Raw genomic sequence first — 177,706 nt, 5'->3', positions numbered from 1 at the left:
ATTGTTGTTAATGTTTTACTCCTTTTAGTTGATACTGAAAATAGATATTACACTTTGTAGATGAAAGTTCGCTTTAGGCTTCTTTTCTTTTAGTTGGACTATCAGGAGTAAGAAAAATCCCTTCACTTGACAATAGAGCAAGTACATCCAGCTTATAAATCTTACCCATTAAAGCAAGTTGGGTAACAGATGGCTGAGATTTGTCGCTTTCAATGTTGGACAATGTTTTTTGTGAGATATTCAGGTGATCTGAAACTTCTTGTTGGGAGAGTCTTTTAGATTCTCTTGCTTTTTTTAATTTTGCGCCTATTTTCATTGGTTTTAAAAGTAAATTATTAGAAAAATATTACTGAATATTAGAAAATACGGTATAGGATTTGGAAATACAATAATCCAAATTTATAATCTTATTCTAGATATCAAAATTTTAGTTAGGATTTTTTTAGAAAAAATCATTGAATGACTGTATCAAAACATGCCTGATTGTATATAAATGTGATTATTCTAATAAATTCTTTTTTGAAGGATAAAACTCTTCTCACTCTCAATATTCTCATTTACGATGGAATAGGAGAAAAACATCTATCACTTAGTGGCAACAGCGAAACGATGGACACATAAGGATAAATTAAAAAATTAGGGGTTTAAAGAAGGGGAATACGCAGCTTCTTTTGAGGGAAATCATCCCATAAATGAAGGCAGTATATAAGATAAGTCATGCTTCAGCGGATTCATAAAAATATAGAATACCGAAGACCGTTGACCGAAGGGGCCTCGAATCTGGAATAGTTTATTTTAAGATGCCTCCTCTTGCGGCGAGTACAAAAGCGGATGTACATTAAAAAAATATTCATTCGCGGTGAATGGGCATAATCCCAGATGTCCTTAGTTGGCTGGGTTCTTTTTGGAAATTTTAAATTCTGCAATTATGAAAAAGTTGAGTTTAGGGAAATTGAAAATTCTTTCAAATGAAGTTTTGGAAAAAAGCCAGCTGTCTACTGTTTATGGTGGTTCAGGGGGGTGTTCCTATAGTTGTTACTGCGGTGGGGTAGGCGGTTGTGGACAAGATTACCCTTTTGCTGTTACTGCAGATAGTTTAAGTGAAGCCCAGACAAGCGCCGCTGGGAAGTGTCATGGGTTGGGGGCAACTTGTGCCTGATGGTGCTTTTAAGTAATCTAGGTGGGGCTGAATAAGGGACACTTATTTTTATCAGCCCTATAAATGATCCAAAATTTATTCAAGGCAGGGTGTTAATCATTCTTCAGGTTCTTTAAGTTTTGGCTTTTGGATGAATGGGGAAAGGCCAAGAAAAAAATTACTGAACATTAGAAAATACGGTATAGTAATTTGCTTTTTATTCTCTCAAATTCATTGCTCAAACAAATCTTTTTTTTCCAATACTTTTCCCATAACCCATGGCTAACTGTGTAAAAACTTCCAAAAGAATGCTAGAGTCACTTGGAATAGCTTATACAGAAAGTTTTTTAAATGAATTGATACTTATCCATCCACAGTATCCAAGTCTTCTTTCAATAGCAGATGCTTTAGAGGAATATGGGGTAGGATCATTGGCGGTTAAATTGGAGCCTAATCAATTGAATGTAATCACATTTCCTGCTGTAGTACACGTCCGGTTGACTGATGATTTCTTCTTTTATACCGTTAGTTCTATTTCTGATCAAACTGTTAACTGTTTCGATGAACAGGGAAATGTTATAGTGCTGTCAAAATATGAATTTTTGAAAATCTGGACCGGAATTGCATTATTGGTGGAAAAGATGGACGGAGCTATTGAACCTGGGATAAAAGAAAGGATAAGGGATAGATGGATCATAGCAGGTGTCTCATTATTATGTGCTTCCAGTCTTTTAACATTGCTGATTTTTATTTATTCAGGAGACAAGCTTACACTGGGATCAATATTTTATTTTGTATTAAAATTATTAGGGTTGACAACCTCAATAATCCTGCTTTGGTACAAACATGATAAAGGTAATTCTATTCTTCAAAAATTCTGTTATTCTGGAAAAAGTGTGGATTGCAACACATTGTTAAATTCAGATACATTTCAGCTTTTGAATGGAAGAATTAATCCAAGCATCCTAGCTTTTTCCTATTTTTTTGCAGGAACTGTAGTAATGGTAAACCATTCATTAGACCCTTCGCCGCTTTTGGCTTGGATGAGTTTGGTAGGGATCCCGGTTGTGATTTTATCATTGTATTATCAGGCCGTTGTGATTAAAAAATGGTGCAGGTTCTGTTTAACAATAGGGGCAATTATGGCAATGGAAGTGATTTCTGTTTTGGCAAGTGGTTCTTATTCTGGAGAGCTAAGGAAAACCGACATTCCCCTATTTATCATGTTATTCACGGGTGTGACTCTAGCTTGGATTTACATTGTCTCTCTCATAGGCAAACATGATGAAATCTTAAAAACGAAAAGAAATTTAGCTAAGCTTAAAGGGAATAAGATGTTATTCGAAGTGGCTTTAAAACAGTCTAGAAAAATTACTAACAACCCAGAGGAAATAGGGATTGTGTTTCGGGGAGAGAACCCAAAATATAAAGTCCTAAAAATAAGCAGTCCCTACTGTGAGCCTTGTTCCAAGGTTCATCCTATTTTGGAAAGGCTTCTTGAAAAAGGAAATATTGATCTTCAAATACTATTCACTCCTGGAGAGGGAGACGAGATAAAAGAAAAAACTATCCGGCATCTGGTTTCTATAGCAGATAATGGAAATCCTGAACAAATACGCCAAGCGTTAGATGTCTGGTATAGCGCAAAGAAGAAGGATTATAATGCCTTTGCAGATAAATTCCCCATAAATGGAGAGATGGATTTTCAGGATAAGAAAATTAAGGCTATGGAGGAATGGTGTACAAAAGAACAGATTTCCCGCACCCCAACTTTATTTATCAATGGTTGCGAGTTACCAGAAGGCTACACGGTAGAGGATCTGAAGTACTTACTAAACTGACTAGGAATAGCTTGGCTATTAAAAATATTCAATCGCGATGAATGGACATATTTCCCAGATGTCCATAATAGACTGGGTTTACTTTGTAAATTTTAAATTTTAATAGCATGAAAAAGTTAAATTTAGGTAAATTAAAACTTCATTCTAATGATGTATTGGAAAATAGTCAATTAGCGACTGTATATGGAGGTTCAGGTGGTTGTACATATACATGTTACTGTGGGTTTGTGGGAGGATGCGGCGAAAATTCTCCATTTACAGTAACAGCTGATAGTTTAAGCGATGCTTTATGGGGAGCTGGTCTCGCCTGTAATGGTAGGGGCGCTACTTGCAGCGGTTAATTTCAAGTTTCTGAATATTTTAGTGGGGCTATTAAAGCCCCACTTAACCAATTTTACTATGTTTTTATTCATTTCTATTTTATACGTAATATTTAATTATTCCAATCAGCAAAATATTGAAATCAAACATAATTATTTAGAAAGAATTAATGCTTCCAAGGTTTTTGAAGATGTTTTGATTTTTGACTTGAACAAGGATTATATTAATATTCAGGATTTAGTTGTCGCTGAAGATTTTTATCTTATAGCTCCTGGAGAGGAAGACTCTAAAGGATTTGCAACTTCTGTATCAAAAATTGATAAGTCAGGTAAATTTTTGGAAGAGATTTATAGATCAAGTGATGGATCTGTTATTCAGGGTATTGCTTTTGATTCAAGAAATGAATTGTTGATTGTAGGTCACATCAATAAGGCTGTCTCTATTGATATGAATAATAACATGGTTGTTAAAGAAGTAAATTTCGAAAAACCAATTAATAATCTCAAAATATTTAAAGATGAGCTTTATGTTTCTGGAATTAATTATTCTGAAAGTTCAAAATATTATTACCTTGAATCTTATGATCCTGTCTCCTTGAAGATAATTAGCGATGAAAAACAAATGAAATATGAAGTTGAAAGAATTAAAATATCAAGGCCCGCTTCCTTGTCTATAAGCGATCAATGTATTAATGTTTCTATGGGGCAGGTTAATGAAATTTATTCCTCAAGTAATGACTTTAATACACCGATTATTAGCCTGAAAAATATGTATCAGGATAAAGAAAGTCAATTTGACATTATATTTTCAGTTAGTCAAGGAGTAATTGGGGAATTTGTTACAACTCGATTCAACTACTTGAATAATTCATTCATTTATTTTTATAATCTGAAATCCAATGAGCAATATCTAAGTAAAATTGGTGAGAGTTCTGGTTTTTATGATGATATCAAAAATTCAGGATTTTATACTCTCCATTTTACAAATTCTAACCAATACATGTTTTCTTATAAAAAAACTAAATTGAATGATGGGAAAATTTCAGTTGCATTATTTAAAATTAAGTCTTAGTTTGGTTTTTCTTCATTCTTTGAGTTGCTCTTCTCCGAAGAGCAAGGGGATTACTACCTATGAAGTCCCAAAAGCAGGTGAGTCTAACTACGATCTTTCGGAGCTTTCTAAATCAATTGACTATATTTCCTTAGAGACAAATGAAGAATCCTTTTTAAGCTTAATCCAAGACATAGAAATATACAAAGATAGAGTTTTTGTGGTAGATTTTCCTGGAAGAATTCTTGTTTTTGATATAAATGGTAAGTTTCTACAAAGAATCGGAAAAGAGGGAGAAGGGCCAGGGGAATTTTATAATTTAAATTCATTTGTAATTAATAAGGAGACTGAGACTGTCCATGTTGCTTCAGGAAGAAGGTTAATATCTTATACACTGGATAATAAATTTATAGGGGAGAAAAGCTTTCCTTTTTTTATTGATTTTATGGAAATAGTTAACAATAAATTAAGTCTTGTAGCGGGCGAGGATGGGGTTAAATCTGGCGATAGGTATGTGAATAAACGTTCTTTATTTATGCTTGATTCTGATTTGATTGTTGTTGATTCAATACCTCTTCTCCATATTGAAATGGAGAAGCAGATGGGAGCAACTTACCCTTATAAGAACTATGTGTCAAAAGTTGGTAAGGAAGATTTTATTTTTTCTCCTGTCCTTTTTAATGAAGATGTCATCAGAGATACCCTTTATAAAGTCCAAAATGGTCATTTGGTTCCTTTTTTAAAGCTGAACTTTGAGGGCCCTCTATTTAATGAGGATGGGAAAAAATTAATTCTTTTAAAGAATATTTTGTTATCAAAAAATTTCTTGATTTGTGAATATGATAGAGAAGGTGGTAGTATGTTTTATATTCGAAATAGAGGTGATGATTTTTCACTTAATTTAAAAGATGGGGTTTTAATTGACGATGATGAAATTGTAGTTCTAAGGCCTCTCAATCTTTCTCAGGATCAATTCTATTTTATTAAGACTACTAATTTCTCTGATATTTTGGAAGAAGAATTGAATCCAGTAATTGGAATCGTTAAGCTTTAATATGGATATTTGTTGTGAAAATTTATGGCTTAACTATAATATGCTTTATTCTTACATTTAATTTGTAATTTATCAAATGCAGCTTTGTTTTACTCCATGATTGAAGTACTTTTTACTTAATTGTCAGAGAGGGTTTCTGCTTAATTTCTATCTAATTGTATGTCGACTTTTCCTTTCTATAAGCAGCCTGATTTCAAGGATTGTGGTCCTACATGTTTGCGAATTATAGCTAAACATTATGGGAAAAGTATTTCTCTTCAAGAAATTCGTACGCTTTGTGAAACTACTAGATCAGGTAGCAATTTGCTGAAATTGAGCGAAGCGGCTGAAACAATAGGCTTCAGAACACTTGGAGCACGGTTAAATTTTAATAAACTGAAAAGAGCCCATTTACCGGTGATCGTTCACTGGAGAGACAAACATTTTGTGGTAGTATACAAAATCAAGGGCAAAAAAGTTTTCATGTCAGATCCAGCCTACGGGTTGGTAAATATTCCACAAGATGAGTTTATTACTCATTGGGTTGGGAAGGGGGCAAATCAGGATACTAAAGAGGGTGTGACATTGTTACTTGAAACTTCTCCGAATTTTAAAAGTCTTGATTGGAACTCTTCCGAAAAGCGCTCTTTGAACTTTTTGTTTCAATACTTATTTAAGTATAAAGCACTTATTGTTCAGCTTTGTCTAGGACTCTTGCTGGGTAGCATCGTGCAACTCATTTTCCCCTTTCTTACACAGAGTATTGTTGATATAGGTATTCAAAATCAGGATATTGATTTTATCTATTTAATATTACTGGCCCAGTTGATGTTATTTTTTGGACGTTCAGGAGTAGAGATATTTAGAAGCTGGATATTTCTTCATTTGAGTACGAGAATTAATATTTCATTGGTATCTGATTTTTTTATTAAATTGATGAGGTTGCCTATTTCTTTTTTTGACACTCGTATGACTGGCGATATAATGCAACGTATAGGAGATCATACCCGAATAGAAAATCTTCTTACAGGTCAGACATTAAATACATTATTTTCATTTTTTAATTTTTTAGCTTTCGGGTTTATTCTTTTTTATTATAGCTCTTATATTTTTTTAATTTTTATTATAGGAAGCGTTTTTTATGTGTTATGGATATTATTTTTCTTAAAAAGGCGTAAAGAGCTCGATTATCTTCGTTTTGCCCAAATGAGCCGTGAACAAAGTACCGTTATTGAGTTGATCAATGGTATGCAAGAGATTAAAATGAATAATGCTGAAAAGCAAAAACGTTGGAAGTGGGAGTATGTGCAGGCCAATTTATTCAATGTTTCTATAAAAACACTTTTTCTTGAACAGATTCAGGGTGTGGGTTCCTCTGTTATCAATGAGCTTAAAAATATATTTATAACTTTTGCTTCAGCTGTTTTAGTGATTGAAGGGCAACTCACATTAGGTATGATGATGTCGTTGCAATATATTATTGGACAAATGAACGGCCCAGTAGTAGGATTTGTCTCTTTCATTCGTGTTTATCAGGATGCTAAGATAAGTTTGGCCCGCCTTAATGAGATTCACGAAAAGGAAGATGAGGAGAATGCAGAAGTACATTATGTTACTTCATTAACTCCCGGTGAGAGCCTGGAAATTTCAAATCTTAGTTATAGGTATCCAGGCTCTGAGGATAATGTGCTTAAGGGGATTTCGATGACAATCCCCGCAAAAAAGATTACAGCTATCGTTGGGGCCAGCGGTTGTGGGAAAACGACTTTAATGAAGTTATTGCTTAAATTCTACGATCCTTCAAAAGGAGAGATCCGATATGGAAGATTCGGATTGGATAATATTTCAGCGCAGCTTTGGAGACAACACTGTGGTGTGGTAATGCAGGAAGGATATATTTTTAATGATACTATCGCAGCCAATATAGCAGTGGGTCATGACATTATTGATCAGCATGAATTGCTCAATGCTGCTAAAACTGCAAATATATATGATTTCATTGAGTCCCTTCCGAAAAAGTTTAACACAAAAATAGGAAATGAAGGTACAGGAATAAGTACAGGACAAAAACAACGTCTGTTAATTGCCAGAGCAGTATATAAAGATCCCGATTTTTTATTTTTTGATGAGGCTACCTCGGCTTTAGATTCAAAAAACGAAAGAATAGTGATGGATAATTTAAATAAGTTTATGCACGGGAAAACCGTGTTTGTTATTGCTCATCGCTTAAGTACAGTTAAGAATGCTGACCAGATTATAGTTATGGATCAAGGTGAAATTCGTGAGGTGGGGACTCACGATAATTTGGTTTTAATGGAAGGCGTATATTTTAATTTGGTTAAGAATCAATTGGACCTGGAGAAGATGAACGGTAATCAAATATGAGTAGAAAAAAGCACTTTGAAGATAATCTAAATCTTCGCTCTGATGAAGTTCAGGAGATAGTTACAACTCCTCCTTCATGGCTTATTAGGTGGGGCATAACTATTGTGTTTATAGTTATCACAATATTTGTTTTTTTATCCTTTTTCATAAAATACCCTGATTTTATTTTGTCAAGAGTAATAGTTACAACTGTTGAACCAACTGAAAGAGTAATGGCAAGAGCCTCGGGTCAGATTGAGAAAATTTGGGTTTCAAATGGTCAGATGGTTAAGGAAGGTGATCCATTGGCCAGTATTAAAAGTACCACCCCAGTGCAAAATGTTTACTTTTTAAAGGGGATTTTAGATGAAATCCCTTTTGGGAAAACAAATAATTATTGGTTTCCGATTGATTCAGTATCGAATAAGTCTTTAGGTGAAATTGATGTGGCTTTTGTGGAGTTTGAAAGAAATTATTTGGAATTCAGACTTCTTGAAAACCTTCAGCCGTTTATGGGGCAAATTGAGGGGGAATTGCAGTCGGTTGAAGAAATTCATGAGAGGTTGGATAGGCAATTGGCGCTGAAGGGAATATTGGAGAGGAGGGTTCAGTTAGTAGAAAGTGATTTTGTCCGGAATAAAGTTCTTTTTCAGCAAGGTGTAATATCAGCAAAGGATTTTGAAAGTAGAGAGATGGAATATTTACAGATTCAGGAGCAGGTCAACGGAATGGCTATTTCTATTTCTCAGTTGCAGGAGGCACTAATCAATGCAGGGCAATCCGTGAAAAACATTAAAGTAGCTAAAGAGCAGGATGAATCAAGAACCTTAATAAAATTAATCCAGGCATATCATAAATTGAAAAGAGCTGTTAGGGAATGGGAAAACCAATATTTGCTTGTTTCTTCAACTAATGGGTTGATTAGCTTTCAGGGTGTTTGGGGAGAGAATCAATTTGTTGATTTAGGCGAGCATGTTTTTTCAATACTTCCAACTAGGCATACAGAACTATTGGGTAAAATGACTGTTTCCTCCCAAAATGCAGGCAAAATAGAAATCGGACAAAAAGTATTGATCAAAATTGATAATTTTCCCTTCCAGGAATTCGGAACTTTAAAAGCAGTCGTAAAGAGTATTTCAGTCTCTCCTGATAAGGATGGGAATTATTTAGTCTTTGGTACTTTTCCTGATGGAACAGAAACTACATATGCCAAGAATATCCCGATTAAACAGGAGTTGTTGGGCACCGCAGAAATAATTACCGAAGACTTAAGCTTGGCTCAAAGGATATTTTTCAAACTAAAATCAGCGACTGATTCTTGAAATTTAAACAATAATGTATGAAAGAGGTATTAAATAAATTTGATGAGATCAATAGAAGGTTGACGGAGGGAGCAATCGAAGAGTGTGGAATGGGCCTATTAAACGGAAAGTTAGGTTTATGTATCTACTTTTTTCATTTGGCAAGGCAGACAGGGAAAGCGGAATATCAAGAAATGGCAGAGAACTTAATCTCGGAAGTTTATGAGAATCTGGGTAAAAATAAAACCTCTACCGATTTTGAAATGGGGTTGGCAGGAATAGGTTGGGGGATCAGCCATCTAGTCTCATCGGGTTATGTGGACGCTGACCTTGATGAGGCGTTAGAGGAATTAGACGACGAGATATATGTTTTTCTAGTTGATAATATTGGTAGTGTACCATCTAATTCCAGAAATGGAATTATCGGTTATATTTTTTATTGTCTTGTTCGTATTGAGCATTCATCGAAAACCGGTAATGAAACTAATATTTATATCTTCAAAAAGTTAGCAAGCGAATTATTTAATCAGTTAGGGCAATTGATCGAGGAAGAAAAAATTCAGGATCGGGAGCCAATCCTTTTTAGCATTTATTGGGATTTGCCATTAATTTTAATTTTAATATCAAAGGCTAAGTCCTTAAATATTAATAGGTTTAAATTGGAAAGGATACTGGATTATTTAACACCTATCTTAGTTTCTTTATATCCGAATCTTCATAGTAATAGGCTCTATTTGTTACTAGGGATGGAATATGCTTTGAAAGAGTTTGAAAATTCTTCATTAAGAAGACATTCCGCTCTTTTAAAGCAGTCTATTGATGTTGTTGAAGTTGTAAATACAGAATTAAAAAACTTAAATATTAGTGTTAGCGATGGTGTTTGTGGATTATACTTTATAAGTAAAGAATTGTCAAAAATTACTCAAGATGAAACCTTTTTAATTCCTGCTGAACTGATTGGTAGAAAAATTAATAACGCGATATGCTGGCGTGATTTGGAATTTTACTCTCCTTTTCTTAAAAGTATTGGAATAATTTCCGGTTTAGCTGGACTAGGGTTGACATTGTTAGAGTTTATTGAAACTGAAAAAGATTAATATAAATTAATATGGATAATTTAGACGACTTGACTTTTTTGATGCCATTGAGGATAGATTCAGTAACCCGGCTAGAGAACACGCTGGCAGTTGTTGATTTTTTACTCAAGAATTTCAGTTCTGAAGTAAAAATTCTTGAAGCTTCGGACAGGAATACAGGGTTGCTGCAAAGACTATTACCGTCAGTGGTGAAATATGAATTTGTTGAAGATTTGGATAATATTTTTCACAGGACAAAGTATATTAATCATTTGGTTAGGTCAGTAGATACTAAATTTGTTGGAGTTTGGGATACAGATATTATTGTCCCTGCTGGTCAGGTATTTGAATCATATGATTTAATGAGTGCTGATCTTGCTGATTTTGTAACTCCTTTTAAAGATAAATTTTTAGATACCTCTACTATTGTAAGATCCCTTTATCTTCAAACTCGAGATATAGAAGTCTTACGAAAAAGTGCAGGTAAAATGAAACATTTATACAATCCTAATCCGGTTGGGGGAGTTTTTTTTGCTCAAAGAAATAAGTATATATTAACTGGAATGGAGAATGAGAATTTCTACGGTTGGGGTAGAGAGGATGGTGATAGGGTTAATAGATGGAAAATACTTGGTTTTAAACATGAACATGTTGATGGCGTACTTTATCATCTTTCTCATGAAAGAGGTCAAAATAGTAAGTTTCATAGCCCGAATCAGGACAATCGAAAAATTGTAGAGGTTTTTAAATCAGTTGTAATGTCTAAGGAGGAACTCCGAAATGAGGTTAAGAAATGGTAAAAATATTATAATGATCGTTGCCTATTGGTTCAATAACCCTTTAATAACTAACTAGTCTGCTGAATAACTCAGGGGGGGCTGCGTGCTGAACACAACCCAGCGGGTCGAGGGATCCAGGCCATTGTAAAAAGGAGTTTCAAATCCTGTGAATGGTAGCTGGTTTTGGCTGGTTTATTCACTGCATGGTGCAAACCTTTTTGAACAAGCCTTTTAATTATTGAGAACAACCAATCTATTTCTTATCTCGGATCTACATCTGGCGCAGGATGGATGGACTTCTGCTAAAGAAGAGGGTCGGGATGAGGTCAAGAAGCGTATTACAAATTGGTAAGTATAACTGGGTGGAATTACAAATTCCGCCCAGCTATCACGAGCTATTTGACTACACCCGGAAGGGTTATCGGTCAAATACCTGTTTTTATAAACTTTCCGCAGAAATTCTCAACCAACTGGTACAAATGATTGAGGAAGAAAAAGTTCAGGACAGGGAGCCACAATTGTTCAACGTCTTTTGGGACCTGCCTCTTGTACTGATGCTGCAAAGGCAAAAAATGACTGAAGTTTTCAGATCGATTACTAAAGCAATTGGAAGAATTGGGAATTGAAGTCAAAAATTAGCGAAAGCAGATGAAGGAAAGTAGGGTCCTTGAAATATTTGCGTTTGATTGAAAACCTCCCTGAGGGACATTGATTAGCAACAATTTACTGAATTTTAGTAATAAGGGAATAGGAATTAGTTGGTGTTTTGCCCAAATTTATTTGATCGTAATGAATGGGCACAGTCCTGAGTATCTTCACGTTTTGAAGGAGAAATATTTAAATCCTCAAAAAAATGAAAAATTAAAATCCCCTAAATTGGCGCCTTAGGAGATGCTGACAAGAGGTGAATTATTCTAAATTTATGGAGGATCAGATAGTGAAGGAAGTTGTGCGGTTTGGTTTAATGATGGATATTAATTTCCTGTTACAAATTGTGACAGTCTCATAGAAGTACATAAAGAACATAAAGGTCCGGATCAATGTAACAATGCTAGATGGCTAGTTATAAAAATGTTGTTTTTATGAAGACTGCATTTTTTGTGTTTAATGTATGGGATTTATTCTTAAATTGATATCTGTTTATTTCAAAGGTTAATAGAATTATGATTAAAAGAGTTAATTCTCGAAAAGTTGAATTTAAGTAGCAATGTAATTATTCCAAGAATTCAATTGGACTCGGAGTACGGAGGTTCAGGAAGTGTGTACAATGTGCACTTCCATAACCAATAGTAACCCACTTTACGTGATTTAAAACTTACTCGGATGATAGTGAAAAAAAATACTGAAAATTGGTGTTTTATTTATAATGATATCTAATTTCGAATATACCTTTACTAATGTTCATGTTTAATTATATGTAATACACTATCTATTAGAAAAATTATAAATTATTTAAAATTAAACCATTATGAAAAAATTAAACTTAGGAAAGCTAAAAATATACAATGCTGAAATCCTTCACCGAAATGATATGTCTCAGCTGTATGGTGGTTGCGGTGGCTCTACTCATACATGGAGGTGTGAATGTAGTTATTATCCTGGTTCTTATACTACATTCGAGAGTACTGATCAGGAGGCTCCTGGTTATGCCCTGGATATAAGTACGAGTTGCCCGTCTAACGATTTGCACTGTTCAAAAATCTATTAGTAATTAATCATTATTACTGACTAAGAAAGTGAATTGCATACTACTTCCTAGTAAGTTATGCAATTGGCTAATGGGTGTTTTCAATATTAGAAGAGCTTCAAAAAGATTTCTGATAATGTAGGTTCTACCACTAATTTAATGGAAGTCGGGTAATGAAAACCTGACCAGTAGTTTGTTACTTAATATTAGAGACCGTCATTTAGCCTTTAAAGGCCCATGAGTGCATGTCCTCTTTCATTTAAACCCACCAAAAGTCATATTTTCCACTAACTTAAGGGTAGAACCATAGAAATGACAAAAAATCGGTAAATGTTTTAGTATTGACTTTGTCGATTTGGTTGGTTTTTATTGTGATAAGAATGCACGGCATATTTCCAATGGATGCATTCAAGAGGAGGGAAAGAACTTTTCCAGACTGAAGATTGGTTCCCTGTTAATATAGAGGCAGGTCCCTCTGAGCTGGAAAGCAAGAAGGAAGAATTTCTAGAACCAAATCAGCAAAAGGAGTCCCGGCTGACCATAGGGTCGGCATGATGCCGTGGTATGCTGACCTCCTTTGGGGACGGGTTACCGCTATATTATAGGCTATCCTATACCTTTTCCCAGCAGTTATCCTTAATGGGGGGCTGGAAAAAGGAATTTGACGTCAATGAAAATCTGAGAAGAGAAATATGATTTACAACCAGATTAGTCCTCACTCCGATTTAGCAGACTACATTGACACTTTTTGGACGGTGGAAGGTCTCGGGCAGCAATTGGAAAAACAGTCCATATTGCCTGACGGTTGTGTTGACCTTATTTTTAACTTAGGAGAAGATTGCAAAACAACTAATGGAAGGTTGACAATGCAATCAGGGAAAACTTATTTGGTGGGCACGATGACCGCTTTCCAAGAGAGCTTCTTAGATTCAACAACCAAACTTACAGGTGTCCGTTTCAAACCTGCCGCCTTTTCTTCATTTTATAAGTTCACTCCGTTGAGTGAAATCACTGACAAGACCATAGAATTTGATCAAGTGCTTTCTCCTGAAATCCATAAGGTAGCACAGCATTCTGTATCCTATCTTAACGCGTATTTTTTGAATGGACTGACCAACGCAAGGCATAACCTATTTAATGTTGTAAACGATATTCAAACAGCCAACGGGCAAATCAGCATTGACACATTGGCAAAGAGAAATTATACCACAGGGAGACAATTAGAAAGGAGTTTCAAAAAGCATATTGGAATAAGTCCAAAAGAGTTCGCTAACATTGTTCGTTTCAGGGTTGCCCTTTCAAAAATAAAGCACAACAAACAGCGAAAAAGCTTATTGGATATTGCTTTTGACTGTGGTTACTACGACCATGCCCATCTGACCAACGAGATAAAACGATACACGGGACTTGCCCCATCCCGATTCTAATTTTGTCGTTTTTTTCCAAAGTGGAGCTTTCTCAACAACCTAGCTTTGCAGTGTAATCAATAATAGCAAAACAAATTTAAAATGGAACAAAGAATCAGTGTGCTGACCATTGGAGCAGAAAATTTGGAGGCGATGAGAAATTTCTATGAAGATATCCTGGGATGGACTCCTGTAGCCGAAAATATGGATATCGTTTTTTACCAAATGAACGGTTGTTTATTTAGCATAGGAAAAAGAAAAGAATTAGCGAATTTTATAGGTGTCAATGCAGAAGGCAGTGGGTTTCGTGCGGTTACTTTTGGCTATAATGTCCCGACTGAACCAGAAGTATGGAAGCTTTATGACCAACTTAAATCGAAGGGAGTGAAAATTTTGAATGTGCCTACTGAGCCACCTTTCGGAGGCGTGTTTTTTTATTTTGAAGATATAGAAGGCAATATTATCGAGATTGCCTACAGTACCTTTATCCCGCTTGATAAGGATAATAATGCCATTGGTCATAAACCGATTGACCACTTGTAACTTTAAAAAATCAAAACAATGAAATCGAAAATCCCTAGCACTTGGTTCCCAAAATAAGCAATTCGGAATGCGATTTATAAACCTGCTTCTCTACAGACAGGAATGCAGCTATGATTAGGGGGATTTTAAAATCGGAAAGCGCCCCAATTAGCAAGTTTCGGGTTTCCTGACTTAGTACGCATTCCAATCTTTGTATCAGAAATCAAAACGAAACCTAATGCAAAGATTTAAGAACAGATTCGCGCTCATTACAGGCGGAACAAACGGAATGGGTTATGCTACAGCCCGACAATTTATCAACGAAGGAGGCACGGCAATAATTACAGGTCGAAGTAATGAAACAGTAAGTAATGCGGTTAAAGAACTCGGACCAAATGCGCTGGGTATTACCTCCAATGCCGGCAGTATGAAAGATATTCTACAACTGCAGGACCAGGTGAGGCAACATACAAACAGGATAGATTTGCTGTTTGCCAATGCAGGATACGCTAAGTTCGCACCATTGGAGAATGGAGACGAAGCCCATTTTGATGAACTCTTCAATATGCTGGTTAAAGGCACTTTTTTTACAGTACAACAAATGTTGCCCTTGATGAAAAAAGGTAGTGCCATCGTTCTTAATACCTCTGTTGTAACCGATATGGCAGTGCTAAATTTCTCAGTCTATACCGCTGCAAAATCGGCTGTGCAATCCTTTATCAAATCTTTCGCTGCTGAATGTACTGATAAAGGGATTCGGGTTAACGGGATAAGCCCTGGATATATCAGCACCAATGGCTTTAACAATACGGGATTAAGTCAGGAACAGATAGCTGGTGCTATTCAAAGCATTATTCCTACAATACCCTTCAAGCGCTTTGGCGAGCCTACAGAAATAGCACATGCAGTTCTTTTTCTGGCATCAGAAGAAGCGGCATACATTCATGCAACCGAATTAAAGGTGGACGCGGGAGTTTCAACAATAGGCCAATGAAAAAAGCTATGCAGTCCTTCCGAATATGTTAACAGGCAAATTGAATAAATTTGATTCCTTTTTTCTTTTGCCGTAATGCAAAAGAAAGTAGGGAGAAACCACCTACTATCGAAATGGTTAATAGGGGATTGACTTTCTGCGATGATTCAATTTTAAAATCTTCGTTTAGTCTGTTCCTATTGCCTTAGGATGCTGCATCGAGGGATAGATACGTAGGTGTAGAAGATTTAAAAGGGAAGATGAGAGAAGGCGAAAATCAAATCAATTGACAGGTTTTTTTTGATGGTGCGGATGAATTGGATTCTGATTCTCCTATTTGTGTAGCTAAGTGATCAAGACAATTGTCCTAGATGTGTTCAGCTTTTGATGTGATATTTGATGCTTTCATACAATGTCATGGTAGTAGAAATTTTGGAAGAGTCGATGTAACTTATTATGTTGTTTACTAAAGATAGCCCCCCTGTTTAGGCAATAACAATTTTAAGATTCTTTCGAGAGACTTTACTTATTGGATCCAAATCGAAATTTGCTTGGGGAGTATCTTCTAATTAATCCCAATTAATAACCGATTTGAAAGCTATTTTTCGAAAGACAGAAGAAGAGTTCAATGGGCTTTACCAAGTTTATTATCACGATTTGGTGAATTTTGCCTACAGCTATCTGATGGATAGTGATGAGGCTGAAGATCTTGTACAGAATCTATTTGTTCACTTTTGGGAAAACTTGGATCACTTGGAATTGAGGGATAGTTTAAAGTCCTACCTTTATTCAGCTGTAAAAAACCGGTGTTTGAATAAGTTGAAGTCAATTCAAGTATATGATCGGCATAAGGTACTCTACACAGAAGCAAAGTTAAATTTGATTTTTGGATCTGAAGAGTTGCAGAAAATGGACATGGAAGAGGAATTAAGTCAAGCACTTTCAAAACTTCCAGCACAGGTTAGACAAATTATTGAATTGAAATATTTTCAGGGAAAGAAGATATCTGAAATTGGTCAAGAGCTGAATATTTCAGAGAATTCTGTGAAAACTCAGCTTCAGCGTGGCAGACAGAAACTTAAGCAAGACCTTGATCCAAAGCTATTTTTATTTTTTCTAATTGGAATGTAAACTTTTTAAGCTATTTGCTTTATGGATTATTGGAAGAATGGCTTGTGTTTGAAATAATTTTTTGAATTATCGAAAAAAAGTAAAATTATCTGTCACCCCTTTTTAAACTCTTCCTGTCTTTAGAGTGATGAAAGACTTAGAAGGTATCGATTACATCCTAATTTGGAAAAAAGCCCATAACTGTATTAGTGCAGAAGAGGAGAAGGAGTTGACAGACTGGGTGAATGCATCCGAGGAGCATCAGTTGTATTATCAGAAGGCTCTTGCACATTATCCATCCCCAAGAAAACAAATCGAACCTAAATTGAACTCTAAGGAATTGCTCCAGAGTCGATTGGATTTCCATAAACCAAAATCCTCCCACCTTCTGAAGTATGCTGCTACAATTGTTGCTGTTTTGGTAGTGGGTGCTGTTTTTTGGATGATTTTAAATCAAGAGAACAACTCCTCTAGAATAGGGGATACGCAATTTGCCGAGCTTTCAGGGAAGTCGGGTCATGTTATACTATATACTGCAGGTGGTGAAGAAATTGATTTTAGAAAAGATTCCACCTACACATTTTTGGATCAAGATGGTCAAGTAGATGTTGCCGGAAAAAGTCTGTCTTATCAGGATAAGCAATCAATAGATGCCATTTCAAAACCAAATGTACTTCTGGTTCCTCGCGGTGAGTATTTTTCAGTTCAACTTTCAGATGGTTCCAAAGTCTGGCTCAACTCAGAGACAATTTTGAAATACCCTTCTGTTTTTAGTGGAGACCTAAGGGAGGTTGAGTTTACAGGTGAGGCTTATTTTGAAATAGCCAAAGATCCAAACAGGCCATTCGTTATTCATACTCAGGATCAAAAGATAGAGGTGCTGGGAACAGCTTTTAATGTCACCTCTTATAGTGATGAGGAAAAAATAGTAACTACACTGGTAGAAGGTAAAGTGGAGTTGGAAATGACATCAGGTGAGAAGGTCATTTTGGAGCCCAATGAGCAAAGTGTATTGTATAAATCAAACGGAATTATAAGCAAAAGTACTGTCAATGTTGAAAGCTATGTGAGCTGGAGGCATGGGGTCATGTATTTTGAGCAGCTGGAGCTGGAAGAATTACTTTCCAGAGTGTCAAGGTGGTATGATTTGGAAATCAGGTTTGAAAACCAAGAAATGAAGTCTAAGAAATTCACCGGAGAAATTGCACGATATGAAGAGGTTACCCAGTTTTTGGAAATGCTGGAAACTTCAGGGATTGTTGAATTTAAACTTGAAAAAAATGTGATTACTGTCAAATAAAAAAAGGAGTGCTCGCAACACTCCCTTGAGTTGTTTTTAAAATAAATGTTTAACCGATTACAATTAAAACTTATGTGTAAAAACATTACAATAATACCCAAAAAAAGCCAAAAAAAATACCTGTCGCTGTTCTTCTTGCTACTGCTTGTTTCAGTGATCCCGATGAAAGGGTTTGGCGCTTCGGTCCCGAGTCAAAAGTTCACAATGGACCTTCAGATGGAACAAGAGTCATTTGAAACAATCTTGAAGGAAATTAAGCGGAAAAGTAAATACAAGGTTCTGTATCCAAGTGACCTGTTTGATGGGCTTCCCAAAATGAGTATTGATGTCAAAGATGCCTCTATCAGTGATATCCTGAATGAATTAATTGTTCCATTTGGATTTGAATATGTATTAAAGGATCAAACGATCATATTTAAAGAGAAAGTTTTAATACCTGTGGCAAACCGGACTTCTGCTGCAGATCCAATCGATATAAGTGGAGTGATAGTAGATGATGTCGGTGAGCCGCTTCCCGGAGCTAATATTTTAATTAAAGGGACTTCAACAGGTACAGTGTCAGATATTAATGGGAAGTACACACTATCAGCACCGATTGATGCAGTTCTAGTAGTAAGCTTTTTGGGATTTGTAGCTAAGGAAATTCCAATAGAAGGACGTTCAGTAATAGATGTAGTCCTTCAGCCCGATGTTTCATCTTTGGAAGAGATTGTTGTTGTAGGTTACGGGGAAGTAAAAAAGAGTGATTTGACTGGGGCTGTTGGAATAGTAGATACCGATGGATTTGATAAGATGGCAGGAACATCTCCATTGAATGCTATGCAGGGACGAGCTGCTGGCGTAGTCATAAATAGTAATTCTGGACTTCCTGGATCTGGCTTTAATGTCACAGTCAGAGGCATTAATTCAATCAATACAGGAAATGGGGGAGGCTCTTCACCAATTTATGTAGTAGATGGAGTGATTACCAATTCCATCGATAACATAAGTCAGAATAACATTGAATCCATATCCATATTGAAAGATGCATCTGCATCAGCTATTTATGGAGCACGATCTGCAAATGGCGTAATTCTGGTAACTACAAAGAGAGGTACAGTAAATGTTGCACCTCAGATTACGTTCAATGCCTATGTGGGGCTTAGTAATGAGGGTAACCTACGGCATGAGCTATTAAATGCAGATCAATTTTTAGAGTTGTGGACGGAAGCTTATGAGAACTCGAACTTGCCTTTAGACTGGGATCAAAATGATCTCGCTTATTATGAAGGAGTCGATACCAACTGGAAAGACTTGATGCTCCAGCAGGGTTTTATTCAGTCTTATGATGTATCGGTTTCTGGAGGATCAGAAAAGTCCAATTATTTTGTAGCTGCAAATCTGGTGGACCAGGAGGGGATGGTCATCGGAACAGGCCAAAAGAAGTATACTTTTCAAATTAATACTGACCATAAAATCAGGGATTGGTTCAAGTTTGGAAATTCGCTAAACATCAGTTCTAATAAGATTTTGGGAGATCAGACATACTACCGAAAAGCTCTTACCAAGGTACCTCTAACGAGAAACAAGGAAGATGATGGGGACTGGGGTAAAATCTATGAGCCAAGTCTGGAGCATTTTTTTGTCAATCCCATTTGGGAGGCAGAAAATAGTAGTCAGGAGTCTGTTTGGAAAGGATTGCAAGGGAATCTCTACATTACAATTACTCCTGTCAAAAATCTTGAATTTACAGTTCGTGGCAATTTAAACTATGCTGGAAAAAAGCAATCTGACTTTGTGCCAGGAATTCCTCCTCAGTATGGTTGGGGTGGAACCAATGTCAATACGGTTTACAAAGAGTTTCAAGAAAATGTCTATTGGAGTAATGATTATTTGCTGCGGTATAAGCTTGATTTAGAGCAGCATCAGCTTAGTTTTTTAGCAGGGTACTCACGTGAAGAGAATTCATCTGAGGTTCTATATGGACAAAGAACGGGAACCATAAATAATGAAATCAGATACTTAGATGCTGGAGACCCTACCAGTCAGATCAATGGCAACAATTTTCGAGACTGGTCATTGGTTTCTATGTTCGGTAGGGTAAATTATTCCTTCCGCGACAAATTCCTTTTTACCGGAACTATCAGAAGAGATGGTACATCCAGGTTGACCAAGGAAAACCGATGGGGAGTATTCCCTTCCGGTTCAGTAGCTTGGAAGATTTCGGAGGAGTCCTTTTTGAATACCAGCTCATGGATCGATGAATTGAAGTTAAGAGCTAGCTACGGTACTCTGGGCAATGTCAATTCGATCGGGATATATGGCACTAGTGCTGCTTTGGAAGCTACAAGAGCTGTATCCAATAATCTTCCGGCTTTAGGATATACACTGACTTCAGCTATCAACCAAAATGTAACTTGGGAATCAGCTAAAAAAGCAAATGTTGGAGTGGATTTGACTACACACCAAGGAAGGTACTATACTACCATCGATTATTTTGTTGACAATACCTATGATATGTTGTTTGCTGAGCCTATTCCGAGGTCTTCCGGTTTATCTGGTTCTCCGGTAATCAATGGTGGAAATGTCAGAAACAAGGGGATAGAGTTGGTAGTTGGGGCAAGGGGCAGAAACTCATCCTGGTATTATGATGCAAGCTTGAATTTTTCCCATATCAAAAATGAAGTGATAGATCTGGCTGGTCGAGATGAAATTACCTTGGGAGCCAGTCGAATCAGTTACAAGCATCAAATTGGAGCTCCGGCACATTCTTTCTTCGGTTACAAGTCAAATGGTCTAATTCGGGAAGAATCAGAGTTAGAAATGTATAAGGGAGGGAGTTTCCCGACCAAAAAGGTGGGAGACATAGCTATAGTGGATATAAATGGCTATGATGCTGAAGGTAACTTAACAGGAGCACCAGATGGAAAAATCAATGAGGCAGATCGAACCCTAATCGGAAATAGGTACCCTAAATTTTTCTACGGAGGGGTGATTTCGGGTGGTTATAAAAGTTTCGGATTAGCTATTCAGCTTCAGGGATCTCATGGAGCAGATGAGTTTTTTGGTCCTGGACAATCAACGGATTTGTTTCAATTGATGACCAGTTTTGCTCAAAATGAAGATGTACGACTGATAGATCGGTATCATCCTACTAAAAATCCTGAGGGGAATTTCCCGCTTTTAAACAAGAATGGATCAGGAGGGAATGAACAGTTTTCGGACTTTTGGTTGGAGAATGCTTCTTATCTCAGGATTCAGAATGTCACATTTAGCTATGATCTTCCTCAAGGTCTCTTATCCAAAGCTAAAATCGAGAACCTCGGACTTTATCTAAGTGTGCAGAATGCCTACACTTTTACAAAAAACCATAATCCCGAGGTAGGAAATGCCACAGCTTCTGGTTCTGGAATGAATGCTACAGTGACTGGAGTTCCTGTTCCTAGAACTGTCTCTTTCGGTGTAAAAGCAGCTTTTTAAACCCAAAATTTAATTCACATGACTAAATCTATAAATTACATACAGCAATTATTTCTTCTTGTCATCATTTTACTGGTTACCAGTTGCAATGAAGATGAATTCTTGAACAAATATCCATTAGACCGTCCCAATTCAGCAAATTTCTTCGTAGGGGCGGAGTCGGCAAGGGCTGCAGTGAATGCCTGTTATGAGCCTTGGTTTAGAGGCAATGCCAATATGCTATATAGGGATTTTACTATTCACTTAGATGCTTTGACGGATGATAGTTATTGGAGACCAGTAAGGGCTGCATCAATAGCTTTGGAACAATGGAATATCACTCCAACTCATGAGAATGTCAAAAGTTGGTGGCGGTATCCCTATGTATCAATAAATGCTGCTAATTATGCGCTGGCGAATATCCCTTTGTCAACAGATGAGAACTTTACACCTACACTGCAAGCTCCCTATTTGGGTGAGGCTGCATTTTATAGGGCATATTCTTACCTTTTTTTGACCCAGTTTTATGGTGATGTTCCATTGTATTTGGATCTGGCGAGTACCTTTGATGATTTTCACCTGCCCAGAAGTCCAAAAAGTGAGGTGTTAAAGCAGGTAATAGATGACTTTACTTTTGCAAAGGAAAACCTGCAGTTAAAACCTATTTATCCTGGAGCACCTTCCAGAGTTATTGCAGCGGCGATGTTGGCAAAAGCATATCTGACAATTCAGGATTGGGAAAACGCTGAGCTTGCGGCCAGAGAGGCGATAGAGATAGCAGGTGCCTCCGGCAAACATCTGATGGATGATTTTGAAGCTATATGGGCGGATGAAAATGAGGGCGATAATAATCCGGAACTTCTTTGGTATTGGGGCTTTGTGGATAATGATGAATTTCATGGAGGCAATCATGCAGTTCAACGACTTGTACGTGATATGCCTCCCGAATTGAAAACTTCTATAGACGGAGACGGTTGGGGATATGCGCTGCCCCAAAGGGATTTATATGATGCATTTGAAGAAGGTGATCCAAGAAGAGATTACACAATCTACGCTCCTGGTGATAATTTTAAAGTGTACCCTGGAGAGAGTTTTTCATATGTTTATCATGAAATCGATGAAGTTGGCGATACCATTAAAACGAATGTTACCTATCAGACGGGAGACATGGTGAAATATGATCATCGTTGGTCTGAAAGTGGAATGAGTGTTCGCAAAATGACTAGAACAGTAAAGCATTTGGCAAATGTTAGGTGGTCTGGACAGGACGTCCCAGTTATGCGTATTGCTGAACTGTATTTGATTCTGGCAGAGGCTTTGGCTGAGCAGGGCAAAGCTGAAGCATTGGAATGGGTCAATAAAGTAAGAGCCAGACCATCAGTAGCAATGCCCCCTATTACAACTGGAGACTTGGTAGAAGTAGTCCGACATGAAAGAAGAGTTGAATTGGCTTTTGAAGGCGTTAGGATTTTTGATTTGATCCGTTGGGGAGAAATGGGGACTGTTTTTGGAGATGGGAGTAAAGTAAAGAGACACTTCTATGCAGATATTTTGCCGGAAGGATCAATGCTCAAATATGATAGTCCAATTGGGAATCTTAGTTTAGATCCACTTTTTCCTCTTCCGCAGGAAGAACTTGATAACAATTCGAATATCAATATCAATAATCCAGGCTGGTAATGGCTACTACTGATTTTCCTTCCTCTTCTTCTGAAGAGGAAGGAATCTTTATGCCTTTCTTAAATTTTGATTTTCAGTTTAACATGAAGGCAACTTTTATTGGCTTTGTTATTGGGATTTCCCTGCTTTTTGCATTTCAATCTGAAGGTAAGACACTAAGGGTGGCCCCTATATTTACAGACCATATGGTGCTGCAAAGAGATGTGGACGTGCCAATTTGGGGAATGGCTGAGCCGAAAGCTAAGTTGACAGTTTACTTTGGGGGCAATTCTTGGGAAACGGTAGCTGACAAGGGGGGAGCGTGGCAAATTATTTTGCCGCCTCATGTAAAAGGTGGGCCTTATAGCATAGTAGTGAGATCAGCTAAGTCCTCAATTGAGTTTCAAGATGTCTGGTTTGGCGATGTATGGCTATGTTCGGGTCAGTCCAATATGGAATGGACAGTGGAGAAATCCCATAATGCAGAGAGTGAGATTAAAGCTGCAAACTATCATTTCATAAGACTCTTCGAAGTACCTCACCAAATGGCTGCTAGTCCTGAAAAGGAATGGTCAGATAATCCGGTATGGAAAGCATGTACTCCAGAAACTGTTGCAGACTTCTCAGCAGTAGCCTATTTTTTTGGCCGGGAGTTGGTTCACGAGCTAGATGTTCCAATTGGTCTGATCAGCGCAAATTGGGGAGGGACAAATATTGAAGCTTGGAGCAGACATGAGATGTTGACGAAATTTCCTTTTATGGATGGAAAGATAGTCTCACGTGATAGTCTTGACCAGATCCTATCCACTCAGGAAAATCATGATGAAGAAGAAAAATGGAGGCTGTCCATGGATTCTCTTGATGTGGGAGAAAAAGCCAATTGGGAAAAAGGAGAAATACAATGGTCAAAAGCGAAATCTGTTGATCTGCCCGGTACGGTGGAATTTATGGGCTTTGAGCAAACTGATGGTGTGTTCTGGTTCAGAAAAGATTTCGTGCTTAATGAGGAACAAGCATCTGGACCAATAGAGATCTATCTAGGTAAAATAGATGATGAAGACAAGTCGTACCTGAATGGGGAATTGATAGGAGTAACCAGGCAAGCCACTGTAAACCGTAACTATTCGGTTCCAAAGGAAGTTCTACGTCCGGGTAAAAATGTATTGGTTGTCCGTGTCAAAGACCTCGGGTGGTCGGGAGGTTTTAAAGGTACTCCAGAGAATTTAGCAGTACATACTTCCGAGGGAACAATTGATTTGGCAAGTGAATGGCAGGTTTTAGTTGGCTCGGTTTCATTGCCTCCAATTCCCAAAGCTAAACATCCCAAAGATCTCCCAAGTACTTTATTCAATGGCATGATTAGTCCATTGATCCCTTTTAGCCTGAAAGGAATCATTTGGTATCAGGGAGAAGGAAATGCCTCTGAGGCTTTCAGTTATCGCTATTTATTTTCATCCATGATTCAAGACTGGAGAAAAGCTTGGAATCAAAAAGTGCTGCCTTTTTATTTTGTACAGCTCGCCAACTATAGACCTGTAAAAGCTCAGCCTACTGAAAGCTTGTGGGCAGAACTGAGAGAGTCACAATGGGAAGCATTGGATCTCCCGCGAACAAGAATGGCTGTGGCTATTGACTTGGGAGAAGCGGATAATATTCATCCTACCAACAAACAAGAAGTTGGCAGGCGCTTGGCTTTGCAAGCTTTTGAAGATTCTTATAGCAAGTCTTTAGCTGCCGATGGACCACTTTATACCAATCACGAGGTTTTGGAAAGTAGTATTAGAATTTGTTTTCAAACTAAAGGCATAACCTTGGTTTCTGGCAACAGTGAGACTTTAGCCGGCTTTACAATTGCTGGTGCAGATCAACTTTTTCATAGGGCCGAAGCCAGGATTGAATCTGATTCAACTGTAATTGTCAGTAGTCCAAATGTTACGAAGCCTGTTAGTGTTCGATATGCATGGGCAGATAATCCCGGAGAACTTAATCTGCTAGGAAGCAATGGCCTACCAGCGGCGCCATTTAGAACTGATCAATGGAAGCTTTCAAGTCAAAATCCTTTTAACAAGTTGAATTACAACAAAACGAATACTCAAAATGAAATTATACATCGGTAAATTTAGAGGTGTTTTTTTTGCCTTTCAGGTTTCAGTCTTTCTGCTGTTTCTGAGTTTGTTTTCTCATGCATCTACAGCCCAACAATCGGATAGTTTACGAGTACTTTTTATCGGGAATAGTTATACCTATTACTGGAATTTGCCCCAGGTTGTCAGTAAAATGGCCGAATCAAGAGGAGAGGTAGTTCTGTCCAAAAAATCCACTTTAGGAGGTTCATCACTCAAACAACATTGGAATTCCTATCGAGGATTGAAAAGTAGGAAAATGGTAGAAGATAGCTCTTGGGATATCGTGATACTTCAGAATCATAGTAGAAGTACCTTAGATTCCTTAGCTGATTTTATGAATTATGGGACAAAGTGGATTGATTGGATAAATAAGATGAATGCGGCTCCGATTCTTTATATGACATGGGCAAGGGAGTTTAACCCAATGATGCAAGATGCCATTGCAAATGGCTACGATTCTTTAGCAGGTCAATCCGGCGCAAAGTTGTCTCCGGTTGGACTAGTTTGGAAGCAAGCTAGAACACTGAGACCGGATTTAGATTTATTTGATTCAGATGGTAGTCACCCTTCTCCGATAGGGACTTACTTGACTGCCTGTGTATTGTATAGAACCATTACCGGGAATTCCGTCAAAGGATTGCCAGTTAGACTCACCGATATTGACAAGGGGGGCGAATCATTTTTTTTGATGGCACTTTCTGCTGAGGACGGAGAATTTATTCAAGATTTGGTAGATGCAATGATGGAGGAATGGGAAAAACAGGTGGATGAAAACTGATTTTACGCGGGTGATTTTGGGGCTAAGTGGTCCAATAACATTTGCAATTATCCAATGTTTGCCAGCGCCGGTGGGCTTAGAGAATGATGCACAAGCTGTACTTGCAATCACTGCTTGGATGGCTGTTTGGTGGGTAACAGAGGCGGTGCCTTTGGCTGTAACTTCTTTATTGCCCATCCTTTTGTTTCCATTGCTTCATGTCATGAAGTTGGATCAGGCTGTACAAGCCTATTCTCATAAGTATATATTTCTATATATGGGCGGATTTATGCTAGCCATTGCTATAGAGCGATGGAATCTGCATAAACGGATGGCTTTGATGATTATTTCAGGAATAGGGACCAATATTTCCAGTATAATCTTGGGGTTTATGCTTGCTACCGCAATCCTGTCAATGTGGATTTCGAATACAGCCACATCAGTGATGATGCTACCTATTGGAATGGCCATTGTCCAACAGTTTAATCAGGAGAAAAGTAATACTGGGTTGGCATTCGGAAAGGCTTTGATGTTGGCTATTGCATACAGCGCTTCGATTGGAGGTTTTGCGACTCTGATAGGTACTCCTCCTAATTTAGTGTTGGCAAGTGTGTTCGAACAGGTTTATGATATTCAGTTAAGTTTTTGGGATTGGATGAAGTTTGGGGTGCCTGTGTCTTTTAGCTTATTGTTTATTTGCTGGCTTTCCTTGACCAGGTTTGTTTTTGATTTTCGAGGGATCAAATTGGGTGATGGCAAGGAGGGAATAGCTAAGATGCTACACTCATTAGGGAATCTAAGTGCGGATGAAAAGGCTGTTATGTTGGTTTTCCTGCTCACTGCCTTCGGGTGGATTTGTAGATCTTACTTACAACAGTGGTTGCCAATGTTAGATGACGCACACATTGCGTTGTTTGGAGCAATTATTCTGTTTTTGATTCCCTCTAAATCTGAAAAAAGAGCTTTGCTCACTTGGGATGAGGCAGTCAAATTGCCTTGGGGAATAATTTTATTGTTTGGTGGAGGGATAGCGTTGGCTAGGGGCTTCGAAGTCTCTGGCATGTCAGATTGGATTGCGACAGGAATGAGTAGTGGGAGAGGTTTTTCTATTTTGATTGTCGTATTTATTCTTGTTTTGGGTATAAATTTTTTGACGGAGATCACTTCTAATTTAGCAACAACTGCAATGTTTTTGCCGGTATTGGCACCTATGGCGTATACATTGGACGTACACCCTTATTTACTGATGGTGCCAGTTGCTATGGCTGCCTCTTGTGCATTTATGCTTCCTGTTGCTACTCCCCCTAATGCTGTAGTGATGGGCTCAGGCTATCTGAAAATAAAAGATATGATGCGTGCAGGATTGTGGTTGAATCTGATTTCTGTTCTGATTATTACGATTTCCTGTTATTATTTATTGGAATTAGTTTGGGGTTTTGATCCATTAAGATTTCCTGTTGGTTTTCAGAAACCTGAATAGACACTTTGGATCATAAGTAGGGTTCTTGGGGTGAAATGTCTTGGATTTTCATAAACAGGTTGGCCTCGGGAAGTACGGATTTTCTTCCTTTTTAGCTAACCCAAATCTGAGTTTGATATATTAAGGTTACTTCTGGGGCTCCCTCTTTAAATAGGATCTTTTCAAAAAGCTTAAGCGTTCTTCGTATGATTTTAAATACCGACCCTTCATTTCTTCTCTTAAATAGCTTCGATTAAGTAAAGGCTTGATTTCTTTTATAGGTTTGGAAAACTCTTGAATGATCCGCTTCACTCTGTTTTCTAGGATTCCGATTTTCACCCCAAACTCATAGAAATCATCATACGCCAACAAACCCATCGCTTCATAGCTTTGGGTGTAATAATCGTTGGCAAATAGGCCATCCTTAAGTGCGAGTTCCGCATCTTTAACATGAAGTCTTGTATTTACCAGACCATATGCGGGGCTCAATTTTAAATTTCAGTAGAGGTTTGATAGAAAAAAGCTGTTCATGGTCGTGAACAGCTTCTTTTTTCAGATGTTGGGATGTATTTAGTCTTTTTCAGAAAACATAATTTTAGCAGGGTATGTGTAATTCACAAGTGAATTAGGACTTGCTACTTTTATTGTGGTTCCATCCATAAATTGGATTTCGTCACTGTTAAGGACTGCAGGTTGTAGTTTTCCTCCGGGAATGTAGTTGCCAGGAAGTGGAATTGAGTTGGGGCTGCCCAACTGAATAGGAGGATTGAAGTCTATAAACCATTCGCCTGTTGAAGGTCTGTACTGGGCCATCTCTGCTTTTCCATCTCCATCATAGTCGCCAGGCACAGGGATGTCGCCAGGAATGTGGGGAATCTGAAGTGGTATGTTTCCCAATGTCGTCTGCCAAAGAGAATTGTCTGTTCGAAATATGCCAACATCCAGCATTCCATCTCCATCATAATCTGCAGGGACTGGAATTCCTTTAGGGTGTCCGAATACAATACTATCAAGTTGGTCAAAATACCAAGTTCGATTAGATGGTCGATACACAGCTGCTTCAGCAAATCCATCTCCGTCATAATCTCCGGAAACCGGAATATCTCCCTCGGATCCAAGTTTAATTATACTTCCGTCCCAAAGTAAAAACATTCCTTCAGAGGGCCTGAATACAGCTGCTTCTGTTTTACCATCCCCATTATAGTCAGCAGGTGAAGGGATGTCTCCATCTTGCCCAAGTATCAACTCATTGGTGTCATTAATCGTCCATTTGCCAGCATCAAAGGTTACCATATCAGTGAGTTGGTCGTTGTCAAAATCCAATGTTCTAGCTACTGTAGTATGGTTTTTCCATGGGAAGAAAAAGTCACTGTCTGCATCAGTTTCCACTTCACCAGTGTAAGGAGAAAATGTAGTACAATGAACCAAGTCCGTGGATCTGGTGAATTTCATTAAACGCATTAATCCATGGCCACCGTTTTCCCTGCTCTGATAATCAGTCAGAATTGATCGGATAATGTTGCCGGAATATCCATCTTGTCGTAAAGCTTCTCCATTATCTCCGACATGACCTGATAGTAAGAGTCTAACATTTGGATGATTTTTGAGTTCATCAAATATTCGTTGACCCTGTTTCATAAATCGTGGAAAGCCTTTTTTATTCGTGCCTGGTGTTTGATTGAGATGAATAATTGAATGACTGACCAAAATGGCTTCATGATCATCATACTTTTCCAATAAATTGATCGCCCATTTATTCAATGGCTCAATGTCTTCATCATAGCTGTCATATTCAAAATAGATAACTATGAATTTATTTCCAGCCGCCTCAAAAAGGTCATAGGGGCTATCATTGTTATTACGATAATGACCGCCATACCAAGGTTTATCTTTGAAGTGATCAATCCCAAAGTAATGATTGTATTGAGCTGTTATTCCTGTTAAGGGATATTGACTTTTAGTCTGGTCATGATTGCCAACCGCTAGTCCGTATGGAACTCCATGAGGATAATTTGGTTGTGCTGTTTCCAGTTGATACATAGCGTTGGAGGCATTTACCCATTCCTTGGGATGGATTTCTCCATGGTCAGTGATATCTCCCAGATGGATGACATAAGCGATTTTTTCTTTTGCTGCATTGTCTCTAATCCATGCGGTTTGAGCCATAAACATGGAATTATCTGCTCCTTTTGATTCTGCAGTATAATATTGCGTGTCTGGCAAAATTGCTATGGAAAATTCATCACTATCCTTGTATTGCGTGGATTGAGAAAACAATTGAAAAGGCGCAATAGCAAATAGTAAGGCAAACGTTGATTTTAATACCCCGCGTAGTTTTTTTTGGGGGATATATGTTATTGTCATGATGCTGAATTGGTTTTATAAAGCCCGACATTTTATTGCCGGGCTTTGTTTGAGTTTTTAGTATCCTGCGTTTTGAGTAAGGTCAGGATTAAGATCTATTTCACTTTTTGGGATGGGAAACAAAAGGCGGTTTTGATCAATTTGGTAGGTTTCAGCAGTTAGGTAATCATGCCGTTCTTTTTGCTTTGCTCCAAAATCAGACATGACTATAATTGCTTCTCCAGTCCGAACCAAATCATGCCATCTATGATTTTCAAATGCCAACTCTACTTGTCTTTCGTGTAGAATTGCCAGTCTCAGTTCGGCTTGATCGGTAGTTGTAACTGGTTTAACTCCTTCTCCAAAAGCACGGTCACGAACTTCATTGATGTAGGAAAGTGCCTCTGCTGATTTTCCTTGTTCGTTAAGTGCCTCTGCCAAAGAAAGTAATGCATCAGAATACCTAAAGATTGGCCAATTACTATCAGTATTATTAGGTAGGGAATGCGGAGTTACATACTTTTTTATGTATGGAACTCCAATTTTCCCCTCTTCAGGTGTGTAGTCCAAAATGCTTTTGTTTTCGGAAATTGTGAAATAGTTGCTGGCATCATATGTTCCTTCTGCAATTCCAATTGATGCGTCCAACCTTGAATCTCCTTCTTCAAAGGAGGCGATCAATTCCGGTGTAGGGGTATTCCAACCTCCTCCTCCGGAGTTGTTGGTGGCAACACCTGTTATTAGCGAAGTGTTGAGAGATCGGGGTAAAAAACTATAGATGAGGCTGTTTTGTTGGCCTCCTTGATCTCCTTGTTTGAACTGTATTTCAAAGATGGATTCTTTGCTGTTTTTATACTCCAGAGCAAAAACATCTTCATAGTTTTCCAATAGGCCATAACCCATGGATTGAAGATTTTTTAGTAACTCTTCTGCTTTCTGGTAATTCTTTAACCTGAGATGAACTCTGGCCAACAGCATAGTAGCAGCTCCTTTGGTAGCTCGTCCACTTTGCGGAAATCCAGATGGAGCAGCAAGCATGGAAATGGCTTCTTCTGCATCCTGAATAATAAGATTATAGACATCTTGTGTGGATGATCGAGGAAGGAAAGCACCTTCAGTAGATGTGACCTCGTGAAGATAAAGTGGAACATCTCCAAAGTATCTGACCAAATTGAAGTAATTCAGCGCCCTTATAAATTTAGCTTGGCCAATAATATCCATACTTGCTTCCTCAGAGAGACTTGCAGACTCGATTCTGTCCAGAACGATATTTGATCTAGATATTCCCTTATAGCAATGGAAATACACTGCATTGGAATAGGAGTTGAACTCGTCATCATTAAAATCGGCGATTGACCTTCTGAAAATGTAGGCAGTACCGAAGTTGATATCAGAATATTCATAATGAGTATTATCAGATCTCATTTCACCTGTGAAAAAATCATTCACCAATAAGTCCCGAAATGGGGTATAAGCAGCATTGACTGCTTGATAAAATTGATCTTCCGTTTGAAAGAAAGAATTGGCAGACTGTTGATCTTCTGGAGAAAGGTCAATAAAGCCTTCATCGCAGGAAAACATGGTGCAACCCGCAAAGATCAATAGCAGTAGTTTATTTTTGATTTTCATTTGTTTTGACTTTAGGGATTATTTAAAAGTTGCATTGATACCAATGGCAAATACTCTAGGGACTGGGTATCCATTTTCATCAATACCGACTCCTTTGGTAGGGTCCATACCACCCACATTGATTTCTGGATTCATTCCAGTATATCCGGTCAGGACCAAAGCATTTTGGACCGAACCATAAACCCGAAGCTGATTTAAAACAGATTTTTTCTGAAATAGGAAGTTATAACCTAGTGAGATGTTGTTTACTGTCAGGTAGGTTCCATCTTCAACCCATTGTGAGTTCACAGAGAGTATTAATAAGAATGTAATATAAATAACAAGACAGAGCCGTCATCCATTTTTTGAATGAATTCGAGATAGAATATCTCCCTTTTATTAATGAAGATACATATAGTATCTCATGTACCATCATGGCACATATAACTTGTTTCATGTACCAAATATCTTGTTTTTGTTTCATGTATTTATTCCTATGAAATGTATCGACCTCTCCATGATTTGTCCCATTTACTCCCTCCGGAGGAAAACGTGGAGGTCGTCAAAATCCTCAAACAGGAAAGTAAGGCTGCTGTTGCCGTTGCTGAGCTAAAGGGATTGGCCAGTATCTTATTCAATACAGGGGATTTTTTGGAAATGGGAGGGAATGTGAAGGAATTTCAGTGTTTCCACAGAATTATCGGGAGTGTTAGCTCTTTAATGTCCTCCTTTGATTCATTTACTCTTTTTAACCATGTATTTCACATGCCCTATTCCGGTTTTACCCAATTGTATGCACAAAGGCCGGATGGCCTGTCAGTTTCAAAAAATTGAGGAATTAAGCAGAATTTTCTAAAATCAGGGTTTTCTACGGACTACCTCCCGGTTTTTGAATTTTAATATTCCATCGACTTTAACCTCGAAATCGTGAAGTAGATATTAAGGTGAGAGGGGATTTAATTGGGAACCTAGAGATTGAGATTAATAAACTCAATCGCCTTCTCGAGTATTTCATCCTTGCCAGCCGCGATTCCTTCAATAGTTGGATTTGCTTCGATGTCAATTTTTACCCCTTTTCTTTGCGTTTCAGTTCCATCAGGATAAAAAATTCCAATACCGCTGATACCCGTTCTGTATCCATCCACCATTTTAAAAGAGGCTAGTCATGGGGTAAGGTTTTATAGGTTATTGGGGGATCATCCTCTACAGGAAATGCTTTCTTAATTCACTTTCACTATTGTTTTGGGGTTTAACCAACCGGATCAATCAAAAGATGTTGGTACGAATTTACAATTTAATTCAGTCCATATAAGTCCCCAAAATACTTGAGGAAGTAGGAGGAAAGCCATGGCGTCCAGTTTTCCCAATAACCTTGGGAAAGGACAAGAGCAGAGTAGCAAGGAAGAGTCATTAAGTCGAATGCCTTTACTTGATGCGACATGCATTTCTGTAGGATCTATAGCAGCTTAGTTTCAGGGCCAAAATGTTATTAGCTCAAAATTTTCCGGACTCATAGTTCTAACCGCTCTTTAGTTTTTACCTGTAAAGCGTATCTTCCTGATTTCCCAACAGAAAGTGTAAGGGATGTAACATGATGTGTATGCCTTTATCCAATAGAAGCAACACTGATATTATTGATTTTTGACATATTGGTTTTTTATTTTAAAGTATGTTCTAGCGGTATAGCGGTTGATTATGGGCAGATCAGGTGTACTCCCTAAGAATCTGAAGCAATTTCATTCCTCATTATCATTTGGTTGTTTCTGAAGCTGTAGAAGGAATGGGGTTTGTGAAGATGATGTTGCCGCCTTATTGTTTAGCGCCAAAGAACAGCAAAAAACATGATGTGCTTAAATCCCTGAGCTGTAACTGGGATGTTGATGAATTTTGTCTTTCAGCATTGAAGTGGCTACAAAGTGAGGTGCCTTGAAGTTTTATTAACTAAAACAACTAGATCATGAAACGTATTTTAGTAACTGGAGATGCCGGTTTCTTAGGCTCTCATTTATGCAAACGATTACTGGATGACAACAATGAAGTGCTGTGCGTGGATAATTTCTTTACGGGAAGGAGGCAGAACATACACGAACTGCTGGATTATAGGAATTTTGAGTTCATGCGGCATGATATCACACTCCCATTGTTTGTGGAAGTCGATGAAATCTACAATTTAGCATGTCCTGCAAGTCCAATCCACTATCAGCTTGATCCGGTTCAGACAGTAAAAACTTCAGTACTGGGAGTTATAAATATGCTGGGTTTGGCCAAAAGATTAAAAGTTAAAATTCTGCAAGCCAGTACGTCTGAAATATATGGAGACCCCTCTCTTCATCCACAGCCTGAATCCTATTGGGGAAACGTAAATCCAATCGGACCCAGAGCCTGTTATGATGAAGGAAAGCGATGTGCTGAGACACTCTTGTTTGATTATCATAGACAGCATGATATAGCTATTAAAGTGCTGAGGATCTTTAATACCTATGGCCCAAATATGCAACCAAATGATGGAAGAGTGGTAAGCAATTTTATTTTACAGGCGCTGAACGACCAGCCGTTGACTATCTATGGAGATGGTTCGCAAACCCGAAGCTTTTGCTATGTGGATGATCTATTGGAAGGGATGCAAAGATTGATGGGCACCGGCTTAGAAAGTTACAGTACATGTGGAATCACAAACGAGTTTACAGAATATACACCACCATGCGATTAAATCTGCGCAACAAGCGCAAGAAACGTCTCCCTGCCCGCGTAAAAGCACCATTGTTGTGTCCTGTCGGCCCAAACATCACCTGGAGCCTTGATTTCATGCACGATACGCTTGCAAGTGGCAAGACGATCCGTACACTGAATGTTATCGATGATTTCAGCCGAGAGGCTCTTTCCATTACAGTGGACACGAGTCTGCCTGCGCAACGGGTGATCCGTGAACTGGAAAAGTTACTGGAATGGCGTGGCAAACCCGACAAGATCCGTTCGGACAACGGCCCCGAGTTTGTTGCCGAATCCATGCGGGCGTGGTGTGAGAAAAATGCCATCCAATGGGAGTTTATCCAACCGGGCAAGCCGACACAGAACAGTTTGATCGAACGGTTCAACAGAACGTTCAGACAGGATGTGCTGGATAGTTATATGTTTGACAGCCTGCCCGAGATAAGAAAATATGCAGAGGCATGGGCATGGATGTACAATAATGAAAGGCCTCATTCCTCTTTAGGACAGTTAACGCCGACAGAGTTCCTGTTGAAATATGGAAAACTCTCCGATTTTCCCACATTCCAACAGGATAGCAATAGCAAATCTGATTGGAATTCTTTAGTTTTAGATGTAGCTAGCTAAGGGAAGATTACAACTGGATTCAATAGTATTGCTTTTTTTGAAAATTGTCCATGCGTTAGTAATAAACATCCATTCCATAGTCTTTTGTTTCGTCTCAAATTTGCACTGTAACAAATAAACAAGAAACGATGAAAACTAAAGTTCCATTAAAATTAGCATTCCTAGTTTTTCTACTAGGATTTACAATTCAAACATTTTCAAAATCTAAAAACACAAACATTATGAACAGTACAAAAAAAGAAACTATCGGATTATTAGTAATTATGAAAGCAAAAACAGGAAAAGAACAAGACGTCAAAAACTTCTTACTTGGTGGATTAGCATTAGTAAATCAAGAACCTCAAACAGTATCTTGGTTTGCCTTTCAAATAGATAATAATACTTTTGGTATTTATGATACTTTTGAAGTAGAAGAAGGAAGACAAGCACATTTAACAGGCGAAGTTGCGAAGGCATTATTAGCAAATGCAGGTGATTTATTAGAGAACTTTGATCCTAGCACAGATATTCAAGCAGTAGATGTATTAGCATCTAATCATAAATCCGGATTGCAAAACAAGGGTTTGCTTGTTATTATGAAATCTAAAGAAGCAAAGACAACAGATGTTGAAAACTTCCTTAATGTCGGCAAACAATTAGTTGGTGACGAGCCAAAAACTTTATCTTGGTATGCTATAAAAATAGATGCTACTACATATGCAATCTTTGATACTTTTGCAGATGATTCTGGTAGAGATACACATTTAACAGGGAAAGTTGCAGCAGCACTTATGGAAAATGCGCCTGTTCTTTTAGATGGTTTTGAAGCATCAGCAATTCAAAAAATAGACATCATAGCTTCGAAATAATTGTTATCTTTAGAAAGGAGTGTAACAAACACTCCTTTCTTTTTAATACGTAACATTAAAGAAGAAATAGACTCTTATGGCTCAAATTATTATTGATAAGCAAAATGGTGAACTGGCATTTAGACTAGAAAGGTTTGAAAATCTTAATCAATTTGACCATTTACAGCGAAAAAATTATTATTCTATTATTTTACTAAAAGGAAACAATTACAAGTTAAATGTAGATGTTTCTAATTATGAATTACAAGGCAACCAAATGATTTGCTTGTCACCTTATCAACCATTTATGATTTCTTCTGAAGAGTCTTGTTTAGGCTGGTTATTAAATTTTCACCCTGACTTTTTTTGCACATATCGATATCAAAATGAAATTGAAACAGAGGGCATTCTTTTTAACAACTTTCATGGATTACCACATTTTAAAATTTCTGAAGAAGCGTTGTTTTTTAACCTTATAGATCAAATTTCAAAAGAAATGGATAGAGATTCTATTGCTCAGCATGAGGTTCTTGTGGCTTTTTTAAAGGTGTTTTTAATAGAAGCTGTGAGACAAAAAAAACAATCCAATAAAGATATAGTGCCAAAATTTTCTGATGATCAATCTGAAATATTACAAAATTTAGTAGATTCTATTGAGAAGAATTATTCTAAGTTACACTCTCCGAAAGATTATGCAGATGTTGTATGTGTTAGCACTAAAACATTGGCTGGAATTGTGAAAAAATATTTACAGCAAACACCTAGTTCGTTAATTTCTAATAGAATTATTATAGAGGCTAAACGCGAACTATATTTAACCTCAAAACCTTTGAAACAAATCGCAGCTAATCTTGGGTATGACGATGAATTTTATTTTAGTAGGTTTTTCAAGAAGAAAGTAGGTGTTTCTCCCGATAATTATAGAAAGACAGTAGGTTTTGCTAAACTAGAAAAATTATGATTGTCAGTATGTCTTAAGTTGCACATAACTTATATATATACGCAATAGAATTAGGGGAAGATTACAAAATGTCTTAATAGTTCATTAGACTCCATAAAAGTTACCGGGGGTAAATCTGGAAGGTCATTATAGGGAATGTCTTTATTATATGCCATATGTCGAAACTTTATCAGAATTTCATCTTTATCATTTACTTATGTCGATTGACTCATCATGAAATAATATTCATGTCGAAAATACGGATATATTTCAACATATAAATATTTTCATGTCGAAATAAATACAGGAGGAGAAGTGTAATGTCGAAAGATTTTTATTTTTTCATCATCACTTGATGTCTGTAGGATTCTTTTCTTATCTTTGAAATAAGAAGTTCTTTGTCGAATTAGATCAAATCAAATCATTGTTTTCTATTGGATGCTTTTTGGCAATAGATTCTACCCTTACATTGATTAAAATGGAAAGGTCTACCGTCGGTACGGTCTTCATTTTTGACAGGCAAATATGGTTGGGATGGATCATGATTTTGGCCCTTTGTTACAGCGCTTTTCCCGCTATGGTTTTGGGTTTCAAAAAACTGCCGTTGGCAAAAAGACTTCACAACAAGATCCTGTATACGGATGCGGATACCCAGAAGGCTGATTATCAGACCGCATTTGCAGCAATAGCAGGTATAATAGGGATCGGCTTGGGGTGGTGGTGGATGGATTCCCTGGCAGCCTTGTTTATTTCCGCTGCTGTGATCAAAGACGGGTTCAAAAACCTGAAGAATTCCATCTTGGATTTAATGGATAGGACTCCAATGGATGTAACCAGTACAAGTCCCGACCCACTCGTGGATGAAATCAGAAAGAGAGTTTTGGAATATCCCTGGGTGGCCGATGCCATGGTAAGGTTTAGGGAGCAGGGACAGGTTTATTTCGGGGAAGTTTACATAATAGTCAATACAACGCCTGACCAGGAAGCTCCCTTGGAAAAGGCAAAGGAGGAGCTTCAAAACATCCATTGGAAAATTCATGATCTTACAATAATGCCTGTATCAAAATTCTGAATTTATGCCCTACTATTGGCTTAAAACAGAGTAGGTAAACAGAAAGATGGGTTATAAAATGGCACGGCAAAAGATAATGTTTTTGGGCGCTATGTTCGCTTTTGGAGTAAAAAAAACGACTACTTCCAATGGCTGTCTTGTCTTCGAAAGGGCATATTCATCAATCCATGGTTGGAGTGATTTGTCTGTTGGCATTCCTGCATATTTGAGATGAAACGGCAGGATTACTTCATGGAATTTGAACAATCCTACTGCTAGAAGAATACGGAGGAAAACCTTTCCCTGCTTGAGGGGATATGATCTCTTATTGATACTTTTTCGATACTTCCTACCCTTGGGTAATGGTTGTGGATATTCCAACGCTATTTCTGAAACCGCTAAATTTAACTTCAAGATGATACTAAATAAGGATATAAGCTCGCCCTAATTATTTAATCTCTTTATGAATTTCAAACATTATGATAGGGTAGTATTTTGCCATTTGAGGTGGTATTTTATGTGCCAAAGCCGCATCATCTGATAAGTCGGATGTCCTGGTAGAGAATCTTATTGGCTTTTGGGATGGGCAGGAGTTTACGGACGAACTTTCAGAAGTCAATCCACCACTGCATTTTACAGTCCCGTGTGCCTAGGATGCCTTAGGTATTGGCAACGTATTTTCCTAATGCGTAACTATACCTCTGGTTGGTTTTTATTGAGCCTCATTCAGCTCATTTTTGCATCATCTGAAATTTGATGCCATTTTAGGGTTGCATGGACGAGTTATCCCTGTGCAAAGACCCCAACCCATGATAGAACAGGAACAATTTCTTCTATCTTATACATGTAGTCTTTACAGATGTTAAGCCACTATATGATTCCAAGCGAAGATTATATGCCAAGGTGTTTTGTTTTCTTAGTTCTGTGGATGAAAAGCACTTTGCCACAGCTTCGAATAGGATCAGATAATCATATTTGGTTTTACGTGCAATCAGGTTAAAGTAGATCTATGAAAATTGGGGCTGTTCCAAAGAACAACCCCAGAGTGAGAAACAAATAATATTTCCCATTTCAACACTTGAAAAAACGCCCTATATAAGTCAATTACTTATTCTGATGATGCCTCTTCATTGATTTCTGATTCTGCAAGCTTGGTTAGAAGAGCATCTGTTTTTTTCTCCTCATCCAGGGTCTTGGACAGAATTTTTTCAGCCTCAGAAAGTCCCATTAATTTTGCAACCGAAACCAATGACCCATAAGAGGCAATTTCATAATGTTCCACTTTTTGGCTGGCAATGATTATTCCTGCATCACGCTTTATGGTATCCGAGTCAGTATCCTCAAGGATACTCTGGGCTTCTTCTATCAAGCCTTCCATGGCATCACACTTTTTCGCCTGTGGTTTTAGATCGAGAATTTCAAAGACTTCTTCCAATCTGTTCACGTGTTCTTTTGTCTGTTCAAGGTGTGTATCAATAGCTTTTTTAAGCTTGGAGGATGTTGCCCCTTTGCTCATCTTGGGCAATGCCTTCACCAGGTGTTTTTCCGCCCAATAGATGTCTTTGATCTCGTCTATAAAGAGCTTTTTAAATTTTGAGTCTTTGGTTTTTTTTATGGCCGTAGCCTGTGACGGGGGAAATACCGGAAACAAGGATTCCGAGATAGACGATGATATGGAAGAGGAAAAAACCTTTGCGGTTGAGGCATCCTATTCCAACCTGGCTGAAATCAAAATGGGTGAACTTGCCCAGTCCAAGGCGGCTTCCGAGACTGTAGCTCAGTTTGCTGGAACCATGGTAAAGGAACACACAACAGCTTTACGGGAGCTTAGGGCAATTTCAGAAGAGCAGGATATAGCTATTCCCGATACGTTGAAGATGGAGCACAAGCGTATCCAGGATGAAATTTCAGCTTTGGAAGGCGAAGCTTTTGACAGTGCATACATGCATCAACAAGTCCAGGCCCATCAGCAGGCCCAGCAGTTGTTCCAAAATGGAATAAATGAGGATGCCAATCCCAGCTTTTTAAATTATGCAAGGACTACGCTTGAGCATATCAATGCCCACCTGGTCAGGGCAGAAGAAATTGTAGGTGCAGAAAATACCGCGGGAAAAGATGGCAGACCTGCAACTGAAAACGATCCAGTAGATAAGCCTGAGTAAGGTATGTTGGTTTTTATTCAACAGTTTAGATTCAGTGAAAAGGGAAATCTGATCTTGGCAATAATGGTGACTGCTTACACTTTTTGTATCTATCGGGTAACAATTATCACTACAGATGCGGAACAAAAAAACTAACAAAGAAAATATAACTATGAGATTTATTGATTCAAAAACCCATGGCATACTAGATTATTTGTCGGTGGTTCTATTTGTGGCAAGTCCATGGATTTTTGGCTTTGCGAATGAAGGGACTGCCATGTGGATACCTGTCATTATAGGTGTAGCGGTTTTACTTATGAGTCTGATGACGGATTATGAATTGGCGGCTGCGCGGATTATTCCATTTACTACACACTTAACCATGGATGTTATAGCCGGTCTATTTCTGATAATCTCTCCTTGGGTTTTTGATTTTGCAGATGTGGTAAAATGGCCACATGTTGCACTCGGGGTTTTTGCAGTGGGAGCGGGATTGTTCACAAGAAAAAATGTCAGGTCCCCTTATATTGAGTGATGATGAGATCAACTGGTTGTGAAAATAAAGCACTATGGAGTGAGATATCCGATCCAAGACCCTATCCATGTCTGTCAGGTGACATTGAAACCGAAGTTGCTGTGGTGGGCGGAGGTATCACTGGAATCAGTGCCGCCTATTTGCTGGCACAGGCAGGAAAAAAAGTAGTTGTGCTTGAAGCACACAAAGTAAGTATGGGAACCACGGGTTCTTCAACAGGTAACCTTTATGCTCCTGTGGATGAGCGTCTGTTTTCCGTGGCAGAAAAGCACGGAGATGAGGTGTTGAAGGAGGTGGTTTCCTCCCGCCTTGCAGCAATTGATTTTATTGAACAGCGGGTGGATGAATGTGCGATTGCATGTGATTTTCAACGGGTCCCATGGCATTTGTTTGATACCGAAGGAATAAATGAAGAAATACAAAAGGAATATGAAGCCGCATTTAAAGCAGGTTTAGCCGTAGTCTCAGGTGCTTTGGTAGGTTTTCCATTTCCTGCTTCCGATATCACCACTATCCATCATCAGGCACAGTTCAATCCACTGGCTTATACCCAGGCACTGGCTAAGCATACAGATTCTTCCAATTGTTTGATTTTTGAAGAAACCTCTGTTTTAAATGTAACTGACGGAGATCCTTGCATTTTGCAAACAGACAGAGGAACTGTCAAGGCAGAGAAGGTAGTGATGGCCACACATTCACCCAAAGGTATTTATGCTGTTCATACAGCTATGCAAGCGAAAAGGGAGCCCGCTTTGGCAGTACGGTTAAAGGGCCCATTGCCTCTTCCTGGAGTATACTGGCATATCGTTGGCAACAGGCAGTATTCTATCCGGCCTTTCCGATCCCCGGAAGGAGATTTTCTACTTGTTCTAGGTAAAACATACCCTGTGGGTCAGGAGGAATATGCTGAAGATAGTATTGTGAAACTGGAATTGTATCTGAGAAAGTATTTTGAAGTAGACAGTATTGATTACACCTGGGCAGCCCAAAATTACCGCCCAGCTGACAATCTCCCGTACATCGGCACTAGTATTATGGAGAAAAACATATTCATTGCCACTGGGTTCGCAGCTGATGGGCTGGTCTATGGTACCCTTGCAGCGATGATCATCAGTGATAGGATACTCGGGAAAGAAAACCAATGGAGGGAATTATATAATCCTAAAAGGTTTACTCCGATAGCTTCTGCAAAAACACTCCTGAAGGAAAACTATGAAGTAAGCAAACACCTGCTTCAAGACTGGCTATTTTATGATCAGGATAAAGATTTAGCTGATTTAAAAAGGGGGGAAGGGACAACGCTGGTAATCAATAAGGAGAAAATAGCTGCCTATAAGGATGAAATAGGAAAGTTACATCTGGTTTCTTCAGTCTGTACACATATGGGATGTATAGTCCACTGGAACAGTGCTGAGAAAAGCTGGGATTGCCCTTGCCATGGCAGTCGCTTTTCCATTGATGGGAAAGTGTTGGAAGGGCCTGCTTATCAGGATCTGGCAAAACCTAAACCGGATGGGAAAAAAATGAACCCTGAGCTAGAATGTTTTAACTTTTTCGCCACCCCCAGTATCCTTACTAAAAAAAAGAGCATCAAATTTTCAAACCTTAGCTGACTGATCCAGGTCTTGAATTCCCCCCTTCTGCTCTGGCTCGTAACCACCTCTTCTAGAAATGTGGTGGATAGGTGCGTGTTTTGAGGTTTTGTGCACCGCACACTTAAGATTTTCAGGGACAAAGGCATAGGGAACACCACCTATCCATCCCAGACAATAAACCAGCTTATGAAATCTTCCCGTTTTTGGCTATAGGGCAATATCGCGACAAAGACTACTCCGGTGATCTGTTCGCCGGTCTGGCGGTCTACGTAATGCAGTTTTTTTCCGCAAAAGTCCACCAGCAGTTTCTCCCCGGCACGGTGGGTCAGCTTACCACTGGCGTTGTTCTTATTTCGCCATTGCCTGTAATGCCAGGCAAACTGGCTGTATTTATAACCTTTATCATGGAAAGTGGCCCAGTGACCTCCGTTTTAGACAAGGTCGTGTCTCGGGAAAATCGGGCAAGTATATGGGAAATATGGATATCGTTACCGCTGAATAAGCAGGATACCTTTGGTCTATAAACCAACAAACAGTAAAATGAAATACAGAAATCTAAAATGGCTTCCATTGATGGGGTTACCCTTGCTCATTGCCTCTTGTAATACAGGGGATGAGGATCCGGAGGGAATGGATTCCCTATCTACCCTCACTATTGAAAACGTATTGGAATCAAAAGCATTGGTCCAGTCAGGGACATTCCAAAACGCAGGCTCTTCTCCGGTAATCATGCCAGGGGAAAATATTACAATCCGTTTTTCAGCGGCCAAGGGACAGGCAGTTTCCTTTGCAACCATGTACGGCTGGTCCAACGATCTTTTCTTTGCTCCGGATAATCCGGGGATAAGCCTGTATGAAGAAGATGGGACCCCGATCCAGGGCGATGTTTCCTCCCAGATTAAATTATGGGATAATGGAACCCGCATCAATCAGGTGCCTGGCGCTGACGTTGAACATCCAGGCACAGCTGAGAGTACTCCTCAGCAAATCATAGAAGTAGTGGGTTCCGATTCCCAGGGGAATAGCTATGTTTCCGCATCCTCACTTATGAATTTGACATTGAGCTATGAAGGCAATTCCACTTTTGCATTGACTATTGAGAATAGTTCAGGAAGTACCTCTAATCCGACTCCGTTTAGTCCGGGTGTTTGGGCTGTTTCCTACATTGCGGGGAGCAATTTACTGGACCCATCCCCATTGTTTGTACCAGGCCAACCTACTGCAAATGGGCTTACAAGCCTTGCCGAAATGGGGCAAAACGATACCTTGGGAGAGTATATAATGGCACGGACAGGTATTTTTACCCCGCTTTCCCCTGTTTTGGTTGTTGTGTATAATGGGATAGACAACCCTATCTTCAACTCAGGGGAGAAGGATCGGGGAGAAGGGCTTAAAGAACTCGCCCAGCAAGGGGATGCTTCCGGCTTGGCGGCTTATCTGGAAACCGTGGAAGGAGTGAAGGATGTATATGTGCTGGCTGAGGAAAACTCTACGGTATTGCTGCCGAAAATTGGCGACCAGGTTGGGGGCTCAGTGACCCAAGCGTTGAATATAAGTACCGGTGACCGTCTGGCAATTGCCACTATGTACGGTTTTTCCAATGATTGGTTTTTTGCCTCAGTCAATGATGGGGTAGATGCGACAGTAAAAGGTGATATATCTTCGTCAATCGCATTGTTTGACAACGGAACCGCTGTTAACCAATTTCCTGGCGCCGGAATAACCCAATTCAATTTGGCAGGTACCCCATTGGATGAAAGCGCAGTAATCCAGGTAGTCCCTAATCCCAATTCCTTTACCACATTGCCCCCAATTACCGATATTATAAGGGTAACACTTCAATAGACCTCTTTAAAAGTTATTTCCCGACTTCTTTTATTTCGCTGTACAGAGGGACAAGCGTACTGAAATGATATAGTTGAAGAATGCCATAAACAGGTTTTTTACACCAATACGATTTATAAAAACAACTATGGAATCGAGCATGACTCAAGAGTCACAGGTGGGATGATTATCAACCTTGCGAGATTCCATATGGCCTATAAAAATCAAATTATAAACACATGAAAAAACACATCGAACAAGCAGCAAAATTCTTGTTTACTGCACTAGTTTATCTGGTTATCAGCTTCCCGTTGGCCTTTGCACAGCAAGGCAATGCGGTAAAAAGTGGCCCTACTATGGATGGTGAAAGCCCATTACCGTACGTAATACCACAAAAGGCGGAAGATATCAGCCCTCTGCTGAACGGTGAAAAAATCCCTTCAGTTACTCTGCGTGATTCATCAGGAGATTCTTTTGATCTTAACCAGGCAGTTGCTTCAAAACCGACTATTCTTATCTTTTACCGGGGTGGTTGGTGTCCGTTCTGCTCAAAGCAACTATCAGGGCTGCAGCAAATAGCGCCTGAGCTGGAGAAAGAAGGTTTCCAGCTGATCGCCATCAGTACAGATCAACCGGAAGGCTTGAAACATACAGCTACCTCAGAAAAATTAAACTATACACTGCTCTCTGATGCTGATTTAAATGTATCCAAACAATTTGGACTGGCATTTAAAGCACCCGAAGGCTATTGGGACATGTTGCCTAAAACTACCGGGGGTAAAAACGTTGATTTGTTGCTCCCTGTCCCGGCTGTATTTATTCTCGATAAAAATGGGGTCATCCGTTTTGAACACATCAACCCGGATTTTAAACAAAGGCTAAATCCAGATGTATTGATGGCGGTTTCTAGAAGTATCTTAAATGAACTCTAAATCACTCGGCTCTATGTCCCTGGTTATTAAAGTTTATTTCGCAGCCGGCATGCTTCTTTTCGCTATACCTGCCTTTGGTCAGGGAACCACGAAATCCGACAAAGCTTCAGCACCTGACCAGGAGATTGTATTCGAGGAAGGGAGCTGGGAAGAGGTAGCGGCACAAGCAAAAAGAACTGGTAAATATATTTTCGTAGATGCCTATACCAACTGGTGCGCACCCTGCAGATTGTTAAAGACCACGACTTTCAAAGAGCAACGTGCTGCAAGGTTTTACAATACCAATTTCATCAACTATACAGCTGATATGGAAGCGGGAGAGGGGATTGAGCTCGCAGAGCAATGGGATATTACAGCTTATCCCGCCCTTCTTTTCTTTAGCCCTGAAGGAAAAATAGTATTCAGACAGATAGGGTTCGTGGATGGCGTCAAACTTCTTGAGTTCGGCCAGCAGGTTTTGGCAACCAATCATTTACAATAACCAATGCTTATACAACAGTGGTAATGAAAAAGTGGAATTTAAACGGGCGAAAGGCCCTGGTGACCGGAGGATCAAAAGGAATAGGAAAAGCGATTGTCACTGAATTTTTGGAGCTGGGAGCTGAAGTGCTCTTTACTGCCAGAAATGCGGAAGAAGTTTCTGTTGTGGAGGAACATTTTAAAGTAAAGGGTTTTCCTGTCTATGGATTAATGGCGGATGTGACCAGCATCGACCACAGGCAAAGAGTAAAAAAATGGATCACCCAAAAATGGGGCAGACTTGACCTGCTTGTTAATAATGCAGGTATCAACATCAGGAAATCCAGCAATGAATATACTTCGGAAGAATTCAGGAGGGTATTGGAAACAGACCTCATAGCCCCTTTTGAATTAAGTACTGAACTTTTTCCATTGTTGAGAAAAAGTTTAAATGCCTCTATTGTTAACCTGGCTTCGGTTGCCGGTCTTGTTGATGCCCAGACTGGCGCTCCTTATGGAATGTCAAAATCAGGATTGATCCAGCTTTCCCGAAATCTGGCTTGCGAGTGGGCGACCCATAACATCCGGGTCAATACCGTGTCGCCATGGTTTACGCAAACCCCCGCAACTGAAAGTATACTTTCAAACCCGGAAAAGGCAGGCCATATCCTTTCACGTACACCAATCAAACGTATAGCAAAAGATGAGGAAGTTGCTGCTGCGGTTACTTTTTTGTCAATGGAGAAGGCCTCCTACATCACCGGACAAAATATCGTGGTAGATGGTGGGGCAACGAGCAGTATTTTATAAAACCAATGCTGTTAAAGCCATGAAGACAGGTTCAATAGTGTTAGGATTCAATGCAAAGGCCGGAAAATTACAGGCAGTGGCAGATTTGCTAATAATCCACTGTTGCCAATACGGTAACAGTCAAATACGTTTTCCTTATATGATCTTCAGTTTGGTCAGTCCATGTGTGTTGCCTTCAATGCTTGTGAGACAGCTGAAAGTAGAAAGGGGCAACCAATAGATGAAATTGGTTATGCATTGATTCAATGTCTGGGTTCCGGTATCAGAACCTTTTACTTGAGAAGGTGACTGTTTTTGTCAATAAGTAACACAGAAGTATAATCAGAGTTAAAAGAAAGTATGATCAGAAAATTCGCGGAAGAATCCACTAGAGGGCTTTTTATCATGCATGTCAACAACAGGGAATTGAGGGGGTGGGGGCTTAGCAACCCTTCCCCATTCCCGATCAATACGTTTGTTTTTAATAAGGGGGCAACGCAGCAGGTGGTTATAGATGATATCTCATATGAAATGCCGGCCGGTTCTATGGTGCCGCTTGTTTCTAACCAGCACTTTTCCTTTGAACATCCGGATGACCTGATAGCCTGGCAATTCAACAGGGAGTTTTATTGCATTTTGGATCATGATGCAGAAGTGGGCTGTGTCGGATTTCTGTTCTATGGCATACAACACCCGATGTTTATTTCCTTGAGCCCTTCCGAAATAGAAGCAATGTTTCAACTGGAAAAAATATTTACCGATGAATGGCAATCTAAGGATAGCTTTCAGGGAGAGATGCTAAGAACGCTGTTAAAGCATCTCATCATCAAGATTACCCGCATCGCAAAACAACAGAGTGAGAGCTACCAACAATTCCCGGAGGATAAAATGGATATTGTCAGAAAGTTCTCAGTGAATTTGGAGAGCCACTTTAAGCAGGAACACGGGGTAAGTTTTTACGCAGAAATGCTGAACAAATCACCCAAAACCCTGAGTAATATCTTTTCCCTGTTGAAACATCCGGCCCCGTCGAAGCTGATACAGAACAGGATTATCCTGGAAGCAAAGCGCTACCTGCACTATACGGATAAATCAGCCAAAGAAATAGCCTATGAGCTGGGCTTTGAAAGCCCTTCACATTTCAGCAGGTTCTTCAAAATGTATTCTGGAACCAATATTTCAGATTTCAGAAATTCCTGATACAAAATCTTACAACCTAATTTCCTTACCAATGGATATTCCCAACCTGTCAGAAGTTAAAGAGCTGAACCGGGGTTACGTGAAATATTTCAACGAAAAACTGGGACGTACCCCCAATATGTATGCTGCAATGATGCATTCGGAAAATGCGCTCAGTGCATACTACCCCTTTCATATACGAAAAAACTCCCTTTCAATCAGGGAGAGTGAGGCAATCACATTGGTTGTTTCCCAACAGAACAACGCCATGTACTGCTTAAGTGCACACACGATGATCGGAAAGCTGAATGGCTTTACTGAACAGGAAATTATCCTCCTGAGAAAGGGGGAAGCGCCTTTCGACCGGAGGCTTGACGTTCTGGTCCAATTGGTCAAAGATATTGTAGAAAAGAAGGGAGCGGTTGAAACTGATAAACTCAATAACTTTTTCCATGCAGGCTTTACGTATGAAAACCTGATCGACACACTACATGTGGTCGGGGATAATTTCATTACCAATTTCACGGGAAAAGTCCTGAAAGTTCCAATTGATTTTCCTTTGACTAATGAACTGTGAGGAATGATAGTCAATATAAACTAGTCGGAATAACAATTCATTGTGTATATCCTCATGTCTATCATTAAGGTAGTATGAGATTCAGGAAAACACTGGCATCTTCTATGGCCATCCTTATTAGGTTTCCATCCAATAAAACAAAGGAAAAATGGCTACTTAAATCATGGTGGATAATCAAACTGTTTATTGTCGAAGTCTCTTGAATAGGATCCCCTTAAAATACAATGAGCTTCTTAATAGCTCCTTAAAAGTACCTAAAACGCTAAATATAAAATGAAAATATGGCTGTTGATTTCCTTCATGTTCTTGGTAACAGGTTTGCAGGCGCAAATAAAGGAAGTAGTGAAATGGGAGTACCAGGTCAATAAAACAGGTACCGATGAATATGAAGCTGTTTTAGCAGCAAAGATCGATAGGGGCTGGCACCTATATTCCAAAGATCTGCCACCCGATAGTGGGATTCCTACCGAAATGCGTGTTTCTTCTGTGGATTTGGACCCGATCGGAGACCTTCAGGAAATCGGCCATAAAACTGAGGAGTTTAGTGAGGCATTTGGGGTACTGATCGTTTATTATTCCGATTCTGTCAAGTTTGTTCAAAAATTCAAATTAAAGGACATTGATAAAACAACCAGCATTGCCGCAGAGATCACCTTTCAGGTATGCAATGACCTGGTGTGTTTGGCACCGAATACGATTGGGTTTGAGAAACAGCTGAATGCTAAGGATGAACCAGAAAATAGTGCATCAACTGTCATCGGAAACAACCCTGTTTTGGGTTCCTTGGAGGATGGGATTAAGGTCGCTTCCCTTGATTATAAAATGCCCCTTGTGGACTGTGGAATCGAGCAGGCAGCGCAGGATTCCGGAAATGGACTGGTGTTTATCCTTGGATTGTTGGGAGGCCTAATAGCGCTCCTTACTCCCTGTGTGTTCCCAATGATCCCCCTGACGGTTTCATATTTTACCAAAAGCGCTTCAGAAACAAGTAAGGGAAAAAGGAATGCTGTTGTTTACGGATCGTTCATTCTGGTTATCTTTCTTGCATTAAGCATTCCTTTCCATCTACTGGATGGTATAAGCGGAAATATTTTCAATGAGATTTCCACCAATGTGTGGTTGAATGTTTTTTTCTTTTTTGTATTCCTGTTTTTTGCATTAAGTTTTTTTGGGTATTTCGAAATTACCCTGCCCCATTGGCTGATCAACAAATCAGCCAAGGCAGAAGAAGCAGGGGGAGTACTAGGGATTTTTTTTATGGCTCTGACGTTGGTGATTGTGTCTTTTTCCTGTACAGGACCAATATTGGGGAGTCTGTTGGGAGGGGTGGCCTCCTCCTCGGCTAATGTTCCGGTGCTGCTTACATTTGCCCTTGGGGGATTTGGTCTTGCCTGGGCCTTGGTATTTGGATTTTTGGCTTTATTTCCACAAGTTTTGGCATCCCTGCCAAAATCCGGAAACTGGATGAATTCACTTAAAGTCTTTCTTGGGTTTGTGGAAGTAGCCCTTGCACTTAAATTCCTCTCCAAGGCTGACCTGGTGTCCAAGACCTTTTTGTTGAAAAGGGAGATTTTTGTTGGCATTTGGATAGTGATAACCATTGGACTGGTCCTCTACTTAATTGGAAAGATCAGGTTTCCCCACGACAGTAGAAACCAAAAGATATGCCCGTTCAGGAAAGGTGTTGCGCTCTCAGGTGTTTTATTTATCGCCTACTTAATCCAGGGGCTGATACCGTCAGAAAAAACAAGATTGTCAACGTTGAGCGGGATTTTACCCCCATTGAATATCAGCTTATATGCTGGGCACGAAGATGGTATTTATGGAATTCAGCCTGAAAATGATTATTTCAAGGCGATTCAAACCGCCAAAAAAGAAAATAAACCTATCCTTTTGGACTTTACGGGGTATGGGTGTGAGAACTGTCGGAAAATGGAAGAATTTGTGTGGGGTGAGCCGGATGTACTACCCCTGATCCGAGATAAGTTGGTGCTGGCATCCCTGTATATAGATGATCGTGAGGAGCTACCCGCCATAGATCAACATTCTGTTGACATGGGGAATGGACAGCAAAAGAAAATCAGAACTGTAGGGGATAAATGGTCGATATTTCAGCAGGTGAACTTCAACAATAACTCCCAGCCGCATTACGTATTGGTGACACCAGACGGAGAGGTGATCAATTCTCCGGTATCAGGATATATGTCCAAAGAAAAATTTAAGGAGTTTCTTGAATGTGGGATAACATACGGTAAGAATGCCGGAATTTGATGGGTTGTGCTCTGGACAGCTTAAATATGGGTTGATATTCATCAGCGTATTATCCGTTCAATGATGAAATAGTGTCCTTGACGAGATAGACGAAATTCTTAATTTGAAAACAGCAGGCCTCCGAAGCCCTGTAAACAATCGCGATATAGACGCAGTAGGGTAGCGGGAGTGCTGTAACCACAAGTGTTGCCAGTAATGTGAGAAAACCGCAAAAGTTTCCATATAATATAACTTTTTTATTATCTTTGTCCAGTAAAACGAAGTTGAAAACTGAATGGACAAAAATTTTGAAGTCATTTTCCTTGAACAAGCTCTCGAATTTTTAGAAAAGCTGGACTTAAAGACAAGACAAAAAATTTACTATAACGTTGACAAAGCCAAACTTGGACTTGACCCGAAACTGTTCAAAAAACTGACTGATGAGATTTGGGAATTTAGGACAAAATATAGTGGACTACAATATCGACTTTTCGCTTTTTGGGACAAAACAAATAAATCCGAAACACTTGTCATTTCAACTCACGGAATAGTGAAAAAAGTTGACAAAGTTCCTAAAGTGGAAATCGAAAAAGCCGAAAGAATTAGAAATGAATATTTTGAACAATAAAATTATGGAAGCAAAGAATAAAAAAATGAAAATGATGACCCTTGACCAGCTAAAAGACAGGGACATAGGAAAAATTGGAACTCCAGAAAGAGACAAATACGAATTTGACCTACGAATGGAACTGCTCGGAGAAATGATAAAATCTGTGCGGAAAGAACGGAACTTAACACAAGAACAACTTGGAGAACTAATCGGTGTCCAAAAATCACAAATTTCAAAGTTAGAAAGAAGTACAAAAAATGTGACTATCGAAACGATTTTGAAAGTTTTCCGAGCATTAAAAGCTAATGTCAGGTTCAGCGTGGAAATGAACGAATCGGAATTTAAAGTAGCGTAAAAATAAAACACTACTGGCAACAGCTTATATAACAAATAGCTTCGACTTTTTTGAAACGAAAGTTTTGGTTTGTGGCGTGATTGAAAAATAATCGTCAATTTACGCGCTACTTGTCATATACGAAAACCGGTGGCTTTAATTCATCAAGGAGATTTTCAGACATCTAAATTATACATATTTGTATCTTAATTCTATACAAAGAGTACATATATGTATACTTAAAATTGCTCTATTGACTGGGCTTTTATACCCAAGTTAGATAGCGTAGAAATCATCTGGTACGCATCCCAAGTATTTCTGCAGAACCGATCCCACTTCGTGAACAGGATTTGTTGGGTCTGTCCCCTTAACTTCCTACAGTTGGCGAGGAGTTTCTGCCACTCGGGGCGGTCGAAATTTCTGGCTGAATAATCCTCAAATACGATGCTGCCAACCTGCAGGTGATTGAATTCACAGTATTTCCTGAGTATTTCCTCCTGGTATCGCTAGCTGTATCCTTTGTCAGCCTGTTCATCTGTGCTTACTCTGACACTGATATAGAGATCAACTCGTGTCATTTCTTAACTATTTGCTCGACAACTAATTTACTAAACCTATAGATCATGTCCAATAATTGTTCAGACTCCGCTTGGTTTATATCAACTCCTTCCTCTTTCATTACCTCCTGAACCTTTTTAAATGTTAAACTCTTTTTGACTTTCATTCAGGATTTCTTTGGTGCAAGTCACAAAGTCTTCCTTTCTTCTGTTTTACTGTCACACTGAAACCCGAAGGTGGAAATACCTGAATTAGCCTCTTAATGGACAATCGGAACGTTCCAAAAACACTTTCACAAAGAAAAAACAGTAATAAAGAAAGCCCTAATAAGGAGCCTGTAGATGGGACAAATGGAAACGGATATAAATAGCGGAGCCTGCGAGCGGCTTTATGCTGTCCCTTTTGTCCACTTGTGTGATGAGCAGAATGCAATCAAGGCCCCTATATTCGCTTGGCTTTTTAGCTGTTTGTGAAGGATGGCAACTACTGGTTTGTAGAATGTTATTCGCAAAGGCTAAGGGTTCAATCCAGTGGAACAAGTGCGTTTCTATATAAATCCAAATCAACTACCGAAAGTAATCTCGCAACCGCCTTCCCATTTTTAGTCCAAAATGTGGATAACTTCCTGGTTTTCATTTAATAAACACCCTGTGTAAGAGGGCGAATGTAAGAAAACAATTTTATGAACTAATTTAATAGGACGCCAGCATGTGTGAGAAGGTATCATTTTAGTCCTTTCATTGTCACAGTTCATTATCGCCTGAAGTTCTCATTCCTGAGACTGGAAGGATTCGGGAACTACGTCAACTTAATCGTTTTCTTCTGGCTTAAATTCGGAAACTAATCCATCATCTTTTGATACTACAAGGTCAAACAGTCCTGAAGGAGCCTAGCATTTTAACAAGTACATATAAAATCCCTGTGTTTTCAATTTCGTCTTGATTTCGAAAATTTTAAAATTTAGTATCTTTGTGATATGGGTACCAAAAAAGATAAGCTTACTGAGCAGATAGAGGATTTGACTAAAAAAATGAAAAGCCAGATGCCGCGCATTAAAAAGGAGATCCGCATATATGAGCAGAAAGCAGCCATGGGTACACTGACAAAGAATCCCAAGGTGTCTCCACAGTTTAACTAATGGAAAAACCCCAGCTTTTAGTTGTCGCGGGATGCAACGGTGCGGGTAAATCTTCTTATTCACGCATCCTATCTCCTGAAGGGATAGCCGTTTTTGATTATGATAAGCATTTCCTCGAAATCTACTCCTCGATAATCCCTACGGATTTCCAGGATCAGATGGCACACAGTATGGCATTCCAAAAGCTTGAGACGCAAATCGATCAGGCTATTGATGCCGGAAAATCTTTTGCCTATGAAATCGACACGATTAAAATCATCATTAAAGCTTACAGGGCAATGATTATTTTAATCGTCAAAGATTCCATGTGACCTATTAAGGCAAATTATAAACACATGAAACCAATTTCAATTCTGACCCTTTACACTGGCCATTGATTTTTAAAGCCAAAGGGTATGCGGTTAACATGATTTATTTCTGCTTGAATTCAGTAGACGAAGCCCAAAAAAGAGTGGCGATCAGAGTTGAGAATGGCGGGCACTTTGTGCCAGAGAGTGAAATCATGAATCGGTTTAAAGCAGGATACAGTAATCTGGATGAGTTTTTCGGTTTTTTTGATACCCTGCATTTATTCAATAGCTCCACGTATGGCTAGGCTCCGGATTATTGTTTGACATTCCAAAAAGGTGAATTGGTTAAAAAAGCTGATCTCCCCGCCTTTTTGGGGGAGTTCACCCCGAAGCTATATAAGCAGGCGATTAATTAGATGTGATCCTGCTTTGCACTGGATCAGGGCCATCCTGTAAAACAGGGAAGAGCATTTATCCAATGTAACCCGAAGTGCAATCCCACCACCGCCTGTCCCCAAATCCTAGTAATTTCCAAACTATTCCTTGTAAAATGTGGGTGACTTTCTGGTTTTCATCTAAAAAATACCCTCGTTTTCCTGTCTTCAGGGAATGACTAAATCACACTATAATTTATAGGACCATTTTTACACCGAAAGCTCTTCGGTAACTAACAGATGTATAGGCGATAAATGATTCTGAATGGTTCCATGTTGTATCGCTTGGGCTAGACTTTCATGGGACGTTGCAGCTCCATATCTCCCTTAATCAGCTTCATTCATTTAGGTTCCGCTTTTAGATGCTATTTCTGCAATTAGCTTTGGAATGGTCCTTATCGCTCTCTGGTACCTACCTTCCTGAATTGTATCTCAGTTTATTCATAATACATGGTTTTATTCGTAAACTATAGCCCACTTAATCTGCCATAAAATGAGAAATATTCTCATTTCACATAATAAATCATATGTTTTTCTTATATTTGAGAATATGTCTCATAAATAGATAAGTAATGTTGATAGAATTTTCTGTAGGAAACTACTTGTCCTTTAAATCAAAAACGACGCTAAGTCTAGAGGCTTCCTCCATCAAGGAGCATGTGGATACCAATCTCTTTTCTATGGGACGTTACGATTTGCTGCGAGGTGCGGTAATTTACGGCCCAAATGCAAGCGGTAAAAGCAACTTGGTCAAAGCCATGTCCACTATGAGGAGAATGGTATTGCAATCCTTTGAACAATCTTCTGCTGATGAATTAGACATCATCCCCTTTTTATTAAATACAGAAACCGAGCACTCCCCATCTTTCTTTGAGGCGGTATTTCTGATTGACGGTATTCGATACCGATATGGATTTGAAGTGGATGATCGAATCATCCATTCAGAATGGCTTTTTGAAGCCCAAAAGCTTGCAGAAAAACCCTTGTTCCTACGCGAAAGGGAAGGGATTGAGGTGATGAAAGGTTTTCCTGAAGGTAAGGAGTTGGAGGAGCGCACACGGGATAATGCTTTGTTTTTAGCGGTGGCCGACCAGTTCAATGGCAAGATCGCCAAGAAAATCATGAAGTGGTTCAACAACTTCATTGCTATTTCAGGGTTGAAACATGAAGGATATAAAGGGGTGACTTTTGATATGCTTGACAACAGGCAGACACGCAGTACACTACTGAATTTCTACAAAAAACTGGATTTGGGATTTGAGGACATATCCATTATTAAAAAGCCGTTTGATCCAAAGGAATTGCCCGGAGAAATGCCGGAAGCAATGGTAAAACAACTGGTCACCGATCTGGAAGGAGCCTTCCGGATGGATATCAAAACCATTCACCAAAAGTATGACTCAAATGACAGGTTAGTTGGTGAAGTTGAATTTGATATGCGTAGCCAGGAATCCTCGGGAACCAATAAACTCTTCAATATCTCAGGTCCTGTTTTTGACGTATTGAATGATGGGGGATTGCTGGTCGTTGATGAACTGGATGCAAGTTTACATCCACTATTGACACTTGCGATTACCAAATTGTTTAATTCAAAAGAACTCAACCCAAACAATGCGCAGTTGATCTTTGCTACCCATGATACCAACCTGTTGCATTATGGCAATTATCGGAGGGACCAGATCTATTTTGTGGAAAAAGACAAATACGGTGCTTCAGAAATGTACTCTTTAGTAGAATATAAAGAAGAAGGTAAAACTATCCGGAAGGACCGTTCTTTCGAAAAAGACTATATCGAGGGGCGTTATGGTGCTATTCCGTTTATTGGTAATCTTTCAAAACCAGGTGTGGGATGGCAAGGAAGTTAAAGATCCCAAACGAGCACCTGAAGGATATGGCTACACAGGGATGACTGTAATGAAGACGAAGTGAATTGGGAAGCGTATCATCCAAAGTATCCCGTATATTTGTATAAATGAAAAAGTTGTACATTATTTCAGGGTGTAACGGAGCGGGTAAAACCACCGCTTCCTATACAATCTTGCCTGAAATACTTGATTGTAAGGAATTTGTTAATGCAGATGAGATTGCGAAAGGACTCTCTCCCTTTCGCCCCGAAAAAGCAGGTATTGAAGCAGGTAGATTGATGTTGAAAAGAATTAAATTACTACTTGAATCTGGAGAAAACTTTGCGTTTGAAACAACACTTTCCACAAAAAGTTATGTGAGCTTCATTGACAAAGCAAAGGAGGGAAATTATCAGGTTACATGCTTGTTTTTCTGGCTTCATTCCGTAGAATTAGCGATTTCAAGAGTTGAAACAAGGGTAAAGGAAGGCGGACACCACATTCCGGAAGATGTGATTAGAAGAAGATATAAAAGTGGTCTTAGTAATTTTTTCAATCTATTTCTGCCAAGGGTTGACAATTGGCTATTTGTAAATAATTCCGGTGACACGTATGAAATTATCGCGGAAGGCTCAAGGGATGAAATCTCCGTAAATAATACGAAGCTGTGGAAAGAACTAAAAGAAAAATATTATGGGAACTAAAGAGCAGTTAAAAGAAGAACGGGACAGGATAGTCAAAGGACTTGAAGAGACTTATAGAAAGCTAGTCGAATATAAAAAACAAAAGAAAAGTCCGATGATAGTGGTAAGAAACGGAAAAATTGTAGCGGTTGACCCGAATGAAATACTACCTACAACGTCGTATAAACGAAGTGCTGGCTGAAGAGCTCGATATTTGTATTAGTACGCCCCTAAACCTAGACATCTCTGAACTTGATAGAGTTGGATATAACGGACCGATCCACTCCAAGAAATATAAACGGTGATGCAATCAAGTAACGGAAATCAAATCTCCGTATTGTTAATTTGATTTAAGAGCGGGATTAGTCGCTCCAATTTTCTCAAATCTTCCTTGGAGCTACTTCGTAGGATAAGGCCGAAAAATTAGATTTTTCGTTTTTTTCCGTTGTGCCTTATGCGAAAAAACGAGAGTAAAACTTACCTTCGACAATCGAACAGGGGTAAATTTTTATTATTTTTACCCTTGAATATAGCAAAGATGTAAAACTTACTTTCATTTATGAATAGCTTCGATAAATCCAAACCGTTTAATAATCTTCCTCTACTTCCGCCCAAAACTGAATTTGAAACAAAAGAAATTTTAACAAAAACTATTAAAGCGAGTAGAGCATTAGCACAATTAAATGGAGCCATAAGAAATCTTCCGAACCCCAGTTTGTTTCTTGACACTCTACATTTACAGGAAGCAAAGGCAAGTTCTGAAATTGAGAACATCATAACAACAAATGACGATTTATACAGAGCAGTTGTTGCGGATAAAAAATTTGACAATCCGGCAACTAAAGAAGTAATCAGCTACAAAGAAGCTATTTGGCTTGGCTTTAGGAGTCTTGAAAAAAAACCTTTTATCACCACTAATCTATGTGTCGAGATTGTTCAATGTATTAAACAAAATACAACCGGAATAAGAACAACACCCGGAACAACTCTATCGAATACAAAAGGAGAAATAATATACACACCTCCTTCAGGTGAAGAGGTCATTCGAGAAAAAATGACAAATCTTGAAACTTTCCTCAATGACAATGATACAATCGATCCTTTAATCAAAATGGCAATATCACATTACCAATTTGAAGCCATTCATCCGTTTTCAGATGGTAATGGAGGAACAGGCCGGATTCTTCTTTTGCTTCAACTAAAATTAGAAAAACTCCTAGAAATTCCTGCCCTATTTCTAAGTGAATACATCATCAAACATAAAGACCAATATTACAAAGGATTAAGAGCAGTTACTGAAAGAAATGACTGGTCCGAATTTATTATTTACATACTGGACATGGTAGAAAAAACAGCTATTAAAGGATTAGATCGACTTGAATCAATTATTCAGCTTATGGAAACAACAGGACAAGATATAAAAGAAAAACTCCCAAAGGTATATTCCAAAGATTTAGTTGAAGTCATTTTCAAGCTTCCTTATACTAAAAGACAAAACCTTATAGATGCTGACTTAGGAACACCAAAAACAGTTGGAGGCTATCTGATTGCATTAGAGGAAAAAGGGTTTTTAAAATCAGTAAGAGTGGGTAAAGAGAAACTATACCTGAATCAAAAATTAATGAACATATTAGAAAATTAAAAATTACGAAGGCACAACATCGGCAAATGCAGGCTGTTGCTTAAAAATGAGGCTCTTTCTCTCTCTTTTTAGAATAGGGCCTGTCATGGATGAGCAACACGAAATCGGGAGATGGTGAGGTTAAAAAGCCAACTACAAATTGGAAAGAAAAGAATAGTGGAATTATAAATTCCACCCAGCCCCAAGACCGATCTGACTATTCCTAGCGGAACAATTGGTTTGTGAAAGCAACTACTTACTTTATAGCACTACCAAATAGTTATCACAAATTGAATCCAAAACGTATTGTTGGGCCTGAAGTATTTACATCATACAAAAAACGGTTTTCATCAGCGCCTTTTTCATAGTCAATACTAATAATACGATAACCGGCTGTCAATTGAAATAAGTCAGAAAACCGGTAGCCAACATAGGCTTGGAGCTGATAGGTGAATTGAGAGCCAACACCAAACCCTCCAATATCGCCCCGAAATTGATACAACAATTTTTCGCCGGATTGATTTTTAATCCTTGCAATGATAATGGGATCAAACCAAGACTCTTTCGAACTCCTGTTTCTGGTTGAAGGGCCATCTAGAGTGGTTAATGATAGATCTACCTCAGCTGTTAAACTATTAAAACGCCCCCCTACACCTACATCTAACCAAGGTAATACGCTGCGTAATCCGCTTAGCTCCCAAGCAAATTGTTTAGCTTGTAAGGATCCGTCGGTGATGGCTGTTCCGGTCTTCACATCTTCTTTTAAATTCATATAAATAAGGTCAGATCCTATGGCCCATTTTTGGGTGTAGGCTTCTGTGTACAACATGGCACCAACGCTTAGATTGCTGAAAATGTCACTTGCACTTGCATCTACGGATACATTGGGCAAATTCCCAACACCGGTACTTCCATTCATAAAAGGAAACATCAGGTAAGGCTCTACTAGAAATCCCCATTGATTATTCGATAAATCCTGTGCTTGGGTCACCATATTTACTTGACAAAATATGGAGACCAGTAAGAATAAGCGAATTTTCCGTGTGTACATGTCTTCAATAATTTGGATTATATTAACCTTGATATTTTAATATGGGGCTCCTCATAATACTTTATAGAAGTTGTATGGAGATATGAGCTTATCTGTTTTTTTTTTTTTTTTACCAATTTTTAGAAGTGCCTCTGGATAGTATAGTAATTAAAATATGTTCATACCCCCTAGCATAACTCCGCATATGGACATTAATTAATGAGGACAATACCTAAATTAAGAGTATAGTAACTTTGTGCCGGAAGCTCTCCTGCCTCAAAACCATAATAATATTTGCCTGATAATTTAAAACCAACCTTGGTATTAAGATTATATAAAACACCTATCTCAGGTCTTAATGTAAAATTCACAGCTTCCTGACTAAAGGAATATACCCCCATATCTGTTTTCCTGTTAGAAAACATTATTCCCGTACCAAGTCCTGCAAAAGGATTCACTTTCTCCCCAGGCTGGAAATAGTAATCGGCAGCTACCAGGACGGGGAATTGGTTATTGTAGCGAAACTGTTTTCCTGAATAAGTTAACTTTCCAAGTTCATAGGTGTCATCGGCTCTTTCATCATAAAACACATTCCATCCGAGATCCACACCTACCCCTACATTCGGCTGTACCATTTTTCTGTAATCTATAGATATGCCCCGAAAGCTGGCTTTGTCTATATAATCACTCAAATCTCCTGTACCAAAACCCATAGAATATTGAATAGCAGTAAGGTTATTTTGGGAATAAGCTACGGAAGCAGAGAAAGTAAAAATCAGTATAATCAATATGTTTTTCATTGCATTGAATTTTTTAAAAATCAGTTCGTTTTTAAATAGGGAGATTGCATGAAGGCTTTGTCAATCAGTGTATTGATGCGGTTGCCGTCATAAGAATTTGTTAAAATTCCATTGAGCGCACCGGTCCATTGGGGGATAGGATTACCATTTGCACCTTCAAGGGTAGGATCTACTAAAGCCATTATAAGTGTGCCTGTAGTGTAGGAACTTACATAGTAAGGAGGGTATCCCCATCCAGGATAGTAACCACCCCACCACCAATACCAATAGTCATAGTAGTAATAGAGTGTTGTTGTCTCTAAAGAGGCAGGAGTTAGAAGGAGGTCCGGGTTCTCACTGATTTCTACCAAACTCCAGCCGAGGCTTTGCATGTTTTCATCAATTCTGGCAAGAATAAGAGCAGCTGTAGCGTCTGGGATGAATTTTGGATCTTCTCCATCCTGAATATTGCCAGTGATTTTGACAATTTTGGAGGGTCTGGCGTAAGTGTTTTTGCTTGAAAAGTCGTACTTGTCTTCGAAGCGAGTCAACACCACATCATAATCTTCTACAAAATCTGCCCCATCAGGATAACAGCCAACTAAAGAGAAGCCAAAAATGCAGGTTAATAGAGTGAGTTTAGTTTTCAAGAGTAATTTCATTTTAGGTATTTGTAAAAAAAGTACTAGACTAAAATTAAGTCAGAAAAACATGTGGGGTAAGTGAAAAACCGTTACTTAACCGTTAAATCCTAAAATTTATACCTAGCAGATAAGAGTGATTTTTCTGGGTATTCCCATACTTAACTATGGTTTTCTGGATTTGACGTCAGACTGGCTGCATAGCTTGATCCCAGAGTTGGTTTCAGCATTATTGAATCTGAATATCAGGGGATTGACTTGAGATACCATCTATGATTTTTCTGCCCCCTAGTCTTAAATAAGAAAAGGGGTTATGCCTCCGGCTTACCCATGGCTATAAGCATGACATGCCTAAAATATCAGAGAAAAACACTTTCTTTCAGCCATTCAGATCCATTTTTATAAGTAGCTGTAGACGTTGGTCTATTCCTAGAAGGGGAGTTGCCCAATCTTTCTGATCCGGCATTTTCTATTCATTTTGGATCTTTCTGACCGAAGGTGAATTTCAACTGCAGAAGCGATCCAAGCACGCTGGGATTCTTCAGATTTTGCTATTTTCTTGTAACTACGTGTCGGATAGAATTGCTAGAAAACAGGAGGGTGCCCTGGCTTATGAATAGGTATATTCAAGTCAAAAACATCTTCAGATCATCAAGAGTCCTGTTGATGATGCCTAAAATAAAAAGGATCAACCTTAAGCCCATAGATCAGTGACTAACAAAAGAATTTTCATAAGGTTGTTAACCAACACCATCTTGCTTAACTTAATACAGTAAGGCTTTGCATGAGAGGATTTCATTGTACACTTAAAGAAATAAAGCTATGGTAAAAAGCGAATTACTAAGAATGGACAATATCGGCATCGTTGTAGAATCCCTCGATGACGCAATCTCCTTCTTCGAAGAGATTGGTCTCACCCTCGAAGGGCGAGCCACTGTCGAGGGTGAATGGGCCGGTCGCGTAACCGGGCTTGGTTCTCAGTGCGTGGAAATTGCTATGATGGTTACACCCGATGGCCACAGCAGACTTGAACTTTCCCGGTTTCTCACCCCCGCTACGATCGCAGATCATCGGACTGCTCCGGTAAACGCCCTCGGTTATTTACGTGTCATGTTCACAGTTAAAAACATTGATGAGCTGGTGTCCAGACTCACCAAACATGGCGCTCAGCTTGTTGGCGAAATGGTCCAGTACGAGGATTCTTATCGGCTCTGCTACATTCGGGGAGTGGAAGGTCTTCTGATCGGGTTGGCAGAACAGCTTTATACGAAATGAGCAGCTGAACATTCCTGCCCTAAAATTGTCGCATACAGCCCCCTGATGTTATCCTTTTCTTTTGGAAATTTGACAAGCACTAACACTAAAAGGTATGAGAAAGATACTGGTTTTGTCAATGATTACCTTAGATGGGGTTATGCAATCTCCCGGAGCACCAGAGGAAGATACTGAAGGAGGTTTCGAACATGGAGGCTGGGTGGCTCCTTTTGATGACGAGGTTTCCGGAGAACTTATGCAACGGCTTTTGAAACCTGCAGACCTTCTATTGGGCAGGAAAACCTTTCAAATCTGGGAAGACTATTGGCCTGAACATTCAGAATACTGGCCAAGTGTCAATGCAGTCACGAAATATGTGTTCTCAAACACTATAACCAATTCAGAATGGGAGAATACGGTTTTCCTCAACAGCGTTTCAGCTATCAGGAACCTAAAAAATACTCCTGTGGAAAAGCAAGCTTCCAAAAGTACTGATATCCAGGTTTGGGGGAGCAGTGAGCTCATCCAGTTACTGCTAAAGCAGGATCTGGTGGATGAGCTCTGGCTGATTATTTATCCGCTGACCTTAGGAAAGGGGAAAAAGTTATTCGTAGATGGAGCGATTCCGGCAGCATTTACTTTGATTGAGAGTAGCAGCACACCCAGTGGACTTATTTTTGCACATTTCAAAAGGGCGGGCGAAGTAAAGACTGGGACTGTAGGAGCTTGAAGGGAACCGCAAATTGCCATGCCGGTATGTGCTGTGGGCAGTGAAGAAGCGCTTTTGCGGCCCCAGAGCATGGTGGAACCAACCATAGGTTCCCGCTAACGGCAGCAGAGGTTTCTTTACCCGTCCAATTTTCGGCACCCAGCTTTGAGGTAAATAGCATTAATCCTGTACTCTTAATAGGTTGTCTGCACGGTTGGCGTCCGGTTTGGTCCCCCAAGGATCAAGGGCGATGTAGCTGGGTCTTTGATCCAGTAAAATAACCGAGGTGCCTGATCCTTCCTGCACCACAATGTTTTGGGAATAGCGTATGCCCTCAGGGGTGGAAAGGTCTCTGGGATGTGTGGAAAAGGCAGAAAGCAATAGTTCATCCTTCATCGGGATTTCAATCTCCGAACCATCGGCAAGCGTCTCCAGTTTTTTGCCAGTGTAAGTTACAGTCAGTTGGTATTTCCCGTTTTTAAGCTGCTCTATTTTCGCTTCATTGATTTTCAGGTCAAAGTGGATAACTTTCTCAAAAGCCTCAGTGATGCCCTTGATATGAGCTGATGCAGCATCTGATTTTATCCTGTTGAGGAATTCGTTCATTGTGGCAGTTGGTTCCGGCTGCTCCATTGACCGGGCAACGGTTTCTTTTATCGCCTTGTTTAATTTTTCTTCACCGATCAAATCCCGTAAGGCTAGAAGACTGAGCAGACTTTTGCCATAGGCGAGGTAGGATTGGTCTTCAGTAAAGGCAAGTGGGGGCTCAGGTTCTGAAGCATTTGCCCTTCCTGTGAAATAAGTGCGGTTGGCATTGTCGGTCAGATGCCACAGCGCAGCTTTTCCAAATTCCCGCTCCAGGACCAGGGCTTCCGTATATTTTGCCAAGCCTTCCACCAGGATGGAAGCTCCGGGGACATTCCGTGGAGCAAGCATATGGCCAAACCATTGGTGGGCCACTTCATGAACTGTCCGTTTGGCCTTTAAGTCGAATGACCCACCGGTCATGGGTTGTACCAGGAAGTAGTTGTCCTCAACCATGCTGATCACTCCTGGATGTGCAAATCCTCCAAATTCCCAATACGAAGGAACTTCAACGATCTGGAGATGATCCAAAGGATAAGTACCAAAATTATCGGTGGCAAATTCAAGGGTTTTGTCCATAAAGCCAAGCGTATGATTGTCTGTTTCCCGATGCTCGGGAATGGAATATACCTGTAAATCCACACCATGGGAGTGAATGCTGTCAACATGATAATTCCCTGAAAAAAAGGCAATGGCAGGCATGATTTTGTGGGCACTTTCATATTCAAAACCAGTTCTGTCGCCACCATGGAACACAGATTTCAGCTCCCCTGAGGTGATTACCACTTGGGGAGACTCCGTGCTTACGCTTGCCTTGAAATCAACCTTGATCAGGTTTCTCTCCAGCTCAGGGTGATCCGAATAAGTGGATTTAAGCGGTTTTAATGGCAGGTTCCTTTTTCTTCGTTCCTGATTGTCACTGATTTCTCTGCCTTCAGCATAGCCGAAATAAGGGGCAAAATCCCGGAAATTTAGATAGCTGCCATTCGCTACGATTGATCTTTCCTGTCTGAAAAGTGCTGGCTTTAGATTTACTTCAAATGAAAATGCTATTTCTTGCCCGGCCTGAATCGGCGTTTCAAACTGAATCAGATTGACACGGAGTTCTTCATCTTTTGTAATTGCCGATGCTTTTTCTATACTGAGATTGTCCAGTTCCACTTTTTCGGTCAGAAGCAATCTGTGGATTGGTTTTCCACTGATGTTTTTCAAATGGCCGTTGACAACCGCATTAAAAGTGCTTTTGGAAGGGAATAAATCCACCTCCATCGCCAAAGATGAATAGGTGAGTAGTGGATCGGCTTCATATTTTTTATAGTTCAATTCATACTGATGCTGTTCGTCCAAACGTGTGCTGGCAGACCTATAGTTTCCCACGATATTGATGTGATAGAGGTAGAATCCTGCTACTGTGAATAAGAGCAGGCCAGGAAATGCCATTTTTGAATAGGTTGACCAGTTTCTTTTTTCCGACTTTCTTACCAATGATCCTTTCCAGTTGGTAAAGAGATTGATTGAAATGATCAGTCCTAGAAGCATCCAAAGCAGACTTAATAACCAGAAGCTTTTGGAAGCCAGCCCAAAGCCAGCCTGCTGGCTGTAGGTTAAAAAGGGAGCGGTGCCGATTTTTAGCAAGGGATGGTTTATCCCAAGTGCGGTACCCAACGGTCCGGAAAACAAGGCAATGGCAAAAGCGGAAAGACACATTCCTAAATATTTGTTCCTGCACCACTGGTGTATCTGCAACATGAACAGGGTGAAAAACAAGAGTGGAATACCCGGAGATAGGACCAGCACCAAAAGGGGAAGGGAGTCAATGCCCTGGTATCCCTGGACAAGCTGATACCCAAAACATATGCCCAGGGTAATGCAAACCATTACCCCGGCCATCGCGACAAGGGATGTGAAGGTGGAGATAAAAAAGTGCCCGCCTGGTGCGGGGGTGGCCCCGATGATTTCATGGAAATTTGATTCTTTGGCCCGCCAGACCAGTTCTCCGGTAAAAAACACAAGCAATACCAGGCTGAACAGATACAAGGGGGTCTGGACTTGATCCAGCAGGATCTGGGAGGCGGGAAAATAACGCTCACCATACGCTCCGCCGGAGTAGATTTTTGAATAGATCTCTGTCACCGCGATGACAGTCCAGCTTCCTGTGATTACCCAGAAAGGGAGGCTTTTGAAAACCAGTGAAAGTTCCAATCTGATTGAGGAAGGGATCACCTTGGAGTACCCGCCAATACGCGGAGTCAGGTTTTTCAGAACAGAGAGGACAGGCGATGGCTGCTTACGCCTCTTGATTTTGCGCGGAGAGGTGCGAGGATGTTGTCTGAAAGAAAACTTCCAATAGGATATCCCCAGTAAGAAAGCAGTTCCGATAAACCACAGCATCCTATTCCAGGCCAAAAGCCCGGTGAATGAAATCGGCTGCGTATTTTTCTGATAAGGCGTCCATAGATTGGTCTGCTCGAAAAATGCCGAAAGACCAAAAGGATCTGCCAGGGCCGCCAGGAGAAGATTCTCTGAGGAAACAGGCGCAGCGTTTGCGATAAGGGGTGAATTCAGAAATATTGCGCAGATAAAGTAGGCTCCGTAGATCAGGATTGCCATGGCATAGGTCGCCATGGTATTTCTGCTATGCAGGCAGACAGTAAAAATCAATGCTGTGCAGGTTGTCACTGAAGGGATGAGCAGCATCCATGCGACAGAGAGTGGGGACATTACCGTAAACTGCCCGATCCGCTCCGGATCCAGACCGGAAAAATAAATGCCTAAATAGAAACCCGGAACAGCAAGTAGGAGTACGGTAATCCCCATTGCCCATGCCCCGGTAAACCTGCTGAAATAAAATGCAGACTTGGAGACCGGAGTGCAGAAAATCAAGGGTTCCATTGCGTATTTTCTGTCCCGCTGTATGGCTGTCACCACAAAGAACATAATCGAGAACACGGAACCCAGACTCAGCAGACCCATTTTAAAGAATAATTCATAGTCAGCGTTGTAATTGACTCTGGCAGGAGTAGCGCCTTGGCTCCCCATCAAAAAGGCAAACCCAAAATAACCAAGGGTGAACAAGGGAACTGCCCAGGACTTCAACTGGTATTTTAGCTCAAACCGAAGTAGTGCCAAGTAGTTAGAATTCATCGCCTGTTGCAGTATGGAGTGTAGAGAAATAGAAATCTTCCAGATTTGGTGTAACCGGTTCAAATCCCGGATCGGGACAGTAATCAGATTTTAGGTGAACTTTGATCTGGCCGGCAACCAGTTTTGAGGACAGCAGGCAGTAATTTTGTCTGTAATGGGGCAGTTCTGATTTATGCACCTTTTTCACCCATACTTTTCCACCCAGGCTTTCTGTCAAAGCAAGGGGATTTCCCTGGCAGAGAATTCTGCCTTGGTGCAGAATTGCCATACGGGAACAAAGATCCAACACATCATCAACCAGATGTGTGGAGAGAATAACAATAATATGCTCCCCGATTTCACTCAAAAGATTCAGGAAACGATTCCGCTCTTCAGGATCCAGACCCGCAGTGGGTTCATCCACAATGATCAGTTTTGGATTCCCAAGCAGCGCCTGGGCGATTCCGAAGCGTTGACGCATACCCCCGGAAAATGTATAAACGGCCTTTTTTCTATGTTCGAGTAAATTGGTCTGCTGAAGCAGAAAGTGGATCTGCTCACGTCGTTCATTCCTGTTTGCTATTCCCTTCAGGACGGCGATGTGATCCAATAGATTTTCCGCCGAAACCTTCGGGTAGACACCGAATTCCTGAGGCAGGTAGCCCAGCACGGAGCGGATCTGGTCCGGCTGGTCCTGCACATCAATTCCATTGAACAGGATGTTGCCAGATTCAGCTTCCTGAAGCATGGCCAGCGTTCTCATTAAGGTGGACTTCCCCGCGCCGTTGGGCCCTAATAGCCCAAACATGCCATTGGTGATGGTGAGGGAGATCTGATCCAAGGCTTTTACCCCCGTTGGATATGTTTTTGAAAGTTGTGTGATTTCAAGTTTGTTCATAGCTGTGACATCCAGTGATGCACAAATGTTGGATGGAACAGGGATTGCAAAAAATATAGATGTCAAACCGGGCCAAACCAATGATGAACCCTTATGAACTGGACATTATCGCCAGTGTTGGAATTTCACTAAGGTTGGTCATCATTTTCGGTATGTTCGTCATCTTAATTTCTCTATTTTCCAAAGCTCCGTACCTTGGGGTTATGTTTCCAACATCCTCTTTTTTCAAGGCACTGGGCTGGGGTTTAACCATTACGCTTCTGATGACGTTCTTACTGGAACGGATGGGATTTATCCGGATAGACCCACAGGAATACCTTGAGAATACGTTGATTCTTGTGTCCTGGTGGATGTTTTGCAGTGTCGTTTTTTACTACCGGAAGAAGGTGAAGCTCAATCACAGCGTGCTGTGGAAGATTGTTGCACTACCCTTTTTTTTGACAACCATCTTGTTGATCGACCAGTGGATGGCAATACCGGATAATCCGGTGTCAATTTTCTTGCTGATTTTATTTTGGATGGGAATCGCCTGGGTTATTGTACCTGAATTCATTCGCAAATACAGAATTGCTGTTTTTGGGGTTTATGGTACCATCTGGCTGGTATTCATCTTCTTGAGATTCAACGAGAATTATTTTGACCAATACCACCAATTGGCAATTATGTTCCTGCTTTTGCCTATCCCTTTCTTCTTATTGCTATGGGTTTTTGAGCAATGGAAAAGAATTAAAAACCTGGAAATGGCGAAAAATGCCGCTGAACTGGCCATGCTCAAAAACCAGATTAACCCCCACTTCTTTTTCAATACCCTCAATAACCTCTACGGGCTTTGCGTGGAGAAATCGGACCGTGCCCCGGAGCTCGTGCTAAAGCTTTCTGAAATGATGCGCTATGCAATTTACGAGGGGAAAGAGGCAAGTGTGCTGCTGAGCAGGGAGGTCACTTACCTGGATAATTTCCTTGAATTGCACAAACTCCGCCACCGGTTTCCTCTGGAGATCAGTTTCAAAAAAGAGATGCCTGAAGATGTGAAGGTATCCCCCATGTTATTTATAGTACTGGTAGAAAATGCCTTTAAGCATGGGGTAGAAAAACTGGGGGAAGATGCTTTTGTGAGGATTGGGTTATATTCAGGAGAGAATAAACTTAGGTTTCAGATTGAAAATAACTTTGATCCTTCGGTTTCAACCCCACAGAAAGGAATAGGCCTGGAGAATTTAAAGCGCAGGTTGGAATTGACTTATCCCGGCCTCTATTTACTGCATATTGAGCAAAACAACAGTATTTTTAACGTGGTTTTAGAGATCCAATGGAATTGATCAAGTACATCATCATAGACGACGAGCCGATCGCACATCGGATACTGGAGAATTATTGCGCCAACTTTTCTTTTTTGAATAAGGCAGGTAATTTTTATAATGGGTTTGATGCGCTGGAATTCCTTCGGAGTTCAAGGGTGGATCTGCTTTTTCTGGATATGAACATGCCAAAGCTTACTGGTTTTGAGTTGATCCAGTCGCTGTCAAAACCACCAAAGGTCATTGTGACCTCTGCCCATCAGGAATTTGCACTTCAGGGTTATGAGCTCGAGATTTCGGATTACCTGTTGAAGCCATTTAGTCTGGAGCGCTTTGTTAAGGCAATCAATAAAATTACCTCCCGAGGAGGAATTGAATCTGCAGACATCCCTCCTTCAGAAGCTACCCGGATATTCCTCAGATCAGATAAAAAGCACATTCAGGTTGAATTGGAAAAGATAAAGTATGTCGAAGCTCTGGGTAACTATTGTAAGGTCTTTCATGAGGATGGGATGATCATCTGCCCGGATAGGATTTCGGAGCTGGAGGCAAAACTGGGGAAGGATAGATTCATGAGGGTCCACAAATCCTACTTGATTAATACCGGCAAGATCCTTTCGGTTGAAGGCAACCGCATTAGAATTGGGGATATGGAAATCCCCATTGGTCAAACGTACAAAGCTGAAGTAGCCAGCTTAGTGAAGTAAACGCTGTGCTGGTATAAGGTCGGTGATACTACTTGATCTTTGAGAATATTCTCCCCCAACGGACCTTATCCAATCCTTCTCCATGTTCATTTTTTGAGAACAAAACCATAAGCGGTTTGCCTACGATATGGCTCTCCGGCACAAATCCCCAATACCGTGAATCGATGGAATTGTCCCGGCTATCGCCCATCATAAAATAGTAATCCTCCTTGAAGGTGTACTTGTCAACTCCTTTTCCATCAATCTCCAGTTTCCCATCGGCGAGTTTCACATGTCTGTTCCCCTCGTATTTTTGGATCAATTCACCATAAAAGTCCAATGTTGTCTCATTGATCTGGATGTTTGTACCTTTCTGGGGGACCATCAATGGACCGTAGTTGTTAAGGTCCCAAGAATTGTCCATAGCTGCCGGAAAGAGCGGAAAACCGACAGGGGAACCCGAACCAGGCTCCAGTGAAACTACATCGGGGGCTTTTTGCATTTTCTTTGCTTGTTCATCCGTTAAAAACATGCTGTAAACGGTTCTGTTTTCCTTGGTATGCCCAGAAATCCAAAAATCATCCCTGTCCAAGCCGACATGGGTCAGGTGCTGTGGTTGAAGCGGATAATTGGTTACGACGTCATATTGGAATTTCATTCCTGGAGGATTGGTCATCTGCTCTCCGTTGATGAAAATATTCCTGTCCCTGATTTCCAGAATATCACCGGAAACTGCGACACAGCGCTTGACAAGAAAAGTCATCAAGTCGCCAGGCCGGTCTTTTGGGTCGAGTAGGTCTTTAGGAGTATTGAACACCACTGTTTCTCCCCGCTCTACATTTCTTAGGCCGGGCAGCCGGTAAGAAGGCAGCTGAATCCAGTCAAGATAGGAGGGGATTTCAGTGCCCCATATTTTCTGATGGGTCAGCGGTACCTGTATCGGGGTTTGCGGAGTCCTGGGGCCGTAGTGAACTTTGCTCACAAGGATATAATCTCCCACCAATAGCGAGTTTTCCATTGACCCGGTGGGGATGACATAGGCTTCCGCCAATGACCATCGAAATAAGGTGGCTACTACCACCGCAAATACCAATGCATTCCTCCACTCGATGAGTTTTGATTTTTTGGACGTAGGGTTAGTGTTCATAAAGAGTGACTATAGAAACAGTGAAATGAGCATAGCTATTAAAAATAGAAGGTATGCTCGATAAAACCATTCAATTTTACTGATTTAAAGCAATTTAACAATCCCTATTCAGGGAGATGAAAGATTTGATATGTCACTGTCCCGCACTAGTTGGGGAAGGATGGAAGGAGGCAGGAAAGGCCAACCTTAAATTCACCCGGCTCAAACAGGCATCTGCCCACAGCCAGAGGCAGGAAAGTGAATGACCCGATATAGAAAAGCCGCTCCTTTTTCTGCGGGAACTAGCCTCATGGTTGTCAGTTAGGCCTGTCGGAACTATGGAGTCGCTTTCAAAAATTGAGGTTTTCCTACTCTTAATTTTCTTTGGTCAGCAGCTACTTTGCCCTTGCAGATCAGCCAAAGTCTCTTGTACTGGATTCTTCGGACAGGGGGAACTTCATACGTGGTGTTCCTTGTCATGAGAATTAATCTGTGTAAAATGTCCCTGAAAAATATATTCCGTATTCTTTACTATTTTGTTAGCGTTTACCGGGAATAACCATGAAGAACTTGCTGAACAGAAATACGGGGGATTTACAGGGTAACGAGGATTTTTGGTTTCCCGGCCGCTATGTGGGTGGCCTCTCCATGGTACTTGCACCGCTTCTCGTACTTACAGGGCTGTTGCTTCGAATGAAGTATAATTTTTTCTTTCCGCAGCAGCTTCAAGCGTATCAGGAGCATCCACTTCTTATCAAAACTGCGTATAGCTTTTTTGTTGTCGGCAATATTTTATTGTGGCCCGGTATCTTGACTCTGGTTAGATTAATAGGTCAGAAAAAAAGACGGTTGGCAATCTGGGGAGGTACATTTGTTGTCCTTGGGCTTTTTGCACGTACATTTCATGGCGGTGTCGATCATATGGCATTTCTTCTGGTTGACACCCAAGGCTTGGAATCTGCCACCAAAACAGTAGCAGATTCTTATGGCGCATTTTCTATTGTTGCGACCCTTAACAGTACAATTATGTTCGGTTGGTTAATTTTGGCAGTGGGCTCATATCTTTCCGAAGCCCTCGGGCTGTTGCAATCAATTGCCCTTGGGCTGATGTCTGCACTGATGCTGGGAGTCCTTAAGGGAACATCATTGGTCTCCATTATAGCAGTCACAGGACTTTGCATTGCACTTATGCCTCTTGGCTTTAAGGTCTTGAGAAACGGGGCAGCTCCGAAATTGAAAGATATAATTATTGGGACTTTGATTATTGTGTGCCTGACTGTACTGCTTTATTTTCTGGGTCAAGCAGGATAAAACAGGAGTGTTGTAACCTATCATCTCGGAAGATCCTCTCGGTAACGTAATGTAGCGGAAACGAGCATGCATCTTGGTAAACTGTCTTTTATCGTTCAAGAATTTAAACTAAGTTAAGGGGAAGAAACCAACGTGTTATTGACAAAATGTCAAATGAAATCATCGTTCAGGGGACACGGTAAATACAATCATTTCGAATCTAAATTTTTAACCTAGAAAGGACAAAAAATGGCTAAAACATCATCTAAAGGAAGCGGCAAACCAATACCCAAGGTTAAAATACAGTTGAAATTTTCACCAAAACAAGGAGAAGAATTGCTGGAGACATTGAAGTCCCGTTTTGAGAAGAATAAGAACAGGCACAAAGGTCTTGAATGGACGGACGTTCATACGAAACTGAAATCCCACCCCAAAAAAATGTCTTCGCTGTTTGCAATGGAAAGCTCAGGAGGTGAACCTGATGTTATTTCTTATGATAAAAAGACAGAAGAATACATTTTTTGTGATTGTTCTGAGCAAAGTCCTGCTGATAGAAGAAGCATATGCTACGATGAAGAAGGACAGCAAAAAAGGGAAAAGCAGGGAATACACCCGGGAGGAAACGCTGTTGATATCGCAGCAGAAATGGGTATTGAATTATTGGATGAAGAACAGTACCGCGAACTCCAAAAGTTTGGGCCATTCGATACGAAAACGGAGAGCTGGATCAAAACCCCTGATGACATCAGAAAGCTCGGTGGCGCTCTTTTCTGCGACCACCGTTACGGTCATGTCTTTACCTTTCATAACAGTGCTCCCTCTTTCTATGCGGCCAGGGGATTTCGGGGGTTGCTTAGGGTATAAATTCAGGATAATAAAAGCTCCACTGGCAATCGGGAGCTCTCTAATAGTACTGAAAGTCTTAGCTTAGTTTAAAATCAAACATGGATTTTATAGAAACCAAAACCTTAAATGAGAGGCAAAAACATGAGATCATTGAACTGTGGAACAGCGAATACCCAAAGGCATTAAGCCATCGCAGTTTAGCAGATTTTGACCAATACCTTGATGCACTCTCCGAGAAGAACCACTTATTGCTTTTGGATGAAAGCGGAGCAGTAAAAGGATGGCTTATCTATTTTATACGAGCGGATGAACAATGTTTTGCCATGCTTTTGGATTCCTCCCTGCATGGCTGGGGATTGGGGTCTAAACTTTTAAATCAGGCAAAAGAACTAACCCCGGAGCTGAACGGCTGGGTGATAGACAAGGACAGTGAACCTAAGCAAAATGGGGAAAACTATAAATCGCCGATCGGATTTTACCGCAAAAACGGATTTGAAATACGAGAGGATATTCAGCTGAAAAAGAAAAATATAAACGGAGTCAAAGTCATTTGGAGACCAGCAAAAAAATAAGATGGGAAAGATTATAGTAGATTTGGCAGTGACCTTAGATGGATATATTTCAGGGCCTGACGGAGAAATTGACTGGCTTGTCAAAGAGGAGGAAAAGGATTTTGGAGATATTCTGGCCGATATTCTTGATGGAATCGATGCGATTTTTTATGGAAGGGTCAGTTATGATCTTTGGGGAAATTACCAACCGGATGAAAAGGCAAGCTCAAAACTTAAAGAATCGTATAAACTATTGCACAGTAAAACAAAATACGTTTTCTCAAGAACCAAGAAAGGAGATGACAGTAAAGCAATTTTCATCAATTCGAAGATAAAAGAAAACATCTTAGAAATTAAGCAAAAAGTCAATGGGAATATATGGCTTTATGGTGGTGGGAAATTGATTAACACACTAATGAATTTAGGTTTTGTGGACGAATATAGACTTGCCGTCCATCCTGTCATCATTGGAAATGGCTTACCGGTTTTCAAAGACATTAAAGAAAGAATCGGACTGGAACTGCTTGATTTTGAAAAATCAAAGTCAGGTATTGTAGTGTTAACCTATGCTGCCAAGAGCAAGAATAATCCCAGCGTCTAACAGGCTTGAAATCGTAGCCGCGTAAATCAGACTAGCGGCAAGGCAAATCACAACTCGGTTATCTAGATTTTTTAAATAAAGCAATCAAAGAAAAATTTGTGCAATCAAATAATTGCGCATATATTTGCAACCATATAGTAGCATATAAAGAAAATGAAAACACGAAGAGACGTATTTCAAGCCATTGCAGACCCCACAAGACGGGCTATAATTATGCTCCTGACTGTGGGTGCTTTGACACCTAATGCCATGGCGGAACATTTCAACTCAAGCAGGCAAGCGGTATCAAAACATCTTCAAATTCTCTCTGAATGTGAAATTGTAAGGCAAGAACAACAAGGCAGGGAAATTCACTACCATCTAAATGCCGACAAAATGAAAGAAATAGAAAAATGGTTGGAGCAGTTTAAGCAACTGTTAACCAAACGATTCAACCAATTAGACAACGTTTTGGAACAATTAAAACTAACAAGAAAATGAACAAGGCAATTTTATTCAACTTCAATGTTGACAAGGCAAACAATCAAATTAAAGTGGAGCGGTCGTTCGACGCTCCAATCGACTTAGTATGGTCTGCATGGACAGAAGCGGAAATTCTCGACCAGTGGTGGGCTCCCAAACCTTGGACAGCGCAAACCAAATCAATGGATTTTAGAGAAGGTGGTCATTGGCACTATGCAATGGTTAGCCCCGAAGGAGAAAAACATTGGGGTATGGTAGATTACATCAAAATCATTCCACAAGAGTTTTTTTCAGCCTTAGATGGTTTTTGTGATGAAGATGGAAACCCTAACGCTTCACTCCCCCGAAATAAATGGGAAAACAATTTTTCAGGACAAGGAGAAGAAACCCTAGTCAATATCCTGTTAAGCTTTGACACCTTAGAAGACCTTGAAAAAATCATTGATATGGGCTTCAAGGAAGGATTTACAGCCGGTCTTGAAAACCTTGATCAATACATTGAATCCCAATTCAGATTACGCAAACAGAATAAAACAAACAATATGGCACGAGTAGCAAGCTATCTTAACTTCCAAGGCAATACGGAAGAGGCATTTAACTTTTACAAAAAAGCTTTCAAATCAGAGTTTATCAACGGCATTCAGCGATTTGGAGAAGTACCCGCAGACCCTAACCAACCACCAATGGCTGAATCAGTCAAAAAAATGGTCTTACACATTGAGTTGCCCATTCTTGGTGGACACATTCTAATGGGAACAGACGCACCTAAAGAGTTTGGTATGACTGTGAATAAAGGCAACAATATGCACATCAACTTAGAGCCTGAATCAAAGGAAGAGGCAAAGCGATTATTTGACGAACTTTCAGAAGGCGGTGTGGTGGAAATGCCAATTCAAGAAATGTTTTGGGGGGCATACTACGGAAGCTTTCAAGATAAATATGGTATCAATTGGATGATCAATTTTCAAAACAACTAGGTATGAATGCACTTAAAGTTTCAAAGATTTCTGCTATTGGGTTTATTGGCATCTTATTAATACACCACATTGTTAACCCAGATATCAATCCAGGTTGGCAACCTATCAGTATGTATGCACTTGGAAAATTAGGTTGGCTAATGAACATCGCATTTATCTTGCTTGGGGTGTCATTTTTGGCGCTTGGAATATATTTATTCAAAAATGTCCAAACTTCAGGTGCAAAAATTGGCGGGATATTTTTGGTAATCGCTGCCATTGGTAATTTCCTTGCAGGAATATTCAATACAGACCCTGTTGATACCCTACCAGAACAAATGACAACAAGTGGAAGCATACACGCAGGGGCAGCAGGATTGTTAGCGTTTTTTATTATTGCCACAATCTTCATCAGCTTTCAATTTTTAAAGCGAGGAAACCTAAAGCCGTTTAAAGTTAGCGTATTGGCAATGACTGGATTGGTTTTAATTGCCGAAATTGTGGTGATTGCTGCAATGGGAATATATCTTGCAGAAACCAACGGAATGTTGACACCTGAAACACCCATTGGTGGTTTAGGACGAGTAGTGATTATAGCCTGCACACTTTGGGTAATAGTAACTTCGACTTCTTTAGGTAAGGCACATAGTCAAACTAATTTCCAATAATTTTTACCTCAAGAAGATGTCATTTCAAGCTTACATAGAAAACATTCAAAAGAAAACAGGTAAATCACCTGATGATTTTAAAAAATTGGCAGAAGAAAAAGGTTTTCTGCTAAATGGCGAACTAACTGTGAAGGCAACTCAGATAACTGATTGGTTAAAAGAAGAATTTGAGTTGGGGCACGGACACGCAATGGCAATTTATGCTTCTTTGAAAGGAAAAACCGTGTGAAAGAACATCGAACCGCCAACGGCGTGTATGAGTAATAGCGGGTGAAGTGGTAAATCTAAGACCTGTACTTCTAAGAAACTTTGTGCTAAACGGAAAGGTAATTGCTTCTAATCCGCTAATACACATACATATAAACCATATGACCATAAAAAATCAAATTGTAATCAGATGAAATCGAGCATGACGCAAGCGACACACACCGGGATGATTATAATGCATGCGAGATTCCATATGGCTCTTAAAAGACAAATTATAATCAGATGAAAAATAAAATCCTTTTCGTTGCCTGTCTTTTGACCGGACTGATGTTTATTAACGCAGGTCTCAACAAGTTTTTCAACTACATTCCCATGCCGGAGGATTTACCGCAGGAGGTAATGACCATGTTTGAGGCCATGATGACGATTACCTGGCTTATGCCACTCATCGCCATCTTTGAGATTATAGGAGGAGCATTGCTTATCATTCCCAAATGGCGGGCATTGGGCATTCTGATACTTGTCCCGCTGATGGTGGGAATCCTTGCGCACCATATTACTTTGGGTGATTACAATCCGCTCCCATTTGTGATGGCGGCGATTCTTATTTGGGCAGCTTTCGAAAACAAAGAAAAGTATTTGCCTATTATCAAAAGCTAAGATCAATCGATGGCCGGAATAGGATTAGTGATGTATTCGGGTTAAGGAATCCGGATTAGCCCTTTCCCTCTTGTTTGCTCTTGCGTTGGAGTCTTTTATAGGTCCTCCACAGCAGAGGGCCATCTCTCTTGGCATCTTTTTCAAATTCCCTTTCTTTATAGGAGATTTCATCAAGGTCGATCTTTCTACCATGATACATGACAGACTTCTGCTCAGACTGGGTGAGTTGTCCGGAGTGATATTGATGCATGTGTATCAGTTCATGCATCAATACCACTCCCACATTTGGGCATCCCTTCCTTAACCTGATAAAATAGATATTGGGTTGCTGGTGGCTGATCATTCCGTAAAAATCAGACCTATCCAAAAAACTCACCCGGATATAGGCATCCCGGATATCATATTTTTCGCAAAACCAGCGGATAGGGTCTTTTGCTTCATAGTAGGTGTGGTTTCTGATGTGAAGACCCCGGATGGTGTCATTGTTCTGAAAGCCGCTTTGATTTGGTGAATTGACATTGGCCTGAACCGGTGTTGGATAGAAAACCGACGCAAATAAAAGGGTAAGGATCAGATAGGTATTACTGACGGCAACTAGTGGGTTGATTTTCATGGCAGCGTGTTTTACCTCAAATAAAAATGAAGTTGGGGTCGTAAACCGGTTTTTTAGCCCAATCCAAACACTGCATCTACATACAGTGGATTTGAGGAAGTAAATGCCATTTCCCGTATGTCAGTGCTGTTTGTAGCACAGATAGGTTGTTCGTCTAAAAAAGCAACCTTATAGCTACTTATTTGATAACTTTAAGGCAATGAGAGATCATCTTCAAGGCAATTTCACCCAGGATATATGGCTTTTCCCTGTCCGGCTACCTACTTGGCTTAGACACAAGTCACTTCGCCATTTATTGTTTTGGTGTGCGCTGTTGGTGTACGAGGGGCTTATTTGGGGGATGGTGGATGGAGATTTTAACAGGAGGATCGTAACCTCCTTTATCGAATTGCCGATAAAAATGATGGCGACGTATTTTACCATTTATTTTCTCATCGACCGTCTGTTGATGAAAAGGAAGTATTTATGGTTTTTCAATGCGCTTATTTTATCCATCGTTGGATTCGCCATTTTGATGAGGATACAGGCTTATTACCTGATATACCCTGTCTATCTGCCGGAAGCTACCGAGGTTCCTCTTTTTTACTTTCCCAAGATATTCATAGCCTTAGTCACCTTATATTCATTGGTGGCAATATTGGCTTCTTTTCACATGACCAAATTGTGGTTTCTTCATGAGCGGGCTACGAGGGAATTGCAGGAAATAGCACAAAAGCTTCAAAATGAAAAACTGGAAGCCGAGCTTAAAGTGCTAAAATCCCAGATCAACCCGCATTTTCTGTTTAATACGCTTAATAACCTGTATGTACTTACCTTGAAACATTCAGACAAGGCTCCGGAAACTGTCTATAGGTTGTCAGAGTTGATGAACTATATGCTTTATGAAAGCAATCAACCAAAGGTGTTCCTCGAGAAAGAGATCCAATACTTACAAAACTATATAGCGCTGGAAAAATTGAGATATGACCCCAATGTGGATATCAATCTCAACGTGTATGGAGAAACGTCTGATATTCAGGTTGCCCCGCTTTTGATTTTACCATTCGTTGAAAACGGGTTCAAACATGGATTGAGCAAAGAAAGAGACAGTGGATGGCTGACGGTGGATATCCAGGTCAAGGCAAATACGTTGATCATAAAAGTGGAAAACAGCAAGGAAGCGGCAGAAACTAAAACACCCCATCTGCCGTCGGGAATCGGATTGGAAAACGTGAGGAAAAGACTGGATTTGATCTACCCCGGACGACATGAACTTAAGATTTTTTCCGAAGAGCAAACCTTCTTGGCAGTATTGAGGATAGCCATATCTGATTCAGATAGGAAAAAGTACAGCGAGAAATCATTGTCCAGTAAACAGGCTGTTCTATAAAATCTTGCACGTCTGAGACAGGCATGTTTCAGGCAACTTACTGATACACGATTATTAACTGTGCGAGACAGGGATAGACCTTTAAAAGACAAATTTTAATCGGATAAAATCAAGCAGGCCATGAATTGTATTGTAATAGATGATGAACCCTTGGCACGTCAGCTGATTGAGTCTTACATCGAAAAGGTAGATGGACTTCAGTTGGTCAGAAGTTGCACCAGTGCTGTGGAAGCATTTGAAGTCGTTCACCAAAGCCATGTTGATTTACTTTTTTTGGATATAGAAATGCCCAAGGTGTCGGGGTTGGATTTTTTAAGGTCTTTGCGCAATCCACCAAAAGTGATCCTTACTACTGCCTATAGGGAATTTGCACTGGAGGCGTACGAACTGGATGTCATTGACTATTTGCTGAAGCCGGTTTTGTTTGAACGGTTTCTCAAAAGCATCAGTAAAGTCTATGAGGTACATGCTGTCAGTAAAAAGCCGACAGATCGCTTATCAGATACAGGTACAGCTAAGGACGAACCCTATTTGTATCTTAAGGAGGATAGGGAGATGGTAAAGGTATTTTTGAAAGACATCCTATTTATCGAAAGCATGAAAGACTATGTAAAAGTCAAGACGGTGGAGGGGCAGATTGTCAGCTACCAACGGATTGGCTACATGGAAGAAAAACTACCGGATGATAGATTCATTCGGGTCCATCGTTCTTTTATCATCGCTTTTTCCTGGGTGTCTTCCTATACGATGTATGGAGTGAAAGTAGGGCAGAAAGAGATTCCCATAGGGAGGAATTACAAGCAATCTGCCCTTAAGGCTCTTAATAAGAATAATGTGATCAAATAGCTTTTTTTGGCGGGCATGTGACATAGTACCAACATTTGCTTTTATTTGCCAGTACTACCTTGAGTTTTCATATCAATTAGGCGGGCAAGATAGTTCAGATTCAGCAACTTGGTTTAGTGTTTAAGAACCATGCTTTCAGTATGCTCCGTATCGACAGGAATCGGCAAAAACCGTAAAATTCCGGGATCAATTCATCGTTAATTGATAGTTTCCCTTCTTGGTTATATATAACCTGATCGTTAAAATGCATGATAAAACAATCAGGAATCATCAAGACTGACTAGTTAAAAAATTAGAAATAGGTACAGCAAGGTCATAGAAGATCCATCAGGCACTTCAATCGATTGACTAGGTTTACATCACGTCCCACGTATGAAAGACTTTCCCATTAGGTCCATCCTCCCTCCAAAGTTCGGTGAGCTTGACAGCTTCCGAGTATTTAGTATCAGTGAAGTACTTTCCGGGGAGAATATGAACCAAGCTTTGCACCGTCATGACTTCTATTTTTTTCTCTTGGTGTCTAAGGGTAACGGCATGCATGAAATTGATTTTGTCACACACCGGATAGAGGACAACACATTGGCTATAATGCGACCCGGTCAGGTGCATCGACTCGAACTAAAGGCGGAAACTGAAGGTTATTGGCTGGCATTCAACAAAGATTTTGAGTTTTTATCTACTATTAAGGATAATACCTTATTGCGCAAAGCTACCAGCAGGAATTTCTACATTCTGGATGAAAATGAAGTGGATACATTGTCCCCCGTTTTTCAACTTATTTTATCAGAATATAAAGCCAGACAGTTGGGATTTGAACATGTCATTAAATCAAGCCTTGAAATCCTTTTGATCCATTTCCTCCGCTATCATCAAAAGCACCAAATCGTTTCTGAGGAAACAAATCAATATCAACAGGAAAAACTACAGGAATTCCTATACCTGTTGGAAACCAAAATAGGCACGATCAAACATGTTGCTGCCTTTGCAGATATGGTTCATCTTTCCCCTTACCAACTCAATTCGATTACCAAAACCCTGCTGGGGAAGACAGTTTCTGAACTCATTGATGATCAGATACTGCTTGAAGCAAAACGGCACCTTTTGGGAACTCCTAGCCAGGTAAGCCAAATTGCCTTCCAGCTCGGTTACATGGATGTTTCTTACTTCATTCGGTTTTTCAGGAAAAAAATGGGAATTACACCAGAAGCGTTTCGAAAGAACTTCCCATAAGTTCCATTCAACTCCTTAATTGTCCTATCTGCTCCGCACTATTTGTGTCCATCTTTGCTATCAATCATAGTGGCAAAATACTCTCAGATGACATCCAAATAAATACATCAGAAATGAACGTAAAACCATTAGAGCAGGTAAAACTTATAAATGAAATTGAAACGTTTCATCAAGATTTAGATAGCGCGCTTTCCAGATTTTCAGCTGAAACATTGAACGCTGTACCTTTCCAGGGAAGCTGGACAGCAGGTCAGGTGGCTGAGCATATCATTAAATCACAACTGCACATCATAGCCCCGCTGTCCGAAGGCCTAACATCGACTGCAGACCGTCTTTATGACCAAGAAGTAAATACGATACAAGAAATCTTCCGCGATAAAGAAAGCAAGGCAAAAACAGATAAAAGTATAGCTCCCGGACCACCGCCCCACAAGCTCAAGGCATTGCTTGGGACTTTACAAAAGCAAAAAGAGCAACAAATCGAAATTATCAAAACCAAGAAACTTGAGGGGTTTAGTGTCTCACTGGAATTTCCCGGTATTGGGAAACTTTCCCGCTATGAGTGGATCCACATGATGATAGAACATGGACAAAGGCACAGGAGGCAGATTGACACTATTTACGGGAAACTACATTGACCAAACGGGGCAAAAAACCATCCTACAAAATGAAAACATTGAAAATCAAGCAACAAGTATTATTTATCCACGGGGGAGGAGAAGGGGGCTACGAATCGGATAAGAAATTAGTAACCTCTCTACAAAAAGCTCTAGGAACAAAATATTACATAGACTATTCCGAAATACATTTTGATGAGTCTTTGCCAGATTTTGGTTGGAGCCATCAACTAGAAGAAAGAATTGCCAACTGCAAAAGTGATGTCATTTTAGCGGGACACTCATTCGGTGCTTCAATGATCTTAAAATGTCTTTCTGAAAATTCCGGGCACAAAAAGATTAGAGGGATTTTCCTTATCGCACCACCTTTTTGGAGTGGTAATGAAGAGTGGAAACAAGGCATAAAACTTCAAAAGGATTTTGCTGATAAGTTACCCCGCAAAACGCCCATTTTCTTCTATCATTGTAAGGACGATGAAGAAGTAGCATTTTCTCAACTGAACGATTATAAAAAGCACATTAGCCGCGCCACGTATCGGGAAATAGAAAGCGGAGGACATCAACTTAACAGCGATTTATCACTGGTCGCACAAGATATAAAGTCACTAGGGATATCAAATAATGAACAGCAACCTTCCAACTGCTAGGCCCTCGTTATGTTTGCTGCGCACAAAGTGAAATGCGACATTCACCGATACCTTAGAAACAATTGAATAGGAGGTAAGCAGCAGGTACACTCCTTATCCCGCTTCGTGCTTTTCGATATTACCACTATTGATTTGCTATCCGTGCTGACCCCCTCCCAATTAGGAATGGATTGAAGTGGGGTAATTTATTAATTTGCTCCCAGCATAGGGCAGGTAGTGTTGAAAAGTATATATTTTAGCTGTATGCTGAACAAAAATCGAATGAAATGAAAATAATTTTTATACTAATAACCGTCGGGATTTTAATTGCTGGTTGTGGGAAAAAAGACGACCAAAAAGCAGTTGCCGAAAAGGTAGAATTCAACCAAGAATTGACTGATGAACTTAAAAAAATGGTTGAAGTGGACCAAATTGCAGCTTTTGTCCCTCAAGGAAAATATAAAGAATGGTCTGCCGAAAAATGGGACTCTTTTAAAGATAGTGTTTTTACTACCCATCAAAAGAGACTGAAACAAATTTTTGACGAATATGGATTTGTAGGGTTTGATTTGGCCGGGGAAGACGGCTCTCAAAATTTTTGGTTAATGGTTCAACATTCTGATCACAATCCCGAATTTCAAAAAGAGGTTTTGGAGAAAATGAAAACCGAGGTTGAAAATGAAAATGCAAAACCAACTAACTATGGGTTGTTGGTTGACCGTGTAAGACTTAACACCGGGGAAAAACAAGTTTACGGCACGCAGGTTACCTATAACCTGAAAACAGGCCAGGCATACCCTAAAAGCTTAGAAGACAGTGTAAATGTTAACGTAAGGAGAAGTTCAATTGGGCTTGAGCCAATTGAGGAATATCTTAATAGGATGACTGAAATGCACTTTGAAATGAACAAAGACAACTATTTGAAAATAGGGGTAACCGAACCCAAGTTATATTGAACAAGAAATTAGAACCGGCAGGTTACACTAAGTCTTTTATTGAGCGCATAGCGCTGCCTACGGTGAATAGGTACTGTAGCCTTGGAGCAGAAATCCCGTGCTTGTAAACTTCATCCCCGTGATACGGATATTCTCCCTATGCCTACTGGAAAAAATGCCTATACTGTTCCTGATTTTTTCTACTTGGTTATACTTAAATAAACCTTATTGAGATCACTCAAGGATGCTATAGTATAGTCTCATTCTCTTGTCTGTCAAATAAAATATCAACGAATATTTTCCCGCCTTCTTTGTCTAAATGGTCCATGTCTCTAAACATATGGTCCTTTTCTAAAAATAAACTATCGAAATCTATTATAGGTAGATCATGTTCAAGTAATACATCATCTGCATCGTAGCTTTCATCATCCAAAATATCTACATATGTTTTGGAAAGTGGAAATCTTAATCCTACCAGTTCTATATTTTTTGCTTTGCATAATGCAATGATCCGTTGCAATGAATCTGACATCCTTGTGGAAGGATAAGAATATTCAAAGTAGTTATTGATACGGTCTTGGCTTACCTCTTCTTGTTGCAGGGTAGATAGATTCTCCCAGGAACTGCCAGATCTGCTTCCTCCCCATTTTGAAAAATCAAATAACTCAAACTGGATGAAATTTTTTATAATAAGGCTATATCTTTCATTGAGAAAAACAAAATAATATTTTAGGTATTTATCGTATAGATATGTGTGATAACTTGAGTAATCAGATTTGTCTGTATAATATGCCGATCTATCCAGGTTGTTTTGATTCTCCCGTGTAGGTGAAAGTGTGTGGTCATCTACACTGATATATACTTTTTCTACGGGTGTGTTGCGTATTAGAAATTTCAGTTTACGTTCCATATCAAGATAAGAATCACTTTGATTGGAGAAATTGTGGACATTATATATTTCGGTAAAGTCCCCTAATGGAGTGCCATGAGAATCGGCAAGTAAATATTCAGAATATTCTAAATCAACTTCATCATAACCCTTAATATAAAAACCTTTAATTAAAAAGAACATGGCAAAATTGAGAGCCAATAATAACAAAATAAAAATCGAAGCTTGTTTTAGGAACGGTTTCATACTCATATCATTAAAATTGGAAATAGATGAATTCAATTTGTTCGGAAGTATTTCCGAATACATCTATGATAAAGATGATCAGCAAATATATTGCCCATCTCCGCGCTTTACTGGGGATACGTCTGAGCCCGGCAATAGCGTATTGACTGAATCTTCCTTTCCATTCCACACATAGAAAACCGCCTATTAATACAAGCAGGGTGATTGCCCCCGGAAATAATGAGAAAGCAGGGAATTCAAATAGTTTTGATGAAAAAATACCGGAAATGTAGCTTAGTGCATGGTTCATATTTTCGGCTCTAAAAAATATCCAGGCAAAGACAGTCAAAGAAAAAGTAGCCAGCATGGCAAACATTTCTCTGACGCTTGGAAATCTTTTATCCAAGGCCACAGTCCCAAGGTTTTTCCTGTTTTTACCAAATACCAGCAAAGGAATGAAGTAAATAGCATTGAGCGCACCCCAGACTATAAAAGTCCAGTTTGCACCATGCCAGAAACCACTGATCAGGAATATGATGAAAATGTTTCTTATTTGCTGTCCTTTACTTCCTTGGCTGCCGCCTAATGGTATGTATACATAGTCTCTAAACCAGGTGGAAAGGGAAATATGCCATCGGCGCCAAAATTCTGCCATATCTCTGGAGAAATAAGGATAAGCGAAGTTCTGCATTAAATTAAATCCAAATAATCTTGATGTTCCAATTGCGATATCAGAATAGCCGGAAAAATCCCCATATATCTGGAAAGTAAAAAACAAGGCTCCAAGCAGTAGTGTACTGCCCCCATAATCAGAGGAATTATTAAATATTGTATTGGCAAATTCAGCGCAGTTATCTGCGATTACAACTTTTTTAACTAGTCCCCACAATATCTGGCGCAACCCATCAGTAGCCTGTAGATAATCAAACTTCCTTCTTTCAAAAAACTGGGGAAGTAGATTAGATGCTCTCTCTATGGGACCTGCTACAAGCTGTGGAAAAAAGCTAACAAAAGCGGTGAAAGCCACCAAATCCTTTGTAGCCTGTAACTTTTTCCTATATATATCTATAGAATAGCTCATAGTTTGAAAAGTATAAAAGCTAATCCCTACAGGTAAAATAATATTCAGCGTATGTGCTTTAATAGGCATTCCCATAAATGTAAAAGCTGTAATAAAATTATCGAGGAAAAAATTATAATATTTAAAAAAGGCAAGTAAACCTATATTCACCAATAGACTTAAAACCAAAAGACCTTTACGCCTAAAGGGATTTTCCACTTTGTCTAACTGTATGCCTACGATATAATCAACTAATGTACTAAATGCTATCAAAGCCAAAAACCTCCAATCCCACCAGCCATAGAATAAATAGCTGGCAGCTACAATGAGGAAATTTTGTGACCTCAGGCTGTTTTTGAAGACAAACCAATATAGAATAAAGACTGTCGGCAAGAAAACAGCAAAATCAAGGGAATTGAAAAGCATGCGGTACTAGAGATTATTCGGGGATGGGGTGATGGTTCATATGGGGTGCTAATCTGCAAACATATAAAAAAGTATGAACAACCCAATAGGGGGGATGGCCTATGTGTATCTCCGGGCTATCTTGATCTTTCAGACCAGATTTTTGGAGGAATCATGGAGTCCAATATAAGATAGGTGCCAAAGGGAGCTAGATATGCGTTTGCTTTATCGAAGCAAACAGAATATTAGGATAGCGCACTAGGTGGTGGCCCTCCGGCAGGCTTTGACCTATCTTCAGGCAGGGGAACAAATTCTTTATTATCCGTAGGAGGTAAAAGAATTCTTCCCTGCTTCCAGTCTTCCTTGGCCTGCTCAATGCGTTCTTTTCTGCTGGATACGAAGTTCCACCAAATATATCGGTTCCCAAGGTGTTCTCCTCCCAACATCATCAACGTAGTGTTTTCCTTTGCAATAATCAGGGGATCGACTCCTTTGGTAAATACCAACAGTTTACCCGCTGTATAAGTGACCCCACTCACTTCCACACTTCCTTTTACAATGTAGGCACCTCTTTCGCTATGACCCGTGGGAAGCCCAAACCGGGCACCTTCTTGTAGTACTACGTGCAGGTAAAACAAAGGGGAGCTTGTCCTGACATGACTGGTCAACCCATACGCATCTCCGGCTATCAGGCGCATCCAAACCCCATTGTCGGTAAAAACAGGCAATTCTTCCGCAGTATAATTTTTAAATGTAGGGTCTGTTTCCTCATCTTTTTCAGGAAGGGCAACCCAGGTTTGGATCATTTCCAGTCCTCCGGCAGCCAGTACTGCGGGATCTTCAAAACGCTCGCTATGAGCTATTCCTTTTCCTGCGGTCATCCAGTTCACCTCTCCTGGCTTGATCACTTGCTCCACGCCAAGACTATCCCTATGGGTTACATTACCTTCAAGAAGGTAACTCACAGTGGACAGTCCAATATGGGGATGGGGCAACACATCCAGATTGGTGGTGGCGGGAACACTGACCGGACCGCCATGATCCATAAAAATAAAGGGGCCTACCATTCTCCTTAACTGGAATGGAAGAATGCGTTTTACGGAAAATCCAGGACTTATTACCGCCTGCCGGGATTCTATTACGATATCAAGCATAGTTTATTGACAGTTAACCCGAAATTACATATACAAAATATAATAGGGCTACCATATAATTTATTTTTTTTCTCTCTTTTATAAATAACTATTGAAGTAGATGGGGCTGAGGAACTGATCGGGATTTATGATCCCGATCACATAGCTGACAGTTAATAGCCACTGCGGTAGCGTTTGGGTTATACAAACGGAATTTTATTCAAATCAATATTTTCGTATCCTGCCCCTGGCATTGTAATATTGGGCGGGAGAAACGGACTAAATTCTTTATTAAAGCTTGGGTTATGTCCTCGGTTCTCCTACTTTCATTAATTGGCCACAACAATTAACTTTAGCTCCTAGCCGACCCATAAACGTTTCCAAAATTGAAGCCTATCTATACCAAACTATCCGAAATTAACTTTCTTTTGATTGATGATGACCCCGATGACAGGATGTTTTTTAATATAGCATTGAAAAAAGTTCCATTTCCTATCCACTACCTCTCAGCCTCCGATGGCCGTAAAGGCCTGGATTTGCTGGCAACTTCAACCCATAAACCCCAGTACATCTTTTTGGATCTGAATATGCCACTGCTGTCGGGGAAACAATGCCTTACCCGTATTCGCCAGATCCCGGGATTCGAAAATGTACCTATTGTTATCTTTTCCACTTCATCCTATCATGGAGACATAGAAGAATGTCAGAAGTTAGGAGCCTCCCATTTCTTTACCAAAGTTCATAAAGTACAAACCTTGACAGACACTATTTCTAAATTAATTTCCGGAATTGAGCTGCCTTTTGTCCTGAATTCACCAACACCATGAAATCGAGCATGACGAAAACGTCACACACTGAGATGATTATTCACCATGCGAGATTCCATGTGGCCTTTAAAACACAAATTATAATCACATGAAAGACAATACCGATGCTATCCATAATGAAATTCGATTCCAGCGAATGATTGAACAGGTAGAGGACTATGCGATAATCTTATTGAACACCGAAGGAAATATACTGAACTGGAATAAGGGGGCTGAAAAAATCAAAGGTTATAGAGAGGATGAGATATTGGGCAAAAACTTCAGTGTATTCTATCTACCCCAGGACCAGCAGGATGGCTTGCCCTTCAAGCTGATCACTGAGGCCAGGAATAATGGAAGGGCTAGTCACGAGGGGTTTCGGCTGCGCAAAGATGGCAGTGCCTTTTGGGGATATATCGTAATCACTGCCTTGCATGATGAACTTGGCCAGGTGATCGGGTTTACGAAAGTGACACGTGATCTCACGGAGCGAAAACTCGCCGAAGAACAAAAAGACCGGGATGCCAAAAGCATAGAAATGCAAAATAAACAGCTGGAGGAATTTGCCTATGTGACTTCGCATGATCTGCAGGAGCCTATCCGTAAAATCAGGGCATTTATAGATCTTGCCAAAAGCGAAATTGATGATCGGGAAAGCCTCGAATTCTACTTGGGGAAAATAGATGCCAGCGCAGAAAAGATGGTGCAATTGATAAAAGGTGTACTTAATTATTCAAGACTTTCATATGAAAGAACAGAATTTTATGAAGTGGATTTGAATACCGTAGTAGCAGATGTATTGTCAGGATTTGATGTATTGTTTGCCGAAAAAAATGTCATAATTGAAGTGTCGGATTTGCCGGTGATCAAAGCTGTTCCTGTCCAGATTCATCAGCTCTTCAGTAACTTGATCAGCAATGCAGTCAAATTCAATCTCGCCCGACCCCAGATCAAAATTTCTTCCATTTCAAAATCTCTTGATGGGCAGGGGGTGATACACTCCATTATAGTTGCTGATAATGGAATGGGTTTTGACCAGGCCTATGCTGACCAAGTTTTTGAGCCTTTCAAAAGATTGACCACCAGCTTCAATGGAACCGGGATTGGGCTGGCACTTTGCAAAAGAATTGTAGAAAACCATCAAGGAAGCATATCCGTGCTGAGTAAACCTGGTCAGGGTACTACTTTTACCCTTTTATTTCCCGGTTTTTAACCTGATTCTATTAAGATTTGATGCCTTGAACGTCTCCTGTTTGTTTTCTTAATACTAAGGGAAATAAGCATGCCGATCATGTCACGGTATTGCGCTGATTATATTTCAACATTGTTACTCAATTCCTCAAGAACGGTGGGCAATTGGCCATAAGCAAGATTCCCTTACAGCCTCCTGTACCGAGCTCCGTTCTCACAGAATCTGTAGGCAGGAAAGATGTTTTTTTCCCTTTTACCATGGGTTCAATTCCTGGCTGCCCAAAATACCTATCCCGAAGAAGCCGGACTGACTCTACTGCAGATTTTTGCAACCCTGATCTCCAGAAACTGGAATATCAATGGCCCATCTACCATTCCAAACTAGCTGACATCAAACTTACATTGATATTTTTGTGATTAGGATGAGTGGGAGGGGCAATACATGAGACGGGATTTTTTTACCCGATATTTCTAAGATAAAATCCAAATTTTTTCCAGGGAAGTTTACTTTAATTTCATATTATCATTTTATTACAGATCGATTGGCAGCTTTGAAGAGGGATTCGAAACAATTTACTTTGAGCTGTTATAATACCTGTAACCTTGGAAAAATCAGACCCACTTTCTTTACAACTCCTCGTAAAAAAACTTTCCCAGGGAGATGAATCATCCTTTGAGGAGCTGTTTCGGCTATTTTTCAAAAAGATTTACAATGTCTCCAGAAAAATGGGGCTGAATCATGAGGAGGCCGAAGAAATAGTACAGGAAGTTTTTTTGAAAATCTGGAAATACAAGGCAAAGCTTGATCCTGAACTTTCTATCAATGCCTATATAATTGCCATCATAAGATCTCTGGTCATTAAGAAAAACAGAAAGGAGGCCCGTTTTTTTGCTTTCCAACAGTACCAGATTCCGCAGATGGATCCGGTGTCTGCCCATACTCCCGATGATGACATGATTTATTCTGAACTCTATAGTATTTCTATGGAAATCATCGAAAAACTGCCGCCGGCTCAAAAGCAGGTTTTTAAAATGAGACATCTGGAGAATAGATCCTTTGAAGAGATAGCCGGGAAATTGGATGTTTCACAGCGCACAGTGGAAAATCAGGTATTCCGGGCTACTAAATGGGTTAAGAAAAGACTTTCACAGCTGGAAATAGTATCGGTAAGTATTTTGTTTATTGCAGTCAGTGCGATCTTTCATTCCATTGTTAAGTGATTGTTAAAAATTATCTAGATGCTTAACAATTATTTTCAAAATTTTTTCGCATTTCAAGTGAGTAGATTTTTCATTCCGAGGCTATATAGTTTTGTAATTGGCCAAGTATGGATTTTAATAAGATACGCAGGGAGTTTTATGAAGGAAAACTCTCCCGGGAACAGGCAAAGGATTTTTTGGAATTCCTGGAAAGTCAGGAGGCAGAAGATGTGCTGTCTGCAGAAATAATTCGATTTTGGTCGAGTAAGATCAAAGAGGCGGATCATGCAGTTGAAAACAATGAACTTTGGGAAAAAATCAACAGCAAGAAGGACGGCTATTCCACCCCTTTCCTGCCAAAAGAGCCAAAAATCAGAAAAATTTACAGGCTTACTTGGCTCAAGGTAGCAGTTGTGTTTTTGGTTCTTGGACTGACCTCTGTCTTTTTCCTCCAAAGCCGACAGGAAAAAGAACAAAATGACACTCTGGGAGTTCAGGATGTTTTTGTTACCAATACCAATCCCAAAGGCCAAAAAACCAAAGTACTGCTTGAAGATGGGTCCGTAGTGTATCTGAATTCACAAAGCAGCATCACTTATCCTGAAAACTTTAAGTCTGACAGAACTATTAAGCTTGACGGGGAGGCATACTTTGAAGTAGCCAAAGATCCTGGGCATCCCTTTGAAGTGGAGGCCAATGGCATTATTACCACTGCGTTAGGCACCTCATTCAATATTTCCACATTTAATGAAGACCAGCAGGTAGCGGTAACCCTGCTCACCGGAAAGGTAAAACTAAACCAGCATGGTAAAGATGCCTATTTAGAACTGAATCCGGGAGAGGAGTCATTGCTTTCTCCGGATTCTCCACAGATGGAAAAATATCAGGTAAGTGCGGCGGAAAGGATCCTGTGGATCGAAGGCATACTGAAATTTGATGAAGCTTCCCTGGACGAAATGGTGGAAATTCTGGAGCGCTGGTATGGCGTGGCCATTACCGTAAACGGACATCCCAAGGCTTTAAAGGCCTCAGGGGTTTTTGATAATCAGGAGTCGCTCAGAAATGTGTTGAACGTAATGAGCAGGACGCTGAAATTTGAATTTGTAATGGATGATCAGGTTATAACTCTAAATTTTAACTAGTGCCTATGGTGTAAAGAAAGCGCAAAAAACAGGAACGTACTACCAATACGTCCCTGCGAATTCAAAACAAATTATGCTCCCCTGAAGCTATCAGTATTGCAGTCTGAAATCAGGGGAAACTATGTTTCAAACTTTCAATTCAAAATTATGCAAAAAATATTACCGTTTATAGCAATGTCTATCAAACTATTGGCCAGGGGAATTGCAATTCTGTGCCTCACTGTAAGCCCTCTCTTCGCAAGCCCTTCTAATGGCCAGATCAAGGGAATAGATGAAGTGTTTGTAGTTCTGGATGGACAGCCAAAGTCATTGCTTCAGTTTTTTAAAGCAATTGAGAAAAATTCTGACTTCAGGTTTTTCTACACAGAAAAGGCATTAAAATCCGCGGGAGAAATTGAATACCTCCAGTCCGGAAGTACGGTAGAGCAGCATTTATACAATGTTGCTTTGCAAACCAATTTACGGTTTAAGCAGGTGAACAACGCGATCAGCGTTATTACCCAAAAGAATAAGAACAATGAGCTAATAACCAAGGAACTTCGCTTTGAAAAAATTTCCGGTGTGGTAAGGGATGAATTCGGAGAGCCTATGCCCGGGGTCTCTGTGTTGGTGAAAGGTACTGCCACGGGTACTGTGACAGACTTGGACGGAGCCTATTCGCTGGATGCCTCACCGGGGCAGGTATTGCTGTTTTCCTTTATCGGTTTTGACAGGCAAGAAGTAACAGTGGGTTCCACCGCAGTGATTGACATCACTTTGGCCCAGAGCGAAAACAGTCTGGATGAAGTGGTGGTGGTAGGATATGGTCAGCAGAAGAAGGCCAACCTTACCGGAGCTGTGGACCAGGTGGATTCTGAAGTTTTTGAAAACAGGCCTATTTCCAATATTGCCCAGGGTCTGGTAGGTGCTATCCCTAACCTGAACATCAGAATGCTGGATGGGAAACCTACCCAATCCCCTTCCTTCAACGTCCGTGGAACTACTTCCATTGGCCAGCAGGGAAGTGCCTTGGTATTGATAGACGGGGTGGAGGGTGATCCCAAAATGCTCAACCCAAATGATATAGCCAGTGTTACTGTCCTGAAAGATGCCGCATCCGCTTCCATTTATGGCGCCAGAGCAGCATTTGGAGTGGTACTGATTACCACCAAAGCGGCTACGGAAGGGAAGATCTCAGTTACCTATTCTTCTAACTTTTCGGCTAAATCGCCGACTACAATTCCTGACAATATTACAGAATCTTACCCTTGGGCGAAGGGATTCAGCGATGCCTGGTCTAACTGGAATGACAACGGAAATACGCCTACGGCAATCAACAAAACCTTGCCATTCTCTCCTGCTTACCTGGAGGAGATCAAGAGAAGATGGGAGGACCCCTCCCTACCTAGGGTAGAAGTTGATCCGTCTACCGGGGAATACCAATACTACTACAGTACTGACTGGTATAGGGAATTGTACAAGGACAACTTTTTCGCACAGGACCATAACCTGGCTTTGACCGGTGGAGACAATAAAGCATCCTACTATGTAAGTGGTCGGTACAATGGTCAGGATGGGTTGTTCCGTTACAATACAGATAACTACTCGATGTATAACCTCCGTGCCAAAGGGACTATTCAGGTGACCCCTTGGTTACAGGTGGAAAATAACACTGATTTCTCCCGAATGTCTTATCATCAGCCTTTGAACGTGGGCGAAGGCAGCGGGATATGGCGAAACATGGCCGATGAAGGGCACCCGCTTGCTCCTTTGTTGAACCCTGACGGCTCCTTGTCATTTCCTGCGGCCTATACAGTGGGGGACTATTACATAGGAAGAAATGCCGTGGACCAGGTGCAACGCTTCCTGAAAAACCGATTTGCCGCAAAGGCTGAGTTATTTGATAAAAAGCTGACCCTGAACGGGAATTTTACTTTTCAGTCCAATGACAATAGTTACTTTCAGAAGCGGGTGCAGGTTCCCTACAGCAGATATGAAGGAGTGACAGGTTATACCGGTACCAATACAAACGATCTCCAGGATCGGAGAAATACTACTCAGTATTACGCCACAAACTTGTATGCCAATTACCTGAATACCTTTAAAGACGCCCATAATCTGGGGCTGTTGCTGGGGTTCAATTACGAGACATCAGTGTATGACAACCTGACCACCAGGAGAAACGGAATCGTATTCCCGGACGCTGATGACCTCAATCTTGCCTTGGGACAAAGTATCGTTACCAATGGAGGTTACGAAAAATGGGCGATTGCAGGATCTTTTTTCCGTGTGAATTATGATTACCTGGGCCGTTATTTGGTTGAGGTTAACGGGCGTTATGATGGTTCTTCCAAATTCCCGACAGACCAACAGTGGGCATTCTTCCCGTCAGGTTCGGTGGGCTGGGCGGTATCGGAGGAGCAGTTCTGGAAAGTGAAACCCAGTGTTTTGACCAGCTTGAAAGTCCGCGCATCCTATGGTTCGTTGGGTAATGGAAACATCGACCCCTACTCCTTCACCGAGAATTTCTCCATTACTCAAATGGGCAGAATTATCAATGGGCAGCGGCCACAAGCCACGAGTATGCCTGGTGTAGTCCCTCAGGGACTTACCTGGGAAACCTCTACTACTGCAGACATCGGGTTGGACTTTGCCAGTGTAAATAATAAACTTCAATTTACAGCTGATTGGTACCGACGTTGGACCACGGACATGTTTACAGTTGGACCATCTTTGCCGGCGATCTACGGAACTACCGTGCCAAAAGGCAACTACGCAGACCTCGAGACCACAGGCTGGGAAGCTACAGTTACCTGGAATGACGATTTTATGTTGGCAGAGAAGCCGTTCAACTATAATGTCAGACTGACCATGTCCGATTACAAAGCCTATATCACCAAATACAACAATCCTGACAAGAACCTGAGTGATTACTATGAGGGCCAAAGGGTCGGGGAAATCTGGGGATATCAGGTGGAAGGACTGTTCCGCTCTGAAGAGGAAATCCTCAATTCCCCTTCTCAGTCAAATATCCCGAATACCAATACCAGGAAGAACTATGTGGGTGATCTGAAATTCAAAAATCTGGATGGCGATGATGTCATCTATCACGGTTCGGATCGGGTAGGGGATTCTGGGGATAAATCAATCATCGGGAACTCAGAACCACGCTATACCTATGGTATTAATCTAAATGCCGATTGGAACGGATTCTTTATAGGGGCTTTCTTCCAGGGTGTGTTGAAGCAGGACTGGTATCCTTCGGGAGAATCCCGGTTCTGGGGGCAATACAACCGTCCATACAACCAATATCCTAGCTGGCATGAAGACAATATGTTCAGGGAAGAACTTGGGAATTTCGACGCTTACCTGCCCAGATTGGTGGGCTACATCGCCCAGGGAACCGGAAGAGCGCTCCGAATGCCCAATGATCGATACATGCAAAATGTTGCTTATATCCGTCTGCGAAACATACAGGTGGGATACACTTTGCCTCAGCACCTGACAAAAAAAATCCGTGCCAACGACGTGAAGATTTACCTTTCTGCCGAAAATCTCTGGACTTGGTCTTCCTTGTATAAATGGACCAAAGATACGGATGTGACCAGTATCTATGGATCTGACCGGGATCTGAGTGGAGGCACAAGCGGTGATGGATATAACTATCCTATGCTAAAGGCTATTTCGGCAGGACTTACAGTTAACTTTTAATTCGAACAGCCATGAAAATATTTCATTATATACTATCATTTCTTCTACTAGCTGCCGTCGTATCCTGCAACCTGGATGAGTATCCGGTGGATACTGCCACCAATCAGGCAATATTTGGTTCTGCCAACGGGCTGGAACTATACAGCAATTCCTTTTATAATATCTTGCCCGGCACCGATGTGGGCGTTTTCCAAGGGGATGATGTTTCTGATCTTGTGGCCAGAAATGGGGTAGATACTTACCTGGCCGTGAATGCACTGAGTCCGGTTACTAGTTCGGGTTGGTCTTGGAGCGCTTTGCGAAACATCAACTATTTTATCGAGAATGCGGAAACGAGCCCGGTTGCTGAAAAGAACCATTATATCGGCATGGCCAGATTCTTTAGGGCCCTGTTTTATTTCGACAAGGTGAAGCGCTTCGGCGATGTGCCATGGATTGACCAAACTATTGAGATCACAGACAGCGTAACGCTCTATGGGCCCAGAGACGATAGGTTTATGGTCATGGACAAAGTCTTGGAAGACTTGGACTATGCCATCGAAAATATCACCCTGACTTCTGATGCTTCGTCCACCAGGATCACCAAAAATGTAGCTAGAGCGTATAAGACCCGGATTGCGCTATTTGAAGCAGCCTTTAGAAAATACCATACGGAATACGGTATGCAGGGCACTGCAGATGCATGGTATCAGGAAGTGGTAAACACTGCCGGGGAAATCGACGGATTTACACTACATCAGGCAGCTCAGGATGACCGTTCCTACAGGGATATTTTCATCACCAAAACCCCGTTTGCCGATGAGACTATTTTGGCCGTGGCTTTGGATGCAAGTCTTCAGGTGTTCAGTTCTGCCAACCGGCGTTTCATCAGCCCGACGTATGGCAACAGGCCAAGTCTGACCCGTAATTTTGTCAACACTTACCTGAACCTGGACGGTACCCCGTTCACCGACAATCCGGACTACAAGACTACCCCATTTGTAGATGAAGTGAAAAACAGGGATCTCCGTCTGAAGCAAACGGTTCGTCTGGGGGATTATCACCGCACGGAGAATGGTATACCGGTTGTCGCTCCCCCTAACTTCAACCAGACATTTACCGGTTATCAGCCTATCAAATGGTGTTATGATGAGCGTTTCCCTTATGATGACGAAAGCCGGAATGACAATGCCCATATTATCATGAGGTATGCTGAAGTATTGTTGAACAAGGCAGAAGCATTGGCGGAATTAGGGGCTATGACTCCCGGGGACTGGGCGGAGACCATTGGAGCACTTCGTGCCCGTGCCGGGATCACAGGTGCGACGTTGACGACATTACCTACAGAAGCAGATCCTTATTTGGTTAATTACTATAAGGGTAAATTTACAGATCCTGTTCTTTTGGAAGTTTTGAGGGAACGGGCAGTTGAGTTGGTGTTTGAAGGGCTTCGTCCGGACGATTTACGGAGATGGCACCTAGGCGAGCTATTTGCGGATTCTCCTATGAATGGGATGTATGTCCCTGCTTTGGGGGAATATGATCTCAATAGTGATGGAATAATGGATGTGTTGTTCTACCAGGGCACCAAACCTGAGTCTTCCAATCCAGCTATCGCGTTTGTAGATGTAAGCCCATCTTCAGCTACAGGTAGGATCCAGCTTTCCAATGGCACTTCCGGGGAAGTGATCTTTAATCCGGGAGTGAGGGAATGGATGGATAAAAAATACCTGTATCCTATTCCGGAAACTGATATCATCCGAAACCCTGCCTTGGGACAGAATCCGGGTTGGTAATTAGTAATTAGTTCAATTCAAATTCCCTCCGTAAGTATTTCTTAGAAAGACTTACGGAGGGTTTTAAACCTATACATAATGAAAATATATCTAGCAACTATTTTTGCCCTACTAGTATCTATTTCAGCTTTTTGCCAGCAAGATGCTGAAATAAAGGTGGCAAGTTACAATCTAAGAATGGACACCCCTAAGGATAGCCTGAATGCGTGGCCGCACCGGAAAGAAAACGTAAAGGCTTTAATTCAATACCATGATTTTGATATCATAGGGACCCAGGAGGGATTTATCCACCAGCTTAACGGCCTTCTCGAAATGCCGGGTTTTGCATTTGTAGGGGCAGGACGTGATGATGGCAAGACTGCCGGGGAGCATTCTGCGATACTTTATAAAACAGCTAGGTTTGACTTGCTCGAATCTGGTGATTTCTGGCTGAGTGAGACGCCTGACAAGCCTGGATTGGGCTGGGATGCCACCTGCTGCAATAGAATTGCTTCATGGGCCCTGTTCATAGATAAGAAATCAAAAAAGGAATTTTACGTATTCAATGCACACTTCGATCATCAAGGTGTAGTCGCCCGAAAAGAATCAGGCAAGCTGATGGTGCAAAAAATCCAGGAAATAGCCAAAAGCAAACCCGTAATATGTACAGGGGATTTCAATTCTACTCCTGATACCGAGCAGATAATTGGATTGTCTGCCCTGCTCAATGATTCCTACACCGTGACCAAAATGCCACCATATGGGCCGGTAGGCACTACCAACTCCTTTCGATTTACGGCACCGATGAAAAACCGAATTGATTATGTGTTTGTAAGTGATGATTTTGTAGTCTCCAAGTACGCTGTATTGACAGATGCAAGAGAGCAGCGTTATCCCTCCGATCATCTCCCGGTCGTGGCTACTGTTCACTTTGCAAAATAGCTGAGCTAAATTGGAGAAACTGAAAGCCATCGGGAAATTTCTTGATGGCTTTTCTGTTACGGTTTCCCGTACCTGGGATACTATACCTGACCATAGAATTCATCCCAACTGGCAGCAACGGGATTCTCCAAAACGAGGTCGGGACAGGCTACCTGATCATTAAAAAACGTAAAATAAACGGATTAAAACTGACATTTTTTCAGCGTAAAACTGACAAAATTGTTTTAATTCCAGATTGGCATTTTACTTGATTTTTATCTTGCCGGAATCGCGATTCTGCTCTCAGTTTTCTGGTTATCATAGTCTTGAGCATCTCAGGATTTTGTTGCCCAGAACGTTTATTTGTTTAACTATTAAAATGTAAAGCAATGAACACATTAATGAAAAGAAACGGTTTTAGCCCTTCGACTCCTTTCTTTGAGGACTTTCCGGGCAGAAGTTTATTCGATTGGCTGGATTCGTTCAGCGGCGAAAGACAGTCTCAGAGCAACACCCTTCCGCGGGTCAACATATCGGAAACGGGCAACGATTTCCGGGTGGAGATGGCAGTTCCCGGAATGAAAAAGGAAGATTTCAAGGTGGAACTTGATAACAATACGCTGATTATTCAAGGTGAGGTTTCCGAAAATTCGGAAAACACAGACAATGAAGAAAGGGGATATACCCGTAAAGAGTTCAGCTATAGAGCCTTCTCACGTTCGTTTTATCTGCCCAATACCGTTGAGAGTGACAGCATAGAAGGGAAGTATGAAGACGGTATTCTCCGCTTGGTGATCCCTAAGCGTGAAGAAGCCAAGAAAAAGCCGTCAAGAACAATCAACATTGGATAATAGAAGTACGGGCGGCCTGCATTGGGTCGCCCGTACTTCTTTTAAATCTGTTTTTTAGAGGCTCCATCACGGCCTGGGAATGGAGTTCTAGTAGTGGTTGCCATGACTGGCTACTATGATAACTATTTAGTGGTAAGGGGGCTTTCCCTTGGCACACTTAAGCTTGTGCAAAAGATGTGTAACATAAAGTAGTGTAAAAATGAATAAAAATTCTTTTCTGGATTACTATAAAACCATCCTCGAAAAAGTAAGTTTTGACGAGCAATTACTTGCAAAAGAATATAAAAAAGCCAAAAAGTTTCTTGATAATGCTGAAGCAAGAGACCTTGATTATTGGTTGCAGAAGAAGGGGCTTACCCATAAAATGGATTTTGTTTCGAGCCATAAATCTGATCCCTGGGCGGTTTCACCGATTGATTCGGATGACCGGGCCCGGAACTCATATTCCAGATCTGCATAAATTTCACTGTGGTCTGTAGTTGCTGCGCTGGAGCTTATCGGCACAGACCACTTTTTCTTTTTCCGGATCCCATATTTGCTATTGCCCCGGTAACAGCCAACCATTTTAACATTAAATTATTCTATTTTTAACTTTTGCATGCTACTTAGCATAGTGACTAGGGCTGCATCCGAAGTGATTACGGAAACACTGACTGAAATAACGTGGCGTATTGAACCCTGTTATTTCCGCGATTTCGGCTATGCTGAGCCCGGGATGACAAGAGATGAGTTCTGCTGCCTTTTCCAATCGGATCTTTTGGATAAAATCATTGGGAGTCTGACCGGAGACTTCTTTAATTCGCTCGAAAAGACGCGTACGGCTCAGTCCCATCTCCCGCGAAAACGCCAGCACATTCAATGTCTCTTTGTTCAGGTTTTCCAGTACATATGCTTTGGACTTCTCAAGAAACTCCTGATCGACCTGCGCCAATAACTCCTTATTCAGACTCAGCTGCCGGTTTTCTTCCAGCGCCCGGAGTAGCTGGGACTGATTCCTGAGAAGGTTTAGGATCCGGGTTTTTAGCAGGCGTGGGTTGACAGGCTTGGAAAGATAATCGTCCGCACCAGTTTCAAGACCTTTGATCCTCAGGTTGGTTTCGATCCTGGCAGTAAGTAAAATGATGGGAATATGACAGGTATGCAGATTCCTTTTTAGCCGTTTGGCAAGTTTAGTCCCTGTCATTTCTGGCATGACCACATCTGAAATAACCAGATCAGGAAGCTCTTTCAAAGCCGTTGACAGCCCCTCTTTTCCATTGGAGGCTTCCAGCACTATAAAGCTGTCACTTAAGGTGTTTTTGATGAAATCACGAAAGTCCGCATTGTCATCTACTAACAGGATTCTAGGGGCATTTTCCGGTGCGGTGGGCACACCTTCCGGGTTGGGTGCCAGCTTCCAGTCGGGGTCGGGGAGGAAAAATTCCTCCGACCGGGACGGCTCAATGGCCAGAAAATCCTTTGGGAGATGTAGGTCTCCTTTTTTCAGTGTAAGGCAGAAGCATGTACTTTCTGCGGGTTCACTTATCACGGTGATTTCTCCTGCATGGGCTTCTATGATTCCTTTGGACAGGGCCAGGCCAATCCCTACGCCGAATTGCCCTTGCTTTTTGTGGATGTTGTTCAGCTGATGGAATCTGTCAAAAATCTTTTTCGCTTCCTCTTTCGGGATTCCAGGACCGTTGTCTATAAAGCGGACCTGAACCTCAGTGGTGCCTTCCAATATTTCCAACCTTACTTTTCCTGTGCGCTGATCCACATGCTTGAAGGAGTTGGAAAGCAGATTATAGAAGACTTTCTCCAGCTGCACAGGATCAAAGGTCAGCGGAAGTTCTTTATCGGGGGCCTGGAGGATATACTGAATTCCCCTGTCCTGGGCAATTTTTTCAAAAGAACTGAACACTTCCCTGCTAAAGGAAATTAAATCTGTTGGATAGGCCTGCAATTTGAGATGCCCCCGTTCCAGTTTTCTAAAATCGAGCAGCTCCTTTGCCAGATTCTTCAGCCGCTCAGAACTTTTATAAGCGATCTGTATGCGGTTAAAGAGTGGTTTAGGAAGCTTGGCCTGTTCTAGGAGCCCTTCCAGCGTACCGGTGATGATGGACAGGGGTGTCAGAAATTCATGGGCTACGTTGGTGAAAAATTCCAGCTTCTGATTATTGTTGACCAAAATCTGGTGGTTGGATTTTTTTTCAAGTTCGATCTCGTCCAGAAGCCGGCTACGGTATAGGTAGAAATAATTAATCCCAAAAATAAGCAACAGCAGCAGTGTCAGATAGATCAGGTAGGCTTCGGTACTGAAGTAGAACGGTGGCTTCACAATCAATTCCAAAGAAGCCTCCTTAAAGTTCTCCGGATATTGTGGGTCAAAACTCCTGACCAAAAACTGATACCGCCCGGGATTGAGGTTGGTATAAGAGGCAGATTGGCTTTCTCCGGGTAGCCATTCTTTGTCAAAACCGACCAACTGGTAAGCGAATCTACTTTTTCTATCCTGTAGGTAATTGCCATTGGCAAACAGAATACTGAAGGAGGTATGCTCAGGAAGTAAGGTGATTTGGCTGACAAAGGGAAGGTCTGCTTGGATCACCTGATGTTTCTCCGGCTGGACAAGCTGGTTGTTTAAAATAAGCTGGGAAAAATAAGGCTTTTCAATCCGCTGCTTTTGAACGGCCAATTGTTCATTGAATGACACCAGTCCATTGATCCCTCCCACAAACAGTTCGCCGTTTTCTGTCAGCAAAAGAGAGCTCTGGTTGATTTCAGAGATAGGAAATCCGAATTTTACATCAAAATTATAGAAAAAGCCATTCTCCGGATTGAAGCGTACCAGCCCTTTGCTGGTGGCAATCCAATAGTTGTCAAACTGGGATTCCTGAATGCCGTAGATCTGGTCGGAAGGAAGCCCGTTGCTGGCTCTGGTGTAGGTTTTGAAGCTGGCAGAATCCTCTTGATAGATGGATATGCCACCACCCAATGTCCCAACCCAGATTCTTTTTCTGGAATCCTGATAAAACCTGAAAATATCATTGCTCAACAGTTCTGAATTGAACTGATGAAAGTGGTCCATATTGTCTTTTGCAGGATCATATCTGAATATTCCGTCACGTTTGGTGCCGATCCATATCCTGTCAAGATGATCAGCCAGGAAGGAGGTGGTTCCGGATGGAAGTTTATGCTGGTTGTCAGTCCTATTGATGAACCGTGAGATCTCACCAGTCTCCCTATCATAGGATAAAAGCCCTAGGCTACTGGCCAACAATAGCTTGTCCCGAAAGGGTTTGATGTCTGTAATGGAGACTTTGGGATTCAGGTGGAAAGGAATAGACTCCACATGCCGGTCGGCCAGGTTGAGGCGGAAAAGCCCTCCCTCATGGGTACCTATGTAAAGATACTTGCTGCCATCCAGCCATAGGGATTTGATGTTTTTATTCCGGAAAGTCGGATGATCAAACCAGCCATAATTGACGATTTTATTTGTGTTTCGGTCATAGTAATCCAACCCTCCCCCTTCGGTGGCTATCCAAATATGGTTGTTTTCATCTTCGACCATCTGACCGAGTACGTAGTGGCTCAGTCGGTTGGAACCTGATGTTTGATGATAAAAGCGGCTGAACAGATGATTTTCAGGATTGACGTAACCCAGACCTCCATAATAAGTTGCCAGCCAAATTGTACGTTGGTGATCCTCTAGTATATCCCAGACACTATCATGGGGAAGGCTTCCCGGGATGGAATTGTCTGATTGATACAGGGTGACCCTGTTCTCCTTTGGATGGTAAATATGCAACCCCTTGAAGGTGCCGATCCAGACCCGTCCTCTGTTATCCGTTTTTATGGCACGTACTGAGTTGTTGTTTAGCCGATAGGGCGTATCAGCATGCTGATGAAAGTGCTTTTCCAGCTTCAGGTCAGCATCCAGTTGCAACGCTCCTTTCTCGTAGCTGGAGAGCCATAATTTATCGTTGTCCATGCTGATCTTTACCACATTGATCAGCTCGGGAATGGTGTTTTCCTCCATCACCAGAGATGATTTGTTCAGCCGGTATATTCTTCTCGAATAGGTAGTGGCATAGAGATTTTCAGAGGTTTCAAGAAATGCGGATATGTCTTCTTTGTGTTGCAGGAACAGGGAACTGGGTTTGAAGACACCGCTTTTTGCATCTATATACTTCAGCCCCGATTGGGTGGAGACCAGAAGCTGCCCGTTAAAACTACCTATGGTATAGACGTTGGAGATGGGAAACTGACGGAATTGCAGGGTGGTCAGGTCAAGTTGGGAAATACCGGAATTGGTCAGGACCCAAAGAGATTCGCCGATTTGAATGATTTCACGGACATGATGGCCAAGTAAGCTGTTGTTGTCTGTTTCACTGGGTTGGAAAATCCGGGCCCTATGTCCGTCGTAAAGGCTAAGACCGTCCATAGTGCCTACCCATATTCTGCTGAGATGATCTTGATGTAGACAGAGTGCATTGCTGCTGCTCAATCCTTGCTCAATACCCAGTTTATGGAAAAACAATCCCTCGTATTGTGTTTGTTCTTGACTATAAGCTGCGGATCCGGTCAGGACAAATAAGAGGAACAAAACCAATTGAGCATAATAACCCTTCATTTCCAGTTGCTGCTTTACCATTTCACTTGCAAGATAAAAAAATCAATGAAATGTAACCTTTCTTAAAAAAATAGAAGAAGTAAAGACGGTCATGTTACAGATCTCCGATAGGTTATTTCATGAAAACGATGTTTTGCGATAGGTTGGATTCGTTCAGCAATACTCCAAAATTGTCCGGAAGTGACCAAGAAGGGTCGATATAAAACGGCTTCTGTGTACGCCAGGGTAGCTTTTTTCAAAAAAAGATGATTTTGGACTTTTAATGAAGAATACTTAATCAGTCCTTATTGGGGCAGGGATAAATTTCAGTCTTAATAAGCATCAAGATGAAGTATCTGATTCCTGCCTTACCGAACTTTTTTATTACCCTGGTATGCGTATGCCTGGCTGGTTCCTGTACTCATTTCACCAATAAAGAAGCGGACAGCTGCACAGAGTTGGATGAATTTATCCAGGCACAGTACGGTGAAATGGTGACATGGGGTCACCGGAACGGTGCATTGCCCAGATCGGTAGAGAATGGGGCAATCAAGCCGGTAGCAGAGGATTATGATTGGACAGCAGGCTTTTTTCCCGGTAGTCTCTGGTATTTATATGAGCTTTCAGGAGACAGGAGGTGGAAGAGTGAAGCCCGTTTTTTTCAGGATAAAATCAAGGATATGCGTTTTTTCAGTGGGCATGATCTGGGGTTTATATTCAACTGTTCCTACGGACATGGGTACCGCATCGAGCCATCTGACGCAGATCTGCGAATTTTACAAGAGGCAGGCAATACGCTTGTTGCCAGATTCAACCCTACAGTTGGGGCTATTAAGTCCTGGGATACTGACCGGGGCTGGAAGGCTGCCCGTGGGTGGATATTCCCGGTCAATATTGCCGGCATGATGAATCTGGAGCTGTTGTTCCGTCTGACAGAGTGGACGGACGACCCTTCTTACCGGGAACTGGCAGTGCGCCATGCCAAGACCACGCTGGCTCATTTCTTTAGAAACGATTACTCCTCGTACCAGATAGTTGATTTCGATACCCTGTCAGGTAATGCTTTACAGCGTCAGACCGCACAGGGATATTCCGATGAATCCAGTTGGGCAAGAGGACAGGCCTGGGGACTTTATGGGTTCACTGTTGCTTATGAGTTTACAGGTGATCCTGAGTTTCTGAGACAGGCGGAGCGGATTGCTGATTTTTACCTCAGGCACACCAATCTGCCCCCGGATAAGGTGCCGGCCTGGGATCTGAGTTTGGCTGTAGTGGCTTCCACTCCCCGTGATGTATCCACTTCTTCTATTGTGGCAGCGGCCTTGCTGCGCCTGGATCCCTTGTCAGAGCAAAACTACAAGAACCCTGCAGAAGAGATTCTGGCCAGCCTCGGCTCTTCTGATTTTAGGGCTGGTTTAGGAGAAAACCATCATTTCCTTTTGAAGAATTCCACAGGAAGTATTCCGCATTCCAAAGAGGTCAATGTACCGCTAAACTATGCGGATTATTATTTCCTGGAAGCCCTATACCGGCTGAAAAGACCAGACCGATCCAAAGAATTTTAATTCAATTATCACTAATCCAATAACCAATACACTATGAAAAACAAGTACACCAAACCCCTGATGGGAATCCTGCTCGGCCTCGTGCTGCAGCTGGGTTTTCATGCAAACTTGTTGGCCCAAGGAGTGGTCAATGTGAAAGGAATCGTTTATGATTCCGGAACCCGGGAAGGAATGCCCGGGGTTAATGTGATTGAGAAAGGCACTACAAATGGCGTAGTAACGGATTTGAACGGGAATTTTAGCCTAGAGGTGAGTTCCCCGGAGGCGCTAGTGGTTTTTAGCTTTATTGGCTATATCCAACAGGAAGTGAAGGTGGGTAACCAGACTGATCTGGAGGTAATGCTGGCTGAGAATGTGGCCGAGTTAGGCGAAGTAGTAGTAGTGGGGTATGGCACCCAGCAGAAAGCAAACCTGACAGGAGCAGTATCTACTGTAGGTAAAGAACTGCTGGAAAACAGACCCGTACCCTCTGTGGCCAATGCATTGCAAGGCACCACGCCGGGACTGAATGTGACCCGGTCAAGCGGCCAGCCGGGTTCAGAAGGATTGAATATCCAGGTAAGAGGAGCTACTTCTGCCAATGGCAATGTAAATCCCTTGCTGATGGTGGATGGGGTTCCTGCACCGCTTTTCACGCTGCAGACACTCAATCCCAATGATATTGAGACCGTGACCGTGCTAAAAGATGCCGCCGCCGCTGCCATCTATGGCGCCCAGGCGGCGGGGGGTGTAATTTTGGTGACAACCAAAACAGGGAAATCCGGCAAAACGGTGTTTGAGTATTCAGGACAATTTGGATCTGAATGGGCTCTTAATGTTCCCGATAGGATGACTTTGCTTCAGGAAGCGGAATTCTCCAACCTGGCAAGAGCAAATAGAGGGCTCGGGCCGGAGTATAATGACGAGGCGCTACAGTTTATCAGGGATGGGGTCGAATTTGTGGAGGATCCCAATGACCCTAACCGATGGATTACCTACAACCAAAAGAGTATCCGGGACCAGGTGCTGCGGGACTATTCCCCGATGCAGACACACAACCTCAGCGCACGCGGAGGAAATGAGAAGACTAATTACCTCGTATCACTGGGCTATTATGAGAAACAAGGAGTGTTTAAGGTAGGGCCGGATGATTTTGACCGCTACAACGTACGGGTCAACCTGGGTACTGAGCTGAGTAAACATTTGAAGTTGGATTCCCGGATCTCCTATGCACAGCACAATACCAACGCCCCTTCTCAGGGGGCCAATGGTTACGGACTTCTCCAGCAGGTGTATCAGGCAAGGGTGAGATTTCCGGTATTTATGCCCGATGGAAGGCTATTTGGCGGAGCGGGTACTTCGGGAAACAATACCTATGCAATCTTAAGTGAAGGGGGATATGACAAGACCTCCAGAAATGACTTTGACGGAGTATTTACCGCCACCCTCAAAGATCTGGTAAAGGGACTTCAGGTCCGGGCGATCTACGGAAAACAGTTTCGGATGTACAACAGAAACCGATTTGCGCGTACGGTAAACCTATGGAACAAAGGGGGAGAAGCACCGGCTTTTATCCTCAACAACCCCAATGTCTATGAGGTCACTAACAGCAATACGGTAAACACCAGCTTCCAGCTGTTGGCCGATTATGCAATCACACTGGGTGAAAAGCATAAGATCACTGTGCTTGGAGGTTTTCAGTACGAGGATTACCGTTACTCAAGTCAGTTTTCACAGGCCAGAAGTTTAATCTCCAATGATCTTCCCTCTTTAAATCTTGGGGACGACAATACAAAAGTAACGAATGAATCTATCTCCACTCTGGCGACCCAATCCATATTCGGAAGGGTGAACTATAGCTATATGGACAAGTATCTGTTTGAAGGTACGCTCAGGGGAGATGAGAGCTCCAAGCTGGCGCCGGGGCTTCGGTTCAAAGTTTTTCCTTCTGCCTCAGTAGGTTGGAATATGCACCGGGAAAATTTCTTCCATGACAACCTTGATTTTATTTCCGAACTGAAGCTAAGAGCCTCATGGGGCCGATTGGGATCTGCCCTTGGAAACATAGTCGGCTACTACGATTACCTAAGTCTGCTCAGCAGCGGCTCGGGTCTGGTGATGGGAGCGGATGAGACCCGCACTACTTATTTCTATGAAAATTCAGTGCCTTCATCCACCCTGTCATGGGAAACCATCGAAACGGTGAACTACGGTACGGACATGGGTTTTTGGGACAATAAATTACAGCTGAGCTTTGATTATTATATTAAACATAACCGGGACATGCTTACCCCGCTTCAGCTTCCCGCTACTTTTGGTGTTGGTACACCTAGGGTGAATAATGGAGTGCTTAAATCCTGGGGATGGGAAACAGAGGTCAGATACCGCAACAAGATCGGGACTGATTTCAACTATACTGCTGCCTTCAACATCTCGGACAATAAGAATAAACTGGTTGAATTCTCGGGAAGAAATGTAGTCGGGCTGGGCAATAACTCAATAGTGGAAGGATATCCGCTTAATTCAATCTGGGGGTACCGTACTGCATCGGGCTATTTCTCCTCAATGGACCAGGTAAACGGAGCTCCGTTTCAGGATAACAATACGGGTGTAGGTGACATTCAATACATCAATCAGAACGGGGATGACCGGATTACCCAGGGTCGTGGAACCACTGATGATCCCGGTGATATGGTGCTGCTGAGCACCGATCAGCAACGATACCTCTTTGGGATTAATGCCGGATTTAATTATAGGAGTATTGACTTCAGCATCTTCTTCCAAGGTGTGGGACAGCGTAGCTTCATGCCAAATACAGATATGCTAATGCCCATGGGTCAGAGCTGGTTTATGCCGATGGCCCATCATCAGGACTACTGGACCCCGGAGAATCCCAATGCGGCTTTCCCACGTCCGTTTTTACAGGGCCAGCATAACTACCGGGCTTCAGACAGATGGGTGCTCAATGGGGCGTATGTCAGGTTGAAAAATATCCAACTGGGTTATTCGCTGCCCGAATCACTGCTTTCCAAAGTAAAACTATCCCGGGCCAGGGTATTTATCACTGGCCAGGATATTCTCACATTCACGAAAATGGGAGTCTTTGACGGCGTGTTTGATCCGGAAAACAACAACGCTGTGCGGGCTGACTATCCGTTTTTTGGAACTGTGGCTGCGGGTATCAATCTATCCTTCTAACCCAAACAAGATACAATCATGAAATCGAGCATGTCGAAAACGACACATATCGGGATGATTACTCATCCTGCAAGATTCCATCTGACCATCTTAAAACAATTATAAACAGATGAAATCGAGCATGACTCCAGCGTCACACACTGGGATGATTATAATGCATGCGAGATTCCATATGGCCCTTAAAAGACAAATTATAATCATATGAAAATCACACATAAACTCATCGTTCTTGCTGTCGTAATTATCGGGGGGATCACCTCCTGCGAAATAGACAGAATCCCCGAGACCAACCTATCGGATCCTTCATTTTGGAAGACTGAAAATGATATCAAGCTGGCGTCAAATTATCTATATACTTTCCTGCCGGGATTGCCGCAGACAAGTGATGTATGGTCAGATGATGCCTTTGGTTCGGGACCTAACCCGATCAGCGATGGAACCCGTCTGGTTCCAGCCACAGACGGGAGTTACAATACGCCCTACCGGATCATCCGTGCCGCGAATAACATTCTGGAGAAGGCCCCTGCTGCATCGGATAATGGAGTGGATCCGGGTATCGTGGCAACCTATCTGGCTGAGGCGAGGTTCTTTCGTGCCTGGGCTTATTTTAGTCTGGTGCAGCGCTATGGTGATGTGCCCCTGATACTGGAGACTATGATCGAAACAGATGAGCGCCTGTTTGGTCCCAAGTCCCCGCGGGCCGAAGTGATGGATGCGGTCTATGAAGACCTGGATTATGCGATTGAAAACCTAAAATCCCCTTCCGAGTTGGGTGGTGCCGGGTATGGGAGAGTATCCAATACTGCTGCCATGGCGTTTAAATCCAGAGCGGCACTTTTTGAGGGTACATTTGCAAAATATCACGGAACCGGGGATGCTGATAAGCACCTGAAGCTCGCACTGGACGCCGCCAAAGCCTGTATGGATTCAGGTTACCATAGTTTGTTTCAGTCCTATTTTGGTCTGTGGCAGTATGAGGGTGAGGGACCTTCCAATCCTGAAAATATCCTGGTGAGACAGTATGGAAAAGATGTTTCGGAATCGATCCTTTTTCATAATGCCCAGCGAAATCTGGAAACAGGAGCGGCTAATCCAACTAAAGCACTCGTGGACTCTTATCTTATGAAAGATGGGTTACCGATGTCCAAATCACCCATTTATCAATCTCCAACGGAGATTATAGAGGTGTTTTCCAACCGTGACAAACGGATGGAAGCCACCCTGTTTAAGGAAGGGGACGAATACATTGCCACCCAGCCGACCTTCAATGTGCCGAACCTTTCCTTTCAGAGGACTGGTTTTGCCAACAGGAGATATGCCAACCTTACAGATTGGCAAAACTCCCGGTCCTTCATTGACTACGCTATTATACGATATGCGGAAGTGCTCCTGAACTATGCTGAGGCAGCTTACGAATTGAACGGTCAAATTTCGGACAGCGAGTTGGATATGACTCTCAATGCCTTGAGGGTCCGGGCAGAGGTTGCCCCTATTAGTAATGCATTTGCCGCGACCAATGGACTGGATCTTCGGGAGGAAATCCGTAGGGAACGTCGGGTGGAGCTGGCACTGGAGGGATTCCGTTACTGGGATTTGATCAGATGGAAAACTGCTGAAGTAGAATTGCCCAAGCCTGTTCTCGGCAATTTCTATTTTGCAGAGGAATTTGGTACGGCTGTTACCCCGGATGTGGATGAAAATGGCTTTATTCTCCTGCAAAGTGGGGAGAATAGAAGTTTTGACCCCCAAAGGGACTACTTATGGCCTTTCCCGGTGAATGAACTTGGCCTAAACCCAAGTTTGGAACAAAATCCAGGCTGGCAATAAAAAGGTTGGAAAGCTTTTGACCCAGATGGGTCTGTAGCTAAAGGCAGGTATGAACCTAGAGGAGACTGGACCGTGGCAGATAGCCCGGTCCTTTCCATTTTAGCAACAAGCGATAGGGGAGCGTAGCAAAAAAAACAACTGATAATTTTCATTTCTCCAGAGGTTATCGGGTTAAAATATTTTTTTTCATTAATCCTACAAAAGTAAAAGATATGTATTACTTTTACTTTCGTAGGACAAATAAATCATACTTGTGAAAGGATCATATCTAGGAGAATTAGAGGAGCTCATTTTGTTGACAGTGGGGGTGTTGTTCCCTGAGGCTTATGGGGTCTCTGTCATGGATGAGCTCAAAATTCAGGCGGGTCGCTCATTGAATATCAGTGCGGTACATTCGGTCTTGACACGACTGGAAGAAAAAGGTTATCTCAAATCGCATACCGGGCAGCCTACAGAGGAGCGGGGAGGAAGAAGGAAGAGGCTATTTACGCTCACCGCTGCGGGGAAAAATGTGCTGGAAGAAAGCCGTGCTTTACGAAATCAGCTTTACGGTATGATTCCAAAGCCCGCATTTGAATTTAAACTTACTTAGGTTAACGTATGAGACCAAAACCTCCAAAATGGGCCGATAGATTCCTTGCCTGGTATTGCCGGGAGGATCTCCTCGACGAAATACAGGGCGATATCTACGAGCTGTATGAAAGAAAAGCAAAGGAGAGCCCAAGGACTGCAAACTGGCAGTTTGCCTGGAATGTTTTGCGGTTTTTCAGGTTCAAAAACATCAAAAAGAAAACTTCAGAATCCTATTCAACTACTATTTCTGCCGACATGTTGAAAAATAACCTTCTTGTGTTTATCAGGAATTTCCGTAAGAATCCCGGTCACTCCTTACTCTCCCTCTTTGGTCTGTCCATCGCTTTTAGCTGTATTTTTCTAATAAGCCTCTGGGTAATCAATGAATTCTCCTTTGATCGATTCCATAAGGATCCTGAAAACCTGTATAAGGTAATCACCCATGTAAATGCAAACGGTTCATTCCAGACTGAATTTACAGCTGGCTTCAATATGAATGCTGAAAGCATACCCGAAGTAGAAGAGGTAACGCACATATCAACAGGATCAAGGTGGCCACACGAACTGTGTTTCTGGCCTGAAAACGGAGACGGGGAATGCATTTATTTTAATGGTGTTTATGCAAGCCCCAGTCTTTTTTCCACCTTCTCCTTCTCTATTCTCAGCGGTGATCCTAATCCCCTGGAAGATGTGGCGCAGATTGCTATTTCCGAGAAAATGGCCAGGACACTGTATGGTGAGGAAAGCCCCCTGGGGAAAACCATCAAGATTGACGGATCCAAGGAAGTATCTATTGCGGCGGTCTTTCAGGATATCCCATCACAATCTTCCATCAAATTTGATTTTGCACTTCCATTTTCAATTTATCAAAGGCAAACGGGAATCAATGAGGAAAGGCTGCAGTCCTGGTTTTTTGATGTTTACTTAAAAACTTCCTCCAACGTACCGGCAAAACAACTTTCAGAGAAGCTCAATCACCCGACAGTACTAGGGGAAGAGTATCTGTCCAAAAAAATATCGTATGAAGCAGTCCCATTTACTGACTGGCATTTAAATAATGCCTATGAAAATGGAAAGAATGCAGGAGGACGGATTGATTACGTAAGACTGTTTATTCTTATCGCTTTGTTGGTATTGGCGATGGCTGTCATCAATTTTGTGAATCTGTCCACCGCCAGGGCTACTTTAAGAGCCAAGGAAATAGGAGTTAGAAAAGCAATCGGTGCGGTGAAAAACACTCTGATTGTTCAGTTTATGAGTGAATCGTTCATGATGGTTCTTGCTTCATTTCTTTTGGGAATTGCCTGGACAGTACTAGCTCTTCCCAGGTTCAATAGTTTAATCGATGCGAGCCTGTCGCTTTCTCTGATAGGGGGAATGAATGTTCTTTACCTGCTGGTTTTTCTCGTATCAGTAGCATTGCTGGCAGGATTGTATCCTTCTTTGGTGTTGTCTTCTTTCCAATCCGCTAGAATATTAAAAGGTTCGGGAGCCAACAATTTTACCGGATCCTTGAATATCCGAAAAGTATTGATGACTGTACAGCTGTGCCTTTCCATTGGCATTATCCTGTTCAGTTCTGTAATTTATTTTCAGTTGGATTTTATCCGCGAGAAGAACCTGGGGTTTGACAAGGAAAATATGATCAGGCTAGAACCTAGCTTTAGACTGCTCAAAAGCTATGATGCTTTCAGGAGCGAGACACTTAAGAGCGACGCGATCATAGACATGACTGCTGCGAATGCAAATCCCATGATTATAGGCAACAGTACCGTTGCTGTGGATTGGGCAGGTAAATCACCCGATTCCCAAATCAATTTTCAGACCCTCGCGGCTCTGGCCAATTTCAGTGAATTATTCGGACTAGAGGTGTTGGAAGGAAGAGCTTTTTTACCAGAAAAGCAGACAAAAGACTCACTTGTCACGGAGGCTTTAATTTCAGAGACAGCTGCAGCCTATCTTGGTTTTGAAAATCCGATCGGGGAAAAAATAAGAATCCATGATTACCAGGATTGCGAAATCGTGGGGGTGGTAAATGATTTACATACTGGATCTCTGAAAGAGTCCATTCAGCCGCTGATTATTTATAGTATGCCAATTGAATACCTACCTGGTATATATATTAAATACAAGCCTGGAGAGGCCCAAAAGGCACTTGAGGCGATCAGTGGCGCTTATAAGCTAATCGAACCGGACTTGCTCATCAAGTATTGGTTTCAGGATGAGACCTTCGATAATTTATACAAAACTGAGTCAATTGCTTCAAATCTGGTATTAACGTTCTCTGTTATATCTATAGTTATTGCAGTTATTGGAATAGTGGGATTGGCAACGTTCAATACCTTGAGGAAAACCAAGGAGATCGGTGTGCGACGGGTGTTTGGCGCCTCCCAGTTTGAATCGCTGTTAGTGTTGGTAAACGAATTTGTATGGGTCTTGCTACTGGCATTTCTTATAGCGGTGCCGGTAGCTTGGTTTGCATCACTAAAATGGCTGAATACCTATGCCTACAAAACGGAAATGCCATGGGCATCTTTTCTATGGATTATAGTTGGGGCAGTACTGTTGATCCTTGGGATTATCTGGATACAAAGCCAGAAAACAATCGCTATGAATCCTACAAAATCATTACGCAATGAGTAATTGCACTGCTGGATATGTGGTTTTTGAAATGCGGTCGTGTTATTTATTGACATAACCCCAGAAATTAAATATGACTCGCCTTCGTCATGTTTGCTAATCCCCAGTCCCACTGTTTTGGATCTTACCCTCCTTTTCCTTCAGAATGCTCCGAATCCGCCCACCTTTGACAACCAAAGGCGCTAACTACTTGGCAGAGGCGGAACCCGCCAAACTATACCAGTGCTTGGGCCACAGTAGTTGCCGTATCCCGATTGCTTGGGCTCAATCCTGCAATTCCATTCGCTATAATGAAAGAAGCGATGGTATGGATAGGCGCATCAGGAAGTGTGACAAAAGGCATTACCTTGAAGTCAGCCCTAAGCTCATCAGGTTTGGCCACCAGCACCACATAGCCTCTCTGCTCATTATAAAACTTGATGTCGGGATTGATTTCCATAAGTTCCAGACCTATGTCGGAAAATTCTTTGCCATCTCCGGCGCTGCTGATGCTGGTTCCCATAAATTCAGTGCCTATCACTTCGGATTGAGGATCATCAGGATTCAGGCGTAGTTCATTCACCCAATTCTTATGGGAATCCCCTGTAAGTACGACCAGATTCTTTACTTGATTATCCTTGATACTGCTCATCAATCTATTTCTGGTAGCGGCATATCCATCCCAGGAATCTGCTGCATATTTAATAGTCCCGTCCATTTTTCTACCAACCTGGGCCATCCTTACCTGCTGTCCCAGAATATTCCAGGTACATGCAGACTGGGAAAGATTCTCGGTCAACCAATTTTCCTGGACTTCACCCAGCATCGTTCTACCGGGATCAAAGCGTGCAGCGCAGTTCTCCTCCCAGTTTCCACTGCAGGCAAAATCTGTCCGAAATTGTCGGGTATCCAGCATGGAAAATTCTGCAAGGTTGCCGAAGCTAAACTTTCTATAAACACGCATTGCTATCCCTTCAGGGATTGAGGTTTTTCTCAAAGGCATATGCTCATAATAAGCCTGAAAGGCCACCGATCTTCGTTGTAAAAATGAAGCATTGTCATCGTAAGGAGGGCCATCTCCGCCCCAGTTGTTTTTGACCTCATGATCATCAGGGACTACTATCCATGGAAAAGCTGCATGTGCCGCCATTAAGGAAGGATCGCTCTTATATTGAGCGTACCTGATTCTATAATCCTCCAATGACCTAATTTCCTTATCCGGAAGATGCTTTCGAAGAGCATTTGCGCCACTTGCTTTTTCATAGATATAATCACCCAGAAAGAAAACTACGTCCAAATCTTCTTTTACCATATGATCATAGGCCGTATATAGCCCCGCAGAGTAGTTTTGGCAGGAAGCAATGGCGAATTTTAACTCAGCAAGATCTGAGCCCAATGCGGGAGCCGTTTTAGTCTTACCTGTTTGGGATACAACCTCACCGGTCTTGAACCGATAGTAGTAATAGCTTGAAGGAGATAGACCGGCTACCTCCACGTGTACAGAATGTGCAAAATCTTTTGTGGCCAATTCTGTCCCATGCTGCACTATATCACTGAACTCAGGGTCTGACGCTATTTCCCAGTATACCTCTATTTCCTGATCCTTAAGTCCTCCGCCTTCCAGAGGCTTTGGCGCAAGCCTGGTCCAGAGTACTATGCCGTCAGGCAATGGCTCTCCAGAAGCAACCCCAAGTGTAAAAGGATAGTCATTGAGATCTTCCGCTTGTGAAGAAAAAGGGAGCGACCCCAAAAGACTTACCCCCGATAGGCTAAGTGCCGACTTCTGCAGAAAGGTTCTACGGTCTATTTTTTCGGAGCTGATGAGCAAATGAGGTTGCCTGAGCTTTGATGGGGATTCCATGGCAGAGAGATAAATGAAGAGAAAAATAGGTAAATCTATAGGCTGCCCAAAATTACCTATTCCCCATTTTTCTTGCATGAGATACTGTTTATCAAATTATTAAATTGGAATTGCTGAAAGAGTATGTTGCCACGTTCATTTTTTTACAGGTTTAGATGATAAAAGAACAAGTCTAATTCTCTTTTCCATTGCGCAGATAGGTTATACATACCTTAATTTAGTCAGATATCTGTATCCAATCATAACTTATTGTTAACACCAATATTTCTTCGGGCACTGCTCCTTCAGGTAACTTTACGTTAAATTTTCGTGCATGAAAGCAATAGTAAACGAACAGCTACTCCTTCGCAAGATCCAAGAGGAGGACGATGATGCTTCCTTCAGGGTGCTATTCGATCGGTACTGGGAGATACTGTTTGCTCATGCTCTCAAAAAAACCAGATCACAGGATTTGGCCATGGACTTGGCCCAGGAAACTTTTATCAATTTTTGGAAATACAGAAAGCGCATTGGAGAAATAAATAATCTTCAAAACTATTTGGTCACCATGCTGAAGTATCAGTTTTTTAAATGGATAGATCAGGATAAAATAATATTTGATGCGTTGGATTCTATACAGCCGAACAGTTCCTACAGTGACTCAATTGATGGTTTTAAGATCATGGAGTTTAATGAACTCTATACTTTTTTAATGGATAGAATTGAAGAATTACCAATGAGAAGCAGGCAGATTTTTATTCAGAACAGGTTTGAAAACAAGACTGTAAAAGAACTGGCGGAAACCTATTGCATCACAGAGTCCACTGTAAGAAATCATCTAAGTCAGGCCAATTCCAAGCTTCAGGCACAGTTGGAAAATAACCTGATAGCCGTGGCATTACTCTCAATTGTGATCACTTGATCCAGTTATCATTTTGTTACTAAACAGAATTTTTAATTCATGATTCAATAATTGTTCAGGACTAGATGAAAGCTGTGGATCAGGTCTCTTTAGAAGGAAGAGACAGGTTATGAATTCACAAAAAATCAAAGTACAGTTAAGGAAGCTTTTTAGTAAAGAAGAGCAGGATATATCCCCGCTCGAAGAACTGAACCATTGGTATAACTCCCTAAATGAGGATGTATCCAAATCTATTTCAGATAGCAATCGGATCAAATTGCAAGCCTGGGAAAACATCCACAATAAAATTCATGCTGACAAAGTAACCAGGAGGAGAAAAAAAATAGGTTTCGGCAGTTGGATCTGGAAAGCGGCAATCCTCCTTTTATTTTGCGGAGCTGGTTATGGCCTCATTACTGGCCTACCAGATGCAGGGACGGCTACTCTCGCCGCAGGAGCGTATAGCAATGCTATCGGGAAAGTGTCTGCTTTTCAACTTCCAGATGGGAGCAAAGTCTGGCTGAGTACCGGATCGAAACTTGAGTATGCAGCAGATTTTCCTACCAATCGACAAGTCAGTTTATCCGGGGAAGCTTTTTTTGAAGTCACAACCAATCCTGAATCTCCTTTTAAAATTATGACAGGAACAGTGGCTACAGAAGTTCTTGGTACATCCTTCAACCTTAAATCTTACCATCAATCGGGAGTAGAGCTGTCTGTTTATTCCGGAAGGGTCAAATTTTCGGAACAGCAGTCTGAAAAGGAATCAACTATTCTATTGATGGGGGAAAAAATCAGTTGGACAGCCCAGGAAGGTTTTAGTGAAATGGAGCAGTTCGATGTTGCAGAGCTTCCGGGTTGGAGGCTTGGTAAAATCACGTTTGACAATGCAACTATTGACATGATCCAATCCACCTTGAAAAGTTGGTATGCTGTGACTATCGAAATAAATGGGAAGGGTCCAAACTGTCATTATACCGGAGAATTCACTCAGGCAAGCCTGGAACAAATTCTGGAGACCCTCAGCTATACGCTTAATCTAACCTATAAAATAAATGATGCCAATGTCACCATAGATGTGAACCCCTGTTAATGAAAAATCCGGTGATTACTAGAACCACCGGACAAAAGATCGAATGATTAACTGACTTGATGGTGTACAATTTTGGCGATGCGACACCTCAAGTCCCAACCTTTATTTATCAAAATTATGAAAAAAAAACTACTACAACTCATGTGGGATACGTGCAAGTGCCTCATGGTTGGCTTCACGTTGGCTTATTGCCTGAGTGGTCTGGCCTTAGCCAGTAGCTCACATGCACAACATCTTAATCTGACACAGATAACGATCCAGTCTAACAAAACCTCTGTTTTGGATTTTTTTCATCTGGTGGAAAAGCAATCAGAATTTAGGTTTCACTTCAATCCTGAAACCGTGGAAAACAAACAAATTTCTCTCTCTGGCAATACAGACCTGGAGACCTTGCTTTATGAAGTGGCTGCGCAGACAAAACTGGGTTTCAGGCAAGTCAATGAATCAATAGCTGTAAAACCAACAGATAAGAATACAAAGACACCTATTGAAGTGAAGATGAAAATCTCAGGAAGGATTTTGGACGCAGAGACCCAAGAACCCATTATGGGAGCAAGTGTTTTTATTTCCGAAACCAGCCAGGGTGCTATAGCAGATCTGGACGGTAACTGGTCACTGGAAATCGATGAGGTTCTCCTAGGGAAAGAAATCAGGGCTTCGGCCTTGGGGTATAACCCCGAAGTAATTGTTATCAGTGAAGATGAAATGACCTTTTTACTGATTCCGCAGGAGTTGGCTGAAGTAGTGGTGGTTGGCTATGGTACACAGAAAAAAGTAAATCTGACAGGAGCTGTTTCCCAGATAGGAACAGAGGCTATTGAAAATAGACCTTCCCCAAACTTGACCAGAATGCTTCAGGGAGCTCTTCCCAACCTGAATATCAAAATGGTGGACGGTAGCCCAACCCGGTCTGCAGCTTTTAATATCCGTGGTGCTACTTCCATAGGAGCAGGTGGTGATGCGTTGGTATTAATCGATGGGGTAGAGGGGGATGCCAATCTGGTGAATCCCAATGATGTGGAAAGTGTATCTATCCTAAAGGATGCTTCTTCTGCGGCGGTCTATGGATCTAGAGCAGCTTTTGGTGTGGTTTTAATCACAACAAAAAATCCCAAAAAAGGATCTTCCGGGGTGGATGTGAAAATTAGCCATTCTGTAAATCAGCGGACGGTAGTGCCCAATTTAGTTACCAATGGCTATGAATGGGCGAAGAATTTTGATGAGGCCTTCTTTGCTTGGTACGATTACAAAACCCATCCGATTTCTGTAAACAGTATTTTTCCGTTTTCTCTGGAATACCTGGAAGAACTGAAAAACCATAACGAAAATCCTAATCTTCCGGAAACGGTTTTCAATGAAGAGCTAAATAGGTATGAGTATTTTGGGAATACAGATTGGTTCAAATACCTGCATAAAGACAATATGCCTGCGACTGAAGCATCTATCAGTGCATCAGGAGCATCTGATAAGGCAAGCTATTACATCTCAGGCCTGTATTATCATCAAGATGGGATCTTCAACTATTCTTCGGATAATTTCAACAAATATAATCTCCGTGCAAAAGGAGCTGTAAACCTGACAGACTGGTTGTCTCTGGAAAACAACTTTGACCTCAGTACTTACAAATATGAGTATCCGCTCCTTGCAAATGGCGATGCAGGGATTTGGAGGTATTTAGCCGTTCAGGGCTTTCCTATGGCGGTGATGCAGAATCCAGACGGCAGCTTTACCCAATCAGGGTCTTACATAGGAGCGTCCTATGTAGATGGTAGCAGCAAATCAGACCAGAGTAAATTTTTTATCAGAAACACACCATCTCTTACGGCAACTCCCTTTGCCGACTTTTTGACTCTCAAGGCCAATTTCACCTTCTCTAAAAACTTTAACAAGGATGCACGCTTCAATAATTTCGTGGACTTCAGCACCGCACCGGGACAGAGCTCCCACTTCGGACAAAGCCTACTCCGTCAACTCACCGACGAGACAACCTATTGGGGGTCAAATATTACAGCCGAACTTAAGAAGAACTTGAATGAGGTGCATGACTTCAGTTTGTTAATGGGCTATAATGTGGAGAGCAACCGTTTAGAAAATCTGGATTCCCAGCGGGATGGGCTATTGGTGGAGACCAAGCCTGATTTTAATCTATTGGATGGGCTCAATTATACCATTAGAGGAGGGGGAAGTGAGTGGAAATACATGGGGGTATTTTACAGGTTAAACTACCGTTTTAAAGAGAAGTATTTGTTGGAATTCAATGGCCGCTATGATGGTTCATCCAAATTCCCAAGCGACCAGCGTTTTGGGTTCTTCCCTTCCGTTTCGGCAGGGTGGAATATTTCTGAGGAAGGCTTCATGGGCAATACCAAAAGCTGGTTGGATAACCTCAAGATCCGCTCTTCCTATGGTACGCTTGGAAATGGAAATGTGGCGCCCTATCGCTATATGGAAACAATGTCAGTGGCCAAAACAAGCGTGATTTTAGATGGTATACAGAAAGGATATACCTACCTGCCCGGAGCAATTCCCAACGGCTTGACTTGGGAGAAAGCCACCACCTTTGACATAGGAATGGATGCTTCCTTGCTTTCTGGCAAATTTACGCTAAGCTTTGATTGGTATAACCGACTGACCACGGATATGTTTACTTATGGAGAGCCACTTCCAAATGTTTTTGGAGCGACGGTCCCATATGGCAACTTCGCGGATCTTTCTACGAAAGGCTGGGAATATACCATGGCATGGAGAGATGAATTCGCTATGGGTTCTAAGCCATTCAGCTATAGCATATCCGGTTCGGTCTGGGACAGCCAAGCCGAAATTACCAAATTCAACAATCCCAATAAACTAATCTCCAGCACCTATTATGAGGGTTCAACAATCGGAGAAATCTGGGGATATGAGACAATGGGTTTTTTCTCTTCTGAAGAAGATGTTGCCAATCATGCCGACCAAAGCTTCCTGATCAACTCTAACAACAGACAATGGCTTGCCGGTGACTTGAAGTTTGCGGACCTGAACAACGATGGAGTAATCAATCAGGGAACAAACACAGTAAATGATCCTGGGGACAGAAGAATCATCGGGAACAACGCCCCGAGATATCAGTTTGGATTTACGCTTTCAGGCAACTGGAATGGCTTTGGAATATCAGCATTCTTTCAGGGAGTAGGCAAGCGTGACTGGTATTTCGCACCTGAGGCGGATTTGTTTTACGGACCATACAACAGGCCCTATGGTTTTCAGCCCAAAATGATGATGGATGATATTTGGACAGAAGATAATCCGGATGCCTATTTTCCAAGATTCAGAGGGTATACTGCTTTGGGAACCAACAGATCACTCGGAGCTCCGCAAACAAGATATCTTCAGGACGCCAGCTACTTACGCTTAAAAAATGTAACCTTGGATTACTCCATTCCTGCCCACCTTTTGGACAAGATAGGGATGAAGAAAGCTATGGTATATGTGAGCGGACAGAATATTCTGACCTTCTCAGGCCTTTACAAACACACGGACAACTTTGATCCCGAAATTATCGAAGCGCCAACTGGAGATATGACCAACAGTCATGGTCAGGGCGATGCCTATCCTATGCTCAAAACCTATACAGTGGGTTTGAATCTTTCTTTCTAACAATTGAAACTATCTGATTATGAAAAAATCATTGATAATATTTTCTACGGCTATACTTTCCATCATGTCATTCAGCTCTTGCGAAGACTTTCTGGAAACTGAGCCAATGGATAGACTGGTACCAAATACCTTTTTCCAGTCCGAAAAAGATCTTGAATTGTATACCACTTCCTTTTACCAAAGAATGCTTCCAGGAGGTCTCGAAGTGGTTCAAAGTGATGAATTGGGAGATTTTACCTCAAAAAACCAATCTCCGACTTTCATCGCCGGGACCTACTCATCAGTGGATGAGGGAGCATGGAACTGGACAGACCTAAGGAATATAAATTATTTCCTTGAAAACTTTAATCAGGAAATCATCCCGCAAGAAGCGAGAGATCACTATGAGGGTATCGCAAGATTCTTCCGGGCATGGTTTTATTTTGAGAAGGTAAAGCGCTACGGAGATGTGCCTTGGTATGGACAAACGTTGGATACTACAGATGAGGAAGAATTATATAAGCCGAGGGATCCCCGGGAATTGGTTATGGCCAATGTTATGGAAGACTTGGATTTCGCCGTGGAGCATATCCGGGATACAAAGGACAATACTTCCTCCATGGTCACCCGTCAGGTAGCATTGGCATTCAAATCAAGAGTAGCACTTTTCGAAGGAACATTCAGAAAATATCATCCGGAGGCCGGACTTGTCAACTCGGCAGATGAATTTCTGACTGAAGCTGCGAATGCCGCCAAAAAAGTAATGGACGCCGGCACATATTCTATCTATAGTACGGGGGATGCTTCGACGGATTACAGGGTCTTGTTTACTAGCGAAAACCCAATAAATACAGAAATCATGCTGGCGGTGGTGTACAATAACGCACTAAGAAGGTGGCATAATATCACCTGGAAGTTCAACAGTGCCACCTATGGCGCCCGCTGGGGATTGAATAAGCAGTTCGTCAATACTTACCTGATGACAGATGGATCACGGTTTTCTGACAAAGAAGGGTTTGATGAAATTCTTTTTGTGGATGAAATGAAAGACCGTGATTACCGCTTGGCCCAAACAGTACGTTCGCTTGGGTATACCCGTAGTGACGGAAGCCCGGCTCCCCCGAATTTCGGGTATACATTTACAGGTTACCATATTCTAAAACATAGTTTGGATGATAAGGGGCTGGATGGGGTATCCGAATCCTATAACTCTATTCCTTTGATCAGGTATGCAGAAGTTCTCTTGAATTATGCAGAGGCGAAGGCAGAATTAGGACAGTTTGATGAAAGTGTATGGAATCAGACTATTGCGCTCCTTCGTGAGCGGGCTGGTGTAAACCCGGCTGTACCTACGACTTCCGATAGTTACCTTCAAACTACCTATTTCCCGGGGATAAGTGATAAATTTTTGCTTGAGATCAGAAGAGAAAGAGGCATTGAGCTTTGCTATGAAGGATTCCGTTACGACGATTTGCTCCGCTGGAAAAAAGGAGAGTTGATAGAAATGCAGTGGAAAGGAATTTACGTTCCGGGCTTGGATATACCAATGGATCTTGATGGCAATGACACCCCTGACGTAGCTTTCGTGCAAACAGTGCCTGATTCAAAAGTTCCAGGAGTCATCTATTTTATCATCGACGGCAGTGCATCCCAGCTTTCGGAAGGTACCAAAGGGCATTTGATCTGGAGAGATGATGAGGACAGGGAATTCCCAGAGAAAAAGTACCTGCATCCAATCTCTAATACGGATATAGTCCTTAACCCAAATCTGGAACAAAATCCAGGTTGGGATTGATCAGTAGTTCAATAGATATGATGCAACTAAAAGTTAGATTTTTACTACTGATGGCCATGGCCATCAGTAGTGTTTCCTTCGCACAAAAGAGTTCGGTTATCCTTCCCGATATCCCTGGCTTTTATACCTTAAAAGGTGATTTTCACATGCACACCGTGTTTTCTGACGGACATGTTTGGCCTACCTTTCGGGTGAATGAAGCCATTAGGGATGATTTGGATGTGATTTCTCTTACTGAGCACATCGATTACGAAGGCTTTCCTGATTTGATACAGAAAGACTACAACAAGTCCTATGAAATCGCTTCTAAATCCGCTGAAGGCAAAGGTTTGATAATCATTAAGGGAGTGGAAATATCACCAAGAGTGGCTCCATATCATCACAATGCATTATTTCTGGAAGATGCCAATACGCTGCCTACCGAGTATATGAAAAGTGGAAAAGCCGAATTTGTGATGAAAGACAGCATTACCCATGAGCAGCTTATGGAGCCGTTCCTGGCCGCCAAGAAGCAAAATGCCTTTGTGGTATATAATCATCCGGGTTGGGGATGGTGGGATAAGAAAGATACCCTGCTGTTTACTTCCTTTCACCAGGAATTATTGGATAAGGATATCCTGAAAGGAGTGGAAGTAGTCAATTCAGGTAACTACAATGTGATCGCCCATAGGATGGCATTGGATCATAATCTTGCTATGCTCTGCAACACAGATGAGCATTATGATAACCATCCGAGATATAAGGACACCCACAGACCCATGACGCTGGTTTTTGTAAAGGAAAAGACGGCCGCAGGGGTAGAGGAAGCGTTGTTTGCCAAAAGAACTGCATTGTATTTTGGGGATTATGTTGTTGCCAGACAGCCTGAAGCAGAAGCTTTTTTCAAATCGGCTATACGGGTGAGTGCTGAGCGTAAGCTGCGAAAAGCGGAGCCTCTTATAATTGTAAACTTTGTAAATTCCAGCGATATTCCCTTTGAGACCAAAATGCAGTCCACATATGATATTGAAGGAGCTCCTTTAGGTACGGTAACTATTCCTGCCCAGGATTCAGTTAAGGTGATCTTGAGAGCAGTTTGGAAATACCCTGAAGAAGTCAAAATCAAGGTCCAGGTAGAAAATGTTCTTGTTACACCTGATTCCGGCTTACAGACTGATTTTACAGTTTATACAAAACAAGACTAAGTTAAATTGGTACTATGATTTTCAAATTCTATTTTCTGGTCCTGGGTGCAACCTTCCTTAACATGCCTTGCTCTTTAGCACAATCTCTGAAAGTTATTTCCTACAACATCCACCACGGTGCCGATAAAAATGAGGTTAATACGCTAGAGGAAATTGCAGAATATATCAAAGGTACCCAGGCCGATCTGATAGGTTTGCAAGAAGTGGATAGTATGTGCAACCGCTCAGGCAAGGTTGATCAAATGAAAGTTCTGGCAGATATTACTGGAATGCATTATGCTTTTCAGAGGCATTTTGAATACGACGGGGGTGCATACGGGTTGGGAATACTGTCTAAATATCCTATTATCAGCCAACAGCATGACCAAATCACTTCCATAAAAAATGGCGAGAAAAGATCCTTGGCATTACTTTCTACTAAAATTTCCCTGGCCAATAAAAAAGTGCTTGTTTTTGCCACAGTTCATCTTGCCCTGGATCAATCCATGCGATTGATCCAGTCGGCTGAAACGTTGGGATTTCTTGAGGCCGACTCGCCACTTATCCTTACAGGAGACTTTAATGCAGAGCCTGGGACAGAAGAAATAGAACTGTTTTCAAGGCAATTAAAAATGGCGGATGAAAAATTGGGAAATACCTTTCCTGTAATAGATCCTTCCAAGAAGATAGATTATATCTGGACCAGTAAAGTCCATATCAAGAAAGTGACCCACGTCAAAATCCCTTCAACTATTCACTATTCAGACCACCTGCCAATAGAGGCAGTTTTGGTTCTGAAAAGCAATTGAAATTAGATATCTGTTTCATTTCTAAAACCCTTATGAAATCGACACGGTCAAAATCATCATTAAACACACAGAGCAATGATTATTTTAATCGCCAAAGATTCCATCTGACCATTTTATAACAATTATAAACACATGAAAAGACTTCGCATATATACACTGGTACTCCTGACTGGTTTGATTAATTCTTGTGCGAATGGCCAGGGGCCTTCTCTCCCAACAGAACCAATTCAACAACCAGAAATCACAGAAAGTCTGGAAGTTAAAGTGCTGAGTTATAATGTGCATCACTGTAATCCCCCAAGTAAACCCGGACTGATAGATGTAGATGGCATTGCGAAGGTGATCTTAAATTCAAAGGCTGATTTGATTGGCTTACAGGAGATTGATGTGAACAATGAGCGGTCTGGGGTGCATCTTAACCAAGCCGAAAAGCTTGCTGAACTCACGGGTATGAAGTTTTATTTCTCAAAGGGCATTGACTACAAAGGGGGAACTTACGGGACAGCCATTCTTTCCAAATACCCTATTTCAGAAATGGAGACGGTTCATTTGCCAGAAGAAACCGGAACTGAGAGAAGAACGCTATCTGTGGTTACTGTGGAGCTACCAGAAGAGGTACAGGTAAGGTTTGGAAATACGCATCTGGACTTTACCAGTGATACAAACGCACTTGCACAAGCCGAAGCAATCACCACCTATTTTGAAGAAGAGAAATTACCGATAATTCTGGTAGGAGACTTCAATGTGGAGGCAAGCAGCAAGACGATGGCTCATTTGGATAAGACTTTTGACAGGACATGCGAGCAAGGCTGCCCGAATACAATTCCGGTAGTGAATCCCAGAAAAGCGATTGACTTTATTTTGTATTCCGAAGGGCTTGGGATTCAGTCTCTGTTTCACGAAGTCATACAGGAGCATTACTCTTCTGATCATTTACCGGTATTGGCCAAACTGAAATTTTGAAGTGGCTGCCTAGTCAGGTACTCATCATCCCACTCCGAGCTTATAGGATGTGCTTATATAATATTTCCTCCTAATTTATATAATGAATCCAGAATCATCCCTGTTTCTAAGTCCAAACCAACACCCTAAAACCCTTTATTTTATCTTTTGAATATGCTTTTTCAATACAAAAAACCATATGCTTTACTCCCTTTTGCCTGTGTCTTCACCAGGAATACATCACCGCTCTTGGGATAGCTTTTTAACTGTTCTGGGCTCATATTCTCCTGGGCGGTGGTGACTAAAAGCAGGTCTAGATTTTTCCCCCCAAAAGCACAGGAGGTAACATGCGGAGCCGGGATCTCCACTTGTTGCAGCAGTCTGCCTGTACCCGGATCCCAGCGGTAAACACCTGCGCCTCCATAATGTGCCACCCAGAGCATTCCTTCCTCATCTATACACATCCCGTCAGGCATTCCCAATTCCTCTGGGATCTCGATGGCAACGTGATCAAATTCAAGAGTCCCAGTGTCCAGACCAAACTTAAACGCCTTGATTTGTCTGGTAGGCGTATCAATAAAGTAAAAGGTCTGATTATCCCCAGTCCAGGCCATTCCATTGGAAATGGTCAATTGATCCAGTTGCTTTCCTGGGGTTAGATCCCTGCTGACGCTATATAGCGAGCCTGAACCTTCAGTGAATTCTGTGCTGAGGGTTCCGATCCAAAGTCTCCCTTTTGCATCGCACTTTCCGTCATTAAACCTGTTCAGCGGAAACTCAGTCTCTACTTCGGCCAGCCATTCCAATTCTTCCGAGTCCAAATTGTAAGAAGCAATTTTACGGTCCAGTGCCAAAACCAACTCATTTTCTTTTCCCTCCAAAACCAATGTCAGCCGATGGGGGAATGATTTTACACTTGTCTTCTCAGTAGCTAAATGATATTCGAATAATTTTCCGTTTTCTATATCTACCCAGAAAAAACTTTGGCGTGCCGGATGCCAAAATGGACTCTCGCCTAAGATGCATTGTGAAGAGAAAAGGTGCTCTGCCTTCATGTTTGTAATGTTCATGAGTGCCAATATTGAGAAATTTTCTTCTTCAAAAATGCCACACTCCGCTGAAGCTGGTCCATTCCATCGACTCCATCCTCTATGCTGATCCAACTGTCAAATCCCACACGCTTCAGTTCGGTGAAAATCGCATCGTAATCATTCAGCCCCTTTCCAACTTCCCCATGGCTTAACCGGGCAGCGTAGCCAGTTACCCCTCTTTCCTCATTTTTCAAATCCTCTAGAGTACCATACTTCAAAAACCGATCACTGGCATGCATAGTGACCACATGCTCTGAAACTTCATACAATAAATCCAATGGATCTTCTCCCGCCAAAAATGCGTTGCTGGGATCATAATTCACCCCGAAATTCGGATCCTTCACGCTGTCTACCAGCTTGGTGAACAATTCCCTTTTCTGAGCAAATTCAGGATAGTCCCAAAAGTCATCTTTGTAGTGATTCTCCAGGATCAATGTGATGCCCAGTGATTTGGCATAGGGAAGACAGGCTTGAATGGATTCTGAAGCATATTTAATCCCCTCTTCCTCTGTGAGTTCCGGCCGATATTGCCCTGACAGTACACGGCAATATTTTCCTCCAAGCTCGTCGGTCATTTCCATCCATCTCTTCTGTTTTTGAATCTCTTTCTCTCGGAATGTCTTATCGGGATGTGTGAAATCAGGAGAGCAGCACATCATGGGAATCACCATTCCCTTGTCTTCTACCATCTTTCGGAAGAGTCGCCAGTTTTCTTCTTTTTCCATTTCCAGAAAACCCGCATACCATTCCAATCCATTGATATCCAGCCCGGAAGCAAGGGTTATCCATTCTGAAAGTTTCATGCTGCCATCTTTGCAAAGTGCATGCATAAAGGCTTTGGGAAAGGCGGCTATTTTTGGCATTTTATACGTTTAGTTTATTTATGTGGAATAGTACTCGGGTCTTTTGGGATATTCCTGCCTATCATGGGGAATTGCTCCAGATCAACCACTTGCCCGCTGATTGGCCCGCTTTCATCCGAAAGCCAATAAACAGTCGCTGCGGCGATTTCTTCTGGCCAAATTATTCTTCCTGCCGGAGCGTAAAGTTTAGACAGGTCTTTGTACCAGGTATCAGAAAGTCCATGCTCTTTTTTTCTCTCAATCTCCTTCTCAGTAAGTACCCAGCCCGGATTTATCTGGTTGACGCGTACACCGCTCTCACGGAAAAGAGAATCTCCCAAATTCCTGGTCATGGTCATAAGTGCGCCTTTGGAAATGCTGTAGGCCAACAGATTGTGCTCACCGCTCCAGGCGTTTATAGAACCGATATTCAATACCGCGCCATGACTTTTTATGAGGTGGGGAAGAGCCGACTGTGTCAAGAATAAGGGAGCGAGTGTATTTACTTCCAGCATACGGTTTATGAACGCCTTGTCAGTAGTCAAAAGAGTAGAAGCCGCGACAATTGCCGCATTATTTACAATGGCATCAAGACGGCCCCAAGACGCTATGGCAAGGTCAACGAGTCTTTGCGTAGCTCCTTCCACTGCGAGGTCTTCAATATGCAATCTTGCGTGTTCTTTGCCTAATTCGGAAACTACTTTACTCCCCAGGGCTTCTTCGAGGCCATGGATGATCACTTTGGCGCCTTCGGACACTGCCTTTTTGGCAATGGCTTTGCCTATACCCATTGTGCTTCCTGTCACGATAATTACTTTGTCTTTTAATCGCATATCATACGGGTTTAAGTACACTTTTTACGACTTCCCCACTATGCATTTTCTCAAATGCCTCATGCCATTCCGTAATCGGCCAGATACCTCCAATAATGGGTTTTACATTTAACGCTCCACTGCCAAGTAAGCCAATGACTTTCTCCCAGATCGGCCAATTATGGCTGAAACTTCCCTGAAGTCTTACATTTTTTTGTACCAATGGATCAATGGAAAAGTTGCAGGGAGTAGGTCCCCAGCCCACTTTGGTGATTTGTCCATTGGGACGAACGAGATCCATGGCGATTTTCAATGTGATGCTGATCCCAGCTGCATCGATTATCAGATCCGCTCCAAGCCCATCCGTTTTTCTGGCCCATTCTGAAGCGTCATTGATGATTGGTGTGATGCCATAACTTTTGGCTATTTCCAGCCTTCCCCGATCTTTTTCCAATCCAAGAATGGCTACGTCTCCACCACAAATTTTTGCCACCGCAGCACATAGGATCCCGATTGTTCCGGGGCCGATGACGATTACCCGATCTCCCGGTTTGATGTGGGAGTTTACTGCAACGGCATTGTAAGCTACAGAGCAAGGCTCGGTAAGACAGGCTTCTTCAAAAGATAGCGCATCAGGCACACGGTGCAAACATCGGGCAGGGACTCTTACGAATCTTGTCATAGCCCCATTCACTCCATAGCCGAAGCCTTTTCTGGTAGGATCCAGGTTATACAGGCCGGTTTTGCTCATGGGGTTTTGTGGATCTATGACAGCGGCGGTTTCGCTGACTACCCGATCCCCGACTTTCCACCCGTTCACCCGCTCTCCAACTGTTGCTATTTTCCCACCGAACTCGTGTCCCAAGACCACTGGATAATTTACTGGCCAACTGTGATCGGATGTCCACTGGTGCAGATCGCTACCACAAACACCTACATTTTCTACTTCTAGGAGCACGTCCTCGTCCCCGATTTCAGGAATGGGGATTTCCCTGATTTCCACCGAGCCTTTTACTTCTGAAAAATTGACTACAGCGGCAGATTTACCTGATATTGACATGTGATGTTGAGTTTAAGAATTGTTGATTGTCTGGGAATGTATGGCTGCGCAAATTTTCCTAAGGGAGGCTTCAAGATCGCCATCGGCAGTTTTGAAAGCGTCTGCATCAATGGTCAACGGCGCTCCAAGCACAACCAGCGGCGCTCCATATTGCGGACATTGTATGGCCTGCTCAAGTGAGAGTCCTCCTACTGCCTGAACGGGGACTTGTACAGCATTCACCACTTCCCGAAGTTGATCGAGTGGGCTTGGCATCCGGTGTCCTGCAGCTGCAATTCCCCGTCGCTCATCGAAACCGATATGGTGGATTACATAGTCACACCCAAGATCTTCCAAAAACCGCGCTCCCCCGACCATGTCGGGACAGCCTAGATTATCGCCCATGACCTTCACCCCGTAATCTTTACCCGCTTGCACCACACATTTGATGGTTTCTTCATGTGCCCTGGCCATTACGACCACATGGGTGGCTCCGGCTTTTGCCATCATTTCTGCTTCCAGATAACCACCGTCCATGGTCTTCAAGTCCGCTACAATGGGGATTCCAGGGAAAGCCTCCCTCAATTTTCTCACTCCATGAAGTCCTTCGGCAAGAATCAGTGGGGTGCCGGCTTCCAGCCAATCCACTCCTGCGCGCATTGCCAACGCAGCTGTTTCCAGCGCTTCATCAATGTCAGTAAGGTCTAAAGAGATTTGTACTATGGGTTTCATTTTGGGTTGGGTTAAACGTAAAACAACAAAAAAGAGAATAAGACTCGGGTTTTTAAGATAAGGAAAATTGGAAAAGATACTTTCCTGTTTTGGGATAAATGGGAGATTAAATTCTGGCCGTCAGCGAAAAACGTAGAAATCAAAAAGTAAAGAGCGGGGATGATTTCTTCGGTGCAATAAAATACATTCATGAACCAGGCCTTGCCTTCACCGATGGGAAAAATCGCAGGATATCACTGGAACACTGTTCCCACCGTAGTAAAAAAAGACTTCAAGAAAAAAGCCCTAAACCTGAGTGGCAAAGGGCTTTTATGATCAATAGCATAAAAAAGTCAGGCCCATGCTTTTCTTAGAAAATTCAGCCAGTTCTTTCGCATTACTTTTTCAATATCAGCTTCCGAAAAACCTCTTTTTTCCAATAAATCAGGAATAACGTTCAGATTTGTAATAGTCTTGAGATCAGCCGGACATTGCTCTGTGCCAAAGGCACCGTCCAAATCCGAGCCAATTCCTACGTGGTCAGCATTTCCTGCGATCTGGCAAATGTGCTCCATGTGGTCCAAAACTGTGCTTAAGGTAACATTTCTTTCTTGCGGAGTTGATTTTCCCCTTTCCCATCCAGGACTTAACATCCAGGCATCCATTGCTCCGCCGATCACCGCACCTCGATCGATCAATGCTTTGATCATTTCATCAGAAAACTGCCTGTTGTGGTTCACCAGCGCCCGGCAATTATTATGGCTTGCCCAGACCGGTCCACGGTAAATCTCCAAAGCTTCCCAAAATGCCAAATCGCACAGATGGGTGGTGTCCAGGATAATTCCCAACTCATCCATTTTGCGGATAAGTGCTTTCCCTTGGTTATTGAGAGGAGCTGAGGCATCTGTGCCATGCGCGTACCTGCCTGGCCCATAGTGGGCCGGGCCTAGGACACGGAGTCCCGTCTCATAGGCTTTTTCCAAATAACCCAAATCCACAATTGAATCCGCTCCTTCGAGAGAAAGTATAAATCCTACCGCTTTGCCGGTAGTATCCTCCCCGTTTTCCCAAAGGTCCAAGTGTGCATCCAATTCAGCAAGGTTTCTGATCTGCGTCATTTCGCCTTTATCCACCATCGCCTGGTACCAGGCGAGCTGACCTTGGGTTTGAGCCCAGGCCTGCTCCGGTGAATGCCAGCCGGGAAGTGAATTTCCGGGAGCCACATACCGTGCAATTTGTGTGGCGACAACCAATCCAATATTCCCTTCCCGAAGCGCAGGCAGAGAAACTACCGCATTACCACGATCGGGCTTATCTGTAAGCCCCTTTTCCCGGGCATTGATTTCTGAAACAGGAAGCGTCAGATCACGATTCCATTCCAGTGCATTCATACTCAGATCAAGGTGTGCGTCGATTGTAAACATGGATTAAAAGCTTTGAAGTATAAAAACAGTTGGGATCTTATGCAGATCAAGTGGAAGTTCCTTCCATTCCTGAGCGGTTTTGGTCAGGATCATCTCATCTGAGCCTGTTATGTTTTTTGCAATGCAAAGCTTAGTCTGCGGAGCTAATGTCTTCAATAAATCCTCCAGCAACTGGTTATTGCGAAATGGGGTTTCCATAAAAATCTGGGCTCTTCTTTCCCGAAGCGATTCGGCTTCCAACTTTTTGATTGCGGAAGATTTGTCTTTTTTATCTATGGGAAGATAGCCGTGAAAGGCAAATGACTGGCCCGAAAACCCGGATCCCATCAACGCCATAAACATAGAGCTCGGCCCGGAAAGAGGCACAACTTGAATTCCCTTTTTATGTGCATGCTCCACTGCCAAAGCTCCCGGATCAGCAATTCCCGGACAGCCTGCTTCAGAGATAATTCCGATGTCAGCTCCATTAATAAGCGGCTGCATAAGACGGTTGATGAACTCAGGAGAGGTACCCTTGTCCAGAATTTCCATATGGACATGGTCTAGATTTACCCCTAGCTTGAGACTGCTGATGTAGCGACGGGCAGTTCTCATGTTTTCAACCAGATAGACTTTGGTGTTGGTGATTACCTCTCTCACCTGAGGTGTAATGACAGCGTCTTGCGTGTTGTCTGCAAGTACATTCGGTATGAGGAAGAGTTTTCCTTTGGGCATTGGGTCGTTGTTTAAAAAAGAACGGAAATTTAGATGGAATAGGGCTTTTTAGGGTCAGAAACTTTTTCAATTACGTTGATATAGCCTAGATCATGCCTATTTCAAAAACTTTCTGATTTCCTCCACTACTGCATCTGGCTGCTCTGCATGTAGCCAGTGGGCGGCGTCTGCGATGAATTCCACCACATTATTGGGGAAAAAGGCATCAATATCATCAATATCAGATTGTTGGATGTAGCTGGAGTTAGCGCCAGCCAGAAAAAGAGTCGGACCGGTGAAGCTTTCTCCTTCAGGTAAGGCTTTGCCCACTTCGTTGATTTTTTCAGTGATTACAGGAAGATTGATTTTCCACTGGAATCCATCCGAATCCCTGCCTAGGCTTTTCAGCAAAAACTGACGGACACCGACTTCGGGGACATACTTGGAAAGCTCCTCATCGGCCTCTTTTCTAGATTGGATTTCATTTAGGTCCAGCGCATTCAACCCTTCCAGAATTCGCTGGTGGTGCACAGCATAATAGCGCGGAGCTATATCTGCAACGATCAGTTTTTCTACTTTGTCAGGATATCTCAAGGCAAAATTCATAGCCGTTTTGCCACCCATGGAGTGTCCCATCAGGTACGCTTTTTTCAGGCCTTCATTATCCATCAGCTCTTTCAGATCCTCTACCATCACTTCATAGTTCCAGTCATCTGACTGTGGCGAATCTCCGTGATTGCGTTGGTCTATTAAGTAAAGCGTGTAGTGATCCTTGAGTTCTTTGGATATACTAAACCAGTTGTCTGCCGAACCAAAAAGTCCGTGAAGTATAATCAATGGCTTTCCGGAGCCTGTTTTCTTAAAATTTAATTTCATTTTGACGTTGGGATTTGCGAATTACAGGTTGCGGGATCTTTTGATCCTCCTGCCTTCATTTCTTCTCTCTTACAATTTTCTGATTTTTCAAGCTTCCAATTCTGTTATTCAAGTTCAAGCTTCCTCCTATACATCTGGATTGTATTTTCCAGGCCATAATAAAGTGTATCGCAAACCAAGGCATGACCGATGGAAACCTCGTCAAGATAGGGTATACTTTGCTTCAGGAAGGCTAGATTCTGCAAGTCTAAGTCATGCCCTGCATTTAGTCCAAGCCCTAATTCCCGCGCTACTTCAGCTACTTTTATATAAGGCTTGACAGCGGTGTCCCGGTCTTTATGATAATTGGAAGCGTAAGGCTCCGTGTATAGCTCAACCCGATCCGTGCCTGTAAGCTTTGCGGGTTCGAAGTATTTGAGCTCTGGATTGATGAAAATGGATACACGCACGCCTGACTCATGTAATTCGGCCACAATATCTTTCAACATGCTCTGATTTGAGATCGTATCCCAGCCATTATTTGAAGTGATCGCGGTTGGTGGATCAGGGACCAGGGTGGCTTGCGCAGGTTTCACTTTCCGCACCAACTCCATAAACCGGTGGTCGGGGTAGCCTTCAATATTGAATTCTGTCCTGACTACTTTGGACAGATCAAGCACATCCTGGTAGCGGATGTGACGTTCATCAGGCCGTGGATGCACGGTAATTCCTTGTGCTCCAAAGCACTCTGCATCCATGGCGACTTTTACTACATTGGGATTATCCCCACCTCGGGCATTGCGAAGAGTGGCGATCTTGTTAATATTTACGCTTAGCTTGGTCATATCCGAGTCGAAAAAGGTATTTTTGTCTGAATTATTAGAAGTGTAACGCAAACTTAGGACTAATGAGTTTAAAGCAGAAAATAGAAAGTGAAATTAAATCGGCAATGATCGCAAAAGACAAAACCCGATTGGGCGCGTTAAGATCTATCAAGTCGCTGATTCTTTTGGAAGAAACCAAAAGCGGGGCTAAGGCTGAGATTACTGAGGAAGATGAATTGAAGCTTTTGACCAAAGCTGCCAAGCAGCGAAAGGATTCGGCGGATATTTATCAACAGCAAAATAGAGCAGACCTCTATGATGTAGAGATGGCTGAGCTGGAAGTGCTGCAAGAGTTTCTTCCAAAAGCACTGACAGATGAGGAGATTACCGTTGCGATTAAGGAAATAATTGCGCAAACAGGTGCTTCAAGTCCAAAAGATATGGGCAAAGTAATGGGCGTGGCCAGCAAGCAATTGGCTGGAAAAGCTGATGGCAAAGTGATATCTGAGAAAGTAAAAACCATACTGAACAGCTAAGTTGAGCATAATAGATATCATTATCGTGGTCATTCTGGGCCTGGGAGCCTATGAAGGATTCCGCACAGGATTTCTTCTTGGGGTTCTGGGTCTTTTTGGATTTGTGATCGCCGTGATCTTAGGTCTTTATTTTATGTCTCCGATGAATGACTGGCTGGCCGAAAATGTCACGGAATTTAATCTTGGCTTTCCGATTTTCGGTTTTATAGTGATTTTTATTCTTACCCTTCTGATCATCAAGATTGTGGGATGGATACTCAAGCAGCTAATGGACATGGTACTCCTTGGTCCATTAGATGCTACAGTTGGGGCGGTTTTTGGGGTGGTGAAAGCGGCCTTTTTCATCAGTCTGTTCTTTTGGTTGGCTAGTCTCTTCAAATTGGAGATGCCTGAAAAATGGACAAAGAATTCGGAGATGCTATATTTTATCGAACCTATTGCACCTGGTATTGTCGCAGCAATAGAGCCCTTTTTCCCAAGCATAGAGGAGAGTCTGGAGAAGCTGGATGAGATCGTGGAGAAAATCAAGGATGCTGCTGCTGATAGATAATTTTGATTCGTTCAGTTACATGTTAGCTGATTTGCTGAGACAGACGGGGGTGGAATTACTTGTTCTCCGCAATGATGTACCGCTGGAGGAAATCAAGAAACTTAGTTTTGATGGTCTGGTGTTATCGCCAGGGCCGGGAGTGCCCTCTCAGGCAGGTAATTTGATGGAAATTTTAGCCTACTGTCATGATAAAGTCCCTGTTTTGGGAGTTTGCTTGGGACATCAGGCGATAGGTGAATTTTTTGGGGCAAAATTAAAAAAGAACAAAGTTCCTACGCACGGGAAAGTCCATGAAGTATATATTACTTCAGCACATCTGTACACAGCGGGAATTCCTGCTGCTTTTAAGGTAACTAGATATCATTCTCTCCAATTGACAGATTTACCAGGGGAACTAGAAGTGATACTGGAAACGGAATTAGGTGAAGTGATGGGAATAGTGCATGAAAATTTACCGATTCTTGGGATTCAATATCACCCGGAAGCCCACTTGACAGAATATGGTCTGGAGCTGGTGAAGGGATGGGTGGAAAGCATTAAAGAGGGGATTCCGAAGGGATAATTTATCTAGTGTATTAGTAAAAATATCCGATAATTTACCTAGTTTGGGATTCAAATAGCTGAAGAATTCTTTCGCAGAAATTTACTTTGGGAAATTGCTCAAACATGATGACGCTATCCTGAGATCTCCCCCCTATAGAGCTTTTGGTCTCCTTTTTAAAGCTCCTGAAAATTCCCTTATTCAACTCCTGCGAAATTCTTACCTTTGTCATTGATTATGAAAAAGAAGCCATTCACAGTTGTCTATGAAGACAACCACCTTTTAATAGTAAATAAAGCTGCCGGCATATTGGTGCAGGGGGATAAGACGGGTGATAAGACTTTGACCGGCTACCTGAAGGAATATATTGCCAAGAAATACGACAAACCAGGAGCGGTTTTTTTACATCCTATACACAGACTGGATAGACCGGTAAGTGGCTTGGTGGCCTTTGCCCGTACATCCAAAGGGTTGGAGCGTATGATGGAGCTTTTCCGCAAAAGAGAGATCCATAAAGTGTATTGGGCGCTGGTAAAGAGAAAGCCAAGAGAAGAAAGTGGGAAATTGACGCACTATCTGGTAAAAGATGAGCAGAAAAACGTAGTGACGGCACACGACCGTGAAGTGCCCGGTTCTCAAAAAGCTGAGTTGAACTACAAGACTTTAGGCTTCATGAATGATCATTGGCTGATCGAAGTCCGCCCTGTATCAGGCCGTCCACACCAGATAAGGGTACAGCTGGCATCTATGGGTTGTCCTATACGCGGGGACATCAAGTATGGCTTCGCAAAGCCAAATCCGGATGCTAGCATCAATCTGCATGCATTTAATTTGGTGTTCGTCCACCCGATCAAAAAAGAGAAACTTTACCTAAGAGCCGCGGTGCCCGAGGAGGAATTCTGGGAGCAATTCCTGGAATATGAAAGCATCAAGACTAAAGACCAGCACTTGGATAATTCATTTAGCGGGTAAATACTTAACCTTTGGATTTTTTTGATCGCGAGGGTTTTTTTTACCGCAAGGAGTAGGCATGGAGGTTCCAATTTGCCAGGGTCCACGTGGAAGCATAGAATTTTTTGCTTTTTAGTGCTCCCTTTAAATCATTTACAGAATTGTTTAACTTTTGGGGATGAAATATATCCTCCTCTTTTTAATTGCTTCATTATTTGCAGCATGCTCTGGTAAGCAACAGCCCAAAACGATTTACATAGTCCGACATGCTGAAAAGCAGTTGACCGGAAATGACCCCGAACTTTCGGTAGCAGGAAATGTGAGAGCGAAGAAGCTCGCCCAGATTCTAGCTGATAAGGAGATTACCCATGTTTTCAGCACTGATTATAAGAGAACGCGATTAACTGCTGCTCCAACGGCAAGTGAAGCAGGGGTTGAAATAGAAATCTATGACCCGAAAAACCATGATGAGCTTGTCGGGAAATTACGGACGATGGAAGGAAACGTATTGGTAATCGGCCATAGCAATACGGTGGGGCAAGTCGTTAATTATTTTGTGGGGGACGGTGAGAACTATGAAAATCTGGAAGACTGGGAGTACGATTACATTTATGAGGTTTCTTTAGAGGAAGGTGGAATGTCCTCTGTAAACCGGAAAACCTATAAGGATTATTAATTTGAGAGGGGTTATGCGATTCTATCAGCGATTTGGGTTATTCTTTCCCAATTTTTTCCCTACCTTAAATCGGTATTTTTAATCAATATGAATCGCCCAGAAAACCTCAAACAATTACAGGACACCAGTAAAATATGGGATATTGCTATCATCGGTGGTGGATCCTCAGGCCTTGGAGTAGCATTGGATGCTATATCCAGGGGACTTTCAGTCGTTCTTTTCGAAAAAGCTGATTTTGCCAAAGGTACTTCCAGCCGGAGCACCAAGCTAGTCCACGGAGGGGTGAGGTATCTTGCCCAAGGTGAGGTAGGATTAGTCTTTGAGGCGCTTAAGGAACGGGGGAAACTATTGAAAAACGCTCCTCATTTAGCACATAACCAGCCGTTTATTATTCCTATTTTCACTGCCAAAGACCGGTTCATGTACAGTGTAGGCCTGAAAGTGTATGATTGGATGTCCGGCAGGTTGAGTCTGGGTAAATCTGAATTTATCTCAAAGAATGAAACGCTTAAACGACTTCCGGGTCTAAAATCAGAGGGACTTTATGGGGGCGTAGTCTATCATGACGGCCAGTTTGATGATGCCAGACTTGCTCTAAATCTCGCCCAATCCGCTGATGAAGCCGGTACCTGCGTGTTGAATTACCTCAGCGTGAACAGTCTGGTGAAAAATGATGCTGGCAAAATCACCGGATTGCATGTTTCAGATAGGCTTTCAGGAAAAAAATACGAAGTGAATGCGAAAATGGTAGTGAATGCAACCGGGGTCTTTGCGGATAAAATCCTGAAGATGGATAACCCCGAAGCATCAAAAATGATCCAGCCAAGCCAGGGAATCCATCTGGTTTTGGATCTTGAGTTTTTGGGAGGAAAGGATGCGCTGATGATCCCAAAAACCAGAGATGGGAGAGTTCTCTTTGCCGTTCCCTGGCATGGGAAACTCGTAGTGGGAACTACCGACACACTTCGTGAAAAGCCAAAATTGGAACCGGAAGCGCTACAAAAGGAAATTGATTTTGTACTGGAAACTGCCGCGGGTTATTTAGCGAAGACGCCAACCCGGGCCGACGTGAGATCTGTTTTCGCCGGTCTCAGACCACTTGCCAGGCCAAAGGAAGGCAGCACCAAAACTAAAGAGATCTCCCGGTCCCATAAAGTGATTTTATCTGAAAGCGGTTTGGTCACATTGACGGGAGGCAAGTGGACGACTTTCCGAAAAATGGGAGAGGATACCGTGGGGTACTTCACTAAAGTCACCGGAGAAAAACTGAATGAAAGTAAATCGCTGGACATGAAAATCCACGGAGCTACAAACCGGGTTCCTAAAGGACATTGGGGGATTTATGGTTTTGATGCGCAGTATATCCAAGACTTGATAAAGGAAGAGAAAGCCTGGGGTGCAAAACTGCATCCTGATTTCCCCAATATAGAGGCGGAAGTGATTTGGGCAGTGCGGGAAGAAATGGCCGTGAAGGTAGAAGATGTGTTGGCAAGAAGGATCCGCATGCTCTTTCTGGACGCCCAGGCAGCGATAGATACCGCACCCATAGTTGCCAGGCTGATGGCTAAAGAAATGGAGAAAGATGAAAAATGGATAGAATCAGAGTTGGCTGACTTTAACAAGACAGCGTCGAAGTATTTGATAAAAAATAACCCAAAATGAGCCAAAATAAACCCTATTTAATGGCTCTGGACCAAGGCACAACCAGTTCCAGAGCTATTCTTTTTGATAAAAAGGGCAAGATCGTTTCTGTTGCCCAAAAGGATTTCAAGCAGCATTTCCCTAAACCCGGATGGGTGGAGCATGATCCTGGCGAAATCTGGACTTCCCAGTCTTCTGTGATGATAGAATCATTAGTCAATAAAAGTATCAGAGCGGATCAGGTAGCTGCGATTGGAATTACAAACCAGCGTGAGACGACCATTGTGTGGGATAGGAAGACTGGCGAAGCGATATACAAAGCAATCGTCTGGCAGGATCGCCGAACAGCAGCGTATTGTAATGAGCTCAAGGATCAGGGACATGCGGAATCGGTAGTTTCCAAAACGGGTTTGATTATCGATGCCTATTTTTCAGCCACCAAAATCAGATGGATTCTTGAGAACGTAGAAGGGGCCAGAGCACGCGCTGAAGCGGGTGAACTTGCTTTTGGGACGGTGGATTCCTGGTTGGTTTGGAAGCTTACTGCGGGCAAAACCCATATCACTGACATTACCAATGCTAGCCGGACGATGCTTTTCAATATCCATTCGCAGGAATGGGACAAGGAGTTGTTGGATTTATTTGATATTCCCGGTTCCCTTTTGCCAGAAGTGAAATCATGTAGTGAGGTTTACTGCGAAACCGCCGGAGATGTGCTCAGCGTGAAAATTCCGATTGCAGGTATTGCCGGAGACCAGCAGGCAGCACTTTTCGGTCAGCTGTGCACTGAGCCCGGAATGGCCAAAACAACCTATGGCACAGGCTGCTTTTTGGTCATGAACACCGGCAAAGAGGCGGTGAGGTCAAAAAACCAGTTGCTCACCACAGTTGCCTGGAAGATTGGTGATGAAATCAATTATGCACTGGAAGGATCAGTATTTATTGGCGGAGCAGCTATTCAATGGTTACGGGATGGTCTTGAACTTTTCCGGCATGCGCGTGAAAGTGAACGGTTGGCGGATAGTATAGAAAGTAATGAGGGAGTTTATTTTGTTCCGGCACTATCTGGTTTAGGCGCGCCGCATTGGGATCAAAATGCCCGCGGGGCTTTTTTCGGAATCACCCGAGGTACGACTAAAGCACACATGGCCCGGGCAGCGTTGGAAGCGATTGCATATCAGGTTTACGATGTGCTCAAAGCCATGGAAAAGGACAGTGGAAAGCCCACGCAAGAGCTTCGGGTAGATGGAGGAGCCACTGCAAACAGCTTTTTGATGCAGTTTCAGGCAGATCTGCTGGATTGTGAAATCAAACGCCCTGAGATTATTGAAACCACGGCAATCGGCGCGGCATTTCTGGCAGGTTTGGCAGTTGGGTTTTGGAAGGATCGGGAAGAGATCAATTCACTTTGGAATGCGGATAAAAGCTTTATTCCACGGATGGAAAATGGAGAACGGACAAAATTGATTGATTTTTGGCATAAAGCGGTTGAACGCTCAAAAAACTGGATAGAATAATGAATGCATATCTAGCAGAATTAATTGGAACAGGCTTATTGCTCTTACTGGGTTCAGGTGTAGTGGCAAATATGCTTTTGCCAAAGACCAAAGGGAACGGAGGCGGTATCATGGCCATCACTACAGGTTGGGCGTTGGGTGTATTTGTTGGTGTGGTCGTTGCCGGGCCTTACAGTGGGGCACATCTCAATCCTGCTGTTACCATAGGTTTGGCTTTGACTGGGCAATTTGACTGGGCATTGGCTCCGGGCTATATAATAGCCCAGGTTTTAGGAGCGATGATCGGGGTGGGGATGGCCTGGCTGATGTACAAGGACCACTACGATGCATCAGTAGATGCCGGGCTTAAAGCAGCACCGTTTGCAACTTCTCCGGCCATACGAAATCTTCCTTTAAATTTTCTCTCCGAAGTGGTGGGGACTTTTGTCCTGATCCTTGTGATCCTGTACAATCAGGGGGTGGAAATCGGCGATTTGAATGAAACTCCTATAGGCATGGGGTCGCTGGGAGCAATTCCCGTGGCATTCCTTGTTTGGGTGATAGGATTGTCACTGGGTGGAACCACAGGGTATGCGATCAATCCGGCCCGTGATTTTGGGCCACGGATTATGCATTCCATTTTACCGATTAAGGGCAAAGGAAGTTCAGGTTGGGATTATGCCTGGGTGCCCATACTTGGCCCCTGTGTGGGCGCGGTATTGGCGGCCGGATTATATTTGATGGCAGGGGCGTGAGGAACTTTGAAGGCCTAGCTTGGGGTTTTTAGACTTGGTTGAAAAGCCAGTGTTTTGCGAAACACCCATAAAATTAGCGCTATGAATATCGAATAGAAGAAAATAGAATTGATTCACTGGATCACGGAGTTGGAGAATGAGAAAATTGTAGATTCACTTGAGGATTTTAAGAAAAATAGTTTTGAGGAAAGTCTTCCCGATCCTATGAAAAAGCCTGAAATCTGGACCCCTGTTTTGTGCGATGGGACACCCAAGCTAATTTTTCCTGATTGCTTGGATTAATTCCAGCTGCTCTGAAGTGGGTTTGAGAGGAATAGTGGTATAGGTTTTTGATTCTGGGAGGAGCACTCTTATTTGATACATGCTTTTGGTCAGTTCAATGGCTCTGTTTGCCGAGAATGACACTTTTGCCTTTTTGAGTAGTCTCTCGAGTTCCTTAAATACAGCATAGGAAACAAAGCAGATGCAGATGTGTGTATTTATTCTTTCGGGAATTCTGTGATAGATTGGCCGTATTCTGATATCTGTCTTGCTTATTCGAAAAGCCTTTTCAATGTGCCATAAATTTCCGTAGGCAGCTATGACCTCTTTGGCTTTCATATCGGTATTTGTCAGATATCCTTTCAATCCATCCCATCTGGCATCCAATTCATATTTTTCGTAATCAATAGCTACTTTAACCTCTGATTCCAGCTTGAGGTACTTGTTGTATCCCCTGTTATTAATACTGTTTTTGTCTATTTTTCCATTTTTGACCTTCTTCTCAAGCTTCTCAATCCCCTTTTTCCTATTGTGGGCATCTTTTTTCTGTCTCTTTTGAGAAAAGCTTACCACTAGCCGATAACCGTCTTTTTTCACCTCCCTAGGGTTGTCCTCGGTTAGTTCCAGTGCCTGGATTTCATCTTTGATCTGGTTGCTTTCACTTCTGACTTTACCGCCTAATACAAACTTGTAGCCGTTACTGATCAGCGCATGAATGTTGGCATTGGACAGTAAACCGGCATCAGCAATCACGATGGGCTTGCCAATGGAAAACTTCTTTTGAATATTTTCCAAAACAGGAATTAGGGTATACCCTTCATAGATATTGCCTTCAAAAATATCGTAGCCCAACGGGTAGCCCTGTGGACCGACCAACAGTCCAAGCTTGATCTGGGGGTGCTGATGTTTGCCATCTTTTGAATACCCGATTTTTCGAAGGTCGTCTTCATCAGGAGTCTCAAAATACAAGGTGGTCATGTCATAGAAAACTAGGCCGATCTGTCCTCCCAAAATCTGGGCAAAGTGCTTGAAAGTTGTTCTCTCAATCTTCTCCTTAAACTCTTTATGGAGCTTGTCCATATAGCGATAGATGGAGTAAACACTGACTTCTTGATTTTTGAATCTAGACAGGTAATCAACCGTTTTTAGCTTGGAACCCGGGTAAACAAGTCTGGACATAACCAATTCCCGGAATAAGTTGTCCACTCCGATTTCATGGTAACCTATTGATTCATAAACATTACCAAGAACACTATCCGGACCCACTAATTCAATTTCGTTATTGCCTACATTGGAAAGAATGGACTTCAAACTCTTGTCCCGATCATTTGAAAATAGAAAAGCTTGGCCTTGTATTTTCTCGATTTCAAGTTTGGCTTGGCGCTCTAAAATATCTAGTTCCATTTCATCAAAAGAACTCCCTATCGATTTGACTACTTTATTGATCCTGCCAACTTTCTGGATAATTTGGACACTGAAGCTACCACTTGAATTCTTTTTACGTCTCACGAACATGAACTAAAAATAAGCCGGGACACCCAAAATCACAAAATCAACATAATTAACTTACTATAATTCAACTAGTTAATTTTAAACTAAAGTATATCCGCACAAAACAGGAAATAGTTTTGAGGAAAGTCTTCCCGATCCTATGAAAAAGCCTGAAATCTGGACAGATCTCAGGCTTTTTTGATGCTGTTGAAGCTGGGGTTATTTCAAAATCTCCCGGGCAATTACCATCTTTTGTATCTCTGATGTTCCTTCACCTATGGTACATAGCTTGGAGTCACGATAGAATTTTTCCACAGGGTAATCCTTGGTAAAGCCATAGCCACCAAAGATCTGAACCGCATCATTGGAAACGGAAACAGCAACTTCGGAAGAGAAATATTTGGCCTGAGCTCCGGTTAGGGTTACTTTTTCTCCGCGGTTTTTGAGATCTGCCGCCTTGAATATCAATAACCTGGAAGCCTCTACCTGAGTGGCCATGTCCGCCAGTTTAAATGAAATCCCCTGAAAGGAACTGATCGGCTTGTTGAATTGATGTCTTTCCTTGGAATATTGGATGGATACTTCCAAAGCTCCCTCAGCAATTCCCTGGCCAAGTGCGGCAATAGAAATTCTGCCGCCATCGAGTACCTTCATGGATTGGATAAAACCGTTGCCCACCTCTCCGATAACCTGACGTTCGTGAACTTTACAATCAGTAAAGATCATCTCCGCGGTCTCGGAAGCACGCATGCCGAGTTTGTCCTCTTTTCTTCCACCTTCAAAACCAGGGGTCCCGCGCTCAACGATAAATGCTGTCATTCCATGTGCATCTCCAATCTCCCCGGTTCTTGCAATGACGACTGCCACATCACCTGAGACACCGTGGGTAATGAAATTCTTTGCTCCGTTGATAATCCAATAATCGCCTTCTTTTTTTGCGACCGTGCGCATGTTTCCGGAATCTGAACCTGTGTTTGGCTCAGTTAGCCCCCAGGCACCCAGCCATTCGCAAGTAGCGAGTTTAGGCAGATATTTTTGCTTTTGTTCCTCAGAGCCAAAAGCCATGATATGACCTGAGCAAAGGGAGTTGTGGGCAGCCATAGAAAGGCCGATGGAGGGGTCTAGCTTAGAAAGCTCCACTATTGCCGTGACATATTCCAGGTATCCGAAACCTGATCCGCCATACTCAGTAGGGATCAGAACACCCATCAATCCGAGTTCGCCAAGTTTCTTGAATAATTCCAAAGGGAAAAATTGCCTGTCGTCCCAGTCCTTCCGGAATGGAGTGATCTCTTTGGCTCCAAAATCCCGGATCATCTGGGCAATCATCCGCTGATTTTCATTTTGATCAAAGTTCATTGTGTTTGAATTTGGGTTTATCTCTTTATAAATCTAACTCCAAGATTCAGAATTAGTTTGGCATCAGCAAATCCCCAAGTCATGACTACACATTACCCAATGGGTTTGAGCAAATTATTCTTCTTCACTTAAGAAATTCTATGTGGTTTAAATTTCACCGTTATCCATTTCTCCAATTTTAATATTTCATTTTTATCTTTGTGGGTTATTTTTTACGAAATCAGCTGTATTACATTCTTTCTATCGTTTCCCACTCCTTTACTAATTTTGCAAATTCTTTCCATCACAAAGAATCTTAGAACTACTCGATAAGCTAGACCCGAATTTTCCAAACCAAAGCGCTAGAACTATTGATTAGGATAAGGGAACCTTTAAGGCTGCTTTTCTTTTTATGGAAGAAATAATTTTTTATGCCGGAAATCATTGACCTCTCACAGGAAATATATGAGGGTATGCCTATGCACCATAGCATGGCTCCTGTCAAAATCAGTGTCCACGCCACACATGAGCAATGGGCAAAAGAAATAAATCCACAAACCCATACCCCAAGTGCACTTAAGCTTGAAATGAGTGAACATACAGGTACACATGTCGATGGACTCAATCACATGGGAAAAGATTTTGCAAGGCAGACAATAGATGGAATGCCGCTTTCCATGTTTTATACTAAGGGTATTTGTCTTGATCTAACCCATAAGGGATTGCAGGAATTAATTGCCGTGGAGGATATTCAGCAAGCAATTCAAATGGCCGGATTGTCTGTTCTCCAGGGAGATACTGTTTTACTGTGCACAGACCATTATCGGAAATATTTCGGCACAGACAACTGGAGCAAAGGTCCTGGACTCACAGTCGAAGCTACCCGCTGGCTTGGGGCGCAGAAAATTTCCGCATTTGGAGTAGAAACAATGTCTCCGGGTATTCCTAAGCTTACTAACCAAGAAGTGCATCAAATCTGTGGAGAGATGGGATTTACCCATTACGAAAATCTAATCAACCTCCATCTTTTGATCGATAGAGGTAGATTTCGGTTCATAGGATTTCCTTTGAAGATCAGAGGCGGAACCGGCTCTCCGGTCCGCGCAGTGGCTGTGTTTGAATAATAGCTAGACAGCTTAAATGGAGGACTACCAGTTAATCGGGCCCTTTCCCAGATACTTTTCGGCAATCGGTAGGTAATAATCCTTCACCTCATCCAAGTCATAGATTTTTGGAGATTTGGTATACAGGTCATATCGGTTGAAGTCAAGAATCCATTCTTTGTACTGTGCATCTTGGGGAGCTTCGAATTGGGAATAACTTCCGCCATTGTGCCAAGGGTAAAAGGAGTGATAGCGCACCATCACCATTCCTGCTTCAGGAATCGTGTTTTCTTGGTGGTTTTTCAATACCTGGTAAAAGTACTCATCATGTCCCCAGGTCAGCTGTAGGTTGTCAAGACCACAGCCTTTTTCATAGATCCCCAGTTCTGTATTGTAGCGGGGATCTTTCATGTCCGGATTCAGCTCATTGAACTCAGGGTAAACGCAGGTGTCAGGTAGTTTTGCGCCAACTACGAATACATCTCCCACAAGTCCCCATTGCTCTGCCTGGCTTGTGCCGTCTTCATCACTTCCAAATAAATACATGACTTTACCCAAGTCATGGATCAAACCTACCAGCTGCATCCAATCAGGACGGTTGTCATGCCTCAAAGCCTCCGCGGACTGGATCAGATGCTGCACATTTGGCAAATCAAGATCAGGGTCACTGACATCGATCAGTGCATTGAGTTTCTCCATCGCATCCCAAAGACTCATCGGCTTGTCAAATTTGAGATACTTGGATTTCATCCGCTGCACATAAGCATAGGTCTGATACATTCGCATTTTTCTATAATGTTCCCGCACCGCGACTTTCACATCGGCGTGGTCATAATTCCTGAATTCCTTTTCTGTAGTTTCCATAGTATTAAGCGATTGTACCTAAAATTACATAAATAATAACTGTGATTGCAATCAATATCCAGCCCATTGTTTTGGCATGTTTCCAGGGAACGATGCTCAACTTGCCCGAATCGGCCATCACGAATGGAGTGGTAACCGGGTATTTTATTGATACGAAATGCATCACGATTAGATTAAGGATAAATTCTATTCCCCAGATATGCACAAAATGAATATTCACTTTCAATATCAGGTCCATCAGAATATAGAATCCCAATCCAAAGACCAGTCCTGCTTTAGCACCAGCAGCAGATATTTTTGGGAAAAAGAATCCTGCAATGATCACTGTGGCCATCGGGATAAAGAAAATCCCGTTCAGCTGCTGCAGAAGTTGGTAAAGGCCTGCAGGGGCATTGGCTACAAAGGGGGCGACTAAGATGGAAACCACCGCCAAAATAGCCGAGACCCATTTTCCGATCCGGACGAGTTGTCCTTCTTTAGCGGCTTTGTTGATATAGACTTTGAAAATATCCAGACTGAAAATGGTCGCTGCGCTGTTCAAAGCACTATTGAAGGTGCTCAAAATAGCGCCCATAATCACTGCTACAAAAAAACCTGTCATCCAGGGAGGGAGTATCCGCTTGACCAGCTCAGGATAGACACTGTCCTGTGAATCAAAAAGTGTATCCCCGAAATAATAGAAGCCAATAATCCCAGGCAGCACGATAACCAGTGGGATCAGTATTTTTAAAACCCCGGTGAACAACAGTCCTTTCTGTGCTTCCTTCAGACTCACCGCCCCTAAAGCTCGCTGCACAATGGATTGGTGCATCGTCCAGAAATAAAGCTGGTTGATGATCAGCCCGGTAAACAATACTTCAAAGGGCAGAATAGAATCTCTTGCCCCTGGACCAATTGACGGCTCCCTGCTGATCACATTAAATTTTTCTGGGGCATTGTTGAAGACTTTAGCCAAACCATCAAGCACACTTCCGTCCCCTATATCCCAAAGCGCGAAAACTGGAACCAACAATCCTGCGATAAGTAGCCCAAATCCATTGATCGTATCTGTGTAAGCCACCATCTTCAATCCTCCAAAAATCGCATAAACTGCTCCGATCACTCCCACCACGACCACAGTGAGCCAGATTCCTTCTGTTTGGGTAATTCCCAGCGTTTCTGAAATGCCAAATATGGATTCAATATTAATCGCTCCGGTGTAGAGAACGATTGGCAGCAGTGTTACCACAAAAGAGGTAATCAGCAACAGGGAAATCAGTGCCTGCGTCATTTTATCAAATCTTTTCTCCAAAAACTCGGGAATGGTGGTAAGCCCCATCCTGAGGTATTTTGGGATAAAATAGAGCGCACCGATCACCAATGCGATGGCTGAAGTAACCTCCCAGGCAATAATAATTGCCCCGTTTTTATAAGCTGAACCATTCATCCCCACAAGATGCTCGGTGGAAATATTGGTGAGCAGCATGGATCCTGCGATGACCACGCCTGTTAAGCTGCGGCCGCCTAGGAAATAACCGTCTTGGGTCTGAAGATTTTGTTTGCGTAGCATCCATGTGGAGTAGATTGCTACGAAGCCCGTGAAAGCTAAGAAACTGAAAAGTGTAAGCACTGAGGTTGGGTTTGTTAATTGTAGCTTGGAAAATAAGCAATTCGCATGGTCTGGGCAATTTTCTCTTTCAAATGCGAAGCGATATCCGGTTATTTTTTCCTTAATTTTCCGGTCAGGACCTTTCGTCTTGATTTTACAACATAGAAAACAATTATGAAGAGATTTTCGCTACTTACCCTCATTTTTTTGATTTCTCTGAGCAGCTTCGCCCAAGATATCACCGGACAATGGCATGGTGCGCTGAAAGTTCAGAGTGTACAGCTTCGGCTGGTATTCAATGTTTCACAAACTGAGAGTGGCTATACTGCCACTATGGACAGCCCGGACCAGGGGGCATTTGGGATTCCTGCGACTTCGGCCCACTTCGAAGATGATGTCCTGAAAATTTCGATGACCAGTGCAAATATTACCTACGAAGGCACCTTGGGTGATGGGCAGGTGATTACCGGGACTTTTACCCAGGCAGGAAAATCCTTTCCAATGAATCTATCTAGGGAGGAAATAGAAAAAATAGGTGCTAACCGTCCCCAGGAACCAAAAAGGCCTTTCCCTTACCGTTCCGAAGAGGTGATATTTGAAAATAAGCAGGCGGAGATACTGCTGGCAGGTACCTTGACTATGCCGGCTCAGGATGGTGTCTTTCCGGCAGTGGTATTGATCTCAGGAAGTGGGCCTCAAAACCGTGATGAAGAGATGATGGGGCATAAGCCATTTCTGGTTTTGTCGGATTATCTGACCAGAAACGGCATTGCGGTTTTGCGCTTTGATGATCGTGGAACGGCGGCTTCCACAGGGAATTTTGAAAGTGCGACTTCGGTGGATTTTGCTACCGATGTAGCTTCGGGGGTGCAGTATTTGCAGTCAAGACCGGAGATAGACAAGGGTAAAATCGGACTTATTGGGCACAGTGAAGGCGGGATTATCGCGCCTATGGTTGCTGGTGATTCTGAGGACATTGATTTTCTGGTTCTACTCGCAGGAACAGGAATCCGGGGAGATAAATTCCTACTTGCTCAGCAGGAACTGATCGGAAAAGCATCCGGTATGAGCTCTAATCAGCTTGAGGAAAATAAGATGCTAAACCAGAAAATATTCGAAATCATCTTGAAAAATCAAAGTGAAGAAGAGAAGAGGGAAGAGATGAAAAGCTATTTGACCCAAGTTTTTAGAAATATTCCCAAGGAAAATCTTCCTGCAGGAATGAGTGAAGAGGGGTTTGCCTATGCGATAGACGCACAGTACATGAGCCCCTGGATGCAGTATTTTATCAATTACGATCCAGCTCCGGCTTTGGAGAAGGTGAGCTGCCCGGTACTGGCAATCAATGGGGGAAAAGACCTGCAAGTCCCACCAAAAGAGAATTTGGAGGCAATCAAAGCAGGATTGGAAAAAGGAGGGAATACACAGGTGACCACGATGGAATTGCCTGGGCTGAACCACCTGTTCCAGGAAGCTGAGACAGGGCTGCCAAACGAATACGCAGAGATAGAGCAGACCTTCTCCCCTAAGGCTCTTGAAGCGGTGACGAGCTGGATCAAGGAGCAGGTAGATTAATTGCCTGTGTTTTTGAGACGTACTTCCCTTCAAAGCCCAAGCTCCAGTTGCTGAATATGTGGCTGTTTTCCAGCAAAGGGAAACGTTGCAATAGTTTGGTAAGTGCCATGACCTTCTTTAAATAATTCTCTGCGAAGTAGGATCATTCTGCTTACTTCACAGTAAGCCTTATATTTTTTGTCTCTCCACTCACTCCAAGCCCTTTCAAACTGCTCAGACTGCATAGATCTGGCGATTGTCAGATGGGCGGTGCCTGGAAACGTTGCAAACTTCTTCAGCAGGTGGCGAGAGGAACGGTTCAGTCCTTTTGAGATGTGCGCAAAGGATTCTTTATTAACGACATTGACAACTATGGTTTTGGAATTATTCTTTCCACGGTTATCAAATTTGCCAAGTCCATCAAATTGGGCAAAGAAGGGATTCACAGTTTCTGTATAGCGTGCAATACTGGCAACAACCCGATCTTCACGATAGTCGCTCAGTAACCAATTGGCCATTGTAATGTGTGGAATTAAGCCTATAGCCTTTTCGCAGCCATAGCGATCTGCAAAAAGTTTTTTTAACTTCATTACATCATGCTTAATCCTTTCATTAGGGGAGATGATGAGAAGGTATTCAAAAGCGGCCATGATTTTCATGTTTTTTATTATGGATTTTTAGTTTACAGTAAAATAGGTGCTTCGTAAGGTGTTGGAGGTACCTCTTTTTTATCTTTCAGCCCGACCTTCCACATGCCATGTACATCCACTGCATACGTACCAAAATCTTCCACCACTTTGCCACGCATTTTGTAAAATCCCCTGCCCTGAAACGGGAAGCGTTTCAGGGAATTGGGGAAATGGACTGTGTCCAGCCAGTCACCTTTCGCATCTAGAAAGGTTCCAAAGGCCATGTGTTCCCGGTTGATCGTCCGCACATCTTTTGTGGTGACCAGCTGGCCGAGCATTTCCACGTTCTTGCCCAGTAAGTCGGGTAGTTGGTGTACCAGGGCCATCCCTTTGCCGTCGTGGGCAGCAAGCCGAAACATGTCCGTGAGTGCGAAACCGAGCACATTTATTTCATCAATTGCATCTTCGAGTGGGTAATCCGGAAAATCAGGGAGTGTAAATTCCATTGGAGGTTCCTTGAAAAGCATAGGAGAATCGGGGATGGTTGTGAGGGTTTTTTGAGCGAAGTTGGCTTTCCAAAGCAGTTTTTTCTTTCCCAAACCCGTGAATCCAAAAGCCCCCACACTGATCAAAATGTTCAATTGCTCCGGCCCGGCATAGGTACGCTCAATAAAGTCCTCCAGGCCTAGATAAGGACCGTTTCGATCTCGCTCCTCAAGAATTACATCGCAAAACTTCTTTTCCAGTTGCTGGATATGAACCATGCCTACAAAAACCTCTTCCCCACTGATATTGGTGGAGTACTCACTTCGGTTTACGCAAGGTGGATTCACCTTTGCTCCTGTACGCTTCAGCTCGTGGAAATAAAATTCTGTAGCATAGAACCCACCGAAATTATTGATCACTGCCACCATGAATTCCATAGGGAAATAGGTCTTCAGGTACAAGCTTTGATAACTTTCTACGGCGAAAGAAGCGGAGTGCGCCTTGGAAAATGAATAACCACCAAAAGATTCCATCTGCCGCCATACCTCAGCGGCTACCGTATCATCATGGCCCAGTTCCTTACAGTTTGCAAAATATTTTTCCCGGATCTCATTGAAGCGATTGTGTGATCGGTACTTGCCGGACATGGCTCTGCGAAGAATGTCTGCTTCCCCCATGTCCAAGCCTGCAAAGTGATGGGCCACCTTGATCACATCTTCTTGATACACCATCACCCCGAAGGTTTCTTCCAGTAGCTCCTTCATTTTGGGGTGGAGATAGACAGTCTTTTCGGGGTCATGAAAACGCTCGATGTATTGCTTCATCATACCCGACTGCGCCACGCCCGGCCGGATGATAGAACTCGCTGCCACCAGTGTGAGGTAGTCGTCACATTTCAGCTTGGTGAGTAGCTGTCGCATCGCGGGGCTTTCAATGTAAAAGCAGCCGATGGTATCTGCTTTCCTGATCTGTTCGGCCACCTTAGGGTCACTCATGAACTGCTCTACCCGATGGATATCAATGTCAATTCCACGGTTCCGTTTGATGAGCCGGATCGCGTCTTTGATATGGCCGAGGCCACGCTGGCTGAGAATGTCAAGTTTGAAAAGGCCGATTTTCTCCGCCAAAAACATATCTATTTGAGCGGTGCAAAAGCCTTTCGGCGGCAGTTCATTCACCGTGTATTGGTAGATAGGCTTCTCAGAAATCAGCATACCGCCAGGATGAATGGAAAGATGGTTGGGGAAATTCTCCAGCAGCTTACCGTATTTTAAGATGGTACGTTGGATTTTATCCTCATTCATCGGCTGGTCTTTGCCCCGGACGAGTTGATCGATTTCTTCTTTTGGCAGACCAAAAACCTTTCCCAACTCACGGATCACGGCTCTCCGCTGAAAGGTGCTGTACATTCCCAGCAGCGAAACATGGTCTTTGCCGTAGCGTTTGAAAATGTAATCGATGACCTCATCCCGGTCCTTCCAGGAGAAATCTATGTCAAAATCCGGCGGAGAAGTCCTGTGGGGATTGAGAAACCGCTCGAAATACAAGTCGAGTCTGATCGGGTCTACGTCAGTGATTTTTAGACAATATGCCACGATTGAATTGGCCCCGCTTCCCCTGCCTACGTAATAGAAGCCACGGTTCTGGGCATAGCGGATCACATCCCATACGATGAGAAAATAGGCATTGAAGTGCAGGTCGTTGATGATTTTCAACTCTTTGATCAGACGGGCTTTGGCTACAGGATCAGCACCATACCGATAATGGAGCCCTTCCTGGGCAAGCTTTGCCAGTAAAATCCGATCATCTTCTGCACTGACACTGTAGTGCTTTTTGTTTTTGTCGGTGAGGAGCTCAGTTTTGATTTCACAGGTGTCGATCAGTTGTAGCGTGTTGCTGATCATGCCGGGAAAATTCCGGAAAGCACTCATAAGAGCTGCTTCCGGGATAAACATTTCATCCGGAGAAGCAAAGTCCTTTTGTCCCAGCTTACTGATGAGAGTATTCTTGCCGATGGCACGTAGCAAGCGATGGAGGTTGAAGAAGGTTTTGTCCTTGAAAGTCACCGGGTGGCGGATGATCCATTTCTTTGGCGTAGCCTCCACTTCCTTCTTTTTGATATGATTCAGCTCACTTGCCAATACACCAATGAATTCATGTTCTTTTAGATTTTGCGCAGCAAAACTTCCAAAAGGATAGATAATCTGTACCTCTAAAAAGGAATCAGGCCGCTCAGGAAAAGGCAGTTCATCCTGCAGGTGACGAGAAAGAAAATGGTTGATTTCCAGTAGTCCGGCGTCGCTTTTAGCCATTAGTAAATAGCAAAACCTGTCCTTATTCCGGATTTCGGTTCCGACGATAGGTTTGATTTTCTCTTTTCTGCAGAAGTCCACGAAGTCCCAGATATCAGCAGTGCTGTTGATATTGGTGAGACCAAGAGAAGCTAGGCCAAGCTCTGCGGCTGCGTCCACGAGATCTTGGGTGCTGAAGGTGCCGTAGCGGTAGCTGAACCAGGTTTTGCAATTGATAAACATATTAGGGACGGGTTAGGGTGATGGCCCTGGTCAGGCTTTTTTCGCCGTAGCGGTGCTTGATCCAGTCAATGGCCTGATATAGACTCACGCCTTCTTCGGTGTCTTGGAAAAGATCAATCTGCTGATGTCCCTGGACGAGATGACTGACCTTCACACCTATCAGGCGTACGAGCATTCTCTTTTCATAGAGCTTGGCAAACAGTTCCTTGGCCCGCTGTAGCAAGACCTCGTCCGAACTGGTATAGGAAATAATGCACTGACGGCTGACCGTGTCGAAATTGGCATAACGGAGCTTTACCGTGATACAGCCGCAGAGTTTGTTTTTTTGGCGAAGTTCAAAGCCTACTTTCTCTGTCATCCGTACCAATTGACTATTGAGAAAAGCCATGTCGATGGTGTCCGATTCAAAGGTGTTTTCGGTTCCTATACTCTTTTGCTCGGTGTAGGGAATGACGGGTGATTCGTCTATTCCATTTGCCTTTCGTGAGAGATCAATACCTGGCTTTCCCAAGAGATTTTGCATCATCCGGGGAGGGATTTCACTGAGCAGCCTGATGTTTTCTACTCCCATACGCTCCAGCAATGCGGAAGTTTTTTCGCCCACCCCAGGCATCCTTCGGATGGGAAGCGGAGCGAGGTAGGGTTTTTCTTTGCCAAAAGGAATGGTCGTCTGCCCGTTGGGTTTGGCATCATGTGTGGCGACTTTGGATACCAGCTTGTTTACTGCCAAGGCACAGGAAATCGGCAGACCCGATTGCTTATAGATCTTTTCCCGTAATTCTTTGGTGAATTTTTCACAGCCAAAAAACCTGTCCATCCCTGTCATATCGATGTAAAATTCATCGATGGATGCTTTCTCCAGTACCGGTACCTGCTCCTGGAGTGCCTCAGTGATCAGGCGTGAATGCAGGCTGTAGCTATCATGGTCTCCTTTGATGTAGAATGCGGAAGGGCAGAGCCTCCGTGCCAGCTTCATGGGCATCGCCGAGTGCACCCCGAATGTACGGGCTTCATAACTGCAGGAAGCCACCACTCCCCGGTCGGAGCTGCCGCCGATGATGACAGGTTTGCCCTTGAGGGCATCATTTTTCAACCGCTCCACGGACACAAAGAATGTGTCCAGATCCAAATGCACGATATGCCTTTCCATTTTCTAGGTTTACCTCTAGGATTGATATTATTAGTATCATATTGTAATTATTAATTGTATCTAATTAAAATGAAAAGTCAAAGCTTTTTCTGAATGGGCAGGCTAAAATTCCTTAGGAAATGACACTAATTGAGTCAGCGCATGCCGACTGCAAACCCGGAGTAGTCCGGTCGGAACTGAGTGCCATGAAAATGGGTGCAACAGACCTTCGCAATTGAGGATTGGTTGCTTTATCCGGCTTACTTCAGGACGAGTGTGGGTACATTGCTGCGGGTGGATCTGCTAAAACTCAGCAAGCTGAAAATCCATGAACTGCCAGAAGAAAAAAATCACCTTAAATTTCCCTGGTTTTGGCAGTCCGCTCAGAACTAAAATGATATGAATTCGGTTTGAACTGAAGCTTACAAACCTTCAGTTCTGAGCGGATTGTTCTCTTGGATCAGTCACTGCTATTCACCCTTAGTATTTAATTTTTATAATTCTGTTTTGACTAAATCGTTTTCCGCCCAATCACTTCTTATTACGGGGATTATTTTGGTTTCGATCAATTTACGCACCTCCATAGCGTCGGTTGGGCCATTGATTCCATTTATCCGTGAGGACTTGGGCTTGTCCAATGGCCTGGCGGGATTTCTCACTACGCTTCCTTTACTGACATTTGCTACATTTTCACTTTTTGCTCCCGGGATAGGAAAACGGCTGGGAATGGGAAGAGCGGTCTTCTTGGGAGTTGTCATTCTCACCACCGGGGTAATCCTTCGTGTGTTGGGAGGAATTGAGTTGATGCTTTTTGGCACAGCGTTGACGGGGGTGGGCATAGTGATCGCCAATGTGCTTATGATTCCTTTGATCAAAGTCAGACTTCCCGAGAAACTAGGATTGATGACAGCATTGCTTGCAACGATGATGTCGCTTTTTGCTGCCATTGCCGTAGGGATGAGCGTGCCTATTGCGGTAGATTGGGATTTTGGATGGCGTGGATCGTTGGCATTCTGGGCTGTTTTTATGGTGCTGGCAATGATCGTATGGATTCCTCAGCTACAACGGCCCAAGGCCAGTCTTCATGAAGTCACTGATCCTGCTAAAAATGTGTGGCGATCCAAACTTGCCTGGCAGATCACTGTCTTCATGGGCTGCCAGTCTGTGATGTATTTCACGATGGTGACCTGGCTGCCTGATATGTTGATCTTCCGAGGTTGGACTGCTGCCCAGGCGGGTTTCGTGTCTTCGATGATGCAGGTAGTTTCTCTGCTGGGCTCGTATTTTGCCCCAAATTTTCTGATCAGACTCAAGGAACAAAGCGGCGTGGTACTGACAGTGGGAGTAGCGTATGTGTTAGGTTATCTAGGGCTATTTATAGAGAACGAGCTCGTGACGTATGCGTCTTTGGGAATAGTAGGACTTTGTATGGGGTCGAGTCTAAGTATTGCTTATACACTGATTGCATTGCGTACTGCCGAGGATCAGACCACTGCCAAATTATCAGCAATGGTGCAATCCTCGGGGTATTATCTGGCAGCTTTGGGCCCCTTGCTTTTTGGTGTGTCGCTGGATCTTTTTGACAACTGGAATGTCCTGATTTTCTTCTTGTTGTTCTTTTCTCTTATGTTTACCTTCTTCGGGATGTCGGCGGGACGTGACCGCAAAATCTAATTCCAACTATCATTTCGATCTCATAGGAATAGGGTGTAATTTTGCGGCTTCAAACTGAATCCCGATCCCATGCAAGAATTTCTTCAATCCCTAGGTGTTTCTGAACAGTTGTTCAATTATCTGATCATGCCCTTGCTCATCTTCTGTGCTAGAGTAGGTGATGTGTCTATCAATACCTTGAGAATCATGTTTATGATGAACGGGAAAAAGAATATTGCACCATTTTTAGGTTTTTTTGAGGCATTGATCTGGCTGCTCGCCATTGGTCAGATTTTTCAGAATATAGACAATCCTCTTTCTTATGTAGCCTATGCGGGCGGATTTGGGACAGGCACCTATGTGGGGATGTATTTTGAGGAGAAACTGGCACTGGGGAGAGTGCTTGTAAGAGTGATCACTCCCAAACCACTTCCTGAATTGATTGAGTACATGAAGGCCCGTGATTTTCGCTTTACCAATGTAGGGGGAGAAGGGAGATTCGGAAAGGTGAATCTGCTTTTCACCGTGATGAAAAGAGATAGCCTGGCGGAGTTTGTGGCGAAAGTTAAAAGTATCGATGAGAAAGCATTCTATACTATTGAGAGCGTGAAACGTGTATCAGAGGATGATCTCAATGTGATGGACGATAAGCCAAGGTTCAACATGAGCTTCTTCAGCAAAGCCCGTACCTAATGGCCAATTCCTGGTTTCAGTTTCAGCAGTTTCGGATCGATCAGGATAATTGTGCGATGAAAGTCAGCACGGATGCGGTCATGTTGGGGGCTTTGGCGGATGCAGGTTCACCCCGGGAAATTTTAGATGTAGGTACGGGAACAGGGGTGATTGCATTAATGCTTGCCCAGCGGTTTGCGGAAGCAAAAATCCAGGCAGTGGAGATAGATCCTCAGGCTGCTGCCCAGGCTTTGGATAATTTCCGGTCAAGTCCATTTTCAGATCGCCTAGAACTTTGGGAAGGTAGATTTCAAGATTTTCAGCCCTCGGAAAAATATGATCTGATTGTAAGCAATCCGCCCTATTTTCCGGATCATTTGAAGTCATCTGATGTGCAGCGTAACATGGCTTTGCATACCGATGAACTTTCCTTTCGGGATTTATTGGGGAAAATGATCCAGCTTCTTAAAACAGATGGGGAGTTTTGGCTTATACTGCCACAGAGACAAATGCAGGATTTTCAAAAGGAAGCAGCAAGCCATGGTTTGTTTCTCCGAATTAAATTCACACTCCAAGACAAGCCTGGAAAACGAATCTTACGCGAAATTGGCTCTTTTTCCAGAAAGAAAACTGAGTTCAAAGCCACAGCCATTTTCATTAAGAATGAAGATGGAACACCCCATGAAAGCTACGCTGCATTGGTTTCCGGCTTTTTACTTGGTTTCATGACTTAAACTATCCGCACTTCTTCCCGGAAGCTGATCCCATGATTTTTTAGCGCAGCCAAAACAGGGTTATAAATCTCTGGAAGCACAGGAATGTGGAGGCCTTTAAGGTTGATTTTTCCGTCCAGAAACAAATCCACTGCAATCGCCAGCGGAAGTCCGACTGTTTTTGCCATTGCGGTACAGGTGGAGTCTTCACCAAAGCATACCAGACTTGACCGGATTTCTTTGTTGCCTTCTGTGGATTTGATTTCAAAAAGGTGCTGCATTACGATCATGTCTTTGTCTTCTGGATATAGCTTCCAGTTCTTCTCCAAAATTGCCTGTAGAATAGCAGCAGGAGACCCCGTGGTTTTAGGCAGCAGGTCATTTCCGAAAAATCCCAGCCACTGGATTTTCTCCCAGGTGGGAAAATCAAAATCCGGAATCAGATTTCCCAGTTTTTCTTCCACGGAAAGTCTTGGATCGTAAGGCAAAAAGGAATTCAAAAACTGTCGCAGTGTAGTATTTTCCGGTAAATTCATCTGAAAACCATCATCACACATCCCCAGTTGCACCAGGACATTCCAGGCTTTGCAGAACCCCGCTCTACGCAGTGTGCCGCGCAGCATGGTACTGATGTTCTCCAGGCCATACACGGTTCTATAGCTGAGGGAATCCCGGTTGGGATAGCCGTCAAAATCTCCCAGGCCGGGGAATTGAATAGTTTCGAGCCGCTTGAAAAGCTGATGGTAGGGAACAAATTTCAAGTCGTCCTTTTCTATGTAGCGGGAAGTGCCCTGACCTGCGAGCACCACATTCCTTGGGTTCCAGGTAAACTTGTACTTCCATGGATTATCTTCCGATTCCGGTGCGAGAAGTCCACCGCAGTAAGATTTGAAGGAGATGATTTCCTGGTTTTTTGACTTCATGAAGTCAATGATCTGCATGGCAGACATGTGATCAATCCCTGGGTCCAAGCCGCATTCATTTAGAAAAAACAAGTCTTTTGCTTCGATTTCTGACTTCATCTCCTGCATTTGCACAGATTCATAGGAAGCCGAGAAAAAATGCTTTCCAAAATCCAAACAATCCCTTGCTACCAGCGGATGCATAAAAGCCGGCAACATAGAGATTACCACGTCGGCTTCTTTGATCAGTAACTGCCGGGACTCTACATCCTCAATGTCTAGCTGGCGAGCTTGGGTATTTGCACGGTTTTTAAGTTTTGCCTGGGCAGATGCCAGATGGATATCTGCCAAAATCAATTTTCGCTTTTTGGTCTGGCAGCTTTCGGCCAAAAAGTCAATCAGGAACAGGGTTGATTTTCCTCCGCCTAAAATCAGAATTGTATGCATCTTATGTAGAATTGCCCGGACTAAAATGGAGAATATATTTTAGGGTAAAAAATCGGGAACGAAATATTAAAAGGAACATTTCATTACTTTGACCGTTAGGAAAACTCCAATTTAGAGAGATATGAGTAAGAAAATAAAAATAGAAGCGGAGTTTGAAGAGCTGGCCTGGGAGGAACTGACTGCAGAAGAGCAACAACTGATGATGCGGGCGAGAAAAGTCTCCGAAAATGCCTATGCGCCGTATTCAGACTTTCATGTAGGTGCTTCTGTCCGTCTGGAATCCGGAGAAATCCTTCAGTCCAGCAACCAGGAAAATGTGAGTTTTCCTGTGGGGGTCTGCGCAGAGCGCTTGGTGCTGGGCTATGCCGGTGCCAATTACCCTGACCAGGCAGTGAAGGAAATCGCAATTGTAGCCCGAAGAAAGGGAGAGGAGAACTGGGCGGGAGTTTCACCGTGCGGGCTTTGTAGGCAGACGATCAACGAGATGGAGACGAGGTTTAACCGGTCAATTTCGATTCTTATTCAAAATCCTGATGGCAGTGTACTGCGATTTCCCGGGATCCAGACACTTTTGCCCTTCAAATTTGATGATCTTAACGCCTAGAGCTTTGAAGAAAAGTATCAATTTTCAGTATCAGGCACAGTATTCCGTTTCGCATGAGCCTACTTTCCTGGAGAAAGAAATCTGGCTTGTGTTGCATGGGTATGGCCAATTAGCTGAATTTTTTCTCAGGAAATTTCAGGGTTTTGATTCAGATGATACACTCATCGTAGCTCCTGAAGGAACGAATTATGGTTATCTCAATGGATTTTCGGGGAGAGTAGGGGCAAATTGGATGACCCGGCATGAGCGTGAAATAGCCATACAAAATAATCATATTTACCTGGATCTGCTGATGGAAAGTTTACGCTCGCAGTACAAGGAAACCCCTAAAGTCAATGTATTGGGATTCTCTCAGGGTGCGGCAACCGCCACACGTTGGGCAAGTAGATGGGCAGGTGAAGTGAGTAAGTTGGTGCTTTGGGCCGGAGGATTTGCCCAAGACATGGTTTTGGAGGATGCATGCGAGAAATTTTCGTATACGAAGATTACTTTGGTTTTGGGAGACCGGGATGAATTTGTTACACCAGAAAGTGTTGAGACACAGGAAGAATTGATAGAAAAACTAGGCAAGGCCGTGAAAAAACTTACTTTTTCCGGAGGCCATGAAATAGATATTGAAATGCTTTCAGTAATTTTTGATTCAAGTGATTAAAACGCAGTATATTGGCGCTTCAATTGCTTAATTAAAATAGAATTTGATCAGAATTCGACTTTCACTATTTTTCTGAAAATTTTGTAAACCATCAATGCTTTCGCTTACTGACAAGGAGATAGACCTTATCTCAACACAATTACTCAAAGGAATGATCTGTTTCTATCAGATCGACAAGAAAAGAATTCATCAGATGCCGGATGATGAGGATTATTATAATTATGATCTGACTGAGGCTGAAGAAGATGTACTGGACGAGATTGAAGAAAATCCGGACAATTATGCCGAGTTTACCCAGATGGAGCCTGCTCAAGAGCATCAAATGATGCAGGATTTTATTGATCAGCGTGTCAAAGAAAGAAATCTTGCGGAGGATTTGGTGAGCTCACTGACCAAACCGAAAGCAAATACAGCATTTAAGTTTTTGATCGAAGACTCCAAATACAAAAGCGAATGGGTGGAATTCCGCAGGGAAAAATACTATGACTGGATCAAGGAGCAGGTTGATAGTTTCAACTACACCGAAGATTAATGGATAGCCGGCCAGTTGCGTCGGCTATTTATTTTGCTTAACCGCAGAATGCGGTAGTTCGGCAAGCTCAACAGCAACGGTTTTCGTGGAGCGCGAGGTTGTCTTGCTTCTTTAGAAGTCAGATTTGCAGAGAGAAGTTTTTTGTCTTATAGAAATAAGAAGGTTTCATCATTTTTTCATATTTTGAATCCATGCAAAAGCCCCCTGAATTTTTAATCAGAAATACACTTAAGCCAGGAGATCTTGGGCAGGTAGCTGCCTTGCATGGGAAAGTTTATTCAGAAGAACATGACTTTGGATTGGGCTTTGAAGCTTATGTCATGGAAAGTCTGCTGGAATTCTACCGTGCATATAACCAGGAAAAAGACCGTGTATGGGTGGTAGAAAGCGGGGGGGAAATGGTAGGATTTGTATTACTCATGCACCGTCCTGCCAATCGAGCACAGTTGCGTTACTTTATTTTGGCTAAGGAGTTCCGTGGCAGAGGTATTGGGAGCAGGCTGATGAAAGAGTGGTTGGAGTTCTATAATACATCCAATTATGATGCGGCTTATTTATATACTACCTCTGGGCTCGATGCTGCTGTAAGTCTGTACGAAAGAATGGGCTTCAAAAAGATCAGCGAAATGAAATCGATGAATTTTGGGGTGCCCATGTTGGAACAGTATTATGAGTTAATCACCCATCCGGAAAAATAGTATGGTGTAAGTGGTAAGTTGTTTGAAAACTCCTTGCCACTTACAGCACTTACCGAATGCTTTTAATCACCTGTAGCGTATCGGTTATTTTATTCTCAAGCAGATCATACTGCTGGTTTTTGATCCAGTCTTTTTTGAAAAGCTGCGATCCCATTCCCACGCAATAGACGCCTGCGTCAAACCATTCTTTCAGATTTTCCCGGGTAGGTTCCACCCCGCCGGTTGGCATAATATGTAAATCAGGATAGACGGATTTGGCGGCAGCTACAAATGTTGACCCGACCACGTTTCCTGGGAATGCCTTCACCAAGGTGGCCCCTAACTTTTTAGCCTGAAAAATCTCAGACATGGTCGCACATCCAGGGATCCAGAAAATTTCCTTTGAATTGCAAAACACGGCTAATTCTGGAATCAGCGCCGGTGATACGATAAAATCAGCGCCTGCTTCTATAAAGGAATTTGCATCTTCGGCGGTGAAAATGGTGCCAATGCCCATCACCATATCGGGGTATTTTCCAGCATGAGCATATAGCTCTTTGAAAATATCCAGAGAGTTTGTCGCTCTGTTGGTGAACTCAAAAACCCGAATTCCTGCTCTGTAGGAGGCGTCAACTACATCTTTTGTCACTTTTAAATCCACATGGTTGAATACAGGGATCATTCCTGTGTCATTCATGGCTTGTAACATGTCACTTTGTGAAAATCTCATACTTGTTTTTAACGTAAAAGTTTACCTACATTTTTTCCTTCCACCAGCTGGTTTATCTCGTCTACAGAAACAAAGTTTGCGTCTCCCGGAATAGAGTGTTTTAACACCGAAGCAGCCACCGCAAAGTCCAGGGCATTTTGGTCATCTGAGGTTAGCAGGCCATAAATCAATCCAGCCATGTAAGCATCTCCGCCTCCAATTCTATCCACGATATGGGTCATCTCATAGGTTTTGGATTCGAGCATAGCTTCTCTGTTCCAAAGGACTCCGCTTAGTTTGTTTTCAGATGCACTGATCGAATCCCGGTGAGTGGTCGAAACATAGTTTAAGTTGGGGCACATGGTTTGGGCTTTTTGGCAAGCTTGGAGATAGTCTGTCTCTTGGATGCCCATGCAGTTTTCGAAGTCTGTGAGGCCTGCAATGATCAAGTGTGAGGGTTCTATCAATTCAGGCATGACCTCCATCGGGCCTTTCCCGTATTGCCAAAGGTTTCTACGGTAATTAATATCAGCACTGATTTTGACCCCAAGCTTAGTGGCAGCCTGTATAGCGGCTTTACAAAGATCTGCGGCTGATTGGGAAATAGCTGGTGTAATACCTGTCCAGTGAAACCAATCCGCACCTTCAAAAATTGTCTCCCAATCAAAATCATCGACATTGACCTGGGCAAATGCCGAATCAAAGCGGTCATAGATAATTTTTGATGAGCGCTGCATAGCACCGTTTTCTACAAAATACACACCCATTCTCCCTTCATTGTAACGGATAAAGGTAGTGTCCACACCAGCAAACCTTAGCCCATTGACAGCTGCTTTTCCGATTTCGTGATCTGGGAAAGAAGTTACATGGGCAGCGGACAATCCCCAGTTCGCTAAGGAAACAGCAACATTTGCTTCGGCACCTCCATAGTTGACTTCGTAGGATTGTGTGTTTATAAAGCGTTCATGTCCGGGGGTAGAAAGCCTGAGCATGATTTCGCCCAGTGTGATTATTCTTTTATTCATCGAGTGGATGTTTTGCGATTTTGGATTTATCGAAAAATTGGAATGATACATTGCATTCCTTTTTATCTTAATGATTAGGCAATAGTGAACTGCCCACCCACGCCAAAGGCGATGGGATGGGCTTCGGGTTTCATAGCGTGTGCTTTGTTGCCAAAGTCTGATTTCCGCTCCACCCTTGTAATGGACAGTCCCTGCCCATATATTTTTAACCCTTCTTTTAGAATATTTTTTGCAGCGTTCAGATCACGGTCAAGAACGTGTCCGTTTTTGCAAGTCCATTCTCTTATCGAAAGATTTAAGTCCTGGTTGATCCAACCACATTCACAACAGGTCTTACTTGAGGGATACCAACGATTGATTTTTACAATTTGCCTGTCATTCCAATCGGCTTTGTATTCAAGAAACCTAACAAAAGTCCCCCAACTGGCATCAGAAATATGTTTGGCAAGTTTAGGGTTCTTAACCATTCCTTTTACATCCAAATCTTCCAGTGCAATTAGATCGAAATCCGATACCAATTTATGTGACACCTGATGTAAGTTATCCATTCGTGAATTGGTTATCTTCCCGTGAATTAAAGCAGTTTTCCGTCTTTGTTTTTCAAACGAATTACTGCCCTTTGTTTTACGGGAAAGATGTTCTTGTGCTTTCGCTAATTTTCTTTCATAGTGTTTTGTGTATTTATTGTTTTTAAATCTAATTCCATCAGAAGTAACAGCAAAATCTTTTAATCCTAAATCTATCCCACAAACTGCACCTGTTTTTTCTTTGGGCTGGTATTGTTCTTCGGATAGAATTGATACAAAGTATTTACCTGTTGGTGTCTTGCTTAAAATGCATTTACCAATTTCGCCTTTTACTTCACGATGGACAGTCACCTTAATACCTTCTTTAAACTTAGGGGCGTAAAACCTTCCATCTCTAAGTTTGGCAAATTGCGGGACTGTAAATGTGTTTTTCTTTTTCCTTGACTTAAACCGTGGAAATTTAGCATTGCCCCTAAAGAAGTTTACATAGGCAGTATCCAAACACCTTAAAGCAAATTGCAATGATTGGCTATTCACTTCTTTAAGCCAGCTGGTTTCCTCCTGTTTCTTTAATTCGGTAAGTGCCGCAGCTTGTGCGTAATAATTATCAGATTTATTGCCTGCCTGATATTGCTCTTTTCTTTCGTTTAAAAAGTGGTTAAAAACGTACCTTATACATCCGAAATGCTTATCCAACAACACTTTTTGTTCCTGCGTTGGCTGTAATTCAAATTGAAATGTACGGTATATTGTTTTCACCTGTGCTAATATAGTATAGTTTATACTGACCCCTGCGCTTTTTGTAAATGTTCCCATCGAAATGGGGGAACATTCACAAAAAACCTCACTAATAGGTCCACCAAAACAAACGGCATCAGTACAAACCGTTCTAAACATTATCTTCCGAAAGCCAATGCTTGTAGGTCAGTTAACTAATGATAGTAAGGCAATCTTCTTATCCATCGCTTCCAAATCTGATTTTGATATTGAAGTGATGGAAACTGATGACGATCATGTACATTGTTTAATCCGTTACATCCCACGTCGGTCTATTGCCAAAATTGTCCGTAGGCCAAAACAACGAGCTACATCCCAAATCCGACAACTCCATCACACTACACTTCGCAGGCAATATTGGTATCAGTCAATCCTATGGTCAGATGGTTACTTCGTTTGTTCAGTAGGTGGGGCATCACCTGATACCATTCGTAATCACATTCTTTCAAGGTTAACTTTCCTCAGCGATTGTTGCTTACATCCCATCCACGTTCCGATGGATGGGATGTACCCTCCGTTTTATAAAAGCCATTTATAGGTTTACCAATAAATTCAATTCTTTGCCAAAAACGAAATAATTCTGAAGGAAATTTGCCTAGGGTTCAAAGGTGGTTTTTGATTTCTTTGGGTTTTACCGTGCCCCTTCAGAATATTTTTCTAATTTTGCCCCAATTTGGACTTAAGTAAAACTTTCTCTTCAATCTCCCCTCTCTAATGCCTAAAGATAGCAGTATAAAGCACGTTCTCATCATTGGTTCAGGTCCCATCGTCATTGGTCAAGCTTGCGAATTTGACTACGCAGGTTCTCAAGCCTCCCGATCTCTTCGCGAAGAAGGGATCACGGTCACGCTGATCAACTCGAATCCGGCGACTATTATGACTGATCCTGTCACGGCCGACAATGTCTATTTGCTTCCTTTGGAAAAGAAATCCATTGTAAAAATCCTTAAAGATCATCCGGACATCGATGCAGTTCTTCCTACCATGGGTGGGCAAACCGCCCTGAATCTTGCCATTGACTGTGAAAAAGGCGGTGTCTGGGCTAAGTACGATGTGAAAATGATCGGTGTGGATATTGATGCAATTGACACAGCCGAAAATCGTGAGAAATTCAAAGCACTCATGGAAAAAATCGGTGTTGGCGTATGTAAAGGTGCTACGGCCACTTCTTTTCTTCAGGGGAAAGAAATTGCCCAGGAAATCGGGTTCCCGCTTATCATCAGAGCCTCATATACACTAGGTGGCGCAGGTGGAGCCTTTGTAGAAACTGCCGAAGAATTTGAGAAGGCCCTTTCCGCAGGCCTTCAGGCTTCCCCGGTTCACGAAGTCTTGATCGAGCAGAGTATTTTGGGCTGGAAGGAATACGAGCTGGAAGTAATGAGGGATAATATCGGTAACATGATCGTGATCTGTTCCATAGAGAACTTTGATCCTATGGGTGTGCATACCGGTGATTCTATCACTGTAGCACCGGCGATGACCTTGCCTGACACCACGTATCAGCGCATGAGGAATTATGCCATCACGATGATGAACAGTATCGGGAACTTTGCAGGTGGCTGTAATGTGCAGTTCTCGGTAAGTCCTGATAATTCAGAAATCATCGGTATTGAGATCAATCCGCGTGTTTCCCGTTCTTCTGCCCTGGCATCTAAAGCCACAGGATATCCGATTGCGAAAGTAGCAGCTAAACTGGCTATAGGATATAATCTGGATGAGTTGAAAAACTCAATCACTGGAACAACTTCAGCATTTTTTGAACCTACCATTGATTATGTCATTGTGAAAGTTCCTCGTTGGAACTTTGATAAATTCAAAGGAGCGGACAGAAGACTTGGCTTATCTATGAAGTCTGTAGGTGAAGTGATGGGGATAGGCAGAAACTTTCAGGAGGCACTCCAGAAGGCCTGTCAGTCCTTGGAAATCAAAAGAAATGGCTTGGGTGCCGATGGCAAAGAACTTCGTAACCAGGATGAGATTCTGTATTCGCTTGCCAATCCTAGCTGGAATAGGCTTTTCCATATCTATGATGCCTTCAAACTTGGGATTTCTTTCCGCACGATTCAGGATTTGACTAAGATTGATAAGTGGTTTTTGAAGCAGATCGAAGAGTTGATCCATCTGGAAAAGGAAATTGGTAAATATAAACTTGATACTATCCCTCAGGAACTGATGGATCTGGCTAAGCGCAAAGGCTATGCGGACCGTCAGATTGCACATTTGTTGGATTGCCTGGAAAGCGAAGTTTTCGATAAACGCTACAAGGAAATGGGGATCAAACGGGTGTATAAATTGGTAGATACCTGTGCGGCTGAATTTGAAGCCAAAACCCCTTATTATTATTCTTCATTTGGTTCTGAGAACGAATCCGTGAAATCAGACCGTAAGAAAGTCGTGGTCTTGGGTTCCGGTCCAAACCGCGTCGGACAAGGGATCGAGTTTGATTATTCCTGTGTACACGGAGTCCTGGCCGCCAAAGAATGTGGCTACGAGACGATCATGATCAACTGTAATCCTGAGACGGTTTCTACGGATTTTGATATTGCAGATAAGCTGTACTTTGAGCCTGTATTCTGGGAGCATATCTACGAGATTATCCTTCACGAGCAGCCAGAGGGGGTGATTGTTCAGCTAGGTGGCCAGACGGCATTGAAGCTTGCCGAGAAACTGGAGAAATATGGAATCAAAATTATAGGAACCAGCTTTGAAGCTCTGGATCTAGCTGAAGATAGAGGAAGATTCTCTTCTCTTTTGAAAGATCTGGATGTTCCTTATCCAGAATTTGGTACAATTCATAGCACTGACGAAGCACTGGAGCTTTGCAAGACTATCGGTTTTCCACTTCTGGTACGTCCGAGCTATGTATTGGGCGGACAGGGGATGAAGATCGTGATCAACGAGAAGGAGCTAGAGCAGCATGTCGTGGATGTGTTGCGGGATATTCCCAACAACGAGATTTTGCTGGATCACTTTCTTGAGGGGGCTATTGAGGCTGAAGCCGATGCGATCTGTGATGGGGAGAATGTCTACATCATTGGGATTATGCAGCATATCGAGCCAGCGGGGATCCACTCAGGTGATTCTTACGCAGTGCTTCCTCCCTATAATTTGGGAGATTTGGTGATTCGGCAGATCGAAACCTATACTGAGAAAATTGCCTTGGCGCTAAGAACTGTAGGTTTGATTAATATCCAGTTTGCAATCAAAAATGACAAAGTCTATATCATCGAAGCAAATCCAAGAGCCTCCCGTACGGTGCCATTTATTTGCAAGGCTTACAGAGAACCTTATGTCAATTACGCCGTAAAGGTGATGTTGGGAGAGAAAAAAGTGACTGATTTTGAATTCAAACCTTATAAGAAAGGTTATGCTATCAAGGAACCTGTTTTCTCTTTCCACAAATTCCCGAAAGTAAACAAAGAACTGGGGCCTGAAATGAAATCTACCGGTGAAGCGATTTATTTTATCGATGATCTGATGGATGATTATTTCCTGAAAATCTACGCAGAGAGAAATCTGTATTTAAGTAGATAATTTCGAACCAAAAAACAGAGCCGATGGGCGGATTATTAAAATTTGTAGTTATTCTTTTAGGGATTGGCTGGCTTCTTGGCCAGCTAATCCGATATTTTCTTCGAAGTAAATTGGCAAAATTTGCACAACAGGTAAACGAAGTGGCCAGGGAGGAGCAACGTGCCCAGCGACATGCTTCTGCTCCCAAGGATGAAGTGGTTGTGGATTATGTTCCAAAGCAGAGGAAAGAAAAGTTTAACAAGGATATTAAGGGCGGGGAATACGTCGATTATGAAGAAGTGAAGGAGTAATTCTTCACTTTTTTCTTTTTAGCAGCAAAGTAGGTTCAACATGTTTACTGCTTCTCCTGAAGCTGGCCTATTCAGGCTTTTTCCAGTTGCTTCATTTGGATTGTTGTGGCAATATGGGTATTCGCGATTAAAAAATTAAAAACTTAAATCCTACTACTTTGTTTTATTCCGGCTTTGCCAGCCTACACCAAATGACCTTGAAGCCGCTTTGGGTCTTTGTGCCGATCAAAAAGTCTTCTCCACCGTCTTTCACTCCTAATTTTTTCTTCAGCACTTCAGAACCCGAGGCGTAATTCCGGGTAATTACATTCACCTTTCCTGAGGGAAATAGCTTTTTAATTTCGGGTTTCTTCGGCTGTACCTCTTGGATTACTTTGAAGACCCGAGCAGGGATATCAGTTTGCACTTCAGCGCAAGTGTATAAATGACTATTGGGATCGAGTTTCTTCAGGCCAAATCTTTCCCCAAAAATTTTGAATGCTCCGGCTTTCAAAATTCCTGAAAATGGCTCAATTAAATAATTGGCTACTTCTCCAAATGTTGAATTGATCCCGGTTTCTTCGCCTAGTTCAAATGAAAAGCTACTTTCCCTGTCACCCAGATCAATCGCTTCTATTTTCAAATGCGGTTCAGAAATACTTTTGTCCCAGTGCAAAAGCAGTTCTTTCACTTCGTTTTTCACGGATAGTACCTGTACTTTCTGGATATCCACGAGCTCTGAAATTGCCTGTGATATGTCGAGCATCGGAGATACTTTCAGCAAAATCGAATCAGCCTTGCTTTTCATCATTTCCCATGCGCTTACTACATCTGGCTCACAGTCCTGAAGCTTGTATAGCTTCTGATTGTCTTTTCCTCTTCGTGCAGGATCTGCATAGATTAAGTCAAAATGCTGTTCTGTTTGAGCCAAAAAATCTAATCCATCTCCTTTTACGATCTCGAATTTTCCAGCTTCCAGCAGTTCTAAATTGTAGGCTGCTATAGCTGCCAATTCCTCTTCCCGCTCACAATAAATAGCTTTTTCGAATCGCTTACCAATATGATAGCAGTCAACACCAAAGCCGCCAGTGAGATCAATCATAAGCTTGCCAGTTCTTCCCCTGGCCTTAAAATCTGCCGTCAGCTCCGATGAGCTTTGCTCCAATGGGATCGATGTAGGGAAAATCAAGTTTGGGTTTGAAGCCCAGGAAGTAAGTTTCTTGGTGGCTTTTTGACGGGCAGCGATCTGCTGGACTGCGGCTTTTAGGTCGAAATCAACTTTGCCTTGATGCCTGAAAAGCAAAAGTGCAGGATCTTCCCTAAGATGATCCTGCACAAATTGTTGGAAGTCTGCCCGGTGATAATGGGACAAATCCATTAAATCAAACCATTTGCTAGCGCGTATTCAGCGATTTGCACGGCATTGGTAGCAGCGCCCTTTCTAAGGTTGTCAGCTACAATCCACATATTCAGCGTATTTGCCTGTGACTCGTCTCTTCTCAGGCGGCCTACGAATACCTCGTCTTTTTTATGCGCGGTGATCGGCATTGGGTAGATGAAGTTTGCCGGGTCATCCTGAACGATTACACCAGGTGTAGCTTCCAGCAACTGCCGAACCTCGACCAGGTCAAAGTCTTCTTTGAATTCCACATTAACTGCCTCAGAGTGTCCGCCCATAGTAGGGATTCTCACTGTAGTTGCTGTTACCTGGATTGTATTATCACTGAATATTTTCTTGGTTTCGTTGATCATTTTCATTTCCTCCTTGGTGTAGCCGTTTGCCTGGAACACATCGATATGGGGAAGCACGTTCATGTCAATTTTGTGAGGGTAGACCATTTCGGCACTTTCTCCCGCACGCTCCGCCATCATCTGATCCACTGCTGCCTTACCTGTGCCTGTCACAGATTGGTAGGTGGACACCACCACTCTTTTGATGCCATAGCGCTGGCGCAAAGGCTCCAGAGCCAATACCATCTGGATAGTAGAGCAGTTTGGATTTGCGATGATCTTATCTTCCTTGGTCAATTCTTTTGCGTTGATTTCCGGAACGATCAATTTTTTTGTAGGATCCATTCTCCATGCAGAGGAATTGTCGATGACGATGGTACCTGCCTCAGCAAACTTGGGAGCCCACTCTGTGGAAGTGCTTCCTCCTGCGGAAAATATCGCTACTTCTGGTTTTAATGAAACGGCTTCCGCAAGCCCGATAACAGTGTAGGGTTTTCCCTTGTATGCGATCTGTTTGCCTACTGATCGCTCACTGGCGACTAATAGAAGTTCGTCAAAAGGGAAATTGTGCTCGGCGAGCACCTCTAGGATTTCTGAGCCTACCAAGCCGGTAGCTCCTACCACTGCTAATTTCATCTGATTGTAATTTGTTTTTTAAAGACCATATGGAATCTAGCATGCAGGATAACCATCATCTTGTGTGTCACCCGCGCTGTGCTCGATTTCATCAGATTTAAAGAAGTTGTTGAAAATTTTTGAAGCACAAAAGTAAGGGCTACAGATTCAATTTCAGACCCGCCACCCAAATATTTTAACCAAAAGCCTATGAAATTCAACAAAAAGAATAATTCTACATCATTTTGATTCCTAGCTTTAGTAGGTGTTTTTTAGTTGACTAATGCATGATTGTCTTATTTTTTATTTGGCAATTGATCTATTTCTCTGTTTTCATGGAGGGTAATTCCAAACATACTCAGGGTGACAAACCGGGCCGTGAATTTAAAAGTAAATGGAATGGATATAATACCTGGATGAATATTTGTTTAATTGCTGCACAAATGAGCTGAGAGGTACTTCTTCTTTCCAAAATAAAGTAGTAGGTGTGGCAGGATTTTACTTAGACGGGAACTGATAGCCAAGGGAAGCTCACCGGTACGGACACGGATACTTTTGGTAGAATTATAGGATTTGTCCAGAGAGGCAGGGGTGCTGCAAAACCATAGTCATTGTTACAAAACTTAAATTTTTTTCGGCTTCATTAGCAGGATCAAAAACAGAAAACACTATCTTAAGGTACACAACACCCAAAACCCATGGAAAAAGACCTAATCACCCAAGCCCTGCAGACAATTCACCTGCAGAATGGCAAAGACCTTAAGGAGGTTATGCAGTACTTGAATATGAAGTATCGGATAGACATCGACGCGTTGGTTCTCCAGAGCAGACTGAAAAAAATGATATTGGAGGAAAAAGCCGTCGCATGATGGCTTTTTTGTCTTTAGCGTCATAAATCAACTTACAGGAAAAAAATAGATGTCGGTAGAATGATTTTTTCACATCTCTAGATATACTGTGCTTAATCTTAAAGTGTAGCCTGCCGGAAAATATCCTCTATTAATTCGATAGGAGTAATAATTTTAAAAGCATGTAGGGTGTTGATTATCAGATTTTTGAAAGTTGATTTGAGTTTTATCCCCTGGCAATCCGCTTTTAGATTAGATCATCCCAGACTTTTGTGTAGCAGTTGGTAAACAAAATATCACATGATTTTCGGGTAAAAGCGGGCTTTAGAATCCTTGGAAATCCAACACGTACATGTATTTTAGAGAACTAATTCTAAAAAGATCCGTCCCATTACTATTATCTAATTTTAGCAGGCTATGAGCAAGGAAGAAAAGACCGCATATTCTCCGGAAGAGTTAAAGGAATTCGAAGTAATTATTCAGAAGAAACTTGAAAGTGCAAAGGAAGAGCTGCTTTCATTGAAAGAATCTTTGAGTAAAAAGAATGACAGTGGAACTGATTTTACTGCCTCAACTTCAAAACTGCTTGAAGACGGCGCAGATACGTTGGAGCGCGAAAGCCAAAACCAGCTTGCAGCAAGACAGCAGAAGTTCATCTATAACCTGGAGAATGCATTGATCCGAATTAAGAATGGCACCTATGGGGTTTGTGTGGACACGGGTAAACTGATTTCAAAGGAGCGATTAATGGCGGTTCCGCATACGATGCACTCCATAGAGGCAAAACTTGCTAAAAAATAAGCTTTGGATTTTCTCCATAGACATATTGAAGCATTGATTTTTTGCGCCCCCGTGCCTTTGCCCAAGGCAGAGATAGTAAAGTGTCTGAGTGAAATGTTTGAGGCCGAAATTCCCAATGAGCATGTGGATCAGGCAATTAATGACTTAATCGAAAAATATCAATCGGAAGAATTTTCTTTTCAATTGGAGCACATGGGGGGTGGGTATCAGTTCTTGACCAAACCTGCTTATCAAACCTCGATTGGTATTCTTCTGCGGCAACAGTCGCAGAAGAGACTGTCAACGGCTCAACTGGAAACCTTGTCGATTATTGCCTACAAACAGCCGGTGACCAAGGGTGACATCGAGCAAATCAGAGGTGTAAATAGTGATTACTCAGTACAGAAGCTGTTAGAAAAAGAGCTGGTTGATATCAAGGGTAAGTCGGAAGGATTGGGCAGACCTGTTTTATACGGCACTTCGGATAAGTTTATGGAATACTTTGGGATAAATTCCCTGAAAGATCTGCCTCAGCCGAAAGATTTTTCCCAGCCTGAAAACCAAATTGGGGAAGAGCGCGATTAATTAATCAGTTTTACTTTGGCCAGTTGGGCTATCAAATACTTTCTGCCCGATTTTATTTCCATGCACAGGACTCTGGTTCTTCGTGTTTCCCCCTTTTCAAATTCCCTTCCAGAGAGCAAAAACCGGTTTCCTAGCATTATATCGGACAGGAAAACAATCTCCGGGTTGCTACTTTTGTCATCGTATTTGCTCATTTCCTTCATTAGAAAAAGATCCGCAGCTGAGCTGGCTTTCGGGTTTTTCATGTGTTTGCGCAAAGGGATCAATAAGTCTATTGGGAAAAATTCGGTGGATAGAATGGGGGACATTAACTGTTGAAAAGTTGATTTCCACTCTGCCCCGTGCGGAGGGATTTCGATTCCAAACCTCAGGAAGGCATGGAGGTGTGCTACTTCATGGATATAGGTTAAGAGGAATTGGTAAGGGTTAAGATCCGAGTTGATCGTGATAGTCTGGATTTGACGGTCTCTTCTGTATCTGAAGTCTCCCAGCTTGGATTTGCGGCTAACGGTGGTTTTAAATGAAAAGGGTTCTTTTTCCCAAAGGTCAACTGCGTAATTTACTGCTGTTAAAGGAAGTTTCTGTGCTAATATTTCCTTTAGTTTTTCCGAACTGCTCATACCGAAAAATACAAAAAAAAGTCCCGCATAAGCGGGACTCAATACTTTTAGAAAGGAAAGAATTATTGAGCAGGCTCAACAGCTTCGACAGTCTCTTCAACTACTACAGTAGTATCAGCTTCTTCGATAATGATTTCCTCCTCTACAACAGGCTCTTCAACTACCTCGATAGTCTCAACAGTCTCTTCTTTAACTTCTTTGTTACCGCATGAAGCAACAGCGAACATGCTAGCGATTGCGAAAATTGCAAATACCTTTTTCATTTTTTGTGGTTTTCTTAATTACAAAGCAAAGGTATTACAGTTTTGTTTAAAAAAACAATAGTCCGTTTAAATATATTTATTTGTTTTTGTAAATAATTTTCACCGGAACTCCTTCAAAATCAAAGTTTTCCCGGAGCCTGTTTTCCAGGTATCTTGTATAGGGAGATTTGATGTATTGGGGGAGGTTACAGAAGAATGCGAAGACTGGGTTTTTAGTTGGAAGTTGGGTGGAGTATTTAATCTTAATGTACTTTCCTTTCCATGCAGGCGGGGGGTATCTTTCGATTTCGGCAAGCATGACGTCATTAAGCTTGGAAGTGGGGATTCTACGGGTTTTGTTTTCGTATACTTTCACCGCCAGCTCAATCGCCTGAAAGATTCGCTGCTTTTCAAGCACGGAAGTGAAGATGATCGGAATCCATTTGTTTTCGCCCAATTTCTCAAGCATGTCATCCTTGATTTTACCCATGGTTTTATGGTCTTTTTCGATCAAATCCCATTTGTTTACCATGATCATTACACCTTTGTTGTTTTTGATGGCGAGAGAAATCAAGTTCATGTCCTGGGATTCAAGCCCCCGGGTGGCATCCACCATGACCATGACTACGTCTGATTCCTCCAAAGTCCTTAAAGAACGCATGACAGAGTAGAATTCCACATCCTCTGTTACCTTGGATTTTTTCCGGATTCCGGCAGTATCCGTGATGATGAAATCCTGCCCAAAAAGCTGATATCTGGTATGGATAGAATCTCTGGTAGTTCCGGCTTCATCTGTTACGATGGAGCGGTCTTTGCCGATCAATGCATTCAGGAAAGATGATTTTCCAACGTTTGGCCTTCCGAGAATGGAAATCTTTGGAGTGTCTGCGTCCGGATCTTCAACCCCGTCCTCCTCGAAATGTTTAATCATCTCATCTAAAAGCTCTCCGGTGCCACTGCCACTGGCAGAAGCGATTGGGTAAACCTCATAGTCACTTACACCCAATGCGTAAAATTCATGCGCGGCGAAACTTTTTTCCTGGTTGTCAGCCTTATTGGCGACCACATAGATGGGTTTTTTGGAGCTTCTAAGCTCTTTGGCGAATTCGCTGTCAAGATCGGTAAGGCCGGTGTGACAATCGACAATGAAAAGAATTACATCCGCTTCCTCGATGGCAAGTTTCACCTGCTTACGGATCTCGGCCTCATACATGTCTTCTGAACCTGTGACGTATCCTCCTGTGTCTATCACTGAAAAAAACTTGCCTGCCCATTGCGCATGACCGTAGTGACGATCACGTGTTACTCCGCTCATGTTATCTTCAATCGCCTTTCTTTCTTCCACCAGTCGGTTGAAAAGAGTAGATTTGCCCACGTTAGGCCGTCCTACTATCGCTACTATATTTGCCATGATCAGGTTGGGTCGTACCCAAATTTTTTCAGTTTTAGTTTATTTTTTCTCCAGTCCTGCTCCACCTTCACGAAGGTTTCGAGAAAGACTTTTTTGCCGAAGAACTTTTCTAGTTCTTCCCGGGCCTGTATCCCCACTTTTTTTAGTGCAGCACCTTTGTCTCCTATGATAATGCCTTTTTGGCTATCTCTCTCCACGTATATGATCGCGCGGATGCTGATTATATTTTTTTTTACTTTGAAATCTTCGATAGAGACTTCGGAGCTGTAAGGGATTTCTTTTTTGTAATTCTCAAAGATTTTCTCCCGGATGATCTCAGAGGCAAAGAACCGTTCAGATCTGTCAGAAAGTTCCGCTTTGTCGTAAAAAGCAGGATGCTCAGGAAGTCTATCAAGGATTTCCTGCATGATTTTTTCAGTATTGAATTTTTCCCCTGCAGAAATAGGAATAACCAATTCAGACTTGATCCTAGAAGTCCAATAGGTGGTTATTTCTTCCAGTTGGCCTGGTTTGGCTAGATCAATTTTGTTGATAACCAACAAGACGGGGACTCCGGATTCATTGATTTTCTCGATCACGTGCTCAATGTCTGCATCCGTTTCGAAAAGATCCGTGACAAAAAGAATGATGTCCGCATCTTCCAGGGAGATGTTTACGAAGCTCATCATGTTCTTCTGAAGTTCGTACTGGGGCTTGAGTATTCCGGGTGTATCTGAAAAAACAATTTGATATTTGTCGGAATTTGTCAACCCGATAATTCTATGTCGGGTAGTCTGGGCTTTGGAGGTAATGATCGAAAGGCGCTCACCCACAAGGATATTCATCAATGTGGACTTGCCTACATTTGGTTTTCCGATGATGTTGACGAAGCCTGCTTGATGTTTTTGTGAATCCATTGTAGAAAATTTTTACAAAGGTACTTGATTTTGTAGAGTTTCTCCTTACCTTTGTACCACAATATCGGAGAAGGCCAGTCGCCAGAAACGGGATTGGCAGCCAAAAGGGCTTTTAAGTTAGAAATTCTTAGAATTAAAAATATATCGCGGGATGGAGCAGTTGGTAGCTCGTCGGGCTCATAACCCGAAGGTCACAGGTTCGAGTCCTGTTCCCGCTACTAAGCAATTAGTTGACCGTTTTACGGTCAACTTTTTGTGTTTTATAGGGTTTCTGGTGCGGTTTGTCCAATCAAATCAATTTCATTTGCTTCAAATTGTCCCAGAATCTGTCCCACTTTTTGTCCTTTTTTATATTGATCGTACTAAGAAACCCAATACTTTTTCCATGCTGAAAATTCGGATGGCTTGATGCGGTATCGTACAAAATCCCCTTCGTGTAGCCCGAGAAGTTCGGTTTCCACTACTTCAATGAATTGCCCCTGATCTGCTTCCTGCATCTAATTTCTCTTTATTGAATGCTTCTGCCGTGCCTGTTGGAGTTGAATATCATCTGAGTGTCATTTTTATGACCCCCTTGATGTAGGAAGAAGTTAGTAGCGTGAAAATGCAAGAAATGACTAAGGCTGCTTGACAATATTGCCAATACTGGCACTCACCTCACAGCTGTTGTTGAAGATCCAAAGAAATTCATAATGCGTAAAGTTTGTAACTTGCAATCTCAAATTTGAAAAATGCGGAATTTAAAGTTTATAATCATAAGTCTTCTTATTGCATATGCTTGTAAGGGGAAAGACAATGAATCAGAGCGCCTCGCTAATCAGCCTTATTCTGAAGGGACACCTACTCAAGTCATCCAACATGATGGGATGGAAGTGGGAATTTATGATTTTGAAAACTTCAAGCCGTTTCTCCAACGGGATAATGACAGTATTTATGTGGTCAATTTCTGGGCTACTTGGTGTAAACCCTGCATTAAAGAATTGCCGGAAATAGAACAGATCGGGCAGGAGTATAAAGACAGAAAATTAAAAGTGGTATTGGCCAGCTTGGATTTTCCCGACAAAATCTCTCCACAACTAATACCCTTCGCTAAAAAAATGAACCTGCAGTCCAGGATCCTCGTCTTGGATGAGGCGGATCCGAACGCGTGGATTCCCCAGGTGGATTCAACATGGTCTGGTGCCGTACCGGCAACTTTAGTATACTCTGGATCAAAAAGGGTTTTTCATAATGGTCCGGTCACTTACGAAGAATTGCAGAAATCTATAGATCAATTATTAACTTCAAACTAATATGGGCATCCTAAATTTTATTTCCATAAAACTACTTGCAATCCTATCTCTTCAACAAGCTGAGATTGCTAGTGATGATTTCAAATACAACCCAAAAAGAGCTGCTGTAAATTCTGAAATTTTAGTTGAAAATGGTTACCAAATCGGTGACCTGGCAACAGATTTTAATCTGAAGAATGTGGATGGAAAGATGGTTTCCCTTGCCAATTATAAAGAGGCAAAAGGATTTATAATAGTCTTCACCTGTAATCATTGTCCGTTTTCCCAAGCTTACGAAGAGCGTATCATCGCCCTAGACAAAAAGTATAAAGCTAAAGGGTTCCCAGTGATTGCCATCAATCCTACAGACCCTGAGAAATATGAATCCGACAGTTTTGAGAACATGCAAAAACAGGCCCAAGAGAAAGGATACACTTTTCCTTATCTGCTGGATGTGGGCCAAAAGATTTTCCCTCAATATGGAGCTACAAACACCCCACATGTTTACGTTTTAGATAAAACTGATGAAGGGAATAAAGTCGCCTACATCGGAGCTATAGATGATAATGCAAAGAATCAAGCGGCAGTTCAGAAAAAATATGTGGAAGCTGCAGTAGAATCTCTTCTAGCCGGCAATTCTCCGGCTGTGACACAGACCAAAGCTATCGGCTGTACTATTTCAAGGTAGAAGGACAACTAGTTTTATTACGATGCTCTAAGTGATATATTTCTTCTTTAGCGAAGGAGAAAATGCCAATTAACCCCTATAAAGGGAAAGATGGACTTGGCAACAAAGGACATGATTGCTGAGAAAGAAAATGGAGACGATTTTTCAAGACTTTGATTTGAAGCCTTAACCCCTTTAAAATGACAATCTTTACACAAAAGGTCAAAAAATTGATTGAGAGAAAAGATTTTCAGGTACTGGCTAAATTACTTTCAGAAAATCCTAATCTTGCCAATGAAGGAATTACGATTCCTTTTGATTTTTTCTGTAGACAAAAAGAACACCCACTTCATAGGATTTGATGCTATTTTTGCGAGAAAAATTTCGGATGATGATGGAATCATATTTGCAAAGATTCTCTTAGAAAATGGAGCAAAAATAGATGGCGACAAAATTAATGGTGGTGGAACTCCCATTCTTGCTGCAGCCAGTCTTCACGCTGAAAAACTCGGAATATTTTATATTGAAAGTGGTGCCGACATTCATTATACATATCAAAACAATGGTGAAACTGCACTACACTGGGCATCATTTTGTGGTAGGGATAAATTAGTCGACCGGCTAATAAGGTCTGGGGCCGAAATTGATGGACAAGACAAAACACATAATAGCACCCCGCTTGGCTGGGCAATTCATTCATTACAATCAAACGATACAGTAAATAAATTCCACCAAGTCGAGTGCATAAAACTGCTCTTACAACACGGTGCAGAGACAAAAAAGCTGGATAAAGGAAAAAATGACTACTTGCAATTGATGGTTAAAAATGATTTAGAATTGCAAACCCTAATGAATTGAAAAATTTGTAAGACCAGATATTACTCTGTTAGATAAATAGGGGCTGACAATTTTTAAATTTTTCAATGTTTAAGAACAACATGCCTTATTTTCTTGAATAGGAGGACACGGCACTGTTCCATAGGAGCAATAAACACAGCAATCTCCCTTCTTAGGTTTCAATACCTTTTTACAATTCTCACATTCATAAAAGAATTGACAGGCGTCTGTCGGCATGGCTTCTTCTTTTTGATTTCCGCACTCAGGGCACGTGATTATTGATTTTAATAGAGCATTCATACTATTTACTTTTCCTTTCTGTCTGTTACTTCGTATCCTGTTCTTTTTATTGCTGTTTCGATTTCAGAAACATTCGTTTTTAAGCTGTCAAACTGTATAACCGCATTTCCGTTATCATATGATGTGGTCGAGTTAATTATCCCAGAAAGTTTATTCACTTCATGGTTTACATGTTCTTCGCAACTTGCGCATGTCATCCCGTTGATAGAAAACTCTACGGTCTGAAGATTGAAATTGTCAACCAGTTCCGTCTGGCTTCCTGTCTTGGGGTAGAAGATGTGTGAGTAACTGGGAAAGACAAGCATGAGCATGGCAAATGCAGTCAAAATACCCAAAAATGTTTTGGTTTCAATCAACTTCGGTTTAGTCGGCGTTTCGCAATAGCAATCCGCATCTCTTTTAGGTTTCAAAATCTGATACCAAGCAAAACCAAGTGTCAAAATTGTAAAAGCAATAAAGTAAGGTCTTGCTGGTTCAAGCCAGGAAAAAGTGGATGCGATTCCACTTGTCCCCGCGACAAGAGCAAAAACAGGAGTAATGCAACATATGGAAGCCGTAAAGGATGATAGAATTCCTGCCCCGATTAGTGTATTATCTTTCTTCATACAGTTTCGAAAACTTTATTTTCCTCAATTAATGTGAATATCGGTTTAAGCAGGATTTTATACTCTTCAGCTAAGGAGTAGAAAATAGTTTGCGCTTGTCTTTCAGCTTCGATGACCTTCTGATTTTTGAGTTTCCTGAGGTGTTGAGAAATTGCCGATATGGTCATTCCTAGAATATCACTCAAATCACATACACATAGTTGTTTCTCTTCATAAAGCAGGAAAAGAATTTTCAACCTGACCTTATTCCCAGCCAGCTCAAGTCCCTTTGATAAATAGTCGAAGGATTCGTGAAGCTCAAAAACTCGGCTTTTGCATCGGTTTAGTTGTTCAACGTCCGCTTGTTGCCTAATACAAGAAATGATATCCATGAATACAAAAATAAGAAGACTTCGTATTTAAGCAAATGCTTAAATACATTTTTATTTTTGTTCTAAAAATCCAATACTCTGCAACGTCAATATCCTAAAATCAAATATTTTTGCTTAGTCTGAAATAATCCTTACCTACCGTTATTTCGAATAAAATCACTTCATATTTTTCTACTTGCTCACTTTTAAAATTCTAAAT

At 42.0% G+C, this 177,706-nt stretch carries 163 protein-coding genes, 1 tRNA gene and 1 pseudogene (1 of these 165 running past the window's edge); 114 read left to right on the top strand and 51 right to left on the bottom strand.

The features are described from left to right. Nucleotides 1-73 precede the first annotated feature (73 nt). The gene (locus tag AS141_RS15710) at nucleotides 74-316 is read right to left on the bottom strand and encodes a helix-turn-helix domain-containing protein (RefSeq protein ID WP_057938623.1); all 243 of its coding nucleotides are present in this window, start codon (nucleotides 314-316) and stop codon (nucleotides 74-76) included. Between the two features lie 612 nt (nucleotides 317-928). Between AS141_RS15710 and AS141_RS15705 the strand changes: the two genes are divergently transcribed. The 20 genes from AS141_RS15705 to AS141_RS15615 all read left to right on the top strand — a co-directional run bounded on the left by AS141_RS15705 (nucleotide 929) and on the right by AS141_RS15615 (nucleotide 27,361). Then, nucleotides 929-1,159, top strand: a complete 231-nt coding sequence (locus AS141_RS15705; protein WP_057938622.1) for a TIGR04149 family rSAM-modified RiPP — start codon at nucleotides 929-931, stop codon at nucleotides 1,157-1,159. 257 nt (nucleotides 1,160-1,416) lie between these two features. Further along, entirely contained in the window at nucleotides 1,417-2,979 is a 1,563-nt protein-coding gene (locus AS141_RS15700) for a cysteine peptidase family C39 domain-containing protein (RefSeq protein WP_057938621.1), read from the top strand. A 107-nt stretch (nucleotides 2,980-3,086) separates the two neighbouring features. Beyond that, nucleotides 3,087-3,320, top strand: coding sequence for a hypothetical protein (locus AS141_RS26625; RefSeq protein ID WP_157243498.1), 234 nt, complete (start codon nucleotides 3,087-3,089; stop codon nucleotides 3,318-3,320). Between the two features lie 58 nt (nucleotides 3,321-3,378). Next, on the top strand, nucleotides 3,379-4,371 hold the full coding sequence (locus AS141_RS15695; protein WP_157243497.1) for a hypothetical protein: 993 nt from the start codon (nucleotides 3,379-3,381) through the stop codon (nucleotides 4,369-4,371). Beyond that, nucleotides 4,328-5,404, top strand: a complete 1,077-nt coding sequence (locus AS141_RS15690; protein ID WP_057938619.1) for a 6-bladed beta-propeller — start codon at nucleotides 4,328-4,330, stop codon at nucleotides 5,402-5,404. Before AS141_RS15695 ends, AS141_RS15690 begins: the two co-directional genes overlap by 44 nt. Nucleotides 5,405-5,563: 159 nt before the next feature. Beyond that, nucleotides 5,564-7,768 carry a peptidase domain-containing ABC transporter gene (locus AS141_RS15685; RefSeq protein ID WP_057938618.1) on the top strand — a complete coding sequence of 735 codons (2,205 nt, stop codon included), beginning with the start codon at nucleotides 5,564-5,566 and terminating at the stop codon, nucleotides 7,766-7,768. Nucleotides 7,769-7,980: 212 nt separating this feature from the next. Further along, entirely contained in the window at nucleotides 7,981-9,069 is a 1,089-nt protein-coding gene (locus tag AS141_RS15680) for an HlyD family secretion protein (RefSeq protein WP_232424938.1), read from the top strand. 17 nt (nucleotides 9,070-9,086) lie between these two features. Beyond that, complete coding sequence (locus AS141_RS15675; RefSeq protein WP_057938616.1) at nucleotides 9,087-10,145, top strand: lanthionine synthetase LanC family protein; 1,059 nt, start codon at nucleotides 9,087-9,089, stop codon at nucleotides 10,143-10,145. 11 nt (nucleotides 10,146-10,156) lie between these two features. Beyond that, nucleotides 10,157-10,924 carry a galactosyltransferase-related protein gene (locus AS141_RS15670; protein WP_057938615.1) on the top strand — a complete coding sequence of 256 codons (768 nt, stop codon included), beginning with the start codon at nucleotides 10,157-10,159 and terminating at the stop codon, nucleotides 10,922-10,924. 2,068 nt (nucleotides 10,925-12,992) lie between these two features. Then, nucleotides 12,993-13,145 carry a hypothetical protein gene (locus tag AS141_RS26620; protein WP_157243496.1) on the top strand — a complete coding sequence of 51 codons (153 nt, stop codon included), beginning with the start codon at nucleotides 12,993-12,995 and terminating at the stop codon, nucleotides 13,143-13,145. Between the two features lie 137 nt (nucleotides 13,146-13,282). After that, nucleotides 13,283-14,017, top strand: a complete 735-nt coding sequence (locus tag AS141_RS15660) for a helix-turn-helix domain-containing protein (RefSeq protein WP_057938613.1) — start codon at nucleotides 13,283-13,285, stop codon at nucleotides 14,015-14,017. Between the two features lie 81 nt (nucleotides 14,018-14,098). Next, complete coding sequence (locus tag AS141_RS15655) at nucleotides 14,099-14,539, top strand: VOC family protein (RefSeq protein WP_057938612.1); 441 nt, start codon at nucleotides 14,099-14,101, stop codon at nucleotides 14,537-14,539. A gap of 217 nt (nucleotides 14,540-14,756) precedes the next feature. Continuing rightward, nucleotides 14,757-15,512, top strand: a complete 756-nt coding sequence (locus tag AS141_RS15650; protein WP_057938611.1) for an SDR family oxidoreductase — start codon at nucleotides 14,757-14,759, stop codon at nucleotides 15,510-15,512. A 570-nt stretch (nucleotides 15,513-16,082) separates the two neighbouring features. Beyond that, nucleotides 16,083-16,622 carry an RNA polymerase sigma factor gene (locus AS141_RS15645; RefSeq protein ID WP_057938610.1) on the top strand — a complete coding sequence of 180 codons (540 nt, stop codon included), beginning with the start codon at nucleotides 16,083-16,085 and terminating at the stop codon, nucleotides 16,620-16,622. Nucleotides 16,623-16,749: 127 nt separating this feature from the next. Further along, nucleotides 16,750-17,901, top strand: a complete 1,152-nt coding sequence (locus AS141_RS15640) for a FecR family protein (RefSeq protein ID WP_057938609.1) — start codon at nucleotides 16,750-16,752, stop codon at nucleotides 17,899-17,901. 72 nt (nucleotides 17,902-17,973) lie between these two features. Next, a complete protein-coding gene (locus tag AS141_RS15635) occupies nucleotides 17,974-21,360 on the top strand; it encodes a SusC/RagA family TonB-linked outer membrane protein (protein ID WP_057938608.1) in 3,387 nt (1,128 codons plus the stop codon). Between the two features lie 18 nt (nucleotides 21,361-21,378). Continuing rightward, complete coding sequence (locus AS141_RS15630; RefSeq protein WP_232424937.1) at nucleotides 21,379-23,019, top strand: RagB/SusD family nutrient uptake outer membrane protein; 1,641 nt, start codon at nucleotides 21,379-21,381, stop codon at nucleotides 23,017-23,019. Further along, a complete protein-coding gene (locus AS141_RS15625; protein WP_057938606.1) occupies nucleotides 23,019-25,115 on the top strand; it encodes a sialate O-acetylesterase in 2,097 nt (698 codons plus the stop codon). The genes AS141_RS15630 and AS141_RS15625 overlap by 1 nt, the downstream gene beginning before the upstream one ends. Further along, nucleotides 25,096-25,902, top strand: coding sequence for a DUF4886 domain-containing protein (locus AS141_RS15620; RefSeq protein WP_057938605.1), 807 nt, complete (start codon nucleotides 25,096-25,098; stop codon nucleotides 25,900-25,902). Before AS141_RS15625 ends, AS141_RS15620 begins: the two co-directional genes overlap by 20 nt. After that, the gene (locus tag AS141_RS15615; protein WP_057938604.1) at nucleotides 25,892-27,361 is read left to right on the top strand and encodes an SLC13 family permease; all 1,470 of its coding nucleotides are present in this window, start codon (nucleotides 25,892-25,894) and stop codon (nucleotides 27,359-27,361) included. The genes AS141_RS15620 and AS141_RS15615 overlap by 11 nt, the downstream gene beginning before the upstream one ends. 126 nt (nucleotides 27,362-27,487) lie before the next feature. On the opposite strand, the gene AS141_RS15610 is transcribed toward AS141_RS15615, so the two are convergent. The 4 genes from AS141_RS15610 to AS141_RS15595 form a co-directional block, all read right to left on the bottom strand. Continuing rightward, nucleotides 27,488-27,829, bottom strand: a complete 342-nt coding sequence (locus tag AS141_RS15610) for a hypothetical protein (RefSeq protein ID WP_057938603.1) — start codon at nucleotides 27,827-27,829, stop codon at nucleotides 27,488-27,490. 81 nt (nucleotides 27,830-27,910) lie between these two features. Further along, nucleotides 27,911-29,704, bottom strand: a complete 1,794-nt coding sequence (locus AS141_RS15605) for a metallophosphoesterase (RefSeq protein ID WP_057938602.1) — start codon at nucleotides 29,702-29,704, stop codon at nucleotides 27,911-27,913. Nucleotides 29,705-29,761: 57 nt separating this feature from the next. Beyond that, nucleotides 29,762-31,312, bottom strand: coding sequence for a RagB/SusD family nutrient uptake outer membrane protein (locus AS141_RS15600; protein ID WP_082632322.1), 1,551 nt, complete (start codon nucleotides 31,310-31,312; stop codon nucleotides 29,762-29,764). 18 nt (nucleotides 31,313-31,330) lie between these two features. Then, a complete protein-coding gene (locus tag AS141_RS15595) occupies nucleotides 31,331-31,600 on the bottom strand; it encodes a hypothetical protein (protein WP_057938601.1) in 270 nt (89 codons plus the stop codon). Nucleotides 31,601-31,792: 192 nt separating this feature from the next. Between AS141_RS15595 and AS141_RS15590 the strand changes: the two genes are divergently transcribed. Further along, the gene (locus AS141_RS15590) at nucleotides 31,793-32,125 is read left to right on the top strand and encodes a hypothetical protein (protein WP_057938600.1); all 333 of its coding nucleotides are present in this window, start codon (nucleotides 31,793-31,795) and stop codon (nucleotides 32,123-32,125) included. Nucleotides 32,126-32,259: 134 nt separating this feature from the next. Here the strand turns inward: AS141_RS15590 and AS141_RS15585 are convergent, their stop codons facing one another. Continuing rightward, entirely contained in the window at nucleotides 32,260-32,439 is a 180-nt protein-coding gene (locus AS141_RS15585; RefSeq protein WP_057938599.1) for a hypothetical protein, read from the bottom strand. Between the two features lie 809 nt (nucleotides 32,440-33,248). On the opposite strand from AS141_RS15585, the pseudogene AS141_RS15580 reads away from it, so the two are divergent. The 5 genes and pseudogenes from AS141_RS15580 to AS141_RS15560 form a co-directional block, all read left to right on the top strand. After that, a pseudogene (locus AS141_RS15580) lies at nucleotides 33,249-33,977 on the top strand (NAD-dependent epimerase/dehydratase family protein); the annotation flags it as partial. Beyond that, the gene (locus AS141_RS15575; RefSeq protein ID WP_082632320.1) at nucleotides 33,953-34,627 is read left to right on the top strand and encodes an IS3 family transposase; all 675 of its coding nucleotides are present in this window, start codon (nucleotides 33,953-33,955) and stop codon (nucleotides 34,625-34,627) included. The pseudogene AS141_RS15580 and the gene AS141_RS15575, both read left to right, overlap by 25 nt. A 128-nt stretch (nucleotides 34,628-34,755) precedes the next feature. Then, nucleotides 34,756-35,475: a putative quinol monooxygenase gene (locus AS141_RS26875; protein WP_057938597.1), complete on the top strand. Its 720-nt coding sequence runs from the start codon at nucleotides 34,756-34,758 to the stop codon at nucleotides 35,473-35,475. 76 nt (nucleotides 35,476-35,551) lie between these two features. Beyond that, nucleotides 35,552-36,415 carry a helix-turn-helix domain-containing protein gene (locus AS141_RS15565; RefSeq protein ID WP_057938596.1) on the top strand — a complete coding sequence of 288 codons (864 nt, stop codon included), beginning with the start codon at nucleotides 35,552-35,554 and terminating at the stop codon, nucleotides 36,413-36,415. A 403-nt stretch (nucleotides 36,416-36,818) separates the two neighbouring features. After that, nucleotides 36,819-37,466 carry a cation transporter gene (locus tag AS141_RS15560; RefSeq protein WP_057938595.1) on the top strand — a complete coding sequence of 216 codons (648 nt, stop codon included), beginning with the start codon at nucleotides 36,819-36,821 and terminating at the stop codon, nucleotides 37,464-37,466. Nucleotides 37,467-38,553: 1,087 nt separating this feature from the next. Here AS141_RS15560 and AS141_RS15550 read toward each other — a convergent pair. Beyond that, a complete protein-coding gene (locus AS141_RS15550) occupies nucleotides 38,554-39,096 on the bottom strand; it encodes a YciE/YciF ferroxidase family protein (protein ID WP_082632326.1) in 543 nt (180 codons plus the stop codon). Here AS141_RS15550 and AS141_RS15545 point away from each other — a divergent pair. The 13 genes from AS141_RS15545 (at nucleotide 39,047) to AS141_RS15480 (ending at nucleotide 50,691) form a co-directional block, all read left to right on the top strand. Continuing rightward, entirely contained in the window at nucleotides 39,047-39,607 is a 561-nt protein-coding gene (locus AS141_RS15545) for a DUF4142 domain-containing protein (RefSeq protein ID WP_232424935.1), read from the top strand. The two genes, AS141_RS15550 and AS141_RS15545, sit on opposite strands and share 50 nt — an antisense overlap. Nucleotides 39,608-39,758: 151 nt before the next feature. Next, nucleotides 39,759-40,121, top strand: a complete 363-nt coding sequence (locus tag AS141_RS15540) for an SPW repeat protein (protein ID WP_057938640.1) — start codon at nucleotides 39,759-39,761, stop codon at nucleotides 40,119-40,121. Next, a complete protein-coding gene (locus AS141_RS15535) occupies nucleotides 40,121-41,734 on the top strand; it encodes an FAD-dependent oxidoreductase (protein WP_082632317.1) in 1,614 nt (537 codons plus the stop codon). Before AS141_RS15540 ends, AS141_RS15535 begins: the two co-directional genes overlap by 1 nt. Nucleotides 41,735-41,919: 185 nt before the next feature. After that, nucleotides 41,920-42,240, top strand: coding sequence for a hypothetical protein (locus AS141_RS15530; RefSeq protein WP_057938590.1), 321 nt, complete (start codon nucleotides 41,920-41,922; stop codon nucleotides 42,238-42,240). A gap of 16 nt (nucleotides 42,241-42,256) precedes the next feature. Further along, on the top strand, nucleotides 42,257-43,561 hold the full coding sequence (locus tag AS141_RS15525) for a spondin domain-containing protein (RefSeq protein ID WP_057938589.1): 1,305 nt from the start codon (nucleotides 42,257-42,259) through the stop codon (nucleotides 43,559-43,561). A gap of 218 nt (nucleotides 43,562-43,779) precedes the next feature. Then, on the top strand, nucleotides 43,780-44,472 hold the full coding sequence (locus AS141_RS15520) for a peroxiredoxin-like family protein (protein ID WP_057938588.1): 693 nt from the start codon (nucleotides 43,780-43,782) through the stop codon (nucleotides 44,470-44,472). A 13-nt stretch (nucleotides 44,473-44,485) separates the two neighbouring features. Continuing rightward, complete coding sequence (locus AS141_RS15515; protein ID WP_057938587.1) at nucleotides 44,486-44,953, top strand: thioredoxin family protein; 468 nt, start codon at nucleotides 44,486-44,488, stop codon at nucleotides 44,951-44,953. Between the two features lie 23 nt (nucleotides 44,954-44,976). Further along, the gene (locus AS141_RS15510; protein ID WP_057938586.1) at nucleotides 44,977-45,741 is read left to right on the top strand and encodes an SDR family oxidoreductase; all 765 of its coding nucleotides are present in this window, start codon (nucleotides 44,977-44,979) and stop codon (nucleotides 45,739-45,741) included. Nucleotides 45,742-46,080: 339 nt separating this feature from the next. Further along, nucleotides 46,081-46,920 (top strand): AraC family transcriptional regulator, encoded by an 840-nt coding sequence (locus AS141_RS15500; protein ID WP_057938584.1) that lies wholly within the window; start codon nucleotides 46,081-46,083, stop codon nucleotides 46,918-46,920. A gap of 31 nt (nucleotides 46,921-46,951) precedes the next feature. Continuing rightward, nucleotides 46,952-47,476: a carboxymuconolactone decarboxylase family protein gene (locus tag AS141_RS15495; protein ID WP_057938583.1), complete on the top strand. Its 525-nt coding sequence runs from the start codon at nucleotides 46,952-46,954 to the stop codon at nucleotides 47,474-47,476. 273 nt (nucleotides 47,477-47,749) lie between these two features. After that, nucleotides 47,750-49,747: a protein-disulfide reductase DsbD family protein gene (locus AS141_RS15490; RefSeq protein WP_057938582.1), complete on the top strand. Its 1,998-nt coding sequence runs from the start codon at nucleotides 47,750-47,752 to the stop codon at nucleotides 49,745-49,747. 274 nt (nucleotides 49,748-50,021) lie between these two features. Beyond that, on the top strand, nucleotides 50,022-50,354 hold the full coding sequence (locus AS141_RS15485) for a type II toxin-antitoxin system RelE/ParE family toxin (RefSeq protein ID WP_057938581.1): 333 nt from the start codon (nucleotides 50,022-50,024) through the stop codon (nucleotides 50,352-50,354). A gap of 25 nt (nucleotides 50,355-50,379) precedes the next feature. Then, nucleotides 50,380-50,691 (top strand): helix-turn-helix domain-containing protein, encoded by a 312-nt coding sequence (locus AS141_RS15480; RefSeq protein ID WP_198293561.1) that lies wholly within the window; start codon nucleotides 50,380-50,382, stop codon nucleotides 50,689-50,691. Between the two features lie 218 nt (nucleotides 50,692-50,909). Here the strand turns inward: AS141_RS15480 and AS141_RS27120 are convergent, their stop codons facing one another. Then, entirely contained in the window at nucleotides 50,910-51,161 is a 252-nt protein-coding gene (locus AS141_RS27120; protein ID WP_262481001.1) for a recombinase family protein, read from the bottom strand. A 1,043-nt stretch (nucleotides 51,162-52,204) separates the two neighbouring features. On the opposite strand from AS141_RS27120, the gene AS141_RS26615 reads away from it, so the two are divergent. The 7 genes from AS141_RS26615 to AS141_RS15450 all read left to right on the top strand — a co-directional run bounded on the left by AS141_RS26615 (nucleotide 52,205) and on the right by AS141_RS15450 (nucleotide 57,259). Beyond that, nucleotides 52,205-52,366: a hypothetical protein gene (locus AS141_RS26615; RefSeq protein WP_157243494.1), complete on the top strand. Its 162-nt coding sequence runs from the start codon at nucleotides 52,205-52,207 to the stop codon at nucleotides 52,364-52,366. Continuing rightward, nucleotides 52,366-52,677, top strand: coding sequence for a hypothetical protein (locus AS141_RS15475; RefSeq protein WP_057938580.1), 312 nt, complete (start codon nucleotides 52,366-52,368; stop codon nucleotides 52,675-52,677). Before AS141_RS26615 ends, AS141_RS15475 begins: the two co-directional genes overlap by 1 nt. 110 nt (nucleotides 52,678-52,787) lie before the next feature. Continuing rightward, nucleotides 52,788-52,961 carry a hypothetical protein gene (locus AS141_RS15470; RefSeq protein ID WP_157243493.1) on the top strand — a complete coding sequence of 58 codons (174 nt, stop codon included), beginning with the start codon at nucleotides 52,788-52,790 and terminating at the stop codon, nucleotides 52,959-52,961. Nucleotides 52,962-53,662: 701 nt separating this feature from the next. Beyond that, nucleotides 53,663-54,955: an AAA family ATPase gene (locus tag AS141_RS15465; protein ID WP_057938578.1), complete on the top strand. Its 1,293-nt coding sequence runs from the start codon at nucleotides 53,663-53,665 to the stop codon at nucleotides 54,953-54,955. A gap of 107 nt (nucleotides 54,956-55,062) precedes the next feature. Beyond that, a complete protein-coding gene (locus AS141_RS15460; protein WP_057938577.1) occupies nucleotides 55,063-55,638 on the top strand; it encodes a zeta toxin family protein in 576 nt (191 codons plus the stop codon). Continuing rightward, nucleotides 55,628-55,819 carry a hypothetical protein gene (locus AS141_RS15455; protein WP_057938576.1) on the top strand — a complete coding sequence of 64 codons (192 nt, stop codon included), beginning with the start codon at nucleotides 55,628-55,630 and terminating at the stop codon, nucleotides 55,817-55,819. The genes AS141_RS15460 and AS141_RS15455 overlap by 11 nt, the downstream gene beginning before the upstream one ends. Nucleotides 55,820-56,176: 357 nt before the next feature. Further along, nucleotides 56,177-57,259: a Fic family protein gene (locus AS141_RS15450; protein ID WP_057938575.1), complete on the top strand. Its 1,083-nt coding sequence runs from the start codon at nucleotides 56,177-56,179 to the stop codon at nucleotides 57,257-57,259. A 262-nt stretch (nucleotides 57,260-57,521) separates the two neighbouring features. Here the strand turns inward: AS141_RS15450 and AS141_RS15445 are convergent, their stop codons facing one another. The 3 genes from AS141_RS15445 to AS141_RS15435 all read right to left on the bottom strand — a co-directional run bounded on the left by AS141_RS15445 (nucleotide 57,522) and on the right by AS141_RS15435 (nucleotide 59,709). Further along, a complete protein-coding gene (locus AS141_RS15445) occupies nucleotides 57,522-58,289 on the bottom strand; it encodes a hypothetical protein (RefSeq protein ID WP_157243492.1) in 768 nt (255 codons plus the stop codon). 191 nt (nucleotides 58,290-58,480) lie between these two features. Beyond that, the gene (locus tag AS141_RS15440) at nucleotides 58,481-59,068 is read right to left on the bottom strand and encodes an outer membrane beta-barrel protein (RefSeq protein ID WP_057938573.1); all 588 of its coding nucleotides are present in this window, start codon (nucleotides 59,066-59,068) and stop codon (nucleotides 58,481-58,483) included. Nucleotides 59,069-59,088: 20 nt separating this feature from the next. Then, nucleotides 59,089-59,709 carry a DUF4136 domain-containing protein gene (locus AS141_RS15435; RefSeq protein ID WP_057938572.1) on the bottom strand — a complete coding sequence of 207 codons (621 nt, stop codon included), beginning with the start codon at nucleotides 59,707-59,709 and terminating at the stop codon, nucleotides 59,089-59,091. An 801-nt stretch (nucleotides 59,710-60,510) separates the two neighbouring features. Between AS141_RS15435 and AS141_RS15430 the strand changes: the two genes are divergently transcribed. Beyond that, nucleotides 60,511-60,963, top strand: coding sequence for a VOC family protein (locus tag AS141_RS15430; RefSeq protein WP_057938571.1), 453 nt, complete (start codon nucleotides 60,511-60,513; stop codon nucleotides 60,961-60,963). Between the two features lie 94 nt (nucleotides 60,964-61,057). Then, a complete protein-coding gene (locus AS141_RS15425) occupies nucleotides 61,058-61,672 on the top strand; it encodes a dihydrofolate reductase family protein (protein ID WP_057938570.1) in 615 nt (204 codons plus the stop codon). 159 nt (nucleotides 61,673-61,831) lie between these two features. Here AS141_RS15425 and AS141_RS15420 read toward each other — a convergent pair whose 3' ends face one another. Further along, the gene (locus AS141_RS15420; protein WP_057938569.1) at nucleotides 61,832-65,380 is read right to left on the bottom strand and encodes an ABC transporter permease/M1 family aminopeptidase; all 3,549 of its coding nucleotides are present in this window, start codon (nucleotides 65,378-65,380) and stop codon (nucleotides 61,832-61,834) included. Continuing rightward, nucleotides 65,370-66,257, bottom strand: coding sequence for an ABC transporter ATP-binding protein (locus AS141_RS15415; protein WP_057938568.1), 888 nt, complete (start codon nucleotides 66,255-66,257; stop codon nucleotides 65,370-65,372). Before AS141_RS15415 ends, AS141_RS15420 begins: the two co-directional genes overlap by 11 nt. An 80-nt stretch (nucleotides 66,258-66,337) precedes the next feature. Here AS141_RS15415 and AS141_RS15410 point away from each other — a divergent pair, with 80 nt between their 5' ends. Both AS141_RS15410 and AS141_RS15405 read left to right on the top strand, forming a co-directional pair. Then, entirely contained in the window at nucleotides 66,338-67,576 is a 1,239-nt protein-coding gene (locus tag AS141_RS15410; RefSeq protein WP_157243490.1) for a sensor histidine kinase, read from the top strand. Beyond that, nucleotides 67,567-68,262, top strand: a complete 696-nt coding sequence (locus AS141_RS15405) for a LytR/AlgR family response regulator transcription factor (RefSeq protein ID WP_057938566.1) — start codon at nucleotides 67,567-67,569, stop codon at nucleotides 68,260-68,262. Before AS141_RS15410 ends, AS141_RS15405 begins: the two co-directional genes overlap by 10 nt. A 28-nt stretch (nucleotides 68,263-68,290) precedes the next feature. Here AS141_RS15405 and lepB read toward each other — a convergent pair whose 3' ends face one another. Next, the gene (lepB, locus tag AS141_RS15400) at nucleotides 68,291-69,388 is read right to left on the bottom strand and encodes a signal peptidase I (RefSeq protein WP_057938565.1); all 1,098 of its coding nucleotides are present in this window, start codon (nucleotides 69,386-69,388) and stop codon (nucleotides 68,291-68,293) included. 540 nt (nucleotides 69,389-69,928) lie between these two features. Here lepB and AS141_RS15395 point away from each other — a divergent pair. From AS141_RS15395 to AS141_RS15355, 9 genes are all read left to right on the top strand, one after another. Then, nucleotides 69,929-70,678, top strand: coding sequence for a hypothetical protein (locus tag AS141_RS15395; protein WP_057938564.1), 750 nt, complete (start codon nucleotides 69,929-69,931; stop codon nucleotides 70,676-70,678). A gap of 228 nt (nucleotides 70,679-70,906) precedes the next feature. Beyond that, on the top strand, nucleotides 70,907-71,521 hold the full coding sequence (locus tag AS141_RS15390; RefSeq protein ID WP_087149429.1) for a DUF4256 domain-containing protein: 615 nt from the start codon (nucleotides 70,907-70,909) through the stop codon (nucleotides 71,519-71,521). 80 nt (nucleotides 71,522-71,601) lie between these two features. Beyond that, a complete protein-coding gene (locus tag AS141_RS15385) occupies nucleotides 71,602-72,075 on the top strand; it encodes a GNAT family N-acetyltransferase (RefSeq protein WP_057938563.1) in 474 nt (157 codons plus the stop codon). A gap of 1 nt (nucleotide 72,076) precedes the next feature. Beyond that, nucleotides 72,077-72,655 carry a dihydrofolate reductase family protein gene (locus AS141_RS15380; protein ID WP_057938562.1) on the top strand — a complete coding sequence of 193 codons (579 nt, stop codon included), beginning with the start codon at nucleotides 72,077-72,079 and terminating at the stop codon, nucleotides 72,653-72,655. A gap of 153 nt (nucleotides 72,656-72,808) precedes the next feature. Next, entirely contained in the window at nucleotides 72,809-73,135 is a 327-nt protein-coding gene (locus AS141_RS15375; RefSeq protein WP_057938561.1) for an ArsR/SmtB family transcription factor, read from the top strand. After that, nucleotides 73,132-74,094 (top strand): SRPBCC domain-containing protein, encoded by a 963-nt coding sequence (locus tag AS141_RS15370; RefSeq protein ID WP_057938560.1) that lies wholly within the window; start codon nucleotides 73,132-73,134, stop codon nucleotides 74,092-74,094. The genes AS141_RS15375 and AS141_RS15370 overlap by 4 nt, the downstream gene beginning before the upstream one ends. A 2-nt stretch (nucleotides 74,095-74,096) precedes the next feature. Next, complete coding sequence (locus tag AS141_RS15365; RefSeq protein ID WP_057938559.1) at nucleotides 74,097-74,741, top strand: DUF998 domain-containing protein; 645 nt, start codon at nucleotides 74,097-74,099, stop codon at nucleotides 74,739-74,741. A gap of 16 nt (nucleotides 74,742-74,757) precedes the next feature. Continuing rightward, nucleotides 74,758-74,970: a DUF4287 domain-containing protein gene (locus tag AS141_RS15360; protein WP_057938558.1), complete on the top strand. Its 213-nt coding sequence runs from the start codon at nucleotides 74,758-74,760 to the stop codon at nucleotides 74,968-74,970. A 260-nt stretch (nucleotides 74,971-75,230) separates the two neighbouring features. Next, nucleotides 75,231-75,608 (top strand): DoxX family protein, encoded by a 378-nt coding sequence (locus tag AS141_RS15355; protein WP_057938557.1) that lies wholly within the window; start codon nucleotides 75,231-75,233, stop codon nucleotides 75,606-75,608. A 55-nt stretch (nucleotides 75,609-75,663) separates the two neighbouring features. On the opposite strand, the gene AS141_RS15350 is transcribed toward AS141_RS15355, so the two are convergent. After that, the gene (locus AS141_RS15350; RefSeq protein WP_057938556.1) at nucleotides 75,664-76,221 is read right to left on the bottom strand and encodes a hypothetical protein; all 558 of its coding nucleotides are present in this window, start codon (nucleotides 76,219-76,221) and stop codon (nucleotides 75,664-75,666) included. 199 nt (nucleotides 76,222-76,420) lie between these two features. On the opposite strand from AS141_RS15350, the gene AS141_RS15345 reads away from it, so the two are divergent. The 6 genes from AS141_RS15345 (at nucleotide 76,421) to AS141_RS15320 (ending at nucleotide 81,865) form a co-directional block, all read left to right on the top strand. Beyond that, nucleotides 76,421-77,590 carry a sensor histidine kinase gene (locus tag AS141_RS15345; RefSeq protein WP_057938555.1) on the top strand — a complete coding sequence of 390 codons (1,170 nt, stop codon included), beginning with the start codon at nucleotides 76,421-76,423 and terminating at the stop codon, nucleotides 77,588-77,590. Between the two features lie 120 nt (nucleotides 77,591-77,710). Then, a complete protein-coding gene (locus tag AS141_RS15340) occupies nucleotides 77,711-78,436 on the top strand; it encodes a LytR/AlgR family response regulator transcription factor (RefSeq protein WP_057938554.1) in 726 nt (241 codons plus the stop codon). Nucleotides 78,437-78,808: 372 nt separating this feature from the next. After that, a complete protein-coding gene (locus AS141_RS15335; protein WP_057938553.1) occupies nucleotides 78,809-79,666 on the top strand; it encodes an AraC family transcriptional regulator in 858 nt (285 codons plus the stop codon). Between the two features lie 113 nt (nucleotides 79,667-79,779). Continuing rightward, nucleotides 79,780-80,304: a DinB family protein gene (locus AS141_RS15330; RefSeq protein ID WP_157243489.1), complete on the top strand. Its 525-nt coding sequence runs from the start codon at nucleotides 79,780-79,782 to the stop codon at nucleotides 80,302-80,304. Nucleotides 80,305-80,333: 29 nt separating this feature from the next. Further along, nucleotides 80,334-80,930 carry an alpha/beta fold hydrolase gene (locus tag AS141_RS15325; protein ID WP_232424934.1) on the top strand — a complete coding sequence of 199 codons (597 nt, stop codon included), beginning with the start codon at nucleotides 80,334-80,336 and terminating at the stop codon, nucleotides 80,928-80,930. A gap of 266 nt (nucleotides 80,931-81,196) precedes the next feature. Further along, nucleotides 81,197-81,865 carry a DUF6624 domain-containing protein gene (locus AS141_RS15320; protein ID WP_057938551.1) on the top strand — a complete coding sequence of 223 codons (669 nt, stop codon included), beginning with the start codon at nucleotides 81,197-81,199 and terminating at the stop codon, nucleotides 81,863-81,865. 226 nt (nucleotides 81,866-82,091) lie between these two features. On the opposite strand, the gene AS141_RS15315 is transcribed toward AS141_RS15320, so the two are convergent. The 3 genes from AS141_RS15315 to AS141_RS15305 form a co-directional block, all read right to left on the bottom strand. After that, nucleotides 82,092-82,979 carry a hypothetical protein gene (locus AS141_RS15315; RefSeq protein WP_057938636.1) on the bottom strand — a complete coding sequence of 296 codons (888 nt, stop codon included), beginning with the start codon at nucleotides 82,977-82,979 and terminating at the stop codon, nucleotides 82,092-82,094. A 10-nt stretch (nucleotides 82,980-82,989) separates the two neighbouring features. Next, nucleotides 82,990-84,444 (bottom strand): MBOAT family O-acyltransferase, encoded by a 1,455-nt coding sequence (locus tag AS141_RS15310; protein ID WP_057938550.1) that lies wholly within the window; start codon nucleotides 84,442-84,444, stop codon nucleotides 82,990-82,992. 224 nt (nucleotides 84,445-84,668) lie between these two features. Next, nucleotides 84,669-85,577, bottom strand: a complete 909-nt coding sequence (locus AS141_RS15305) for a pirin family protein (protein ID WP_057938549.1) — start codon at nucleotides 85,575-85,577, stop codon at nucleotides 84,669-84,671. 365 nt (nucleotides 85,578-85,942) lie between these two features. Between AS141_RS15305 and AS141_RS15300 the strand changes: the two genes are divergently transcribed. The 10 genes from AS141_RS15300 to AS141_RS15255 all read left to right on the top strand — a co-directional run bounded on the left by AS141_RS15300 (nucleotide 85,943) and on the right by AS141_RS15255 (nucleotide 97,571). Continuing rightward, nucleotides 85,943-86,383 carry a response regulator gene (locus AS141_RS15300; RefSeq protein WP_057938548.1) on the top strand — a complete coding sequence of 147 codons (441 nt, stop codon included), beginning with the start codon at nucleotides 85,943-85,945 and terminating at the stop codon, nucleotides 86,381-86,383. 88 nt (nucleotides 86,384-86,471) lie between these two features. After that, nucleotides 86,472-87,575, top strand: coding sequence for a sensor histidine kinase (locus tag AS141_RS15295; RefSeq protein WP_057938547.1), 1,104 nt, complete (start codon nucleotides 86,472-86,474; stop codon nucleotides 87,573-87,575). Between the two features lie 216 nt (nucleotides 87,576-87,791). Then, nucleotides 87,792-87,938 (top strand): hypothetical protein, encoded by a 147-nt coding sequence (locus AS141_RS26610; protein WP_157243488.1) that lies wholly within the window; start codon nucleotides 87,792-87,794, stop codon nucleotides 87,936-87,938. 218 nt (nucleotides 87,939-88,156) lie between these two features. After that, on the top strand, nucleotides 88,157-88,774 hold the full coding sequence (locus AS141_RS15290; RefSeq protein ID WP_057938546.1) for an RNA polymerase sigma factor: 618 nt from the start codon (nucleotides 88,157-88,159) through the stop codon (nucleotides 88,772-88,774). A gap of 107 nt (nucleotides 88,775-88,881) precedes the next feature. Beyond that, entirely contained in the window at nucleotides 88,882-89,895 is a 1,014-nt protein-coding gene (locus AS141_RS15285; protein WP_057938545.1) for a FecR family protein, read from the top strand. A 147-nt stretch (nucleotides 89,896-90,042) separates the two neighbouring features. Continuing rightward, complete coding sequence (locus tag AS141_RS15280; RefSeq protein WP_082632315.1) at nucleotides 90,043-93,585, top strand: SusC/RagA family TonB-linked outer membrane protein; 3,543 nt, start codon at nucleotides 90,043-90,045, stop codon at nucleotides 93,583-93,585. 11 nt (nucleotides 93,586-93,596) lie between these two features. Beyond that, nucleotides 93,597-95,360 (top strand): RagB/SusD family nutrient uptake outer membrane protein, encoded by a 1,764-nt coding sequence (locus AS141_RS15275; RefSeq protein ID WP_057938544.1) that lies wholly within the window; start codon nucleotides 93,597-93,599, stop codon nucleotides 95,358-95,360. 78 nt (nucleotides 95,361-95,438) lie between these two features. Further along, nucleotides 95,439-96,281, top strand: coding sequence for an endonuclease/exonuclease/phosphatase family protein (locus AS141_RS15270; protein WP_057938543.1), 843 nt, complete (start codon nucleotides 95,439-95,441; stop codon nucleotides 96,279-96,281). 368 nt (nucleotides 96,282-96,649) lie between these two features. Next, nucleotides 96,650-97,111: an Hsp20/alpha crystallin family protein gene (locus AS141_RS15260; protein WP_057938541.1), complete on the top strand. Its 462-nt coding sequence runs from the start codon at nucleotides 96,650-96,652 to the stop codon at nucleotides 97,109-97,111. A 199-nt stretch (nucleotides 97,112-97,310) separates the two neighbouring features. Continuing rightward, complete coding sequence (locus tag AS141_RS15255; RefSeq protein ID WP_057938540.1) at nucleotides 97,311-97,571, top strand: hypothetical protein; 261 nt, start codon at nucleotides 97,311-97,313, stop codon at nucleotides 97,569-97,571. A gap of 141 nt (nucleotides 97,572-97,712) precedes the next feature. Here the strand turns inward: AS141_RS15255 and AS141_RS15250 are convergent, their stop codons facing one another. Beyond that, the gene (locus tag AS141_RS15250) at nucleotides 97,713-101,744 is read right to left on the bottom strand and encodes a hybrid sensor histidine kinase/response regulator transcription factor (RefSeq protein ID WP_057938539.1); all 4,032 of its coding nucleotides are present in this window, start codon (nucleotides 101,742-101,744) and stop codon (nucleotides 97,713-97,715) included. A 305-nt stretch (nucleotides 101,745-102,049) separates the two neighbouring features. Between AS141_RS15250 and AS141_RS15245 the strand changes: the two genes are divergently transcribed. From AS141_RS15245 to AS141_RS15225, 5 genes are all read left to right on the top strand, one after another. Further along, nucleotides 102,050-103,267 (top strand): glycoside hydrolase family protein, encoded by a 1,218-nt coding sequence (locus AS141_RS15245; protein ID WP_057938538.1) that lies wholly within the window; start codon nucleotides 102,050-102,052, stop codon nucleotides 103,265-103,267. Nucleotides 103,268-103,300: 33 nt separating this feature from the next. Continuing rightward, nucleotides 103,301-106,444 (top strand): SusC/RagA family TonB-linked outer membrane protein, encoded by a 3,144-nt coding sequence (locus AS141_RS15240; protein ID WP_057938537.1) that lies wholly within the window; start codon nucleotides 103,301-103,303, stop codon nucleotides 106,442-106,444. A gap of 201 nt (nucleotides 106,445-106,645) precedes the next feature. Beyond that, entirely contained in the window at nucleotides 106,646-108,271 is a 1,626-nt protein-coding gene (locus tag AS141_RS15235; RefSeq protein WP_057938536.1) for a RagB/SusD family nutrient uptake outer membrane protein, read from the top strand. A 253-nt stretch (nucleotides 108,272-108,524) separates the two neighbouring features. Continuing rightward, nucleotides 108,525-108,863 carry a PadR family transcriptional regulator gene (locus AS141_RS15230; RefSeq protein WP_057938535.1) on the top strand — a complete coding sequence of 113 codons (339 nt, stop codon included), beginning with the start codon at nucleotides 108,525-108,527 and terminating at the stop codon, nucleotides 108,861-108,863. Nucleotides 108,864-108,871: 8 nt separating this feature from the next. Beyond that, nucleotides 108,872-111,487 (top strand): ABC transporter permease, encoded by a 2,616-nt coding sequence (locus AS141_RS15225; protein WP_057938534.1) that lies wholly within the window; start codon nucleotides 108,872-108,874, stop codon nucleotides 111,485-111,487. 211 nt (nucleotides 111,488-111,698) lie between these two features. Here AS141_RS15225 and AS141_RS15220 read toward each other — a convergent pair whose 3' ends face one another. After that, on the bottom strand, nucleotides 111,699-113,402 hold the full coding sequence (locus AS141_RS15220) for an alkaline phosphatase D family protein (protein ID WP_087149428.1): 1,704 nt from the start codon (nucleotides 113,400-113,402) through the stop codon (nucleotides 111,699-111,701). A gap of 235 nt (nucleotides 113,403-113,637) precedes the next feature. On the opposite strand from AS141_RS15220, the gene AS141_RS15215 reads away from it, so the two are divergent. From AS141_RS15215 to AS141_RS15185, 7 genes are all read left to right on the top strand, one after another. Then, entirely contained in the window at nucleotides 113,638-114,225 is a 588-nt protein-coding gene (locus tag AS141_RS15215) for an RNA polymerase sigma factor (protein WP_057938533.1), read from the top strand. 109 nt (nucleotides 114,226-114,334) lie between these two features. After that, nucleotides 114,335-115,297 carry a FecR family protein gene (locus tag AS141_RS15210; protein WP_057938532.1) on the top strand — a complete coding sequence of 321 codons (963 nt, stop codon included), beginning with the start codon at nucleotides 114,335-114,337 and terminating at the stop codon, nucleotides 115,295-115,297. A gap of 117 nt (nucleotides 115,298-115,414) precedes the next feature. Beyond that, entirely contained in the window at nucleotides 115,415-118,933 is a 3,519-nt protein-coding gene (locus tag AS141_RS15205) for a SusC/RagA family TonB-linked outer membrane protein (RefSeq protein WP_232424933.1), read from the top strand. A 19-nt stretch (nucleotides 118,934-118,952) separates the two neighbouring features. After that, nucleotides 118,953-120,707, top strand: coding sequence for a RagB/SusD family nutrient uptake outer membrane protein (locus tag AS141_RS15200; RefSeq protein WP_057938531.1), 1,755 nt, complete (start codon nucleotides 118,953-118,955; stop codon nucleotides 120,705-120,707). Between the two features lie 17 nt (nucleotides 120,708-120,724). Continuing rightward, the gene (locus AS141_RS15195; protein ID WP_232424932.1) at nucleotides 120,725-121,891 is read left to right on the top strand and encodes an Sb-PDE family phosphodiesterase; all 1,167 of its coding nucleotides are present in this window, start codon (nucleotides 120,725-120,727) and stop codon (nucleotides 121,889-121,891) included. A gap of 14 nt (nucleotides 121,892-121,905) precedes the next feature. After that, on the top strand, nucleotides 121,906-122,679 hold the full coding sequence (locus AS141_RS15190; RefSeq protein WP_057938530.1) for an endonuclease/exonuclease/phosphatase family protein: 774 nt from the start codon (nucleotides 121,906-121,908) through the stop codon (nucleotides 122,677-122,679). 132 nt (nucleotides 122,680-122,811) lie between these two features. Beyond that, on the top strand, nucleotides 122,812-123,642 hold the full coding sequence (locus AS141_RS15185) for an endonuclease/exonuclease/phosphatase family protein (RefSeq protein ID WP_082632313.1): 831 nt from the start codon (nucleotides 122,812-122,814) through the stop codon (nucleotides 123,640-123,642). 161 nt (nucleotides 123,643-123,803) lie between these two features. Here AS141_RS15185 and AS141_RS15180 read toward each other — a convergent pair whose 3' ends face one another. The 9 genes from AS141_RS15180 to AS141_RS15135 all read right to left on the bottom strand — a co-directional run bounded on the left by AS141_RS15180 (nucleotide 123,804) and on the right by AS141_RS15135 (nucleotide 131,933). Then, on the bottom strand, nucleotides 123,804-124,691 hold the full coding sequence (locus AS141_RS15180; protein ID WP_232424931.1) for an SMP-30/gluconolactonase/LRE family protein: 888 nt from the start codon (nucleotides 124,689-124,691) through the stop codon (nucleotides 123,804-123,806). Beyond that, on the bottom strand, nucleotides 124,688-125,575 hold the full coding sequence (locus AS141_RS15175; RefSeq protein WP_057938529.1) for a sugar phosphate isomerase/epimerase family protein: 888 nt from the start codon (nucleotides 125,573-125,575) through the stop codon (nucleotides 124,688-124,690). The genes AS141_RS15180 and AS141_RS15175 overlap by 4 nt, the downstream gene beginning before the upstream one ends. Nucleotides 125,576-125,589: 14 nt before the next feature. Then, entirely contained in the window at nucleotides 125,590-126,387 is a 798-nt protein-coding gene (locus tag AS141_RS15170; RefSeq protein ID WP_057938528.1) for an SDR family oxidoreductase, read from the bottom strand. A 1-nt stretch (nucleotide 126,388) separates the two neighbouring features. Then, on the bottom strand, nucleotides 126,389-127,426 hold the full coding sequence (locus AS141_RS15165; RefSeq protein WP_057938527.1) for a zinc-binding dehydrogenase: 1,038 nt from the start codon (nucleotides 127,424-127,426) through the stop codon (nucleotides 126,389-126,391). Between the two features lie 12 nt (nucleotides 127,427-127,438). After that, the gene (locus AS141_RS15160; protein ID WP_057938526.1) at nucleotides 127,439-128,137 is read right to left on the bottom strand and encodes an orotidine 5'-phosphate decarboxylase / HUMPS family protein; all 699 of its coding nucleotides are present in this window, start codon (nucleotides 128,135-128,137) and stop codon (nucleotides 127,439-127,441) included. Between the two features lie 332 nt (nucleotides 128,138-128,469). Beyond that, the gene (locus tag AS141_RS15150) at nucleotides 128,470-129,540 is read right to left on the bottom strand and encodes a dipeptidase (RefSeq protein WP_057938524.1); all 1,071 of its coding nucleotides are present in this window, start codon (nucleotides 129,538-129,540) and stop codon (nucleotides 128,470-128,472) included. A gap of 3 nt (nucleotides 129,541-129,543) precedes the next feature. Further along, the gene (locus tag AS141_RS15145; protein WP_057938523.1) at nucleotides 129,544-130,254 is read right to left on the bottom strand and encodes an SAM-dependent methyltransferase; all 711 of its coding nucleotides are present in this window, start codon (nucleotides 130,252-130,254) and stop codon (nucleotides 129,544-129,546) included. Between the two features lie 96 nt (nucleotides 130,255-130,350). Then, a complete protein-coding gene (locus tag AS141_RS15140; RefSeq protein WP_057938522.1) occupies nucleotides 130,351-131,109 on the bottom strand; it encodes an alpha/beta fold hydrolase in 759 nt (252 codons plus the stop codon). A 104-nt stretch (nucleotides 131,110-131,213) separates the two neighbouring features. Beyond that, the gene (locus tag AS141_RS15135) at nucleotides 131,214-131,933 is read right to left on the bottom strand and encodes a pyridoxine 5'-phosphate synthase (RefSeq protein WP_057938521.1); all 720 of its coding nucleotides are present in this window, start codon (nucleotides 131,931-131,933) and stop codon (nucleotides 131,214-131,216) included. Between the two features lie 62 nt (nucleotides 131,934-131,995). Here AS141_RS15135 and AS141_RS15130 point away from each other — a divergent pair, with 62 nt between their 5' ends. From AS141_RS15130 to AS141_RS15095, 8 genes are all read left to right on the top strand, one after another. Continuing rightward, the gene (locus AS141_RS15130) at nucleotides 131,996-132,448 is read left to right on the top strand and encodes a GatB/YqeY domain-containing protein (RefSeq protein ID WP_057938520.1); all 453 of its coding nucleotides are present in this window, start codon (nucleotides 131,996-131,998) and stop codon (nucleotides 132,446-132,448) included. A 1-nt stretch (nucleotide 132,449) separates the two neighbouring features. Beyond that, nucleotides 132,450-132,998, top strand: coding sequence for a CvpA family protein (locus AS141_RS15125; protein WP_082632312.1), 549 nt, complete (start codon nucleotides 132,450-132,452; stop codon nucleotides 132,996-132,998). Then, nucleotides 132,979-133,560, top strand: coding sequence for an anthranilate synthase component II (locus AS141_RS15120; protein WP_057938630.1), 582 nt, complete (start codon nucleotides 132,979-132,981; stop codon nucleotides 133,558-133,560). Before AS141_RS15125 ends, AS141_RS15120 begins: the two co-directional genes overlap by 20 nt. 216 nt (nucleotides 133,561-133,776) lie before the next feature. Beyond that, the gene (locus AS141_RS15115; RefSeq protein ID WP_057938518.1) at nucleotides 133,777-134,511 is read left to right on the top strand and encodes an RluA family pseudouridine synthase; all 735 of its coding nucleotides are present in this window, start codon (nucleotides 133,777-133,779) and stop codon (nucleotides 134,509-134,511) included. Nucleotides 134,512-134,668: 157 nt separating this feature from the next. Then, nucleotides 134,669-135,166 carry a SixA phosphatase family protein gene (locus AS141_RS15110; RefSeq protein ID WP_057938517.1) on the top strand — a complete coding sequence of 166 codons (498 nt, stop codon included), beginning with the start codon at nucleotides 134,669-134,671 and terminating at the stop codon, nucleotides 135,164-135,166. A gap of 87 nt (nucleotides 135,167-135,253) precedes the next feature. Next, entirely contained in the window at nucleotides 135,254-136,828 is a 1,575-nt protein-coding gene (locus tag AS141_RS15105; RefSeq protein ID WP_057938516.1) for a glycerol-3-phosphate dehydrogenase/oxidase, read from the top strand. Further along, entirely contained in the window at nucleotides 136,825-138,324 is a 1,500-nt protein-coding gene (gene glpK / locus AS141_RS15100) for a glycerol kinase GlpK (protein ID WP_057938515.1), read from the top strand. The genes AS141_RS15105 and glpK overlap by 4 nt, the downstream gene beginning before the upstream one ends. After that, on the top strand, nucleotides 138,324-139,058 hold the full coding sequence (locus AS141_RS15095) for an MIP/aquaporin family protein (RefSeq protein ID WP_057938514.1): 735 nt from the start codon (nucleotides 138,324-138,326) through the stop codon (nucleotides 139,056-139,058). Before glpK ends, AS141_RS15095 begins: the two co-directional genes overlap by 1 nt. Before the next feature lie 255 nt (nucleotides 139,059-139,313). Here AS141_RS15095 and AS141_RS15090 read toward each other — a convergent pair whose 3' ends face one another. Together AS141_RS15090 and AS141_RS15085 are read right to left on the bottom strand one after the other, a co-directional pair. After that, nucleotides 139,314-140,834, bottom strand: a complete 1,521-nt coding sequence (locus tag AS141_RS15090; protein WP_057938513.1) for an IS1634 family transposase — start codon at nucleotides 140,832-140,834, stop codon at nucleotides 139,314-139,316. A gap of 195 nt (nucleotides 140,835-141,029) precedes the next feature. Continuing rightward, complete coding sequence (locus AS141_RS15085) at nucleotides 141,030-142,169, bottom strand: acyl-CoA dehydrogenase family protein (RefSeq protein ID WP_057938512.1); 1,140 nt, start codon at nucleotides 142,167-142,169, stop codon at nucleotides 141,030-141,032. 410 nt (nucleotides 142,170-142,579) lie between these two features. On the opposite strand from AS141_RS15085, the gene AS141_RS15080 reads away from it, so the two are divergent. Continuing rightward, nucleotides 142,580-143,272, top strand: a complete 693-nt coding sequence (locus tag AS141_RS15080; protein WP_057938511.1) for a cyclase family protein — start codon at nucleotides 142,580-142,582, stop codon at nucleotides 143,270-143,272. A 24-nt stretch (nucleotides 143,273-143,296) separates the two neighbouring features. On the opposite strand, the gene AS141_RS15075 is transcribed toward AS141_RS15080, so the two are convergent. Together AS141_RS15075 and AS141_RS15070 are read right to left on the bottom strand one after the other, a co-directional pair. After that, nucleotides 143,297-144,115, bottom strand: coding sequence for an inositol oxygenase family protein (locus AS141_RS15075; RefSeq protein ID WP_057938510.1), 819 nt, complete (start codon nucleotides 144,113-144,115; stop codon nucleotides 143,297-143,299). 4 nt (nucleotides 144,116-144,119) lie between these two features. Continuing rightward, nucleotides 144,120-145,724 carry a solute:sodium symporter family transporter gene (locus AS141_RS15070; protein ID WP_057938509.1) on the bottom strand — a complete coding sequence of 535 codons (1,605 nt, stop codon included), beginning with the start codon at nucleotides 145,722-145,724 and terminating at the stop codon, nucleotides 144,120-144,122. 153 nt (nucleotides 145,725-145,877) lie between these two features. On the opposite strand from AS141_RS15070, the gene AS141_RS15065 reads away from it, so the two are divergent. Then, nucleotides 145,878-147,278 carry an alpha/beta hydrolase family protein gene (locus AS141_RS15065; protein WP_057938508.1) on the top strand — a complete coding sequence of 467 codons (1,401 nt, stop codon included), beginning with the start codon at nucleotides 145,878-145,880 and terminating at the stop codon, nucleotides 147,276-147,278. Nucleotides 147,279-147,307: 29 nt separating this feature from the next. Here AS141_RS15065 and AS141_RS15060 read toward each other — a convergent pair whose 3' ends face one another. Genes AS141_RS15060 through dinB form a run of 3 tightly spaced genes read right to left on the bottom strand, consistent with a single transcriptional unit; the run spans nucleotide 147,308 to nucleotide 152,056 of the window. Continuing rightward, a complete protein-coding gene (locus AS141_RS15060) occupies nucleotides 147,308-147,916 on the bottom strand; it encodes a 2'-5' RNA ligase family protein (RefSeq protein ID WP_057938507.1) in 609 nt (202 codons plus the stop codon). 23 nt (nucleotides 147,917-147,939) lie between these two features. Beyond that, nucleotides 147,940-150,906 carry a DNA polymerase III subunit alpha gene (locus AS141_RS15055; protein WP_057938506.1) on the bottom strand — a complete coding sequence of 989 codons (2,967 nt, stop codon included), beginning with the start codon at nucleotides 150,904-150,906 and terminating at the stop codon, nucleotides 147,940-147,942. Between the two features lies 1 nt (nucleotide 150,907). Further along, nucleotides 150,908-152,056, bottom strand: a complete 1,149-nt coding sequence (gene dinB / locus AS141_RS15050) for a DNA polymerase IV (protein ID WP_057938505.1) — start codon at nucleotides 152,054-152,056, stop codon at nucleotides 150,908-150,910. Nucleotides 152,057-152,542: 486 nt separating this feature from the next. On the opposite strand from dinB, the gene AS141_RS15045 reads away from it, so the two are divergent. The 3 genes from AS141_RS15045 to AS141_RS15035 all read left to right on the top strand — a co-directional run bounded on the left by AS141_RS15045 (nucleotide 152,543) and on the right by AS141_RS15035 (nucleotide 155,094). After that, nucleotides 152,543-153,709, top strand: a complete 1,167-nt coding sequence (locus tag AS141_RS15045; protein ID WP_057938504.1) for a CynX/NimT family MFS transporter — start codon at nucleotides 152,543-152,545, stop codon at nucleotides 153,707-153,709. Between the two features lie 69 nt (nucleotides 153,710-153,778). Then, nucleotides 153,779-154,381: a DUF2179 domain-containing protein gene (locus AS141_RS15040; protein WP_057938503.1), complete on the top strand. Its 603-nt coding sequence runs from the start codon at nucleotides 153,779-153,781 to the stop codon at nucleotides 154,379-154,381. Beyond that, nucleotides 154,381-155,094 (top strand): tRNA1(Val) (adenine(37)-N6)-methyltransferase, encoded by a 714-nt coding sequence (locus AS141_RS15035; RefSeq protein ID WP_057938502.1) that lies wholly within the window; start codon nucleotides 154,381-154,383, stop codon nucleotides 155,092-155,094. The genes AS141_RS15040 and AS141_RS15035 overlap by 1 nt, the downstream gene beginning before the upstream one ends. Here the strand turns inward: AS141_RS15035 and AS141_RS15030 are convergent. After that, a complete protein-coding gene (locus AS141_RS15030) occupies nucleotides 155,091-156,422 on the bottom strand; it encodes a saccharopine dehydrogenase family protein (protein ID WP_057938501.1) in 1,332 nt (443 codons plus the stop codon). The two genes, AS141_RS15035 and AS141_RS15030, sit on opposite strands and share 4 nt — an antisense overlap. Before the next feature lie 121 nt (nucleotides 156,423-156,543). Here AS141_RS15030 and AS141_RS15025 point away from each other — a divergent pair, with 121 nt between their 5' ends. The 4 genes from AS141_RS15025 (at nucleotide 156,544) to AS141_RS15010 (ending at nucleotide 158,908) form a co-directional block, all read left to right on the top strand. Continuing rightward, nucleotides 156,544-157,026, top strand: a complete 483-nt coding sequence (locus tag AS141_RS15025) for a cytidine deaminase (RefSeq protein ID WP_057938500.1) — start codon at nucleotides 156,544-156,546, stop codon at nucleotides 157,024-157,026. Between the two features lie 4 nt (nucleotides 157,027-157,030). Next, nucleotides 157,031-157,678, top strand: a complete 648-nt coding sequence (locus AS141_RS15020) for an alpha/beta hydrolase (RefSeq protein WP_057938629.1) — start codon at nucleotides 157,031-157,033, stop codon at nucleotides 157,676-157,678. 94 nt (nucleotides 157,679-157,772) lie between these two features. Continuing rightward, a complete protein-coding gene (locus AS141_RS15015) occupies nucleotides 157,773-158,210 on the top strand; it encodes a UPF0158 family protein (protein ID WP_057938499.1) in 438 nt (145 codons plus the stop codon). A 191-nt stretch (nucleotides 158,211-158,401) separates the two neighbouring features. Then, the gene (locus AS141_RS15010) at nucleotides 158,402-158,908 is read left to right on the top strand and encodes a GNAT family N-acetyltransferase (RefSeq protein ID WP_057938498.1); all 507 of its coding nucleotides are present in this window, start codon (nucleotides 158,402-158,404) and stop codon (nucleotides 158,906-158,908) included. 49 nt (nucleotides 158,909-158,957) lie between these two features. On the opposite strand, the gene AS141_RS15005 is transcribed toward AS141_RS15010, so the two are convergent. The 3 genes from AS141_RS15005 to AS141_RS14995 all read right to left on the bottom strand — a co-directional run bounded on the left by AS141_RS15005 (nucleotide 158,958) and on the right by AS141_RS14995 (nucleotide 162,045). Beyond that, a complete protein-coding gene (locus tag AS141_RS15005) occupies nucleotides 158,958-159,617 on the bottom strand; it encodes a beta/alpha barrel domain-containing protein (protein ID WP_057938497.1) in 660 nt (219 codons plus the stop codon). A gap of 8 nt (nucleotides 159,618-159,625) precedes the next feature. Continuing rightward, the gene (locus AS141_RS15000; RefSeq protein WP_057938496.1) at nucleotides 159,626-160,621 is read right to left on the bottom strand and encodes a sugar kinase; all 996 of its coding nucleotides are present in this window, start codon (nucleotides 160,619-160,621) and stop codon (nucleotides 159,626-159,628) included. A 74-nt stretch (nucleotides 160,622-160,695) separates the two neighbouring features. Beyond that, nucleotides 160,696-162,045, bottom strand: a complete 1,350-nt coding sequence (locus tag AS141_RS14995) for an RNA-guided endonuclease TnpB family protein (RefSeq protein WP_082632311.1) — start codon at nucleotides 162,043-162,045, stop codon at nucleotides 160,696-160,698. Here AS141_RS14995 and tnpA point away from each other — a divergent pair. From tnpA to AS141_RS14985, 3 genes are all read left to right on the top strand, one after another. Beyond that, the gene (gene tnpA, locus AS141_RS27420; RefSeq protein WP_087149427.1) at nucleotides 161,969-162,463 is read left to right on the top strand and encodes an IS200/IS605 family transposase; all 495 of its coding nucleotides are present in this window, start codon (nucleotides 161,969-161,971) and stop codon (nucleotides 162,461-162,463) included. The two genes, AS141_RS14995 and tnpA, sit on opposite strands and share 77 nt — an antisense overlap. Before the next feature lie 176 nt (nucleotides 162,464-162,639). Beyond that, nucleotides 162,640-165,459 (top strand): carbamoyl-phosphate synthase large subunit, encoded by a 2,820-nt coding sequence (carB, locus tag AS141_RS14990; RefSeq protein ID WP_057938494.1) that lies wholly within the window; start codon nucleotides 162,640-162,642, stop codon nucleotides 165,457-165,459. Between the two features lie 23 nt (nucleotides 165,460-165,482). Continuing rightward, entirely contained in the window at nucleotides 165,483-165,749 is a 267-nt protein-coding gene (locus AS141_RS14985) for a DUF4834 family protein (RefSeq protein WP_057938493.1), read from the top strand. 163 nt (nucleotides 165,750-165,912) lie between these two features. Here the strand turns inward: AS141_RS14985 and AS141_RS14980 are convergent, their stop codons facing one another. Next, entirely contained in the window at nucleotides 165,913-167,106 is a 1,194-nt protein-coding gene (locus tag AS141_RS14980) for a class I SAM-dependent methyltransferase (protein WP_057938492.1), read from the bottom strand. Beyond that, nucleotides 167,106-168,095, bottom strand: coding sequence for an aspartate-semialdehyde dehydrogenase (locus tag AS141_RS14975; RefSeq protein WP_057938491.1), 990 nt, complete (start codon nucleotides 168,093-168,095; stop codon nucleotides 167,106-167,108). Before AS141_RS14975 ends, AS141_RS14980 begins: the two co-directional genes overlap by 1 nt. 677 nt (nucleotides 168,096-168,772) lie before the next feature. Here AS141_RS14975 and AS141_RS26605 point away from each other — a divergent pair. The 3 genes from AS141_RS26605 to scpB all read left to right on the top strand — a co-directional run bounded on the left by AS141_RS26605 (nucleotide 168,773) and on the right by scpB (nucleotide 170,287). Then, nucleotides 168,773-168,943, top strand: coding sequence for a hypothetical protein (locus tag AS141_RS26605; protein ID WP_157243484.1), 171 nt, complete (start codon nucleotides 168,773-168,775; stop codon nucleotides 168,941-168,943). A gap of 396 nt (nucleotides 168,944-169,339) precedes the next feature. Next, the gene (locus AS141_RS14965; RefSeq protein ID WP_057938489.1) at nucleotides 169,340-169,723 is read left to right on the top strand and encodes a TraR/DksA family transcriptional regulator; all 384 of its coding nucleotides are present in this window, start codon (nucleotides 169,340-169,342) and stop codon (nucleotides 169,721-169,723) included. 3 nt (nucleotides 169,724-169,726) lie between these two features. Then, on the top strand, nucleotides 169,727-170,287 hold the full coding sequence (scpB, locus tag AS141_RS14960) for an SMC-Scp complex subunit ScpB (RefSeq protein WP_082632310.1): 561 nt from the start codon (nucleotides 169,727-169,729) through the stop codon (nucleotides 170,285-170,287). On the opposite strand, the gene AS141_RS14955 is transcribed toward scpB, so the two are convergent. The 4 genes from AS141_RS14955 to era all read right to left on the bottom strand — a co-directional run bounded on the left by AS141_RS14955 (nucleotide 170,284) and on the right by era (nucleotide 173,456). Then, nucleotides 170,284-170,907 (bottom strand): SprT-like domain-containing protein, encoded by a 624-nt coding sequence (locus AS141_RS14955; protein ID WP_057938487.1) that lies wholly within the window; start codon nucleotides 170,905-170,907, stop codon nucleotides 170,284-170,286. The genes scpB and AS141_RS14955 overlap by 4 nt on opposite strands. A 62-nt stretch (nucleotides 170,908-170,969) precedes the next feature. After that, nucleotides 170,970-171,170: a hypothetical protein gene (locus tag AS141_RS14950; RefSeq protein ID WP_057938486.1), complete on the bottom strand. Its 201-nt coding sequence runs from the start codon at nucleotides 171,168-171,170 to the stop codon at nucleotides 170,970-170,972. A gap of 76 nt (nucleotides 171,171-171,246) precedes the next feature. Further along, entirely contained in the window at nucleotides 171,247-172,560 is a 1,314-nt protein-coding gene (der, locus tag AS141_RS14945; RefSeq protein WP_057938485.1) for a ribosome biogenesis GTPase Der, read from the bottom strand. Nucleotides 172,561-172,562: 2 nt separating this feature from the next. Continuing rightward, nucleotides 172,563-173,456 carry a GTPase Era gene (gene era, locus AS141_RS14940; protein WP_057938484.1) on the bottom strand — a complete coding sequence of 298 codons (894 nt, stop codon included), beginning with the start codon at nucleotides 173,454-173,456 and terminating at the stop codon, nucleotides 172,563-172,565. 145 nt (nucleotides 173,457-173,601) lie between these two features. On the opposite strand from era, the gene AS141_RS14935 reads away from it, so the two are divergent. Next, a tRNA-Met gene (locus AS141_RS14935) sits at nucleotides 173,602-173,674 on the top strand. Between the two features lie 144 nt (nucleotides 173,675-173,818). Here the strand turns inward: AS141_RS14935 and AS141_RS27230 are convergent. Next, nucleotides 173,819-173,953 carry a hypothetical protein gene (locus AS141_RS27230; protein WP_262481000.1) on the bottom strand — a complete coding sequence of 45 codons (135 nt, stop codon included), beginning with the start codon at nucleotides 173,951-173,953 and terminating at the stop codon, nucleotides 173,819-173,821. 234 nt (nucleotides 173,954-174,187) lie between these two features. On the opposite strand from AS141_RS27230, the gene AS141_RS14930 reads away from it, so the two are divergent. The 3 genes from AS141_RS14930 (at nucleotide 174,188) to AS141_RS14920 (ending at nucleotide 176,252) form a co-directional block, all read left to right on the top strand. Beyond that, nucleotides 174,188-174,748, top strand: coding sequence for a TlpA family protein disulfide reductase (locus tag AS141_RS14930; protein ID WP_057938483.1), 561 nt, complete (start codon nucleotides 174,188-174,190; stop codon nucleotides 174,746-174,748). 1 nt (nucleotide 174,749) lies between these two features. Next, complete coding sequence (locus AS141_RS14925; RefSeq protein WP_082632309.1) at nucleotides 174,750-175,415, top strand: thioredoxin family protein; 666 nt, start codon at nucleotides 174,750-174,752, stop codon at nucleotides 175,413-175,415. Between the two features lie 273 nt (nucleotides 175,416-175,688). Continuing rightward, a complete protein-coding gene (locus tag AS141_RS14920; RefSeq protein ID WP_057938482.1) occupies nucleotides 175,689-176,252 on the top strand; it encodes an ankyrin repeat domain-containing protein in 564 nt (187 codons plus the stop codon). 69 nt (nucleotides 176,253-176,321) lie between these two features. Here the strand turns inward: AS141_RS14920 and AS141_RS27115 are convergent, their stop codons facing one another. From AS141_RS27115 to AS141_RS14905, 4 genes are all read right to left on the bottom strand, one after another. Beyond that, the gene (locus AS141_RS27115) at nucleotides 176,322-176,531 is read right to left on the bottom strand and encodes a GDCCVxC domain-containing (seleno)protein (protein WP_082632308.1); all 210 of its coding nucleotides are present in this window, start codon (nucleotides 176,529-176,531) and stop codon (nucleotides 176,322-176,324) included. 5 nt (nucleotides 176,532-176,536) lie between these two features. Beyond that, on the bottom strand, nucleotides 176,537-177,136 hold the full coding sequence (gene merTP / locus AS141_RS14915; RefSeq protein ID WP_057938481.1) for a mercuric transport protein MerTP: 600 nt from the start codon (nucleotides 177,134-177,136) through the stop codon (nucleotides 176,537-176,539). Beyond that, nucleotides 177,133-177,507, bottom strand: a complete 375-nt coding sequence (locus AS141_RS14910) for an ArsR/SmtB family transcription factor (RefSeq protein ID WP_057938480.1) — start codon at nucleotides 177,505-177,507, stop codon at nucleotides 177,133-177,135. Before AS141_RS14910 ends, merTP begins: the two co-directional genes overlap by 4 nt. A 171-nt stretch (nucleotides 177,508-177,678) precedes the next feature. Then, nucleotides 177,679-177,706: the end of a cation transporter gene (locus tag AS141_RS14905; RefSeq protein WP_057938479.1), read on the bottom strand. Its footprint extends 767 nt past the window's final position; the window shows 28 of its 795 coding nt (coding positions 768-795); its start codon lies beyond the right edge, outside the window — the gene reads right to left on this strand; the stop codon is at nucleotides 177,679-177,681.

Source organism: Algoriphagus resistens (genome assembly GCF_001442615.1).
In the GTDB taxonomy this organism is placed as follows: Bacteria; Bacteroidota; Bacteroidia; order Cytophagales; family Cyclobacteriaceae; genus Algoriphagus; species Algoriphagus resistens.
The sequence above is the reverse complement of the archived record's forward strand: the minus strand, read 5'-3'. Positions and strand labels throughout refer to the sequence as shown.

Coding starts and splice junctions, on each gene's coding strand:
- AS141_RS15710 (WP_057938623.1), bottom strand. CDS start 316: ATGAAAATAGGCGCAAAATTAAAAAAAGCAAGAGAATCTAAAAGACTC.
- AS141_RS15705 (WP_057938622.1), top strand. CDS start 929: ATGAAAAAGTTGAGTTTAGGGAAATTGAAAATTCTTTCAAATGAAGTT.
- AS141_RS15700 (WP_057938621.1), top strand. CDS start 1,417: ATGGCTAACTGTGTAAAAACTTCCAAAAGAATGCTAGAGTCACTTGGA.
- AS141_RS26625 (WP_157243498.1), top strand. CDS start 3,087: ATGAAAAAGTTAAATTTAGGTAAATTAAAACTTCATTCTAATGATGTA.
- AS141_RS15695 (WP_157243497.1), top strand. CDS start 3,379: ATGTTTTTATTCATTTCTATTTTATACGTAATATTTAATTATTCCAAT.
- AS141_RS15690 (WP_057938619.1), top strand. CDS start 4,328: ATGATGGGAAAATTTCAGTTGCATTATTTAAAATTAAGTCTTAGTTTG.
- AS141_RS15685 (WP_057938618.1), top strand. CDS start 5,564: ATGTCGACTTTTCCTTTCTATAAGCAGCCTGATTTCAAGGATTGTGGT.
- AS141_RS15680 (WP_232424938.1), top strand. CDS start 7,981: ATGGCAAGAGCCTCGGGTCAGATTGAGAAAATTTGGGTTTCAAATGGT.
- AS141_RS15675 (WP_057938616.1), top strand. CDS start 9,087: ATGAAAGAGGTATTAAATAAATTTGATGAGATCAATAGAAGGTTGACG.
- AS141_RS15670 (WP_057938615.1), top strand. CDS start 10,157: ATGGATAATTTAGACGACTTGACTTTTTTGATGCCATTGAGGATAGAT.
- AS141_RS26620 (WP_157243496.1), top strand. CDS start 12,993: ATGCATTCAAGAGGAGGGAAAGAACTTTTCCAGACTGAAGATTGGTTC.
- AS141_RS15660 (WP_057938613.1), top strand. CDS start 13,283: ATGATTTACAACCAGATTAGTCCTCACTCCGATTTAGCAGACTACATT.
- AS141_RS15655 (WP_057938612.1), top strand. CDS start 14,099: ATGGAACAAAGAATCAGTGTGCTGACCATTGGAGCAGAAAATTTGGAG.
- AS141_RS15650 (WP_057938611.1), top strand. CDS start 14,757: ATGCAAAGATTTAAGAACAGATTCGCGCTCATTACAGGCGGAACAAAC.
- AS141_RS15640 (WP_057938609.1), top strand. CDS start 16,750: ATGAAAGACTTAGAAGGTATCGATTACATCCTAATTTGGAAAAAAGCC.
- AS141_RS15635 (WP_057938608.1), top strand. CDS start 17,974: ATGTGTAAAAACATTACAATAATACCCAAAAAAAGCCAAAAAAAATAC.
- AS141_RS15630 (WP_232424937.1), top strand. CDS start 21,379: ATGACTAAATCTATAAATTACATACAGCAATTATTTCTTCTTGTCATC.
- AS141_RS15625 (WP_057938606.1), top strand. CDS start 23,019: ATGGCTACTACTGATTTTCCTTCCTCTTCTTCTGAAGAGGAAGGAATC.
- AS141_RS15620 (WP_057938605.1), top strand. CDS start 25,096: ATGAAATTATACATCGGTAAATTTAGAGGTGTTTTTTTTGCCTTTCAG.
- AS141_RS15615 (WP_057938604.1), top strand. CDS start 25,892: ATGAAAACTGATTTTACGCGGGTGATTTTGGGGCTAAGTGGTCCAATA.
- AS141_RS15605 (WP_057938602.1), bottom strand. CDS start 29,704: ATGACAATAACATATATCCCCCAAAAAAAACTACGCGGGGTATTAAAA.
- AS141_RS15600 (WP_082632322.1), bottom strand. CDS start 31,312: ATGAAAATCAAAAATAAACTACTGCTATTGATCTTTGCGGGTTGCACC.
- AS141_RS15590 (WP_057938600.1), top strand. CDS start 31,793: ATGTATCGACCTCTCCATGATTTGTCCCATTTACTCCCTCCGGAGGAA.
- AS141_RS15585 (WP_057938599.1), bottom strand. CDS start 32,439: ATGGTGGATGGATACAGAACGGGTATCAGCGGTATTGGAATTTTTTAT.
- AS141_RS15575 (WP_082632320.1), top strand. CDS start 33,953: ATGTGGAATCACAAACGAGTTTACAGAATATACACCACCATGCGATTA.
- AS141_RS26875 (WP_057938597.1), top strand. CDS start 34,756: ATGAAAACTAAAGTTCCATTAAAATTAGCATTCCTAGTTTTTCTACTA.
- AS141_RS15565 (WP_057938596.1), top strand. CDS start 35,552: ATGGCTCAAATTATTATTGATAAGCAAAATGGTGAACTGGCATTTAGA.
- AS141_RS15540 (WP_057938640.1), top strand. CDS start 39,759: ATGAGATTTATTGATTCAAAAACCCATGGCATACTAGATTATTTGTCG.
- AS141_RS15535 (WP_082632317.1), top strand. CDS start 40,121: ATGATGAGATCAACTGGTTGTGAAAATAAAGCACTATGGAGTGAGATA.
- AS141_RS15525 (WP_057938589.1), top strand. CDS start 42,257: ATGAAATACAGAAATCTAAAATGGCTTCCATTGATGGGGTTACCCTTG.
- AS141_RS15520 (WP_057938588.1), top strand. CDS start 43,780: ATGAAAAAACACATCGAACAAGCAGCAAAATTCTTGTTTACTGCACTA.
- AS141_RS15515 (WP_057938587.1), top strand. CDS start 44,486: ATGTCCCTGGTTATTAAAGTTTATTTCGCAGCCGGCATGCTTCTTTTC.
- AS141_RS15510 (WP_057938586.1), top strand. CDS start 44,977: ATGAAAAAGTGGAATTTAAACGGGCGAAAGGCCCTGGTGACCGGAGGA.
- AS141_RS15500 (WP_057938584.1), top strand. CDS start 46,081: ATGATCAGAAAATTCGCGGAAGAATCCACTAGAGGGCTTTTTATCATG.
- AS141_RS15495 (WP_057938583.1), top strand. CDS start 46,952: ATGGATATTCCCAACCTGTCAGAAGTTAAAGAGCTGAACCGGGGTTAC.
- AS141_RS15490 (WP_057938582.1), top strand. CDS start 47,750: ATGAAAATATGGCTGTTGATTTCCTTCATGTTCTTGGTAACAGGTTTG.
- AS141_RS15485 (WP_057938581.1), top strand. CDS start 50,022: ATGGACAAAAATTTTGAAGTCATTTTCCTTGAACAAGCTCTCGAATTT.
- AS141_RS15480 (WP_198293561.1), top strand. CDS start 50,380: ATGAAAATGATGACCCTTGACCAGCTAAAAGACAGGGACATAGGAAAA.
- AS141_RS26615 (WP_157243494.1), top strand. CDS start 52,205: ATGGGTACCAAAAAAGATAAGCTTACTGAGCAGATAGAGGATTTGACT.
- AS141_RS15475 (WP_057938580.1), top strand. CDS start 52,366: ATGGAAAAACCCCAGCTTTTAGTTGTCGCGGGATGCAACGGTGCGGGT.
- AS141_RS15465 (WP_057938578.1), top strand. CDS start 53,663: ATGTTGATAGAATTTTCTGTAGGAAACTACTTGTCCTTTAAATCAAAA.
- AS141_RS15460 (WP_057938577.1), top strand. CDS start 55,063: ATGAAAAAGTTGTACATTATTTCAGGGTGTAACGGAGCGGGTAAAACC.
- AS141_RS15455 (WP_057938576.1), top strand. CDS start 55,628: ATGGGAACTAAAGAGCAGTTAAAAGAAGAACGGGACAGGATAGTCAAA.
- AS141_RS15450 (WP_057938575.1), top strand. CDS start 56,177: ATGAATAGCTTCGATAAATCCAAACCGTTTAATAATCTTCCTCTACTT.
- AS141_RS15445 (WP_157243492.1), bottom strand. CDS start 58,289: ATGTACACACGGAAAATTCGCTTATTCTTACTGGTCTCCATATTTTGT.
- AS141_RS15440 (WP_057938573.1), bottom strand. CDS start 59,068: ATGAAAAACATATTGATTATACTGATTTTTACTTTCTCTGCTTCCGTA.
- AS141_RS15435 (WP_057938572.1), bottom strand. CDS start 59,709: ATGAAATTACTCTTGAAAACTAAACTCACTCTATTAACCTGCATTTTT.
- AS141_RS15430 (WP_057938571.1), top strand. CDS start 60,511: ATGGTAAAAAGCGAATTACTAAGAATGGACAATATCGGCATCGTTGTA.
- AS141_RS15425 (WP_057938570.1), top strand. CDS start 61,058: ATGAGAAAGATACTGGTTTTGTCAATGATTACCTTAGATGGGGTTATG.
- AS141_RS15420 (WP_057938569.1), bottom strand. CDS start 65,380: ATGAATTCTAACTACTTGGCACTACTTCGGTTTGAGCTAAAATACCAG.
- AS141_RS15415 (WP_057938568.1), bottom strand. CDS start 66,257: ATGAACAAACTTGAAATCACACAACTTTCAAAAACATATCCAACGGGG.
- AS141_RS15410 (WP_157243490.1), top strand. CDS start 66,338: ATGATGAACCCTTATGAACTGGACATTATCGCCAGTGTTGGAATTTCA.
- AS141_RS15405 (WP_057938566.1), top strand. CDS start 67,567: ATGGAATTGATCAAGTACATCATCATAGACGACGAGCCGATCGCACAT.
- lepB (WP_057938565.1), bottom strand. CDS start 69,388: ATGAACACTAACCCTACGTCCAAAAAATCAAAACTCATCGAGTGGAGG.
- AS141_RS15395 (WP_057938564.1), top strand. CDS start 69,929: ATGAAGAACTTGCTGAACAGAAATACGGGGGATTTACAGGGTAACGAG.
- AS141_RS15390 (WP_087149429.1), top strand. CDS start 70,907: ATGGCTAAAACATCATCTAAAGGAAGCGGCAAACCAATACCCAAGGTT.
- AS141_RS15385 (WP_057938563.1), top strand. CDS start 71,602: ATGGATTTTATAGAAACCAAAACCTTAAATGAGAGGCAAAAACATGAG.
- AS141_RS15380 (WP_057938562.1), top strand. CDS start 72,077: ATGGGAAAGATTATAGTAGATTTGGCAGTGACCTTAGATGGATATATT.
- AS141_RS15375 (WP_057938561.1), top strand. CDS start 72,809: ATGAAAACACGAAGAGACGTATTTCAAGCCATTGCAGACCCCACAAGA.
- AS141_RS15370 (WP_057938560.1), top strand. CDS start 73,132: ATGAACAAGGCAATTTTATTCAACTTCAATGTTGACAAGGCAAACAAT.
- AS141_RS15365 (WP_057938559.1), top strand. CDS start 74,097: ATGAATGCACTTAAAGTTTCAAAGATTTCTGCTATTGGGTTTATTGGC.
- AS141_RS15360 (WP_057938558.1), top strand. CDS start 74,758: ATGTCATTTCAAGCTTACATAGAAAACATTCAAAAGAAAACAGGTAAA.
- AS141_RS15355 (WP_057938557.1), top strand. CDS start 75,231: ATGAAAAATAAAATCCTTTTCGTTGCCTGTCTTTTGACCGGACTGATG.
- AS141_RS15350 (WP_057938556.1), bottom strand. CDS start 76,221: ATGAAAATCAACCCACTAGTTGCCGTCAGTAATACCTATCTGATCCTT.
- AS141_RS15345 (WP_057938555.1), top strand. CDS start 76,421: ATGAGAGATCATCTTCAAGGCAATTTCACCCAGGATATATGGCTTTTC.
- AS141_RS15340 (WP_057938554.1), top strand. CDS start 77,711: ATGAATTGTATTGTAATAGATGATGAACCCTTGGCACGTCAGCTGATT.
- AS141_RS15335 (WP_057938553.1), top strand. CDS start 78,809: ATGAAAGACTTTCCCATTAGGTCCATCCTCCCTCCAAAGTTCGGTGAG.
- AS141_RS15330 (WP_157243489.1), top strand. CDS start 79,780: ATGAACGTAAAACCATTAGAGCAGGTAAAACTTATAAATGAAATTGAA.
- AS141_RS15325 (WP_232424934.1), top strand. CDS start 80,334: ATGAAAACATTGAAAATCAAGCAACAAGTATTATTTATCCACGGGGGA.
- AS141_RS15320 (WP_057938551.1), top strand. CDS start 81,197: ATGAAAATAATTTTTATACTAATAACCGTCGGGATTTTAATTGCTGGT.
- AS141_RS15315 (WP_057938636.1), bottom strand. CDS start 82,979: ATGAAACCGTTCCTAAAACAAGCTTCGATTTTTATTTTGTTATTATTG.
- AS141_RS15310 (WP_057938550.1), bottom strand. CDS start 84,444: ATGCTTTTCAATTCCCTTGATTTTGCTGTTTTCTTGCCGACAGTCTTT.
- AS141_RS15305 (WP_057938549.1), bottom strand. CDS start 85,577: ATGCTTGATATCGTAATAGAATCCCGGCAGGCGGTAATAAGTCCTGGA.
- AS141_RS15295 (WP_057938547.1), top strand. CDS start 86,472: ATGAAAGACAATACCGATGCTATCCATAATGAAATTCGATTCCAGCGA.
- AS141_RS26610 (WP_157243488.1), top strand. CDS start 87,792: ATGTTTTTTTCCCTTTTACCATGGGTTCAATTCCTGGCTGCCCAAAAT.
- AS141_RS15285 (WP_057938545.1), top strand. CDS start 88,882: ATGGATTTTAATAAGATACGCAGGGAGTTTTATGAAGGAAAACTCTCC.
- AS141_RS15280 (WP_082632315.1), top strand. CDS start 90,043: ATGCAAAAAATATTACCGTTTATAGCAATGTCTATCAAACTATTGGCC.
- AS141_RS15275 (WP_057938544.1), top strand. CDS start 93,597: ATGAAAATATTTCATTATATACTATCATTTCTTCTACTAGCTGCCGTC.
- AS141_RS15270 (WP_057938543.1), top strand. CDS start 95,439: ATGAAAATATATCTAGCAACTATTTTTGCCCTACTAGTATCTATTTCA.
- AS141_RS15260 (WP_057938541.1), top strand. CDS start 96,650: ATGAACACATTAATGAAAAGAAACGGTTTTAGCCCTTCGACTCCTTTC.
- AS141_RS15255 (WP_057938540.1), top strand. CDS start 97,311: ATGAATAAAAATTCTTTTCTGGATTACTATAAAACCATCCTCGAAAAA.
- AS141_RS15250 (WP_057938539.1), bottom strand. CDS start 101,744: ATGGTAAAGCAGCAACTGGAAATGAAGGGTTATTATGCTCAATTGGTT.
- AS141_RS15245 (WP_057938538.1), top strand. CDS start 102,050: ATGAAGTATCTGATTCCTGCCTTACCGAACTTTTTTATTACCCTGGTA.
- AS141_RS15240 (WP_057938537.1), top strand. CDS start 103,301: ATGAAAAACAAGTACACCAAACCCCTGATGGGAATCCTGCTCGGCCTC.
- AS141_RS15235 (WP_057938536.1), top strand. CDS start 106,646: ATGAAAATCACACATAAACTCATCGTTCTTGCTGTCGTAATTATCGGG.
- AS141_RS15225 (WP_057938534.1), top strand. CDS start 108,872: ATGAGACCAAAACCTCCAAAATGGGCCGATAGATTCCTTGCCTGGTAT.
- AS141_RS15220 (WP_087149428.1), bottom strand. CDS start 113,402: ATGCAAGAAAAATGGGGAATAGGTAATTTTGGGCAGCCTATAGATTTA.
- AS141_RS15215 (WP_057938533.1), top strand. CDS start 113,638: ATGAAAGCAATAGTAAACGAACAGCTACTCCTTCGCAAGATCCAAGAG.
- AS141_RS15210 (WP_057938532.1), top strand. CDS start 114,335: ATGAATTCACAAAAAATCAAAGTACAGTTAAGGAAGCTTTTTAGTAAA.
- AS141_RS15205 (WP_232424933.1), top strand. CDS start 115,415: ATGAAAAAAAAACTACTACAACTCATGTGGGATACGTGCAAGTGCCTC.
- AS141_RS15200 (WP_057938531.1), top strand. CDS start 118,953: ATGAAAAAATCATTGATAATATTTTCTACGGCTATACTTTCCATCATG.
- AS141_RS15195 (WP_232424932.1), top strand. CDS start 120,725: ATGATGCAACTAAAAGTTAGATTTTTACTACTGATGGCCATGGCCATC.
- AS141_RS15190 (WP_057938530.1), top strand. CDS start 121,906: ATGATTTTCAAATTCTATTTTCTGGTCCTGGGTGCAACCTTCCTTAAC.
- AS141_RS15185 (WP_082632313.1), top strand. CDS start 122,812: ATGAAAAGACTTCGCATATATACACTGGTACTCCTGACTGGTTTGATT.
- AS141_RS15180 (WP_232424931.1), bottom strand. CDS start 124,691: ATGAACATTACAAACATGAAGGCAGAGCACCTTTTCTCTTCACAATGC.
- AS141_RS15175 (WP_057938529.1), bottom strand. CDS start 125,575: ATGCCAAAAATAGCCGCCTTTCCCAAAGCCTTTATGCATGCACTTTGC.
- AS141_RS15170 (WP_057938528.1), bottom strand. CDS start 126,387: ATGCGATTAAAAGACAAAGTAATTATCGTGACAGGAAGCACAATGGGT.
- AS141_RS15165 (WP_057938527.1), bottom strand. CDS start 127,426: ATGTCAATATCAGGTAAATCTGCCGCTGTAGTCAATTTTTCAGAAGTA.
- AS141_RS15160 (WP_057938526.1), bottom strand. CDS start 128,137: ATGAAACCCATAGTACAAATCTCTTTAGACCTTACTGACATTGATGAA.
- AS141_RS15150 (WP_057938524.1), bottom strand. CDS start 129,540: ATGTTTACAATCGACGCACACCTTGATCTGAGTATGAATGCACTGGAA.
- AS141_RS15145 (WP_057938523.1), bottom strand. CDS start 130,254: ATGCCCAAAGGAAAACTCTTCCTCATACCGAATGTACTTGCAGACAAC.
- AS141_RS15140 (WP_057938522.1), bottom strand. CDS start 131,109: ATGAAATTAAATTTTAAGAAAACAGGCTCCGGAAAGCCATTGATTATA.
- AS141_RS15135 (WP_057938521.1), bottom strand. CDS start 131,933: ATGACCAAGCTAAGCGTAAATATTAACAAGATCGCCACTCTTCGCAAT.
- AS141_RS15130 (WP_057938520.1), top strand. CDS start 131,996: ATGAGTTTAAAGCAGAAAATAGAAAGTGAAATTAAATCGGCAATGATC.
- AS141_RS15120 (WP_057938630.1), top strand. CDS start 132,979: ATGCTGCTGCTGATAGATAATTTTGATTCGTTCAGTTACATGTTAGCT.
- AS141_RS15115 (WP_057938518.1), top strand. CDS start 133,777: ATGAAAAAGAAGCCATTCACAGTTGTCTATGAAGACAACCACCTTTTA.
- AS141_RS15110 (WP_057938517.1), top strand. CDS start 134,669: ATGAAATATATCCTCCTCTTTTTAATTGCTTCATTATTTGCAGCATGC.
- AS141_RS15105 (WP_057938516.1), top strand. CDS start 135,254: ATGAATCGCCCAGAAAACCTCAAACAATTACAGGACACCAGTAAAATA.
- glpK (WP_057938515.1), top strand. CDS start 136,825: ATGAGCCAAAATAAACCCTATTTAATGGCTCTGGACCAAGGCACAACC.
- AS141_RS15095 (WP_057938514.1), top strand. CDS start 138,324: ATGAATGCATATCTAGCAGAATTAATTGGAACAGGCTTATTGCTCTTA.
- AS141_RS15090 (WP_057938513.1), bottom strand. CDS start 140,834: ATGTTCGTGAGACGTAAAAAGAATTCAAGTGGTAGCTTCAGTGTCCAA.
- AS141_RS15085 (WP_057938512.1), bottom strand. CDS start 142,169: ATGAACTTTGATCAAAATGAAAATCAGCGGATGATTGCCCAGATGATC.
- AS141_RS15080 (WP_057938511.1), top strand. CDS start 142,580: ATGCCGGAAATCATTGACCTCTCACAGGAAATATATGAGGGTATGCCT.
- AS141_RS15075 (WP_057938510.1), bottom strand. CDS start 144,115: ATGGAAACTACAGAAAAGGAATTCAGGAATTATGACCACGCCGATGTG.
- AS141_RS15065 (WP_057938508.1), top strand. CDS start 145,878: ATGAAGAGATTTTCGCTACTTACCCTCATTTTTTTGATTTCTCTGAGC.
- AS141_RS15060 (WP_057938507.1), bottom strand. CDS start 147,916: ATGAAAATCATGGCCGCTTTTGAATACCTTCTCATCATCTCCCCTAAT.
- AS141_RS15055 (WP_057938506.1), bottom strand. CDS start 150,906: ATGTTTATCAATTGCAAAACCTGGTTCAGCTACCGCTACGGCACCTTC.
- dinB (WP_057938505.1), bottom strand. CDS start 152,056: ATGGAAAGGCATATCGTGCATTTGGATCTGGACACATTCTTTGTGTCC.
- AS141_RS15040 (WP_057938503.1), top strand. CDS start 153,779: ATGCAAGAATTTCTTCAATCCCTAGGTGTTTCTGAACAGTTGTTCAAT.
- AS141_RS15035 (WP_057938502.1), top strand. CDS start 154,381: ATGGCCAATTCCTGGTTTCAGTTTCAGCAGTTTCGGATCGATCAGGAT.
- AS141_RS15030 (WP_057938501.1), bottom strand. CDS start 156,422: ATGCATACAATTCTGATTTTAGGCGGAGGAAAATCAACCCTGTTCCTG.
- AS141_RS15025 (WP_057938500.1), top strand. CDS start 156,544: ATGAGTAAGAAAATAAAAATAGAAGCGGAGTTTGAAGAGCTGGCCTGG.
- AS141_RS15015 (WP_057938499.1), top strand. CDS start 157,773: ATGCTTTCGCTTACTGACAAGGAGATAGACCTTATCTCAACACAATTA.
- AS141_RS15010 (WP_057938498.1), top strand. CDS start 158,402: ATGCAAAAGCCCCCTGAATTTTTAATCAGAAATACACTTAAGCCAGGA.
- AS141_RS15005 (WP_057938497.1), bottom strand. CDS start 159,617: ATGAGATTTTCACAAAGTGACATGTTACAAGCCATGAATGACACAGGA.
- AS141_RS15000 (WP_057938496.1), bottom strand. CDS start 160,621: ATGAATAAAAGAATAATCACACTGGGCGAAATCATGCTCAGGCTTTCT.
- tnpA (WP_087149427.1), top strand. CDS start 161,969: ATGGGGGAACATTCACAAAAAACCTCACTAATAGGTCCACCAAAACAA.
- AS141_RS14995 (WP_082632311.1), bottom strand. CDS start 162,045: ATGTTTAGAACGGTTTGTACTGATGCCGTTTGTTTTGGTGGACCTATT.
- carB (WP_057938494.1), top strand. CDS start 162,640: ATGCCTAAAGATAGCAGTATAAAGCACGTTCTCATCATTGGTTCAGGT.
- AS141_RS14985 (WP_057938493.1), top strand. CDS start 165,483: ATGGGCGGATTATTAAAATTTGTAGTTATTCTTTTAGGGATTGGCTGG.
- AS141_RS14980 (WP_057938492.1), bottom strand. CDS start 167,106: ATGGATTTGTCCCATTATCACCGGGCAGACTTCCAACAATTTGTGCAG.
- AS141_RS14975 (WP_057938491.1), bottom strand. CDS start 168,095: ATGAAATTAGCAGTGGTAGGAGCTACCGGCTTGGTAGGCTCAGAAATC.
- AS141_RS26605 (WP_157243484.1), top strand. CDS start 168,773: ATGGAAAAAGACCTAATCACCCAAGCCCTGCAGACAATTCACCTGCAG.
- AS141_RS14965 (WP_057938489.1), top strand. CDS start 169,340: ATGAGCAAGGAAGAAAAGACCGCATATTCTCCGGAAGAGTTAAAGGAA.
- AS141_RS14955 (WP_057938487.1), bottom strand. CDS start 170,907: ATGAGCAGTTCGGAAAAACTAAAGGAAATATTAGCACAGAAACTTCCT.
- AS141_RS14950 (WP_057938486.1), bottom strand. CDS start 171,170: ATGAAAAAGGTATTTGCAATTTTCGCAATCGCTAGCATGTTCGCTGTT.
- der (WP_057938485.1), bottom strand. CDS start 172,560: ATGGCAAATATAGTAGCGATAGTAGGACGGCCTAACGTGGGCAAATCT.
- era (WP_057938484.1), bottom strand. CDS start 173,456: ATGGATTCACAAAAACATCAAGCAGGCTTCGTCAACATCATCGGAAAA.
- AS141_RS27230 (WP_262481000.1), bottom strand. CDS start 173,953: ATGCAGGAAGCAGATCAGGGGCAATTCATTGAAGTAGTGGAAACCGAA.
- AS141_RS14930 (WP_057938483.1), top strand. CDS start 174,188: ATGCGGAATTTAAAGTTTATAATCATAAGTCTTCTTATTGCATATGCT.
- AS141_RS14925 (WP_082632309.1), top strand. CDS start 174,750: ATGGGCATCCTAAATTTTATTTCCATAAAACTACTTGCAATCCTATCT.
- AS141_RS14920 (WP_057938482.1), top strand. CDS start 175,689: ATGAAGGAATTACGATTCCTTTTGATTTTTTCTGTAGACAAAAAGAAC.
- AS141_RS27115 (WP_082632308.1), bottom strand. CDS start 176,531: ATGAATGCTCTATTAAAATCAATAATCACGTGCCCTGAGTGCGGAAAT.
- merTP (WP_057938481.1), bottom strand. CDS start 177,136: ATGAAGAAAGATAATACACTAATCGGGGCAGGAATTCTATCATCCTTT.
- AS141_RS14910 (WP_057938480.1), bottom strand. CDS start 177,507: ATGGATATCATTTCTTGTATTAGGCAACAAGCGGACGTTGAACAACTA.